Source organism: Nitrospira marina (genome assembly GCF_059568365.1).
Map to the genome: position 1 here is coordinate 3575630 of NZ_JCANTH010000001.1, position 230686 is coordinate 3806315.

General features: G+C 50.2%; 201 protein-coding genes, 4 tRNA genes, 1 other RNA gene and 1 pseudogene. 77 read left to right on the forward strand and 130 right to left on the reverse strand.

Annotated elements, in window-relative coordinates; all coding sequences use genetic code 11:
* Positions 1 to 116 precede the first annotated feature (116 nt).
* The 3 genes from LX98_RS15250 to LX98_RS15260 all read left to right on the forward strand — a co-directional run bounded on the left by LX98_RS15250 (position 117) and on the right by LX98_RS15260 (position 3390).
* Positions 117 to 437 carry a hypothetical protein gene (locus tag LX98_RS15250; RefSeq protein ID WP_496429719.1) on the forward strand — a complete coding sequence of 107 codons (321 nt, stop codon included), beginning with the start codon at positions 117 to 119 and terminating at the stop codon, positions 435 to 437.
* 684 nt (positions 438 to 1121) lie between these two features.
* Complete coding sequence (locus LX98_RS15255) at positions 1122 to 2240, forward strand: endonuclease/exonuclease/phosphatase family protein (protein WP_496430616.1); 1119 nt, start codon at positions 1122 to 1124, stop codon at positions 2238 to 2240.
* Between the two features lie 397 nt (positions 2241 to 2637).
* A complete protein-coding gene (locus LX98_RS15260; RefSeq protein WP_496429720.1) occupies positions 2638 to 3390 on the forward strand; it encodes a hypothetical protein in 753 nt (250 codons plus the stop codon).
* 183 nt (positions 3391 to 3573) lie between these two features.
* On the opposite strand, the gene LX98_RS15265 is transcribed toward LX98_RS15260, so the two are convergent.
* The 17 genes from LX98_RS15265 to LX98_RS15345 all read right to left on the reverse strand — a co-directional run bounded on the left by LX98_RS15265 (position 3574) and on the right by LX98_RS15345 (position 26497).
* A complete protein-coding gene (locus LX98_RS15265; protein ID WP_496429721.1) occupies positions 3574 to 4311 on the reverse strand; it encodes a hypothetical protein in 738 nt (245 codons plus the stop codon).
* Positions 4312 to 4905: 594 nt separating this feature from the next.
* Positions 4906 to 7398: a carbohydrate-binding protein gene (locus tag LX98_RS15270; protein ID WP_496429722.1), complete on the reverse strand. Its 2493-nt coding sequence runs from the start codon at positions 7396 to 7398 to the stop codon at positions 4906 to 4908.
* 311 nt (positions 7399 to 7709) lie between these two features.
* Positions 7710 to 10829, reverse strand: coding sequence for a discoidin domain-containing protein (locus LX98_RS15275; RefSeq protein WP_496429723.1), 3120 nt, complete (start codon positions 10827 to 10829; stop codon positions 7710 to 7712).
* Entirely contained in the window at positions 10829 to 11953 is a 1125-nt protein-coding gene (locus LX98_RS15280) for a sn-glycerol-3-phosphate ABC transporter ATP-binding protein UgpC (RefSeq protein ID WP_496430617.1), read from the reverse strand. The genes LX98_RS15275 and LX98_RS15280 overlap by 1 nt, the downstream gene beginning before the upstream one ends.
* A 1-nt stretch (position 11954) precedes the next feature.
* Positions 11955 to 13334 carry a GH1 family beta-glucosidase gene (locus LX98_RS15285; protein WP_496429724.1) on the reverse strand — a complete coding sequence of 460 codons (1380 nt, stop codon included), beginning with the start codon at positions 13332 to 13334 and terminating at the stop codon, positions 11955 to 11957.
* A 141-nt stretch (positions 13335 to 13475) separates the two neighbouring features.
* On the reverse strand, positions 13476 to 16616 hold the full coding sequence (locus LX98_RS15290; RefSeq protein ID WP_496429725.1) for a discoidin domain-containing protein: 3141 nt from the start codon (positions 16614 to 16616) through the stop codon (positions 13476 to 13478).
* Positions 16613 to 17449, reverse strand: coding sequence for an ABC transporter permease subunit (locus LX98_RS15295; protein ID WP_496429726.1), 837 nt, complete (start codon positions 17447 to 17449; stop codon positions 16613 to 16615). The genes LX98_RS15290 and LX98_RS15295 overlap by 4 nt, the downstream gene beginning before the upstream one ends.
* Positions 17450 to 18173: 724 nt before the next feature.
* On the reverse strand, positions 18174 to 19055 hold the full coding sequence (locus LX98_RS15300) for an ABC transporter permease subunit (protein ID WP_496429727.1): 882 nt from the start codon (positions 19053 to 19055) through the stop codon (positions 18174 to 18176).
* A complete protein-coding gene (locus LX98_RS15305; protein WP_496429728.1) occupies positions 19052 to 19255 on the reverse strand; it encodes a hypothetical protein in 204 nt (67 codons plus the stop codon). Before LX98_RS15305 ends, LX98_RS15300 begins: the two co-directional genes overlap by 4 nt.
* 212 nt (positions 19256 to 19467) lie before the next feature.
* Positions 19468 to 19677, reverse strand: coding sequence for a hypothetical protein (locus LX98_RS15310; protein ID WP_496429729.1), 210 nt, complete (start codon positions 19675 to 19677; stop codon positions 19468 to 19470).
* A complete protein-coding gene (locus LX98_RS15315) occupies positions 19661 to 19936 on the reverse strand; it encodes a BrnT family toxin (RefSeq protein ID WP_496429730.1) in 276 nt (91 codons plus the stop codon). Before LX98_RS15315 ends, LX98_RS15310 begins: the two co-directional genes overlap by 17 nt.
* Before the next feature lie 83 nt (positions 19937 to 20019).
* Positions 20020 to 20244: a DUF5615 family PIN-like protein gene (locus LX98_RS15320; protein WP_496429731.1), complete on the reverse strand. Its 225-nt coding sequence runs from the start codon at positions 20242 to 20244 to the stop codon at positions 20020 to 20022.
* The gene (locus LX98_RS15325; RefSeq protein ID WP_496429732.1) at positions 20241 to 20471 is read right to left on the reverse strand and encodes a DUF433 domain-containing protein; all 231 of its coding nucleotides are present in this window, start codon (positions 20469 to 20471) and stop codon (positions 20241 to 20243) included. The genes LX98_RS15320 and LX98_RS15325 overlap by 4 nt, the downstream gene beginning before the upstream one ends.
* Before the next feature lie 500 nt (positions 20472 to 20971).
* Positions 20972 to 22282: an extracellular solute-binding protein gene (locus LX98_RS15330; protein WP_496429733.1), complete on the reverse strand. Its 1311-nt coding sequence runs from the start codon at positions 22280 to 22282 to the stop codon at positions 20972 to 20974.
* 1177 nt (positions 22283 to 23459) lie between these two features.
* Positions 23460 to 23819 (reverse strand): putative periplasmic lipoprotein, encoded by a 360-nt coding sequence (locus tag LX98_RS15335; protein WP_496429734.1) that lies wholly within the window; start codon positions 23817 to 23819, stop codon positions 23460 to 23462.
* Between the two features lie 596 nt (positions 23820 to 24415).
* Positions 24416 to 24598 carry a hypothetical protein gene (locus tag LX98_RS15340; protein ID WP_496430618.1) on the reverse strand — a complete coding sequence of 61 codons (183 nt, stop codon included), beginning with the start codon at positions 24596 to 24598 and terminating at the stop codon, positions 24416 to 24418.
* 156 nt (positions 24599 to 24754) lie between these two features.
* Complete coding sequence (locus LX98_RS15345; RefSeq protein ID WP_496429735.1) at positions 24755 to 26497, reverse strand: FG-GAP-like repeat-containing protein; 1743 nt, start codon at positions 26495 to 26497, stop codon at positions 24755 to 24757.
* A 670-nt stretch (positions 26498 to 27167) separates the two neighbouring features.
* On the opposite strand from LX98_RS15345, the gene LX98_RS15350 reads away from it, so the two are divergent.
* Positions 27168 to 27719 carry an OsmC family protein gene (locus LX98_RS15350; protein WP_496429736.1) on the forward strand — a complete coding sequence of 184 codons (552 nt, stop codon included), beginning with the start codon at positions 27168 to 27170 and terminating at the stop codon, positions 27717 to 27719.
* 170 nt (positions 27720 to 27889) lie between these two features.
* On the opposite strand, the gene LX98_RS15355 is transcribed toward LX98_RS15350, so the two are convergent.
* From LX98_RS15355 to LX98_RS15385, 7 genes are all read right to left on the reverse strand, one after another.
* A complete protein-coding gene (locus LX98_RS15355; protein WP_496429737.1) occupies positions 27890 to 29374 on the reverse strand; it encodes a DUF4403 family protein in 1485 nt (494 codons plus the stop codon).
* A gap of 991 nt (positions 29375 to 30365) precedes the next feature.
* Positions 30366 to 31478, reverse strand: coding sequence for a radical SAM protein (locus LX98_RS15360; RefSeq protein ID WP_496429738.1), 1113 nt, complete (start codon positions 31476 to 31478; stop codon positions 30366 to 30368).
* Between the two features lie 7 nt (positions 31479 to 31485).
* Positions 31486 to 31794 carry a hypothetical protein gene (locus tag LX98_RS15365; RefSeq protein ID WP_496429739.1) on the reverse strand — a complete coding sequence of 103 codons (309 nt, stop codon included), beginning with the start codon at positions 31792 to 31794 and terminating at the stop codon, positions 31486 to 31488.
* 435 nt (positions 31795 to 32229) lie between these two features.
* A complete protein-coding gene (locus tag LX98_RS15370; protein ID WP_496429740.1) occupies positions 32230 to 32613 on the reverse strand; it encodes a hypothetical protein in 384 nt (127 codons plus the stop codon).
* A 41-nt stretch (positions 32614 to 32654) separates the two neighbouring features.
* Complete coding sequence (locus LX98_RS15375; protein ID WP_496429741.1) at positions 32655 to 33029, reverse strand: hypothetical protein; 375 nt, start codon at positions 33027 to 33029, stop codon at positions 32655 to 32657.
* 971 nt (positions 33030 to 34000) lie between these two features.
* Positions 34001 to 34654, reverse strand: coding sequence for a hypothetical protein (locus LX98_RS15380; RefSeq protein ID WP_496429742.1), 654 nt, complete (start codon positions 34652 to 34654; stop codon positions 34001 to 34003).
* 179 nt (positions 34655 to 34833) lie between these two features.
* Positions 34834 to 35577, reverse strand: a complete 744-nt coding sequence (locus LX98_RS15385) for an alpha/beta fold hydrolase (protein ID WP_496430619.1) — start codon at positions 35575 to 35577, stop codon at positions 34834 to 34836.
* Between LX98_RS15385 and LX98_RS15390 the strand changes: the two genes are divergently transcribed.
* Positions 35571 to 35738, forward strand: coding sequence for a hypothetical protein (locus LX98_RS15390; protein ID WP_496429743.1), 168 nt, complete (start codon positions 35571 to 35573; stop codon positions 35736 to 35738). The two genes, LX98_RS15385 and LX98_RS15390, sit on opposite strands and share 7 nt — an antisense overlap.
* 37 nt (positions 35739 to 35775) lie before the next feature.
* Here the strand turns inward: LX98_RS15390 and LX98_RS15395 are convergent, their stop codons facing one another.
* On the reverse strand, positions 35776 to 36681 hold the full coding sequence (locus tag LX98_RS15395; RefSeq protein ID WP_496429744.1) for a serine aminopeptidase domain-containing protein: 906 nt from the start codon (positions 36679 to 36681) through the stop codon (positions 35776 to 35778).
* An 806-nt stretch (positions 36682 to 37487) separates the two neighbouring features.
* The gene (locus LX98_RS15400; protein ID WP_496429745.1) at positions 37488 to 38204 is read right to left on the reverse strand and encodes a hypothetical protein; all 717 of its coding nucleotides are present in this window, start codon (positions 38202 to 38204) and stop codon (positions 37488 to 37490) included.
* 534 nt (positions 38205 to 38738) lie between these two features.
* Here LX98_RS15400 and LX98_RS15405 point away from each other — a divergent pair.
* Complete coding sequence (locus LX98_RS15405) at positions 38739 to 39944, forward strand: glycosyltransferase (protein WP_496429746.1); 1206 nt, start codon at positions 38739 to 38741, stop codon at positions 39942 to 39944.
* Here the strand turns inward: LX98_RS15405 and LX98_RS15410 are convergent.
* Positions 39941 to 41035: a Gfo/Idh/MocA family oxidoreductase gene (locus LX98_RS15410; protein WP_496429747.1), complete on the reverse strand. Its 1095-nt coding sequence runs from the start codon at positions 41033 to 41035 to the stop codon at positions 39941 to 39943. The genes LX98_RS15405 and LX98_RS15410 overlap by 4 nt on opposite strands.
* Before the next feature lie 146 nt (positions 41036 to 41181).
* On the opposite strand from LX98_RS15410, the gene LX98_RS15415 reads away from it, so the two are divergent.
* On the forward strand, positions 41182 to 42708 hold the full coding sequence (locus LX98_RS15415; RefSeq protein ID WP_496429748.1) for an alkaline phosphatase family protein: 1527 nt from the start codon (positions 41182 to 41184) through the stop codon (positions 42706 to 42708).
* 210 nt (positions 42709 to 42918) lie between these two features.
* On the opposite strand, the gene LX98_RS15420 is transcribed toward LX98_RS15415, so the two are convergent.
* Positions 42919 to 45234 carry a 6-phosphofructokinase gene (locus LX98_RS15420; protein ID WP_496429749.1) on the reverse strand — a complete coding sequence of 772 codons (2316 nt, stop codon included), beginning with the start codon at positions 45232 to 45234 and terminating at the stop codon, positions 42919 to 42921.
* Positions 45235 to 45716: 482 nt separating this feature from the next.
* Between LX98_RS15420 and pyk the strand changes: the two genes are divergently transcribed.
* Positions 45717 to 47141 carry a pyruvate kinase gene (pyk, locus tag LX98_RS15425; protein ID WP_496429750.1) on the forward strand — a complete coding sequence of 475 codons (1425 nt, stop codon included), beginning with the start codon at positions 45717 to 45719 and terminating at the stop codon, positions 47139 to 47141.
* Between the two features lie 423 nt (positions 47142 to 47564).
* Here the strand turns inward: pyk and coaBC are convergent, their stop codons facing one another.
* The 8 genes from coaBC to LX98_RS15465 form a co-directional block, all read right to left on the reverse strand.
* Positions 47565 to 48803: a bifunctional phosphopantothenoylcysteine decarboxylase/phosphopantothenate--cysteine ligase CoaBC gene (coaBC, locus tag LX98_RS15430; protein WP_496429751.1), complete on the reverse strand. Its 1239-nt coding sequence runs from the start codon at positions 48801 to 48803 to the stop codon at positions 47565 to 47567.
* A gap of 30 nt (positions 48804 to 48833) precedes the next feature.
* Complete coding sequence (gene rpoZ / locus LX98_RS15435; protein ID WP_312646499.1) at positions 48834 to 49202, reverse strand: DNA-directed RNA polymerase subunit omega; 369 nt, start codon at positions 49200 to 49202, stop codon at positions 48834 to 48836.
* A gap of 77 nt (positions 49203 to 49279) precedes the next feature.
* Positions 49280 to 49885 (reverse strand): guanylate kinase, encoded by a 606-nt coding sequence (gene gmk / locus LX98_RS15440; protein WP_496429752.1) that lies wholly within the window; start codon positions 49883 to 49885, stop codon positions 49280 to 49282.
* A gap of 29 nt (positions 49886 to 49914) precedes the next feature.
* Entirely contained in the window at positions 49915 to 50793 is an 879-nt protein-coding gene (locus tag LX98_RS15445; protein WP_496429753.1) for a YicC/YloC family endoribonuclease, read from the reverse strand.
* A complete protein-coding gene (gene nth, locus LX98_RS15450) occupies positions 50790 to 51473 on the reverse strand; it encodes an endonuclease III (protein ID WP_496429754.1) in 684 nt (227 codons plus the stop codon). Before nth ends, LX98_RS15445 begins: the two co-directional genes overlap by 4 nt.
* 17 nt (positions 51474 to 51490) lie before the next feature.
* Positions 51491 to 53140, reverse strand: coding sequence for a GTPase HflX (hflX, locus tag LX98_RS15455; protein ID WP_496429755.1), 1650 nt, complete (start codon positions 53138 to 53140; stop codon positions 51491 to 51493).
* An 84-nt stretch (positions 53141 to 53224) separates the two neighbouring features.
* A complete protein-coding gene (tsaD, locus tag LX98_RS15460; protein ID WP_496429756.1) occupies positions 53225 to 54265 on the reverse strand; it encodes a tRNA (adenosine(37)-N6)-threonylcarbamoyltransferase complex transferase subunit TsaD in 1041 nt (346 codons plus the stop codon).
* Positions 54266 to 54372: 107 nt separating this feature from the next.
* The gene (locus LX98_RS15465) at positions 54373 to 56802 is read right to left on the reverse strand and encodes an AAA family ATPase (RefSeq protein WP_496429757.1); all 2430 of its coding nucleotides are present in this window, start codon (positions 56800 to 56802) and stop codon (positions 54373 to 54375) included.
* Positions 56803 to 57129: 327 nt separating this feature from the next.
* Between LX98_RS15465 and LX98_RS15470 the strand changes: the two genes are divergently transcribed.
* Positions 57130 to 57984: an NAD(+)/NADH kinase gene (locus tag LX98_RS15470; protein ID WP_496429758.1), complete on the forward strand. Its 855-nt coding sequence runs from the start codon at positions 57130 to 57132 to the stop codon at positions 57982 to 57984.
* A 223-nt stretch (positions 57985 to 58207) separates the two neighbouring features.
* On the opposite strand, the gene LX98_RS15475 is transcribed toward LX98_RS15470, so the two are convergent.
* Positions 58208 to 58570 (reverse strand): hypothetical protein, encoded by a 363-nt coding sequence (locus tag LX98_RS15475; RefSeq protein ID WP_312646489.1) that lies wholly within the window; start codon positions 58568 to 58570, stop codon positions 58208 to 58210.
* A 136-nt stretch (positions 58571 to 58706) separates the two neighbouring features.
* On the opposite strand from LX98_RS15475, the gene arsC reads away from it, so the two are divergent.
* Complete coding sequence (gene arsC / locus LX98_RS15480; RefSeq protein WP_496429759.1) at positions 58707 to 59057, forward strand: arsenate reductase (glutaredoxin); 351 nt, start codon at positions 58707 to 58709, stop codon at positions 59055 to 59057.
* 36 nt (positions 59058 to 59093) lie between these two features.
* On the opposite strand, the gene LX98_RS15485 is transcribed toward arsC, so the two are convergent.
* The gene (locus LX98_RS15485; RefSeq protein WP_496429760.1) at positions 59094 to 59714 is read right to left on the reverse strand and encodes a DnaJ domain-containing protein; all 621 of its coding nucleotides are present in this window, start codon (positions 59712 to 59714) and stop codon (positions 59094 to 59096) included.
* Positions 59715 to 59970: 256 nt separating this feature from the next.
* Here LX98_RS15485 and LX98_RS15490 point away from each other — a divergent pair, with 256 nt between their 5' ends.
* The 3 genes from LX98_RS15490 (at position 59971) to LX98_RS15500 (ending at position 65126) form a co-directional block, all read left to right on the forward strand.
* Entirely contained in the window at positions 59971 to 60477 is a 507-nt protein-coding gene (locus tag LX98_RS15490; RefSeq protein ID WP_496429761.1) for a c-type cytochrome, read from the forward strand.
* 90 nt (positions 60478 to 60567) lie between these two features.
* Positions 60568 to 64278, forward strand: a complete 3711-nt coding sequence (locus tag LX98_RS15495) for an aldo/keto reductase (protein ID WP_496429762.1) — start codon at positions 60568 to 60570, stop codon at positions 64276 to 64278.
* An 86-nt stretch (positions 64279 to 64364) separates the two neighbouring features.
* Positions 64365 to 65126 carry a ZIP family metal transporter gene (locus LX98_RS15500; RefSeq protein ID WP_496429763.1) on the forward strand — a complete coding sequence of 254 codons (762 nt, stop codon included), beginning with the start codon at positions 64365 to 64367 and terminating at the stop codon, positions 65124 to 65126.
* Between the two features lie 227 nt (positions 65127 to 65353).
* On the opposite strand, the gene LX98_RS15505 is transcribed toward LX98_RS15500, so the two are convergent.
* The 16 genes and pseudogenes from LX98_RS15505 to LX98_RS15580 form a co-directional block, all read right to left on the reverse strand.
* Positions 65354 to 66082 (reverse strand): pentapeptide repeat-containing protein, encoded by a 729-nt coding sequence (locus LX98_RS15505; protein ID WP_496429764.1) that lies wholly within the window; start codon positions 66080 to 66082, stop codon positions 65354 to 65356.
* 261 nt (positions 66083 to 66343) lie between these two features.
* Positions 66344 to 68887 carry a DNA internalization-related competence protein ComEC/Rec2 gene (locus tag LX98_RS15510; RefSeq protein ID WP_496429765.1) on the reverse strand — a complete coding sequence of 848 codons (2544 nt, stop codon included), beginning with the start codon at positions 68885 to 68887 and terminating at the stop codon, positions 66344 to 66346.
* A gap of 75 nt (positions 68888 to 68962) precedes the next feature.
* On the reverse strand, positions 68963 to 70312 hold the full coding sequence (gene glmM, locus LX98_RS15515) for a phosphoglucosamine mutase (RefSeq protein ID WP_496429766.1): 1350 nt from the start codon (positions 70310 to 70312) through the stop codon (positions 68963 to 68965).
* Between the two features lie 189 nt (positions 70313 to 70501).
* A complete protein-coding gene (folP, locus tag LX98_RS15520) occupies positions 70502 to 71377 on the reverse strand; it encodes a dihydropteroate synthase (protein WP_496429767.1) in 876 nt (291 codons plus the stop codon).
* A 356-nt stretch (positions 71378 to 71733) separates the two neighbouring features.
* Positions 71734 to 73551: an ATP-dependent zinc metalloprotease FtsH gene (gene ftsH, locus LX98_RS15525; protein WP_496429768.1), complete on the reverse strand. Its 1818-nt coding sequence runs from the start codon at positions 73549 to 73551 to the stop codon at positions 71734 to 71736.
* Positions 73552 to 73655: 104 nt separating this feature from the next.
* Complete coding sequence (hpt, locus tag LX98_RS15530; RefSeq protein WP_496429769.1) at positions 73656 to 74207, reverse strand: hypoxanthine phosphoribosyltransferase; 552 nt, start codon at positions 74205 to 74207, stop codon at positions 73656 to 73658.
* A gap of 13 nt (positions 74208 to 74220) precedes the next feature.
* Entirely contained in the window at positions 74221 to 75648 is a 1428-nt protein-coding gene (gene tilS / locus LX98_RS15535) for a tRNA lysidine(34) synthetase TilS (protein ID WP_496429770.1), read from the reverse strand.
* Positions 75649 to 76620, reverse strand: coding sequence for a bifunctional riboflavin kinase/FAD synthetase (locus tag LX98_RS15540; RefSeq protein ID WP_496429771.1), 972 nt, complete (start codon positions 76618 to 76620; stop codon positions 75649 to 75651).
* Positions 76617 to 77600 (reverse strand): porphobilinogen synthase, encoded by a 984-nt coding sequence (gene hemB / locus LX98_RS15545; protein WP_496429772.1) that lies wholly within the window; start codon positions 77598 to 77600, stop codon positions 76617 to 76619. Before hemB ends, LX98_RS15540 begins: the two co-directional genes overlap by 4 nt.
* Positions 77601 to 77608: 8 nt before the next feature.
* Complete coding sequence (locus tag LX98_RS15550; RefSeq protein ID WP_496429773.1) at positions 77609 to 78001, reverse strand: CBS domain-containing protein; 393 nt, start codon at positions 77999 to 78001, stop codon at positions 77609 to 77611.
* Between the two features lie 68 nt (positions 78002 to 78069).
* A complete protein-coding gene (gene cobA, locus LX98_RS15555) occupies positions 78070 to 79641 on the reverse strand; it encodes a uroporphyrinogen-III C-methyltransferase (RefSeq protein ID WP_496429774.1) in 1572 nt (523 codons plus the stop codon).
* Positions 79638 to 80588, reverse strand: coding sequence for a hydroxymethylbilane synthase (gene hemC, locus LX98_RS15560; RefSeq protein WP_496429775.1), 951 nt, complete (start codon positions 80586 to 80588; stop codon positions 79638 to 79640). Before hemC ends, cobA begins: the two co-directional genes overlap by 4 nt.
* Positions 80585 to 81943 carry a glutamyl-tRNA reductase gene (gene hemA, locus LX98_RS15565; protein WP_496429776.1) on the reverse strand — a complete coding sequence of 453 codons (1359 nt, stop codon included), beginning with the start codon at positions 81941 to 81943 and terminating at the stop codon, positions 80585 to 80587. Before hemA ends, hemC begins: the two co-directional genes overlap by 4 nt.
* Entirely contained in the window at positions 81940 to 82749 is an 810-nt protein-coding gene (locus LX98_RS15570) for a cytochrome c biogenesis protein CcsA (RefSeq protein ID WP_496429777.1), read from the reverse strand. Before LX98_RS15570 ends, hemA begins: the two co-directional genes overlap by 4 nt.
* A 135-nt stretch (positions 82750 to 82884) precedes the next feature.
* The gene (locus tag LX98_RS15575; RefSeq protein WP_496429778.1) at positions 82885 to 83130 is read right to left on the reverse strand and encodes an SDR family oxidoreductase; all 246 of its coding nucleotides are present in this window, start codon (positions 83128 to 83130) and stop codon (positions 82885 to 82887) included.
* Positions 83039 to 83689 (reverse strand): annotated as a pseudogene (locus LX98_RS15580) (SDR family NAD(P)-dependent oxidoreductase). The gene LX98_RS15575 and the pseudogene LX98_RS15580 overlap by 92 nt, the downstream one beginning before the upstream one ends.
* A 125-nt stretch (positions 83690 to 83814) precedes the next feature.
* Between LX98_RS15580 and rsmI the strand changes: the two are divergent.
* Positions 83815 to 84564 (forward strand): 16S rRNA (cytidine(1402)-2'-O)-methyltransferase, encoded by a 750-nt coding sequence (gene rsmI / locus LX98_RS15585; protein WP_496429779.1) that lies wholly within the window; start codon positions 83815 to 83817, stop codon positions 84562 to 84564.
* On the opposite strand, the gene LX98_RS15590 is transcribed toward rsmI, so the two are convergent.
* The 6 genes from LX98_RS15590 to LX98_RS15615 form a co-directional block, all read right to left on the reverse strand.
* Positions 84542 to 84766 carry a sulfurtransferase TusA family protein gene (locus LX98_RS15590; RefSeq protein ID WP_496429780.1) on the reverse strand — a complete coding sequence of 75 codons (225 nt, stop codon included), beginning with the start codon at positions 84764 to 84766 and terminating at the stop codon, positions 84542 to 84544. The two genes, rsmI and LX98_RS15590, sit on opposite strands and share 23 nt — an antisense overlap.
* A 153-nt stretch (positions 84767 to 84919) precedes the next feature.
* Complete coding sequence (locus LX98_RS15595; RefSeq protein WP_496429781.1) at positions 84920 to 85675, reverse strand: hypothetical protein; 756 nt, start codon at positions 85673 to 85675, stop codon at positions 84920 to 84922.
* 223 nt (positions 85676 to 85898) lie between these two features.
* A tRNA-Leu gene (locus tag LX98_RS15600) sits at positions 85899 to 85985 on the reverse strand.
* Positions 85986 to 86126: 141 nt separating this feature from the next.
* The gene (gene recG / locus LX98_RS15605; RefSeq protein ID WP_496429782.1) at positions 86127 to 88343 is read right to left on the reverse strand and encodes an ATP-dependent DNA helicase RecG; all 2217 of its coding nucleotides are present in this window, start codon (positions 88341 to 88343) and stop codon (positions 86127 to 86129) included.
* Positions 88344 to 88516: 173 nt separating this feature from the next.
* The gene (locus tag LX98_RS15610; RefSeq protein WP_496429783.1) at positions 88517 to 88993 is read right to left on the reverse strand and encodes a hypothetical protein; all 477 of its coding nucleotides are present in this window, start codon (positions 88991 to 88993) and stop codon (positions 88517 to 88519) included.
* 107 nt (positions 88994 to 89100) lie between these two features.
* Positions 89101 to 89430: a hypothetical protein gene (locus tag LX98_RS15615; protein WP_496429784.1), complete on the reverse strand. Its 330-nt coding sequence runs from the start codon at positions 89428 to 89430 to the stop codon at positions 89101 to 89103.
* Positions 89431 to 89960: 530 nt separating this feature from the next.
* Between LX98_RS15615 and rpmB the strand changes: the two genes are divergently transcribed.
* The 6 genes from rpmB (at position 89961) to LX98_RS15645 (ending at position 96768) form a co-directional block, all read left to right on the forward strand.
* Positions 89961 to 90152 (forward strand): 50S ribosomal protein L28, encoded by a 192-nt coding sequence (gene rpmB / locus LX98_RS15620; RefSeq protein WP_342347262.1) that lies wholly within the window; start codon positions 89961 to 89963, stop codon positions 90150 to 90152.
* Between the two features lie 211 nt (positions 90153 to 90363).
* Entirely contained in the window at positions 90364 to 91992 is a 1629-nt protein-coding gene (lnt, locus tag LX98_RS15625) for an apolipoprotein N-acyltransferase (protein ID WP_496429785.1), read from the forward strand.
* 20 nt (positions 91993 to 92012) lie between these two features.
* Positions 92013 to 93135 (forward strand): peptide chain release factor 2 gene (prfB, locus tag LX98_RS15630; RefSeq protein WP_496429786.1). Its coding sequence is split into 2 segments (ribosomal slippage): positions 92013 to 92081 and positions 92083 to 93135, totalling 1122 coding nucleotides; the frame shifts between segments, so codons are not numbered across the junction.
* Positions 93136 to 93255: 120 nt separating this feature from the next.
* A complete protein-coding gene (gene lysS / locus LX98_RS15635) occupies positions 93256 to 94743 on the forward strand; it encodes a lysine--tRNA ligase (RefSeq protein WP_496429787.1) in 1488 nt (495 codons plus the stop codon).
* Positions 94740 to 96026, forward strand: coding sequence for an FtsX-like permease family protein (locus LX98_RS15640; RefSeq protein ID WP_496429788.1), 1287 nt, complete (start codon positions 94740 to 94742; stop codon positions 96024 to 96026). The genes lysS and LX98_RS15640 overlap by 4 nt, the downstream gene beginning before the upstream one ends.
* Positions 96019 to 96768, forward strand: a complete 750-nt coding sequence (locus LX98_RS15645) for an ATP-binding cassette domain-containing protein (RefSeq protein ID WP_496429789.1) — start codon at positions 96019 to 96021, stop codon at positions 96766 to 96768. The genes LX98_RS15640 and LX98_RS15645 overlap by 8 nt, the downstream gene beginning before the upstream one ends.
* 214 nt (positions 96769 to 96982) lie before the next feature.
* Here LX98_RS15645 and LX98_RS15650 read toward each other — a convergent pair whose 3' ends face one another.
* From LX98_RS15650 to LX98_RS15675, 6 genes are all read right to left on the reverse strand, one after another.
* On the reverse strand, positions 96983 to 97744 hold the full coding sequence (locus LX98_RS15650) for a helix-hairpin-helix domain-containing protein (RefSeq protein ID WP_496429790.1): 762 nt from the start codon (positions 97742 to 97744) through the stop codon (positions 96983 to 96985).
* Positions 97745 to 97907: 163 nt separating this feature from the next.
* Positions 97908 to 98708 carry a nitrilase-related carbon-nitrogen hydrolase gene (locus tag LX98_RS15655; RefSeq protein ID WP_496429791.1) on the reverse strand — a complete coding sequence of 267 codons (801 nt, stop codon included), beginning with the start codon at positions 98706 to 98708 and terminating at the stop codon, positions 97908 to 97910.
* 71 nt (positions 98709 to 98779) lie between these two features.
* Positions 98780 to 99136, reverse strand: coding sequence for a small metal-binding protein SmbP (gene smbP, locus LX98_RS15660; protein ID WP_496429792.1), 357 nt, complete (start codon positions 99134 to 99136; stop codon positions 98780 to 98782).
* Between the two features lie 75 nt (positions 99137 to 99211).
* Complete coding sequence (locus tag LX98_RS15665) at positions 99212 to 100081, reverse strand: rhodanese-like domain-containing protein (protein ID WP_496429793.1); 870 nt, start codon at positions 100079 to 100081, stop codon at positions 99212 to 99214.
* Between the two features lie 11 nt (positions 100082 to 100092).
* The gene (locus LX98_RS15670) at positions 100093 to 101418 is read right to left on the reverse strand and encodes a hypothetical protein (RefSeq protein WP_496429794.1); all 1326 of its coding nucleotides are present in this window, start codon (positions 101416 to 101418) and stop codon (positions 100093 to 100095) included.
* Position 101419: 1 nt separating this feature from the next.
* Positions 101420 to 102364 carry a histone deacetylase family protein gene (locus LX98_RS15675; RefSeq protein WP_496429795.1) on the reverse strand — a complete coding sequence of 315 codons (945 nt, stop codon included), beginning with the start codon at positions 102362 to 102364 and terminating at the stop codon, positions 101420 to 101422.
* Between the two features lie 213 nt (positions 102365 to 102577).
* On the opposite strand from LX98_RS15675, the gene LX98_RS15680 reads away from it, so the two are divergent.
* The gene (locus LX98_RS15680) at positions 102578 to 102898 is read left to right on the forward strand and encodes a tetratricopeptide repeat protein (protein ID WP_496429796.1); all 321 of its coding nucleotides are present in this window, start codon (positions 102578 to 102580) and stop codon (positions 102896 to 102898) included.
* A gap of 39 nt (positions 102899 to 102937) precedes the next feature.
* On the opposite strand, the gene LX98_RS15685 is transcribed toward LX98_RS15680, so the two are convergent.
* From LX98_RS15685 to xerD, 5 genes are all read right to left on the reverse strand, one after another.
* Entirely contained in the window at positions 102938 to 103699 is a 762-nt protein-coding gene (locus LX98_RS15685) for a hypothetical protein (protein ID WP_496429797.1), read from the reverse strand.
* Positions 103700 to 103922: 223 nt separating this feature from the next.
* Positions 103923 to 104627, reverse strand: coding sequence for a hypothetical protein (locus LX98_RS15690; protein ID WP_496429798.1), 705 nt, complete (start codon positions 104625 to 104627; stop codon positions 103923 to 103925).
* A gap of 10 nt (positions 104628 to 104637) precedes the next feature.
* Complete coding sequence (locus tag LX98_RS15695) at positions 104638 to 105285, reverse strand: NAD(P)H-dependent oxidoreductase (protein ID WP_496429799.1); 648 nt, start codon at positions 105283 to 105285, stop codon at positions 104638 to 104640.
* 74 nt (positions 105286 to 105359) lie between these two features.
* Positions 105360 to 105545, reverse strand: coding sequence for a hypothetical protein (locus LX98_RS15700; RefSeq protein WP_312646431.1), 186 nt, complete (start codon positions 105543 to 105545; stop codon positions 105360 to 105362).
* 119 nt (positions 105546 to 105664) lie between these two features.
* Positions 105665 to 106594 (reverse strand): site-specific tyrosine recombinase XerD, encoded by a 930-nt coding sequence (gene xerD / locus LX98_RS15705; protein ID WP_496429800.1) that lies wholly within the window; start codon positions 106592 to 106594, stop codon positions 105665 to 105667.
* A 253-nt stretch (positions 106595 to 106847) separates the two neighbouring features.
* On the opposite strand from xerD, the gene LX98_RS15710 reads away from it, so the two are divergent.
* The 7 genes from LX98_RS15710 (at position 106848) to secG (ending at position 114292) form a co-directional block, all read left to right on the forward strand.
* The gene (locus LX98_RS15710) at positions 106848 to 108791 is read left to right on the forward strand and encodes an ABC transporter substrate-binding protein (protein ID WP_496429801.1); all 1944 of its coding nucleotides are present in this window, start codon (positions 106848 to 106850) and stop codon (positions 108789 to 108791) included.
* Between the two features lie 44 nt (positions 108792 to 108835).
* Positions 108836 to 109519: a site-2 protease family protein gene (locus LX98_RS15715; protein ID WP_496429802.1), complete on the forward strand. Its 684-nt coding sequence runs from the start codon at positions 108836 to 108838 to the stop codon at positions 109517 to 109519.
* Between the two features lie 20 nt (positions 109520 to 109539).
* Positions 109540 to 110523 carry a tryptophan--tRNA ligase gene (gene trpS, locus LX98_RS15720; protein WP_496429803.1) on the forward strand — a complete coding sequence of 328 codons (984 nt, stop codon included), beginning with the start codon at positions 109540 to 109542 and terminating at the stop codon, positions 110521 to 110523.
* Positions 110524 to 110813: 290 nt separating this feature from the next.
* Positions 110814 to 111818, forward strand: coding sequence for a type I glyceraldehyde-3-phosphate dehydrogenase (gene gap, locus LX98_RS15725; protein ID WP_496429804.1), 1005 nt, complete (start codon positions 110814 to 110816; stop codon positions 111816 to 111818).
* A gap of 69 nt (positions 111819 to 111887) precedes the next feature.
* Positions 111888 to 113087, forward strand: coding sequence for a phosphoglycerate kinase (locus LX98_RS15730; protein ID WP_496429805.1), 1200 nt, complete (start codon positions 111888 to 111890; stop codon positions 113085 to 113087).
* Between the two features lie 44 nt (positions 113088 to 113131).
* Positions 113132 to 113890 carry a triose-phosphate isomerase gene (gene tpiA, locus LX98_RS15735; RefSeq protein WP_496429806.1) on the forward strand — a complete coding sequence of 253 codons (759 nt, stop codon included), beginning with the start codon at positions 113132 to 113134 and terminating at the stop codon, positions 113888 to 113890.
* Between the two features lie 30 nt (positions 113891 to 113920).
* Positions 113921 to 114292: a preprotein translocase subunit SecG gene (gene secG, locus LX98_RS15740; protein WP_496429807.1), complete on the forward strand. Its 372-nt coding sequence runs from the start codon at positions 113921 to 113923 to the stop codon at positions 114290 to 114292.
* An 87-nt stretch (positions 114293 to 114379) separates the two neighbouring features.
* Here the strand turns inward: secG and LX98_RS15745 are convergent, their stop codons facing one another.
* Complete coding sequence (locus tag LX98_RS15745; protein WP_496429808.1) at positions 114380 to 115294, reverse strand: branched-chain amino acid transaminase; 915 nt, start codon at positions 115292 to 115294, stop codon at positions 114380 to 114382.
* A 155-nt stretch (positions 115295 to 115449) separates the two neighbouring features.
* Here LX98_RS15745 and rplU point away from each other — a divergent pair, with 155 nt between their 5' ends.
* The 7 genes from rplU to bioB all read left to right on the forward strand — a co-directional run bounded on the left by rplU (position 115450) and on the right by bioB (position 120700).
* The gene (gene rplU, locus LX98_RS15750; RefSeq protein WP_496429809.1) at positions 115450 to 115767 is read left to right on the forward strand and encodes a 50S ribosomal protein L21; all 318 of its coding nucleotides are present in this window, start codon (positions 115450 to 115452) and stop codon (positions 115765 to 115767) included.
* A 35-nt stretch (positions 115768 to 115802) separates the two neighbouring features.
* Positions 115803 to 116057 carry a 50S ribosomal protein L27 gene (rpmA, locus tag LX98_RS15755; protein ID WP_312646418.1) on the forward strand — a complete coding sequence of 85 codons (255 nt, stop codon included), beginning with the start codon at positions 115803 to 115805 and terminating at the stop codon, positions 116055 to 116057.
* A 79-nt stretch (positions 116058 to 116136) separates the two neighbouring features.
* Positions 116137 to 117156 carry a GTPase ObgE gene (gene obgE / locus LX98_RS15760; RefSeq protein ID WP_496429810.1) on the forward strand — a complete coding sequence of 340 codons (1020 nt, stop codon included), beginning with the start codon at positions 116137 to 116139 and terminating at the stop codon, positions 117154 to 117156.
* A complete protein-coding gene (gene proB, locus LX98_RS15765) occupies positions 117138 to 118274 on the forward strand; it encodes a glutamate 5-kinase (RefSeq protein ID WP_496429811.1) in 1137 nt (378 codons plus the stop codon). The genes obgE and proB overlap by 19 nt, the downstream gene beginning before the upstream one ends.
* Before the next feature lie 243 nt (positions 118275 to 118517).
* Complete coding sequence (nadD, locus tag LX98_RS15770) at positions 118518 to 119189, forward strand: nicotinate-nucleotide adenylyltransferase (RefSeq protein WP_496429812.1); 672 nt, start codon at positions 118518 to 118520, stop codon at positions 119187 to 119189.
* Positions 119177 to 119614, forward strand: coding sequence for a ribosome silencing factor (rsfS, locus tag LX98_RS15775; RefSeq protein WP_496429813.1), 438 nt, complete (start codon positions 119177 to 119179; stop codon positions 119612 to 119614). Before nadD ends, rsfS begins: the two co-directional genes overlap by 13 nt.
* Before the next feature lie 69 nt (positions 119615 to 119683).
* Positions 119684 to 120700 (forward strand): biotin synthase BioB, encoded by a 1017-nt coding sequence (gene bioB / locus LX98_RS15780; RefSeq protein WP_496429814.1) that lies wholly within the window; start codon positions 119684 to 119686, stop codon positions 120698 to 120700.
* Between the two features lie 141 nt (positions 120701 to 120841).
* Here bioB and LX98_RS15785 read toward each other — a convergent pair whose 3' ends face one another.
* The 6 genes from LX98_RS15785 to LX98_RS15810 all read right to left on the reverse strand — a co-directional run bounded on the left by LX98_RS15785 (position 120842) and on the right by LX98_RS15810 (position 127994).
* Entirely contained in the window at positions 120842 to 121162 is a 321-nt protein-coding gene (locus tag LX98_RS15785; protein WP_496429815.1) for a hypothetical protein, read from the reverse strand.
* Positions 121163 to 121266: 104 nt separating this feature from the next.
* The gene (locus LX98_RS15790; protein WP_496429816.1) at positions 121267 to 121740 is read right to left on the reverse strand and encodes a hypothetical protein; all 474 of its coding nucleotides are present in this window, start codon (positions 121738 to 121740) and stop codon (positions 121267 to 121269) included.
* 193 nt (positions 121741 to 121933) lie between these two features.
* A complete protein-coding gene (locus LX98_RS15795) occupies positions 121934 to 124897 on the reverse strand; it encodes a caspase family protein (RefSeq protein ID WP_496429817.1) in 2964 nt (987 codons plus the stop codon).
* Between the two features lie 65 nt (positions 124898 to 124962).
* Complete coding sequence (locus LX98_RS15800; RefSeq protein ID WP_496429818.1) at positions 124963 to 126324, reverse strand: clostripain-related cysteine peptidase; 1362 nt, start codon at positions 126322 to 126324, stop codon at positions 124963 to 124965.
* Between the two features lie 79 nt (positions 126325 to 126403).
* Complete coding sequence (locus LX98_RS15805) at positions 126404 to 126697, reverse strand: hypothetical protein (RefSeq protein WP_496429819.1); 294 nt, start codon at positions 126695 to 126697, stop codon at positions 126404 to 126406.
* A 115-nt stretch (positions 126698 to 126812) separates the two neighbouring features.
* Positions 126813 to 127994 carry a hypothetical protein gene (locus LX98_RS15810; protein WP_496429820.1) on the reverse strand — a complete coding sequence of 394 codons (1182 nt, stop codon included), beginning with the start codon at positions 127992 to 127994 and terminating at the stop codon, positions 126813 to 126815.
* Positions 127995 to 128524: 530 nt separating this feature from the next.
* Between LX98_RS15810 and LX98_RS15815 the strand changes: the two genes are divergently transcribed.
* Entirely contained in the window at positions 128525 to 128740 is a 216-nt protein-coding gene (locus LX98_RS15815) for a hypothetical protein (protein ID WP_496429821.1), read from the forward strand.
* Between the two features lie 299 nt (positions 128741 to 129039).
* Here the strand turns inward: LX98_RS15815 and LX98_RS15820 are convergent, their stop codons facing one another.
* Positions 129040 to 131616: an FtsX-like permease family protein gene (locus LX98_RS15820; protein ID WP_496429822.1), complete on the reverse strand. Its 2577-nt coding sequence runs from the start codon at positions 131614 to 131616 to the stop codon at positions 129040 to 129042.
* A 72-nt stretch (positions 131617 to 131688) separates the two neighbouring features.
* Between LX98_RS15820 and LX98_RS15825 the strand changes: the two genes are divergently transcribed.
* The gene (locus LX98_RS15825; protein ID WP_496429823.1) at positions 131689 to 131982 is read left to right on the forward strand and encodes a LuxR C-terminal-related transcriptional regulator; all 294 of its coding nucleotides are present in this window, start codon (positions 131689 to 131691) and stop codon (positions 131980 to 131982) included.
* A 105-nt stretch (positions 131983 to 132087) separates the two neighbouring features.
* Here the strand turns inward: LX98_RS15825 and LX98_RS15830 are convergent, their stop codons facing one another.
* Together LX98_RS15830 and LX98_RS15835 are read right to left on the reverse strand one after the other, a co-directional pair.
* Positions 132088 to 133017, reverse strand: a complete 930-nt coding sequence (locus LX98_RS15830) for a dihydroorotate oxidase (protein WP_496429824.1) — start codon at positions 133015 to 133017, stop codon at positions 132088 to 132090.
* Between the two features lie 6 nt (positions 133018 to 133023).
* Positions 133024 to 133686, reverse strand: a complete 663-nt coding sequence (locus LX98_RS15835) for an ATP-binding cassette domain-containing protein (protein ID WP_496429825.1) — start codon at positions 133684 to 133686, stop codon at positions 133024 to 133026.
* Between the two features lie 154 nt (positions 133687 to 133840).
* On the opposite strand from LX98_RS15835, the gene LX98_RS15840 reads away from it, so the two are divergent.
* The 4 genes from LX98_RS15840 (at position 133841) to LX98_RS15855 (ending at position 136405) form a co-directional block, all read left to right on the forward strand.
* A complete protein-coding gene (locus LX98_RS15840) occupies positions 133841 to 134584 on the forward strand; it encodes a double zinc ribbon domain-containing protein (RefSeq protein ID WP_496429826.1) in 744 nt (247 codons plus the stop codon).
* 253 nt (positions 134585 to 134837) lie between these two features.
* A complete protein-coding gene (locus LX98_RS15845; protein WP_496429827.1) occupies positions 134838 to 135185 on the forward strand; it encodes an FmdB family zinc ribbon protein in 348 nt (115 codons plus the stop codon).
* A gap of 95 nt (positions 135186 to 135280) precedes the next feature.
* Positions 135281 to 135721: a division/cell wall cluster transcriptional repressor MraZ gene (locus LX98_RS15850; protein ID WP_312744323.1), complete on the forward strand. Its 441-nt coding sequence runs from the start codon at positions 135281 to 135283 to the stop codon at positions 135719 to 135721.
* Positions 135722 to 135778: 57 nt separating this feature from the next.
* Positions 135779 to 136405 (forward strand): RusA family crossover junction endodeoxyribonuclease, encoded by a 627-nt coding sequence (locus LX98_RS15855; protein WP_496429828.1) that lies wholly within the window; start codon positions 135779 to 135781, stop codon positions 136403 to 136405.
* A gap of 215 nt (positions 136406 to 136620) precedes the next feature.
* On the opposite strand, the gene LX98_RS15860 is transcribed toward LX98_RS15855, so the two are convergent.
* The 3 genes from LX98_RS15860 to LX98_RS15870 form a co-directional block, all read right to left on the reverse strand.
* Positions 136621 to 137034 carry a PilZ domain-containing protein gene (locus LX98_RS15860; protein WP_496429829.1) on the reverse strand — a complete coding sequence of 138 codons (414 nt, stop codon included), beginning with the start codon at positions 137032 to 137034 and terminating at the stop codon, positions 136621 to 136623.
* A complete protein-coding gene (locus LX98_RS15865; RefSeq protein ID WP_496429830.1) occupies positions 137034 to 137399 on the reverse strand; it encodes an STAS domain-containing protein in 366 nt (121 codons plus the stop codon). Before LX98_RS15865 ends, LX98_RS15860 begins: the two co-directional genes overlap by 1 nt.
* Positions 137400 to 137521: 122 nt before the next feature.
* Positions 137522 to 138079, reverse strand: coding sequence for a hypothetical protein (locus LX98_RS15870; RefSeq protein ID WP_496429831.1), 558 nt, complete (start codon positions 138077 to 138079; stop codon positions 137522 to 137524).
* 322 nt (positions 138080 to 138401) lie between these two features.
* Here LX98_RS15870 and LX98_RS15875 point away from each other — a divergent pair, with 322 nt between their 5' ends.
* Positions 138402 to 139487 (forward strand): HEAT repeat domain-containing protein, encoded by a 1086-nt coding sequence (locus tag LX98_RS15875; RefSeq protein WP_496429832.1) that lies wholly within the window; start codon positions 138402 to 138404, stop codon positions 139485 to 139487.
* A 344-nt stretch (positions 139488 to 139831) separates the two neighbouring features.
* On the opposite strand, the gene LX98_RS15880 is transcribed toward LX98_RS15875, so the two are convergent.
* A tRNA-Arg gene (locus LX98_RS15880) sits at positions 139832 to 139907 on the reverse strand.
* Between the two features lie 875 nt (positions 139908 to 140782).
* Here LX98_RS15880 and LX98_RS15885 point away from each other — a divergent pair.
* The 5 genes from LX98_RS15885 (at position 140783) to LX98_RS15905 (ending at position 145914) form a co-directional block, all read left to right on the forward strand.
* A complete protein-coding gene (locus LX98_RS15885; protein WP_496429833.1) occupies positions 140783 to 141136 on the forward strand; it encodes an anti-sigma factor antagonist in 354 nt (117 codons plus the stop codon).
* Between the two features lie 390 nt (positions 141137 to 141526).
* Entirely contained in the window at positions 141527 to 142030 is a 504-nt protein-coding gene (locus tag LX98_RS15890) for a response regulator (RefSeq protein ID WP_496429834.1), read from the forward strand.
* 267 nt (positions 142031 to 142297) lie between these two features.
* Complete coding sequence (locus tag LX98_RS15895; RefSeq protein WP_496429835.1) at positions 142298 to 143722, forward strand: FG-GAP-like repeat-containing protein; 1425 nt, start codon at positions 142298 to 142300, stop codon at positions 143720 to 143722.
* Between the two features lie 869 nt (positions 143723 to 144591).
* Complete coding sequence (locus LX98_RS15900; protein ID WP_496429836.1) at positions 144592 to 145338, forward strand: hypothetical protein; 747 nt, start codon at positions 144592 to 144594, stop codon at positions 145336 to 145338.
* 63 nt (positions 145339 to 145401) lie between these two features.
* Positions 145402 to 145914 (forward strand): 2'-5' RNA ligase family protein, encoded by a 513-nt coding sequence (locus LX98_RS15905; RefSeq protein ID WP_496429837.1) that lies wholly within the window; start codon positions 145402 to 145404, stop codon positions 145912 to 145914.
* Positions 145915 to 146213: 299 nt separating this feature from the next.
* Here the strand turns inward: LX98_RS15905 and LX98_RS15910 are convergent, their stop codons facing one another.
* The 3 genes from LX98_RS15910 to mtaB form a co-directional block, all read right to left on the reverse strand.
* Complete coding sequence (locus LX98_RS15910) at positions 146214 to 147173, reverse strand: HDOD domain-containing protein (protein ID WP_496429838.1); 960 nt, start codon at positions 147171 to 147173, stop codon at positions 146214 to 146216.
* Positions 147174 to 147569: 396 nt separating this feature from the next.
* Entirely contained in the window at positions 147570 to 148943 is a 1374-nt protein-coding gene (gene miaB / locus LX98_RS15915; RefSeq protein WP_496429839.1) for a tRNA (N6-isopentenyl adenosine(37)-C2)-methylthiotransferase MiaB, read from the reverse strand.
* Between the two features lie 13 nt (positions 148944 to 148956).
* A complete protein-coding gene (gene mtaB / locus LX98_RS15920; RefSeq protein WP_496429840.1) occupies positions 148957 to 150342 on the reverse strand; it encodes a tRNA (N(6)-L-threonylcarbamoyladenosine(37)-C(2))-methylthiotransferase MtaB in 1386 nt (461 codons plus the stop codon).
* 295 nt (positions 150343 to 150637) lie between these two features.
* On the opposite strand from mtaB, the gene LX98_RS15925 reads away from it, so the two are divergent.
* On the forward strand, positions 150638 to 152017 hold the full coding sequence (locus LX98_RS15925) for a TrkH family potassium uptake protein (protein WP_496429841.1): 1380 nt from the start codon (positions 150638 to 150640) through the stop codon (positions 152015 to 152017).
* Positions 152018 to 152023: 6 nt separating this feature from the next.
* Here the strand turns inward: LX98_RS15925 and LX98_RS15930 are convergent, their stop codons facing one another.
* Positions 152024 to 152314 carry a hypothetical protein gene (locus LX98_RS15930; protein ID WP_496429842.1) on the reverse strand — a complete coding sequence of 97 codons (291 nt, stop codon included), beginning with the start codon at positions 152312 to 152314 and terminating at the stop codon, positions 152024 to 152026.
* 764 nt (positions 152315 to 153078) lie between these two features.
* Between LX98_RS15930 and LX98_RS15935 the strand changes: the two genes are divergently transcribed.
* Positions 153079 to 156612, forward strand: a complete 3534-nt coding sequence (locus tag LX98_RS15935; protein ID WP_496429843.1) for a vitamin B12-dependent ribonucleotide reductase — start codon at positions 153079 to 153081, stop codon at positions 156610 to 156612.
* Between the two features lie 496 nt (positions 156613 to 157108).
* On the opposite strand, the gene LX98_RS15940 is transcribed toward LX98_RS15935, so the two are convergent.
* Entirely contained in the window at positions 157109 to 158014 is a 906-nt protein-coding gene (locus LX98_RS15940) for a DnaJ domain-containing protein (RefSeq protein ID WP_496429844.1), read from the reverse strand.
* A gap of 609 nt (positions 158015 to 158623) precedes the next feature.
* Here LX98_RS15940 and LX98_RS15945 point away from each other — a divergent pair.
* Positions 158624 to 158971 (forward strand): cupin domain-containing protein, encoded by a 348-nt coding sequence (locus LX98_RS15945; protein ID WP_312646379.1) that lies wholly within the window; start codon positions 158624 to 158626, stop codon positions 158969 to 158971.
* Positions 158972 to 159011: 40 nt separating this feature from the next.
* On the opposite strand, the gene LX98_RS15950 is transcribed toward LX98_RS15945, so the two are convergent.
* The 20 genes from LX98_RS15950 to rho form a co-directional block, all read right to left on the reverse strand.
* On the reverse strand, positions 159012 to 159878 hold the full coding sequence (locus LX98_RS15950; RefSeq protein ID WP_312646378.1) for a formylglycine-generating enzyme family protein: 867 nt from the start codon (positions 159876 to 159878) through the stop codon (positions 159012 to 159014).
* Positions 159879 to 160285: 407 nt separating this feature from the next.
* Positions 160286 to 160363 (reverse strand) — tRNA-Glu (locus LX98_RS15955).
* A gap of 229 nt (positions 160364 to 160592) precedes the next feature.
* An RNA gene (rnpB, locus tag LX98_RS15960) (RNase P RNA component class A) lies at positions 160593 to 161017 on the reverse strand.
* Positions 161018 to 161084: 67 nt separating this feature from the next.
* Entirely contained in the window at positions 161085 to 161813 is a 729-nt protein-coding gene (locus tag LX98_RS15965) for a C4-type zinc ribbon domain-containing protein (RefSeq protein WP_496429845.1), read from the reverse strand.
* 61 nt (positions 161814 to 161874) lie between these two features.
* Positions 161875 to 161951 (reverse strand) — tRNA-Ile (locus LX98_RS15970).
* 91 nt (positions 161952 to 162042) lie between these two features.
* Positions 162043 to 163869, reverse strand: a complete 1827-nt coding sequence (gene dnaG / locus LX98_RS15975; protein ID WP_496429846.1) for a DNA primase — start codon at positions 163867 to 163869, stop codon at positions 162043 to 162045.
* 99 nt (positions 163870 to 163968) lie between these two features.
* Complete coding sequence (locus LX98_RS15980) at positions 163969 to 164313, reverse strand: HIT domain-containing protein (protein WP_496429847.1); 345 nt, start codon at positions 164311 to 164313, stop codon at positions 163969 to 163971.
* Positions 164306 to 165001 carry a bifunctional phosphoribosyl-AMP cyclohydrolase/phosphoribosyl-ATP diphosphatase HisIE gene (gene hisIE / locus LX98_RS15985; RefSeq protein WP_496429848.1) on the reverse strand — a complete coding sequence of 232 codons (696 nt, stop codon included), beginning with the start codon at positions 164999 to 165001 and terminating at the stop codon, positions 164306 to 164308. Before hisIE ends, LX98_RS15980 begins: the two co-directional genes overlap by 8 nt.
* Positions 165002 to 165007: 6 nt before the next feature.
* Complete coding sequence (gene hisF, locus LX98_RS15990) at positions 165008 to 165805, reverse strand: imidazole glycerol phosphate synthase subunit HisF (RefSeq protein WP_496429849.1); 798 nt, start codon at positions 165803 to 165805, stop codon at positions 165008 to 165010.
* On the reverse strand, positions 165799 to 166545 hold the full coding sequence (hisA, locus tag LX98_RS15995) for a 1-(5-phosphoribosyl)-5-[(5-phosphoribosylamino)methylideneamino]imidazole-4-carboxamide isomerase (RefSeq protein ID WP_496429850.1): 747 nt from the start codon (positions 166543 to 166545) through the stop codon (positions 165799 to 165801). The genes hisF and hisA overlap by 7 nt, the downstream gene beginning before the upstream one ends.
* Positions 166546 to 166548: 3 nt before the next feature.
* Positions 166549 to 167349, reverse strand: a complete 801-nt coding sequence (locus LX98_RS16000; RefSeq protein ID WP_496429851.1) for a hypothetical protein — start codon at positions 167347 to 167349, stop codon at positions 166549 to 166551.
* A gap of 5 nt (positions 167350 to 167354) precedes the next feature.
* A complete protein-coding gene (hisH, locus tag LX98_RS16005) occupies positions 167355 to 167978 on the reverse strand; it encodes an imidazole glycerol phosphate synthase subunit HisH (RefSeq protein WP_496429852.1) in 624 nt (207 codons plus the stop codon).
* A 44-nt stretch (positions 167979 to 168022) separates the two neighbouring features.
* On the reverse strand, positions 168023 to 168625 hold the full coding sequence (gene hisB, locus LX98_RS16010; protein WP_496429853.1) for an imidazoleglycerol-phosphate dehydratase HisB: 603 nt from the start codon (positions 168623 to 168625) through the stop codon (positions 168023 to 168025).
* Positions 168622 to 169905, reverse strand: coding sequence for a histidinol dehydrogenase (gene hisD / locus LX98_RS16015; RefSeq protein WP_496429854.1), 1284 nt, complete (start codon positions 169903 to 169905; stop codon positions 168622 to 168624). Before hisD ends, hisB begins: the two co-directional genes overlap by 4 nt.
* Positions 169902 to 170564, reverse strand: coding sequence for an ATP phosphoribosyltransferase (gene hisG, locus LX98_RS16020; protein WP_496429855.1), 663 nt, complete (start codon positions 170562 to 170564; stop codon positions 169902 to 169904). Before hisG ends, hisD begins: the two co-directional genes overlap by 4 nt.
* Complete coding sequence (gene murA, locus LX98_RS16025) at positions 170561 to 171820, reverse strand: UDP-N-acetylglucosamine 1-carboxyvinyltransferase (RefSeq protein ID WP_496429856.1); 1260 nt, start codon at positions 171818 to 171820, stop codon at positions 170561 to 170563. Before murA ends, hisG begins: the two co-directional genes overlap by 4 nt.
* Before the next feature lie 16 nt (positions 171821 to 171836).
* Positions 171837 to 172715, reverse strand: coding sequence for a peptide chain release factor N(5)-glutamine methyltransferase (gene prmC / locus LX98_RS16030; protein ID WP_496429857.1), 879 nt, complete (start codon positions 172713 to 172715; stop codon positions 171837 to 171839).
* Between the two features lie 67 nt (positions 172716 to 172782).
* Positions 172783 to 173853 carry a peptide chain release factor 1 gene (prfA, locus tag LX98_RS16035; RefSeq protein WP_496429858.1) on the reverse strand — a complete coding sequence of 357 codons (1071 nt, stop codon included), beginning with the start codon at positions 173851 to 173853 and terminating at the stop codon, positions 172783 to 172785.
* A 275-nt stretch (positions 173854 to 174128) separates the two neighbouring features.
* On the reverse strand, positions 174129 to 174350 hold the full coding sequence (rpmE, locus tag LX98_RS16040; protein WP_496429859.1) for a 50S ribosomal protein L31: 222 nt from the start codon (positions 174348 to 174350) through the stop codon (positions 174129 to 174131).
* Between the two features lie 75 nt (positions 174351 to 174425).
* A complete protein-coding gene (rho, locus tag LX98_RS16045) occupies positions 174426 to 175676 on the reverse strand; it encodes a transcription termination factor Rho (RefSeq protein ID WP_312646358.1) in 1251 nt (416 codons plus the stop codon).
* A gap of 508 nt (positions 175677 to 176184) precedes the next feature.
* Between rho and LX98_RS16050 the strand changes: the two genes are divergently transcribed.
* Complete coding sequence (locus tag LX98_RS16050) at positions 176185 to 176601, forward strand: DUF2203 family protein (RefSeq protein ID WP_496429860.1); 417 nt, start codon at positions 176185 to 176187, stop codon at positions 176599 to 176601.
* A 163-nt stretch (positions 176602 to 176764) separates the two neighbouring features.
* Positions 176765 to 177052 carry a YciI family protein gene (locus LX98_RS16055; protein ID WP_496429861.1) on the forward strand — a complete coding sequence of 96 codons (288 nt, stop codon included), beginning with the start codon at positions 176765 to 176767 and terminating at the stop codon, positions 177050 to 177052.
* Positions 177053 to 177106: 54 nt separating this feature from the next.
* Here LX98_RS16055 and LX98_RS16060 read toward each other — a convergent pair whose 3' ends face one another.
* The gene (locus LX98_RS16060) at positions 177107 to 177598 is read right to left on the reverse strand and encodes an EVE domain-containing protein (RefSeq protein ID WP_496430620.1); all 492 of its coding nucleotides are present in this window, start codon (positions 177596 to 177598) and stop codon (positions 177107 to 177109) included.
* A 145-nt stretch (positions 177599 to 177743) separates the two neighbouring features.
* Here LX98_RS16060 and LX98_RS16065 point away from each other — a divergent pair, with 145 nt between their 5' ends.
* The 3 genes from LX98_RS16065 to LX98_RS16075 all read left to right on the forward strand — a co-directional run bounded on the left by LX98_RS16065 (position 177744) and on the right by LX98_RS16075 (position 180741).
* Complete coding sequence (locus LX98_RS16065; RefSeq protein WP_312744245.1) at positions 177744 to 178184, forward strand: PGPGW domain-containing protein; 441 nt, start codon at positions 177744 to 177746, stop codon at positions 178182 to 178184.
* A gap of 73 nt (positions 178185 to 178257) precedes the next feature.
* Positions 178258 to 180207 (forward strand): carbon starvation CstA family protein, encoded by a 1950-nt coding sequence (locus LX98_RS16070; protein ID WP_496429862.1) that lies wholly within the window; start codon positions 178258 to 178260, stop codon positions 180205 to 180207.
* A gap of 36 nt (positions 180208 to 180243) precedes the next feature.
* Complete coding sequence (locus LX98_RS16075; protein ID WP_312646352.1) at positions 180244 to 180741, forward strand: YajQ family cyclic di-GMP-binding protein; 498 nt, start codon at positions 180244 to 180246, stop codon at positions 180739 to 180741.
* A gap of 13 nt (positions 180742 to 180754) precedes the next feature.
* On the opposite strand, the gene LX98_RS16080 is transcribed toward LX98_RS16075, so the two are convergent.
* Together LX98_RS16080 and LX98_RS16085 are read right to left on the reverse strand one after the other, a co-directional pair.
* Positions 180755 to 181447 (reverse strand): hypothetical protein, encoded by a 693-nt coding sequence (locus LX98_RS16080; protein WP_496429863.1) that lies wholly within the window; start codon positions 181445 to 181447, stop codon positions 180755 to 180757.
* Between the two features lie 4 nt (positions 181448 to 181451).
* A complete protein-coding gene (locus tag LX98_RS16085) occupies positions 181452 to 182222 on the reverse strand; it encodes a hypothetical protein (protein ID WP_496429864.1) in 771 nt (256 codons plus the stop codon).
* A gap of 357 nt (positions 182223 to 182579) precedes the next feature.
* On the opposite strand from LX98_RS16085, the gene LX98_RS16090 reads away from it, so the two are divergent.
* Positions 182580 to 183677, forward strand: a complete 1098-nt coding sequence (locus LX98_RS16090; protein ID WP_496429865.1) for a hypothetical protein — start codon at positions 182580 to 182582, stop codon at positions 183675 to 183677.
* A gap of 174 nt (positions 183678 to 183851) precedes the next feature.
* On the opposite strand, the gene LX98_RS16095 is transcribed toward LX98_RS16090, so the two are convergent.
* From LX98_RS16095 to LX98_RS16120, 6 genes are all read right to left on the reverse strand, one after another.
* Positions 183852 to 184670, reverse strand: coding sequence for a DUF3047 domain-containing protein (locus LX98_RS16095; protein ID WP_496429866.1), 819 nt, complete (start codon positions 184668 to 184670; stop codon positions 183852 to 183854).
* Between the two features lie 567 nt (positions 184671 to 185237).
* Complete coding sequence (locus LX98_RS16100; protein ID WP_496429867.1) at positions 185238 to 186713, reverse strand: alginate export family protein; 1476 nt, start codon at positions 186711 to 186713, stop codon at positions 185238 to 185240.
* Positions 186714 to 187088: 375 nt separating this feature from the next.
* Positions 187089 to 188585, reverse strand: coding sequence for an alginate export family protein (locus LX98_RS16105; protein WP_496429868.1), 1497 nt, complete (start codon positions 188583 to 188585; stop codon positions 187089 to 187091).
* A gap of 496 nt (positions 188586 to 189081) precedes the next feature.
* Complete coding sequence (locus LX98_RS16110) at positions 189082 to 189369, reverse strand: Sec-independent protein translocase subunit TatA/TatB (RefSeq protein ID WP_376753403.1); 288 nt, start codon at positions 189367 to 189369, stop codon at positions 189082 to 189084.
* A 118-nt stretch (positions 189370 to 189487) separates the two neighbouring features.
* Positions 189488 to 189793 carry a twin-arginine translocase TatA/TatE family subunit gene (gene tatA / locus LX98_RS16115; RefSeq protein WP_496429869.1) on the reverse strand — a complete coding sequence of 102 codons (306 nt, stop codon included), beginning with the start codon at positions 189791 to 189793 and terminating at the stop codon, positions 189488 to 189490.
* Positions 189794 to 190045: 252 nt separating this feature from the next.
* A complete protein-coding gene (locus LX98_RS16120) occupies positions 190046 to 191482 on the reverse strand; it encodes an SAM-dependent methyltransferase (protein WP_496429870.1) in 1437 nt (478 codons plus the stop codon).
* Between the two features lie 240 nt (positions 191483 to 191722).
* Between LX98_RS16120 and LX98_RS16125 the strand changes: the two genes are divergently transcribed.
* Together LX98_RS16125 and LX98_RS16130 are read left to right on the forward strand one after the other, a co-directional pair.
* The gene (locus LX98_RS16125; RefSeq protein WP_496429871.1) at positions 191723 to 192394 is read left to right on the forward strand and encodes a hypothetical protein; all 672 of its coding nucleotides are present in this window, start codon (positions 191723 to 191725) and stop codon (positions 192392 to 192394) included.
* Positions 192395 to 192594: 200 nt separating this feature from the next.
* Positions 192595 to 192858 carry a DUF4321 domain-containing protein gene (locus LX98_RS16130; RefSeq protein WP_312646340.1) on the forward strand — a complete coding sequence of 88 codons (264 nt, stop codon included), beginning with the start codon at positions 192595 to 192597 and terminating at the stop codon, positions 192856 to 192858.
* A 198-nt stretch (positions 192859 to 193056) separates the two neighbouring features.
* Here LX98_RS16130 and uvrB read toward each other — a convergent pair whose 3' ends face one another.
* Positions 193057 to 195066, reverse strand: coding sequence for an excinuclease ABC subunit UvrB (gene uvrB, locus LX98_RS16135; protein ID WP_496429872.1), 2010 nt, complete (start codon positions 195064 to 195066; stop codon positions 193057 to 193059).
* Positions 195067 to 195198: 132 nt separating this feature from the next.
* Between uvrB and LX98_RS16140 the strand changes: the two genes are divergently transcribed.
* Positions 195199 to 195639, forward strand: coding sequence for a hemerythrin domain-containing protein (locus LX98_RS16140; protein ID WP_496429873.1), 441 nt, complete (start codon positions 195199 to 195201; stop codon positions 195637 to 195639).
* Between the two features lie 52 nt (positions 195640 to 195691).
* Here LX98_RS16140 and LX98_RS16145 read toward each other — a convergent pair whose 3' ends face one another.
* The gene (locus tag LX98_RS16145) at positions 195692 to 197374 is read right to left on the reverse strand and encodes a formate--tetrahydrofolate ligase (protein ID WP_496429874.1); all 1683 of its coding nucleotides are present in this window, start codon (positions 197372 to 197374) and stop codon (positions 195692 to 195694) included.
* Positions 197375 to 197706: 332 nt separating this feature from the next.
* On the opposite strand from LX98_RS16145, the gene LX98_RS16150 reads away from it, so the two are divergent.
* On the forward strand, positions 197707 to 199020 hold the full coding sequence (locus LX98_RS16150; protein ID WP_496429875.1) for an endonuclease/exonuclease/phosphatase family protein: 1314 nt from the start codon (positions 197707 to 197709) through the stop codon (positions 199018 to 199020).
* An 85-nt stretch (positions 199021 to 199105) separates the two neighbouring features.
* On the opposite strand, the gene LX98_RS16155 is transcribed toward LX98_RS16150, so the two are convergent.
* The gene (locus tag LX98_RS16155) at positions 199106 to 200029 is read right to left on the reverse strand and encodes a cation diffusion facilitator family transporter (RefSeq protein ID WP_496429876.1); all 924 of its coding nucleotides are present in this window, start codon (positions 200027 to 200029) and stop codon (positions 199106 to 199108) included.
* Between the two features lie 88 nt (positions 200030 to 200117).
* Positions 200118 to 200669 carry a metal-dependent hydrolase gene (locus tag LX98_RS16160; protein ID WP_496429877.1) on the reverse strand — a complete coding sequence of 184 codons (552 nt, stop codon included), beginning with the start codon at positions 200667 to 200669 and terminating at the stop codon, positions 200118 to 200120.
* A 424-nt stretch (positions 200670 to 201093) separates the two neighbouring features.
* Between LX98_RS16160 and LX98_RS16165 the strand changes: the two genes are divergently transcribed.
* From LX98_RS16165 to LX98_RS16175, 3 genes are all read left to right on the forward strand, one after another.
* Complete coding sequence (locus LX98_RS16165) at positions 201094 to 203031, forward strand: CocE/NonD family hydrolase (protein WP_496429878.1); 1938 nt, start codon at positions 201094 to 201096, stop codon at positions 203029 to 203031.
* A 483-nt stretch (positions 203032 to 203514) separates the two neighbouring features.
* Positions 203515 to 203760, forward strand: a complete 246-nt coding sequence (locus tag LX98_RS16170) for a helix-turn-helix domain-containing transcriptional regulator (protein ID WP_496429879.1) — start codon at positions 203515 to 203517, stop codon at positions 203758 to 203760.
* Between the two features lie 393 nt (positions 203761 to 204153).
* Positions 204154 to 205047, forward strand: a complete 894-nt coding sequence (locus LX98_RS16175; protein ID WP_496429880.1) for a lytic transglycosylase domain-containing protein — start codon at positions 204154 to 204156, stop codon at positions 205045 to 205047.
* Between the two features lie 528 nt (positions 205048 to 205575).
* On the opposite strand, the gene LX98_RS16180 is transcribed toward LX98_RS16175, so the two are convergent.
* Positions 205576 to 206196, reverse strand: coding sequence for a hypothetical protein (locus LX98_RS16180; protein WP_496429881.1), 621 nt, complete (start codon positions 206194 to 206196; stop codon positions 205576 to 205578).
* A 91-nt stretch (positions 206197 to 206287) separates the two neighbouring features.
* A complete protein-coding gene (locus tag LX98_RS16185) occupies positions 206288 to 206974 on the reverse strand; it encodes a class I SAM-dependent methyltransferase (protein ID WP_496429882.1) in 687 nt (228 codons plus the stop codon).
* Between the two features lie 285 nt (positions 206975 to 207259).
* Here LX98_RS16185 and LX98_RS16190 point away from each other — a divergent pair, with 285 nt between their 5' ends.
* Positions 207260 to 208822: a carboxypeptidase M32 gene (locus tag LX98_RS16190; RefSeq protein ID WP_496429883.1), complete on the forward strand. Its 1563-nt coding sequence runs from the start codon at positions 207260 to 207262 to the stop codon at positions 208820 to 208822.
* Positions 208823 to 208987: 165 nt separating this feature from the next.
* The gene (locus tag LX98_RS16195) at positions 208988 to 209314 is read left to right on the forward strand and encodes a helix-hairpin-helix domain-containing protein (protein WP_496429884.1); all 327 of its coding nucleotides are present in this window, start codon (positions 208988 to 208990) and stop codon (positions 209312 to 209314) included.
* A 126-nt stretch (positions 209315 to 209440) separates the two neighbouring features.
* On the opposite strand, the gene LX98_RS16200 is transcribed toward LX98_RS16195, so the two are convergent.
* Complete coding sequence (locus tag LX98_RS16200) at positions 209441 to 210001, reverse strand: Panacea domain-containing protein (protein ID WP_496429885.1); 561 nt, start codon at positions 209999 to 210001, stop codon at positions 209441 to 209443.
* Positions 210002 to 210107: 106 nt separating this feature from the next.
* On the opposite strand from LX98_RS16200, the gene LX98_RS16205 reads away from it, so the two are divergent.
* Complete coding sequence (locus tag LX98_RS16205) at positions 210108 to 210542, forward strand: transcriptional repressor (protein ID WP_496429886.1); 435 nt, start codon at positions 210108 to 210110, stop codon at positions 210540 to 210542.
* Positions 210543 to 210877: 335 nt separating this feature from the next.
* A complete protein-coding gene (locus LX98_RS16210) occupies positions 210878 to 211537 on the forward strand; it encodes a Spy/CpxP family protein refolding chaperone (protein WP_496429887.1) in 660 nt (219 codons plus the stop codon).
* A 74-nt stretch (positions 211538 to 211611) separates the two neighbouring features.
* Here LX98_RS16210 and LX98_RS16215 read toward each other — a convergent pair whose 3' ends face one another.
* Both LX98_RS16215 and LX98_RS16220 read right to left on the reverse strand, forming a co-directional pair.
* Complete coding sequence (locus LX98_RS16215; RefSeq protein ID WP_496429888.1) at positions 211612 to 212616, reverse strand: FAD:protein FMN transferase; 1005 nt, start codon at positions 212614 to 212616, stop codon at positions 211612 to 211614.
* A gap of 66 nt (positions 212617 to 212682) precedes the next feature.
* Entirely contained in the window at positions 212683 to 213288 is a 606-nt protein-coding gene (locus LX98_RS16220; protein WP_496429889.1) for a hypothetical protein, read from the reverse strand.
* Between the two features lie 486 nt (positions 213289 to 213774).
* On the opposite strand from LX98_RS16220, the gene LX98_RS16225 reads away from it, so the two are divergent.
* The 10 genes from LX98_RS16225 (at position 213775) to LX98_RS16270 (ending at position 225101) form a co-directional block, all read left to right on the forward strand.
* On the forward strand, positions 213775 to 215202 hold the full coding sequence (locus tag LX98_RS16225) for a putative porin (protein WP_496429890.1): 1428 nt from the start codon (positions 213775 to 213777) through the stop codon (positions 215200 to 215202).
* A gap of 258 nt (positions 215203 to 215460) precedes the next feature.
* Complete coding sequence (locus LX98_RS16230) at positions 215461 to 215907, forward strand: DUF3576 domain-containing protein (protein ID WP_496429891.1); 447 nt, start codon at positions 215461 to 215463, stop codon at positions 215905 to 215907.
* A complete protein-coding gene (locus LX98_RS16235) occupies positions 215889 to 216578 on the forward strand; it encodes an FMN-binding protein (RefSeq protein WP_496429892.1) in 690 nt (229 codons plus the stop codon). The genes LX98_RS16230 and LX98_RS16235 overlap by 19 nt, the downstream gene beginning before the upstream one ends.
* Before the next feature lie 17 nt (positions 216579 to 216595).
* Positions 216596 to 217108 (forward strand): Aq_1264-related membrane protein, encoded by a 513-nt coding sequence (locus LX98_RS16240; protein WP_312646314.1) that lies wholly within the window; start codon positions 216596 to 216598, stop codon positions 217106 to 217108.
* 88 nt (positions 217109 to 217196) lie between these two features.
* Positions 217197 to 217559: a hypothetical protein gene (locus LX98_RS16245; RefSeq protein ID WP_496429893.1), complete on the forward strand. Its 363-nt coding sequence runs from the start codon at positions 217197 to 217199 to the stop codon at positions 217557 to 217559.
* 474 nt (positions 217560 to 218033) lie between these two features.
* The gene (locus tag LX98_RS16250; RefSeq protein ID WP_496429894.1) at positions 218034 to 219869 is read left to right on the forward strand and encodes a hypothetical protein; all 1836 of its coding nucleotides are present in this window, start codon (positions 218034 to 218036) and stop codon (positions 219867 to 219869) included.
* 1518 nt (positions 219870 to 221387) lie between these two features.
* Positions 221388 to 221984, forward strand: coding sequence for a redoxin domain-containing protein (locus LX98_RS16255; protein WP_496429895.1), 597 nt, complete (start codon positions 221388 to 221390; stop codon positions 221982 to 221984).
* A 255-nt stretch (positions 221985 to 222239) separates the two neighbouring features.
* Entirely contained in the window at positions 222240 to 222374 is a 135-nt protein-coding gene (locus LX98_RS16260) for a hypothetical protein (protein ID WP_496429896.1), read from the forward strand.
* 980 nt (positions 222375 to 223354) lie between these two features.
* The gene (locus tag LX98_RS16265; protein ID WP_496429897.1) at positions 223355 to 223885 is read left to right on the forward strand and encodes a hypothetical protein; all 531 of its coding nucleotides are present in this window, start codon (positions 223355 to 223357) and stop codon (positions 223883 to 223885) included.
* A 55-nt stretch (positions 223886 to 223940) separates the two neighbouring features.
* The gene (locus LX98_RS16270) at positions 223941 to 225101 is read left to right on the forward strand and encodes a PIN domain-containing protein (protein ID WP_496429898.1); all 1161 of its coding nucleotides are present in this window, start codon (positions 223941 to 223943) and stop codon (positions 225099 to 225101) included.
* Positions 225102 to 226081: 980 nt separating this feature from the next.
* Here LX98_RS16270 and glnD read toward each other — a convergent pair.
* On the reverse strand, positions 226082 to 228787 hold the full coding sequence (glnD, locus tag LX98_RS16275) for a [protein-PII] uridylyltransferase (RefSeq protein ID WP_496429899.1): 2706 nt from the start codon (positions 228785 to 228787) through the stop codon (positions 226082 to 226084).
* Between the two features lie 43 nt (positions 228788 to 228830).
* Positions 228831 to 230621 (reverse strand): NAD+ synthase, encoded by a 1791-nt coding sequence (locus LX98_RS16280; protein ID WP_496429900.1) that lies wholly within the window; start codon positions 230619 to 230621, stop codon positions 228831 to 228833.
* Between the last annotated feature and the right edge of the window lie 65 nt (positions 230622 to 230686).

Genomic DNA, 230686 nt, shown 5'->3' on the forward strand with positions numbered 1-230686 from the left:
TTCATGACCTATTTGGTGAATTGCCTTTTTTTGTGAATCTTGCCACGCTACCCCCCCTGATCCAAATGATCGGCCGCTTGGGAACATCTTTTTCCCATTTACAGGAGGGCTCCCTAATGCGAGCAATAATATTCTTTGGATGTTTCCTGGGTATGGCAGGGAGTACCTGGGCCCAATTTGGCGAAGATCCCTGGCGACCGGCTTCACAGCTTCACCCGACTCCCCCCAGGTCCTTCTATGATCAAACCCCAGTCCCTTCTTCCCCAGCGTCGTCGCAAAACTTTGATGCGTGGTACCAACAACAGCGTGTACAACAACGGCAACAACACGATCGTTACCAGCAGGAGGCTCTACAACATGACTTAAATCAAATGAACCGTCTGCGGACATATGATCGACTGCGTTGGGGACCTCTGCAACCATATTCCCCATACTAAGTTGTGGCGGATGGACTCTTTCGCAAACCTATTTCTCCCCTCTACCCTTAAAAACTGATTGGGGCTAACATGTTCTTGCTGCAGTGCTTAAGGTGAAAGTCGTGCGTGAGTCCCACTCGTAGCGCTGCAGGGGCCTCATGCGCCCGTAAGTTGACATCCTCGTACTTCACGCCACGTCACAGCCGTTCGACCAACACATTTTCAACCCATCGCTCTTTGCCGTCCAGGTAGTACAGCCAACACCTCACATTGGCGGATAACCAAGGGCTCTGCCCTGGCTTTGATCATAGCTGTTCGCTCAGTCATCGACCGGATCCGAGCGCGATGGCTAAAAGATCCTTCTTGTGCAGCAAACTGTTCAGCTAATTCAGCCAATGTGCAGTCCTAGCGGATACTGGCCAAGACCGCTTCACCTTGAAAGCGGGAAAGTGATGCCGTCGCGTGCATGTTGCCATCTTCTGCTCATTCCATTGAAAACCATAGCTCAGAAGATTATGTGAGGAACACTTGATTTTTAATCTGAGGTAAGTAAAGTAGAGGCGGTTTAATTGGGGGAATTGGGTACTCTCGCTCCTCTGATGGAGTAGTCATTATGAATACAAATTTGGGAAAAAAAAGGAGTTGTGGAATATGGCCATACCAACATACTTGATGAAAGGGGTCTTCTTCCTGAGCATTTTATTGATGGATTTCGGTTATGAAATTTCAAGGGCAGACGGTTTTATATCACGAGAAGAATGTTCTCCGGACCAATCGAAATCATCGATACCTGTGCCCTGTACTGTTCGATTTCTGTCTTACAATGTTCATGGAATTTCTCCGATCCTGAATTCCATTTATGTCGGAATACCTGTGAGGAATGATGATACCCGAAGTGGTTTGATGGCCTGGTTGCTCATGGATTATGATTTCATTTTATTACAAGAGGATTTTGAATTTCACCGGCAAATTGTCCATGAATTCACCTATGAGCTCATAGAACAGGGGAACGGGCCACGGATAGCTCTGGCTCCATTATGGCTGGTCACCCTTCCCATTAAAATCGCCAATGTTGGTTTTCAGTTATTTGATAGTCCTGGCATTCCTTTCCGTGTCCCCTATGGGTCAGGGCTAACCATCGCTTCACCCTACTATAAAGCTATGAAAGAGGGAGTCACACAGGTACCGCTTCCATATTGTGAAGGATGGTTGGATAGGAAAAATGATTGCTGGTCGACCAAAGGGCTTCTTCGAGTGCCGGTTCGTCTTCCGAATGGCGCAGAATTTGACGTGTATAATACGCACCTGGATGCCGGGAGAGATGAAGAAGACCGAGCCGTTCGAAAAAAGCAAATTAAATTCCTTGCAAAATGTATCAAGAAATTATCGAAAGATCGGGCCTTCATTTTGGGAGGGGATTTCAATTCGCAATATGACCATGGGGGAAATGAGGCCTCAGGAAAAGACTATGAAATTTTAAAAGACTATCTCATTGATGAGTTGGCCCTCAATGACAGCAAGGCACGTCCAGAACCCAATGGCTACTGGAAAAATCGAGTGGACTACATTTTCTACCGAGGAGGTCAAGGAGCCAGGATTGAATTAATCGGCTCTGGAAGGGAAGATCAACGTTTCCGGCATCCTGTTAACCGAGGCAGACAAACTCCAAATGAAAAGTATGGAGATTTTCTTAGCGACCACCCTGCCATTCGGGCGGAATTCAAAATCTTACCGTCGCCACTCTCCGCTCATGCTTCACGGGATAAGGAAAGAGATTCGTGTGCAGAAGAACCTGTGAAGGAGAAGATGGAGATAGTTTGGTAGGATCAGCTGTAGTCGACTTTTTCAGTTCGTTCATCATACATAGTGGAATCGTGGGACACGATATCGCCATTTTCCCTAAGACACGTAGGGTGAACCTCCCTGCATCCTTTATCCGGCTACATTCATTCTCTAGCCAATAAGACAAATCCTGGCTATATTAAAAGAAATAGCCGTTAAGGCCTGTTTACAGCTCACTTGCTATTGGATTGCCTCGGCCCTGGCACAGGAAGCCGGTTCGTCAATCAATCCCAATCTGCCAGAAACCGGTTTTTATAGAACAGCCATCAAGTAAATTCGTGAGTGCAAAGCAGAGATTAGGAAAAGATTCCATGCCGATTCTTTATCTTGATGAATCTCCCGGTGTGGAAAACCTACCCCTTACTCGTGGAGGTTTTGTATGGGGTTGCTAAAACAACTACGGGGTATGTTCATTCGCAGAAAACCAATATCCACCAATCCCCTTTATGAGATTGTTCTGACTTATTTACAAAAAGACATTCATGAATCACCCCATGAGTGTATTCATAACCTTTCTAAAGCATCGAAGGAAAAGATCCTACAGGAAATTTACAATGTGACAGAAACCCTATGGCAGGCTCCCGATAGAGTATTGGCCAACCGTGAAGGATTGCTTGAGTCCATGTTACACCAGGTGGATTGTGAAATATTTATGATTGAGCCCGGCCATAAGCTATCCGGTTTCAATGGTATTTCTGGCAAATTGAAAGACTTCCTGCCTGAATTTGCGCAAAAACGCATAGACACTGGCGAATTAGACTGGAAACAAAAAACGAGCCCAACAAAAGATGAGGCCTATAAGTTGGTGTGGGGCAAATGGTTGAGGGCCAATCAATATTGCAAAATATTTAACGAAATACGGCTTTATTTAAAGGATTATCATTCGAATAAGGAGCGAGACTGGTTCTTTCCCCTTCAATGTGCCTCGGCAGCTTTTACAGAATATAATTTTCGCAAAGAATATGGCCTCACACAGATCATTGATGGTGCTCGAGCCCTACAATATGGTTCCTTTCTTGAAATCGTTTCTAAAGGCCACAAAGACCCCTTAGAAGAATGGGAAAGAACCTATAATGAATTATTCCCTCTCCATTCTTCGTCCTATGCTGAGTCTAGGAATGGGAAAAACTAGGCCATAATCTTTCCTCTGCTAAAAAACGAGTCACGAGCAAACAAATATCCCTCCATCCACCTTCATCTGCTCCCTCTTGCCGGTTCCTCCAAAATCTGCCTCAAATCCATCTGATGAATAACGAAATCTCCTACACAATTTTTCAGACGGTGATCCTTTGGTTTTAGTTTATTAATGGGTGGGTTAACCACCACGTCGTGAAGGAGGGATTAGTTGACGGCGAGGGGCAGGTCGCGAAGGAAAGCGTTGGGGATCGGAAGTCACAATAATGTCACCTATAGAAAACTTTCCATTGACCCCATCATCGTTCGTCATATCTCCAAAACCGATTCTGGGTATTCCCACCCAGTCATTTCGTTTCAAAGCAAGTTTTCCATCAACGTACACCTTGGCAAATCTTCCAACCTCAACGGTTAAAGTGTAGGTGTGAAAGGTATCAGTCGTGTCCATTTTAAACGTCCCTTTTTCGTCTCCCCATCCGATGGCATCCTCATCAAAAAAGATCATATGGCTTCGTGGTCCTTCTGCGAAGGTCCCGTCAGAGATGTCGACAGAACCGTAAAACATAATGCCCGCATCAAGAAAATTATGCGGTTGCTCCACTTTGTGCACTTGCAAAGTAAACTCAATGGAGAACCCTGTTTCGAAGTCAAAAGGAATATCTTTATAAAACCACATGTACGCTTTCCCTGGATGTTGATCGATCGCTCTTAATACTCCAATCGTGTTGAGGGTTACATGACTCCCGTTTGTCACCACGTCCAATGGAAGAACCGCGTTGGTGGAAACCTTCCAACGTTGCTTTTCCGGCAACTGGGAACCTTTCAAAACCGTCGTTTGTCCCGACTGCACTCCTCCACATCCGGTGAGGAGAAACATGGTGACGAGCGTCAATTGCATAGTGACTTTTTTAATCCGCATGGCAGACCCCTTTGCAAAAAGGCCCAGTAAGAAGGCAAAGCTATCGGAGACGGCCCTATGATTCTTCCTAGACTTTACATCACCCCAGCGATGAACAGGCCCTGATAGGACACACTTACAAAAATCTCCCTATCCACTCTTGGTTTATGAAAATGGATTCTACTATAGATGGTGCAAATTAAACATGAACAATTTCCGATGCAGATGTACAGTGAAATATCCGATCCTCCTCCCAATCCATCCCCTTTACCCGGCTTGATACCCGCCCATTGCCCATCAGCAGAATAATTCCCCTACGATTCTGCCTGAGATAACAGAATCAGGACCAGACAAGGGTATCGGACGAATTGTCGTTGGAAAAGGAATGATGAAACGGTATTTCAGAATGGACAGGATTAGCCGGGATACTCGGCGGAAGGCATGGCCAGACGATTGAAGAAGTAAAGGATGTTCCACCAACCAGCGAACCATGCAACCACTGGCTGGTTACCTGATCACACGGGATAGCTTCGCGTCATGTGCGAGTTCACCTTCGATGGCACACAGGGGTACCAGGGCAGAAATTACCCGGTAGTCGATGAACCTTCGGCTTTCCTACTGATTCGGATGTTCGGCTTGGCTGTGAATGACAAAATAGTCCAATTCCAAAGTTCCGGTATTCGATTGCACCTCCAATGTGATCGTATGGGAACCGGCGGGGAGCGCCTGAGACAATCGCATCTCTTGCGTCACCTTATAGTCACCCAGGTTGCCCCCATCTTCCATCTCGATCGTCGCCTGGCGTCGGCCATCCACAGAGATATTGACCTTATCATCAGGGCCTTTGCCCTTGGTATATCGCAAACGAAGGCTTGGATTTGTAATGTCATCGTTCAGGTTCAACACATAGTTCGCTTCCCCCGTCCCTCGTATCGTTTGTCCCCCGGACGCCGTCTTGCGGGGGGATTTCAACAGGGTACCCGAGCGATAGTCTTCAGCCTGCTGGGTCACAAGGTAGCCTAAAGGTCGCAGCACATCAATGTTGAAAATCGGACTCGAGGTATTGTGCCGTGAATAAGCCGGCCGGTCAAAACTCCAGGAATCCCCTGGGATCGTTGTCCATTCCTCATGCGTCGGATCGATCGGGTACGTCTGCACGTCACCGGAGGAGGATGCGGCCCGGATACGGGAGATATCGCTATTATCATTGGCCACCCACATGGAACGCATGGTGACAAACGGCGCGGTGAGGGTGTCATACGTTACATCCGTCACCCGAACCGTCGTCTTGCCCGGTTCGGCTTGGAGCTGCAATACCGCAGACGATCCGTTTTTATATCGCACGTTGATGGACATCGTGTGCGGATCGATATCCAGCCTCTCAATCGGAATGAACGGAAACAAGAGGTCCTCTGCCGCCGGCCCGATAATCATCGAGGATCCGAAACAGACCCGCTCCTCCCGTCCCACCGGGGGTTGCGTGATAATCCTTGCATATCCATTAGCATAGAGCACAAATATTTGCGGGGGGGCATGAGCATCATCCGTCCGTTTAAGAAACTGGATAAAATCGTGGTCCGGCTCCGACTGCCCACCCACAATATTGACGGCCATCCCCGATTCATAGGGCCACCCGGACACATCCATGACTCGAACCGCTACATCGCCGTCATTATAGATGTCCTTACCGTCGAGATCGGCGATGTCCACAAAACCCGAGGTCACCAAACTCGCATACTGCACGGCGGCACCGGATGCAATGACCCGAGGGGTATCCCACCGTGGCGCGGTCGCCTTTGTCTTTGCGAGAAATTTTAGACTCTGGTTGTCTGCGTCATAATAGGCAATATTCGGATAGCCTCGTGCCGTCACCCCCAGCGAGGCAAACCGGCCAACATCTCCCACCGCATCAAGAACGATCCCCGCCGGCCATGTTTCGGCGTCAGCTTCTTTGTGCAGGTATTTTAAATCCTTATTCGTGGCATCATAATATGCCACATGCAGAGCCCCATCAGGACCAAACGCCGTGGACGTATATTGCCCAACATCTCCCGACGCATCCAACACGACCGGGGTCGACCATCCCCGTGCATCCTGATAGATGTATTTTAAATGTCCGTTGCTCGCATCGTAATACGTGATATGCGGATAATGCCCTTCATAGGCCCCGTTCATTTTCTCTGTCCAACCCTCATAGTACACGCTCATTGAGGGGTAGGTACCAACATCCCCGACGGCATCCAAGACCACGGGCGCCGACCACCCATGCGCGTCATCGTTGGTGACATATTTCAAATCCTTTGTGTCCGCATCGTAATACACCACATGCAGGCTGCCCGTGGGACCTATCGCCATGACTGCATGCTGCCCGACATCGCCGTTTGAGTCCAGAATTGTTGGAGTCGCCCATCCGCCCACCATATCCGGATTGGGTTTGTAGGTATATTTTAAATTCCCATGATCCGCATCGTAATACACGACATGATGCCGCCTATCCCGACTAATACGCAGCGAGACGAATTTCCCGACATCGCCGGTGGAATCGACAATCTCCGGCTGACGCCACTGCCCCTTTTCATCCCGGACGATATACATGAGATTTTGTTTGAGCGCGTCATAATAGGCCATGGCCGGTGGTGCACCTAAGCCCACCCAATACCGGTCTGTCGGCGGGTACGCCAGCGACACATATTGTCCGACATCCGCATTGTCCACGTCCGGCGTTTCAATGGGATACCAATAAAAACCGGGCGACTGCCAGGTAAATTTCAAGGTCCGTTGCACCGCATCGTAGTAAGCGATCTGCGCCGTTGGCCGCATGTCCCAGGCCTGTTCGCAGTTGGTGAGATCCCCAATACAAAGATCCTTCTGCCCGCGTTGGAGGGGATAATAAGTGGGAAAGGACGCGGTGATTTGATAGTCGGACACAAAACCGCCATAGATCGGAATATTCACATTGTCCTCTTCCGCACACTGTGACGGAAAGCTCATATTCTTGGCGTGACGCACGGTGGTGGCTCCCGCAGCATGAATGGTTTGCAGGCCCACCACCACACACAGCATCCCGATAATCGCCAGATTTTTTGTCTTACACGTACGCCAAGCCATAACCATCAAGCGATCTCCTCACGTCTCATTATGAATGTGAATGGGCACGTTGACCGGGTGTTGACAGACGGGTGTGACCCACGCCCACACGCCCCGCTCTAACAATTTTCGTTTTCCATTGGTCTTCGGCGGCAGAATTCTTCCACAACTTATCATTCGACCAGGATCATGAACCCCGGTGGCTGGTGAACGACAAACTATAAAGGAGAGTCAGGAAAATACCTTCATGACAGGGGGCATAGACTACAGCCTTTTATCCCATCCCTTACGCCTCACGCCTTACCCTTGACTCTTTACACCAAAACCACAATTTACCATTTGGCCATCAACGTGAACGTATTGCCTGACAACCAGATACCGTGATCATCCACACGGGAGCTGTCATCGCCCTCAACGACAACCTGCTTAGGCTTACCCTTCTTGTGGATTGGCCAGCGAACATAAATGGTTCTGTCCGTGAATTTTGGCATATCCACATCCAGAGTCAGTCTCTGGTCGTTGTCATCCCATTTCGCCTGCATCGTCAGGTTTCCGAAATGCGTGGGAAAATTCGAAAGAGCAATACCATCGCCCACAAGCCATTCACGTGGGGTACCAAACAGCAGGTTCAACGTTTTACTTTTGTCTTCTTCCATCACGATGAGGCCCCGGACAGAATTTACATATCCTGCCCCGACCCACGTATGTGGCATATCACCAATATACACACCCTTGCGGCTGTCGGACAGAACAACTTCGGCAAACTCATTCCAATTGGCCGGACGCCTGCCCTTGAACAAAATTTCATGCAGGTCGAAAGCTTCCTTGCGATACCCCAGGGTCGCGAGAGCCAGAATATTCCGCACCTCGTAAGGCGTATACGAATAGGGCGTCGAACCGGCATCCCGTTCTTTCACCATCCGGTCATAGTTCCGGAACGTCCGGTCCAGAATATCTGCCGGCAGAACGTGCCAGGCTTCCGTGGGAAACATGGCTATAGCAATAGAGGTCGGATCAGGAGTGCCTTTGTCCGCATCCACAGGAATATAGTCCAGAGACTTCCAGGCGATAGTCTTTTCAATGGACTCCCTGACGCTTGTGGTGAAGTTTTTCGACTCAATCCTCGCCCAGTCGGCCAAAAAGTCCCGGCCCAGGATTTCCGCCATTTCAATCCCGTCCGCCCAACCGCGAATAGCCCAGAAATCATCCCAATAACTGTGCATCGGGGTAATGAACCCCTCATGACTGATAGACGGGGGCAAGATGCCCTTCAAGCGCTCTCCTGCCTCAAGATGGGCATAATGTTTCGGATCAAGCGTACGCTCCCGCAACGTAACAATGTACTTCATCGCCCGATGAACAGCATCAAAATGCTTTTCCAGGAAGTCTCTATCACCCGTAAAACGATAGTATTCCATGATCGCATAAATAAACTGACCCTGGCTGTCCCATTCGATGTTCCTCCCCCAGCCGTCATACACCTCACCGCTGGTGAAAAGAATAGGAGGCACGAGACCGTCAGGCTCCACGCGTTCGGCATACCAGTTCAGAAAATCCCTGACCTCATCGAAAAAACCAAGCCGCATGAGCGTGGCGGAAATGACCGCGCCATCCCGCATCCAGGTCCGGTTGTAGCTGCGCGCACCTGGCTGGATGACCACGCCATCGTTGTTCAACAGAATATAGGCTATTTGGGACTTCACGGTATTGACGACGGCCTTATTGGCAAGCTCGAATTTCACACGGTTAAGCTTGTCGGTCCAGAAGGTCACATACTCCTTCCGCAACTTCTCGAAGTCCTCGGCCTTTTTCAGATGGGTCAGGGTCTCATGCAAGGGTGCCGCAAACACAACCTCCTTGGATTCACCAGGCTTCAATTCGAATGCATAGGTCCAGGCTGCCGAGAGCAGACCGGTCCCGGTCTTGTCCTCAATAGATTTGGCATCGCCATTGCCGTCTGCACCGGCGCTCAGCATAACCTTGCCTCGCAGATGGTTGGCAATATCCCCGTGAGCATATTGCGAGCCAAGAAAACTGTCGGCAGGCGATAGGGCCAGGTAAGTATTTTTGTCGTTGATCATGACCAGTTTTCCGGTTTCATGCACGTACCGGATCGAATGGATAGGCGACAATCCGCCATGTTGCCACTTGGGATTAATCTGGGCGGGCCTGATCGTCACGATGAGATCGCCCTTCCGTACGGTATCGGAACGATTTTCAAGCCGATGGCGCACATAAGTCATGCTGGCATCGACAGGACCGCTGGTAATGGCCTCGGACCTGAAATGCAGTCCATTCCCCGTCTCCCATTTCACGATAGGAGCCGGCAGGTACCCGTCTTGCAATTCCTGGTGTATGTTCGCCGCGACGGCAGCCGAATACAGATTGTCACCCTCTTTGACATAGGGCATCAGCATGGGACCGTCGCGCCGATATTCCAGATTGCCATATTCATCAAAGAGACTTTCCTCGCTATCTATGGGAAGGCCAACCAGTGTCCAGTAAGTCTGATAGCCCCTGACATGTGGGGGATAATCACCGAAAGGAGCCCTCCGGGCATCAAACTGATACCGGATAAAAGGGGTGAACACTTCCTTGGGACCACGCAGTGAAATATCACTAATCCCGAAACCGCCACTGGCTTTAATAGGGTCGGTCAGCACAAGCCTGATGTAGCGTACCTCTGACGGATCTTGCGGAACAAAATCGGACTGCCCCTGTGATCCCGCCGAGACAGAGATAGAGGAGACTTCATTCCATGCCTTTCCATCCAACGAAATGGCCATATCGACCGAACCGGCATATTGATCCCCCCAATCGATACGCAATCCGGATATCACCCTGGACTTGCGCAAATCCAGAAGCAATTCTGCCCGGTCAACCGCCTCGCTTTTCCAGACGGTATCCTTGCGGCCATCCATCAGTGCCGGAGTATTCGCTCCACCGCCGGCGATCACGGAGATATCGACAATGTCGTCAGTCCCCTTAATATCAAATTCCCAAAGGGAATTCCCCCAGCTCGTCGCTCTCTCCCGTGTATCCAGCCGGACATATCTCGCGGTAACGGGCCGGATAAAAATATCATCCATCTGCCCGTCGCCCTCGTCGTTAATATACACGGTCGTCCACACCTTGGCATCGGTCGAAACCAGAAGGTTGTATTTGTTCGAATACCCGTTCTCCCAATGCAGGGTAAAGCCGGTGATCTCAACAACCTTTCCAAGGTCAATGAGCGCCCATTCCTCATCCTTTGCTTGACTGGACCAGCGAGTCTCCATGTTGCCATCCGCCAGGTAACCGGGCTTGAATTCATCACTCTGAATCGAGGACGCAGTCACCCGCCAGGTATCCTTTGCCGGGATATTGGATGTGGCCAGCGCGGCTGTCGCGGGCACCATCAACAGGATCAGAATAAACAGTAATGTCAACACACGTCTCTTGAAAAAGGTCATCAGTGATCTCCCTGACTTGTCGTGAGGTTTCCGGAAGGTTTGTGCCGAAGCTCCTTTCCGTCTTTCCCGAAAAGATGGCAGTGGTCTGCCGCAATACACACCGTCAGCCGGTCGCCCTTCGCGAAACCGAACTCGCCGGATGCGCGGAATATCAGCAGGTCCTCGGCATCCGGCGTTTCCAGATAGACATAGGAATGGCTGCCGAGTGGCTCCACCAGCTTGATCTGCGTCTCGACGAGGTTGTGATCACCCCCCGTCGCCAGATGCTCGGGACGAATGCCAAGCGTGACCGGAGTATCAGGGGGCAATGCTCCGGCAACGCCATTCACCTGGATCGTCGCTCCACTTTGAAGTCGGACCCTTGTGGTATCCTGGCGGCGATCAATCACGACCCCGGCCAGGAAATTCATGGCCGGCGATCCGATAAAGCCGGCAACAAAGCGATTGGCAGGATACTTGTACAGTTCATTGGGGGAACCCGTCTGTTCAATACATCCATCCCGGAGTACCACGATCCGATCGGCCAACGTCATGGCCTCGACTTGGTCATGCGTGACATAAATCATGGTGGTTTCAAGCGTCTCGTGCAGTCGTGCAATCTCATGACGCATCCTCACACGAAGAGAGGCATCCAGATTGGAAAGGGGTTCATCAAAGAGGAAGATTTGCGGACGCCTGACAATCGCCCGGCCAATAGCCGTGCGCTGGCGCTGTCCACCGGAAAGCTCTTTCGGTTTCCGCTCAAGCAACGCGGTCAGGCCGAGCGTCTCGGCAGCCGCGCGCACGGCCCGGTCGATTTCTGCGGCAGCCGCTCCGGCAATTTTCATCCCGAAGCTCATGTTGTCATAGACAGTCATATGCGGGTACAGCGCATAGGACTGAAACACCATCGCAATACCGCGCTCGGAAGGGGGAAACCCCGAGACATCGGTCTCACCGATTGTGATAGTTCCCGAATCGATCTCTTCGAGGCCCGCAATGGTACGCAACAGCGTTGACTTGCCGCAACCCGAGGGACCGACAATCACCGCAAACTCGCCATCGGCGACATCAAGGTCAATTCCCGACAACACGGTCGTCTCGCCAAAACGCTTGTGAATATTTCGCAGGGTCAGACTGGCCATTTTACGTATGCACGGAAAGAGGCAGAAAGGGTTCGTCCAGAACCGCACCATTGGATTCGATAATTTTCGAATAATACCGGGCTGTATCCTTCGGCGTGCGTTCAAGAGTCTCAAAATCGACATGCACAATGCCGAATCGCTTGGCATACCCATAGGACCATTCATAGTTGTCCATCAGAGACCAGGCCATATATCCTCGCACATCAACGCCTTTCTCAATCGCGGTCCGGACCGCGCACAAATGCTGGTTCAGGTAGTGCATCCGCACCGGATCAATGACCCGTCCATGAATCGCTTTCGGCGGATCAAAGAAGGCCGAGCCATTCTCGGTGATATACAGCGGCATCTCACCATAACGATTCTTGAGCCAGAGGAGCGTGTCGGAAAGCCCGTCCGGATAGACCTCCCACCCGGTTTCCGTGTAGGTCTTGTGGGGCTGGCGAACGGTCCTGGCCCTGACAGGCAAGCAGTCCGGGCCATCACCCGTCACGGCCCGCGTGTAATAGTTCAGCCCGACAAAATCGATCTTCTGACCAATAAGCTCGAAGTCCCTGGCAGGCCATTCAGGCCAGGCGTCACCGAATATCTCCGCCATTTCCTCCGGATAGGATCCCAGGAGCGCGGGATCAAGAAACTGCCGGTTCATATACGCATCCGCCCGATTGGTCGCCGCCAGATCTTTGGGATCCTCCGATACCGGATACTTCGGCTCGATATTCACCACCAGGCCGATTTCATGAGCCCCGACCGCACGATAGGCCTGAACGGCCGCACCATGAGCGCGCATCAGATGATGAGCGGCCACCGGCGCTTCATAGTGAGAAGAATGCCCAGGGGCCAGTAGGCCATGCAAATAGCCGCCATCCGTGACCACCCAGGGTTCATTTAGTGTGGTCCATTTTTTTACCCGCCCATCCAAACGCCGGTACATCGCTTCGCCATAATCGGCAAACCAATGCGCAATGTCCGGATTCAGCCATCCGCCAAGATCGTCCAATGCTGCGGGCAAATCCCAGTGATACAATGTCAGGAGCGGTTCGATCCCGGCCTCCAGAAGGCCGTCAACAAGTTTTTCGTAGAAATCCAGGCCCTTCTGATTCAGGCTTCCTTTGCCTTCAGGAAAAATACGCGCCCAGGCCACCGAAAACCGATAGGCCTGCAATCCCAGCTCCTTCATGAGAGCGATATCCTCGCGCCAGCGATGGTAATGATCGCAGGCGACGTCACCGGTATCGCCATTCAGAATATTTCCGGGCGTGTGAGCAAAACGCTGCCAGATGCTTGGACCTGCACCATCGGCCAGCGGTGCTCCCTCAATCTGGTAGGACGATGTGGCAGCACCCCAGAGAAACCCCTCGGGAAATGTCGCTTGTTTTTTCATCTACGTTTATCCTTTTTTCTTTCTCTGATTTCCATGGGTCAATTTCTTCTCGTGCTCCTCTTGCAACAGACATCAGCTTGGAATTCCTCTCCTTGGTAAGGAGAAGACTAAGGTGGGGGACCCATTCGCAGCAGCTGGTTGTTATTGGGATGTCCAGCCAACGTCCAGATGCCTTCCATTTAATGTTACCCTGGCGTCGCCCTTCAGTGAAGCTGGTAGAACAAAACCGCCGGGTGGCATAGTCGATCCTTCCAGATCTACGCGCACCTGCCCGCCTTCCTCACGTGCCGTATAGGATACTTCGCCATACGGGGTTCTCAGCCCCCGTACGCTGATCCCTTCACCCTGCAACCAATTTCGCGGAAGACCCGCGCCGATAACCAGTGAGGCGGTTTCTGTATCAGCATACACAAACAGATCAAGCACCGCCCGGATGAAATCCGATCCCACCCAGGTATGGGGCATATCACCAATGAAACGCGGATCCCGTTCAAGCCGGCCGATCACCTCGCTCCATTGGTTCCACGCGGCCGGGCGACGGTCCCGCATATAAAAATCAAGCAGGGCATGGGCACGTTCCAGCTCACCCAACCGCACAAGCGCACTCACCTGACGAAATTCATAGGGGGTGTAGACAGTCCACGTCTTGGTGCCATCGCGCCGCGCCACAAACTCGGACCAGGCTTTTTCAAACGTGGCTATCAGCAACTCTCGTGGCAGAGCTGACGCCGCCCCGGTCGGCGAAAGCGCGATCGTCGTGGATGTCGGGTCAAAATCTTTTCGGTCTGCGGCCCCCGGCACGTGCCCGAGTTCTTCGCCCAACAAACTGACAGACGCGCTGATATCTGCGGCAAATTCAGCGGCATCTGCCCTGATGTCAGCTGCGCGGTCAGGGTGACCCAGTTCCTCAGCAAGAAACGCCGCATCATTCAATCCTTTCAGACCCCAGAAATTATCCCAGAATGAATAGGCCGGACGGTCCAAATAACCTTCATGGCTCACCGATGCCGGTAACAGACCATAGAATGCCTTGCGATCATCTTGACGGTTATGCTCCGTGCGTTCCGACAGCCTCAAGGTATCCAGGGCCGCCGCAGCCTTGTCCACATGAGGCCACATCATCTCGGCAAAGGCACGATCCCCGGTGTACCGGTAAATATCCACGATCAGAAAAATCAGTTCTCCATGGCTGTCATTCTCCACAACCGGATCCGCACCACGCTTGTCCACACAGCAGGGAACTTTGCCACTGGAAAACTGGTACGGTGCATACCAGCGGGCATACTCAACCGCAGGGTCGGTCTGCCCGAGACGCAGGAAGCTTTCACTCATCATTGCGCCATCACGTATCCACGAACGGGCATAGGTGCGTGGACCCGGACGCAGTGCCGGCCCGTCGCGCGTGATCATCATATGCGCCAACGCGGTTTTTAAACTATTGAGCATCGGCATGGATTCAGGTGGGCCCGAAATGTCCACTTGATTGAGGATTTCCCGCCATTCCCCGGCTGCGGCCTTTTCTCCGGCATTAATGGCCTCGCGGTTCAGGTCGGGCGCAGACCCCCTATCGGAATCGAGGACCGTGACGACGGAAACTTCGCGAGCCTCACCCGGCTTCAGATCAACATGAAAATACATGACGCCGGAGCCGAAGCCTCCCGGCGCCACGAGGCTTTGCGAAACCATGCCTGCCCCGGCATCCTGTACATGCGGAAACCCGGCCCGTTCAAATTCCGCGAGCGAGACCTGGTCCGGCTTCAGCTCAGGATACACAGACCAGTCACCATTTACCTGAAACGCGGCACCATCCCAGCCGAGTTGATCAATGTTGCTGACACCACCCACAAGGTTCAGAATCTGCGTAGGCGGATCGACCTGCATGGGGCGGATGGCAAGAGCCAGGGTGAACGTTCGAGGGATCGTGCCGGTATTGACCACACGATATCTGGTCACCACATCACGGGCATGGCCGTCCGTTCCCCCTTCTCGTCCAGCAGGAACTGGCGGACGATGTGCACTGATTTCCAATGATAGGCCCTCATGGGTCCGGCGCACGCGCGGCAAGGGCAGATACTCATCCAGCAGGCTGTGATGGTGTTCGCCATCGGCCCAGCTCAGCACCGACTCATTCTCAAGAAGAAACGGCTCAATCGAGAACGCGCCGGGGCCCGGTTCCATGGCGCCATCTTCAGACAGTAATGCCGACCGGCCACCTTGTGGAGGGCCAACGATGGTCCAATAAATCTGCTCACCAAGGAAACTGCGCGGATACGATCCCTTTTGGGCTTCCCTGGCTAAGGACAAGAGAAACCGATTGTCATCCTGCCCGAATTCCGGTGGTTCAATCCGAGCTTCCAGCAAGCCAATCCGTGCTCCCGATGCCGGGGTCAGTGAAAGACGAACATAACGCCCGAACGCCTCTGCGGTTCGCAGATACCCGATCGTTCCTGACGAGGAAGGCCCGGTGCCCATTTCCCAGTGCGGCATGGTCCATTCTGTTCCGTCTTCGGAAAGGGCCATGTCCATCGCCTCCGGCATTTGACCCTCGGCCCATCGCAAGGTCAGTCCGCCAAGATCGCGTAAATAGCCCAGATCAAATATGAGTTCAGTGGGTGTGTCGGCAGTCCAGGTGGTTTCCGGATCACCGTCAACGACGGCAGGGGCAGGGACGTCGCCGGCCATTGCCACGACCGGCGGAATCATGGCGGGCGGCTCGGGAAGTGGCCGCATCTGGAGGGTATCGAACTCGACCGTCCCTTTGTCACCGGTTTCGCCAAGAATCACAAATTCAAATTTGGCGATGGTATTCAGATCATGGTCCTTGATCGGCCCCCAGGCAAAGTGGATATCGCTTCGCCGAATACGAACGGTTGTCCAGTCCGGAGGAAATTCGTAATCATGAAACTGCCTCCACCAGACATTCGCTCCGCTGTCATCAACCAGCCGAATCTCAAAAGTAGATTGTGGCGCATGACCCCTGAGCGTGAATGCGATCTCGAAATTGTTCGACAGATCAAGCTGAATTGCGCGATGTACATTGGCAGTCCCGGCGGTTTTAAGTTCATAAGCCAGTTGAAGCGCATTGCCCTTCACGCCTTCTGCCATCCTGATCGAGGCCTCGCTGTATTCCGTCGCGATGGTCTTCCATTCCCCGACATTCTCAAAACCATCAAGCAACCGAAAATCATTGGCGGCGGGATTCTCCCCGAATGCACACACCGGCAATAACAACCAGGCCATGCCGACAAAGAGGAAGCCGGTTGCACGCCATACACCTCTCATCCTTTGACACTTCCCGCAAGATTTCCGCTCATATAAAATCGCTGAAGCATCAGAAACAGAATCAGGACCGGTGTCACGGTGATCACCGCCCCCGCCATCATCAGTTCGACATCCTGCACATGCTCACGTGACAAAGAGGCCAGCGCAATCGGCAGGGTATATTTATCACTGTCGGTCAGGACGATCAGCGGCCATAAAAAATCATTCCATGCGGCCATAAAGGTAAACAGCCCCAGTGTAATCAGAATGGGTGTCAGTAACGGCACTACGACCGACCGGAAAATGCGTAGTTCGCTGGCCCCTTCAATCCGGGCCGACTCGATCAGTTCCGTCGGAATGGACAAGGCATACTGCCGTACCAGGAATATACCAAATATGCTGGCCACAAAGGGGATCAGCACTCCGATCCAGCTATTCACCAACCCCATTCCTTTCAACATCAAAAACAGCGGAATCATGGACACCTGGGCCGGAATCACCAGGGCACTCAACAGCCCGCGGAACAGCAGGTGCCGCCCCTTGAACTCCAGCTTGGCAAACGCATATCCGGCAGCCACATTAAACGTGAGTGACAACAGGGTAGCCGCCGTCGCGACAAACAGGGAATTCAAGAAGTTCCTTCCCATGCTGGAATATTCAAAAAGCTTAATATAATTAGCCAGCGTCGGATGCTCCGGCAACAGCGGCGGTGGAAAATTGCTGGCCTCTCCCGGAGCCATAAAGGACACACTCAGCATCCACAGCAACGGGATCAAAGCAAACGCAGCCAAAAACGACAAGCCGAAATTCACCCCGGACCCTCTCCACAGATGTCTCATGGACTTACCAGTCATTCAGAATTTATAGCTCCCCGCTTAAATTCATAACTGAAAATTTTTTCTCCCATATAGTTCGACGCCTGCCGTCCGGTCCTTGGGTCGGACCCTCTCATAAACCGGCGGACTTTGTTTGAGCGTAGCGAGTTAGGCCGCCTTCCTCGTCTTGCGTCCGACCCATCTTAATGTGACCGGACGGGGCGTCCATGGTTTTGGCCACTTTTGCCGAATCAAAAGTGGCTCGGCTGCCGGGCCGAGACCCGGCACCTCAGAACTTCACGTCAACACGAGAGTAGCAGCCACCCGTGCCATACGTTCTCATCACAACACGATTTTCCTATAGTGATTCCAATGAATATACAAAGCCATCGTTATCTGTATGCCTTCCTCGCCGCTGCGGGACGCCTGCCGGCTGGCCCAAGGGAGGGACGCTCTCATCCCCAGGCGGACCTTGTCTGAGCCCCGCGAGTTGGTCCGCCCTCCCCAAGTTTGCGTCCCTCCCCTCTGATGAGGCCAGACGGGGCGCGTCAATGGTTTTGGCCACTTTTGCCGAATCAAAAGTGGCTCGACCGCCGGGGCGAAACCCGGCAATTATCATGAACTCTAAAAATTCCAGGTTGTGCATACGTGAAATTTTGATGCCTTACGCTCCGAACCAATAGGTCGTTAATGGAAATGCCTAGAGTAAACCCAAATTGGATTCCCGCTACTCATCATTAAACCTGTAGGACCAGAACCAAACTTACACTCCACTTCCATACCGCCGCATCACCACAAGTTGCCCAATTGCCGCCACAATCATAAATACAAAAAGAATAAAGGCCACGGCGGATGCCGACCCCAGGCTCCACCATTTAAAACCTTCTTCATACATCAGATAAATAATGCTGAGCGTACTCTGGACGGGTCCGCCCTGTGTCATCACATAGGGTTCGGCAAACAATTGGAAGTATCCGGCCATGGTCAGCACCCCGACGAGAAACAGTGAAGGAACGAGGGAAGGTAATGTGACATAAAAAAAACGCTGGAGGGCATTGGCCCCGTCAATCCGTGCAGCCTCATACAAATCGCCGGGTATCGCCTGGAGGCCCGCCAGAAGAATGATCATATTGTAGCCAAAGTTTTTCCAGACCGCGAAAAGGATGATGGACGGCATGGAAAAATGGGGATCACCCAACCAGTCCACAACGGGGAGGCCCAACCAGTCAAGGGAATAATTGATCAAGCCATAACGGGTATGCAGGAGATATCGCCAGATCACCGCCACGGCCACAATCGTCGTCACAACCGGCGCAAACAGGGCGGTCCTGAAAAATCCCTTGAACCGCACCATCTGCCCATTCAGCAACAGTGCCCCTGCCAATGAGACGAACACCGAGAGGGGCGCACCAACCAGCACGAAATACAGCGTGTTACCCAGGGCCTGCCAGAACAGCGGCCGTTGCAACAGCTCAATATAGTTTTGGAAACCCACAAATCGCAGGTTGGAAAGATCGGCCAGTGCATAGATATCAAAGTCCGTCAGACTGAGAGCCAAGGCCGCCAGCACCGGCAGAAAGAAAAAAACGGCAATGATCGCCAGCGCCGGCCCTGCAAACAGCCAGCCTGCCACAGACGATTTCACAACGGGGCTCCCTCTTCACGCGCCAGCATCCAGCGACTTTTCTCCAGAATGCGATCGATCCGGCTATCCAGTTCACGCGCCGCCTCGGCGGCCGTCCATTGCTCATGCACCGCACGCTCCGTCACCATGTGTGGTTCCGGCACGATGCGTTCCCCCTTTCTAAAGCCTTGTTGGGTCATGGGAATCCCGCAAACCTTCATCACGTATCCCAATGTCCCCAAGATGGCGATGTATCTGATCAAGTGACTGTATGATTTAAGGTTTCAGGAAACAGCGATGCACTTTGGAGTGGAGAGTTATAGCGTCGTGAGCTGGGCATAGGCACAGGTCCAGGGGGGCCGGGCAGGGACCGATGTAGGTATTTGATAAATATGGTTGACTTTATGGGGGGTCGCACGTACCGCCCGTCGATTTACTGGGGCTGATGTTTGCCGTCCATGAGATTTGCAAGACTACGAAGCGCCTGGTTCACCGATTCGGAATTGGGAAATCGTTCGGCTACATCAGGGGCTAAAACGACCACGTTCGATCCTTGATGGTAGGCTTTTGCATATTTCCCCCTCACACCCAGTGAGAAATCATATTCCTTTCTCATTTCATCGTTTTCAGATTCCGTGCTCATAACATTCCCTTTCTCGTTTTGTAGCAAGTCGGGCGCTTATTATTCTTACCGTCTCCAATCGGTCTGTATGCACAACCACTATAGTTTTTAAATTTGTCGACACTCCTATCGTTATCCATCGGGCTTCTTCTTGTGAGTGATCTGGATCGGGGCTTGTGATGGATAATGGGTCTCCAAAAATTGTTGTGGCTTCCTCGAAAGAAATTCCGTGTTTAGAAAAATTGAACTGCGCTTTAGAGGAGTTCCACTCAAATCTCATATTGGCCGGTTAAAACCATATCACACGAAAAACCGATTGGCCAGATGAACAACACGGTAGAGCCCAGAATTGCCAAGTTGACACTAAAGAATGACTGATGGTTTTTTTTCGTGACGCAGGGCAAGCAATGTATCAAAGTCGGTGTCAGCGGAAATAATGATTGGATCTTCTCTGGTAGCTCGGTCGAAGATGACACGGTCCTCTGATCCTTGAAGTCCGTATTCACGGACATAAACGGCATCGTAACCCGCCATCTTCAACCCTTCGGCAAGGAGCGGAGATAGCGCGTTATCAACAAGAAACCTCACGTTTGAGCAGTGAGCGGCAATTTTCGCTCGCGGACCGCCTCAGCCGCATATTTCAAGGCTTCGCGGACATCCTCCGAGCACAGATCAGGATAGGCCTTCAAGATCTCTTCTATGCTCATGCCGTCTGCCATCATCGCCACAATAGTGGCCACAGGAATCCGGAGGCCCCGAATGCATGGCACGCCATCCATCTGGTGGGGATTAATGGTGATTCGTGTAAATTTCATAGGTTATTTTTTCTTTCCGTCATTGTAAACCAACAGTCGGTTGGGGACAATCTTGGGCGGGGGTTATTGGGTGAAAGATTCCAGGGTCGTGGTAGACCAACCTGCAACCTAATAATGTGGCGCATACGGATTTTCCCTGGGTAATCAGCCAATCTACTGAACTTCTTTGGAATTGAATCGGCTTTGAATTCCTCTCCTTTGTAAGGAGAGGCAAGGTGAGGTAGAGTCCTGGTACCCTCGGCAAGACACGATGGGATCAGCCATTCAGTGCTGTGAAGAGGCTACCTCCCCTCCGTCTTTGTTCCTCTTCGGAACAAAGCCTTACAAAGGAGGGGGACTCAAAGACGATCAACCTTTCCTTTTACCCAGGTGAATGTCTGAAGGTCCAATAATGTATTCGGCTTGATCAATCACGCGTTGACTGGCTCCCTAGGCGAAAAGTTGCGCCATGGTCTTGTCCACCGGAGTCGGAAAGGCTCCTCGTAGGATATGGTCAATTTTTACGACTTTGCTCCCCCATCCCGCGCCAGCATCCACCGACGTTTCTCCAGAATGCGATCGATCCGGCTATCCAGTTCACGCGCCACTTCTTCAGCCGTCCATTTCTCATGTACCGCCCGCTCCGTCACCATGCGTAATTCCTGCACGATGCGTTCCCATTCAGGGATTTTCGGTGCCGGTAGCGCGCGCTCAAGCTGCTCCCTGAAAGCCACGAGGTACGGATCTGATTCAAGCCGCTCTCCGCGCCAGCTTGACCGACGCGGCGGTAGATTGCCACTGATCTCATAAAACTGTTGCTGAATTTCTGGACGGGACAGGAATTCAACCAGCCGGAAAGCCGCATCTTTATGCTCTGAATCTTTAAACACCACCAGACTGGAACCGCCCGCTGTCGAGGCACCCGGCCCCGAAGGCCCCGGCAGGATGGCCGTCATCCAGTCATCCTGCAGATTGGCAGGCAACCGGCGGCGAAATTCGCCGATATTCCACGGCCCGGTGAGATAGAAGGTAAAGTGGCCGCGTGCAAATTCATCCCACACATTGGCAATGTCGGTTTCACTGGAAGGCGGTGCCAGTCCTTTACGGAAAAAGTCGAGATAAAAATCAAGGGCGGCCACCAGCTCAGGACTGGAAAAATTGCCATACCGGTCACCGTCCCGCAGCAACGGCACACCTTGCTGAAGAGCAAGGGACACCTGCATCTCATATTCATTCAGTGGCACGTAAAAAGCAAAATTGTCTTTTCCAACATATTGCTTCACCGCCGTTGCCGCCTGCATCCATTCAGTCCAGTCCCGTGGAGGGCGAACAATCCCGGAAGCCTTAAGAATATCCTGCCGGTAAAAGAGCAACCGCGTATCCACATACCAGGGCACCCCGTACAAGGTATCGCCAATAACGTTCGTCGCCCAGATCCCCGCGAAATAATCCTCTTCCTTAATCACGGAAGAAGCCTCTGACATCTCGTCCAACCCGGCAACGGCATCAAGCGCCGCAAACTCCGCGATCCAGGTATTGCCCATTTGAGCAACATCAGGCAGGACGTCTCCGGCAAACGCCGTCAGCAGTTTTTCATGGGCCGAGGTCCAGGGAATCTGCTGGACAATGACGCGAACCCCCGGATTCTCGCGCTTAAACTCTTTGAGCACCTCAGGAACAATCTCCCCTTCACGACCCATCGCCCAGAACTTGAGTTCCTGAATATCTTCTTCACCGTCCCCGTTTGTGCAGGCAGCCAACATGGCAGCCAACACAATGAAGGCAACTACAAACATCCCCGCTGTTTTTTTACACGATATTTTTTGGCTCATACAAAATATAGGCGTCCTCGCTCTTTCATGTGTATCGCTGAAAGATTTGTCTCCCCTGCTCCGACGCCTGCCGTCTGTCCCAAAGGAAGGACGCTCTCAACACAACACGTTCGTACGATAGTGATTCCAATTCATTTCCAAAGGCATCTTTATCCGTGTGTCCTCCTCGCCGCTGCGGTGACGCCTTCCGGCTGGCCAAGGGAGGGACGCTCTCATCCCCTGGCGGACCTTGTTTGAGCCCGGCGAGTTGGGCCGCCCTCCGCAAGTTTGCGTCCGTCCCCTCTTATGAGGTCAGACGGGGCGTCAATGGTTTTGGCCAATTTTGCCTCCACAACAAAGGTCGCGCTCTCCGAGACGCATCAGGCAAAACCTCGCTGCCGGGGCGAAACCCGGCAACACAGAACATCTCGTTGACACGAGAGTTGGAGTCACCAATGCAATGCGTTCTCATCACAACACGTTCGTACGATAGGGATTCCGATTCCTTTCCAAAGGCATCTTTATCCGTGTGTCCTCCTCGCCGCTGCGGTGACGCCTGCCGGCTGGCCCAAGGAGGGACGCTCTCATCCCCTGGCGGACCTTGTTTGAGCCCGGCGAGTTGGGCCGCCCTCCACAAATTTGCGTCCCACCCCTCTTTTGAAGCCAGACGGGGCGTCAATGGTTTTGGCCACTTTTGCCGAAACAAAAGTGGCTCGTCTGCCGGGGCGAAACCCGGCAACACAAAACATCACGTTGATACGAGAGTTGGAGCCACCAGGGCAATGCGTTCTCATCAGCGCGCGTTCTAATTAGTAAACCCAAGATTGACTCCCGATAAACATCCTCAAGCTGTAAGACCGGACCCATACATTCTGAATGATCCTATTTTTCCCGCCCTATTGTCATGCTGTACAGTCTGTTTTTCGAAAGGATAAAAGAATAGGTCGAGCATCACCCGCTACTCCGGAGATTTCCCGGATATACGGTAGCCTCACACGCGGCACGGTTCTGTCAAGGTTCTGGGGGGTTGACGGACTGGTGTGTTGGAGACCCAACCGAGAAGCTACATTTGTTGCATGGGACAATTCCCGTTTTTCGCGGTCTCAGGCATTTCAGCGCCTACCGGATGAGATACCGACTCTGTGAATACGCCCCATTTCCTTTGCAAGCTGCTAGGTTAATAATTCCCCTATTACCGTTAATGCGGATGTACTATGGCAATCCACCCGCAATCAGCTCCTTGGGCCTTGATACCAAATGATTCGCCTGGCTGAAGGGTACGGCGCATGGCACGCGGTCGGTCTTGGGGCCCGGTGGGGGGGATAACAAAGCCGGTTCCATCGATAAAGAGATTGACGTTGGCAGTATTAATGACTTGAACGCTAACATCGATCGGGTTATTAGACCCGTTATCGTATACCCGTGGGATATCCCCTTGATTCTGTGTACACGGATTGCCGAAATCACTGGAAAGAAAAATAAAGCCGTAGCCTTCCTCATTAAGGGTTGCGCATCCGGCAAGGAGAATGAACGCGGCCAGTGGTAAAAGATATTTCATTTGTCTTCCCAAGCGCCTTGCACGAAACGACTCAGATTGCACGCTATTCTTTTCCTTCATGATTGGGAGATCGAGCATCGGTAGTGCTGATTATTCTGCAATCAATTGACCGATCCGTAAAGGTGTCGCGCAGATCAAATGGTTTACAAGATACAATAACAATCGACCCTTCATTCTTCAACCAAATCATCCTACGGGTTATTAGTTGGCGATGGACAATCGAACCCGTGGCAGGCTGGCAGGGAGAAGCAACCCCACTGGCTGGTGACCGACAAATTCCAGTGTGCTGGTTCAGCTTATTTTACTCCCAATTCTTTATCGGCCAGCTCAGTTGAGCATACCATTTTAAGCCCACGTCTCGAATATGGCGGAAGGGGCTTTCCATGGTGAGGGAAAAACTTATCCTGGATCAGTCGAACCCGTTTCGCAAAGCCATTCGATCTGAGGGGATTGGGGGAAGAATCAGACTAGAGAAACCTAGGGTCGGACTTATTCTGTGTTTGTGCCAAGGTCCAATTCAATAATGGACACCGTAGCTATCAGGGATATTCAGAGGAAAATTTATCTCCTTAAATCAGGTTGTGACATCTTAGTTACTAAATTTTTTTAATTTCCCTTTTTGACAATAGGGTCATATTTACTATCCTTTTCCAAAACATGCACTCCGAGTAATCATCAAAGGTTCTATCAAGATTCTGAAAGCCCTTTGGATCATTACAAAATGAATATTGGTTACCCCAACCTTTTACTATATTATTTGCTGCAGTCAATGTATCGATTAAAGTTAATTTTTATTTACCAAATGCTTCGGTTGATGCATAGCTTGCTTACTTTTCGTAAGAATATCCTTCCTTTCAGATGCAATTAGATGAGGGAAGTCAGGTTCATTGTGGCACTTGCCGGACTGATGCTCACACACGGCAAATGCGTGAGTTTTAATTCTGAGGTTGAATCTTCCATCCTGACCCCACCCCGCCAGCAAATCCCACGGACTCGATTGCTGTCCCATTCATTAGCCAAACGGCAACCGTCCCATTGTCATGCTGCCAGACTACATCGTCTTTCTCGCCAGCATTTCCATCAGACACCTGAACAATGTGCCACGCTAACGGCACTCCGCCCAGAGAGCCAACTGAACCAATGGTGCCGCCATTCATGAACCAGACGGCCACCGCTCCATTGACGGTATTGCGCCAAACGATGTCTGTTGTCCCATACCCATCCAAATCCCCGAAACCGGCCATTTCCCAACCCGTGGGGGCACCCCCAGGAAATCCCATTGAGACGATGGTGGTGCCATCCATTAGCCAAACGGCAACTTGTCCCGTGCTCGAATTATGCCAGATCACATCTCCCTTCCCATTGGCATCCACATCTCCGACACCCTTCAACTGCCACCTTGCCCAGTCTCCCGCAACTGGTTTTAATACGCGCGAATTGGAAATGGCATGACCATTCATTAACCAGATGCCTACCTGACCGGTATTCGTATTCACCCAAATCAGATCCGCTTTCGTATCACCATTGAGATCTCCGACAGCCTTCAATTTCCATTCAGGTGATACCGAACCAGGAAAACCTACAGACACAGGCGATACCGTTTCCATAAACCAAACAGCCACAGTTTGGGAATTCTGATTTTGCCATACCACATCCGCTTGGCCATCCCCATTCACATCTCCAATGCCCATAATTTTCCATGGCGCTGGGACCTTCCCTGGGTATCCAAAACCATTAACCGCGCTGCCATTCATCTCCCAGATGACCACGGTCCCAGTCACTATGTTCTGCCAAAGAAGGTCCGCTTTGCTATCTCTATCAAAATCATGAGGATTGTTGAAGGGAAGGCCAAGGGGGTAGGGAATAGCCGCCCTGCTGCGGTTTAAAGAAGCGGTGGCGGTGAAACGACAGCCATTTCCCCCAATGGGTCCCTCAAACCGGGTGAACGTGAGATGATTCCCGGACAGGGTGCCCGTCAAATTAACCGCTCCGCTTCCACCCGCAGCATTATCGCTGACTCGTTTGAGTTCAAAAGACCCTCTGCCTGCAAATACGCCATCCGGATTCACGGAATTCCGAAGCAACAGGTTAACCACAAAGGCCCCCTCCACCAGATCTAATTGGAAAGCCCCCTCACTCGTAAAAGCTGCTCCCTCCTGGGTTTGCATAACTAAGATAATTGGAATGGTAGCAGATTTCGATTTATTGTTCGCAGGATTGGCACAGTTAGACAGAGTTCGGGTGAGCAAACCGGTCCAGATCCCTCGCGAATCGGGGACTTGGACTAAAGAAACATCATTATAGGTGATGGTGACTTGGGCATTCGTGCTGAGGGCACCATCGTCTGCCGTGAGCCGTAAGACATATGTGCCCGAGAGACTGAAGCTGGCTGTGGTATCCACGGCCGCAGCATTGCCAAACGTCACAGTTCCCGGCCCGCTCACTTTGATCCACGTGGTAGTCACTGTTCCACCTGGCAGCCCGTCATCGGTCACGGTCCCATCTAAAGGGGCCGTATTATGAAATAAGCCAATGGTTTGATTGGGCCCGGCATCCACCATAGGAGCCTGATTGGAAGGATCAAGGTGAGCGATCTGGGCTTCCGTTATCTCTACTGAACTAAGCACACTGCTAACGATGGTGAGACCACACAAAATGTGTACAACGGTTCTGTTCATTATTGTTGCCTTTCCCTTTCTCTGGAAAAACAATTTTCACCGTCTTCTGACCAAGGAATCGTATCGTTACTGTACTTTATTCCACTTAATTGGCAACTCCTACAAAAGGAGGGTGGAGACCCACTGTCTTTGGGGGGAAACGAATGTGGGTAGGATGGTGAGTGACTCCGACCCTCCACAAACGTCATTGGTTTAATTTTTACGAGCGGTATTTCACTGCCGGCAATTGAGAAGTTTGAACAACATTACGGGAGAGGAATGGTGTTGGAAGAAGGTCGCGAAAAGCCAATTGAGAAGAGGACTTGTCTGGTAAAAGCTGGTTTTGATTGGGTTATGGCTTCTCTTTAGTCTGCTAATTGTTCAAGAGCGAGAGCCAAACCCAAATGAAGCTTCCAACAGGAAGTTGAAACAGTGATGTCCCAAAGACTTTCGGCTTGGCTGTAATCCACCTGCCCAACCCTGCGAACTTTTGCTCCTATACCGATCCCTCCTTGTCCGGAAACGGGTGGGGAGGTATTTACTGGGCCATACCCTTTTTAAATAGGAAAGAGTAAAATCCCCCAAACACTATTGAGAAAAGAGATCACGGCATGTGGGCGGTCTATCTCAAGGTTGTCACATATATCATTTTATTCATCATAGGTTGACGTATTCATGGAGGTGAATGGCCATGGCTGACGCGCAAATCCTTAATGGTGTCAATGTCGCAGCGGTGAACGAGCTGGTAAAAAACGTGGAGAGTGATGCCAAACTGGGTGAATGCAGGTTTCACATCAAAAACACCTGGAGTACGTGTGGACAAAATCAATCGAAGGTCTCAAGCTTTTATGCGGCAAAGCAGGAAATTCCCCACGACGATCCATTCACCCTGAATGCTGATGAACCCGCCATTTTGGCCGGGCATGATACCGGTGCGAATCCCGTTGAGCACCTGTTACATGCGTTGGCGGGATGCCTGACGACCACCTTGGTGTATCATGCTGCCGTCCGGGGCATTAAAATTGAGGAATTGGAATCGGAACTCGAGGGTGACCTGGATATCAGGGGATTCCTAGGCCTCTCGAATAAGGTCAGGAGCGGGTTCGAGAATATTCGCGTCAACTTTAAGGTCAAAACCGATGCGGAGAACATTGAGAAGCTCAAGGCGTTGAGTAAACTCTCACCGGTGTTTGATATGACCTCTCATGGCACCAATGTTCAGGTGAATATCGAGAGAAAGTAAACCGTCGAAAGAGAAACATATGGAAGGAATTGACAGGAAACGAATTCGGCTGATCCAGGATGGCAAGAACTGATCTCCTTCCCGATTGATTAGCAGACTCAAAAATCCGGAGGTGCGCCAGCCGAATAGAATTACGCATTCGGCTGGCGCAAAAGCTAGGCGAGGCCCTCTTACCTCTGGGTAGAGGGCTGAGAGAAAATGGAAATCTTATCCGGCGTCTGTCCCTGAGTGCTGCGGGCTTCCAGTGCCACTGGCGCGGTCAAATTGGCGCTTCCTTCTAACAGAATATCAGCCACAAGCGCCCCAGGGATAGAATAGGCGCGTTGCGGTTGCTGCTGCGCTATCGTTATTTCCCTGGTCACGTCGCCGCTTGCATGTGTGCCTGTGATCGCGGATTTCATCTTTGCAATTCGGTCGGACAGATCAACCCGTGTTGCTGTTTGTAATTTATCTCGTAATTGTTGGTCGATGATCTTCCAATACCCCACCTTGATATCTTCCAACATAGTTTTCGATTCGCTGGCCATCTGAAGGTCAGACATCGTCATCACAGACCCCTCGCCTTCCAGCTGCGGCGTTCCCCAATAATAGATCGTGCCATTAAGATCTCCTGTGGTGTTGATGGTGAACAGTGCCTTCCCCCCGGAGTCTGACGCCGTGGCTTTGTTGATGACCATGTCGACGTTGGGGTCTTTTACGGGTTGGTGCACCAGCCTCTCCTGCAGCTCTCGATTTACCTCGGAATATGGCACGCTCACGGAGGCTAAGACTTTATACGGCTTCCCCTCAAGGAGGGCGGCGCCGGAGGTGATTTTCATGACTTCGGCGGTTGGCTTGGCGCACGAATTTTCAAAAGTCGCCGTCGGGGTTTCGTTGACGACGATAGGAATAGTCGTCCGCTGCACGGTACCCTTCAGGGTTCCGATGGCCATTTCTGTGGGTTTCCCATAGATGCAGGCCTGGGTGTTGAACTTCACCACATTTACGGCCACCGGCGCTTGTAACTTCGTCCAGACCTGTTCCAAAGGAACCAGGTACCCGCTTTCTTCCACGGCCCGTGTCATGTTCTCGACGAGCATGGGGGTATTCAGGAGCTCCGCCAGTTGATCCTTGACTGGAATATTGAACATGTTGCACTTACTCTCGCTCTCAGGTTTGAGATCGATGTCTATTTGAGGGCTTTTGAGGCGCAGGACGAGCGCATTACCTTCTTGTTCCAACTCAAGTTTCCCGGTGGTATGGAGGATGGGAAAGACGGGATCTAAACGACAGCCGCGGGAGGCGGTGTTGGCCTCAATATCCCCTCTGTAGGTGGAATGGATAGTCACCAAGCCATCCTGAATGGTGACTTGGGGCTCTGCTTCTCTGACGAAATCCCACCTGTAATCATTCTGTAACGGATGAAAGGCTTCGCTGAAGTGTTCCGGCATGGACGCCTGCAATGTCTGCTCCAGGGGGGTCAGATCAAGGACAAGCGTAACGGGAAGCGCTGAGTCAGGAAGTTGAATCTCGGGCACCTCAATCGCGTCGGGGGTCGGTGGGGTAAATTGCTGTGGCGGAACCGGTTTGGCCGTGTATGGCGGTATCGTATGGCTACACGCGACCGCGACCAACAGAAAGGGTAGTAATGCAATGCATCTTTTCCAGGTCCTCATGGTGTACTCCTTGGGTATCACAACCCGTTAACATAGTAATAAGTAAATTTCTGACAAAAACTTGGATGTCCACTGGCCTACCAGCAAATGGTCTTGGGTATCGGGCATTCTCTCCTTTGTGTTGTACTGTGTTTCACTGAAATTTGAACTGACCTGCCTATCCGACATCTGCCTATTTCTTCAATCTTTAAATATCAAGTTCAATAAAGAAAGGCGATGGATAAAAGACATGCAGGTGGGGAAGGAAATATTCAACTCAATGGAGAATATGGAGGAGGCCGCTCATACCGGGTTTGGGATGCAACGAACAGTTGAGTATCCACTAAGGCACGATTGAAATACCAAGGGTGAGAGGGCGCTGATGGGAAAACGACGGATTTATTTTTTTATTGAAAAGGGACAAACACCTCCCTTCTGTGAGAGAGAAAAAGTGGCAGGAATTTTTCATTGAACAGCTGACCCTGCCCCTATCACCTCAACTCAGACGGGCTTTTTCTCTGCTGTACCGTCGCCTGCCTACATTTGGGCGCACCTGATAGAATCTGGAAATTAAACGCATGATGCTGTGTCGATCTGGAGTATCTGCCTCGAAGTATTCTTAGAAATGCCCAACAAGATTAGGAAAGTCAGGCCAATTATTGGATGAGAGAACCTGGAGGAATAATGGATCATACAAAATACAGGGTTCTACGCCCCACAGCGCTCAGCATTCTGAACCGATGAATCCTGATGAGTTCCTTAAACGTTTGAGGATGGCAAGAAAACGATGTGGGAAACACCCTCCACAGAATTGTCATGCTGAGCAGCGCGAAGCATCTGGCTGAGTCATGGCCTGGTTGGGTTAGGCTCAGATCCTTCGTTTCTCAGGATGAAAAGCAGAGGCACACAGCCAGATCCTTCGGAATGGATTCGTCAGATATTGACGGTGTTCTGAGGCAGGATTACGCAATGGCCCAAGGGCGGCGGAATGTCGTCGAGCCAGGTTCGCCCTTTAACGAGAGGCATGACCGACAGGATCTTCTGAGGCCATCGTCCGCAGACGGTCACAGGTCCCGGTATCACCTGCCTGGCTCATGATGTCGCGAATCTGCCGTGGCGAAAAACGTGAGGCCGCGGCTTGGATATGTTGATACCAGTTCAAGACGGGTTCATCTTCATTGGTCACCGCCTGTTCGTACACAAACCGGCATAGGGCGAGGAACGCGGCGTAATCGCGAGATAGCCACGACGACGCCAATTCCGGCAATCGCGCATTTTTGGTATTTCCCCACGACCAGGCGCGCGGGAATCCGTACTGGAGAGGTGAGACCGCTCCACTGCTTTCAATGACCAACGGGGCGATGATGTCGGCCACGGTCTGCTCGCCACACACCTCCGCTTCCCGCACAAAGACGCGAGTCGGATGCTCGAGCAATGCGGGGATCGTGGCGAGATCGATCTGAACATCGATGACATCTTTGTATTGTTCCCGGATCCGAACGGCTTCGACCACGGCTGCCGCATTTTCCTCTGCATCGGGCAAGGAACCGTCAAGCGTATACACGGCGCGGCCGACGGGTTCGAGCGGATGGAGTTGCAACAATTTGGCGCCTTGTTCAACCGCAAATTCTGCGACCCACTCCAACTCGTGAACGTTGTGAAACGTGAGGGTAAAGATAAACCCGAATCGAATGCCGGATGCCCGCAAGCCCTCAAGTTTGGCGCACATGTCATCGAATGCGCGGGGAGAATTTCGCATGATGTTATGCGATTCGGCCACGCCATCAAGGCTGATTGCGATGAGATCGCAATCAGCCTGTAAGATGTCCAGATGGCGTTGATCGAGCAACATGCCGTTCGTGGTGACCGTGGTGGCCAATCCCGCCTCATGCGATACGCGAAGCAGTTCCCCTAGCGCCGAATACAACAGAGGTTCCCCGCCCGACACCGACATGACCACGTACCCGAGCGTGGCTGCATCAACCACAACTGTCCGCAGCGTATCGATATCCACTTGCTCGGAGACGTCCGGCCCGGAATCCGAATAACAATGCAGACACTGCAGGTTACAGCGTCTGCCGGGGTGGACTTGCAATGCGGGATATTTACCAGCCGGTCCCTGCATGAATCATCTATCCTCGTCCGAGTGTGAAATTCACCTGGACGACCTCAGGCCGTGGTGGTTGGCCATGAATGAGGATGTTCAGATCGCGCAACTCTTTCAACTTTGTCAACGTGGCGACATGAGACCTGAAGTTACCGATGTTCGCCTGGACGGTGCCGAAAATCACATCGGGCCCCGGTTGGCCAACTTCATGCCAATCAATGATTTTCACACCCCTTAATTTTTTCTTAATCGTTCCCGCTGCCTGACTTAATTTTGCAGAACCACGTCCTGCCAACTTTACCTTTGAAGACACGCGCTTCCTTGGAACAGCCATCAGATACCTCCTTGTGTTGGTTGGTTCATGCCCAAAACATTGAAATGAACAATAGCAGTTTTGAAACCTTACAACTTTTTAATTTAAACGGCAAGAATATCAGTGAATCAAAATATCGATCACACACATTCACATACGCGGTGCACAGCTGCATGTATATTCTTTGGGACGTGATGAATGGAAAAATGTTGCCGGCATTTCGATCACAAAAAACATTCGTATCTCATGAAGGACAAGAACAATCTACAAGCCCTCGCCCTCGGCTTACGGCAAAGTCAGGCCCGCATCAGTCGGGCATGCCGCCGGAATCTCCAGGGTGGAACACACGCAGCGCATCTACATCAAAGACGCTCAGCACAATTCCGCTAGAGAAAATGCCGATCAGCGTGATTGTTTTCTAGAGTTAAGAAGAAAGGAGTAGAGATCAGTGGGAATTTACGGGGATAAGAGGCAGGAGTTCTCAGCGTATTCAAAGGACTTCTCAAATTCATGTCTTGCCTGTCGATAGCCTTCTTCGGCTTCAATCAATTCCTTCGTTCGTGCCGGGGCCTTCCAGGAGGCCTGGTTGCAAGCAACAGCTCGTCCCACGCTAAAGATTCCACCTCGTGCACACACCGCTAAGTCTGCATAGGCTAAGCGCTCCCGGCTCCTGGCTGATTGTAATGTCCGTTGATAGGCACTGAGATTCTTTCGAGCCTTGATCACTTTTTCCATTGCGAGGCCACAGGAAGGAGAATACGGTTCGCTGCCGGCAGGACACGTCCAAGCGAGGAAAAGCAGAAGAGGGAGACCGATACCATACAAGGATTTGACCATCACAGATTGACTCCGGATAGAACGTTCACGACCCTCGCGTGGGGTTAGGGCTCACGCAGACAGATCTGCCTGGCCTGTTGAAATAATTCTTCAAACGTTTTTCTCTCCTGCCGGTATTGGTCTATGGCCGCCAACGCGATCGTGTCGGGTTTCGGGCTGTGCCATTGCGACTGAGAACAAAAGACGGATGTATCCCCACCACCCCGGCTCCCGGCAACACAAGCCTCCGCTTCACCATATGCGCCGGATTGGTGGGCTCTTAACATTTCCATGGTCCGACGAAATGGAAGGAGCGTTTTCCGGGCTGTTTCAACCCTTTCTAATACAATCTCACAGGATGGCGAATAGGGTTCGGCGAACGTTGGCGTAGCAAACACGATCGCAAGGCTGAGGATGGCAAGAGAAGAAAAAGGTTTCATCTTCAGTTCTGGTTAAGGACAACTGGAAGAAGCCTTATATTATCACTCCTTTGGCATTGAAGGACAATACCTGAGCAGAGCTGAATGAGCGGTATATGCAGACGTCCCAACACTATTCATCTCACGGCCCTCGTCTCATCTTGAGGTTTTTGGATTTTTACTTTCAAAAATCTTCGACAAACCCGACCTCCCCCTTTCTCTCACCGGATATCATGTAATTGTAAACGGTAAAAGGCCCTTGCAGGGCAATACCCGTTGTCCTTATTAGTTAAACATAGAACAAGGAGGAGGTCATGGAACTCTTCGGGATACTTTCTATTATTTTGGGGATTATTGGCATGATCGTGATGCTGAAGGGGAAGCGTCCTCAGGACCCTTCTTCCACCGATCCGGTCAAGATGTCGTAGGTTAAGTTGATGCCTTGCGAAGGTTGTAGGTTTTGAAGCTCTCCCTCGTCGGCATCACCAACATGGTTGTGATCAAACACCTGGATATTTAAGACCTACCAGCGTAGAAGAGAACCAGGAGAAAGGAGTGATCAATGAGCACATTTATACTGGGATTGACTGTAAGCCTTGGCATCACGGCCGGTTATGTGTACCTCACGGCAATCGTGATGGGGGGCAGTGGCTGGATGTGAACATCTCGCCAGGTCCTTCCGCTGAACATGGCCAGCCCATTCCCCGAAACCACCGGGTGACCGCACGCATTTTACATGCCTTCATCCAGAAACAATAAGAATCAGTTAACACCCCCGATCGTGTTAGGGACGGTTCACGTCAATTCAGGTGGAGCAAAAGGCACAAAATTATCCGGGTATCGAGGAATGTGTGAGGCCGCATCAGCTTAAGGGCAAGTCACGATATGCCTCGGCACCTTCCTCACCCCCTGATTTCCAAGACCCGCGATCGTCCTGAATCATTCCATAGCTATCGCTTGGAATTATGTACTCAAGCCGGGGCTGAAAGCATCTAAGCTTTCACGACCAGCGCCGGATAGCGAGCCTGCACGGTGTACCAGTTCCATTGCCCGCCCGCCGTCTGCGTGATGGCTCCCCAGACCTGTGCCGATGGCGGCACGTTCCTGAGCACCAGCGACACCGTCGTCTGGCCGCTGAGCGTCCGCGACCCGCTGTTCGCCACCGTGCCGCCTCCGGCGTACCCGGATAGGTCGAACGTCGATGACTGTCCAATGACCTCAATCGAGAACACCATGACGTAAGTCGAGACGGCTGTAATCCCGTAGGCTTTCGGCTCAAAGTGCACGGACACGGCGGGATCCCGATTGGGCGACTCCCGACGATCGAATCCGGCATACGGCGTGGTCGCATCCACCTGAACGATGGTCGGCCTGATGAGAGTCAAATTGGTGCGTCCACGCCCGATGGTCTTGGCCGGGCTCAATGTCTCTATTGGAAAAACAAAAAAGCCGACATTGCGCCAGCCGGTGACCGGTTGGAACAACTCCTTGAGATCCTTCAATGGCAGGTCTGATGGAAATTTGGCGGGATTCACCTTGCGTTTGTTGAATGGTTCAGGCTCGGTCGGTTTCGCAGGTCTCTTGGATGGTTTTTTCGTGGCCATGATGACTCTCTTTGTGGTGGGTGAAGTCCGTTCGCCTCCCATGTCCTGACCGGGAGATTGCGCTACTCTACTCTTTCCATCTTAAAAATCAACTACCCTGGCAACGAGAGCAATCGAGTGTGAGTTGCCCACGAACAGTTTAAGAAGCAGGGGTGACGAATCTTGTATGGCTTACTATTGGTGCAGAGGCTCTGAACTTGTCCATACGGGAGGGCGGTCAGTCAACGGGAGGGTCTGAGTAGGTTAAGGATTTCTTGTAGCATCGCGTCCGGGTTTTCCATGCAATCATGCCCCGCGCGAGGAATGTCTTTGATAGACACGAAGGTATTCCCTGCCTCTTGTGCAAACCGTTGTAATGCTTCGGCTTCCCACGCCTCGATGAGAGGATCATTTTCTCCCCGAATCAGCAGCATGGGCAATGTGACTCGGCTTATCTGTTTGTATGCCATGGCAGAATGCGCCTCCGGTCCCATCATGTGCCACCACGTTTTATAGGTAAAAATTTCATCGTGCAATGGGCTCCGGCTTGGACCTCGGGCTTGGTAGATCACCACCATTTCGTCATGATCACTGTGAGAGGGATTCTCGCCTAGAATAGACTTGGCCCGGGCATACAATTCCTCATAGCTAGGAGTACTTTCCCATTTGGCCAATCGCTTTTTCTGTGTATCGGGGATGGCATAATGCGTCCCCTCAAGAATGAGCCCTTTGACATTGGGAACGTGGCGATTCCCGGCCCAGTGCAGGACCATACTGGCACCAAGGCTATAGCCTAAGATGAAAATATGATGAAACCCTTCTTGAGTCAGGAAGTCCACTGCTGCGTCTATATCATGGATCGTCTCATCGAAAATCCCTCTTCCGTTTATCTGCCCGGCGAATGCCAGCCTGGTGTTAATGGAAAACGACGAAATATCCCGCTCCCGGAGCGCCTGAGGAAGAAGGCGAGGAGTTCCTCGTGCCAGAAAGTTCCCAACAGACCATGCACTTCAATGACAATTGGGTTCTTGAGGGTGTTCGTATCAAGATTATCTTCTTTGATGACCAGATGCCCACTCATCAAAAAGCCATCGTGTGTTCGAAGCCGGAACAGTCTTTGGTGAGGGTGGATCATCGGAATCTTTAGTGACTGGATTTTTGAACAGTCCCGTAAAAGGCAACCATTATTCAAATCGTTCCTGAATCCATTTCACTACCTCTTGTCCGAGTTCCTCATGCTTTCCAGAAAGATCATGCCCGGCTTCAAGCTGGAGCATGGTCACATCCGGGTTGCCTGCTGTTTTAGCCACATTTCGCAGTGCGTCACACTCCTGTGGGTCGATCATCTCATCATATCTCCCGTGAACTAACAGGACCGGCACCTTGATACCCCCTATGTGTTGGTAGGCTTTGGGACCATCGGCTTCAGGTCCTGCTAAGGCCCACCAGGTTCTCAACGTATAGATTTCTGAATGCTCCGGTCGGAGTGTTGGACCATGCGCCCGTTTGACGACAATGGTTTCATCATCGGGTCGATCGTGCCCTGAATTTGGATCATACAGTGGTTTGGCCTTTTCATAGACTTCCTGGTAGGAAGGCTGACTGCCGAATCGTGTCCATCGTTTCCGGATCGTGTCGGGTAAAGAATACGCTGTGGCAATGGCAATAATTCCTTGAATGGCAGGAGATGGGAATTGTTGCTGTTGCAGCGCGCCATAGCGAATCGCCATGGCTCCTCCCAACCCATGTCCTGCAAGAATAATTTTCCGAAAGCCCATCTGTCGAAGATAGGTACACGCAGCATGGATTTGAGGCATCGCATCGTCGAAAATACCAAATCCAAAAAATAGGCCCAGGTTGGCCATGATGGTATTGATGGTAATGGAGGAATACCCATACTTCGCCAGGATGTACGGAAGATCATGCTCGGTTTCATCCAGGAGATTCCCTAAGAGTCCATGGAGCCTCAGTAGGACAGGCTTGTTCCGGACATGTTCATCGTGTGTGACAAGATGATAATACAGCCCATCAATTATGTGGTTGTGGAAAGGAATGGAAATGATGGTTCCAGACCAACTATCGACCTTCATGTTGCACCCCTCAATACTGCGATGTCCGTCTGTATTGTTTTTCACGTTACCAAAACCTGAATGCCCTGACCATGACTTTCATCAAAAAAACGAATGGGACTTTTCTGGAAGTCACGGGAACGGATTTTTTGAGGATTGGAGGGTGGGCTTTAACTGACGTTGTGGCATCATTTCCAAACACCACCGGTTTCGCTGACTCGTTTTCCAGCTTCATACCTTCTCTCTGATACCGGCATACCTACGCTCACCATTCGGTATTGTCGCCTTAGCTCGTGCTTGCAAGACCGGGCGGCATGAAATCCAAGCCAATCAGCTACGAACACTATCGCTTTCCTTCAGAAATTCCAGCCACGCCGTGTGGCTCTACCATCGCCTCTGTCTCAACTTGTAGGAAAAACCTGTTTGAGGATGTATTCGCAGAGGCCGGAGTTGAAAGGACCGGGAGGCCGGATGAGAAGGTTGACGATACGGGCTCGATGAAACAGCGTAGGGCACAGGCTGACAAGTGACCCCACTCACACCCGCGTCTGCAATACCCAGAGAAATGAATTGAAACTCATAGCGCTCAGGGTCGGCCGCATATCGCTTGCTCGCCATGCTCAAGTCTCCTGGCCCGTCGCGTGGGGACGGCGGGTCTCTTGTCGGGACTTCATTACTCGGGCGCTGATGGTCGCTTTAAAATCCCTGTTTACTGCGGAGAAATAAGAATGATAAAAGGCCCTGAGCCCACGGTCATTCGCCTAGATCGTCTCCGGAGGAATGGTGGCGGTGTGGATCCGCAGAGCGATCCGGCTCTGACGCTCGCATCAATTCGACGATGGAAAGTAGGACGCATACTCGCTGTACCGGACAAAGCCAGTCTTCTCGGTCGCCAGAATTGCCTTGGCCACAGCGGTGGGGATCGGTGTCCAGTAGGCGGGCATCTTCGCCGCAATTTCTGGTTTCAGGGTGTAGAGCAAGGCGAAGTTGGTCAGCCAGAGAGCAGGTGCCATTGACATTCCAACCGTCGTGCTCACGCCGTCTTTGGTGTTGGGCACAAGTTGCCACGGATCCGAGATCTGTTGCGCGTGATTACCATACAAGGCTTCCGCCGTATAGGCCGAACTGTAAAGCTGGGCCAAGGAATCCTTCGCGTCATTGGCGAGGAACCAGGTATTGATATAGCCACACAGGGGCTTCTCAGGGCAGGCAGCGGCCGGCGTTAACAAGACATTCGCTATTCGCGTCGGTGCGATTTGATTGGCCAAACTCATCAGCAGACCATCTTTGTTCACGAAGAGGCCGTAGCTGGCGAGCACCGTTTGCGTTGGGACGCCGTTGACATCAGAAGTCAGCGGGCGCCCATTCGTGTTGGTGAAGATTTGGACGCTCCTGTCCGCCAAAGCTGCGCCCTCCTTGCTGCCCTGGTTTCCCCTGCCCGTGATGAAGTCGCGAAACTGCTCGTCGGTGAGAACATGCTCCCTCTTCAGACCCAACCACCGCGCAATCTCATCGGCGCGCGGTAGCCCGATCGGTACGTTCATCTGACTTGGGTCTGTGGCTTGCGTGGGGGCCAAGTACTCATAGGGTTCCGGTCCAGAAAACGGTATCGAAAACCCGGTGTCCGTCAAGTTCGGAGGCGCAGTCGAGGCACACCCCACAAGGCCCAAGCAGATCAGCAGTCCGACAGCAATCCCGAATCGTCCCATAAACGGTCCTCCATCTCTCCGGCCAGGAATAGGAATGATAAAAGGCTGTGTTAACTGAACCGGAAAGTACCAAAGACCTCGTTAAGGGATCAACCCCGTGTGGTCACACACTCTCCTGTGTTTGAAACAGCCAAATTTTTATACAAGTAACAAGGGAATACCGACAATGTTATCGGAGTTGCCCCGCTCGACCAAGAGCTCACGTTGCACTTTATAAGTTGAATGCAAGCTCCGATTGACAGATCATGGGCTCTTTGGATTCGGCAGCGGTGTTTTGAAGGTTTGTGCGCAGTAGTGGTGGTAGCTGATACGTCTGCTAGCTTATCATAGAATTTGATTATCCACGGAGAACAGGTTATCACTCTGGATATGAAGATTCTGTTGATTAGCGATTACAGCGTACCGAGAGGCGGCAACGAAATCGTCACGCTGGCACTGCGCGACGGTTTGCAAGCACGTGGCCACGACGTTCGCCTATTTTCTAGCCGCGCGCATACCAATGGGCGCAACGATCTGGCCAACTACCACTGTTTTGGGACAGCCTCACCCTTGCGCGCGGCGCTTTGGTGCGGCAACCCGTCGGCCTTCTTCAGTCTGCGTCGCGCATTGGCAGAATTTACACCCGACGTCGTGCACGTGCGATTATTTCTTTCTCAATTGTCGCCATTAATTCTGCCGTTGTTGCGGGACATTCCTGCCATCTATCACGACGGGTGGTACCGAACAGTTTGTCCGATTGGATCAAGAGTCTTGCCCGATGGGAGGGGATGCAATGAACCAGCCGGCTCCGTCTGCTATCAAAACGGTTGTGTGCCCCTCGTTGCCTGGCCGCTCCTGATGACACAACTTCGCCTGTGGCGCTACTGGCGAGACGTATTTGATGTGGTCGTCGCGAACAGCCGATCAGTTGCAAGATGGCTGGAAGTATCCGGCAACACCCCCGTTGAGGTGATCCACAATGGCGTAGTGTCACGTATACGGCGGCGGCCGCTAGAGGATCCGCCGACCATCGCGTTCTCGGGTCGCTTGGCGCACGAGAAGGGAGTCGATGTCCTGCTCGATGCTTTCAAGCTCGTCATTCAGTCTCTGCCACAAACGCAGCTTCTCATTGCTGGGGAGGGACCGGAGAGTCGCCGATTGCGGGAGATCGCAAAACAGCTTGGCGGGAAAATCGACTTTCTCGGACACCAGCCACGCGAGATAATCGAACGCCGTTTTGATGCCGCCTGGGTACAAGTCGTACCCTCGCGCGGCGCGGAGGCATTCGGAAACGCAGCGGCTGAAGCGATGATGCGAGGCACAGCGGTCGTCGTAAGCGGAAGCGGCGGCTTCACTGAGTATGTGAAGCATGAACACACAGGACTTCTCGTACCTCCCGAGGACCCTGCAACCCTCGGCATGGCGCTACTAAAAATTGTCAGCAATCGGGATTACGCCGAATCTCTCGGACTCGCCGCCCGTTGCTTCGCGCTCAAGGCGTTCGACCAGAGCCTATTTCTCGATCGTTTCGTGGCCATCTATGAACAGCTGACCAGGAACCGACCCGCAAAATCGAAAACCCGTACCCGCCATTAATATTCGGTGACGTTCCCGTTCTCCAGGACTGGTGCGATCGCATCGGCACAATCGGCAAGGCAAACCGGTCGGCGTGCACTGGCCGACTGAGTCACCGCAAGGGCCACCCGCGTTGCCTCCCGACCATCAACAAAACTCGCACCTGCCGGTTTTCCCCTTTCAATAGCGTTTAGAAAGCCAATCCACTGATCACGGTACGCGTGAGCATAATACCCTCCTAAAGAAATCGCTCGTGCCGCACGCAGCAATCGACCAGGCACCGACTGCGCCTTCGGCCATATTTTTTTTAACCCCTTGTGCCCCGTCGGATCAAAGACCAGTCCGTCTAGTGCATATCCGGAGATCCGCAACCGGCCGGCGGACCCATAGATGTCAATCTCCAGATTATCAACCGTGCCCTGGCAAAAACCCGCGGTCGCCAATATGCCGTTCTGCAGACGCGCGGTCACCACTGCGGTGACATCATCATGTTCGGCGGAACGGCTCATGACGTGTACAACATCAACCTCACTCCCCGTGAGGAAGCGCCAGAGGTCATAGTAGTGAACGCCCGATTCGATGAGAACGCCACCGCCTGCATGTCTGCGGGTACGCCACACTGGCAGCTTCGCACGCCAGCGAATACCACTGGTAAACACCGTGCGGAGCAACTCGACCGTGCCAAGCCGGCCATCGGCAATCCACTCCTGCGCCTCACGAACCAGTCGATGCCAACGAAGGTGGAACCCGACCGAGGTCGTCACGGGAGAGGATTCAGCCGCTTGTACCAAACGGGCACATTGCTCCAGCGAAAGGGCCATCGGCTTCTCCATGAACACGTGCTTGTTGGCTGCCATGGCTGCCAGCCCGATGACTTCGTGCAGTTCCGGTGGAACGCAGATGGCAACCGCATCGACCGCTGGATCGTGTAATAGATCCCGGTAGTCGTGGTATCGGGCGGGAATGGCATAGCGGTCGGCAACTGCAGTAAGAGCTTCGCGCGTTGTGCCGGCGATAGCCGTCACCCGGGCACCCGGCAGACGTCTCAGCGCGGGAAGGTGAAGCCGTGACGCAACTCCCGAGTACCCGATCACACCTACACCGATAGACATAATGCCTTTCTATCGAAATCGTCCGTTATCCCTAATCCTTTGACTAACGACGCTCGCGTTAGTATTTTTGGGATTGCTGCTGCTATCATCAATGCTTTCTTCAATACGATTAGTCTATCCCTCCTGGGATCTATGGGGCATTACGCATGAACCGGCAACCTGAACACGGACCACTCGTAGTCCTCGCATTGGACGCCGGCGACGCCGGGTTGATCGAGCAATGGGCTGATGAGGGGCACCTGCCAACTATTAAGGGATTGCTTGACGGTGGGGTGCAAAGCCGACTCACTGGCCCCGAGCTTATCAGCGAAAACGGGATCTGGGTCTCCCTGTTTTCCGGCCTGTCGCGGGCCCAACACGGATATTACTACTGGCGTCCGCTCAAGCCGGGCACCTATGAGCTGGAACTCTCCAACCAGCGGGTCGACAGCGCAGTGCCCTTCTGGGGACACTTGCGCCCTACAGGAATGCGAGTTGCCGTCGTCGATGTGCCGGAAACGCATTGTACAGCAGGAGTGGCCGGCGTACAGGTAGCCAACTGGGCACCACACAACGCACGCTTCGCGGGGTATTCGGTCCCGGCGTCGCTGTTCGCTGATTTGAAGAGCCGATTCGGATCGCCCCTCGGTGTGGAAGAACAAGTCGGAAGCACGTTGGATGAGGATGTACACATCTACAAGGGCCTGTTGAAGCAGATCGAACAGAAAGCGGCTATCTGTCATCATCTGCTGTCCCGTGATCGATTTGATCTGGTTGTCCTCGGGTTTCACGAATCCCACATTGCTGGTCATCAATTCTGGAAGTATTCCGATCGATCCAGCGTGCCTGTGAACAGTGGAGGTCGCCTGACGCATGCGACGCGCGATGTCTATCAAGCGATCGACAAGGTATTTGGTGACCTGCTTGAACAATTACCCAAGAATAGCACGGCCGTCGTCGTGTCGAATATGGGGTTACAGGAGGACTACCCCAACCTCGAACTGACGCAGGCATTCTGCCGCCAACTCGGCTACCACCGGATGCAACAGCATTCGAACTCATGGCCCGGAATTCCTCGACTAGCCCGGCGCATGATACCGCAATCCTGGCAACGAGCCATCAGCGACATCCTGCCGGACGCCTTTCATGGCCGAATGCTGTCCCGGGAATGGCTCGGGGGTACTGACTGGTCAGCAACTACTGTGTTCCCGATCCCGGCCTATTTTCTCGGATTCCTGCGCGTCAATCTTCGCGGTCGGGAACCGCAGGGCGTCGTTGAGCCAGGCCCGGAGTATCGACAATTGTTGGAACGAATCGAAACGGACCTGAAGCGTCTGATCGATCCGGAAACCGGCAGGCCTGCAATCAGGTATATTGCCCGCACAGTCGATCACTACAATACCGGACCGCATGAATCTCTGCCGGATATCTTCTTCGACTGGGCACCCACACCCTACCCGAAACGGCGCATCGAACATCCACGCACAATCCTCGAACAGAAAGACATGTTCTTTAATCGGGACACCCGACACAACCTCTGTGGATTTTTCGCAGCCGCTGGACCAGGCATTACCACCCAGGGACAAATTCTCAAGTTGTCCGTGCTTGATGTCGCACCGACCTGTCTGCGCCTGATGGGCCAGATGGTTCCCGAGTCCATGCAGGGCACCGTTGCTTCGGACATACTCGCCTAGGTGCCTACCGCCTTCCGGCTTGGAATAAAAGAGTCACGACCCTCGCCATACATCCGATCCCTTCATCAATGGCAGCAGGAGCGCTCCCATGATCGGCGGTCGTCAGCACCGGTACATCAGACGAGCTGCAGGCCATTGGTGACATCAACTTCCATCGAAAAGTGGTTTCAAATCCCACGGATGAACTCTTAGACAGAACAACCTCTTTCGCTAAACCAATTCGGTTCCGTGCATGCGCGCGAAGAGTTCCCAATCAAAAGGCTTGGGTGCCACGGCATGCAGAGGAATGGGCTGAATGGTTCCTGGATCGCGGTAGGCTAACATGCAGCCGATGACTTGTTCCGGTTGTTCGATCAACCGCCGGATGGCCTCGTAGGCGAAGAGTTGGGCCATGGTTTTGTCGACGGGAGTCGGGAAGGCGCCTCGCAGGGTATGGCCAAGAATGGTGGCCTTGGTCGCCACCGAAAGAGGGTAGTGCCCGGATCGGGTTTGCAAATGCGTCCATTGGGAAATCCTATTCCCGAAATAATCCACCAGGCCATGGACTCCCCCTTCAGGATGATACTGGTGCGGGGTGCGTTCGGCCACGATAATAATATGGCTTTTGTTCCGGACGCCCAACGTCTGTTTCAGCGTGCCCAGAACCACCTCCTCAATATAGGCATTCGGATCAGGATGTTCATTGACCAACAGGCCTTCAGCTCGTGCCTGGTAGGCACACATAAGCGCCAGGTGCCCGGATCCTGCCCCCATGACCTCCACAAAAAACACACTGCCCATGGCCGCGCTGGTTGCTTTCAGCGACTCGATGGATTGGTTGGCCAGGGCGACAGCCGATTGGACCCCGAGTGAAGTGGTCCCGGCGATATTGTCGTCGATCGAACCGGGAATCCCCACGACCTGGATGCCGAACCGTTCATAGATGGCGCGAGCCCCACGCATACTTCCATCACCTCCCATCACGATGAGCGCCCCATCCTTCATGAATGGCTTGAGATGATGAATGGCGGCTAGTTGGACCTCCTCATCTTTAAAATCTTCAAACCGGCTACTGCCAATCGGGCTGCTGGCATGATTGCTCATGCCACGTGTGTCCTGTTCCGTCACCAACTCAATCCAATTATTTGCCAAACCCAGAAATCCGTGTTGGACGAAATAGACTTCCAGGCCTAATCGATTCCCTGTCACACGGAGTTCCTTCAACGCTGCACCGGCTCCGGCAAAATCCCCACCGGAGACCAGAGCGACAATCCGCCGAATTTGCCGTGGCTTCAGTGTCACCTTCTCCCGGCGGCTCTGTTCCACGCTCATCCAGGCCTCGCGGACGGCTCGTTCACGTTCAGAAAGACCGACCGCCGTGGAGTAGCCCGATAATTGCCCATGCTCATAGGTGAGGAGGACGACGTTGTCCTGTCCTTCCTTATAGGCTCCAAATTCGGAAAAGGCCTCATTGAACGGCCGGGGGTCGAGAAAAATTAAGAGCGCTCGTAGAGTTGAGCTGTGCGTATATAAACACAGCACTTTTCCCTGGTGACTCTGGCCTAATTGATGGAACCCATCGACCAACTCCACATACAGTTCAAAGAAGGAGTGGCCTCCCGGATAACTGTACAGCGGATGCTTAATCAGACGTTGGGCCGTCTTCGTGTCGACCCCAAAGGCTTTGGCGGCTTCTTCAATCTCAATTGTTTTCTCAATACCGGTGGCCCATCCAAAGTCTTGTGATTCCAATGCCCATTCCGTGATGGGCTCGGTGGTCCCGGCATTCTCGGGAGACAGGATGGAGACGACCCGTTCAAAAAGCTGTCGGGTATTGGGGCTTTGACTCACCATATGAACAAATGATTTCGCATCCAGGTAGTTGTCGAGCTGAAGGAAATCCAGTTGTTTTCCGACCAGGCCCAAGGTCCGGACCAGGGCGGTTCCGATGGCGTCAGCCTTGGGAATTCCCCGCTCGGCATCAAGGACATTCTTCAACCGTCGCCCCACACGGAACTTCTTACTATCCATCCGGGAGACGCCGTGCCGCATCGTGAAAAACAGCGTGCGGGCACTTAAATCCCTCGGCATCAACCAATAGCGGTCATCGCCGATATCGAGGACAATCCGACCCTCAGCCAGATTGGGCGTCATATGCTCGCGCGGGACGATCGCCACCGGTCGACGTCGGATGGGTTTATTCGTAGCCCCGATTGGTGCCCGGAATAACGGAGAAAGCTCGCCCTGAGCGAGCAGTTGATTCCATGCCGCGAAAAACACCAACTCATCTCCACCGCAGGCCTGCTGAATCAGCGCCTGCCTTGCCCCTCTGTAGGCCGCAGCATTGGCAAACCCTTTTTGGGCATCCCGGACAAACAGTCGTAGGGCGGCCATGGCCTCCAACACGCGTTGCGGACGATCTTCCAAGGAAGCTAACGGGGGATGAGGCTCTGCTCCCTCTACCGGCGGTCGCCTGGCAATGACCTCGCCATAGGTTAGCAGCCCATTAATTGTGACAAATTCCAGAGTCTCGGCTTCCGCTTTCATCTATTCACCTCTTCCAATCCTTCAGCGATTCTTGATCTCATATAAATCTTGTCCCATCATCATAATATTATCCCACCTGATCGACAACACAAGTCCTCGCCATAGACGTCTAATCTGTCTCCTGCCGATACGATCATTCTATGCATATAGGTTCTCACGGTGGTGGAAAAGGTCCCCTTTTTTCACTCAACAGGTATGGAGAACCCCCACACCGACCGACCCTGGTCAGTGATCGACCCTGCTAGAGTTTGACGCTAAAGTGGGCTACACTTCATGAGAACCCACAGGGAGGTGGGATATTTTCTGCGCCAAACAGCATTCCATCAACACGAGTACCTCCAATCCTATGAATCTCAAACAGGAGTTGGGCCTCCCCATCTCCTTGGATGCCTGCGTCTGATGCCGCTCTCACAGTAGGCACGAGTGCCATAGGGTTCTGACGAATTGGAGGATGATGGAATCAAATTCACAATTGACGAGTATTGAAAGCTGATAGGGAACCATTCATGCAAAAGACCAAAATCATCTGCACGATCGGACCGGTGACCGAATCGTATGAAATGTTGCGCAAAATGTACGACGCCGGCATGAACATCGTGCGGTTGAATATGTCCCATGGCACCCACGAATCCCATGCCAAAGTGATCAAACACATTAAGACGCTCAATACCAAGGTCCCCTTTCCTATTCCGATTCTCTTAGATACCCAGGGCCCTGAAATCCGGACAGGAGATTTATCAATAGATCTCAATCTCCAGGAAGGCACGATCGTCTCGATTTCTGCACGGGGGCCGATGGATGTGGAAGAAAGCTCCATTCACATCAACTATGCCGATTTAATGGAATCCGTGAATGTCGGAGATAAGATTACCGTGGATAATGGGTTGATCAATTTTGAAGTCCTTGAAAAACAGGATCGCCTCATGCAGTGCCGGGTCCTTGATGGGGGGGTCTTGAAAAGCAAACGCCATGTCAATTTACCTGGGATCCGCGTCAATCTCCCGGCGATTACGCAAAAGGACGAAAAGGATATTGCCTTTGGTTTAGCCGCCGATGTGGATTTCATTGCTCTGTCCTTTGTTCGGGAAGCGAAGGATATCCAACAATTGAAACAGTTGATGGGGCCCAAAGTGGGGAGGGTGAAAATTATTGCCAAAATTGAAGATCAGGAAGGGGTTCGCAATCTGGAGGATATTATCCGGGAATCGGATGGCATTATGGTGGCTCGCGGAGATTTGGGGGCAGAAATCAACCTGGAGGATCTGCCGAATGTGCAGCGCAGAATTGTGCGACTCTGCGCGGAATCCGGCAAGCGCGTGATCGTGGCAACCCATCTCCTGGAATCGATGATCCATAATCCCATCCCCACGCGTGCCGAGGTCACGGACGTAGCGAATGCCATTTATGAGGAAGTCGACGGAGTGATGTTATCCGGAGAAACCACGGTCGGAAAATATCCATTGAAATGCATCGAGTATCTGCGAAAAATCTCCATCAAAACCGAAGCCATTCCAGGGTTGCAGTTTGCGAAACAGTTAAAGCTGACGACAGAAAAACAACAATTAGCTACCGCTGCAGTCCAACTCGCGGAAGGACTACACGCCAAAGGGATTGTCGTGATCACCCGACGAGGTATCATGGCGGATTTGGTCTCGAATTGTCGTCCCTTTTCCACGAACATTTATGCTTTCACGAACGGGAGTCAATCCCGTCGAACGATGACGCTCAATAGAGGCGTCTACCCCTTTCGGATCGACTTTAGTTCAGACCCGGAGAAAACGTTACAAACCGCATTTCGGATTTTAAAAACCCGTGAACATTTTCAAATAGGAGACAAGGTCGTGATTATCTCAGACGTGTTGGCTCAAGAGCGGGTCGATGGGATTCAAATCCGAGCCATTCCCTAAGGCAGGCCATTTAGTCACCCCAACCACCTGTCAGGAATTTCGATTCAGATGGTCCCCTCACTGACACGTTCCTTTTGGGAAGGCTTCAAAGAAAAGCCGATACTTTTATCTGAACCGGGCCGGGGGAGAGGAGCTAGATTCTTCGGATAGCCAGAAGAATCATGGAAATAAGCCAGGCGAAAAAGACGATATTGATGAAAAATCCTTCCATACTATTCTTATCGGCTTATCAGCTCCTAAAGTTAAGTTTTTTCTTGTTCTCTGAGATTCTTGCTTCATTTTGCACTCCTTCTCGCCATTTTAGCTCAAAAAGCCATTAGGACATTTGACCATACACCACACAAGAGGTGTTCTTTGGCGTTGGAGACGTTGTTCCATCTCGATGGAGAAGGGTGAGAAGACACCCTATCAGGTGAGCACAAACTATGACGTCGGTGAAGACAGGGTCTTCTGCCTGGAAGGCTGAACCGGAAGGGATACGATACGATCTAGGAGCGTATCCGCCAGCTGTCGTTTCGGCATTCGCGGGATATGGTGCGGGGCGGCACCCGGCGTGAGCACATACACCTCATTGGTATCATTTCCAAAAGCAGACTGCTCTCCGCCGACGTGATTCACAATCAGCATATCCAGATGTTTGCCGGCAAGCTTGGCCTGTCCATGCTCAATAAGATGATCCGTTTCAGCCGCAAAGCCAATCAGGCGTTGATGTGTACGCTGGGCGGAAAGTGCCATTAAAATATCCGGGGTCCGTTCCAAATCCAATCCTTCGCCCTGCCATTGGTTCTTTTTTACCTTCTGTGCATGCGCCTGTTTGGGGCGAAAATCTCCCACGGCAGCGGTCATCAAGAGCGTGGTTGCCCATTCAAATCGCGCAGTGAGCGCTTGTAACATGTCTTCTGCGGTAACTACCGGAATCACGGTCACGTTCTTCGGAGCCCCTAACTGGGTGGGACCCGTCACTAAGACGACCTCGGCCCCACGTGCGGCGGCTGCCTCGGCCAAGGCAAACCCCATTTTTCCCGATGACCCGTTACTGATAAATCGCACGGGATCAATGGGTTCCTGAGTAGGTCCTGCCGATATCAAGACACGCTCCGCTTGCCAATCCGTTCGGCGACGCAACAGGTCAACCGCGGTCGACATGATGCTTTCCTCCGCAGCTAAACGCCCCTGTCCCCATTCTCCCGAGGCCAAGGCCCCGACTTCCGGCTCGACCAGGACGACCCCTCGATGACGGAGGGTCTGAGCATGGGCTTGGACCGCCGGATGAGCCCACATTTCTCCATCCATCGCCGGACAAATCATCACCGGACATTGAACGGTGAGCGAAAGGGTTCCGAGCAAATTGTCGGCTAATCCCAGCGCCAATTTGGCTAACGTGTTCGCAGTACAGGGAGCCACGACCAACAAATCGGCTTGTTCCGTTAAGGATAGGTGCTTCATGTCCTGATGGCCCGCAAAGACATCACTTGCCACCGGATTCTGTGACAGCACTTCAAATGTCAGGGGAGCAATAAACCGGATGGCTGAATCCGTCATGACCACATGTACGCTGGCACCGGCTTGTGTCAACAGACGTAGGAGTCCGACCGCCTTATAGGCCGCAATACTTCCCGTCACTCCCAGAATAATCCGCTTGCCTGCTAACCCGGTGCTCATCTTCTGCAGTCTTTCGCCAAATGCTTTCAACTATGCTTCTTCAGGTTCGACCACCGTGCCAAGATGTTGAGCCGTGTCATCAATATACACACTCAATTCTTTTTTGATCTCTTGCGCGTTTTCATCCGGCTGTGCGTAAAGCGCCGGATCAATGGGACGTTCATTCGCGCGTTTGGCATTTTTAATGGCCTCTTTGGCTTCCTGGCCAATTAAATACGGAACCTGCCCGTTGAGCACTTCTTCCAGGGCTCTTGAGGTGTCTTTCGAAAATTTACTGGCTCCATACGGCTCTCCACCCCGAACCAATTGTTTGGCCCGCTGGGCGGCAATCAGCACAATCCGATACCGCGAATCAAATTCTTTTTGGTGATGTTGGGGTAGTAACGATAATGCTTCCATTGAATATCCTCTTTCCTTTCTGTGAAAAACACACGTTCCTGTTGATTCTACACAAATCAATCCCCTCAATGCAGCAATTACCGAAACACATGCGCGGCATCGATATGGATGGTTCGAACACGTTCAGCCATAATGACGGATTGGAGTTCCTCGATGGCCTGTTCCAAGGTTTCATTACGAATCGTATATTGGTATTCCGAATAGCTCCGCATCTCATCCTGGGATTTTTGAAACCGACGCTCCTGCTCGTCCGTTGTATCCGTCGCTCGTTCGACCAGACGGGTCCGAAGCACCTCTAATGAAGGAGGCAGAATAAACACGGTCACGGCTTTTTGAAGCGTTTTCATGACCTGCCGCGCACCCTGGACATCGATATCCAACAAGATATCCGTGTTCGATCCGGACTCCTGCTCCAACTCCTTCCATGGCGTTCCGTATAATCGTCCATAGACTTCAGCATATTCAGCAAATGCGTGCTCGGAAATTTTTGTGTGAAACTCTGTTTCCGAAATAAACTTGTACTCCTTGCCATCCGTCTCGCCTGACCGTGGCTTTCGCGTGGTGTACGAAACCGAAAGGCGAATGTCGGGAATTGTCTTCAAAATGTGCCGGCAGAGCGTTGACTTCCCCACTCCAGAAGGACCTGATACGACAAATAACAATTTTTTTCCCGTGACTCCCACCGTTCCTCCGACGTTATGACATCGATTGATTATTCAATATTTTGGACCTGTTCACGGATTTTTTCTAAATCACTCTTTAACTCCACAACCTGCCCGGAGATCTCGGAGTCGTTCGCCTTTGATCCAATGGTATTGACTTCCCTGCCCATTTCTTGGAGAAGAAAATCAAGCCGCTTGCCCACAGGGCCTTTGGATTTGAGTGTGGAACGAAATTGTGTCACATGACTTTCCAACCGTGTTAATTCTTCCGTCACGTCTGAGCGTTCTGCCAACATGGCTATTTCTTGAGCAATTCGATCGTCGTGTACCCGCTCCCCCTCTAATAACTTGGCGACACGAGCTTTCAAACGATCCGCGGACACCTGCAGTGCAGAAGGAATGCGTTGCTGAACCACATGAAGCCGGTCCTCGACTATCTGAACACGCTGCAAGAGATCTTTTTGTAAGGCAGAACCTTCTTTCTTTCGCATTTTTTCTAAATCGGTCAAGGCACGCTGGACTAACCCCTCAACGACCTTCGGAACATCCTTAATTACCAGGGGCTCCTCCCTGGTGGAAAATAGATCCCGAAACCCTGCCACCACATTCACATCCACCGTTCCACTCAGCTTGAATTCCCGTTGCATTTCCCGCAACCCTTGAATATACCGCTTCGCCATGGCGTGATCTAATTGGACAATCTTCGTGCCTCCAGATCCTCCACCATTCATGGTCACGGTCAATTCAATGCGACCACGCTCGCAGGTACGCTTGACTTGCTCTTTCAGTTCCAACTCCATATGAGACAGAGACTTAGGCAGACGCACCATCAACTCGCAAAATCGATGATTCACCGATCGCACTTCAACCCCCACCATGGTTCCCTGACAAAGCGATTCTCGTTTTCCAAAACCGGTCATACTTTTCATGTTGGCTTTCGTTTTCCTTCCCATCCACAGTCTGAATCAAGCACACAATGATCACACTTGGGCGTTCGGGCCAAACACACATATCGCCCATGAAGCAGGAGGCGCTGAGCCCCGTTCGTCCATTGCGATGTGGGTAAGAGGCGTTGAAGATCCTCTTCAATTTTGGTCGGGTCTTGGCTTCTCGTCAATCCGAGGCGATTGGCTACCCGCTTCACATGAGTATCGACCACAATGGCAGGCTCTCCCACAGAGCTCCCCAAAATGACATTGGCTGTTTTTCGTCCAACGCCGGGCAGGGTAGTTAAGTCCTTCATCGTTCCAGGCACCATTCCGTGAAAACACTGCACCAGAGCTTGGCCGCACCCAATGAGATGACGCGCTTTAGTTTTGTAAAATCCCGTTGTCCGAATAAGCGCTTCTAATTCGGCTGGATCCGCACTGGCATAATCCTGTGCCGTGCGATAGCGGGCAAACAGGTTCGGAGTCACCTGGTTGACTCTCTGGTCTGTGCATTGGGCCGAAAGAATTGTGGCGACTAACAACTCAAGCCGGTTGGAGGAATCTAATTCTACTCTCACGTCAGGAACGGATTGATCCAAGGCGGCAAGGATCCGACGTACCCGCTTTTTCGCTTCTACCGGCGATTCCATCGGAGATCGTGCTGTTTTGAGACGACTCATCGGTGACGCAAGACCCCTCATGGAAAGGTCTCGGCTGGAGCCGGAAGAGTATAGAGAGGCATCTCCTGACACTTCCCCGTCCTGCCATCTTTTGCCTGAAGGCCACGAAGCAAGGACGTGAGTTCTTGTTGAATCATAAGAAGTGACGCATCTTGTAACGCCGATCCCCCCATTCCTCCATATCGCTGACAGAGGAGTTGCAGGTCTTCTTCCACCATTAGATCGGCTTTATTAAAAAAACGCAGGCATGGAATGTTTTCAATCCCTAATTCCTTTAATATATTGTCTACCGCAATGATGTGCTGCCCGGGATCGGGGACATGAGCATCTATCACGTGGAGCAACACATCGGCCTTCTGCAATTCCAGCAAGGTGGTCTGAAATGCCGCCATGAGGTCTTTTGGCAAATCCCGGATGAATCCAACGGTATCTGTCAAAATGACGTCGCCTAATCCAGGTAAATACCAGCGGCGATTGACCGTATCAAGTGTCTCAAACACACGATCTTTTACAGAGACTTGGCTCTTTGTCAACGCATTTAACAGAGTCGACTTCCCCACATTGGTATAGCCAATAATGGATATAATCGGAAGTCCTCGCTTCATGCGCATTTTTCGTTGTTCCTGACGACCATGTGCCATAGACTCCAAGTCCCGCTCCAAACGTTGAATGCGCTCGCGGGCTCGACGTCGATCCGTTTCCAACTTGGTTTCTCCAGGCCCTCGTGTGCCAATTCCTCCCGCTAACCGGGAAAGAGCCGTACTGGATTGGGCAAGTCGTGGTAGCAGATACCGCAGCTGAGCCAATTCAACTTGAATTTTTCCAATGGTGGAATGGGCCCGCTGTGCAAAAATATCGAGAATCACTTGTGAGCGGTCCAAGACCCGCAGATCCGTGATTTCCGAAATACCCCGTACCTGAGCCGGGGTTAAATCTTGGTCAAAAATCAAGGTATCGGCACCGGATTGGAGCGCTCGAATCGCCAACTCTTTCATCTTTCCCGAACCGACGACAAACTTCGGATGGATCGCTCCCAACCGTTGAGTGATACACCCTAAAACTTCCACGTCCTGGGCACGCACCAATTCTTGTAATTCCTGGAGACGCCCTTCTTCAGAAGCGGCATTCCCCGTGCTGACACTAACCAGGAGCGCCCTGCCCTCCCGAACACCTTCTCGTAAACCTGGATTCGAGCGAACAATTTCTTGCTCCAATGATTGAATAAATTGCTGGCAATCCAACTGAAACGAGTGAAAGGCACAAGGCGGCAACTCCACCGTGGTTCGGCCCTTGATGGGGTTCGAAAGAATGTGCGCCACATAAGCATCCCGAAGGCTCCCATCTTTTCCCACACCAAGCGCCATAATTAAATCCAATCGAAGAAGAGCCAGATCGGTCAAATCATCCTGGGTCAGGGGTTGATTATTGAGGTGGGTGTGGACTAAACGAACCCCTCGCAATAACCGAAGGCCCGACCGGGTCCGCGAAAGATGGGGAATAACTAATTCGTGATGGTCACCGATTAAAACCGATTCAATTTGGCCTTGTCGATTGACCAAAAGCCCAATTTGCCGTCTCGTCTCATAGGTGAGTTCGGCACATTCCCGAGCCACCTCCGGGGTCACAACTTTTTCTGGAGGGATCCGTCGACGATAGAGACGCTCCATTCGGCTAATGTGATTAGCCTTTAACCCATGAAGATTACCGAGAACAACAGGAATGATTCTTCTCCTTTTGCGATATCATCTGATTCATTGAGAAGGAAGTCCAGCCATCGAAGACTCATCGTATTTACATTGCAACGTTGAAAGCGCATCCACATCCCATGTTGCTCTCTCCTTGCGTTTAAGTTTTTCCAACCCCGCAGCTGCAATCATGGCACCATTGTCTGTGCAGAGCGCACGTGGAGGGAGGGTCACATGCAGCCCAAATGTGCGAGCGCGCTCCTCAAGCCTCAGGCGAAGACGAGAGTTTGCAGCCACTCCTCCCACGACAGAGATCCCTTTCACTTCATATTGACGGGCAGCGCGACAAAGTTTGTCTACCAGCACATCCACAATAGCCTCCTGGTAACTGGCCGCGATATCAGCGACGGGCAATGGGGAATTCCCCTTTTGTTGTTCATCCCGCACGAAATATCGAAGTGCGGTTTTCAGCCCACTGAAACTGAAATTAAAATTTTGGCTTTGAAGAGTTGGGCGGGGGAATGATACATATTGTGCATTTCCCTGTTGGCCAAGCCGGTCAATTGCCGGACCACCCGGATAAGGAAGCCCAAGCATTTTGGCCCCTTTATCAAACGCTTCTCCTGCTGCATCATCCATCGTCCATCCAATGAACTGATATTCTCCACGATGAGGAACCAATGCCAAATGCGTGTGCCCACCGGATGCAATCAAGACCATGGCCGGGGTTGGGAAATTTGGATTCGATAACCATGCGGACGCCAAATGCCCCTCCAAATGATTCACTGCCACCAAGGGAATTTTGGTGGCAAACGCCAGAGCTTTGGCAAAATTTACTCCAACGAGTAAGGCCCCTACCAATCCTGGACGATTGGTGACCGCTATTCCCGTTAATTGGGAAAGAGAAACATTGGCCAGACCCAAAGCTTCCCTTGTCAAAAGTTCCAGACATTCCATATGACGCCGGGAAGCCAATTCCGGGACGACTCCCCCGTAACGGGCATGCACCTCAACCTGAGAATCCAAAATATTGGAAAGGATATGACCTTCGCCATCCAACACAGCCACGGCCGTTTCATCACAGGAAGTTTCAATTCCTAAAATCACTTAAGAGTCCTTTTCAGCAACAAAATTCATTTGTCAAAAAACAACAAAACCCCCAGGACTCGCGGTCCTGAGGGTTTCATCTAGGATTTGACCATCCCTATATCCAATCAGACACTCGCTAACACCTCTTCTTCAATGAAATTTGGAGTCTGATCGGTCAGGACAACCTTAATCTTTTTGGCATCCTTAAACCGCCCCTTAATCAGTTCTTCAGAGAGAGGATCTCCCAGTCGGCGTTGAATAGTCCGGCGAAGGGGACGGGCACCGTATTGTTGTTCAAACCCTTCGTCAATCAACCACTGTTTCACCTCGTCAGTGACATCTAAAAATACTCCTCTTTCCACAAGACGAGAATTAAGTTCTCCAATAAGAATATCAACGATACTCACCAAATGTTCTTTCGTCAGTTGGTGGAAGACAACTAATTCATCGATACGATTTAAAAATTCAGGACTGAAATGCCGCTTTAACTCGGCAAGGACTTCACCTCGCATACGTGAAGTATGCTCAGCCTCTACATCACGCTGGAACCCAAGGGATACACCCTTTTGAATGAATCGAGTCCCCAAATTTGAGGTCATCACCAAAATGGTATTTTTAAAGTCCACTTTCCGACCTAAACTATCCGTCAATACTCCGTCATCAAGTACCTGCAACAACACATTAAAAATATCTGGATGGGCCTTTTCAATTTCATCAAATAAGACAACTGAATAGGGACGACGTCTTACTTTCTCCGTCAATTGTCCACCTTCCTCATACCCCACGTAACCCGGAGGGGCTCCAAACAGCCGTGAACTGGTAAATTTTTCCTGGTACTCTGACATGTCTACTCGGATTAACGCATCATCAGTATTGAACAAGAATTCTGCTAATGCGCGAGCCAACTCCGTCTTACCTACCCCGGTCGGTCCAAGGAAAATAAACGAACCAATGGGTTTTTTGGCATCTTTCAAACCAGCCCGCGACCGACGAATGGACCGACAGACGGCGGATATGGCCTCTTCCTGTCCTATAATACGTTTGTGAAGGTAATCCTCCATGTGTAACAATTTTTCAGTTTCTTCTTCTTCAAGTTTAAAGAGAGGGATCCCAGTCATTTTAGAAATGACATACGCCACATCCTCGCCTGAGATAACCGGTTTATTTTTCTCTTGCTTTTTCTTCCAATCACGCTTGGAATCATCTAATAATTTACGGAATCGCTCTTCCTCTTCGCGAAATTTCACGGCTTCCTCAAAATTTTGAAGCCCGATTGCCACTTCTTTTTCACGAGCGACTCTTTTGAGTTCCTGTTCCAGCGACTTCAACTCAGGGGGGAGAGCATATGTTAGCAGCTTTGCTCGCGAACCGGTTTCATCGATAAGGTCAATAGCCTTATCAGGTAAAAACCTGTCAGTGATATACCGTTCACTCAGTTTCACGGCCTCTTCAACCGCCTCATCCGTAATTTCAACTCCATGATGCTCTTCATATCGATCACGAAGCCCCTGAATGATTTGCACAGTCTCCTCTACTGAAGGAGGCTGAACATAAATAGGCTGAAACCGCCGCTTGAGAGCCCCGTCCTTTTCAATATGTTTTCGATATTCATCCAGAGTCGTTGCACCAATGCATTGAATTTCCCCACGGGACAAGGCCGGCTTTAACATATTCGCAGCATCAATGGACCCTTCAGCAGCACCCGCACCGACTAACGTGTGAAGTTCATCAATAAAGAGAATAATATTCCCAGCTTGGGAAATTTCTTTCATCACTACCTTGAGACGTTCCTCAAATTGTCCACGATATTTTGTTCCTGCTACCAAGGAACCAAGGTCCAAGGCAATGACCCTACGATTCAATAAATTGTCTGGAACATCCAGGCCAATGATACGCTGAGCCAGCCCTTCCACAATGGCTGTTTTTCCCACACCGGATTCACCAATTAATGCCGGGTTATTTTTTGTTCGACGGCTGAGGATTTGAAGAACCCTTTGAATTTCATCTGAACGTCCAATTACAGGGTCTAGCGTTCCCTCCTGAGCCAATTGCGTTAAATCCCTACCAAATTCATCTAGCGCAGGTGTGCTACTCTTTTTATCTCGCTCCCGGGTTCCTGATTTTCGAAGAAATGTGACAGTCAATTGCCGAGCCGTTAAAAGATTGGCCCCTAAACTACGAAGAACTTTCCCCCCAATTCCTTCTTCCTCACGAAGCAGGCCTAGAAGGAGATGTTCGCTCCCGATATGGTTGTGCCCCAGCAGTCTGGCCTCCTCAACACCATACTCAATCACCTTCTTCACTCTGGGACTAAATGGGATTTCACCGAACGTAACCGTTGTCCCGCCCCCGGGCAGGTTCCGTTCTATTTCCAGGCGGATTTGTTCCGGCGAGAGACCCATTTTTTTGATGATCATCAAGGCTATGCCGTCTGACTCTCGGAGAATCGCGAGAACCAAATGCTCAGTACCCAGATAATCGTTTTGGTGCCGTTCCGCTTCTTCTCTGGCAAGGATGATGATTTTTCTACCACGATCCGTGAATCGTTCGAACATTGGACCTCCTCTAGCCGATTATTCGCGAAACTTTTCGCTCACACATTCGTCTATTATCGTCTATTATCCACAAAGAAATTCGAGAAAAATTCACAATTTCAGTCTATCCGTGATCCCTCAAAACTGTCAAGTCAGAAGCTAGAAATGAGAGACCTCAGCAATAGAAATGATAGTTTAGTCTACCAATCAAAATAGACTAAGAAAAGCCTCTTGTCACACATAGATAAAATTGCCGACGCCATCCTCGAAAATCTCCTCGCTTGCTATCAGATCAGCGAAGACACTACCATCCTGACGCCTGGCAACACCATTCCCTAATTTAAGCTCATGTCTACCTTTCAGACCATCGGGATCATCACCAAACCTAACGCCCCTAACATTCTGAAGGAGGTTTCCCATCTCCGTGATTGGTTGGTGGCACATCACAAAACCGTCATTCTTGATTCTACTCAAGGATTTCCTACTTCGGATAGTCCCACACGTATTCAGATTGCCCAGGAAGCCGACCTCCTTATTGTATTGGGTGGCGATGGCACGATGTTAAGCGGAGCACGGCTTGTTGAACAACGAGGAATTCCCATCCTGGGAGTCAATATGGGAGGTCTGGGTTTCCTCACTGAAATCAATTTCGACGATCTCCCCACAGCCTTAGAAAAAGTATTCGTAGGGGAATGGCGCCTGGATAAACGCCTGATGCTAAAAGTCGAGCTACAACGCGGTGACCAAATTCTCTGCACCTACTCAGCCTTAAACGACGTGGTAATCAGTAAAGGCCATTTAGCGAGAATGATCGCCACTAAAATATGGGTGAATCACGCATTTATGACAAACTTGCGTGGTGATGGACTGATCGTCGCTACCCCGACGGGATCGACCGCTTACTCCCTTTCGGCAAAGGGTCCGATTTTAGATCCACGGCTGGAAGTATTGCTGATCAATCCAATTTGCCCGCACACCTTTTCCCACCGCCCCTTCCTCGCCCCTGGTGATGTGCCGATTACCATTGAACTGACAAGTCAGGAACCAGCCATGGCGACCATAGATGGCCAAGTGGGAGTGGAAATGTTAACTGGTGATCTTGTGCAAGTGCGAGCCTCAGACCACCGCACGCATCTTATTCGTTTTCCAGAGCGAAGCTACTTTGAGGTATTACGTACAAAATTAAAGTGGGGGGATGGGTGACTCCGGCCTTCAAGACTCTCTACAACCAACACGACCAATTTTATTGACTATCCCATTGGCTAGATAGCCTGGCAAATCTGAAATTTCAATTAATTTATTCATCAAGACAGTCTGCCCGTACTTAATCAAAGAAAAATAAACGATTGAATTAAAAAAAAAGGAAAGAAAACGGAAAATGCCCAGTCAAGCAGTCTGCAGGGAAGGCTCTACTTTCAATAGAGACTTATGGTGCACACTCAGGACATTCTTTCCGCTCGACAGGGGCATAAAATTCAGATGCGGTGAGAGGAAAAACTTGATCGCACGTTTCGCAATACCGAATTTCAAAAAAAGGCACGCCCTCCTCGTTGATCTCGCACGGCAACAATAAATCAATGGGGTCGAATCCTAGGGATTTTTCATCGGGAAACTTGACCACTGCAAGCCGAACGTTAAAAAATTCAAATACCCCTTCCTTGCCCTTATACCGATCTTCATGACCCATCACATACACGGGCTGACCTTTACGTTTAATCCGAAGATCCTTTAAGGTTCGCTCGGTCTCAGATGCACAAAAAAAGTCTTGAGCTGGGTTTGGCTCGCTCATTCTGGCAAAATCTCTCTATCAAATGTATTCATCAGACTGATCCTTCCGCTAATTGCTGGACCAGCTTGTAGCATGGCCCCAAAAAGGAGGTCAAGGCTGATGGAATTGACAGACCAATCACAAAGGAGACGTATGTATGGCTGACATCCTCATTTATCACAAACCAACCTGCTCCACCTGCCGACAGGTCATCAAATTAGTGGAGGAAAGCGGGCAACCCTTTACGACCATAAACTATTACGAAAAAAATTTTTCTAAATCCACGCTTAAAGGGCTACTCAAAAAAGCGGGGATTAAATCGTCAGAAATTATCCGTAAAAAGGAAGAGATATACAAAAAGCTGAACTTACAAGACTCAGAATTCACCGATGATGAACTATTAGACATCCTCATCAAACACCCGGATCTCATCCAGCGTCCTCTGGTCCAAAAAGGGGATCAAGTAATCCTCGCCCGCCCTCCGGAAACCGTCACCAAAATTCTTTAACCAAATCTTCCCGTGAGAATTGAGGCGAACCACTAGTCAAAATGGCCGCTGGATAGAATCTGAGGCCGTACTGCCGAAATAGTCGGTTTTGAGAAACTGGTAGGCTTCGATAATACGCCGCAGTTCCGGCTCGGAACTGCGGTCGCCTTGCCGAATATCAGGATGTATCTTCTTCGCCCGCTCTCGAAAGGCTCGAGTCACCACTGGCAAAGGACTTCCGAATTCAACACCCAGCACTTCATAGGCTTGGACAGACGAACGAATTTCCCCACGAACAGAAGTGGGCTCTCCCTCACCTCCGCCGCCGCCAGCAGCCTTGAAAAAATTAAAGAGATTGATCTTGTGCCTTCGACGCCGAGGACGCTGCCTGATCTCACTTTCAAACTCTTCAAACCGGTCTTCAATAAATTCTAAGCGCGATTCCAAGCGCTGGGCCGTAGTCAATTCGGTAATATCCTCCAACTCCCCCTCCACCAGCCCCAACATATGATCAACCTCAATCAACCCTTGCTCAACATGCAAATAGGCCTCTGTCCGCTCTTGAAACATCGTTTCAATAGCAAAATCCAAGCTTTGCTCAGATTGATCACGAAGCTTAGCAATCCGCCGACTCATGCCAGCCACAAATTTCCGACGATTGTGTTCATTTAACGCCATAAAGCCAACGCTCAAGAAAAATTTGGGGCTAATTGTACCATAACTGGCCACCATGGAAGGATGTTTGTTATGACTTACAAGTGAAGCTCCCAATTGAAAATAGGTAATAAATAGCTGAGATTGCCCCCCAGCTTGATGATTGGTATCCTGATGACCTTTGTGAACCCTTGAAAAGCTTAAGATATAAGGAACATGAGTTATCTCCCAAGTATTTAACTTTTTTTAGTTTCCCCAAATCTTATTGAAGGAGGGTTTCATGAATCACTGCCTGCTTATTTTGGGAAGTAGCTTTATTCTCTCCATCATCCTTACGCCAACAGCCTGGTCAGTCAACCCTGCCGGCTATGGCAGCGCAGGTGGTGAATTCAACATCAAAATCTCCAGGGTCCCCTCGAATGAGATAGCCAAAGCCAAATCGACGAAACCTCCCATTGAGCCCACGTCGGAAATCCTTGCCGAAGGAAAAGAAATCTTTCTGGGACGTGGAGGCTGTATTAGTTGTCATGGGGCCGAAGGAAAAGGAGATGGGCCGGCCGCAAAAAACCTTCCCATTCAACCGAGAAATTTTACCAACCCGAAGTTTAACACCTATCGAACACCGGGTGAAATGATGTGGGTCCTCAAAAACGGAAGCATGGGACAGACAGGCCGGGTCCCCGGAACGGGAATGCTTCCAGTTGTCCAGCCCAAGGGTTTCATTTCGGAGGAAGATGGATGGAAGGTGTTGCTGTATGAACGAAGCCTCGGAGAACAACAACCATAATACTTCTTTTTCCTAACGAAATAATTACTTCGGAATACAACCCTCTATTATTATTTATTATCCTATCATCACGTTGAGTGAAAAGCCCTTATGTCTGAATCCACAACAGAACGCCAACCCAATCGTCTGAGTCACGAAACGAGCCCTTACCTCCTTCAACATGCCTACAACCCGGTCGATTGGTTCCCGTGGGGAGAGGAGGCGCTGAATCTGGCAAAAAAAGAAAATAAGCCTATCTTGCTCTCCATAGGCTATTCAGCCTGCCATTGGTGCCACGTAATGGAGCGGGAATCCTTTGAGAATCAGGCCATTGCAGACCTGATGAACCGGTACTTTGTGAATATTAAAGTGGACAGGGAAGAACGTCCGGATTTGGATGAAATCTATATGCAGGCCACGACTGCCATGAACCAGGGGCACGGCGGATGGCCCATGACCGTATTTCTCACCCCTGATCAGGAACCCATTTTTGCGGGAACCTATTTCCCTCCCACCGACCGCTATGGTCGTCCGGGATTCGGATCAATCCTGACAAACATTGGGGAGGGGTGGAAGAAAGATCAATCCAACATCACCCAACAAGCCAGTCGATTCACCGCACGCCTGCGAAACGCCCTGCACCCCGCGTCTCCCCTTGCTGTTGGTGCAGCCGAGATTGAAGATGCCGTCAAGCAATATGCCCGTGATTTCGACGCACGTTACGGGGGATTTGGACGTGCACCAAAATTTCCACCTTCCACCGGCCTTTCCTTTCTCCTGCGCCAATATCACTGGAGCCGAGAGAAAAAAATACTGGCCATGGTCACCAAAACCCTGGATGGGATGGCCGAAGGCGGACTGTATGATCATATCGGTGGAGGATTTGCTCGCTATTCCACCGATGACGAATGGTTAGCCCCGCACTTTGAAAAAATGCTGTATGACAACGCACTCCTTGCACGGACATACGTTGAAGCGTTTCAAGTCACAGGTGAGAATCGATACCGCCAGGTCGCCACAGAGACCTTAGATTACATTTTGCGAGAAATGACTGCACCGGAAGGTGGTTTTTATTCAGCCACTGATGCGGACAGCGAAGGTGTAGAAGGCAAGTTTTTCGTGTGGACGCCGGAACAGATACGTGAAATTCTGACAAACGAACAAGACGCCACTCGCTTCTGCGCGTATTACGACATCACGGATGAAGGCAATTGGGAACACACCAACATCCCACGCACAAAAAAATCACCAGAAACCGTAGCGAAGGAATTAGGCTGTTCCCCTGAAGACTTACGTGAGACCATCATGCGTACAAAATCAATCGTGTATCAGGCTCGCCTGAATCGTGTACCACCGGGACTGGATGACAAAATCATCACCGCCTGGAATGGCATGATGATCGGGACGATGGCCGAAGCCGGTCGGGTATTCAGCCACCAACCCTATCTGGATGGTGCCATGCGGGCTGCCGATTTCCTGCTGACCACGCTTTCACGGCCGGAAAGCCGGCTCTGGCGCACCTATCGGGCAGGGCATGCCCATCTTAATGCCTGCTTGGAAGATTATGCCTATGCGGCCGAGGCGATGATCGATGTCTATGAAGCCACGGGGTATGAACGGTATCTCCATGAAGGGGTCTCATTAGCAGAACGCCTCATTGAAGACTTTGAAGATCGAGACCATGGAGGATTCTTTACCACAGCCGCCGATCATGAGGCCTTAATTATCCGGGGGCGGGAAGGCGCCGATGGTGCAACCCCCAGTGGAAATGCGGTGGCCGCATCGGCGTTAGCCCGCTTATCATTTCACTGTGATCGCGAAGAATTCCGAAAAGCCGCGACCAATGCTATTCGTGCCTATGGACAACAAATCGGTCAGGTGCCACGAGGGTTTCCCAAAAGTCTCATGGTCGTCGATCTTTTATTACGAGGCCCGGTGGAATTGGCTCTCGTGGGATCTCCCACAGACAAGGGATATAGACAACTCCGCACGGCGGTTAATGCGTGTTTCGTACCGTATCGCATTTTGGCCTATCGGGAAGAGCTGGAGACTGAAACCCCTCATCCCCTGTTAACTGGGAAAACCCTGGTCAATGGGCAAGCCGCGCTCTATGTCTGTAAGAACTTTGCCTGTCAGGCTCCAATTACCGATCCTCAAAAGGCAATTGACGTATTGACCTTTTCTCAGGGAACCATCACCTCACCGGACCCACCCGTGCAAGCACTGACCAGCCAGGGACTTTCCGGACATGCCACTCCTCAAGGGACGGGCCAGTACGTGGCCAGAATCCTGGCCAGCCCCCAGGATTTGCGCCCTTCCTCTCATGGATATACCTCTTTGGGTTCAACCGAATTGACCACTTCTCGGATAGGCTTTGGTGGTTACCGGATCAATCTTGGAGTAGAAGACCACCGAAGGGCCCTTGAAAAGTCTTTACAAGGCGGGTGCAACCTTATCGATACGTCCACCAATTATGCCGACGGTGGGAGCGAACGCCTGGTGGGTGTTGTGCTCAAGGATCTCATCGCAAAAGAGGTTGTCTCTCGCGATGAAGTCATCGTGGTTTCCAAAGTCGGCTATGTGCAGGGAAATAATCTTACGCGCGCTGAGACCAGGGAACAAGCCGGCAAACCATTTCCCGAGATGGTCAAATACGGCGAAGGCATCTGGCATTGCCTCCATCCTTCGTTTCTCGAAGAACAACTCATTCTGTCCCTTGATCGCCTGGGACTGGAAACTCTGGATATCTGCCTCCTGCACAATCCAGAATATTTTCTCTCCGATGCCAAGAACAGGAATTTGTCGATTGATCCCATCAGACTTGAAGATCTCCGGCAGGAGTTTTATCGCCGCCTGCAACAGGCATTTTCTTATCTGGAGACACAAATCGCCGCCGGCAGGTTGCAATACTATGGTGTCTCCTCCAACACCTGCACGGCCAAACCCGGTAATCCCGAAGCCACCTCACTCTCTCGCATGCTCAAGGCCGCTGAGGCTGCCGCGAAGCACGCCGGCATTCCGCACCATCATTTTCGAATACTGCAACTCCCGATGAATGTGTTTGAATCGGGAGCCCTGCTCACGCCCAATACTGGCCCCGAACAGGCGCAAACGGTCTTGGCATTCGCCCAGGAAGCCAACATTGCTGTCTTGGTGAACCGGCCTCTGAATGCCATTCCTGGAAAAGGCGGAGGCATGATCCGCCTCGCAGACCCTCAGGTGGAAATTTCCAATACAAACTTTGATGCCCAACAACCAAAAGTCGCCGCGCTGGAGCACGACTACAAGCAGGTGTTAGCACCCCAAGTCCCCAACCCCGAAAAAGGGGCTGCTCCGCTGGACTATTTCAACTGGGCCGAAGAACTAAAGCGGATTCGTCCGTCCATCCAAAATCTCGAGCACTGGGACCAAATTGAATCACAAACGATTGCCCCACATGCCAATCAGGTCTTCCAACTGCTCACCCGACATTTCGCCGGCAAACAGGAAGAGGAACAAATATGGGAATCGTGGCGCGATCGCTATGTCCCTGAACTCGTCTCCCTCCTTAAGGTCATGCGCATGGAGGCCGCCCAAAAAAGTGCAAAGAAACTCTCTGAAATTCGTAAGCTCATTGACCCCCTCATACCAGAATCCAACCGGGAAGAACCCTTTGCCCGTAAAGCTCTCTGGGCGGTTGCCAGTATCCCAGGTGTAACCTGTGTGCTCAACGGCATGCGACATCCTGTTTATGTGGATGACTCCCTGACCATTCTGAAATGGGAAGCGCTCCCTCAACCCCGAGCACTATTTGAGACTATTCATACACGCGAGGTTCCCTGATACCCAATTCCATATTATTTATAATTTGAAAATGAAACCAAGTTTCATTATTGCCAACAAACTCTAATATTTGATAAGTTTATTTTATGGAAACAATTGGATCATTAATCGGGCTTGGCGCGATTGCGGGGGTTTTCCCGATTTATCTCGGCATTGTCTTGGCCTTAATAGTTGCAAAGGCCTTGAGCAGGACTTGGGAAGGCTATTTAACTGGAATCGCCACCGGTGTACTGGTCTATCTCTTTTTTGACCTCATGCACGAGGCCGTGGAATTCACGGGCGCGACAGACGTCCTTTCGTGGGTCGCCTTTCTCGGAAGCCTGTTGATTGGGTTTGTGGGACTGGTCCTCATTGAGCAACGCCAACAGGGTCGTAACCGGACAGAGCCATCCAAGCTTTTTCTCCCCTATATGATTGCCCTAGGAATGGGCCTTCATAATTTGGGCGAGGGCCTGGCAATCGGCGCCGCCTACATGCAGGGCGAATGGATCTTAAGCGGGGTCCTCATTATGGGTTTCGCTCTACACAATGGGACAGAAGGATTTGCCATCATCGGCTCGGCTGGAAAATCAAGGCCGAGTTTCAAAGATATCATTTTGATGGGATTGCTGGCAGGTCTGCCAACTTGTCTGGGAACTTTAATCAGCGGATTCGCGGTTTCTCACTATTTTACCATCATGTTTTTTGCATTAGCCGCGGGCTCGCTGTTATACGTAATCTTTTCTCTCACGACGATTTTCTATACCGCCACCCGACGGGTCCAATCGGCCTATGGGGTCTTCACCGGTATCAGTCTCATGTTCCTCACGGCCATGTTTCTGCAGATCGTCAGCGGCATCCGTACGTAAGAGGGCAACGGGCTGAAGTCTAGCACTCTAGAAATTCAGGGCGACCAAAAGTTCGCTGCACGTCCTTCTAACACCCTCTTTCTTTTTGCACAAAAAACCGCGAGTCTCTTCTTCTCAGGATAAGATCAAAAAATCCCGTTTTCCACTATTGGCATGAGCTGTCTGGTCTCCATGCGAAATTCTCCATCACAAGTGAAGATTTCTTAACACCTCACAAAGTTTCTCAACTACTCCTCTCCACATATTTGAGGATACTCCCTTGAAAGCTGTGCATAGATTGGTGGGTCAAGTCGAGCCTGCCGCAACGATTTGGCTTTTGACAATTGGAGGAGAGTCGTGTTGTAAAGATCCTGAAGATTAGCCTCCTGCAAATTCACCTGAATCAGTGAAGCCTGCTCAACATTCGCACCTCCTAGATTCGCTTGCTTGAGATTGGCCTGCGCCAAATCAGCACGACCAAGATTGGCGCTAGCAAGATCCGCCTGGCCCAGGTTTGCCTCTCGCAGCTTACATCCCTCCAAATTGGCCTCAATGAGTTTTGCGCCTTGCAAATTGGCCAAGAGAAGATTCGCTTCAGTCAGATTCGCCTCGGTGAGATCTGCCCCTGTTAAATCCGTTTTGGCAAGATGTGCCCGCTCAAGATTCGCCCGTATGAGTATGGCCCGGAGAAGATCAGCGTCACTCACATTCGCATTTTCCAAGTTCGCGCCGGTCAAATTCGTTTCCAACAAACTGGACTCCGTCAAATTAGCCCCGGACAATATGGCACCTGAAAGATCCGCGTGATTGAAATTGACATCTTGCAAGTTAGCACCGGCCAAATCGACGCAGGACAATTCCAGTCTGGAGAAATTTCCACCACTCAAATCTATGCGAATGGAAGGATTGGCTTTTCTCCATGCATTCCAGATATTTACCCCCGCCTTGATAAGCTTCAGTTGCTCTTGATTCGCCATGAGACTCCTTTAATGACATATCCGATTTTGATAAACATTTTATCTTTGGCTGACACATCTGTCCTCGACAATGGCTTAAAACGTTGAAACAAAATTTAACACTCCACCTTTCTTCATATGCGGGAGTAGACCAACCCACACACCAGTTATCAAATACGGCAATTTTATCGTAAAATGCCCATGATGGTTCGCAATCTGGCGAATAGGCCAATCATGAGGAAGAACCCGAAATCCAAATGACAGGTTGTTGGAAACACATTTTTATCGATTCCATAGTCGAGTCCAATTGCCCCATTCCTCTCCCCACATACGCAGGCCGGCTTGAACCTGATGCAGGCTTTCCTCCCTCGCTGTTTGCACCGTCATGTCTTCCGATCCGATACTTGCCATGAACCAGACTGCTCCATCGCGATCAGTCCGGTATACAGGAAGGCCTCGCTGTCCATACGCATCCAACACCTCAGGAGCTGGATGTCCGTACCGGTTATGGGCGCCCACCGAAACAACCATCGCCTCAGCTTGAAGGCGATTCACCCATTCATGATGCAAAGAACTTTTTGCTCCATGATGCGGTACTTTCACGATGCGGGCAGAATGACCATTAGAAACCCGCAGCAATTCATTCAGAGATTGCTGTTCCGCATCGGCCGTGAACAAAAATGAATGCGGCCCGCACTCGAGCCTGGTGACAAGCGATCGATTATTGAGACTCTTGCTACTAGACACTTTCCAGGAACCATATTCCTCCGTCCCTGGGCTGGGGGAGGGACCAAGCACAGTCAGAGAGCAAGGTCCTGGGCTGACAATGACAGATCCTGCTTTGCCTGTCTGTTCCTGAAGTCCAGCAGATTTCACCGCCGAATGGAGGCGAGAGAAAAAGCGTTCCGGGCGAGAGATGCCATTATCCCAATATTGTCCCACTTCGAACGTATCCAACACCCACGGCAGGCCACCCACATGATCCCATTGCGGATGCGTTGCAACCACATGATCCAGCCTTCGTATACCCTGATTCCAGAGATACGGTCCGATGACGGCACGTCCCATATCCAAACGTCGATAGGATGGTCCACCATCGATTAAGACGGTTTGACCGTCGGGTAATTCAATGAGGGTGGCATCACCTTGTCCCACATCCAGGAACGTGACTCGTACGGTTCCTGGATCCCACCCTGTGCGCGGGGACCATCCCCACCACAGGAGAATCGCAAGCAGGATTGTGCCACACCCCCATCGAATCAGCTGCCGATGCCACATAACCACAACCACGGCCAACAGTCCCCAAAAGACGACCATCGAACTCAAGCTCGGCGATGCGACATACCAGGCTGCTCCGGGAACATGTGAGAACATCATCACGACCTGAGCCAGCCAGTCAAAGACCCATTGATTCAGACTGGACAAAGGGAGAGTTCCTCCTCCCTCCACTAAGACAATCATCCCTGACAACAAACCTAAAGGAATCATGATCGCGCCGACCAAGGGCACAATCACCATATTTGCCAATAACCCCAGCCAGGGTATTTGATGAAAGTCATGGGCGACCAAAGGCAAAGTGGTCAAGCTGACTGCGAGGGTCATCAGCCAGGCTAATACGGTCTTTTGCCAGAGTCCCAAGAGCCATGTCGGTTGTGCTGGTGGGAAGGCTGCATCTAATCCGAATAGATTGGATTCCTTTTCTCTCCGTGCCTGAACCACAAGGGCAATTGCAGCAACTGAGAGATATGATAACTGGAAAGAAATATCCTGAATGGCCTCAGGATGCGGCAATACCATAAGGAGGGCGGCTAGGGCTAACGCCGTCACCAGATTGCGTTCCCTTCCCAACCATATGCCAGCACAACACACCACGATCATGATCCATGAGCGGACCGTCGCCATTTCCGCTCCCGCCAGCAAGGTATAAAAGGAGACGGCCGGCAATGTGATAAGAACCGCAAACCGTGTGGCGGTGAGTCGTAACGAAAGTTGTTCCAGCCAAACCGTCGGTAACTGGCGCAGACTCCATCGCGCCCCGGCAAAAATCAACAAGGCCAATAACCCTAAATGAGATCCGGAGATCGAGAGAATATGGACGGTTCCGCTGGCCATAAAAGCGTCCCGAATATCCGACTCAATATAACTTTGCTCTCCCAATACCATCCCTAGGAACAATCCCAAGGCAGGATTTGTGAGACTGGAGACCGCCGCATGATGAATCGATTGGCGCCAGCGATCGACCACACCCAATATCAACCCACGGGTGGTCCGCTCTTGGGTGCCCTGAATCCTGATGGCTTCCGGGCCTTGCACGGTCGCGACAGCATGAATTCCTTGCCGTTTTAAATATCGTCCATAATGAAACCCGCCAGGGTTCATGGTTCCATAGGGTTCGCGTACTCGGGCCATAAAGGCGACCTGATCACCGTAAATTAATGTAGAAGCACCTGGTTCCCGCCAAGAGAGACGGATTCGCCCATGAGCCATCTGCTCCTCTCCCTGTTTCACCATATGGGTCGCCTCCACCAACAAAATCAGCCCATCCGGAGTCTGCCTGACCGGTGCAACAATAGTTCCTTCAAGGAAGATGGGCTGTTCATCCGCTTCGATAACTAGATTCAAATCCCATTGCGTGGTCGAGGCCCAATAAGCATGGCCAATTCCTCCCACCACAAGGGCAAACATGATGAACCCGGTCTTTCGAGTTAGACGTCGCTGTTGTTCAAACCAGGTGAGAATGCACCCAAAAATAAAAAGAGCCCCCAAAAGTGATAGGGGGAAGAAGGTGAGAAACGGGCCAAACCACAGCCCAGTGAGGTAGGACACTACTCCATGGAGTATCACATAGGACAATGCATATGGTTAATGAAACTCTTTAGCAAGATCGACGACAGCGGCCTCTTACTGAATGCAGGACTTCACCACTGTGATTAAATCTTCTGCAATCTCCTGAATGACCTGGTTATCTTGACCTTCAACCATCACTCGCAGCAACGGTTCCGTACCGGAATAGCGTACAAGAATCCGTCCAGTTCCATTCAGCATCCGCTCTTTGTCTTGAATAGCCTGCTGTAACTGGGGAAGGCTCTGCAGGTCTGGCTTGCGGGGAACGGTGACTCCCACCAACACTTGAGGCGTCGAATGCATACACATGGCAATTTCCGACAACGGTTTTTGGGCCCGTTTCATCAGCTTCAGCATTTGCAAGCCGGTGATCATTCCATCTCCGCTCGTATGATAATCCAAAAAGATCATATGGCCGGATTGCTCTCCACCCAGATTAAAATCTTCGGCCACCATTCGCTCCAAGATATATCGATCCCCAACAGCCGTTCGCACCAAATTGATACCAGCCTCTCTCATACAGACCTCAAACCCAAAATTACTCATCACGGTTCCGACCACCGTATCGTGTCGTAATCGGCCTAGCCGTTTAAGGTCAAGAGCAAAAGCCGCCAAGGCATGATCTCCATCGACCACCTGTCCCTTCTCACAGACAAACAAAGCCCGATCCGCGTCTCCGTCCAGGGCAATACCGAGGTCGGCCTTCCGGTCTCGAACCATCTGCTGTAATCGTTCCGGGTGCACCGCACCACACCCGTCATTAATATTGAGACCGTCAGGTTCATTGCCCATCACCCAGACCTTCGCGCCTAGTTCATGAATGACCTTTGGGAAAACGTGATACGCTGCTCCATGGGCACAATCCAAGACAATTCGCATATTCTGAAAATCCATTTCACGGGGAAGCGAACGCTTGACGAACTCAATATATCGTCCTTCAGCATCATCAATGCGATAGGCTTTCCCGATGGCGTCAGCGGTCGGTCGAATATGCTCTATTTCATTGGAAAGAATAAGATTCTCAATACGGTGTTCCAGTTCATCCGGCAATTTCATCCCGTCATTCGAAAAAAACTTTATCCCATTATCCTGATAGGGATTGTGAGAAGCAGAAATCATCACCCCGGCATCGGCTCTCAAGCTACGGGTCATGAACGCAATTGCCGGGGTCGGTAAGGGTCCGACTAATAAAACATCCACACCCATAGAGCACAGTCCGGCAGTTAGGGCCGACTCCAGCATATACCCGGACACACGAGTATCTTTGCCAATGATGATTTTATGTCGTCCATCACGTTTACGAAAAACATGGGCTGCCGCCCGTCCTAATTTCATGGCCATTTCGCTAGTCATCGGATCCAGGTTCGCGACCCCACGCACCCCATCCGTACCGAATAGTTTCCCCATGTGGTTCCCTTTTTTAGTAATAAACTCAGACCTTAAAAAAATTGAGTAGCGGGAAACATATGTTGTCGCACCACTCAAAAGTGCATCAAAGGCCTGGAACGAACATTTAAAAAATCCAGTCCAAGCAATTGTCGTAAGCCGGACCAAGCAGTGAAAACGCCACGGGGGGAGATCTTACCACCGACCCTATTACTTGTCGCACAAATTTTGTAAAGCTTGAGCCACTTTAATAGCATCGTGCATGGCTCCCACCTCATGAACTCGTACAATATGTGCTCCCTGCCAGACAGCAGCGGCCACCGCAACAGCATTCCCGAATTCCCGTTTTCCAACCGGCTTTCCCGTTAATGTGCCTATAAAGGCTTTCCGTGACACCCCAATTAAAATAGGGTGTCCCAAAGAAAGGAATTCCCCAATGTTACTAAGAATTTCTAAGTTATGATCAAGGGTTTTCCCAAACCCGATTCCCGGATCAATTATAATATGATCTGCCGGAATCCCCATCGATCGAGCCATGGAGACCCGTTCAGATAAAAAGTCTTTAATTTCAACCACGACATCTTTATATTGTGGGGCATGCTGCATATTTATACTATGCCCTTGCCGGTGCATGAGGACCAACCCTGCTCCGGTTTCTTGAATCAATTGAGCCATTCGAGGATCATCTTGAAGAGCGCTCACATCATTGATGATATCGGCACCTAAATCCAATGCGGTTCGAGCCACAGCAGCTTTGCGTGTATCAATAGAAATGGGGATATTGGTGAGTTTTCTCAACACGGTCAGAATGGGAGCAATGCGATTTATTTCCTCATTCTTGTCCACATATAACGCTCCAGGTCTCGTCGATTCTCCCCCGATATCAATTAAGTCCGCTCCCTCGGCAATCATCTGTTGTGCTCGTTCAATGGCGGCCTCAGGGTTGAGGGAATGTCCATCATCAGAAAAAGAATCAGGGGTCATGTTCAAGATACCCATGATTAAGACCTTTGACCCAATGGGCATCGTCTTTTCCCTGCATCGGATTGCAGTAAACGTGGGACCTGAGACAGCTGCGGGTTTCATGCGTCTATGTCGTTAACCAACTCATCGACACGAAGGGTTGTAAATATCAAAGAGGACTTTCTGCTCTATAAATTTCAACGAATTGAATGACTAGAAAAGCTGCGAATAGACAAAGAAAAGAATAGTCGGGGGTAACGTTTGGTAGATAACTTCTTAAGGGGGAAGCCCTCACAATAGTGATGGGCCCAATTAACATGCTCTAAACCCACGGTGGATAAAGAAACATGATCTCAATGGAAACTAGGGGGTTCAAACATTTGAGTTTTTCATAAGGGGGTGTATGGAAAACAAACCAGGTCAGCTTGGAACGAAAATTCCCTGGTTATTCTAATTGATGAAAAAATGCGGAAATCTCATTACACTGCTGCAGCCTGCTCAAGCGAAGATGACTGTTGAACAATTTTTTCAATTTCTATGCCGTCTAACACCTCTTTTTCCAACAACGCTTCAGCGATGGCCCGTAATGTATGGATGTGTTCGGTTAGCATCCTGGTCGTTCGTTCATAAGATTCCACTACAAGCCGTTTGACTTCCTTGTCAATTTCTAAAGCCACTTGATCACTAAAATCTCTACGAGAACCGAAATCACGTCCCAGGAAAACTTCTTCGTCTTTTTTTCCAAATGTCAAGGGACCTAATTTTTCACTCATACCCCATTCGCAAACCATTTTTCTCGCCAAATCAGTGGCCCGCTCAATATCATTCCCAGCCCCAGTCGTCACGCTTTTAAATATTAATTCTTCTGCCACGCGCCCCCCAAACAGAATGGAGAGTGTATTGTACAAAAAGTCCTTCGAGTAACTATGTCGGTCATCGATGGGCAGTTGCATCGTCATGCCCAAAGCCCGGCCCCGAGGGATAATGGTGACCTTATGAACAGGATCCGTTCCTGGTAGGAGTTTCGCCATCAAAGCGTGGCCGGCCTCATGAAACGCCGTTGTGCGCTTCTCTTCCTCAGTCAAAACCATGCTCTTACGTTCGACACCCATTAAGACCTTATCTTTGGCGTTTTCAAAGTCTATTTGGTCAACAGTTTTCTTATCCAGGCGAGCAGCCCACAAGGCGGCTTCGTTAACCAGATTTTCCAAATCAGCCCCGGAAAAACCTGGAGTCCCTCTGGCAATTTGTTCCAAATCCACATCTGACGAGACAGGGACTTTTTTAGTATGAACCTTGAGAATTTCCCCTCTCCCACGAACATCAGGACGATTCACGACAACTTGCCGATCAAACCGGCCTGGTCGTAACAAGGCAGGATCCAGCACATCAGGTCTATTGGTCGCCGCAATCAGGATCACCCCTTCCGTGGTATCAAACCCATCCATTTCAACTAATAATTGATTTAGTGTTTGCTCCCGTTCATCATGCCCTCCCCCAAGACCGGCGCCACGCAATCGGCCTACCGCATCAATTTCATCAATAAAAATGATACAGGGCGCATGCTTTTTCCCCTGCTCAAAGAGATCTCGAACCCGGGAAGCCCCGACTCCGACAAACATTTCTACAAAATCCGATCCACTAATGCTGAAAAACGGCACACCAGCCTCGCCAGCAATCGCTTTGGCTAACAAGGTTTTTCCCGTACCTGGAGGCCCAACAATCAAAACTCCCTTAGGAATACGCCCACCTAATTTTTGAAATTTTGCAGGGTCCTTCAGAAAATCAATGATTTCCACCACTTCCTCTTTTGCCTCATCCACCCCCGCGACATCCGCAAACGTGATTTTTTTCTTCTCCTCGGTTAGGAGGCGTGCACGGCTTTTCCCAAATGACAGAGCCCGGTTGCCGCCCATCTGCATTTGACGCATCAGGAAAAACCACAATCCCAAAAAGAGTACAAATGGTCCCCAGGAGAGCAGAAAGGTGATGTACCAGGGATTATCTTCAGGTGGTTTGGCTTCAATTTGTACGTTTTTTTCCTGCAAAACCTTAACCAGGTCTGGATACTCAACCGAATAGGTTTGGATCCGGGTACCATCCTTCAAAATCGCACTGATATTATTGTTCTTGATGATAACTCGTTCAACATCCCCTTTTTCCAAGTGAGCCATGAAATCACTAAAGATGACGGGATCTTCAGGGTGCTGATTGGGCACCGTAAAGAGATTGAACAACAAAATCATGAACAGACACACAAACACCCAAAACAGTAAGTTTTTCACCCGAGAATTCATACCGAGGGTAACCCCCTTAGCAATTCAAATGTCATAAAAGAGCCGTACCGCCATTAGCTTAACCAATTGATTCTATCACGCACTTTTTAGAACTGACAACCGCATCAAGACTGCAAGTCTTCTCGAACCAACTTTGGGTCGAGTTTAGCCAAGTAAGGAAGATTTCGATATTTTTGCTTAAAATCCAGCCCATATCCCACAACATAGGTCGAAGGCACTTCAAACCCCACATACCGCAAATCAACCTCCACCTTGCGATTGGCAGGCTTACTAATCAACGCGCAGACAGCCACAGAGGCCGGTTTCTTCTTCATCAACGTTTTGACTAAAAACTGAGCAGTTATTCCAGAGTCCACGATATCTTCTACCAGCAACACATGGCGATTATTGATTTTTTCTGTCAACTCTGACCACACTTTCACCTTTTTGGCCGAACTACCGATGGTTTTGTGACTTTTGGCAATCAGAAAATCAATCTGAATAGGCAATCGGATGACTCGAACAAGATCAGCAAAAAACACATAAGCCCCTTTGAGCACCCCGACAACCAAAAGGTCCTTGTCCTGATAATCCTGAGAAATTTGCTTTCCCAGATCCTTAATGCGCGACCTCATGGCTTCTTGCGTAACCAGTGGTTTTCCAAAGATTTGATCCATAGAGACTTCCATATTACATGATCATCCTGGCCATAACGACCGAGGTCGTAGATGATGAAACCTGAAAACGTTCATCTGCTCGTAATCCAGCAACCCAGACAATTCCCTCAGGCGCAACCAATAAAGGCACCTTCTTCCGCTGGGAACGGGGTAATTTAAGATCCGAAAAAAAATCCTGGATTTTTTTTTGTCGGCCACCAAGTCCCTTGGGACAAAAAACATCTCCAGGCATCCAACTTCGTAACATTAATTCAGGAGTAAATCTCGCCGGATCAAGATAAATCTCTGAGTGGTTCGCATGGCTATTCATTACCGGAGATAATTTTCTTGAAACCGAAAAACGGTGCCCCGTGGGGAACCAAACCACCTCACCAGGGATGGATAAAGGCATCACGCTCACACTGGAATAATCCTTTCCAGGTTGAGGCATTTCCTCACAGGAGCAAATCACCAGACGATCATATTCCTGCCCAACCCGCACGCCGTTATAGTCGATCGTCCAACCCGACTGCCCATGCTCTAATCGATCTAATACCCGCTCCACAAAGTCGAACCTTGGACTCTGCTGGTGTCCGGCAATGATCTGAAGACTCTGGCGGACCACCCTCCGACGAATAGGTAACGGTACGTTTAAAAGCGCCATACGGTCAAATTGCCGTTCTCCCATGGCGTCTGACACACACGTACGCTGGAACGCTTCATCCGCTAATGTCTCCAGGTATGCATGATCATCGCGTAGTATATGTGCCTGCCGGGTCAACACATTCACAATCCCGGGCGAGTACTGTTTTAACTGAGGAATCAGGTGCTGACGAATGCGATTCCGGAGGTACACGGGTTGAACGTTGGTGGAATCCAATCTGGCTTCCTCCTCCCTCTCCTTCAGATACGCCACAATCTCACTTCGATGGATATCAAGCAGGGGACGAACGACGTACATTCCTCGCTTGGGAGGGATGCCGCCTAATCCACCGGTTCCACACCCACGTAGCATCCACATAAGAACCGTCTCGGCTTGATCGTCTGCCGTATGACCAAGCACTAACTTTGTCGCCTTTCGGTCAAGGACCATCTGCTCTAATGCCCGGTACCGCGCTCTTCTGGCATATTCCTGGAGTGATTCCTTGTTCAATTTTGCGTCATCTTTATTCAGATGGAGCCGGCGAACCATAACCGGCACTCCAAATCTCTCACCTAAGTCCTGCACGAACTTCGCATCCCCTTCACTTTCAGCTCCGCGAAATCCATGGTCCACATGTCCAATACAGATGTCCCAATGCCACCGGGTGCACAGCTCTACCAAACATCTAAAAAGGGCCACAGAATCAGGACCGCCGGAAACCGCCGCCACGATCCGATCTCCCGACGCCAATAACCCCTTAGCCCGAATGGCCTGGTCAACTTTTCGTTCCATTCCAACAACGGGACTTAAACGATTCATCTATACACTTTCCCCCTGAACGACCGCAGGAATTCGGGGTCCTCCTGAATAGTTCCGCAGGATCTCCCTGGCTCGCCGGCCATCCTGGTCCATTTGACTCACGAGATCCTGGGAATTGGCAAACACCATATCCCCTCGCACTCTTTCAATAAAATGCACAGAAATATCTTCCCCATATAGCTGAAGAGTCTTATCAAACATATGCACTTCCAATAAACGTTCCTCTTCAGAAAACGTCGGCCGCGTGCCGATATAGGCAATGGAATCCAGACATTCCCCTTTCAACACTGTCAGAGTGGCATACACACCATCCGCAGGAAGAACACGATGCCCGGGGAGTCGAAGATTGGCCGTCGGCCATCCAAACTGTTTCCCCCGCTTCTCACCGGGAATCACAATCCCCTCTAACATATAGGGGCGCCCCAAACATTGTGCACCTTCCCTCACGTCTCCACCTGTCAGGCATTGGCGAATGCGGGTCGAACTCACCACCTTCTGTCCCACAATTACGGGCGCTATCGGTTCAACCGAAAAATCTGCTCGTGCCCCCAATTCAATCAAATCCTTCACTCCTCCACTTCGTCCCTTACCAAATACAAAATTTTCTCCAACAAACAGCTTTCGGATCCCAAGTCCGTCATGCAGAACCTGACGAACAAACTCATCCGGTCTCAGACTGGCTAACTCCATGGTGAAAGGGAGAATCACCAGCTCCCCGACTCCTAGACGTTCAAAAAACGCTATCTTTTCATGGTCATCAGATAAAAATTTATGGACAGAGCCGGGACGCAACACCTCGACAGGATGCGGAGCAAAAGACAATACCATAGGATATCCATTGACCTGCCGGGCGCAATCCACAACAGCCTGTACGAGAGCACGGTGTCCCAAATGCTGTCCATCAAAATTGCCAATGGTGAGAACAGGACAGGAAGCGGGACGAACCGTCGGTAATCCTCGAGAAATTTTCATACACCGTCACGGGTGAGGAGATATGCAGCCTCTTTGGCAAAATACGTGAGGATCAGATCCGCCCCTGCGCGTTTAATCGCGAGTAAACTTTCCATCATCACCGAAGCTTCATTGACCCAGCCTAACTGCGCACCAGCCTTGATCATGCTGTATTCCCCACTTACTTGATACGCCGCCACGGGAACGGCCACAAGTTCGCGCACTCGTCGCAGAATATCCAAATAAAACAAGGCTGGCTTTACCATCACGATATCAGCCCCCTCCTGAATGTCCAGTTCCACCTCACGCAAGGCTTCCCTCGCATTGGCTGCATCCATTTGGTAGGACCGTCGGTCCCCAAATGATGGGCTCGAAAAGGCCGCATCACGAAACGGGGCATACAACGCCGAAGCATACTTGGCAGAATAGGCCATGATGGGCATTTCAGAAAATCCCTGTTGGTCCAATGCCTGTCGAATCGCGGCAACCCGGCCATCCATCATATCGGAAGGAGCAACCATATCCACTCCCGCTTCCGCATGACTTAGCGCCATTGCCTGAAGGCACTCTAGTGTTTCATCATTGAGAATCCGGCCGTCTCGAACAATTCCGCAATGACCATGCGAAGTATATTCATCAATACACACATCGGTGATCACCATTAAATCGGGCAAATGGTCTTTAAGCACCCGAACTGCACGCTGAACAATCCCATCCTTCTCATAGGCGGAAGATCCACGCTCGTCTTTGTGTTCAGGAATTCCAAATAAGATGACGGCCGGAACCCCTAATTCCCAGGCATCTTTGGCTTCCTTAACGACCCGATCCACAGACCACCGCCATTGACCAGGCATCGAGGCGATCGGCTCTTGCTTATTCTCCCCAACGGTCACAAACAAGGGATAGATGAAATCAGCCGGATTCAGCTGCGTCTCCCTGACCATTCGGCGAAGTGATTCATGTTGCCGCAAACGACGTAAACGATGAACGGGAAACCCCATACTCGTCCTTACTTTCGAGGAAGATTTGTTAAAAAGACAACCAGATCCCGAACAGAGATCATCCCCACCATAGCTCCGGCCTGCGTAACTCCCAGGTGCCGAATATGTTCTCTAGCCATTAAATCATTTGCATCCAACAGGGTTCGATCCGCCTCGATACTGACAATCGGAGCGGACATAATTTTTTCGACCGTCGTCCGCATCGGGTCCGCACCCGCAGCGACCACACGTCGAACCAAATCCGTATCAGTTAAAATACCGATAATTTCCTCTCCACTGGTCACAATTACACTCCCGATTCCATTATCCCGCATCATTTCCGCAGCGGTCTTGACTAAAATATCCCGGTCAACTTTGACAATTTTGTCTACCGGGACCATACAAGATTTTACAGGAACCATGACGCTACTCCTCCCATCAATCGGTTAACAAAACGTGGTGCGCAGAACTTCCTCCACCATGAAATATTTTATGAAGACGATACCAATCGCGTATCCTTTGGATTTTGCTGGGCGTGAATGATTATGGCATCGACCAACGCCGGAACTGTATTTTCCAACGCCATGACATCCACCGACAGCCCTTCTTCCTGAACCGTTTGAGCGGTGATCGGACCAATGACGGCCACGATCAAATGCCGTGTTAATTCCTGCAATTCCTGACGATTCTCAAACAACTGGCAAAAATTTTTCACTGTTGAAGAACTGGTAAAGGTCACATACTGAATTTCGCTGTTGCGAAGTCGATCACGAAGAGGGCCCATGTCGACGATAGGAGGAAGAGCTTGATAGGCATGAACCACATGAACGGTGGCACCCATGGCCTTCAACTGGTCAGGAAGAATCTCGCGTGCCACTTTGGCTCGAGGAATCAGAATCCGTTGACTGGCGACCCCTAACCCGCCGAGGGCCTGCAAAATCCCCTCTGCCTGAAAATCTTGAGGAACCAGATCCGAAGCTATCCCCCAACGAGCAGCCTCTTCCCGGGTGCGAGGACCGATACAACACACATGGATTCCTGCCAAACTCCTCACATCTTTGCGATGAAACCAGAGACGTTCCATGAAAGATTGCACGCCATTCACACTCGTGAAAATCACCCAGTCGTATGTCGATATCGCAGCAATCGCCTCATCCACAGGTGCCCAGCTATCAGGAGGATGAATCTCCAACGTAGGACATTCCACCGGTTCCGCACCCTGCGCCGCCAGCAAATTTGAAAGAGCCGGCGCCTGGGCACGAGGTCTAGTCACTAAAACCCCATGTCCAAACAGAGGCCGTGATTCATGCCAGTTCAGTCGTTCACGTAACCGAACGACTTCCCCCACGACAATCACTGATGGCGGACTCATGTCTGCCTGAGTGGCTAATTCCACAATGTCTGATAACGTTCCCACCACTGTTCGTTGACGAGCATAGGTCCCCCATCGGATCACCGCAACGGGAGTCGTTGCAGGCTTGCCTTCCTGAATGAGCCGGTCCACAATCTGCGGAAGATTTTTCATGCCCATCAAGAAGACTAGAGTCCCTTCAGCCGAAGCGAAACGCGGCCATTCCATGGCACTCGATGGTTTGGTCGGATCTTCATGGCCGGTCACAAATGCCACCGTCGAGGCGAGAGTCCGGTGTGTCACGGGAATGCCGGCATAAGCCGGCACAGCCACCGCAGCCGTCACTCCGGGTACGACTTCAAAGGAGATCCCAGCGTCAGCGATCACCTCGGCTTCTTCACCTCCACGGCCAAACACAAAAGGGTCCCCCCCCTTGAGTCGCACGACACATTTGCCTTCTTGAGCTTTGGTAACCAACAAGGCGTGAATCTCTGCCTGATCCCGATAGGCACCACGCCCTTTTCTGCCGACATAAATACACTCGGCATGAGAAGGAGCAAATTTCAATAACTCTGGATTAGCCAAGTGGTCGTAGAGCACCACGTCAGCCTGTTCAAGACACTCTTTCCCTCGTAAGGTCAGCAACTTGGCATCGCCGGGCCCGGCTCCAACTAAAAACACTCGACCAGAGATGGCAACTGACTTGGTCATGCCATCCCATAAATTTCCTGGAGAATGGGCTGCGCCCCACTGTCCAACAATTGTTCAGCCACCTGCGTGCCAATTGATTCGGCTTCCCCCGCTGGTCCCGATTCCACTTGACGGATATATCGTTTCCCATCAAGGCTCGTGACTAGCCCGTCCAGAGTCAGGATGTCCCCGTGGAGAGTCGCATACCCCGCAATGGGAACCTGGCATCCGCCTTCCAATCCTGCCAGCAACGCCCGTTCGGCAGTGACCGCAACCCGAGTTGGCCGATGTTCAAACTGAGCGACCAGATCTCGAATCCACGCATCATCTTTCCTTCCTTCCAAGCCCAACGAACCTTGCCCAATTGCCGGCAGACTCACATCCACGGACAAATACTCCGTCACTTCCTGTTCCCATCCTAAGCGCTTGAGCCCGGAGGCGGCGAGAATAATGGCATCATACTGACCCTCGCGAACCTTTCTAAGTCGTGTATCAACATTCCCACGCAACATGGCAATCTCAAGATCGGGACGAGCATGTAACAATTGCGCCTGTCGTCGCAAACTACTGGTTCCGACTCGTGCACCGATCGGTAATGTCGCCAAGGTATAACCTTCACGGGCAATCAACGCATCCCTGGGATCCTCCCGCTCGGGAACACAAATAATCCCAAGTCCTTCAGGCAATTCTGACGGTACATCTTTCATGCTATGCACAGCCAGATCAATATCTCGTCTGAGCAACGCTTCTTCGATTTCTTTGACAAACAGGCCTTTTCCTCCAATTTTGGCCAAAGGCACATCTTGAATCTTATCTCCGCTGGTTTGAATGCGCTTCAGAATGACAGATATATCCGGAGCAAGGGCTTTGAGCTGACCTTGCACCCATTCGGCCTGCCATATAGCCAATTGGCTACCTCGTGTTCCCACAATGAGCGTAGACCGTGTTCGACTCTTCCCCTGATTCATACGCCATCCTTCTGCGGCATGGGCTCCTCGCTGACGCCATCACCTGTCTCATCTTCCAGGAGTGGAAACTCTCCGGAGTGTATCTCCCGTTCGCGAAGTTCAAAAAACCGGCGGGCGGCTTCAATAAACGCAAATCCATTTTGAGATTGCGCTTCCGATTTTAAGGTCACGACCGGGCCATGGAGTAATTTATTCACAATCGCCGAGGCCAGCCCTTCGATAGCAGCTCGCTCCTTCGACGACAATTCTCCCAGACGACCGAAGACTTTCTCCAACTCACCTTGTTTGATCTCTTCCGCTTTTTTTCTCAAAGCCACAATTGTGGGCGTTGCTTCCAGGCCACGAACCCAGGCGACCATACTTCCAACTTCTTCCCTGACCATGTGCTCGGCGGTTTCGGCTTCTTTCAATCGTTCTTCCTGGTTGTGCCCCACATGGGCTTTGAGATCATCAATGTCAAACACATAAGCGTTATCAACATCCTTGACCGCCGGATCAATATTTCGAGGCACCGTGATATCAATCAAAAACATGGGACGGTTCATTCGATGATACACCGCCATTTCGATATCATCCTTGGTAATAACATAGTGGGGAGCACCTGTGGCGCAAATCACAATATCCACTTTGGGTAGCGTGCTTCGAAGCTGTTCATAGGGGACCGCCTGTCCATGAAATCGCTCGGCCAATGTGAAAGCACGATGATGATTCCGATTGGTAATGAGGACCTCCCTTACACCCTGATTCACCAGGTGTTGTGCCGCCAACTTTCCCATCTCCCCGGCACCGACTAACAACACGACTCGTTGCTTCAGATTCGAAAAAACTTTTTTGGCTAATTCCACAGCGGCATAGCTGACAGAAACCGCATATTCCCCAATCCGCGTGTTCGTCCGGACACTTTTTCCTACAGAAATCGCTTTTTTGACGACCTTATTAAGAATGACCCCTGACGAACGATGGGTCAGAGCCAGCTCATAGGCTTCCTTGACCTGCCCCAGGACCTGGGGCTCTCCCACGACCATGGAATCTAAACTAGCCGATACACGAAATAAATGCGCGATGGCTTCATCATCACTATATCGATACAGGTGAGGGAGTAAATCCTCCGAAGATAAGGAGAAATGTGTTGAGACCAAAAAATCTTCCAATTGACGAAAACCCCATTCTCCCTTTTCCACGACGGCATACACTTCAACACGGTTGCAGGTCCCCAGATACATGGCCTCTTTAATTCCGGAATACGCCATGAGCCGACCCAACGCTTCTCCCATCCGGCTATCCTGGATGGCCAGTAATTCACGAAGTTCAACGGAAGCCGTCCGATGATTGAGGCCTAAAACGATAATATTCATAACGGTGACATCGGTTGAGGACTTTTGATAAGGATGCCGACAAAAGTCAAAATTACTCCGGCGAATCCCACAATGGTTAGATAAGCAGCTTTTTTCGCCCTCCATCCGGCCGTTACCCTTCCCATCAGGACCGCAAAATAAAAGAACCAGGTAATTAACGCCCAAATTTGCTCAGAGTTCCAACTCAAGTACGACCCAATCGTTAATTGGGCTGAAACGGCCCCCGTCAGAATTCCTAAGGTCAATAAGGGAAACCCAAAAAGGATAGATCGTTGATTGAGAGAATCTAAAAAATCCAGCGGGGGGAGCTTGAAAGCTAACACATTAAATTGTTTGGACTTCAAGAGACGCTCCTGCATCACATACATCAGCCCGGCCACAAAAGCCACAGCAAATCCAATGGTACCCAGGATACTCAATGTCACATGCACCCAGACCGTCTGAAAGACCGGGGCAAGGGTGCCGGCTGACTGAGGGGCCAGGGTTGCCGAAACGAGAGACAGAAAGGCCAGTGGAAGGATAAAGGCGCCCAACACTTCTAAGCCCCGTTTCAGGCCAACAACCAAAAAGACCAGCACTAACCCCCAGGCAAAAAATGACATCGCGTCCTTAAATGTCATAATAGGGACATGCCCCGTCGATACCATAGCCAAGATGAGTGCCGAGGTATGAGAAACAAACCCCAAACCTGTGGCCACAAGAGAAATTTTTGAGATGGCATCAGAACGGTGCCAGAGATACAAAAGAAAAAGGAGCGTGCCTCCAAAATAAAGGCCCATGGTGAGATATGGCAGTAATTCAGACATTGAACCACCTAGTAAAGAAACATGCACAGTGAGACATGTCGAGTATAGATCTGCATCTAGAGAAGGTCAAGAAAATCAATGAGTTACCAGCATTCCTTGGTAAACCAGAAATGGAAAATCAGATCGCGCATCCGCTTATTCAACGCCGGTAGTTCCACCACAAACATTGAAGGCTTGACCAGTTATTGCACTAGCCGCATGTGAGCAAAGATACAGAACGACACTGGCCACTTCCTCAGCTTTTGCCATTCTTTTTATCGGAATCGTACTAATCGCGTTTTCACGAAATTCATCCGGGGAAACCCCAAGGCTGGCGGCAGTTTCTTCGATACCCTGCTTGGCCATGGCGGTATCCACCCACGTAGGGCAAATGGCATTCACCGTTATGCCCTGGGATTATGCCCTGGGAGGCGACTTCCAGTGCCAGAGCTTTGGTGAACCCTAAAATGCTATGCTTGTCTGTACAATAGGCCAAATACCCTGCCACGCCAAATCGTCCCAAGACGAAGGAAATATTCACGACTCGTCCATAGTAGTGGGTGAGCATATGTGGAATAGCAAGTTTCGAAACCAAGTAACTGCCTGTTAGATTCACCTAAAGAATATTCTGCCATTTGGAATCATCCGGATCATGGATCGGCTTTTGACCTGATGCTCCTGCGTTGTTAACGAGAATGTCCAGCCTCCCAAACTTCTGGATCACCCTCTCCATGGTACGCTCAACATCGACCCGTTGGGTCACATCGCATGGTACCGAAAGCACCTCTCCGCCAGCCTGAATAAGATCGCCTGCTGTGCGCTCAAATTCTTCCACACGTCTTCCACAAATAGCGACTCCCACCTGTTGCCCCACTAACCCCCGGGCAATGGCACGTCCAATGCCCACTCCACCTCCCGTAACCAGAGCCACCTGACCTTTCAAACTATGGATGTCACCCATCCTTCATATCCTTATCAATTGGCAACTGAGTGACGAGGTGTGTACGACTGGATCCTCCTGGACAATGGCAGGCTCACGCAGTACCATCTCCAACCTTGCCCTACATCATTTTCCCTCAATAAACCATGACCGGAACGCTCTATATTGTCAGCACACCTATCGGAAATCTGGAAGATATGACCTTCCGGGCTATCCGCATTCTACAGGAGGTAGCCATTATTGCAGCCGAGGACACACGTCGCACACAAAAACTCTGCACCTATTATCACATCGGCACACCACTCACCAGTTATCACGATTTCAACAAAGAGGAGAAAACCGACATTCTCCTCCATCGACTCCAGGAAGGAAGTTCCGTTGCCTTGGTTTGCGATGCGGGGACCCCTCTTATTTCTGATCCGGGGTTTTATCTGGTTCGCCAGGCGATCAAGTCAAATATTCCACTTATCCCTATTCCAGGACCATCCTCCGTTCTGACGGCATTATGCGTGTCAGGTTTGGCAACGGATCGATTTATTTTTGAAGGATTTGTGCCCAGAAAACCAGGGGCAAGGGAAAAATTTTTCCAAAATCTTAAAGAGGAAAAAGGTACCATAATTGTCTTTGAAACCCAGCATCGAATTCTCAAAACTTTACAAGTCATCATTACCGTCATGGGAAACAGACACATCGTACTGACGCGGGAACTGACAAAACTCAACGAAGAAATTCTACGGGGAGAAATTGAAGACGTGGTTCAACAGTTACAAGGTAAATCGATTAAAGGAGAAATAACTCTTTTAATTCAAGGCTTACCTCAAAGGAGTAAAAGGCAATTGGAACCATTACTTGAAAGCTCCAGCTCGACCTCCATCACCCACTTACCTTCTGTATAACCACACGGTAGTAATGGTCAACTTTTTCCTGGTTAAGGATCTGGTGACCCTCATTGGTAATGCTTTGCGGGACATTTCGAATTGGTTCGCCTTCATCCAACAACACCCTCAACTGATCACCGCTTTCTAAAGATTCCAGCTTTAGCTTCGTCTTCACAAAGTTATAGGGACAAATTACACCTCGAAGATCCAATTCCTCCATGGTCTCTCAATCTTCTCCCGCCGACGGCTTATTAACAGAAAAAATTTACTTCCTTTAGTCCTAATTGATTTCATGGGCCAAATAACAAAAGAGCGTGCCGGATTTTGACCGGCACGCTCTTTTACACTACAAAAATGGCTGGTTATCAGAAACCTATTGAACGGTTCCCTTGTTAAAGTTCTTGCGATCATCGCCATAGTCCGTGGCAATGGTCTTATCTGTCTTTTCATTGACGGTGGACGGCTGAGGGGCACATTGCCAACAAGGAGCAGCACCAGTCACTAAACCAATTTCACTGGTAATACCTGACTTTACCTCCCCTGGCTGTACTGAACCCTCTGGCATTCCAGTGTAGGATCCACTCTTGACTGTGAGACCCCTTGAAGCGTATGGATCTGGTTTTTGACCAAATCCGCCACCAAAGCCTGGATTATCGGCTCCTCCCAACAATTGACTTCCCTTTAACACATACACATCACGAACCAATTTCCGCCCAGTTCCAAATTTTTGGTCCTCGGAAGTTTCATTGGCCGCTTGGATCGTGACGTAATCACCCTTACCAATAGCTTTAAGATTCGCCATGTTGGTTTTGTTGTCAAAATACAGCTCTTTTAAGTTCAAGGCACCACGAAGGGTTTGCCGTTCATCATGGGAACTTCCTCCCATATCGAGCCACAGCCTTCCCCCTGCGTAATCAATACCGACAACTTCACCCTGAATCGTTTCATCTGCTGAGAGGTACCGCAACATGTCGTCTTGGTCCATCACTCGTGACCTGTCGCCTACACCTTGAGAGTCTCCGACACCAGTCCCATACCCTACATGCTGAGGTGGACGCTCTTGCGCCACCGCCACGCTCACCGAGCCTGCAAAAATCATTGCTAATCCAAAATACCCTACCTTCCGCATGTGGCTCCTCCTTGGAAGTGTGAGTGAATAATCAAAAAAACGAACTAATTCAGATATACGATTTTATTTCATGATCAAGGGCACCAACTATAGTCAAGGCGGTAGCCCCTGTCAAGTCAATTCTTGCCTTTAAATCCTTGAAGAACATACCCGAAATTTCACTTAAAGGCTTACACTGTTTTTTCCATTTTTCTCAATTTTAATTGAATCCCAAAGACAGTAATGGTGCCCGGAGGGAGGGTCGAACTCCCACTCTCGTGAAAGAACCGGATTTTGAGTCCGGCGCGTCTGCCAGTTCCGCCATCCGGGCAAGGCCATCTTCACCTGCGATATCTACCATGAACCTCTATGCAGGTCAAACAGGATATGCTGACCCGCTTCTCCTATATTTAAATTATTTAAATCATAGCGCGGCATTCTAATTTATTCCCCATTATTACCAGTCCCATATTTATCCGATGGAACCCAGCGCGAACTTTTCACCCCATTTTCGAACCAATGTTTCCCTGAGATTGCGATGATCAGGCAGCGTCAACCGTGGATCACTTTCCAATATTTCTCCTGCCATTTGTTTCGCTTTTACTAACAACACGGTATCTCGAGCCAAATCCGCCACACGAAAATCCATTTCCCCCCATTGCTTGACCCCTAAGACATGCCCAGGCCCACGAATCTTCAAATCTTCTTCCGCCAGTGCAAAGCCGTCTTCACATTGTGCAAACACCCCGAGGCGTCGCCTCGCGGTAGAAGGGGAAAACGCTTCCCCCTGGGAACGCCTCCCGATCTCATCGAGCGACATTCGACTGGGATCAAGCTTCAAGGGTATCTGCTGGGAATAGTGAGGAATTTTCCCCAGGCCATGAATCAACATACAATACCCTTGAGAAAGACCTCGCCCTACCCGGCCCCGCAATTGATGCAATTGCGCCAATCCAAACCGTTCCGCATGTTCAATGAGCATGACCGTGGCATTGTGAACATCCAACCCGACCTCGACAACAGTAGTGGCCACCAACACATCAATCTCTTTCTTTTTAAACCGGGCCATGACCGCTTGCTTTTCGCGGGACGGCAATCGGCCATGCAGCAAACCGATACGAAATGGAGCACATTCTTCGCGTAATTGTTCGGCAGCCTCAATGGCTGCCTGCAAATCAATTTTTTCTGATGGTTCAACGAGCGGATATACCACATAGGCCTGCCGCCCCGCTTCTAATTCTTTTCGCATCAAACGATGCGCGTCTTTCCGTTGACCGGTCGGGAACAACATCGTCTTTACAGGTTTTTTTCCTGGAGGAAACTGATCAATCACGGACACATCCAAATCCCCATACAGCGTCATCGCTAAGGTCCTGGGGATAGGCGTGGCGGTCATCACCAATACATCGGGATGCCATGGCGCTTTCCCACGAAGCTGCGCGCGCTGCAGCACACCGAATTTGTGTTGCTCATCCACAATCACCAACCCGAGCTTGGCAAAGTGCACATCCGGCTGTAACAACGCGTGTGTACCCACCACCACCTGCACCTGACCGGACTGCATTCCCGCAAGTATTTTCCCGCGCTCGCGTCCTGACTGCCCGCCCTTCAACAAAAGGCACCGGACACCCAGAGCCTCAAATAGGGGGAGCAACGACAGATAATGCTGTTCGCTCAACACTTCCGTGGGGGCCATCAGGGCAGCTTGATATCCGGACCCACAGGCCATCACGATGGCATGAAGAGCCACCACGGTCTTCCCACACCCGACATCTCCTTGCAGCAAGCGGTTCATACTGGTTGGCCGTCCCATATCATGGCTAATTTCCTTGATCACCCGCGCTTGCGCCGAAGTGAGCGAAAAGGGCAACACGGTTTTCAGCCGTTCAACCAACGGGTTGCGAACAACAAATGGGATGCCTTCAATGTCCTGAGTCTGCCCTTGGCGCCGCATGGCGAGTGCTAATTGCAGGAGAAACAATTCTTCAAACGCCAGGCGTTGGTGCTCTGGCGTCGCGTAGGCATTCAAGGCCTCCACCGAACGCTCCTGATTGGGGAAGTGTAAGACGGGTAATGCCTCAAAAAGGGTTGGCACTCCGAGTTGTGTTCGCATTGTTAAGGGCAACATCTCTTGTAACTGATCGGCATGATGGTCAAAAATTGATCGAATAATTCGTCGAATCTGCTTGGAGCTCAACCCATTCGTCTCATGATAGACCGGAACAATCCGGCCCCCACACATGTCCGGCAATTCGTCCTCATCCAACAATTCATACTCCGGCCCGCGCATGGTCATCGGTGAACTTCCAGAAGAATTGGACAGGACTGGACCGGTCAATAACAGAGATACACCAGGCACAAAGGTTTTCTCCAAATAGGGTTGGTTAAAAAACACGCATTCGATAAGACCCGTCTCATCCCTCACCGTCACCGTGACCACGACCAGACGTCTTCGATAGGTGGTTTTCACCCACACTTTCTGCACTCTGCCTTTAATGGTGGCCTTCATGCCTGGGAGGAGGTTCCCGATGGGCAACACTTCCAATCGGTTTTCGTATCGCCAGGGTAAAAACCAGAAAGCATCCTCTAATGTTTGCACGTCTAGTTTTTCCAGCAGGCGGGCCCTCCGGGGTCCCACCCCTTTGGCAAACTGAATGGGAATCTCAGAGAGCGAGGAATGACTTGGCATAATGGTTAAACCAAAAAGCTTATGAAGTCAGAACCCTTCGCCTGACCAAGAAGGACTGAATACATCTAATCCCACTGGGCGCAGATGGCTGAGAGGAAATAAGGGAGAGGGAAATGACGCTTTCATAACACCAATCCGAAGGCTCCGCAGAACCATGTCCTTTTAGAGAAAATCTACTTCGCGCCTCGCAGAGGCTCCAGGAGCTTGGAACGATACCCCTTCGCCGGATGGCTCGGAGCGGTTTCTTTCGGGGTAAATTTATCAATAATGTCATCGAACCGTTGGGCACATCCCTTCACATCATTTGGATCCACTCGGCAAGAGACACAGGCCGCATAACTCAATGCATAAATGCGATTAACATCTCCCGCGTCCGGATAATTTCTTTTGAGAGCGCTTTGTACGTCGGCATCCAACTTTCCTCCAGCCAGGCTAGACATGAGTCCTGATATTTCCGCACCAAATTTCTTGACCTTATGTTGATCCTCTGTTGACAAGTCTTCCGGAAGCGGACAGGTATTGGGTTGAATGACGATCGTATCGACTCTGGGCTGCTGCTGACATCCGAAGAGCATGGTCAGAATGCTCACCATCGCAAGACCCATCATAAACGGATAACGCCGATCCCTTGCAGGAAATTTCAGATTCATCGTGAATCCTCCTTTGTCAAAAACAAACAAGTTAGTGTCACACGTTTAAGAAACTGGCGGATATAATAGGCGTGTTAATTCGGACATTCCAGCTTTGATTCTCCGGATTAAGTGATCGTGACAGTATGTGATACATCTAGCCTGGTTAGGTGTTGGGCCACAAAGACCTGCGGAAAATCTGTGTCTGGATTCCTGAATACAATGGCCGGAGTGGAGAGAAGAATATCTGTGGCTCCGGTTTCTGTCAGGTCTTGGCATTGTAGGATGATAGCCGCCAAATGCCGTCGTGTGAACAACTTACGGATGACGTCATGTTGCGTAACATAACAAGGCGGAATCGCCATCTGCGTCACCGCAATGTTCCAACACCGGCACTTCTGTAACCGCCCCACCACTTGCCCATCTTGCTGTGAATCCTCCGAGGTGAAAGCAGCCATTCGTGTCTCGCGAGGAATTTTCAAGGGATTGCATCTCCCAGAAGGCCACAACGGGTACTCTCCCTGATACTGGTCCTTCTGATGTGATATATGCCCCATCAGGTTCTGATGTCACTGGGATTCTGACGCCTGGAGTAGAGCGGCCCATAATCAAAATGGTTGAACCAAGAACAAGCACAAAGAATGTGTTTAGCATGGGCTTCCTCCCAATAGTGACGCAAGTCCTTCGACTGTCACTTGCACTACTCCACAATGTTGCCTCAACGCATTCTTAGGGAAAAGTTTACTGCAAAGTCTAATGCTTATCTACCGCGCACCATTAAACCACTCCGTGATCGTTATCCTTCTTTCGTAAGAGCGGCTTCCAAGGAACCTCTACGCTCACGTCGAAGAATCACCTTTTCATCGTGGAGGCTTCCCTGAGCACAGAAAATTTTCATTATCGAGCACTTGTGTGTACAATAGCTCCTGTGGTAACAAACAGACTCTAATCGACAATTCTGTCCTTTTTTTATATCAGGGAGAAGACCATGGCCTTTTCATGTGACGTGTGCGGAAAAAACCGCTTAGTGGGAAACAATGTCAGTCACGCGAACAATCGGACAAAACGTGTATTTCGACCCAATCTCCGCACGGTTCGCGCTCTCGTGAAGGGTGCTGCCCAACGCATTAAAGTCTGCACCCGTTGCCTGCGGTCCGGATTGGTCCAAAAAGCCGTCTAGTCGGTTCTCAGGCCGTTCATGCGAGGTGAACGGTATTTCCCATTTGATGTTCTTGTAGCCCTGAATTGTATTCACCAATTCGACTGTCATCATTACTTCATTCCTTTCCAGCCGATATCCCTACTGATTCTTAGGTGGCACTCTGAAATACGCCCATATCTGACAAATCAGCAGGGCTCGCCCCTGGAAACGACCGCTGGTCCCTATTAACGTGGGGCAGACCATTCCACCTTCATTTTTTCCGTCCCGCAGGACAATAGCCCCTTTTTTCGCTCTCGCCTTAATCGGGATTTTTCATCCTCTGAGCTTCCCGCCCTTTGATCTTGGATGGCTGGCCTGGTTGGTGTTGGTTCCGCTCCAAATGATTATTCATGACCTCCCTCCAAGGCGGGCCTTGTATTATGGATGGCTGGCCGGAACCATCGCCTTTGCAGGGACCGTGACATGGGTCATCACAGCCATGCATCAATTTGGTCAAGTGCCGTTCATGGTGAGTGCGTTGTTGATGCTCCTTTTGGCTGCCTATCTTGGCCTATACATGGGCATTTATGGCTGGGGATATGCCAAGTTCCAACACACCTGCCCCAAACTCGTGTGGCTGGGAGCTCCCGCCTTGTGGGTCGCCTTGGAATTTGTGCGAACCCATGCGTTGAGCGGGTTTCCCTGGGCGCTCTTGGGCTATTCTCAATACCAATGGCTCCCGGTTATTCAATTTGCCGACGTGACAGGAGTCTATGGGGTTTCATTTTTAATTGTCATGGGAAATGTTGCTCTGACTTCTCTTCTGTTATGGATCTACGGCAAAAGACGAGGCTTGGCCCTTCCAGGACCATGGGTGTCGGTGACAGGCTTTGGGTGCGCACTGAGTCTCGTCCTCGCCTATGGAACCTGGAGGGTGCAGGAACAGGCCAACCTTGACGCCTCGGCACGCACTTTGTCCATTGGATTGGTCCAAGCCAACATTGATCAAGCCGTCAAATGGAACGAGGCCTACCGGGATGAGACACTTCGACGCTACGCCTCACTCAGCCTCAAAGCGGGGAAAAATACCGACCTGCTCATTTGGCCGGAGGCAGCCACACCCTTTCTCTTCGAGCAGGAACCCGCCTACCAGCAACAGGTCCTTGATATTGCGAAAAACACTCACAACTCGTTGCTATTTGGCAGCCCCACACTTCGATTTCAACAGGACGGCCGTCCTTATTTATACAATAGTGCCTTTCTAGTGACGGCTGAAGGACGAGCCTCAGACCGGTATGACAAACGTCATCTCGTGCCATTTGGGGAATACATCCCCTTGCGATCAATTCTCTTTTTTCTGGATAAGCTCGTGGTAGGGATCGGGGACTTCAAATCGGGTCAGGGAGTCATGACCATGCAAGTCCCAACGCTGCCACCCGGCAGTGGTCCGAGATTCGGGGTGGCTATTTGTTTCGAAGTGATTTTCCCCGATCTGGTTCGCCGGATGGCCCAGGAGGGCGCTAATTTTCTCGTCACGATTACCAATGATGCCTGGTTCGGGGATTCTGCTGCGCCGTATCAACATTTCGGCATGGTCGTTTTTCGTGCCGTGGAAAATCATTTAGGGTTTGCCCGGGCCGCCAACACCGGAATTTCCGGCTTCATTGCCCCGGACGGACACATTCTTTCCCAGACATCAATTTTCTCAGAACAGGCGGTGACGGGATTACTCCCCCTCCGTTCCTCACCACCCACCTTTTACACTCAATTTGGGGATGTCTTTAGTTGGGGTTGTGTTATAATAGCATGTATTTTGTTCACCTGGTGTCGGTTTACCACACCGCTTTCCATCCCCAAGCCACGGTCTTCGCCGATATAGCCACGAGAGGAGTGCTGCCCATGCTCGAAGATATTCGCATTCGAATGGACAAAATCAACGACTACATTCTGGAATTCCGGAGGTATCTTTGACGTTCCTCGGCTAACAACTGAACTGGAAGAACTCGAGCGGGAGACCTCCCAACCGGATTTTTGGAACAATCCCCGTCAGGCTGCCAAAGCCGGACGACGTCAAGCCGAGATCGAACGCCAACTCGCACGCCTTCACCAACTCGACCAGCAACGGGATGACCTTCTCGCCATTCTTGATCTGATTGGCCAACAAGGGGATCCGGAATTAGAAGCCGAGTGGAGCAAGGGCATCAAAGACATTGAGGCCACGTTGGAAGCCTGGCGATTGGAACAATTGTTATCGGGCGAACATGACCAGAATAATGCCATTCTCAGCATTAATCCTGGAGCAGGCGGAACCGAATCCCAGGACTGGGCACAGATGCTCATGCGCATGTATATTCGATGGGCTCAGGAACGGGGGTACAAAGTGGAAACCATCGATCTGCAACCCGGCGATGAAGCCGGCATCAAAAGCGTAACCTTGGCCATTGCGGGGCCATTGGCCTATGGATACCTGCATTCAGAGGCGGGCGTCCACCGGCTGGTTCGCATTTCCCCTTTTGACGCCAACAAGCGTCGGCATACCTCGTTTGCCGCAGTGGGGGTCTATCCGGAATTGGACGACGACATTGACATTGTGATTGATGATAAGGATCTGAAAGTCGATACCTTTCGCGCGGGTGGCGCGGGCGGGCAAAATGTGAACAAGGTGGAAACCGCTATTCGCATGACCCATCTTCCCACGGGAACTGTGGTGCAATGCCAAAATGAACGGTCGCAATTACAAAACCGGATCGGCGCCATGCGAGTGTTAAAAGCGAAGCTGTATGAGCTGGAACAGCAAAAGAAAGATGCTGAATTTCAAAATATTGTTGGAGAAAAGAAGGATATCGCCTGGGGTAGCCAAATTCGTTCCTATGTGTTTCAACCGTATCAAATGGTCAAAGATCACCGGACCAACTATGAGTCAGGCAATGTCGCCGCGGTCATGGATGGAGGGTTGGACGCTTTTATCGAAGCGTATTTAACCAGGAAGGCCTCGAAGGCTTCACATATGCCGGCCAATTAACACGCATCCACATCCGAGACCCGGCCTTCATGATTCATCACCGCCATATTCGTGTTCCATGTGCTGACCAGACAACCATTGAGACATTCACCTTCATGAATCAGTAGAGCCATGTGAGTTATGGAAGAATTAAACGAACAACAACAACAACGGCTGGAAAAACTCCAGGCGCTCCAGGATCAAGGCATCCGTCCCTTTGGCACACGCTTTCCTACCACACACACCCTTGAGGCGATTCTTCAATCGTATACGGCTTCAACCAAAGAAGAGCTTGAAGGCACACCGATATCGTGCACGGTGGCCGGACGCATTGTGGCCATGCGCCGTTTTGGAAAGGCCGCTTTCGCGGCCCTACAGGAGGAAGGCCATCGTCTCCAGGTCTATCTCAAGAAAGATCTGCTTGGGGATCAGTCCTACGAGCTTTCGCAGTCGTTTGATTTAGGGGATTGGATCGGAGTCGAAGGCAAGTTATTTCGCACCAAAACCGACGAACTCACGGTAGAAGTCCATCGCCTCACTTTTCTCACGAAGGGGTTACGTCCTCTTCCGGAAAAATGGCACGGGCTCACCGACATTGAAACCCGGTATCGGCAACGTTATGTGGATTTGATTGCCAATCCATCGGTACACCAGGTATTCCGTACGCGCAGTCGAATCATCAATATCATTCGTTCGTTTCTCACGGAACGAGATTACCTCGAAGTAGAAACGCCGATGATGCATTCCATCCCTGGAGGAGCCACGGCACGCCCGTTTGTGACCCATCACAACACCCTCGACGTCGATTTATACTTGCGCGTGGCACCGGAATTATACCTCAAGCGCCTCATTGTCGGGGGATTCCGGCGCGTCTTTGAAATCAATCGCAATTTCCGCAATGAAGGCATTTCCACCATTCACAATCCTGAATTTACCATGTTGGAATTTTATCAGGCCTATGCGGATTATCATGATCTGATGGACCTGACCGAACAGTTGTTTCACACCTTGAGTCTGGAAGTGTGCGAAGGCCCAACGGTGGCGTACCAGGGCCAAAGCATTTCTCTGGCGCCACCCTGGCGCCGAGTGCCCTATTTGGACTCGATCGTAGAGGTCAACAAGTTGGATCCTGAGATCCTGTCCGACCAGAAGAAAGCCATAGACGCGGCAAAACGGTTAGGTGTTGATTATGTGCCGCAAGCCAGCCATGTCGACATCCTCGTTAACCTTTTTGAAGCTACAGTCGAGCCGACTTTGATTCAACCAACATTCATTACCGATTTCCCCATTGAGATCTCTCCCTTGGCCAGGAAAAAAGAATCCAACCCGGCCCTGACCGACCGATTTGAACTCTTCATTGGTGGACGGGAATTAGCCAATGGATTTTCGGAGTTAAACGACCCATTAGACCAGCGACAACGCTTTGAGGCGCAAGTGGCGTTGCGGGATGCGGGAGACGACGAAGCCCATTATCTGGATGAGGACTTTATTCGAGCCCTTGAATATGGCATGCCTCCCACAGCAGGAGAAGGTATTGGGATTGATCGACTCGTCATGCTACTCACCAATCAGGCCTCGATTCGCGATGTCATTCTTTTTCCCCAACTTCGACCGGATCGGCCTTCGTGACCCTCCCATATGAGATTTTAGTCGGACTGCGGTATCTTCGGGCCAAGCGTCGGCAGCGAACGATTTCGCTGAACACGTTTATCTCCATCACCGGGATCACGCTTGGTGTCGCAGCACTCATTGGCACGCTTGGCATCATGACCGGCTTCAAGGAGGATCTCCAGTCGAAAATCCTTGGTACCACTGCGCATGTGATCGTCCAGGAACGAGGCAGCAATGACATGAAAGGCTATGCGGACCTGATCGATCAAATTGAAGCCGTTCCCGATGTGATAGCCGCTGCCCCGTTTATTTTCAAACAAGTGCTCGTCACTTCCAAAACGGCCGTGCAAGGGATCATCCTCCGGGGCATTCAGCCCTCACAGGAAACACGCGTGACCGATATAGAAGCCAACATGAAATTTGGGGATTTGGCTGACCTGACCCGCCCGTTTGCCCCACCCACATCAACATCTCCTGATTCCGTTCGGGACAACCCCACTCCTGCGCCCTCCAACCCGCCAGGAATTATTTTGGGGAAGGAATTGGCCTTTCGGCTTGGCGTGTTTATTGGCGATACCATCAACGTCGTCTCACCTGTCGGCCCCATGACCTCGTTGACCATGACACCGAAAATTCGGCCCTACACCGTCGTCGGCGTGTTCGAATCCGGCATGTTCGAATATGATTCTTCATTATCGTATATCAGCCTGGAAGAGGCCCAGAAATTTTTTAATCTCGGAGAGACAGTCACCGGGATTCAAGTCAAAGTCAACGACGTATTTTTGGCCCAGCAGATTGCCCAACGATTAGAGGCCACTCTCGGTCACATCTTTATCGCCCGTGATTGGATGCAGCTAAATCGAAATTTGTTTTCGGCATTGAAACTCGAAAAGACCATGATGTTCCTTCTGCTGGTCTTGATCACCCTGGTCGCCTCGTTCAATATCGTGGGGACCTTGACGATGATTGTCAACGAAAAGCAACGGGAAATTGCCATCCTCAAAGCCATGGGCGCCACCCCAGGAGCCATCATGCGGATTTTCATGTTAAACGGGTTGGTCATTGGAATCGTGGGAACGGGCATTGGCGTCCCACTCGGCTATACCTTTTTGTGGCTCATTCAGAACTATTGGACTTTCGACGCCTCCGTCTACTACATATCCCGCATTCCCGTGCACATCCTGCCATTGGATGTGCTGTTAGTAGCCACCTCGGCCATCCTGATCAGTTTTGCTGCCACGTTCTACCCTTCATGGCAAGCAGCGAAGTTAGACCCAGTCAGCGCTCTTCGTTATGAATAACCCAATCGACTCAGAGTTCACGCCCCAGGTGCCATTGGTCTCTATCGACAATCTTTGTCGTTCATTTCAGATGGGCAAGCAAACGGTGCATGTCCTCAACGGCATTTCCATGACTTTGGCTCGAAAGGAAATGGTGTCGATTGTCGGAGCCTCAGGCGCAGGCAAAAGTACCCTGCTCCACATCATGGGAACCTTGGATCGCCCGACAAGTGGAAAAATATTGTTTGAAGGAAAGAATATGTTCCGGGTCAGCGAAACCGCGTTAGCGGGATTTCGGAATCGATCCATCGGATTTGTCTTTCAATTCCATCACCTTCTTCCGGAATTCACCGCGTTGGAAAACACCTATCTTCCAGCGCTCATTCAAAAAATTCCCAAACAGCAGGCCATGGACGCCGCAAAATCTCTTCTATCTGAAGTGGGGCTTTCTCACCGTCTGCACCATAAACCAGGAGAATTATCAGGAGGGGAACAGCAGCGTGTCGCCGTGGCCAGAGCCTTAATCCGGCACCCTGACCTGGTGTTGGCGGATGAACCTACAGGCAATCTGGATACGCATACCGGTGATGAATTATTTGAACTTCTACGAAAACTCAATCATACGCATGGAACAGCCTTCGTGATTGTGACCCACAACGAAAAACTCTCACTGCAAACCGACCGGCTGATTCAACTGCAGGATGGACAAATTATCCAGGATCGCTGTCTGACGGATAGCTCAACCCCAGAGGACAGGTCGTAAGCCTACACCGAACAAAAATGGAGAACTCCATCTTTGTTGACGAAGTTCTCCTTGATGAAGAATGCTGGGAGTGTTCAAAAAGGCTGGTCCATTCCTGCCCTGAGTCATGCCGAAGGGAAGGCTGCAGCTGCTTGGACGAGCGGAGCGTACGGAGGAGTACCTGAGCACGGCCAGACGGCGAGAACGCCGCTGGCGGCATTGTCCATCACTTCCATTAGGGAGAAGCCGTAATACGGTCCTTGATCTCGTCAAATGTGGCTTTAGGAATAATGTTTTTCGCTACAAGTTCGCCACGGAGGCGATAAGGCCGGTTTGAAACCACTTCCTCAGCTACCTCCCGAGTTAACCCCAGCGTCAACACGAGATCACTCACTGGCGCCTTATTAATATTGACTAAATCCTCTCCGATTTTGGGCAGGGTTGGGGGCGTCACAATTTTAGGCACAGGTGGTTTGGACGAAACGATCGGGCTGGAATTCACTGACGGGGCACTTTCGGTCTTGGACATGTCAGGCTTCTCCAAGGACTTCATCGCTCCGGCAGAACTCTCTATGGAAGATTCACGGGTATCTTTTAATTCCTTCTGATAGCGCAACACTGTCTCTTTCAGGGCTTTGTTTTGCGCTTTCACTTTTTGATATTGATCCACGACCACACGCAATTTGGACGTGAGCTGCTCTTTCTCCTGATCCAATTCCCGCTCACGTGTTTCCAATAAAGTGTGCTCATTTTTTCGTCCTTCTTTAATCCGTTGCACCTCGGTGGTCATCGTCTCCAAATCTGTGGAAACTTTTTCGTTCAACCCCTTTAAATTGCGTATTTGTTCTTCAAGGGCTTCCTGGTGCATCCGGCTTTTTTCCAACTCGGCCTTAGCCGATTCCATGTCCGCCACCGATGCCTCATACTTCGACTTCGAAACCATACACCCGGGCAATCCCAATAGAAGCACGACCAAAATAACCAACCACCTGTTCATAATATCCTCCTCGTCCCTGCCAATAGAAAGATTCATCCTTGAAAACTCTTCCTGCTCCTGCCTGGCTCTTTGGGTTTACACCCTTAATTCAGGATTTATGGCATCCTCCCGGTTATGTCAAGCCTAGCGGCGCCCTGGCTTGTGGATTCCAACTACATGCCACTTACAAAACATACCATTGAGGACGGCGGTCTTTGAGCAAATCGTTATAGGGATTGATTCGTTTGTCGCGGGCTTCCGCCATATCCATCTCGGACAGACCAACCTCTTCGTCTTTGAGGGAAGCCCGACACAAAATCTGTCCATTGGGGGCCACAATCTCACTCATGCCAATAAATGGCAATGCGGATTTTTCCCCACGCTGTTCACGACCGACTCGATTGGCTGTTATGGCAAATACCCCGTTTTCCAAGCATCTCGTCACCATGGCATCAGGACAATAGGGCAACACTAAATTGCTGGGGTGGCATAGAATATCGGCGCCCTTAATGGCCAGACTTCTTGCGGCTTCCGGAAAAAACCAATCAAAACAGACGAGAAGTCCCACCTTAACCCTTCCAATATCCCAGACAAGAAATCCCGTATCTCCAGGATCAAACCAGAGGGTTTCCTCAAAAAATAAATGGGTTTTCCGATATCTCCCGATATACCCTTTCGGCCCGATCAGCACGGCTGAATTATATAACCGGTCATGGTCTCGTTCAGCCAACCCGACCACGACGTGCAGGTCACGTCCCTGAACAGCCTTCTCCAGAGCTTTAATAGCGGGACCGGAAGGAATGTCTTCAGCCAGTTCCCGGACTTCGTCTTTAGAAAGAAATTGATATCCCGAGAGAGCAAGTTCGGGAAAAACAACGAGATGCCCTTCAAAGTTATGAATGGCATTCAGGATGGTTTCTAGATTACGTTGAATTTCTCCAAACACCGGAGAAAATTGAAAATACCCTCCACTGATCTTGGACATCACCACCCCACAAAAAAAAGCGGGCAGAGGTGAACTCTACCCGCTTCTTTCATCAGATTAAGGCTTTATGATTACTTAACCTCTTTCAAATGCATCACTGCGCTTTTCGCATGCTTGGTCCCGACATCGGCATGACCGGCTTTGCCATGTTCCACCGCTTCCATGAGCTCGTGAACCCCTTCGTCTAAATGAGGATTTTTCACGTCCTTTTGGGCGCCTTGGGCGTGGTTTAAGGCCTCTTGCGCATGCTCAACCAACGCATCAGCATGTCCCTGTTCGCCATGTTTAACGGCTCCCTCGGCATGGGCAATCGCTTCACCCACATGTGGATTGGCTCCTGCAAGAGCGACAGACCCCCATGACCCCGCAATCAGTAAACCCAGAATGGCGAACAGACCAATTCCCCTAACAACCGCTTGCTTTTTCATCCCTGACCTCCTTGAAAAAGTAAATAAATATTAAGCTGAGAGTTTGGAATATCCTCTCATCCCTCACACACAAGATCAAGATGATCTCATTTGATCCTGATTGGTGACTCGATATAATAACTTCACATCTTTTTCCGCCGGTGCCGCGAAATCACGTGACCATTCCCACCATGACCCTGGATAAACTTTCACTCGTGGAAACCCGACGTATCGCAATAGACAAAAAACCCAAGCCGCCCGCACCCCACCCAGGCAATATGTCATGATTTCCTGATTGTCCCGTAACCCGTGGTCCTCAAATATTTTCTTGACCTGCTCCGGAGGTTTCACTGTGGCATCCGGTTGTAAAAACCGGTTCCACGGGATATTGATGGCAGAAGGAATATGGCCGGCCCGAGGCAACCCATCGATCTCCTTCCCCGCATATTCCTCAACGCTTCTGGCATCAAGAATAATGGTATCCGGATGGGGTCCTTTGACCAGCTTTTTCAATCCATCCTTATTCACAATGAGGTCCGGATTGGCCTTGACCATAAAATCGCCCGGCTTGGGTTGAATTGCTTCATGTTCAAAGGGACGCTGCTCTGCAGTCCACTTGACCCACCCACCGTCCAGAATCCGGACGCTGGAATGCCCCAGATACGTTAACATCCAAAACATGCGTCCCTCATCACCCCAATTATCGAAGGGGTTGCAATAAATAACCACGTCACTGGACTGGTTAATACCGAGCGCTCGAAGGCGCTGTTCAATTCTCCCAAAGTCAGGATCTAAGACCCCCTTTGCCACGGCCGAGGGATCGCTGTACTCATGCCAAGTGCTGTGAACGGCACCGGGAATGTGTGAGGAATAAGCGGCGCGGCCTCGTACATCAAGAATGACCAAGTCTTCGCGGCCCAGATTTTGGGCAAGTGATTCAGTATCAATGAAGAAATTTTCGGCCACAGTGCTTTCCTTTATGAATGAAGTGAAGACGTATCTGCCGGGGGATGAGGAGTAAGCCCATCGGACGGTGCCATACACCCTACCCTAAGATCGGGTTCCTGATCCTGTATCACCGTAGACAAGGTTGCATCCAAGGGGTACTCCCGTTCATAGATCGTAAAGACATATGGATCATCAGCCGTTAGACCATACTGATCTCTCAACATCTGATTTTGACTATCGGTCTGAATATGATACCGAATCCGCGCCTGAACGATCCACCCTTTTTCATGTTCCGGGATTTCATATTCAAAGGAATAATCCCGGCTGGCAAGGGGCAGCAATCGGTTATCGTATACTTCCACAATCACGGGCTGCCAGAGAATCCAACGGCCCATGGTATCAGATTGCTCATGCACCACCGTACCGTTCGAATCGCGCACCCTAAATTCAACGGTAAAAAACCGGTCAGGGTCCCCTGTCGGGATCTTGTGCCCCGCCCCCGCATTAATCAGGGTCAGCGTCAATTTGACGTCGTCACCCGGTTGGGGTGTCGGAGGGTCGGCCTGCACTTGGACAGCGACCGCTCGCTTGACCATGTCCGGATCATGACCTCCTCGCCAGAGATGCCGTCGACCGAATCGGATAGGGCTACCCTTGGCCACCGGCCGCTGGACTTCCGGCATATGACAACTCTGACAAATCAGTCCCTTTTCCTTCATGAAAAACTTGCCTTCATACTCAGGATACGTACCACAAGGCCCTGCATTGTAGAATTGCATGGGTCCCGAAACGACATTATGACAGCGATAACAGACTTGGGTCGTTCTGAAGGAAGGATCAAATTGGGTGGGATGCGGCGCCGCCGAATCGTCATATGGACCGAGAATTTTCCCATCCCGAACATGGCAGGCTGCGCACGTCACACCTTCTTGTTGATATTCCGCATCGTACCGGTAATTGGGAATTTGAATGGCTTTTTCGACACGCCCACGGGGAAGCTCTTGAATAAGAGTCGGTTGCTGATTTTCCAATGGCGTATGGCAATTCAAACAGACCCAAATATTGTCATCTTTTTTCCAATAGGCTTGAAAAAACGGATCGTGAAAGGCCTTGGCATGAATACTGGATTTCCACTCTTCGTAGATTTCGACATGACAACTTCCACATTCCTCCGCTTTCAAGCTCTGCAATCCCACTGGAATCTGTTGATAGGGAATGGGTTTCGCGTAATCTTCTCGTAAGCCGAATATGACTGTGGGACGAATCTCCGTGTAAAAAATGTAGATTCCTACCCCCAGCACCAACAGGAGCAACAACCACGCTTTTCCTCCCCATGATCGCTTTGATTTCATCACGTTAATTATCCAGCAGAGCCTGTAGATGACGGTCCACGGATCCCGCCAACCCCTTGAGGTGATATCCACCTTCTAAACATGACACAATTCGCCCACTGGCAAATGTTTTTGCAATCTTCGAGACAATCCTTGTCATATCGGCATACCCTTGCTCCGTTAAGGCCATACTCGCCAATGGATCATCCAGATGACCGTCAAATCCGGCCGAAATCAGAATACATTCAGGTTGAAAGTGCTCGGCAGCCGGGACCAAGACCTTCTGGAATACTTCGCAATACTTCTCATCCCCTTGTCCTCCCGGGAGCGGCACATTGATGGTGAGACCTTTCCCTTGACCTGCCCCGGTTTCCGTCGCCCGGCCCGTCCCGGGATAAAATGGAGCCTGGTGGGTACTAAAAAAAAGGACTGTGGGATCATCATAAAAGGCCTGTTGCGTGCCATTGCCATGGTGCACATCCCAATCCACAATCATAATCCTCTGTAGTCCATATTGTTGCTGAAGATAACGGGCGGCAATCGCGATGGTGTTAAAGAAACAAAACCCCATCGCTCGATCCGCCTCCGCGTGATGCCCAGGAGGCCGCACAGCGCAAAACGCCTGATCAATGTCGTGGTTCATGATCGCATCCACCGCCGCCAAACCCCCGCCGACCGCCAGATAGGCGGCCTCCAGCGTTCCCGGACACATCGACGTATCAGGATCCAGGGAGACATACCCAGTTGAGGGGGAGCGTCGCTCAAGACTCTCCACATAAGATGATCCGTGGACGAGTTCAATCCATCTCCGCTCGGCCCGTCGTGGGGCAACCTGAAGCAGCCGGGACCACGTTCCCGAACTCTCTAATTGCGCGCGTATCGCACGAAGCCGTTCAGGTGACTCCGGATGGCTTCTGCTCATTTCATGGAGCTCATAAGCCGGATGAGATACGTATCCAACACGTCCCATGCTCAAGAACTCCCAACCTTGAAAAGGAAATCATGCTGATGAGGGAAAACCTGATCACCGTTACCGGGAATAAACCTTGCGCCTACTGACAAGCAGGAGGGAAAAGCGAAAAAGATCCTAGCATAGGGGAATGGCTTAGACAACGAATACACCCGCATGATAGGCTCGTTTTCATCCACGTTCCGTCACCTTTATTTTGATCGGACTTCAGCCATGGCCAATCCTAAGATCGAACAATTCAAGAAAGTGCTCCAAATGGATCCGAAGGACGAAACCATGTGGTTCGGCCTGGGGAAAGCCTACATGAATGACGAAAATTGGAAAGAGGCGATTCCCGCCCTGGAGGAATGCATTCAGGTGAAACCTGAATACTCAGCTGCCTATTTTGCATTGGCTCAATCGCTTCACCAAACAGGCGAATTTGAAAAATGCCGGACAATATGCACCCAAGGCATCACCGTGGCAACCAAGAATGGTGATCTCCTCGTCATTAAGAACCTGGAAGCCCTCAAAGCGTCTTTGCCTTCATCCTAACCGCTCGTACTTTTTCCAATCCTTTCCCGCAGGTTCGCCTCACATCCTTTCCTTGATACTCGTGAGTTCCCGGGAGCTAAGGCGATATCGAGCAACCGGGTTCACTGCCAACAATCGAATTCGAGGGTCGCGTGCATCCCCTGGTGGTCGAGTGACCCACGTGACCTGGCGAATACGAATGGGATTACGTAATTCCTGCGCCGGTGCCTTCCATAAGGTCAGCAGGATCGCACTGAACTGAGGGACGTCGACGACCACTCCGACCAACATCGCAGCCAATCGTTGAAGATCCAAGGGAGGAATGTCCTGAGGGCGCCCTTTCCTCCATGGTAAATCGGGGACACTGACTGCCAGCAACACGGGTGCACAGTACCGTTCTAATTGCCTGGCTTTTTCGGCCATGCGTGACAACAATCGCCTGACCAAAGCCTGTTCAAAAAACTCATCCGAAGATTCCAGAATCTGGTGAGGTTGCAGGCGCACCGCCGGTGATTTGCGAGTAGGTCCCTGGGTCGATTGGATCACCGTGACTTCCACAAAAAATCGATGCGTACCTTCATAACACTCCAAATCCGCCGTTCGACCGCCAGAAGCCTCTAAAAATGCCACGGAAAAGCCCGCTTGCGCGAGAAAATACGCCGTCTCGATCTCGGCATGGGCGGACGCCGCCTGCCTGACCGGAAACCGATTAATGTGCTCCCACAATATCGCCAGTCGAGTCTGACTGTCTCCGTCATCACAGGCTTTGGCAAGAGTTTGCCATTGGTGAAGAATCAAATCCGACTTGGGTTGTACTTTCACACTCCTCCCTCTTGACCACGAAAATCGAAACAAAAAATGCGTTTATTGGCAATCGCGGCCCACGCGTTCCCCCCGACCTCAACCAGTATATCAATTCGAAGCGACAACAGGCTTTCCCTTCGGCAGGAAAATCGGGCAATAGCTTCTCCCTCACAGGCATTCACTACATATGAACTAAGGGGAAAAAGGACGCGAGAGGCTTACGCCGAGGGCCTGCTTAGCATTATGCGCTAGGGGCTTCTGAGGGATGCTTCAATTCTTCGAGTGTGAAGTGTTTCGGGAGCATGACCGGGAACACCACACCAATGGGATCGCCACGCAGAATGGTCGTGGTCTTGTCCGGAGAAGGGTCCAATTGCAGCAGAAAATTCGTCACAAAGGCATCGTGGTCAGGCAGAAAGTCATAGGGATTCGGGGTCAGTTTATATTCTTGCGTTTTGATCCCTTCCCAGATGGAGAAGGTCCGGTTGGAGAAATGATAAAAATGATTGGGGAGATCCTTCATCATCATGCCGACTTGTTTGGGGTAATAAAAACGAATGCCACAATAGAGCTTGGGAAATCCACTATTCAAAATCGTATCGACATACATCCCCGAAAATGACTTGTACCCCAAGAGCCGCTCTTCAGGAAGGATGGGCGGAGACTGCCATTCAAACCCAGTGCCTTTCCTACGAAACCGGCAATCCGCGGGTGAACGGATGAGCCAGCCATATTGCCCTACGGCCCGAACCGGCCCACAATCATCAGGAAGGACCTTGTATCCGGAGGCCGCTAACTCCCGTTGCTCAGGCAACGGCATGTTGGTCATCAAGGGGCGGTGAGGATGGAAATCTAGCTTGAGGCGTTCCGGAGCAAAGGCGGTGGCATACTCCCGCTCCCAATAAATGACCCATTTATCGTCTAAGTTTCCCGGTATCGAACTCATGGAATGCCCTTCAGGATTGCCCTGGGATCGTCTGCCCTCGCTTGATCATCCACGCCACTTCAGCCACACGCTTTCCCAACGCCCATGCATCGGCACGCTCCGCATCATTAATTCCAGGGCTATCGCCTTCCGTCGTCGCTGAAGCGCCAAACGCTCCTCCGTCACTCACGACAATCATCTTGTTTCCAAGCATGGCTGCAAGGATGGTCAACATCGTCACCTCTTTTCCGCTGGATATTTGCCCACCCGTCGCAAAGGCTGCTCCTACCTTATTACGCATTTTCCATTCAGGATACACGCCAAATTCAAACTGCCACCGGTCAAAAAAAGCCTTGACTTCACCGGACATATTCGACCAATAGACGGGCGAACCCACGATGACGGCATCGCTGCCAAACAACTCATCGGCGGTCACCTGCCCCACGGTCTTCAGGAGGACGGTGATCCCTGGTATCGATTCAGCACCCTTTTTCACACTCTTGGCCATCTCGGCCGTATGACCCGACAGAGAATGATAGGTGACTAAGACCTGAAGGCCATCGCTGGAATGAGGAGATGCTTGGGGAGACAAAGGTTGAGCGGAAACTTGCACATACCCACAACACCAAACAAGGACAGCCAGAGCTACCCATAAGGGATTTCCTCGAAAAATCTTCATAGGAGAATCAAACTGGAAGAGGGAGATCAAGTGTCCCGACCTGAAAGACCAATTCTTTTGAGCGTCAAACCCCGCTATCGGCGTTCAATTTCTTCGTCCATCTGCTCTTCAACCGATACGTGAGTCAAGGCCCCTCGATAATCGCACTTATGACATCGTACCCGGAATTCCTCCAACCACTTCTCTTGCACAAAATGTTGATGACATTTTGGGCACGCAAACACCCCCTTCACATAATGCACCTGCTTTCTATACTTCATAACCAACCCCTCCAAAATTTATTAAATAAAAGCTCGGTGCTAGCCTGCCATAGGCCTTTTTCCAATTGCAAATTGAAATCGAACCACTCCCGCAGGGTGGCACCCGGGCAAATATCTGCTCAAGACTCAGAATCATGGTGGTCTCCAAAGACCCTCGTCCGTTGTTTACGGGGAAAATATTGGTCATGAACCTTTTTGAGTCGGGCTTGCTCCACATGGGTATAAATTTGTGTCGTGGCAATGCTGGCATGGCCGAGCATCATTTGGACCGAACGAAGATCGGCCCCATGATCCAATAAATGCGTGGCAAAGGAATGGCGAAGCATATGAGGTGAAATAGGCTTGGTAATGCCTGCACGAGCCGTACGATCCTTGAGAATTTTCCAAAAACATTGCCGGCTCATGGCCCGACCCAGCCGGGTAAGAAATAACGCGGAAGACGTTCGCTTTTTGACAAAGGCCGGACGGGAAGACTGGAGATACTCCGAGACCAACTGGCGTGCCTTGTCTCCGATCGGAACAATTCGCTGTTTGTCCCGCTTGCCAGTCGCTTGCAGAAACCCCACATCCAGATTGAGATGCGCCATTTCCAAATTGATGAGTTCCGATACCCGAAGACCAGTGGCATAGAGCAGTTCCACCATGGCGGCATCTCTTAGATCTTCCCTGGTATCCATCAGGGACAAGTTAAGCAATCTGGTCACTTCGGCTTCGGACAACAACTTTGGCAATTGACTCCATTGCTTCGGCGTCCCTTTCAATATACCCTCAAATGTCGGATCATCCTTTCCCCTCTCAAACGATTTATAGAAACCCCTGATAGAAGCCAGGCACCTGGCAATTGAAGAGGAGGACAGCCCTTCGGCTTTCAAACTATTTAAAAATTGAAACCACAGTGGCCTGGAAAGATATGCGGGATCGGCAATGTCATGTGTTCGAAAAAAGATCTCGAGTTTCCTGAGGTCCCGGCGATAGCTCTCAATGGTATTCGCCGCATAGCCCTGCTCGACTTGCAACATGGTGAGATAACGATCAATACATTCCTGCATCGGCTCTTTACGCCACCCTCATCTTCACGATGGAAGAACCACAAACCTTTTCATGCCCCCACCGGGCATAATCCTATCCAGAGATTTTCTTGCATTCTTCTATTTTGGTAAGCGAACTTCCTGGTATACTAAACTAGAAAAACATTGTCGTCACCGTAATATGCTTGTGAATTATCCACCCAAGCATTCGGGTATTGGCCCGTTTCCATACGAACAATCCCTTCCATTTCCAAGGCGTTTAGGTAAATTCCCTTTGACGACTGTCAGACTTAAATATCTGTTGCTGCGAACCCTTTTGTGTCTCATCCTGGCAAGCTCAGGACTGCTGGTGAACCCTGGATGGTGGCCCTTCTCGGCCGGAGACATCAACCTGGCATTTGCTCAACAGTCTTCAACTTCCCCTCTTCTGGATCAGGCAAGATCGGAGCTGGAAGCCGATAATCCTGCAGCGGCCATTACGACTCTCGAGAAGCTGATTGATGCATTCCCTCCCCCAGAGATCCTGGAGGAAGCCTATCTTTTGCAAGCAACCGCTCTGAAACATGATCACCAGCCGACGGATGCCCTTACGGTTTTGAAGCAACTCCTGGAAGAATTTCCCTTTTCGCACTCCACGAACCCGGCTCGGGTCTTAATGGCCGAACTCTATATCGAGTTACAGAACTATGAGCCTGCCCTGGATCAATTGTATCAGGCATTGGATTATGCCACGGATCTGGACCTGCGCCGGTCCATATTCCAATTAATTCGTCAAACCGAGTTAAACAATCACAACCCGCTGGGCGCGGTCAAAGCCCTGTTAAATGAAATGAGTCTGGCCGACCAGACCGAACGGCTCGAGTTAGAAAGCCTCACTCAAACTCTGATTTTACAGCAGTTGGACGAATCCGCGCTCCAGGAACTGGTTGAGAGTTATTCCTCCCGGTATCCGGGTGACATCGCAACCATCCGGCTGATTGAACTGCATACGGCCCATGGGGATGAGGTCCTCGCCGAACGGGATATCCGGGGATTTCTCAAACGCTTTCCCACCCATCCCTATGCTCAAACGGCGATGGCCCTCCTGCAATCATTTATCAGCAAGATCAAATTTCATTCGCATATTTTGGCAGCCGCCCTGCCTTTTTCCGGTCCCATGAAAACCTATGGCACGGATTCGTTGAACGGCATTCGACTCGCTCTCGAAATCGCCAAAGAACAATGGGGACTGACTTCGATCGGGCTGGTTGTAAAAGATACCACAACCCTCACCGCCCCGTTGCGCGTCGAGATACAACAAATGCTTGATGAATTTCGCCCTCTTGCGGTCATAGGGCCCTTATTGTCACGTGAGATACAGGGACTCGGTCGACTCCCTGATGACTATGTCACGCCGTTTATCACCCCTTCATCCACGCTCTTAAACGTTCGGCAGTTTGGATCATTTTGGTTTAGTACGGCCATGACCTCATCCGTCCAGGCTAAACGCCTGGTGGAATATGCCATTCTAAAACTGGGATACCACCGTTTTGGCATTATTTATCCCCAAACAGCGTATGGACGAGAAATGGCTGATATGTTCGCGAAGGAAGTGTTGCACTCCGGCGGGGAAATTATCGCCTCAGAAGGCTATGCTGATGACCAGACCGATATTGGTGAACAATTACGCCACTTGAAGGAGAAAGATCTCGCCAAATACGGCACCACCAAAAACGAAAAAACCCGAACCGGAGAAGATCGCTTGGTCTACACACCCGGATTTGACGCGGTATTTGTCCCGGGACAGCCCGTGCACTTGGCCCTCATTGCGGCACAACTGGCATTTTATGACATGAATGTGCCGATTTTAGGCGGCAATAGCTGGCATAACTCTGAGTTATTTCGGTGGGCCAAAAACGATCTTGACGGCCATATTTTTGTCGATGGATTTTTCCCCAATAGCCCTGATCCTAATATTCAGATGTTTGTTCAGCGGTATCGCAGTCAGTTTCAAAAGGAACCATCCCTCTTTGCCTTCCAGGCCTATGATGCGGCAACCATGGTGATGGAAACCATCCGCCAGGGTGCACAATCCGGACAAGGGGTCTGGGACCAACTTGTGCGACGCTCTGACCTGCCGGCTTTGAGTGGATTTGCCTCTTTTAGTTCCGCCGGCATACTGAACCGAAGGCTCTACCTCCTCCAAGTCAAAAATAAGACCTTCACCCAACTCAACTAAGCCAAATGGATTCCCTTTCCTCTTTTCTTTATAACCTCTCTTTCATGCTGGTTCCACTCATGGCCGCGGTGGTGTTACACGAATGCGCCCATGGATGGGTCGCAAATTTCTTTGGAGACCAGACGGCCAAAAACCTGGGACGACTCACCATCAATCCCCTCCCCCACATCGACCTGTATGGAAGCATCATTGTGCCACTGATGCTGTCTCTTATACCTGGAGGGTTTGTGTTTGGTTGGGCCAAACCCGTTCCCGTTAATCCTGCACACCTCCATAACCCCAGACGAGATATGGCGTTTGTGGCCGCAGCCGGACCACTCATGAATTTGTTTTTGGCCATTGTCAGCAGCCTGTTGCTCGCCCTGTTTCTTTATCTCGACCCCACCCTCCAAGCTAACTGGCCTCCCCAGCCTGGCGTTGAACCACGCCGCGATCTTCTCGGCATGATCCTGGTTCCCCTCACGGCCATGGCCTTATCTTCCATGATCATTAATATCGTGTTATTTTCATTCAATCTTTTACCGGTTCCTCCTTTGGATGGGAGCCGGGTCCTTCGTAGCCTCCTCCCGGTCAGTTCCGCGGAAGTCTTAAACCGGTTGGAACCCTATGGGATGTTTTTTATTTTGGGGCTCCTGATGCTGAATTCGTATATCCCCATAATCAGCAGCTTTATCGGAATGGTGTTTCAGGTATTTCAACACCTCTTTTTACCTGCTTTCATAACTTAACGAGAACCGGAATACTGACTATGACCACACGAGTACTTAGCGGCATGCAACCGAGCGGGCTCATGCATTTAGGCAATCTTCTTGGGGCGCTGGAAAATTGGAAATCCCTACAAGCCCAGTACGAATGTTATTTTTTTGTGGCCGACTGGCATGCCATGTCGACAAATTATGCCGACACCGGCCGGATTAAAGAATTCACACAGGAATTGCTGATTGATTGGCTGGCTGCCGGCATTGATCCGGATCGGGCTACGGTGTTTGTCCAATCCAGCATTCCCGAACACGCCATTCTCCATTTGCTGTTCTCTATGATAGTGCCTATTCCCTGGTTGGAACGAAATCCTACGTATAAGGAAAAGCAGGAGGAGATCAAAGAAAAGGATCTTTCCACCTATGGATTTTTGGGCTATCCGGTGCTCCAGGCGGCAGACATTCTGTTATACAAACCCGATCTCGTCCCGGTCGGCAAGGATCAGCTTCCCCACTTGGAACTCACGCGGGAAATAGGCCGCCGGTTCAACAATCTCTATTCGCCGGTGTTTCCTGAACCCAAGGCACATCTCACACAATTCCCCAAGGTCATGGGCACCGACGGACGCAAAATGAGCAAAAGTTACGGCAATACGATCAATCTTTCCGATACCGAGCCGGTCGTTCGACAAAAGCTCAAAACCATGGTGACGGATCCGGCACGCGTCCGCCGGACCGACAAGGGCAATCCTGATGTCTGCCCGGTATTCGACTTTCACAAAATTTATTCATCTGCCGACGTCGTCAAACAAATTGACCAGGATTGCCGCACCGCTGCTATTGGATGCATCGATTGCAAACGCCAAGTTGCCGACGCCATGGTGGAACGCTATCGACCTATGTGGGACACACGGGCCACAATACTTCAACATCCAGAACAGACGCAGGAAATGGTAGAAGAAGGACGCAAACGCGCCTCTCATGTAGCACAGGAGACGATGCAGGAAGTGAAAACCGCGATGAAAATTCTCTAGCAACCTCAAACCGCACAATCCTCGAACCCCTTCTGAAGAAGAATTTTTCTAGTACCAAAGCGGTCTATTAAAAGGACAATCCCACGTTTCTCAGTCAAAAGAACGCACACATAAACCATGTTCACGGGAATCGCGTGACTTTACAAAGGCTCATTGCTCTCACAACCCAGGCAAACGAGGAACTTTCTTGAGCTAGACTCGCGATATTTTCTTGACTTCATGCTATTGAAATTACGATCATAGACCCATAAAAGATTCCCTTATTTTCATTTAGTTAGGTATATCAAACTATGAGTATCCGCGTAGCCATTAATGGGTTTGGTCGCATCGGAAGAAATTTTTTCCGGACCTGTTTCAATGATCCTACCATCGAGATTGTGGCCATCAATGACCTGACTGACTCAAAAACCCTGGCCCATCTTTTGACCTATGACTCAATTCATGGAAAATTTCAAGCCGAGATTCAACACGGACCAGACTTTCTGAGAGTCAATGGGAAACAGATTCAGATCCTGGCCATCAAAGACCCTCAGGCCCTGCCATGGAAAGAACACCAGATCGATTTCGTCATCGAATCCACTGGTCGTTTTACCGACAGGAAAAGTGCGGGACAACACATCTCAGCCGGAGCCAAACGTGTTATTATTTCAGCACCGGCCAAAGACCCGGATATCACGATCGTGTTAGGCGTGAATGACTCCGACTACAATCCTCAACAACACAACATCATATCCAACGCCTCCTGTACGACCAATTGTCTCGCTCCCGTGTCGAAAGTCCTTTTACAGGAATTCGGCATCAAGTACGGGTTTATGACCACTATTCATTCGTATACCAACGATCAACAATTGCTTGATTTGCCTCATAAGGATTTACGACGGGCACGCGCGGCCACCTTATCCATGATTCCTACATCAACCGGGGCGGCCAAAGCGTTATACCTGGTCATCCCGGAATTGAAAGGGAAAATAGATGGCATGGCCATTCGAGTGCCGACCCCCAATGTATCGCTCATTGACCTTACAGTTGAAGTCGAACGCGATTGTGATGCGGCAACGGTGAACGCGGCCTTTCAACAAGCTGCCCAGAGTTCGTTAAAGGGTTATATGCAGGTCTCTGAAGCTCCTATTGTTTCAAGTGATCTCAATGGGTGTTCATACTCAGCCACCGTGGACGCACCTCTCACTTCCGTCATCAATAAACGGCTGGTTAAGGTGTTCGCCTGGTATGACAATGAATGGGGATATTCGTGCCGTTTACACGATCTGATCAATGTTCTTGCTCAACACCGTTAAATATCGCATCACGACAGAGTTATCCGGCTTTCCCCCACGAACCACCGGCATCGGAAGGGAAAGGAATGCATGAAGCATTTAAAAAAACAAACCATTGATCAGGTTGACCTCCGCAACAAACGCGTACTTATTCGCGTGGATTTCAACGTTCCCCTCGATGACTCCTGCCAAATTACGGACGATTCCAGGATTCGGGCCGCCCTTCCCACCATCAACCGTGCTGTAGATGAAAACGCTGTCGTCATTCTCTGTTCCCACCTGGGACGCCCGGATGGAACCATCAACCAGGCACTCAGCCTGGCTCCCGTGGCCAAACGACTCCAGCGGCTATTAAATAAACCGGTTGAATTTGTTGGCGATTGCATTGGGCCGGCCGTTGAAGCTGTCGTCAACAAAGCCAAACCCGGCGACGTGGTGGTATTAGAAAACCTGCGCTTTCATCCGGAAGAAGAAAAAAATGACGACCAGTTCTCGTCACAATTGGCCTCATTGGCAGATGTGTACATCAATGACGCATTTGGAACCGCCCATCGGTCTCATGCCTCCACTGTCGGCATCACCAAATATGTGAAGGTATCTGCGGCAGGATTTCTGATGAAACGGGAAGTCGAAGCCCTGGAAGGCACAGTGGAAAACCCTGTTCGTCCGTTTGTGGCCATTTTGGGAGGGGCCAAAGTTTCGGGAAAAATCGGGGTCATTGAAAATCTTGGCAAGGTGGTCGATAAAGTCATCATCGGTGGCGGCATGGCGTTTACCTTTATTAAGGCCATGGGATTGGAAATCGGCCAATCTCTCGTCGAAAAAGACATGCTGGATTTTGCCAAACGCATTCACGAACAGGCGATGGCTCAAAAAATCAAATTCTATCTTCCCGTCGATTGTGTTGTCGCCGCCAGTCTCGACCCTGAAGCGGAAACCAAAATTGTCCCGGTGCAGGAAATCCCCGCGGGCTGGTATGGCATGGACATCGGGCCCGCGTCGGTCCGCCTGTTTAGCGAAGCCGTCCAAAACGCCAAAACCATTTTGTGGAATGGCCCCATGGGAGTTTTTGAGCGTGATGCATTTTCACGCGGGACCTATGCAATGGCCCATGCTGTGGCCAATGCCTATGCGAAAACAATTGTGGGAGGAGGAGATACGGCTCTCGCCGTGTATCGAGCTGGAGAATCGGAAAGTATGTCCTTCATTTCAACCGGTGGTGGTGCGGCACTTCAACTTCTGGAAGGCAAGCATATGCCGGGGCTTGCAGCCTTACCCGATCGTCTTTGATTCCAACACCCCCATTCTTTACTTCCAAAATTTAAGAGGTCCTCATGCGTCGTCGATTCATTGTCGGCAATTGGAAAATGCACAAGACGATTTCTCAGGCCGAGTCCCTGGTGACCGATATTCTCCAGGTATATCAACCGCAAGCTTCGGTAGAATTAGCCATCGCTCCCCCCTTCGTGTCGTTGCCAGCAGTTGCACGCTTGCTGGCTTCGACGTCCATCAAATTGGCTGCTCAAAATACCTGTGCGAGTGACGAGGGCGCCTTTACCGGAGAAATCTCGCCACCCATGCTACGGGACGTCGGCTGCCACTATGTCATTATTGGACATTCCGAACGACGGCATATTTTTGGAGAAACCGACCAGGATATTAATAAAAAAGTCCATGCCGCCTTCCACCATGACCTCCTACCGATTTTATGTGTCGGGGAACGTCTGGAAGAACGTCAATCCAATAAAACGCAGGCCGTCATTCAACAGCAATTACAAACCTGTCTTGAAGGTCTCGAATCAAAAGATTTTGCGAGGATCACCATCGCCTATGAACCGGTCTGGGCCATTGGGACCGGCCAGGCGGCTACCGTCGACCAGGCAGCCGAGGTCCATGGCCACATCCGGTCTTTTCTTGCCATGCAATGGGGCATCAAACCTGATCAGACCACAATCATTTACGGTGGGAGCGTGACTCAGGACAATGCCAAAAGTCTCTTTCAATCTTCACAAATTAATGGGGCTCTCGTGGGAAAAGCTTGTTTGAATTCCGAATCCTTTGTTAAGATAGCCCAATCAGCTTCTTCCAATTAACCAGAAACACTCCAACGAACACGTAAACTTATGTATACCCTGACCGTCATTCTTCATATCATTGTCTGTTTTCTCATGATTGCCGCCATCTTGCTCCAGGCAGGAAAAGGCGCTGAGATCGGTGCCTCATTTGGAGGGTCTTCTCAAACGGTGTTTGGAAGCCGGGGCCCCGGTACGTTTCTAAGCAAGATCACAGTGGGAGCGGCTATTGTGTTTATGCTGACATCGCTCAGCCTGGCACTACTTTCTAAACAGGCCAATACCTCGTCCACCGTAATAGATCTTCACCCAACCTCTCACCATGAAACGTCCTCTCCAGCGACCACTGAGACAACTCCGCCAACTGAAACCGGCACAGCTGAACCCCAGTCAGAGACGACTCCCGCCCCGACTGCTCCATAAATTATTCTTTACTGAATCGGCAACTATATTTGACAAATGGTGGAATGGCCCAGGATCCTGGGGCCACCTGAGTTAGAAGGGCCACTCCTAAATTGGAGTCAACCAATTGGCATACGCAGGTTCTTCGCTACGCACAATTCTAAAGAAATCATCCTGCAGGGATTTTGTGAGAGGTCCTGGCCTCCCTTCGCCGATTTTTCGATCATCCAATTCGCGAACCGGTGTCACTTCGGCAGCGGTTCCGGTAAGAAATATTTCGTCTGCCACATACATCGCATCCCGGGTAAACCGCTCCTCAATCACCGGGATGTTTTTGGCTCTCGCCATTTCAAGGATCGAATTCCGGGTAATCCCGTCCAGGATCGAGGTCAAGGGAGTCGTTTTTAAGACCCCCTTTTTCACAATAAACACGTTTTCTCCTGTTCCCTCAGAGACATATCCATCAGGATCAAGGAGAATACATTCGGCATATCCTGACTTCTTCGCCTCCCATTTGGCTAAAATCGAATTGACGTAATATCCCGAGATTTTTGCCCGGGTCATGGATACATTCACATGGTGCCGGGTAAAGGATGAAATTTTTGCCCTGATGCCTTGCACCAAGGCATCCTCCCCTAAATACGATCCCCATGGCCAAGCCGCAATAGCCAGACGAATCGGGTTGTCGCCAGGGTACACCCCCATTGCGCCGTAGCCCACATAGGCGATCGGGCGGATGTAACAGGAGGCCAATTGATTGACCCGAACTGTCTCAACAATGGCGTCCGACACCTCTTTTTTGGTAAAAGGCATGGGGATCATCGTAATATGGGCAGACTCAAAGAGCCGGTCCACATGCTCTTGTAATCGAAAAATGTTTGATCCGGCTTTGCCCTCATAACAACGGATCCCCTCAAAGGCCGCCAGACCATAATGGAGAGAATGGGTAAGAACATGAACCGAGGCCTCATCCCAGTCGACGAGAGCTCCATCCATCCAGATTTTTTTTGAACCAGTCACCATAGGAATATTTCTCCGATTGACAGTAGCTGAGATAGACAAGGCATGTGAGCGAAAACTTTTTTGCTAAGCATCAAGAACGCGTGATGATATACTAAAATCTTGACATAAATGTAAACATACTGGCAAAATGCGTGTTTGTTAAGGAGCTAAAAAACATGTATGCAATTATCGAAACAGGTGGAAAACAATACCGGGCGGAACCGAACGGTATCCTACAAGTCGAGTCACTTGAAGGCGATGTCGGATCCATCATTCAATTCGACTCAGTGCGATTTGTCCAAACGGACCAAGCGCCTCTTGTCGGCTCTCCCATGATTACAGATGCAGTAGTCAAAGGAGAAATTATCCGGCATGCGCGAACCCGGTCCATTACCATTTTCAAAAAGAAACGACGAAAAAACTATCGACGGACCAAGGGCCATCGTCAGGGATTCACGCAAGTTCGAATCACTGAAATTGTGGCATCGGCTTAATCCTTGATCTTTTAGAATTCTTGGAGGTTTGACTCATGGCGCATAAAAAAGGTGGCGGATCATCCCGCAACGGTCGCGATAGCAACCCACAATATTTAGGCGTCAAAGCCTATGCCGGCGAAAAGGTGAGCGGCGGAAGCATCATCGTTCGTCAACGCGGAACAAAATTCTTTCCTGGGACAAATGTCGGACTTGGAAGCGATTACACCCTCTTTGCAAAAGTAGACGGGATCGTTAAGTTTGAAGGAGGAATCGCCCGCCGGAAGGTGAGCGTCTATCCCCCTGTCTAGATCTCCTTCCCTTTTCCTGCTTTTTTAATTCAACGCCTTCATTTTCCCCTGGTAGGTCCGGTAGGATTTAAGCATCAGTATGTTTATCGATCAAGCACGAATTTTCATCAAAGCGGGTGACGGTGGAACCGGACACTGCAGCTTTCGACGAGAAAAATTTGCCGAATTTGGTGGTCCCAACGGTGGCGACGGCGGTGATGGAGGAGACGTGGTCTTTGTGGCCTCCAATAGAGTCTCAACCTTGCTCGACCTGCGATATCAAAAACATTATGAGGCCACTTCCGGCGTCAGAGGCCTCAAGACCAACTGCCACGGAGCCAATGGCTCAGATATCGTGATTCCCCTTCCTGTCGGAACTCTCGTGAAAACCGAAGACGGTGAAATCATCGCCGACCTTATTGCGGAAGGACAGACCGCCATTGTGGCCAAAGGAGGTAAAGGGGGAAAGGGCAACGCACGTTTTGCCACGTCAACGAATCGAGCGCCACGTCAATTCGAGCCCGGGACTCCCGGCGAAGAGCGATGGGTGAATCTGGAATTGAAACTGTTAGCCGATGTCGGCTTGGTGGGCTTTCCTAACGCCGGCAAATCCACCTTAATTTCAGCGATTTCTTCGGCACACCCGGAAATTGCGAGTTATCCCTTCACCACCCTGCGGCCTCATTTGGGAGTGGTGGAATGGATGGAACATTCGTCGTTTGTCGTAGCCGACATTCCAGGATTGATCGAAGGCGCTCATGAGGGGAAAGGGTTAGGAATTAAATTCCTGCGACATATCCAGCGAACCGCTTTTTTGTTATATCTGGTCGATATCACTGAATGGATTGCAGAAGATCCCGTCGAAATCGTTGAAACCTTGCAAAGGGAACTCAAGGCCTTTGACCCTGAACTCCTTGAACGGCCATTTGCCATCGTGGCCACAAAAATGGATTCTCAGGGAAACGGCCAGCACTTGGAAGCCCTTCGGGAGTATTGCAGCGCACACCACTTTCCGTTCTTTCCCATTTCGGCCGTGACCAGGGAAGGCCTTCCATCACTCGTGACCTATTTAGGGAAAGCCGTTCTGGAAGCAAAGACCTCATGCGCGAGCAAGTGCTAGCGGCATGCAAGAGGATCGTCGTCAAAGTGGGAAGCAGCCTGGTGGCTTCCTCGCAAGGCGGTCTTCGTCTCGACCGCATCAACCGTTTAGCCCAGGAATTGGGCACCCTGCAGGCTCAGGATCGACAAATTGTCGTGGTTTCCTCCGGAGCCATCGTTGCGGGTATCTCACACCTCGCCATTTTTTCCTATCCCACTGAATTACCCCTTCAGCAAGCCGCCGCTGCCGTCGGACAAAGCCGGCTCATGCGAGCCTATGAGATGGCGTTTGAAGAAACGAAAAATAAGATTGCCCAAGTCCTCTTAACTCACCAGGATTTATCCGACCGTCGACGATTCCTGAATGCCCGCCATACCCTCAATACCCTTATTCAACTGAGGGTCATTCCGATAATTAATGAAAATGACACCGTAGCTATCGAGGAAATCAGATTTGGTGACAATGATACCCTCGCAGGGGAAGTGGCCCACTTGGTTGACGCAGATCTGCTGGTGATTTTATCAGATGTCGATGGGCTCTATAGCCAGGATCCTCACCTCAATCCTTCGGCAGAATTAATTCCTCTGGTTGCCAATGTCACCAAGGACATTGAAGACCTCGCCGGAACTTCCCGAACACAAGCCAGCCGTGGAGGCATGGTCACCAAGATCAGAGCCGCCAAACAGGCAGGACGCTTTGGAGTTCCGACCCTTTTATTAAATGGAGAAACTCCCCATGCGTTGGAAGATGTCCTGAACGGAAAGCCCGGGGGAACGTTTTTTGTGTCAGACCAATCACCCCTGACCAGTCGAAAACAGTGGATTGCCTATACGCTTCGACCAAAAGGGGAGGTCCGGTTAGACGAAGGAGCGGTGGCCGCCCTCACCCTTCGAGGAAAAAGCTTATTACCCTCAGGCATTCTGGACATCACAGGCATCTTTCTGACAGGAGACCCCATTACATGCGCCACCCGGGAGGGAATGCCGTTCGCGCAGGGACTCACGAATTATTCTGCCGAAACCCTCCACCGCATCAAGGGGAAAAAAACGTCAGACATCAGACAACTCCTGGGCTCGTTGGAGTATGAGGAAGTCATTCACCGGGACAATCTGGTTCTGACAAAGCACCAGGTTTCATAAGCGACGTGACTCCAGGCCAAAGGCACAGGTATGGTTCGCCTTTATCTCCTAAAATTGAACATAGAGCTGTCGAACATTTCAAAAATATTGCCGTTTCCTCAGCAAATGAGTGACCGAGCCTCATCAGAGAAATGTGTGGGGTATTTAAAAAGACCCGTCCAGACCTCCTGAAGCCCTCGAAGGAAAGGCCGCAGCCGCTGGGGGCCTTTTCCAACACTCTCCACATGAGAAAAATCTAGACTGATGTTTATCGGCCTCTTAGGCGGCTCATTCAATCCCATTCATAATGGGCATTTGCATATTGCCCAGTATGTCTACAGCACAATCCAGCTCGATCGCATAATTTTCATTCCGACGGGGGATCCTCCACACAAACCAACGGACTCCCTAGCACCGGCCCATCACCGGTTAACAATGGTGCAGCAAGCAGTTGCCCCGCTTCCCTACTGCACGGTATCCGATTACGAAATCCAATCTGAGGCAGTGTCGTACAGTGTCGACACCGTCACTCATTTCAAAAATGAATGCTCCGATGGAATGGAGTTGGGGTTTATAGTGGGGCTTGATGCTTTTCTGGATTTCTGCAGTTGGCGGCAGGTGGATCATTTGCTCACCCTGTGTCATTTTATTGTCTGCTCGAGACCCGGGGTTGCCTTCACGCAACTTCAAGCCCTGCCGTTCCTACCTGCGACAAAGCCTCAAGCATTTCAAAGCCTTGACCAACAGGACACGAACCGTCTGGACATACTTCTTCCCTCCGGCAAGACCATTTTTCTCCTGTCCGTACCACCGTGCGAGATATCGGCCTCGAAAATTCGTGAGCAACTGGCCAGTGGTTCTCGCGTCAGCCAGTGGTTGCCGCCCACGGTGGAGTCCTATATAATTCGCCATCGATTGTACCAATGGCCCGTCTAACCCACCCGAAACCATCTCCTACCCTTGAACAGGCGGTCTTCATCGCTCAAGCGGCTCAAGAAAAGCAAGCAGGAGAGGTGTTGGTGCTTGATGTGGGAGCGATGACGTCAATAGCAGACTATTTCGTCTTTGCCTCAGGGGATTCCGAACGCCAGGTGCGAGGGCTTGCCTCCTTCATTGAAAAGGTTATGTCCACACGCTATGCAATAAACCCGAATATTGAGGGACAAGAAACGGCCAATTGGATATTACTCGACTATGGAGACATCATCGTCCATATATTTAAATCAGACGTCCGGAAGTATTATGCCTTAGAAAGTATGTGGGCCGACGCTCCACAAATTTCTATTCCTGAAAGCCGTAAACCTTTTCCGCAGGTCGCACAGGCGCCGAAAGCACCCGGAAAAGTCGCCAGGCTTTCGTGAGCAATTAGAAGAAGTCTTTTTATCCGTAGGTTGGAAATCGAATTTTTTAGAAAAATAATGGAGAACCCCATGACCGCATTTCAAGATTTGGCAGATCGCGTGCTGGAGGGAATCGTCCCAAGCCGGGAGGAAGGTTTGGCCATTTTGGACACCCCTCAGGACAAACTGCTCGATCTGATCAATGCGGCCTATCGGATTCGGTCACGATATTTTGGCAACACCATCCGCCTGCAAATGTTGCTCAATGCCAAAAGCGGAGCCTGTCAGGAAGATTGCCACTATTGCTCCCAATCAATCATTTCCACCGCCCCCATCGAGCGGTATGCACTTGTCTCTCCGGAAAAAATGCTGGAAGGCGCTCGACGGGCCGCACAGGCCAAAGCCCAGCGGTATTGCATTGTGATCAGTGGGCGCTCCCCGTTGCAATCGGAAATCACCCACATCACCAGCGCCGTCAAACAGATTAAAGAGGAACTGCCGATTCAAATCTGTTGTTCACTAGGGCTCTTGAATGGCGAACAGGCCAGCCAGTTAAAGGCGGCTGGGGTCGATCGCATCAACCATAATCTTAACACCAGTGAAGCGTATCACCCTGCTATTTGCACGACACACACCTACCAGGATCGTCTCGACACCCTGAAAAATGCCCGCGCAGCCGGATTGGAACTCTGCAGCGGCGGTATCGTCGGCATGGGCGAGGGGGACGAAGATCTGGTAGATCTGGCCCTGGCGTTACAGGACATCCAACCCGATTCCATTCCGTTAAACATGTTGTACCCGGTCGAAGGCACACCATTTGACGAAATGAAAAACCTCACACCGGTCCGTTGCTTAAAAATCCTCTGTCTCTTCCGGTTCTTCCACCCCAAAACGGAAATCCGTGCGGCCGGAGGACGCGAAAAAAACCTCCGCTCGCTCCAACCCTTAGCGCTCTACGTGGCCGACTCCCTGTTCGTGGATGGCTATTTAACCACACCGGGCCTTGCCCATCAGGAAGTCTGGAAAATGATCGAAGACCTGGGCTTTACCGTGGAAGTGAAGTACGAGGGGATTGAAGCCGAAAAGGCCGAAATCTGTTCGCACTGATTACTCTTCTTAGAATGGCTTATAACTATAAAATCTTCTTTAAAAGTTAAATAAACTATACCCTGATGGTTTTGAATAACAAAAGGGCGACCCAATTATTACACCGGAAAGCCCTTTAAATACTCTTACTGAACAAAACCTTTATTGAACCGTGCCCTTATTAAAATTATTGCGATTATCACCATAATCTGTGGCAATGGTCTTATCAATACGCTCGTTGACGGTGTCAGGCTGAGGAGCACATTGCCAACAAGGCGCGGCACCGCTCATCACACCAACCTCGCTTGTAATTCCCGACTGTACTGTTCCCGGCTGAAATGAACCCTCAGGCACTCCAGTATATCCGGCTGATTTAATATTGTGTCCCCTTGCTTCATAGGGATTTGGTTTTTGTCCAAATCCGCCGCCAAAGCCAGGATTATCAGCTCCACCTAATAATTGACTCCCAGTTAGTACATACACATCCCGAACCAATTTACGACCAGTTCCAAAGGGTTGATTATCTGTGGTTTCATTCCCAGCTTGAATAGTTACATAATCTCCCTTCTTGATGGCCTTTAAATCTTCTAAATTTGTTTTTTATCGACATATAGGGTCATTAGATTTAATGCACCTCTGTGAGTTTGGCGCTCATCATGGGAGCTCCCTCCCATGTCAATAAACATTCTACCGCTGGCTAAATCAACTCCAACAACTTCTCCCATAATGGTCTCATCTGCGGACAGGTATCGCAACATATCATCTTGGTCCATCACCCGCGATCTGTCGCCAACACCTTGTGATTCTCCGACTCCCGTGCCAAACCTAACATGCTGAGGTGGACGCTCTTGACCGGAAGGATGTTCGTATATCTTTTTTGGTGATCCTCCAGGAACACTATGCTGGAGTGCACGCTCTTGCACAAATAAGATAGGGTCGAAGAAATTTCCTTTAGCTGGATACCAACTTTGATTCGGAAAAAGGTGTGATTTTGCATAGATAAGTGAAGGAAAGGATACTACAACTAACAAGATTAATAAAAGAATGGGAGATTTATTCATATACTTACCCCCAAAAATTCGTACTTGTTTTTAAAATTCAAATTTCGCTTATATGAAGCACTTGGACCAGAAAAGAAACGCTAAAAAATACCCAATCGGATTTCATAGATTCCCTCCTTGGTAAAGATCTCACCCTCGACCCAAATATTGAATTTAATTCCCAATAGCTTGAAACTATTAGATTTACGTTAATCTAGTTTTGAGTTAAATCCAAATTCTTTTGCCTTTTACTTATGGGGAAATCTGGGATTAGCCCCGTTTTTGCGACAGCGGGAACCTGACGCATGTTAGTATCTTTTTCAACCCACTTACGAACATGATATTCCAACAAAGCTATCGTAATTTCGTCATCATTTTGATGGGCTGCAGCACCCTTTAAACCCTCAAGAAGTCGACCTGTGAATCTTCCATTTTGGGGAATTTCTTGTGAATATTGTTTTCCAGAGGTTGCCGAAAACACGATTCCTCCATTTTGCTTGTTACTTATCTGAATGACAAAAGCAGAATAGGCTTTAACCCAATCTTGATTTCCGAATAACAGTCCATCACGACATGTATCTAATATCAAAATAACTTTTCCAGGAATACTCATTGTTGTTTCAAGAAGGGTCGTAAAGCTGATAATTGTATTTTCATGTTTTCCCTCGTCTGGACTATAGTCATAAGCGAGAAAATGATATGTCTTATTGTCAAATGAAACTCCATGCCCAGCAATAAAAATTATAGCGAGATCTTCAAGTTTGGTATTGTTTTTTATCCATCCAAGATTCGTCCGGATATCTTCTGCTATTGCCTCATCATTTCGGAGAATCCTATGGTTAACCTTTTTATATATTAATCCCTCTTGCTTGATGAAAAATTCAGCTAGGTCATTCGCATCCTTATGCGCCCAATTTAATTTAGGTATTAGATCCTTTTGTTTATATTCACTTACTCCTATTGCCAATATGTTAAGGGACCTTTGAAGTGCGGCAGGTTTCCCCTCCCACTGAATGGAGATGGTGTCCTCATCACTAGGATTTTCTTTCTCATTCAAAGCTATTACCGAAATTTTACTATCTTGTGGGGGTATCCCTACCATTAGAGACCAATTTTCTACAATTTCTTTTCCCTCTTTACTTGTATTTAATCTAAAAGTTGAACGGACTGCAGCTGGACGCCCATCAACATAGGCTTTAACTGCCTTAATTGGGGACTTTGATCTAACTGTTACTCGCACTGAAATTTCTGAAATCTTTACTTTTCTATTAGTTTTAGGAAAATCAATTTTGACATTTGGAGGAATATTATTTAGGTCTTCTTCGGATAAAGTAACCACATTATTTTCACTTGCCTCTCTTTGCTCCCTATTTTTGAGATTAGCTTCCAACGCCAATTCAATTGATTCAGGTTTATAATAATCATTTTGGAATAATCCAATGGGATAAAAAATAGCTTCCTGATTCCACCCTTGATTAACATGCCAACCTAAGATGTCCTCACCGCCTGGAGAAATATTGAAATGTCCAGAATCTGATTTCCAAAGTGCCCATCGTTTTCTATCAGGATGTGGGAAAAAAGCCAGCAATTCATGACCATCCTTCATGGAATACCAATGGATTGTGCCGTCTCCAAGAGCTGCAACCACAATTTGACCATTTCCTGTAATATTTATCCCCCATACAGTTGATTCAGTAGCCGTTCGCCATTTGTGCCGTCCTGAATCTCTCCGATTGAATGAATATATATCTCGTTCTGCCCCAATTACAAAATCCTCATGATTGGGAGCAATTGCTAAGCAACGGGAAGTTTCTTGCGGTTCTAATTGCAGGGGAATTTCATTTATTAAAGGTTTCCTGTCGTTCTCCCAATTAGTTATCGACAAGCCTTCAACAGACAAAAGGGGTGGCTGAAGTGTTTCTTTTAAATCGGACTTTGGAATAAAATTTCCACTTGAAATAGAGAATACTTTTGGCTCTTGACCCAAGACTTCATAGGAAAACTGTATGATTTTACCTGTATAAGAAGTCAAAAAATTATTCCTAATAGAACGGAAGTCTGCATGTCCTTTATGGTTTTCTTCTATTCCCTGGTTAGCATAATTAAGTTTTCCATTGGCATCCAGGAATCCAATGAATGGATCAAGAGTCCCAAAAACTACTCCACCACTAGGTAGCGGACGAATGTCAACTATAGTATTTCCTGAAACATTTACGTCCTTTGCAATGCCCTTTCCAGCATCGGCCCAATATCTCATCCCCCATCTATCTTTCGCTAATTTGAACTGACCTCCTCCATAAAGAAATCTTCCATCCGCTGACCAACTTATTCCAGAGAAATTTCCCTCCGTAACATCATCGGTGTATGGAGCATACAAAAAGGTCAAATCGTTACCTGATAGTACATTAACTTTTGTGGAATCTGTAAAACCAACTGCAACCATCTCACCATCTGGAGAAAATGCAACTTTAAAAGGCTCGTCCCCTCCTGGAGCTTTTTGTTTTTTTAAAAGCTTGAAATTGTTATCATAAAGGCGAAGCCAGCCATCCATAGAACTGGTAATAAGGCGATTTTTTTTGTCGAAGCTAGCCCAATAACTTCTTTTTTCATAATTGGTGTCCTCAGCAACAATGGCCCAATCATTAGTTCTATATATTCTCATACCAAATCCTGTATCCATTAATACAACAAGGTACTTTCCATCAAGGGAATAGGAAAGAAAATATATAGGAGTTTGATGACCACCTATTCGGCGAATCATTTTCCGACTAAAAATGTCAAAGAGATAAATGAAATAAGAGGCTCCATCCCCTTGTGTCCATCCAGCCGTGGCAAGGATTTTGCCGTCAGGAATTATGGCAACTGAATTTAAGGTCCCCTCTTTGCCCGAGAGTTCAAAATTAATGGGAGGGCGTAATTCAAAAATGAATTTGTGTGTTTTTATATCCCAGACACGAACAGTTTTGTCCCGTGAACTTGATACAAGTATATTACCCTCCCTATTCAAATCGATTTGAGTTATCCCTGATGAATGCATCCAAGAATTATGCCGAAGAAGTGGCAAGTCAGATTTGCCCGCAAAAGATTTGTCAAGACAACCTGGGAAAACTAGAATAGCTAAAGCCCAAATTAAAGTTAGGGATCTCAATTGCAATTTTTCAAAAATGTATTTGGTCATTGCCTCACTCTTTGTTTAGAGAGTTTAAAATTCTTGACTTTTTTTCCAAAATCTTTCCTTTTGAGTTATGGGACTTTCTCTAAATATTTATGCAGAAAATCCACCCAAGAATTTTCCCTAACAAAATTGACAGGATATCTTTGGTTGCTCTTTTCGTATCCCTTTTCAGCCCAGGGATCTCTTAAGTAGATTCCCAACCCTTGGGGAAAATATATGGCAAGCCCGTTTGAACCCCAAGATTTTTTTCGGCCTGTCCCCGCATAATTTCCAATAACAGTGGATTTGATAAGGTTTCTGGTGCGGGAAGCAGCATCGATTATCTCGGTTTCTGGAAGTTTAGTAATAATTTCATCAACAAATTGCCCTAGATCTATATGATGATATTGAAAGCCTGGGGCATAAGTTCTTATTGAATCTCTAGCTTCCCGGATTGGTTGGAGGTGTTTGTCCAGATTTTTTTCCAAAATTTTGCTAAGCGCATCAATTGATGAAGCTAAGGATTCAACCCCAGACAATTCAATGGCCGATAACGTAGTGGTGGGATCAATTGTTTCATAGGTAGCCTGATACGATGCCACTATAGTATTTGCCATTGTGGCACCATCTTTAGGGATACTACCGACAATTCGTTCCAATAAATCTTGATAATTCCATCCAGTTCCAGGTTCCAATTCTTCGCTTCCGACTAAATAATGTGCTACATCCCGGAATGCATAAGCTGTCTCCACCATCGCCATGAGACAAGCGTCAAATCCAAGAACATCGATTTTATTGCTACCCAGCACAGATTTTAGCCCTTCGAATGTTTCCTGGTTATACAGTAAGTCCCTGTCTGTCTCATCGTTTGAAGCTGACCGATAGGGCGCTCCTATATTTTTCTCAACCCCGTCAATGAGATTAATATTTTCAGTGGAATCCAAGGAATTTTCTGATTGGTCAGAATTCTGAATTTTTTTTATTAATTCCTCACGCAAATCTCTCCAGCCCTGCCCATGGTTCCAAATTATTAACATTGAATGATAGGCTGGAAAACTATGCAGGCCCCAAGCAACAAACTCCGAAAGCGCTTGTGGATCACCCATATTAATTTCACCCAAATCATCAATTGCGTAGGAAGGCAGGGGTTCATACTTAGATTCAGGTGGTAGACTTTTCTGAATATGAAATCGCAATGTCTGATTCCAATCCGGAGTGGTAAATCCATATTTACCAATACGATCAAATTGAACCAAAATGTTAATTTCTTCAGAGCTTCCAACCTTTGCCATTTCATCAAAATCTAAAATGGCGTCCCTCTCTAAGTCATTATCTCCATTCATATAAATCAAAATAGTCCAATCCGCCTTATCCTCGAATCCTTCGGGAAAAACTTTATCTTGGTTAAAAATCCCTAGAGTTAGTATTAATACCCCCACCATTATCTTCATAAATCACCTTGTCAAAAATAATAATGATTTCATGTGGGTTATCAATTTTTTTAACACCGGTTCATTTTTTAAGATCGCCTCAACGATCGGAAGTGTTTCCTCTGGGAAATTCCATATAAAAATCACGCGTGGACTTTCCTTTTTCCTCTGATCCTCCTGGAAGAATATCTTTCGATTCAATTCCTCCAAATTTGTCTTTTCCAGAGTCAAAGGGACTTTCCTTTTTTGATTCAGAGCCCGAAGGAATTTCCTCTTTTTTTCTAGGAACACATTCCCTATTTTCCCCATTTGAATGACCCATATATTCACTTCCACCAGGAATTTCATCGCAAAATTTCCCATGAGAAATATAAACAAAAGAAAATGACGCCACCACCAAGATAATTGGGAGCCAACATTTCCTCATTTTATTGTTCCTTTCTCAAAATTTTATATGCCTTTAATCGGAATCATATTCGGGAAAACTGAAAATACTCTACTTGCAAAAATTACTTTGCAAGCTCCTTTTGAATTTCCAGAATTTGTTGTGGCTGAAATGGTACAGCCAACCCAGCATGGCTGGCCCTTAGGTTGGCTGTTAGCATTTTCGTTAGGGCATCATTCCCTTTTTGAATAATAACCTGACGTTTGGAGCTAGGCTCCTTAATGACTTCATTGTAATCTAGAAGCGCAATCTGAGCTTGTGAAACTGAAGTCTGGGCGTTTACGAGTGCTTCCGTTTCGGCCTGCTGTTTTGTTTTTTCCGCTTCCAACTCTTGTTGTTTAAGTTTCACTCTTTCATTTTCAATGAGTGTTTGCTTCAGAACCGTTTCCACCTGATCTTTTGAACCATCAAGGACGTCCGCAATAAAAAGCAAGAATTCATTGGCATCATCTGTTTCAGAAGCTGTAACGGCAATGATTCTGGGGGATAAATTTTCCGTCATTTGTATGGGAATCCATGGAGTCTCGTTCGACAAATCAGGGAAACGCAGCACCGAACCAGTCTTAAGTTTTAAAAACTGAAGTTGCCCTAAAGTCCCCTTTTCCTGCATTCCAGATTGCCCCGCCGCACTGAAAGCAAAGGAAAGAACAATATCACGGATTCCACTTTTTCTGTCAGTGGATTCAAGCATTGCGTCGTAAATAAGAACTGTCGGACTAATTGCAATTGCTGACTTATCTCGAGACAAACGAAGGTGACCCTCGAAAAAGAAATATGGAGGGTCGGCAATATATGCCCCAATTCTGCTCAATTTTTCGTATGCCTCAATTTCTTTTCCTTCCTCCAGGGGGAGTAAATACCCTTTTGTTTTGGTGAAGGATTCAAACTGTTCCTTTTTAAGAAAAAAATTTCCATGGACAATTTGAATGCATTTTGGAGTATCATCAAAACTTAACTCTGCATTCGTTGAACTACTAATACTGGTTACGCTCTTTTCTCCGGCTTTCCGAATAGCTGTTGCAAATCGTGATAAACTTTTTTCAATAAGCGAAGGTAATACAGCTGCAGCAATTGCCCCTAAAAAGGCAACTTTTTTAATTGGTTTCGGAAATAAACACTCTCTACCAGCAAAAACCTGTGTGGCAAAATATTTATCAATTTCTTTTGGAGAACCTTCCACTGCATAACTACAAGCTATTTGAAAACTCATAGTTAATAACAAAATAATTGGGATAACTTTTCTCATTTGGCTTCCTTTCCTGAAAGGCAGAAAGACTTAAAAAGATTCTTTTACGCTTTCATGAAGACGAATTCTTGCAAACGTAGCTTAAAAGTCAATACCTTTAGACAAAACCAGAAAATCCGCAATAATTACTAATTTGGACGTGTTTATCTTTGTTGATGAATTCTCTTCCAAAATTCAGACCAGTAATCCTTCTCCGGGGCCTAAAAATAGCATTAAAATCATATCTTTCCTGAGACAAAATAAGCTCTCTGAACTGCTGGGGCAGGTTAAAACCAGAAAAGCCTTACAATCACTAATCTCGGAGAAGCCATGGCAGTTCTTTTCCTAACGCAGGTGTGAAGGCATAGGACAAGGTTGCGGCAGCAGAATAACTCAAGGGTTCATGCTGGCTGATCCCGTTCGGGTATTAACATCAAGGAAATCATTGAAAAGGAACGTGCGTGAGCTTCGTCCTTGTCAATCAGTGACCAACCATTGGCTTTTGGTGTATAAACCACAAGAACTGACTCGCTGGCAAAGTGCTTGATGCAATGAAAGATGCCAACGCGTTTGTACCCGTAACATGGGGAGTCGAGGTGGAAAATGTTATTGCCAGGGCGGAAGCAAAAGCCTTGGTTACAGAAGCGCGGAGCGTGGGAGCTCTTAAGATGCAAGACGTGAATATTAGGATGGACCCGGCCACATCCACAAACGCGCTGTCTGATATCCTGCAACTAGTACGGCGACACACGCTCCGCTTAGGATGAGTCTTACCTCAAACTTGCCTTACGATTAAGTATTCCACTGGCCACACTCGACATCGATGTGCAGGTGGCGGCAAAGAGAGGGGGCGGGAAAAATTTGAGTGAAACTCAATACGGAACCCATGGTGTCCACTATCCTCAAAATGGCGGTTGGACAAAACAAGGAGGCTGGAGTCTTTTTAAAAGAGAGTAAAAAAACTATGCCAAAAACAAATCTTTTTATAACATCCGCTCACCACCCATCAGAAAGACGAAGCCGCCTTGAGAAGAAGGTTAAACGGTTAACCCTACGACTACGCTTTTCATTCGTACCGTAAATCCTCGGCGATCAGTTGCCGGCTGGCCCACCTGGCTGGCCCCCACGCCCCCAGCATTGCGGCCAACAGCGCCACCAGGACAGCCATTCCCAACGTTTCCCATGGCAGGGTGAACTGAATGGTCCATCCGAATGATTGCTTATTAATGACGTTGATCAACAACACCGACAACGCCAATCCCACCAGAATGCCTAAGCCGGCACCCAATCCGGCCACATAACAGGATTCCCAGAAGATCAGGCCTTGGATCTGTGGGCGACTCACCCCCAACGCGCGTAGCGTGGCCAGTTCCCGCCGGCGTTCGGTGATGGCGGTCATGAGAGTATTGATAATCCCCAGCACAGCCACGCTCAGGGCAATCAACTCCAACACATAGGTGACGCGAAACGTCCGGTCAAAAATTTCAAGAATCTCGGTTTTTAATTCCCCGTTACTGATTGTGACGATGGGGACGTCATTTTTTAACACCTGTTCGATCTCACGTCGCACGACCGGGAGCGACTGACCGGCCTTGAGATACACCGCAAAGACGGTTGAGTCAAACTCCCCCCAATACCGACGAAAGAGTTGGTCGTCCATGACCACTTTTCCCCCATCGGTGGCATAATCATAAAATATGCCCTTGACCGGAAATGCCTGTTGTCCTGAAGGCGTCTTCACTTCTATGTGGTTTCCTACCGCCAGCCCCAGCCGCCCTGCTAACACCTCAGACACAATCACGCCTTCACCTTCGATCGTTTCTTGTAAAATGGGGGTGGAATCACCTGTCACAAACAGATATTGGCTTCGCGCGGCATGAAGGGCCATGTCGCGTGCGACTAAGGACACCGACTCCCCTGCAACCTCACCCATGGTTTCCATGTAGGGATCAACCGCCTCGACCCCTGGGACCATCATCACTGTCCTGACCAGAGCCAATGGCAGACCAAGGTTGCCTTTCTCGCGCTCCTGTTCCCCTAGCCAGGACACCGGCGCCACGATGATATCCGCCAGCATCGTTTGCTCAATCCAGATGTCTACCGTATTCCGGAAACTCTGGATCATGATGCCCACCCCAACCATAATGGCAAGACCGACGACAATCGCGGCCATGGTCACACTGGTCCGACCGGGATTGCGGCTGATTTGTTCCGCCGCGAGGGACGGAAGGAGGCCCCATCGCCCGCGTTGCCATGTTCGCCTCCACTCATGAATCAACCCGCAGAGCACAGGTCCCAGGGCGGTTCCTCCCACCAGAAGACAAAACGCCGCGGCATACCCGCCGACCGGAATACCGTCCACAGGAGCCATGGTACTCAAGGCGGCACCCCCACCAAAGGCGATCATCGCGATCCACCCTGACTTCCTGTATGAAACAGATTCTTCATCTTCGGATTGGCCTACCGATAAGCCTTGAACCGGGGCAATCGTGCTGGCATCCCAGGAAGGGCGGAGTGCTCCCAGAAGGGAAACCCCGACCCCAATCCCTATCGCTTCCACCAACAGCCAGGGATGCATCTGTGACACCGCCAAAGACGTGACCCCGTATAATTCGCCGACACTTTGCCCGATGAGCGTCGTTAACCCGCCGGCCAGGAAGACCCCGAACCAGCAGCCCAGGACTCCACCCACAAGGCCGAGCAGACCCGACTCCAAAAGAAACAATCCCGTGATGGCTCGCCGTTCCATGCCGAGTGCCCGGAGAATGCCAATCTCCCGACGATGGTGTGCCACCGAAAATGCCATCGTGTTATAGACCAGAAACACTCCCACTAACAGCGCAATTCCACTGAGCATGGTGAGATTAAACTGGAAGGCTTTCAACATCGACTCCACTTGCTCCGTCCGTCGCGAGGATTGATTGATTCGATTATCCGACGGCACGACCTTTTGTAAGGCTTGGATGAGCGTGGCCCCCGCAACACCGGGTTCAGGAACTACGGCAATGGAATGCAGACGCCCCAACCAACCGAACAACCATTGGGCGGCGGCAATATCCATGATCGCCTGTCGTTCGGTGCCTTGGAGAAGAGCATCGGAGGACCTCAACAGACCCCCCACGATCAGATCATGGGAAAGACCCTGACTCGTCACAGTCAGGGTCTGCCCTTCGCGCAACCCTAATTCCCCGGCAAACTCTTCCCCCAAAAAGACCGTCTGCGGCGAAAACACCTGTTTCCACTGATTGTCCGTGATCGCATTTGTCGAATCCCCTGATGGCCTAAGCTCCTCATAGTCCAGAAGATCGACTCCCCAAATCACGAGGGTGTGACCCGTGGAGGGGCCTTCTTTGATCATGGACTCAATTTTCAGAACGGGCTGAGCTGATTGGACCCCGGGAAAACGTTGAATCTCCTCGATAATCGACTCATCCATCCCCTCCGAACCCCGTGATAGGGTGATGGACGCCTCTCCAACAACGGACACCACCGAATCCTCAAAGGATTGATACACTGCGCCATTGGCCAGGCGAATGGCCAACCAGGCCGAAACCCCGATCGCCACTCCGACCACTGTGAGAAAGGCTCGGAAGGGCCGATGGCGCACATGGTCAAGGACCAATAGAAGAAGAATTCGTATCATAGAAGCGGTTGTCGGAAGTAATGGACGTATGTTAAAACAACTAGAAAATTATGCGTGGGGCACGGACTCAATATGCCAAAAGGGAAAGTGACTGAATCGGAATCAACAGAAGAACTCTTGGAATCAAATTCCGAGGGACAATCTCTCACCGCTCGCCAAAAGGAAATCTTGAGCCTGGTGGCTCAAGGCTTTACCAATCGTGAAATTGGTGAAAAGCTCGACATTAGCGTGCGAACGGTTGAAGTCCACCGCTTCAATTTGATGCGCCGCTTACGTGTCAGAAACGTGGCCCAATTACTCCGGCAAGCCATTGCGCTTCGTATCATCCCCCAAGCCCCGACAACGCCTCCGACCACAAAGACCTGAGAGACGTGAATCTCGACCTGGCCTGCTATTAAGGGTTGAAAAACGCACCCGAACGCATATCATATATTGACTCTACCCTGTGAAGGCGTTCGATCGCATTTCGCTTCAATCCATCTCCCGTAACTTCCCTCGACACGCCATCAATGACGGATAACCTTTTCGCTTCAGGCAATCGGCAATCTCCCCTTCGAGCCTTGCAAACACCTCACAACCCTCCTCAACCAGCACGGTGCCTATCTGAACCGCCGAGGCGCCACACAACACATGCTCGAACACATCCACGCCATGTTCCACCCCACCTGTGCCAATAATAGGAATCTGATCGCCCCAGATCTTCCAAAACGCGCGAACATTGGCCAGGGCCACAGGCTTGATTATCCTACCACCCAATCCGCCAAAGCCGCCTTTGGGCTTAATCACCACCATTTCCCGGTCCGGATCGACCACCAGGGTATTCCCCACTGAATTGATGACCGTAACAAAGGCCACTCCACTTCGCTGAAGCACCTCGGCAATTTTCTGATGATGGATCGGATCAAAGTAGGGTGGAAGTTTCACTCCGAACGGCACCGTCAGCAACGCACGAATTTCTGTTAATAACCGTTCCGTTTCCTCAAAGTCATAGCCGATCTGTGGCTTCCCGGGAATATTGGGACACGACAAATTCACTTCCACCAAATCCGGTCGAGCGATCTCCAAGGCCTTGGCGCCTTCTAGAAAATCATCGGGATGAAGGCCGGCCAGACTGGCGATGACGGGTTTCCCAAACCGCTTCAGCTCTGGAATGAGTTTCGCGTAGACGGGAAATCCTAAATTGGGAAGGCCCATCGAATTGATCGAGCCGCCGTCGAAGGCCACATACCTCGGTTGAGGATTCCCCTCACGGGCTAGCGGCGTCATCGATTTGGTCACAATCGCACCGGCATGGGACATGCCCAGGGCCTCCAGCTCTTCCGGCGTCACGCACAAGGCTCCTGACGCGTTCATCACTCCAAATGGAAACGACACACCGGCAATTACTGTTGAAAAATCCATTTCGTATTACTCCAATTGTCCGTCTCGAATCGCGACGATCCGATCCGCTGTCTGAGCGGCGCGTAATGAATGGGTGGCCAAGAGCACTGTCTGGCCGAATTCCTTCGCACATTGACGCAGCAACGACACAATTTTCTCTCCGGTTTCACCATCCAAATTGCCGGTGGGTTCATCAGCCACAATCAGTCGAGGGCGATGCCCAAAGGCCCGGGCAAGCGCTACCCGCTGCTGTTCTCCTCCGGATAATTCATGCGACCGGTGACCCAGCCGATGACTCATCCCTACCCGCTCCAGCATGTCAGCGGTCCGGGTTCGGATCGTTTCTGATTCCTCCCCTCGTAAACGCAAGGGAAGTGCAACATTTTCTTCGATCGTCAATCCCGGGATCAGATGGAAAGCCTGAAACACGATCCCCACCTCCTCCCGACGCCATCGGGTCCATTCCTGATCATCAAACCCCAAACAGGAACGCCCATCCAGCAGGATATCTCCGGACGTCACCCAGTCCAGCCCAGCCACCAAATGCAAAAGCGTGCTTTTTCCACTCCCGCTGGGTCCCATGAGGGCACAAAATTCTCCCTGCTGAATATCCACACAGACATCCCGCAGCGCCACGACCGAAGTGGATCCGCGCTGATATTCCTTATAGACATGTTGAAACTGAATCACGTGAACCTATCCGAAGTTTCTGCCCTCAGTAACGCTCGTGAATCATGGCATATTCGCCATCTCTCCTATATCATAACGAAGGTAAATGGACCAAGGCGCCCCACGATAATTAGGCATACTCCACGGTTGACCTCAGCTCGGAAAGTTCGCCTCCATGGCTCCCCCATTGACCGCGACACGTCTACTCCGAAGTCTCCTGCATATCATTTTTCCCACCGCCTGTGCCGGCTGTCAGCATCCCTTGCAGGACGATCCCGTTCCATTTTTTTGCCGCCGGTGTTGGGATAGGCTCAAACCCATTCCAGGCCCGGTTTGTCCGCGATGTGGACGCCCCTTTGCCTCCCCCATTGCCCTATTACATAGTCCCACTCATCAGTGCGGAGCCTGCCGCGCACGACCAATGGCTCTTACACAAATCTGGAGCCTCTTTCCCTACCAACCCCCACTGAAAGAAGCCATTACCCTGTTCAAATACCGGGGAAAATTGTCGTTGACTCAACCACTCGCCCAAGCCATGGTTGAAGCCTTGCCCGCTTTACCAACCTTAGATGCCATCATTCCCGTCCCACTTCATCCGCAACGCTTACGGGAACGTGAATACAATCAATCCCTGCTGCTCGCAAACCGACTGAGTCACCACCTTGGGATTCCTCTTTTCCTGGCGTGTTTACTCCGGATTCGTCCCACAGTCCCCCAAACCTCGTTATCAAGGAAAGAGCGACTCACAAATCTGCGTCGGGCTTTTTCCGTACCCAAACCGGCCCGTATCCAGGGAAAGCGGATCTTATTGGTGGACGATGTCTTAACCACTGGCACAACCCTGCATGAATGCGCAAAGACGCTTCGACGGGCCGGCTCAGGCCCGGTGTATGGGCTGACACTCGCCAGAATGGTGTAAGGAGTTTGTTGCAAATCCCTATTTGAGATCGAGGCAAATCGTCTGCCAACATGGGTCTACGGCTGGCTATTTTCTCTAAATACCCCCCACCTCAATTCCTTTTCCCCTTGCCTGTTTTTTCACGATTGGCTTTTTCACCAGCCCTTTTATGAGGGTCTTAGAAAAAGAAGTCCGATACCTCCGCCCACTCTTCCCAAAGAAACAATTTTGCGATATATACAGCCCGTACATTGCGATCAGGAGGAACGACTCAATGCCCATTTACGAATACCGTTGTCAGGATTGCCGGAAGCGCAACTCCTTTTTAATCCTCACCTCGAAAGCCCCAGTCCCATCCTGCAAGCATTGCCAAAGTACCAACCTTGAACGCATCATGTCCCGCTTTGCTGCACCCAAATCGGAAGAAGCCAGAATGGAAGCCTTGGCCGATCCCAGTAACTTCGGGGACCTGGACGAAAACGATCCACAGAGCATGGCCCGCTTCATGAAAAAAATGGGAAAGGAGATGGGGGAAGACCTGGGAGATGACATGGACGAGGCCATGGATGGGATGGACACTGACGATATGGATATGGGGATGCCTGCCACCGAAGGCGATTAGCTCGACTACTCAAGCAAAACTACTTGACTTTTCTTAAACTTTCGGTAAGCTACACTCACAGAGAGGACTTTCAGGAGATCCAAGGAACATTCTGCATGTTTGCCGGACAATATTATTGTAAAATCGACGAAAAAGGACGATTTGTCGTCCCGAGTCCTATCCGTGAAGAAATCGAAATTCACGGGAATAGTCTGATGTTTCTCAAGGGACAGGATATGCCCGTTTCAGCCTATACCAATCCGGAATGGGCCAAGATTCTGGAAAACGCCAAACAATCTCTTGATGAAGACCAACGACGTCTTTTCATGTATCACATGGTCTCGGAAGCCTCCGCATCAGAAATGGATAAGGCAGGTCGCATTCTCATCCCGGGCCGGTTTCGCAAACTCGTCCCGGTGGATGAGGATCAAGAAGTGGTATTAGTGGGCATGTTTCATCGCCTTGAAGTGTGGAATCCATCGGAGTGGCGACGCTTTGTCCATGTTAACGAAGACACCTTTGAACACAGCATGAGCAAAATTCAGAGCCTCCTCTAACAGACCCGTTGCTTCTCGTTCCACCACCGATACCCTACCCCTTTCATAGATGCCCCATTGAGAACTATTCGTATTCCCTCCCTTCCCAAGCTTTTGCAGTCCAAAGGGAAAGGTGGCCTGGTCCTCCTCCACAGTCATAAACGAAAAGCCAAAACTGCAGATGCTGGGATGGATTGGTCGAATTTGGGCGGCGATACTCTGTCGACTCGCGAACTTTTTGTTGTCTTACCGCTTCCACCCAGCATTAATCATCAATACGCCACCGTCAACGGCCGGAGGGTCCTGGCCTCCCCAGGCCGGCATTATAAGACCGCCGTGGCTCGACACTTACTCACCATCTTGCGGCAATCATCTCATCGGACGGAATTTTTAGAGCAATTGGAGACCCACACCCTTAGTCTCTCCCTCCGCTTCCACTTCAAAACAGCCCTGCGACGGGATCTGGATGGCGGGCTCAAAATCGCGCAAGATGCCATTTGCCAAGCCATCGATTTAAATGACAACCGCATCACCGAAATTCATTTACACAAAGACCTGGATTCGGTCCGTCCCCGCCTTGAATGCTTATTAGCCATTCAGGAACCCATCGCCCGGACAATCCGATCCCCCAAAAATCTCTCGATGGTCACCAAAGCAAATCCCCGAACTGTTCCTCGGTCCTCAACAGACCATAATCCTCGTTGAAACCTAGATCGGCCCGTCCTCTCTATTCCATGTGTCGTTGGTCCTTCCAATCCTCATTCGCCAGACTTCGATTTTCTAATTAGCTGAAGACGGAACCCGTCATGGGTGGTGCCTTGGACAAGGACGCTTCAGGATGATGCCGTTCTGTTCTGTAGTCAGATGAAACTCTGTCCACGGTCGGGGACATGGATCAAATGATGGAATAGAAGAAGAAATTAGAGAGAGGTGACTGCGCGCGAGAGAGAATGCAGAACGATGGTCAATGGGTGCTTGGCCGCTCTCGTGGGATGGTTGGTCAGGGCCGGGAACAAAAATCCCATTTTTTGGCCCTTGCAGTGCCGGACAAGTCCAGGCAACCAAATGCTGTCGCCAAGGTAATTTAGTTTGACAGACACCTGGGTACCCCTTAGCACAGGAGGAATTTGATTGTCGGGAAATTCAACGAGCATGCCCTGAGGACTGAGATTGAGTACACGGCCCCGACACACTGTGTCTTGCCCATAACGAATGGCAACCGGAAGCACGAGGTAGGGCTTGATGGACATCCGGCGAAACGACCGTCGATCTCCTTGAGGAATCGGTATTGGTCGCCGGAGATCTTGTCTCAGTGCCGTCGATGTGCCCATCATCACGACTCCGTTGGATGTGCTTTGCTAGATTCAAAGATCTTCAAGGCTTCATCTTCGCTGGAAAAGATGGGGATCCATTCCCCAATTTCAGTGATTTCCAGGACATCCCGAACAAACCCTATCGGAGAAATAATGGCCAGCTTGCCACCAATTCGCTGAAAGCGCCGTTGGGCGAGAACCAACCATCCGAGGGCAGCGCTGTCAATAAATGATACGGCCACCATATTTAACATCACAAACCGATACCCTTGCAGAATGGCATGATCAATCCGCCATTTAAAATCCTGTCTGGCATGTTGATCAAATCGACCCATAAAAGTCTCCACCAAGGTATCGTGGCTGAGACTACGTTCGGAAATAACCATAGAAGATTCTTTCGGGGTGATATTGGGTGGTGTCTTCCTATATCGGTTTTCCTCGCTCCAGTCTTAACCCGGCATGCCGGCAAAGGATTTACTATTATCTTCACTAAGCTTGAAGGGACCTTTTAGGGTTGGGGAAGGAGTTCCACCATGACATCATCGATAAACTGAACCGGTGCCGGCTTGCCGGCACCGCTCTGAAAGGGACGGGTCACCCGAAGCTGGATGGTATGACGACCTGCTGCCACAGGGACTTTTCCAATGAATTGGTGCTGAACCATGCCACCATCCTCCATCGGACCGACATCGAGATCGGCTATGACTTGATCATCAATGACCCATTCAAACAATCCGCCGTTCAAATTCCTTTTATAATCGGGGGAATGGTAAATGGCTCCCACACGGGCTGAGAGCTGAATGAGGCCGGCATTGGTCATTGTAGTGAGACCAATCCCTCCACCTTGTTGCACGTCATGGGCAGGAGCGAAATGAAGCTGGCCGACTTGGACCTGAAGACAATAAGAGGGAGAAACTGGGTTCCCAAGATCACATAGGGCAACGGTAGGAAATCCCTTGCCCCCTAAGGTTCCATTGGAGGTAGAAAACACCGTCCAGTCAGAAATGGTCCCAGATTCAAAATCCGTGGCCAAGAGGACCTCGGCCGAAACAGGGCAAATACCCATCGACACTATGCCCATAAGGAAAGAGAAACCCCATCGCTGAACAGCATGTAGGCACAATTTGATATTTGAAACCATAGCGATATCCCTCCATAACTTGCACCTTTTTGCCTCTCAGAGTTTTTTTCAGACTTGAATGCCTGATAAGATATGTAGTAATGGGTGGCTAGTTCAAGGCTTCTACGTTTGAGTCTCTACTCAGACCGCAGATTCTCCCTAAAAGACCCCCCTTTTTTCCTTCTTACCGGCGGTTTCAAGAACAGAGTAGATTCGTGCACGACACAATTCATTTTTTCATTCACCCGAACATTAAGGTCCGTCCAATATGAGCACCCTTTTCACACCTCTGTTCGTCTTTTGGAAAATAGTCGGCGGAATTTCCTTCCTGCTGGGTCTTTCCTCACCGTCTTGGGCTCAACAAACACCACTGGAGGCTCATACGGTTCATCCCCTAATAACAGCCCAAGTCTTGGTGGTCGAAACCATCGCGCTTACGGAGCGAGGACTCCAGGATTCCACGGCTATCACAAAGACCGTTACCGCCCGATTGACCGACACAGGATTTACCATCGCCTCTACTCCAGAAGAACCTCACGATGCCGTCATACGGGTGAAATGCGAAGAACGACAGACATTCACCGGCCCGAGTCAACATCGGAATACTGGTCCGGCCCTTACTTCGCGATTATGGAAAGGCCCTGCCTGTCATATATCTTATCGCTATGGTGAACAATTTCCTCCTTGGAGCTGGGATGTTCACACTGCATTTGAAGATACAAGTGAGGCTGCGGAAATCGCAGGAGCCTCGAATACGGGAGCCTTCGCAATGACTGCTCTAAACACCCAACTTGAACAGGATGATTTCCCATTGTATCTAGCGGCTGAATGGGAACAAGTCGACAGATTGCTGATGCTCTTTCAGAAATCCTCCGACAATATTGACCGACAAACGACAATCCTCAAACTTTTGGGAACTTTGCCTTCCGATCAAGCCTTCGAAGCCCTTAAGCAGGCGCTCACCAACCCTGCCTTGACGCCGACGGCACTATTGGCCCTTGGGCAACAAGGAGAAAAGGCTATCCCGGCCTTGGCTTCATTTCTGGAATCCTCCACTAACCCAGACCATAGATTTGCCGCTATTCAAGCCTTGGGCGTCATTGCCACACAGAGCAATGCTCCCGCCTTATTCACTCAGTTTATGAAAGCTTTGGATACAGAAGAGCCCAAGATACAAACGGAAGCCGTCAAAGGCCTTGGAAACCTTGCGGATCGACGCGCGATTCAACCTTTGGAAAAACTTAACCTGAAAACCTGGACAAATCCTTCTACCAGTCCTGACATGATGGCTCTCCGTAAAATGCTGAGTTGGAGCCTCTGGCAACTGAGTCCAAGCGCACACACCGCAGAATGAATCACACGTGGATATTTCAGCGTGGTAGAAACCATGTCTGTGAATTTCACCCGAGACTCTTCTGATTTTTTAAACATGAATCAAAAAAATTCTGGAAGTCGCCTTTTCTCTACCTCTACTCCACATCGCATCCGTAAAAAGTCCTCGCCAAATTTACCAACCTGCCTCGTAGGCTGGTGACGGATTGGGATTAAGAAAGACTCTTCGACAGCCAATACGGACAAGAGCAAGCAAATGGCTTAGGTGAAAAATGCCTGGAGGCCCCTCAATCTTGGTCACAGCAAATCAACACGTCGGGATTTGGAAAAAATATGGGAGGAGTTCTAAAAATGAATAACCGAAGATGGTGCGCCCGGCAGGAGTCGAACCGGCAACCTCTTGATCCGTAGTCAAGTGCTCTATCCATTGAGCTACGGGCGCTTTTACTGCATTTTCAATAAGTTAGGTGAGTTCGTCAAGCAGGGTCAACTGACTAGCGTGAAGTTAATGCTAATCCGGAAAAACCGTCCCCCTTATTAGTATTGGTGATGTCCACTCTACCATTTACTAACTTTTCATGTCTTAATTTTATGTGCGGTAATTTTAAAAACTAAAATAGGTGGTCAATCTCTCTCTCCTGAAACAACCAGCCTTATACCCGTTCTTTCCTAAACGCGTCAATTCGTTGGGTAGGAACAGGTACACCCATCCTTGGAACTTTTAATTCTCGAACATCTGGTTGGTATTGAGGTGGTCGTGCATACCAAAGCTTTGGATAGGCCACTTCTTGTCTGAGGGGCCAAAATTTATTTAAAGAAACATATCCGATCATCCTGTTTGAGGGTTCATATTTTTCTTGTGGAGTCGATGTTGATTTCCCGCCTGAGATTATTCCTCGCTCGTTCCCCGGTTCATGCTATCACCGCAACCGGAATCTTTACGAAATACCAGGTTTTCATATGCATCATTCAACAGAAGATTCTCCGTTGTGACTGGTTTTTCCATTCACAACGCTGATGCTCCTGCCCGCCACACGGGCAAGTACCCATTAAGTTGGCACATGGGCCAGGCATCCTGCCTTGAACCAGACTATAACAATTCTATTGAATGAGACGAATTCGCCTTTTTTCATTGGCGGAGCTCCCCGATGGATTATACGTATTCTCATTTAACCTGTCTGGGGAATTGATACCCATCTCCCGGGAGGGTCAACTATTAAAAAAACATCACCAAGATTTCTTCATGATGGGCCCAGACAGTATCAGACAATTAATTTCAGTACTAAGGGAATCAAAAAAAGAGGGGAGGAAGTACCCATGCTTGCAGTTAGAGAGCATTGTCAGCAGAACATAAAAATTCTGGACCTCTCAGGAAGTTTTGACGCCAGTTCCAAGGTGGGACTTGAAGTCGCCATCCTCGGAGCAAAGGAAATGGGCTGTCAACACATTATCTTAAATTTTTCTGAGATTACCTGGATTGATTCAATGGGATTAGGACAATTATTCCTTTGGTATCACAAGATGAGACCCAATCACGTGCACCTCAGTATCGTCAGCCCGCAACCGACGGTCAAAGATCTCTTAGAGTCGACCCATCTCTCAGAAATTGTTCCTATCTATCAATCTGAAAAAGAAGCTGTGGAGGCTCAACCCCAGACTCCTTATGTATGAACAATCCCATTTTCAGCCTTAGAAAGGGCGGAACACCTCCACTTGAATTACCCTCACCAATTTCTTGGAATACCTATTCCCGCAACTCTTGATTTTGCTGATCAAGAAACCGGACTACAGCCTAAAAATTCCGTGGAGGTGAGCAATCCATTTCCACATTGCTCCCATCAATTTTCCAGACAATTACTTTCCCTAAATATGTTCCCCATGCGCCAGGAAAAATGCTGAAGAACCTGCAATCCCGAACACCTGAGACCAGATGCATAGGAGCAATCCGAAAGAATGACCTTTTCTCAAGCACCGGTTGTCTCCTTCTCCTTATAGGACAAGTGAAATGGAGAATCCAGGAATGAACACAGCAGATTCAACACATGATTCCGTGAATATGGCTTGCATGCCGGGAAAACCCGGCCGGGTATTTTGGTGGTTGAAGATGATCCTTCAGTGACAGGGTTATTCAAAACTTTCCTTGAAGATTGGGGATATCTCGTCTGTGGGGCGAAAAATGAACGGGAAGGCCGGGATGTGAGCATGAATCATACGGTCGACGGAATTTTGCTGGATATGCATATGCCCGGGATGAACGGGCGAATGCTCGATGAACTACGATGGTTAGGTTATCAAATGCCGGTGTTGGCAATGTCCGGTGAATTAGAAGTCGCAGCCCTTCGTCAGCATATGAACGAAGACGGTCAGGGCTACTTTCTTAAACCTGTTTTAATCTGCAATCCCTCAAACAATCCTGTCATCAGATTTTCGAAAATAATGCAATGTCTGGCCCTCTCCTTCAACCCTTTCATAATGGATAAAACCCAGGTGGGAATGATTTTGTTGTTTCCCTTTATGATCGTGACAAAAAAATCGAGCACTCCTCTCTTAATGGGGACAGCATAGACCGGATCCAACTAGGAAGATGTTAACGCTGAATTTCGTAGCAGCCAGGGGGCAGCAATTGGACAAAGTGGCATCATGGTTTGGACATCTTTTCTACAAAGGCTACCTGCAACAGATCATTTTTTCATGCTCCCCATTCCACAAGCGTGCATTTCTCTATGCGATTAACGCCCATGGGAATTGTGTCCTGCAAAAGGTTTATTTTTTGCTTATGTCAGACTCTACGGTGGAAAGCGACTGTTAGGGATTCAACAAGAGGCATTTCACATGAAGCGCAAAAATTTGACATATTTACTGGTGATCGTGGGTTTAGCGAATGGGTTACTTTTTTTGCCTTTGACCATGGAGAGCCTGCAAGCGGGGACAGTGCCCGATATTCGAGGCACCTGGAAAGATGGCCCGAGTAGTGGTTCAGTAACGGGATGTCAGGATCCGGATGATAATGGACCTTTCAGTGATCCTGGGGGAGATAACTATGGTATTACCAACCAAACTGGTTCCAACTGGAACGTAACACAGATGGATACCGTGGTTGATAACGGAATTACCGTTGTACAAACAGTGACCTGTTCAGGAACCGTATCAGCGAATGGGACAGTGAATGCGTCATGTCCTTACGTGGTTACCCTCAACGGCGGGTTTTGGTATAGCGGCACATCCACTTTAACGGCTTCCCTTGTAGGAAATACCTTGACCTACACGCTTGCCGGTCAGGATCTCGTGGGAGATACCTGTCAATGGATTCAGACGGGAACAGATACCAGGAGAGGGATTGTCCCTCCTCCTGTTGTTTTACCCATACATACGCCTTATGACCTCAATGGAGATGGGAAGGGCGACCTAATCTGGCGCAACACAAACACCGGGAGCACGGCCATCTGGTTGATGAACGGGATAGTCCGGGCCTCGGTCGGGTTCCCGGGCGGGGTGCCGCTCAACTGGCAGATCGCAGGGATCGGCGATGTGACAGGGGATGGCAAGGCCGATGTCATCTGGCGCAATAGTACCAACGGCACGGTGGCGATCTGGGTGATGAACGGCACAACCGTGACGTCCACAGGTTTTCCCGGCAGTGCGCCGACTGCCTGGGTTATTCAGGCCGTCGGGGATGTCAACGGCGATGGGAAAGCCGATCTAATATGGCGCAACAGCAGTAACGGCAACACAGCCATCTGGTTGATGAATGGGACCGCCATGGCCTCGGTTGCCTTCCCGGGCGGGGTACCGCTCAACTGGCAGATTGCGGGGATCGGCGATGTGACGGGGGATGGCAAGGCCGATGTCATCTGGCGTAACGGTAGCAATGGGGCCGTGGCCGTGTGGGTGATGAATGGAACCACTGTGACCGGCACGGGCTTTCCCGGCAGCACCTCCACAGATTGGAAATTTGAGGGTGTTGGGGATTTCAATGGTGATGGGAAGGCCGACTTTATTTGGAAGAATGAAACAAGCGACATCGTGGCCATCTGGCTGATGAATGGGACCTCTATTGCGTCGTCTAAAATTCTGGGCGGCATCGCCTCGGCGTGGAAGATTGAGCAGGTGGGGGATATGAATGGAGATGGGAAAGCGGACGTGGTCTTGAAAAATGCGACTACAGGGGAGGTGAAAGTCTGGCTGATGAATGGGGTAACCCTGATTGGAATCGGCTCCCCTGACATAGTCTCCCTCGACTGGGACATTCAACCCTAAAACGGTGACAACGCACCTCCTGAATCACTGAAGGAAAGGGAATAAGTCTCAAGCACAGATAAGACCAAGTCAATTTTCGGTGATCTGTAAAGAGCCTGTCCCACATCGGGACAGGCTCTTTTTTGTGCATCCCATTGCTCATTGGGAATGCCCACCCCACCCCACACCAAACCCTGACTCGAATGTAGGTCATCTGTGTAATGGTCAGCATCAACATACGCCTGTATTTTGATTATCCTCAACTGAGGAGATAAGAGATGAACAAACGATTTTACTACCAAAGCGAGGGGGAAAAGCTCTCGGTAAGTATTCGGTGGTGGCTCATTCTCTTTGCCGCGATTCTTGTGTGGATTGGGAAATAATCCTACCTCCATCTTCACGTGATGATTCTCATTCCTATAGGCAACTCTTTCCCAATCCCAATAACGAAAGTAAAAAATCGGACTTTCCCAACGAATTCTTTCCTCTATGAATCATAAGTCTCCCTGTCTTCATGACTCTCCTTTCAGATTCAACATGGCATCCTCCCCCTGCCTTTATAAACCAGGGTAGAAATGAGACCTCCGTTTGATCAAATCCCCTAATAACCCAATATTTTTTTGAAGGGGTTGGTCACTCTTCTGGTGGGTCAAGCAAAATCACGGCACCAAGACAATATGTCAATTAGCTACAAATCTTTGTACACATTTCCTTTACCCTCCAATTTTTGTATGGTGTTAGGAAACCTTGTTTGATCGGAGTTGAATCCAGCCTTATGCGCCACGCCCAAAGAGAGGACCCTGTTGAAATAAATAGGACAAAGGACATTTTTTCGAGGGAGAAGTCACCATTTCTGCCGATTAAATCAACGAAATAGCCAGGGCTGAAGTATGTCGGAACGAAGAGACCATCAGAATATTGTCATGCCTGAAGGCATTTCTTTCCTGCCCCCAATTCAGGTCGGGTATGAAATCTACTATGAAAACCTTGAGATTCAGGGAATTCAAGATCGGCAAGCCAATGTCTGGCAATTTATCCAAGGGTCCGAACACCTGTTGGACTGGGAACAAGAACCGAGCAATCCCCAAGATCCTCATGCCATCAAGATATTTGGGGTATCGGAGCAAATCTTTTCTACGAAACGGGATATGCTGGGCTATGTTCCAGGTGATGTAGCCAAACAGATTGTGACTGGCGGGCTCTGGCCATTTTTACAACTCAGGCTGGATTCCCTCTCTGTCGCAAATCAAGGATTCGTTGTCATCCGTTTTCAAATCCTTGGGCCCATCAGGAAAAAAAACGGTGACGAGCAACCACCTGGCGGACCGGGCATCAAGGGGGAACGAAGGCCCACCCAGGCCACGAGACCAACACTCTTGTTTGGTAGAGAAGCAGAACTTCCAAAAGCTCGTCGAAGCAAGGTCAAGCATGTCACATTCTTCATTGTAAGGATTATCCTGATCACACTTGGCACCGCGTTAGCTTTTGTAGGCGGGACAATGGGCACAGCAGCCTGGCAAGCCAAGGGGAACCTCTTTATATTGATGCTCGTGCCATTGGCATTGATCAGTATTGGAGGCCTGCTCATCTGGACTGGGATTAAACCCTCAAAAACCAAAGAAAAGACCTCCACCTAGATACTCCTTTGGGCCATAAGCACGGGTCATTCAGGCACTTCTCGACAAATCTGAAAGGTGGGCATGGCAAGCACCTATCACCTCTGGCTGACACCTACTGGTCAGCCCTACGACATTCTCATGAAAACCATTACCGACTTGAGCAAAGCGTATCACGCTCCAGTCTTCGACCCCCATGTGACGCTCCTGGGTTCTCTTCCAGGAACAGAGGAACTTATATCCCTGCAATGCGTAAAACTCGGAGAATTACTTGCACCGTTTGATATTTTTCTGGCCGAACCTGCCTATGGTGATCAGTACTTTCAATGCGTGTTCTTCAAGACTCAGGAAACACCTGGCCTCATAAATGCGCATGAACTAGCAAAAAGATTGTTCGGCAAGGCACCCAACCCCTTTATGCCCCATCTCAGTCTCTTGTATGGTCATTATTCACTTGAACTAAAACACGAAATCACGTCCACCTTATCTCAAGCCTTGCCCCTCAACTTCACAGTCGACACGATCCATCTTATCCATTCCAAGAGCGAACATCCCGTGGACTGGGCTTCAATCCTGTCAGTCCCTTTGAGTGGATAAATTCTTTCTCACTTTCTACATTCGCGAGTGGATGTCGCCTGGTGCCTTAAGAACTCCTAGGAGTCTGTCGGACTTTGGGAATCGATAGCAAAAATGTGGCTGAGCGAGGGCAGATTTTGACGATTTGCCGGCCCATAGTGGGACTATAGGCCAAGGACGCGGCGAAATATGGACCGCTTAGTCAGTTGTCCCCCATTTCTCTAACATAAGGAGCCACGTGCAAATCCATTCGGCTAATGGAAGCGAAATCGGTTACATACTGGGAGACACTCAGGAAAAACCAGGGAGGAACCACTGACTTAAAGAGCTGGGATGGGTTCTGAACTTTCTGGTTGAGAGATGCCCGTGACAATTTGCATAAGATGATCCAACACTTTTTGAATGTCTTCGGGTTTACCCAAGCTGATCTGAAAAAAACTGGACATATCAGGGATTCCGTCAGCAATTTGTTTGGCGACTTCCACAAGTCCGTCGGGTTCAATGTCCAAAAGCTCCTTTGATGATTGGATGGCCGATTGAATAGCCACCTCGGGCTGTTGGTGGCACCACATATCAGCCAACCGTCCTGATAGGGCCACGCATAGAATAGTTAACCGGGAAACGTCATCGCTCCCGGACGCCAAGGAGGGGTCATGACTCCCTTTCACGGATTCTCGCAATAATTCCGGCAATTCCCATGTCTCGGCCAACCATGCCCCGATCTCACAATGATCCGTTTTCCATCGATCTTGTTCTAACGCCTCAAGTGCCTGATGATCCTGCGCAGCTTTTTTATAAATCAACCCATATTCCATGCCTAACGCCTCACTCATCACCAACACGCCCAAGTCCTGCAATAATCCGGCAAGGAAAATCTCTTCTTCGTTCGTCACCCGGACGCGCTTGGCCAATATTTTCGCAGCCAAACTCGCCAAAATACATCGATGCCAAAAATGGGTATGATCAAACGCTCCGCCACCTTTTTTTCGTAAGTCCCGGTATAACGAAAAACAAAACGCTAACGTGGCAATAGAATTCATGCCCAATAACGTCACCGCATGGGTGACCGTCGTCACTTTATGGCGACTGCCCCCGTAAAAACTGGAATTGGCCACATTCAACAGCTTGGCCACAAAGGAAGGGTCTTTACTAATGACGTCACCAATTCGTTGGGCGGTAGTCCTCTCATCCCGACAGAGTTGGAGGACTTGCAGAGGCAAGGCGGGAATCGCCGGGAGGGTCTTGCAATTTTTTATACGCTGCAGAATCTGGGCATCCATTATTCGTTAAACCTCAGGCCTTTTATCACCATTCACCACAACAGCATTCCTTCGAAAACCAATCATCCAGATTTTTCCACGTATAGGCTTGTCTTCATAGATCGATGGGATAGGGAATTCTTTTCCGAATGAATACCGGGAAGTTGAAGAACAATCCGTTCCGGCATACGATCGGAAAACCACAAGTATTCAAAGATTTTATCGGACAATGAGTACCTGACTTGAGGTAGAAACCAGCTTCCGGTTTGACGGATTTCTCCAACGCAAACCCAGCCTCAACCGGGAAAAAGAGACTATTTAGGAGAAGGCGAGCACAGGGAATGACAGGAAAATCGAATATTTATGAACGGAGGGTGGGGTAAAGAATGTTTTGCCTTCGGGAACACAGGAAATCCATCAGGATTGGACATGCCCATAGAGGGTCGAAGGCGAGGCATCCATCACAAGAACGGACACAAGATCTCCTGGTTGACGGACTTCGTCATCCTTGGGCCAGACAACCGTCACATTGTGGTCGCTATGTCCCATCCATTGAAGGTCGGATTTTTTGGAATGCCCTTCCAGCATAACCTCCACTGTGGTGCCGATGAGTTCCTTGTTTTTTGAAAGGGAAATTTCTTTTTGCAATTCCACGATCTGGTTTGTCCTGTATCCCTTCACCTGCTCAGGAACATCGTCCGCAAATCTTCTGGCCGCAATTGTGTGCTTTCGTTCAGAATATTTGAATACGAACGCTGCCTGATAGCCCACCTCTTGCAGGAGACCATAGGTCTCCTGGAACTCCTCATCGGTTTCTCCACAAAATCCACAAATGATATCGGTGGTCAAAACAAGAGGGCCTTTCTTTCGAATGGCCTCAACCAGGTTACGATACTCTCGTTGAGTGTAACCCCGCCCCATACGTTCCAGAATTCGATCATTAGCCGATTGCAGCGGCAAATGAATCGTCTTACAGATGGCGGGATGCTCCGCAACGGCTTCAAGGAGGGCAGGAGGAAAATCTTTTGGATGGGGAGACATAAACCGCACACGCTGAACCCCTGGTACATCCCCAACGGCGATTAACAATCGGGCGAAATCCCATTCCCCGGACCGGTAGGAATTGACATTTTGTCCCAATAATGTGATTTGCCGAACCCCCTGACTGACCAATTGATGGGCCTCCTGAATAATTCCCTCAGGGTCTCGAGAGCGTTCTCGTCCTCGCGTGTAGGGCACCACGCAAAATGAACAAAAATTATCACAGCCCCGCATGACGGCGATCCATCCATTAATTCCATCCGGCCGGTCCGGGACGATATGGGCATACGTTTCATATTCGGACAGATCAACGGCCAATCCTCGTTTACGATGCTCCAGCGCATCGATAAGAAGATCAGGCAGTCGCCGGTACCCATCCGGCCCGACCAGCACATCAATGAACGATCGGGTATCCATCAGCTCTTGTTTCAGATTCTGGGCCATACAGCCTAATACCCCAATGACCAAGCCACGTTCTTGTTTTCTATTGGTATAGCGGGCTAAATGGCCATACACGCGATTATGCGCATTCTCACGAATGGCACAGGTGTTAAACAGGATCACATCGGCTTCATCATCATGCGGCGTAAATTGAAATCCTCGGGTTTTTAACAGCGACCGAACGATTTCCGAATCATATTCATTCATCTGACACCCGAAGGTCTCCATATACACCTGATAGCCACTTTGACCAGGGGAACGGGTTCGTGCCTTCAGGCTGGTAGGGAGGAGTAAAGGAGGTCCGCTCACAAACATCACCTTTCTAGGAAACGCACACAAGTGAAGACGCAGAAAAAAGATCCTGTGCCGGTGGAGGACTTTCAGAGGATGGCTCCAGCAATCCCAACGTGGTGTCCGACATTATGCCGGTCACGACAACCGGTTGAATAGTATTCCGGAGCAGATGTGGAGAACGAACGGTGACACGAAGAAAATTATCCGTGAGCCCTGGCCAATACCCGTCGGCTTCCGCTGCTTCAAATAACACCGAGACCCGTCGCCCTACAAACCGCTGTTGGAACGCCATTCGTTTGTGACCGGACATTTCCCGCAAAGATCGACTCCGCTCTTTCGTCGTAACGGGAGACACGGGATGCGGTAATTTGGTGGAAGCCGTACCGGGCCGAGGCGAGTAACTGAACACATGCAAATACGCAAAAGGAAGATCTCTGACCACCGCTTCCGTATTCGCAAATTCTCGTGGGCCCTCCCCAGGAAACCCCACCAGCACATCCGTGCCAAAACACAAGTCTGGAATGCGTTTCAGTGCTGATTCCATAGCCTCCTGGTATTCTCGTACGGAATACCGGCGATTCATGGCCTGCAATATACGATTGTCACCACTCTGTAAGGGAACATGTAAATGCCGGCACAGCTTGGTGGAACTACTCATATAGTCCAGAAGACTCTCAGGTACCGTGGTGGGTTCAATAGAGGAAATACGGATCCGCTCCAGGCCTTTAATCGCTTCAAAACGTTGAATGAGCGCCAGGAGATCGGCAGCTCCATCACGGTACTGCCCGATGTTTACCCCCGTCAGCACTAACTCCCGATGCCCCCTTTCCACCAAGAGCTCGGCCTCACAAACCGCATCCTCCAGAAACCGACTCCGCTCCCGGCCTCTGGCAAAGGGAATCAGACAAAACGAACACATAAACTGACACCCGTCCTGAATTTTTAGATTTGCGCGAGTCGTCGTATAGGCTCCAACGCCTTCTATCGAAAAATTTTCAGGATCAATCCGTCCATGATGCACCAGTGGCACAGGTTGTTTTTTAAGCTGGGGAAAAGGCGGAATGATCTCAGGCAGCTTCATTTTGAATTGATTGCCGACAATGAGGTCTATATCGGCCATGCGACGAAGCACTTCCAACCCGGTCTGGGCATAACACCCGGTGACGGCGACAAAGGCATGGGGGGAATGACGGAGGACCTGGCGGACGATTCGTCGACAATCCACCTCAGCCCCTTCCGTGACGGTGCAGGTATTGATCACGAAAAGATCCGTTTCCTGACCAAATTCTACCGGGATAAATCCGCTCTGCTGAAACCCGTCTTTAAGTAGAGCCGTTTCAGCCTGGTTGAGTCGACACCCTAACGTATACAACGTGACACGTGGTTGGGGTTGTTGGAAATCATAAGAATTCATAGGCAAAGCATTATAAAGAAGGCCTTTCCGCACAACAAGGCAGGGAAAACCAGGTTTCCATTGCCGATCGAACATGCTAAGATTTTTTATATCCTAAATGCAGCCGGGCACATTTGGGGATTGCCCTACAGTTATCTATCGTCTTTCAATCTTGTCTCCCGCCCACTTCTATTTTTTATAACAAAAGGCCTGTGCTTGGATATGGACCAAAGCTTGGCAGTCCCGTTGGTTCGAACACCATGACCCTATCTGCCTATCCTGATCCACGTTCAATCAAGCCCTCCCCTCTCAAGCAATGACTGACGGTTTCGGAAGACTCCTGATAGCTCGTTTTGTCGGCTTTCGGTTATTACCGGGCCAGATTGTAGCATTAGCCGCCCTCGGACTCATTTTTTTCGGTGCCTGCCTGCTCATGCTGCCATTCGCCACTCATCCCGGAGTGAACATTTCATTCCTTGACGCGCTCTTTACGGCAACCTCTGCAGTCTGCGTGACAGGTCTCATCGTCGTGGATACTCCTCAGGATTTCACCTTGTTTGGGCAAGGCGTGGTTCTCGGATTGATTCAGATTGGAGGATTAGGATATGCCCTGATGGCCACGATGATCTTACTCATTTTAGGGCGTCGCCTTGGGTTGCGAGACCGCATGATGCTCAGCGAATCCATGAATACGATGGATTTACAAGGATTAGTCCGGTTCGTGAAGCTGGTCGCCACGATTACTTTTGGATTAGAGGGCCTTGGCGCGGTGTTGCTCACGCTTCGCTTTGCCGTCGATTTGCCTTGGGGGACCGCCGCCTACTACGGGATATTCCATTCCATTTCGGCATTTAACAATGCCGGGTTTGCCCTTTTTTCTGATAGCTTTAAGTCCTTTCAAACAGACTGGTCCATCAATGGAATCATCACCATTTTGGTGATCTTCGGAAGCATCGGGTTTTTTGTCTTTGAAGATCTTCTGGGCAATTTTCGCGGGCAACGCTTTCGTCTACAGACCCATACCAAATTGGTGTTGGTCACCACCGCCCTGCTTATCGTGGGGGGAACATTAGGTATTACCATATTGGAGTGGAACAATCCCTCCACATTTCAATCCGCCTCCATCGGGAAAAAGCTGACAATTTCCTATTTTCACTCCGTTTCCCGTACCGCAGGATTCACATCCATCGATATTGTCGACATGCGCGATGCCACCCTCTATTTCCTGTTATTATTGATGGCCATCGGAGGATCGCCCGGGAGTATGGCAGGAGGCCTCAAAACGACCACTGCTGCTATCGTATTTCTAACCATCTTAAACATGCTTCGTCGAGATAGAGACGTAGAGGTCTTTAACCGGCGAATACCCCAGGACCTCATTACCCGAGCCCTTTGCTTCACCGTCCTGGCCATTGTCATGATTACCGGCATGACCCTCCTGTTGGATTCTACCGAATCACAACCGTTTTTATTTCTCATGTTTGAAATCACCTCAGCCATGGGCATTGTGGGTATGTCATTAGGAAACGGCGAAACACTGAGCTTATCGGCTCTCTTTACCGACTTTGGAAAAGTGATGATTATGCTGTCCATGCTATTGGGCCGGTTCGGGCCCTTAATGATCGGGTTATTTGCCGTGAAAACGGCAGTAAGCAAACCCTATCGTTATGCCAAGGCCCGAGTGATCATCGGGTAAATCGACTCAAACAATCCGTCGCTGAAGCCTGAAAATAAAAAATGCCAGCGTCGGAAGCGGAAATAAGACATAGGGCAAGACCCACAACCACACATTCTTTCCTCTTACCCTGGCTTGATCATACATCCAGACGAAGATCCAAATCATTAACAACACATAATTGGCCGTAATCCATTGAGTCATTCGGACATGTAACTGGCTTTCCCCCTCCTCACCGATCAGGAGAAAAAATATAGCCTCCAACAAGACCAACGCCAGCACTAATCCAAGGACCAAGGGCTTACTCCACACATACATGATTTGGCTCCTTCTTCAAAAAATAGTTTTCCTGGTCTCCTTTGGACCTTATCCGGTCCACCTGCGACATGTCCTAACGTGGCATAAGATGCCGTCGCAAATCAAAAAATTTTCCAAGGAACGTCCTATCGGTTCTCTCCTGACGTCTTTCACACTGACACACTGAATACATTTTTTCTCTATAAATTTTCAGATTATGAATTGTGTTAGGAATTGTCCTGATCATTTCAAATGGCACCCTGACATTTTTCAAAAAATTTTTTTCTTTTTTGGTCGTATACGTGTGCATAACTTGTTGGGTGAAAATTTCAGCCTGTTGATAACCAGGCAAATTCATTCAGAACTCCGCACGAAATATTAGGTTTTTTGAACTCACATGTTCTGCACAGAAATCCCCATTTAAGAGCCGCCATTCACAACATTTAGTATTGACATTTTTTTTGATCCGCTATAGATTGTGGGTCATTGGTTCATACCAATTATTTCTTCCGGTTTTATTTTTTCCTATTTTTCTGATGTGTGCAGGCATTTGGCATACGCCCATTCTTTCCTGCTAGAGGCCAGTCATTCGTCGATACGCTGCATTAATGGCTTCTGGTGGCACTGCTTGTTGTATGAACTCCAGGATCCCTGAGAGAATACCAGGCAGGAGAGAGGCACAATTCCAAGGTGCTCTCCTGGAAGGCAGGGACGCCAGATGAGGCGGAAAAAAATGACCGAAGAATTACCCCTCAGGTTTGCAGTCTCTTCCAAAGGAGTCCTACATGAAAATTGACCGTCGATTCACAAAAACCGGTGAAAGCCCGTATCAAACCATTCCCTTCTCACACCGATCATCAGAAATCCGTAATCCGGATGGCTCGGCCGTGTTCCATCAAGCCAACATTCTGGCCCCGGAACATTGGTCTCAATTAGCGGTCGATATTTTAGCCCAAAAATATTTTCGCAAAGCCGGAGTTCCTCAATTTGACGACCAAGGACAACCACTCCTCAATGACAAAGGCGGCCCCATTCTTGGAGGGGAACGGGATGCCCGGCAGGTGTTCCATCGACTAGCCGGTTGTTGGACGGAATGGGGCAAGACCCATCACTACTTTGATACCCCTGAAGATGCGGAAACCTTTAAAGACGAACTCAGCTACATGTTGGCCTGGCAAATGGCCGCTCCAAACTCTCCCCAATGGTTCAATACCGGTCTGCACTTTGCCTATGGCCTGTCCGGACCCTCACAAGGACATTTCTACGTAGACCCGAATACCCATCGGGTCAAACAAGCCCGCAATGCGTATGAACGCCCTCAAGTCCATGCCTGCTTTATCCAATCGATCTCTGATGATTTAGTGAATGAAGGCGGGATTATGGATCTGTGGGTTCGGGAAGCCCGCCTTTTCAAATACGGGTCGGGAACCGGCACCAATTTCTCCAAGTTACGGGCCGATGGAGAATCGTTATCGGGAGGCGGTCGCTCGTCAGGACTCATGTCCTTTCTCAAAATCGGCGATCGGGCTGCTGGTGCCATTAAATCGGGAGGCACAACCCGCCGCGCCGCGAAAATGGTGTGCCTGGATTTAGATCATCCCGACATTGAAGAATTTATTGATTGGAAAGTCATAGAAGAACAAAAAGTGGCGGCCATGGTCACCGGATCGAAAGTCTGCGCACGTCATCTGAATGCCATTTTAAAGGCCTGTCACGTCCCAGGTCAGGACGGGACGACTCAGGTCGATACCAATCCCCGAGATAACCATTCCTTACGTGAGGCGATCCAGGCCGCACGGGAAGCCGCTGTGCCTGAACCCTATATTCACCGGATGTTCAGCTACGCTCAGGAAGGATTTACCCATTTTGTGTTTCATGAATATGACACCAATTGGGATAGCAAAGCCTATCAGACGGTCTCCGGACAAAATTCGAATAATAGCATCCGCATTCCCAATGAGTTTTTTGAGACCCTTCAGGCAGGAGGGGAATGGAAGTTGACCAGACGCACCGACGGTGCGGTTTGCAAAACCATACCCGCAAAAGAATTATGGGATCGAATCGCCTGGGCGGCCTGGATCTGCGCGGATCCCGGCGTGCAATACGACACCACCATTAATGAATGGCACACCTGCCCCCAGGATGGTCGGATTAATGCCTCGAATCCTTGCAGCGAATACATGTTTTTAGATGATACCGCATGCAACCTGGCTTCTCTCAATTTAGGACGATTTCTCACATCGGAAGGACAATTTGATATTGACGGCTTTCGACATGCCGTCCGGTTGTGGACCATTGTCCTGGAAATCAGCGTGCTGATGGCTGGATTTCCAGGTCGCGCCATTGCTGAAAAAAGCTTTGCCTATAGAACCCTCGGCCTTGGCTATGCCAACCTGGGCTCCATTCTGATGAAAATTGGAATTCCCTATGATTCGCCACAGGCCTTAGCCTGGACTGGCGCCATTACGTCCCTCATGACCGGGGAGGCCTATGCCACCTCCGCAGAAATGGCCAAAGAATTGGGACACTTCAATGCCTATCCACGTAACGCCGAAGCCATGCTTCGAGTTATGCGAAACCATCGCCGAGCAGCCTACAATGCTTCGGCGGATGAATATGAAGAGCTCACAATTCCCCCAATGGGCATTCAACCGGACCAATGTCCCCAAACCCTCTTACAAGCCGCACAAACATCCTGGGACCGGGCATTGGCACTGGGGGAACAGTACGGGTATCGAAACGCACAAGCCACGGTCATCGCACCGACCGGCACGATCGGTTTAGTCATGGATTGCGATACGACCGGGATCGAGCCGGATTTCGCCCTGGTCAAATTCAAAAAACTGGCCGGCGGTGGCTACTTTAAAATTATCAATCAAAGTCTTCCTCCCGCATTACGGCATCTAGGATACAGCTCAAGCCAGATTCAAGACATCATCACCTATGCAACGGGAACCCGAACGCTCAAACAGGCCCCCTTTATCAACCATGACACGTTGCTGGCCAAGGGATTCGACCGCGAGGTGCTGGAACGCATGGAGGCCACGCTGGACGGAGCCTTTGATATTCACTTTGCGTTTAACAAATGGACCCTCACTGAGGAGTTTTGTCGAGAAAAATTAGATCTGACCGAATCTCAACTTCAGAGTCCTCAATTAAATATTCTCAAAATCCTAGGCTTTACTCAGGAAGAAATTCTTGCGGCAACGGATTTTTGCTGTGGCACCATGACCGTCGAAGGCGCACCCCATCTCAAACCTGAACATTTGTCAGTATTTGATTGTGCCAACCGGTGCGGACGTATAGGACAACGATTTATTTCTCCACCGGCCCACATCCGGATGATGGCAGCCGCGCAGCCTTTCATCAGCGGAGCCATTAGCAAAACCATCAATATGCCGGCAGAGGCATCCGTGGACTCCGTGAAGGAGGCCTATATGTTGTCCTGGACTTCCATGGTCAAGGCCGTGGCCCTGTATCGGGATGGATCGAAACTGAGTCAACCGCTCAATACTGTGAGTGAATGGGGAGATTTATCCGCCCAAAATGAGCACATCGCCTCCGTGGCAAAACAAGCGGCTTCCCGAGTGCTGGTCCGTTACCTGGCAAAACGCCGTCCCTTACCGACCCGTCGAGGCGGGTATACCCAAAAGGCGATTGTCGGTGGTCACAAAATCTATCTCCGAACCGGCGAATATGAAGATGGAACTCTGGGCGAAATTTTCCTGGATATGCATAAAGAGGGGGCCGCATTTCGAAGTCTGATGAACTGTTTCGCCATTGCGATTTCCCTGGGATTCCAACATGGCGTACCGCTTGAGGAATATGTGGACGCATTTGTGTTCACTCGATTTGAGCCAAACGGACCGGTCAAGCTTAACGACCATATCAAAATGTCCACATCGATCATCGACTACATTTTCCGCGAACTGGCGATCACCTACCTGGACCGGCACGATTTGGAACAAGTCGCCCCTGAAGATCTTCGCGTGGATGCCCTCAAGAAGGAAACGGATATGCCGGACGATGGCGAAGAGGGCTTGGTGGACCCACGCTCACTTAGCTCAACCTCAATCAGTCCCGAGGTATTTCCCTCCCGGAAGCCCGTAGGAAACGGGGCAGGAAAGAACGGAGAGCATGGGAAAGTCGCCAGAAAAGTGGAAATGAAACGCGAGACTCTCACCATCACGGAAGTACAGGAAGCCCGGCAAAAAGGCTATGAAGGCGACCCCTGTCCGGAATGCAAGCAATTTAAGATGGTAAGGAACGGAACCTGCTTGAAGTGTGATAACTGCGGATCAACCAACGGATGCTCATAAGATTGGCCTGTTAGGGTTATCTCATTGTCTCAGATCGTTAGACACCGTCTGGATCCCACACGTGACGCGTGGTTTCAGATGCCCTATGTCCATATTGGATTTTTTGGAGAGAACTATAAAGGAAATGAATAAAATCCCAATGCCCTTGTGGTGAGACGTTTTATGCAGAACTTTACAAATCAGCTTCGTTTTCGGGTCTGGGGTTTAAGAATTTTCAAAAAATCCGATTATAAAGTACGGTTTGCCCTAAATGCGGGAAAAGCTTTTATTAGATGATAACCCCTTATCTCTTGAAAGATAGAGCACAGCAGTTTACAACTATTTACTATTGCGTTATGCCTGATTAAAGAATCAGGCATAACGCAATTATTAAATCTAGCTAAGACTCGTGGGATTACCAAAACGGTGAGAGATTACTCGTTTTGATCTGCAGAATACCTTGAAAATGCCTTCGCCTAATCTACGCACATTTCTAAAGAAACGGGGCAATTAAGGGTCATGACCGCAAGGGAAGTGGCAACTCCTTCGGTGCTGGTTTCTCTTCAGGCTTTCTGACCAGATCAGGTCTGGCCTTCAAAATCCAGGCAATGGCCTGCTCGTTATAGCTTCGAAGCTGGCCGTAAACAATCCATCGCATGCTGTGAACCGTATCAATATACTCATTAAAGTGATCCTGCGTGATTTCATTGGGGGCCAATTTCAGTAATGTTGGCAGCAGGCAGCTTTCACAACCGGAAGCTTGCTCCTGAAATGACGGGTACACAAAATGTTTCGCCAAATCCAGCCGGTGACACAAGATACGGGCGAGTTGGTTGTAATTTCGTTCTTTGTTTTCCTTCCCGGCAATTCCGAGAATCTCTTCTCCATAGAGGTAGATTTTTTCCCATGTCATGGCGTACGGCGCTTTTTCTAAGAGCCTGTCGAGTAAATGGGTATTGACCCCCAACAGTTGCTCATCAAATGCCGACGTCACCACATGTTTGGCCATTTCCGGACGTTCGCATAAAATATCGGCCATCCAGACAAAGCACTTTTCCTGGGTACTTCTATCAAGATAATCGATAATGGATTCGATCAGCTTTATCTCTTCTCTGGTAATGAGCGATCGATCCCGGAGAATAATGTCTTTGGCTCTTCTGACTCGACTCCTGACCAGTTCAATTTTTGACCCGCCGTTCAGCATATACCCGTTATCGTAATCAGCCCGTTTTTCTTCGTGACTGAGCACGGCATAGGCTTCGTTGATCCTGAACATCCTTTCCTTGGCGGCCTGTCGTTCCGCTTGTGGGACGACATCCTCATGATTTTCTTTGACAAATTTCCGCCATGCACTCTGCACCTCCTTCAGGAGTGCATCTTCAGGAATTCCCAGAATTTGGTAATAGTTCAATCCGTCAATCATGGTGTTGTACTAAGGGTTAATTCTCGATGCGAACCATAGTCGCGTAAAAATATACGCGAAGGACAGGGCTTCACACCAGAGAATCTGTTGTCAGAATTAGGAAATCAGCCACCTTTTTTTCGATTACTGCAGATGTCACGCTGGTGCGAACCAATAAACCTGGACACCACCTACCTTCTACCTCAACCATACGTGGTATTGGGCTTGCCTCATTCCATTTTTCAAGTCTTCAAAAAAATATTTATCCCCAGAATTCACATAATGAATTCCCTTTTCACAAAGGGCATTGTGACTTCACAGTGAAATTATCCACCACCGTTCACATCTTTTCCACAAATTGTGACATTGACAGAGGTATCTCCCCTCTATATAAGAGGACGCATTCACAGAAAACTTAACTCCCTTGCATTCTCTTCCCTCTACCCCCATGAATGCACTGCTGGTGCTTTTCCCTGGTTTTTTTTCCGTAAGAGTGACTGGCGTATTTCCCTGCCCGTCTTGTCCCTCTCCGCACTTCTTCCTGAGGGGGCGTCAATGCCCAAATGTCGGCGGCCACCAGCTTATTCATCGATTTTTTTTATAAGTCTTTTATTCTTTAAGAGGCCTATCATGGAAAGCCGTCCCACCATTGACCGTGCAATCGTTGCAAAAAATTGGCATGCTCGCGGATTTTCCTGTGGGGTGTGGATTGATCATGCCGGACGCGAATGGAGAGCCGCCACCCAGGATATGGAAGAAATATTTATGGCAATGTCAGGAGAATTGGAATTAGAAATCGCAGGAGAGCGGATTCAACCATCTGTAGGAAAAGAAGTTCTTATTCCCAGCGGTGCACCTTATACCATTCGTAATATTGGGGGTACAACGGCTCGTTGGCTCTATGGGCAAAAACGGTCGCCTTCTGCTCCCCTCCAACCGGTCGAATTAAATCGGGATCTCATCCATACCCCACTGTAGAGTTTGACCGAATGTGGCTACTTTTACGAGTAGCCGCACATCACTTCGCATCCTTGGCACAACGAAATCCTGTTGTCAGATCTTGAAAATCAACTTCCCCTTTTGAGCGAGCGGTCACCCGCAAGTTTACCGGCTGATCTTCCCACGATCCCCCGCGTAATACTTTATAATCGCCTTCCGCCGGCCCTTGAGGATTCTTTTTAGGGCTTTCTTCATAATAAAAACGTTCATACCAATCATTGACCCATTCGGCCGCATTCCCGGCCATATGGTACAAGCCATAGGCGCTTTTTCCGCCCTGTTTTAACCCGTGACGAATACTCATGCCCCTGGTCCCACTGGTAACCGGAGAAAGCGTCAATTTATAACTGACCCAACCAGTCGTCCCCTGATTGTAGTTGGCGATATCCACAAATGGCTGCATGTGACCCCATGGATACCTCCGCCCATCTGTACCCCGAGCGGCTTTCTCCCATTCGGCCTCCGTCGGCAAGCGTTTTTCCACCCACTGACAGTACCGATTGGCATCGTTCCAGGAAATGCCCACGGCCGGTCGAATCCCTAATTCTCCGGTGGCAACACCATCATCCCACAGCGGTGGGGGTTCAATGCTGTAATCGGTATCTAATAATTTCTGATATTCCGCCATGGTCACTTCGTACCGATCGATAGAATAGGCATCCAGCCACACGGTATGTTCCGGTCGTTCGTTCCGAGGACCGTCATTATCTCCCATGAGAAACTCCCCTTCAGGAATCAGCACCATGGAACCCGGCGGTCCATCATCTTGCACCGGAGCATCCAGCCAAGAATTTCCTCCTTTGGATTCTTGAGCCAAGGTGGGCTGGCTCAGACTATTGAAAATGAAGAATACCGCCATTATGCCCAATAACCATGTGTGCGTCATAACACCTCGCCAGAAATTTGAATAATTAAATTTTGGTCCGCAACACGCGTCACATTCCGTCTTCAAATACCCACCGGAATCAGAACTGATCATTACACACTGAAGTACTTTCAGCGATACCCTGGCTAGCCCAATACCATACGGCCGAATTGAATTCCGACTCTTGGATGATGCTCGTTTACGACATGAGGTGGCAACCCAAAAAATCCCTTTCTGTATCAGTAGAGTAAGAGTTCGACAGGCCCCAAAAAAGTACGACTGTTATGCTTACCATATCGAACTTAACTGAACGAGTGAAGAGGCCTCGTCGATTTCCTTCAAGACTCGCGACATATTCTGTAATCAAGCACTGGCAATGATTTATTAAACAAAAAAGCCGTTGAAGAAACCTTCAACGGCTTAAGCTATGGCGTCCCCAACGGGATTCGAACCCGTGTTGCCGGCTTGAAAGGCCGGCGTCCTAGGCCAGGCTAGACGATGGGGACGCAGTAATTCAGGATGTATATTAGGCCTTTGTATGATAAACACGGAAGCGATGGACCCGGCATTCTATCAATGGGGAAAACACGAGTCAAACCAGGAAGTTATTCTCACCCCTCAGAATGCTACTGAAACTTTGCCTCCCATTTGTGGGGTCTCCCGGAGAAGGCCTCGACACCACGTGAGGAGAAAACCACCATAATTGGGGGGCATACACGTAATAAGTAAAGATGGTGAAGGAGTGGGCCTGTAAGCCGGATTCTGTACTAGATGAAACGAGTTTCATCCAGTGGTGGCCATTTCTCTGGAACCTAGGTTACCCTAGGCTTCAAGCAACCTACCCGAGAACCTCGACCGGGCCGGTCTCTCTCCCAGTTCGTGAAGAAATCGCTTCCTTCGACAAACCGGGAATCGTCCCCCTATTTGGTTTTGCTCCAGGTGACGCTTACCCTGCCACCTGTGTCACCACAGGCGCGGTGGGCTCTTACCCCACCATTTCACCCTTACCTGGCAAAAACCGAGGAATTTGCCATTGGCGGTATATTTTCTGTGGCGCTGGTGTCGGATTGCTCCGCCTGGGCGTTACCCAGCACCCTGCCCTTTGGAGTCCGGACTTTCCTCTCACGAAAAGTTCCGTGAGCGGCCACCCGGCCCACTCGCACCATCAGAAACTATCGTAGGTTGAGAAAATATTGAAAGCAAGCGGCGCGTTACATGGGGAAAAAGCTATTCGGTCGTTTCCTCTTCAAGATGCCGAGCCAAATAGAGAATGCGGTGGCAGTAGGAACAATCCAATAGTTCGTCACCGCGTTTCACCTCCGCAACCAGTTGAGGAGGAAGCTGAAGCTGACATCCTCCACAGGCCCCGTCACGAAGCTGGGCGACGGCATATCCTTTTCGCAAGGTCTTTAATCGGTTGTATCGAACCAGGAGTGGCTTATCCACCAGTAGGGAAAGAGATGTTTGCTGACGGTCCAAATCGGCTAATTCATTCGCTAAATTGGCAAAATGAGCCTCCAGGCTCGCCTTTTCGCTATCAAAAACTTTCTGGGCTTCTGTGGATTGCTCCTCCAGCTCCTTAAGGGCCTGCTCATTCTGTTCCACCCGCTCCATGAATTCCAGCACATTCTCCTCAATAGAGTCTTTTTTCTTCCGAGCTAACTCTATTTCAAACAGATGCGCCTGGTATTCTTTGTTCGTTTTTAATTCGGAAAGCCGATTTCTGATTTTCTGGAGTTGTTCTTCTTGAGTAGCGAGTTCCCGTTCAGAGCTTCGTCGTTGTTTGACAAGAGATTCACCGGTATTTTTAAGGATTTGCAGCTTGGCAAGTATATCTTGGAGGGGAGTTTCAGCGGATTTGATAAGCTCTGGAGCTTTCCGCAACTGGTCTTGAATCTGAAAAATTCGAAGATCAAATTTTTGAAGATTAATCAGGTATTGCAACTGCAAATTCACAAAGTCCTCAATATCCTAGAACATGTTTGCTCACCGGTTACTCAAGTCCGGCCCTGTCTCGTGGTGGGCCCACCAGGACTTGAACCTGGGACCAACTGATTATGAGTCAGCCGCTCTAACCAACTGAGCTATGGGCCCGAGATCATAACGGCGCACACATCCTTTTACCATAAATGGCGCTCAGGAAAAACTCCCCCCTGCGAATTTTATTCCCTCGTCGGGGGTAAACTCAGGTGGAAGCCGTTAATAAGGCCTTTTTCTGACGAAGCACATTGGACTCGGCGACCAACGCATCGACCAAGTCCTGGCGTCCCTCCCGTTGTGCAATTTTGAGCTGACTAATCACCTCGTCCATGAGGCGCTGGATCTGGTTTTTCTTTAAAACACGGAGACATCCGGCGACATGAATAGACACTTCGTCACAATTGTATTCCCCCACGCTCAACCGAGAAATGACCGGTTCATATGCCGGATCCTGACTGAATTCCGCATGCAATGCATCGAGGTTCAAGCGGCCTTCGTCATCCGTATGCTGAAAGGCCTTGCCAAGAATATGGCGATACAGTGGGACAGTAAACGCACCCTCATCGAGTTGCCGGATCTGATCCGGTTCCAGACGACCTTGGAGTAATAATACAATAAGATCCCGTTCCTCAGGCTTGCCTTGTGGAATGGCCAGATTCGTGGCAGCTTGCTCCTTCCCCTTAGCCGACGGGGCGACACTCATCGTCCGGGAAATGGTCGGGAGACGTTTCCGGAGTAATTCCGGTCGAATACCCAACCGTTCTGAGACCACTTTCAGATATTCTTCTTTTTCTATGGGATTTTTAGTCTTATGAAGAATCGCAAGAATATCATCCGCCCGCTTGACTCGATCTTGAATAGAATCATTTTTAGCTTTATTCAACACAGACATGATGGCAAAATCCAGTAACGTCGCGGCTTTCCCCTCCAACTCACGAAACGCCGGCACCCCGTTTTTCCGAATAAATGTGTCAGGATCTTCACCAGCCGGGAGCAGCAGCACTCGGACTTCAATGCCAGAATTCATAAACAAATCAAGCGTCCGTAAGGCCGCGCCGATCCCTGCAGCATCTCCATCAAAGACGAGCATCACCGAAGGGGCTAATCGGCGTAGAATCTGGACATGATCGGAGGTTATCGCCGTTCCCAATGGTGCCACGGCGTTTTCAATGCCGTTTTGGTGGAGAGCAATGACATCAAAATACCCTTCCACCAAATAAAACCTCCCGGAAGCGGTGGCTGATTGCCTGGCCTTGTCCATTCCATAGAGGGATCTCCCCTTAAAAAATAAGTCGGTTTCGGGTGAATTGAGATATTTGGGAGAGGCTCCATCTTTCAGGATCCGACCCCCAAATCCCACCACCTGCCCACGTGGATCAGTTATGGGAAACATCACCCGATCACGAAAGCGATCATATGTTGATATTCTGCCGCCATCCTCAGACTCTTTCCGCACGACCAATCCGGCCTGTATGAGTTCTTCCGGCTTGACAGATTGCTGTTCCAGCCATTTGGAAAGGCCGTTCCATCCTTCCGGAACGAATCCCAAATGAAATGTGTTCCAGGATTCTCTGGTAATCCCCCGCTGATCCAAATAATCCCGGGCGACTTGACCTTCAGGAATTTCCTGAAGATTGCGGTGATACCAGGATGCGGCCAATTGATACAGATGAAAATACCGTTCACGAGATAAGCCTGATGTAGTCTTCCCCGCTGCTTCCCGTCGCTCAGGCAGGGGCACCCCTGTCCGTTGGCTTAACTCACGCAGAGCTTCCATGAAATCCATGCCTTCTTGTTTCATCAAAAAGGTAAAGGCATCTCCTCCGACACTGCAGCCAAAACAATAAAACATTTGTCGAACGGGGTTGACCGAAAATGAGGGAGTTTTTTCTGAATGGAAGGGGCACAGTCCTTTAAAGTTTTGTCCCGCTTTGGAAAGACTCACGTATGTGGAAATGAGATCGATAATATCAATGCGATCTCGAATTTGTTGAAGAATCTCTGGAGGAACCCCTTGTTTTTCGCCTGTCATCTCACTTCTCACCATGAACTGCGTTAGGGACACATCACGAATGTCGTTCCCTTCGGATACCAAATACTCTCGGGACGCTTTGTCCCCGGCAAATCAGCTTTACCCTGGAGGCCACGCAAATGTTCGCCCGCCCATGACATGAAAGTGCAAATGAAAGACACTCTGCCCGGCTTCCGGTCCGGTATTCGCAACGACCCGATATCCGCCACCGGCAATTTCCCGCTGCCTGGCCATCTTGGCACACACGACCATCAAGTGGCCTAACAAGGCGGCATCCGTCTCTTTCGTGTCATCCAAAGACACCACGTGCCGCTTGGGAATCACCAACATATGCACCGGCGCTTGGGGATTGATATCGTTAAACACGAACGTGTGTTCATCCTCATACACGGTGTCGGCGGGAATAGCCCCATTGACGATTCGACAAAAAAGACAATCACTCATGTGGAGAGCCTCCCTCTGGCTGTCGAATTCCTGATTTGCCAAATCGCTTGCCAAGCTCTTGATAGACGTCTTCAGGAGGAATGGAAAAATGCCCGAGCATGATGAGGGTATGAAACCACAAATCAGCCATTTCATAAATAATTTCTTCCCGATCGCCATTTTTTCCAGCAAGAAGGACTTCGCCGGCTTCTTCCGCCACCTTTTTCAAAATACGATCGAGGCCGCCCTCCATTAATTTCGACACATAGGAATCAGGACTCGGGTGGGCCTTCCGATCGCCGACCATTTCATACAGCCGCCGGGTAATCCCTCCCCAGGCCGTACCGGAAAAAAGAGCGGCTGGCTCTTCAGAAGTCGAAGAAGGTAGGGGAGAAAAAAAACATGTACGGGTTCCGGTATGACAGGTCGGTCCAATGGGCTGGGCTTTCACCAAAATCGTATCCCGGTCACAATCCACAAACATTTCCTTTAACAGCAATTCATGGCCGGACGTCTCGCCTTTTTTCCATAACCGTTTTCGCGATCGACTCCAGAAATGAACCCGTTGGGAATCGCAAGTCATCTCCCACGCTTGTTGGTTCATGAACCCCACCATCAAGACGGTCCCATCCAACCAATCCTGCACAACACAGGGGAGCAACCCTTGTTCATCAAACTGCAATGTGCTTATCGAAGAAACTTCGTTCATTGGTCGTTAGGAAATTGAAACCGGGACGGTACCCGGGCGCACAGGGATACCCTGTTGAGCCAAATACGATTTGGCTTCCCCGATGGAAAATGTTTGATAATGGAAAATAGATGCCGCCAGTACCGCATCTGCTTTCCCCACCTGGAACGCCTCATACAGGTGCTGAAGCGTACCAGCCCCCCCGGAGGCAATGACGGGAATAGAGACGGACTCGGAAATAGCCGCCGTTAAGGCCAAATCATATCCGTCCTGCTTTCCGTCCTGATCCATACTGGTCAAAAGAATCTCTCCGGCGCCATAGTCCTTCATCCGTTTCGCCCACTCAACGGCATCCAGGCCGGTCGAGTTCCGCCCTCCATGGGTAAACACTTCCCACCCGGGTTCACCCTCTTCACATGTGGTCGCCCGTTTCGCATCAATAGCCACGACGATACATTGCGAGCCGAAACGATTGGCGGCGGCTTTGACGAAATCCGGATGTTCCACAGCAGCCGTATTAATGCTGACTTTGTCCGCTCCGGCTTCTAATAACCGGCGAATATCCTCAATAGTCCGGATCCCTCCCCCAACCGTAAGCGGCATAAACACCTGCTCCGCGGTCCGAATCACCACATCTAAAATCGTATCCCGTTTTTCATGTGAAGCGGTAATATCCAGAAAACACAGCTCGTCCGCACCTTCTCGATCATACACCTGCGCAATGTGAACCGGATCTCCCGCATCGCGCAAATTCACGAACGAGACGCCTTTCACCACTCGCCCGTCTTTCACATCCAGGCAGGGTATGATTCTCTTCGTCAGCATGATGTTTGAGACGCTTCTGCCAAAGCCACCATTTCAAGAGCCGCTTTCAAGTCCAAGGTGCCTTCATATAAGGCCTTTCCGATAATGATTCCGGAAATCTTGCTTCCCAGGGCCTGAATGGTCTGCACATCTTTCAGGACCGTGACTCCACCAGAGGCAATAACGGGAAACGGCGAAATGTCCACAGCTTCTCGCAAAGCTGAAATATTTGGTCCTGCCAACATGCCGTCCCGGGATATGTCCGTAAAGACCATGCCTCCCAAGGGCAAGTCTTTTACTGATTCAAAGACCTGTCGTGGGGTCAGACTGGACACGGTCTTCCACCCATGCACCGCGACTAAACCCTGTTTGACATCAATCCCGATTAAAATTTTATCAGGAAATTCTGTCGCGGCTGCCGCCAAAAAATCAGCATCCTGTAAGGCCGCTGTTCCAATCACCACCCGGTCCACTCCACAGGACAAGTAGGCGCGAATGGTTGACGTGTTTCGTATGCCCCCACCGACCTGCACCGGAATGCCTAACCGTTTGGTAATGGCTTCAATGTGTGATAGATGCTGAGGTGTTCCGGTCACCGCCCCGTCTAAATCCACCACATGAAGGTAGCGGGCCCCAAGACTCTGCCAATGATCCGCCATCGCTGCGGGGTCATCAGAATACCTGGTGACCTGATCCATCTCGCCCTGTCGCAAGCGGACACATTTCCCGTCCTTCAGATCAATTGCAGGAATCAGTAGCATCGTTTAGGGATCCTCCTTCAAGGATGGAGCAGGAAGAGGAGGCCCCTGTTCGCCCAAGCCGACGGGAAAGGCCTTCATCACTTTGTTCACACCCAATTCAGCAAGTTTATCGGCAGTTACAAATCCTCCACCCTTTTCAAAAAATCCTACTACATCCTGGTTAAGTGGTTTTTGTTCCTCAAAAAATTCCCCGGTCCACAAGACCATTCCATCAGACGGTCTCAGGAGGTACACTTCAAACCCTACTGCGGCCGGCTTGGCTCCAAGCTTGCTTCCTTCACGCTCACGGTATGTCCGGACGAATCCCGTCACAACTCCGTCCACCTTTAATCGGGTTCCGACCTCTTGGGCCAGGACAGGGAAAGAGGATTCCCCTTCCGGGCTTTCCTTGCCTATCACGGCAGAAGACTCCTCTGGACCGATCACCCGTAAGGAAGGCCGGCCGGCCAACACAGAAGCCACCTGTATCGTAATTCGATGTGCCGCCGTTTCAGGCACCACATAACGAACTTTTCTGAATTCTGTCCCATCCGCCTGATCAGTCCCCGGCAACCGGAATTGCGTACGAATTTCTTCCGGATCCCTTATGCCTCCACGTGAGCTACTCCCCAATTGAGGGGTTTTGATGGTCTGAAAAGGAAGGATGGCGAGACTGGATATACGAGAGGGATCAAATTGTGGGGCGGCCTGAATTTGAACTTTAGGGGGAACACAGCCTACACCGAAACACCACCACCCGATAAGGCTCATGACCAGAAACCGGGCGGGAAACGGTCTCGACCGCCCATTGATCGCAGGACACATTCCCCTCATTGCCAATCACCAAAATTCTTCAAAACCTGCAACCCGACGGCCTGACTTTTCTCGGGGTGCCATTGAGTAGCAAACACATTGTCTTTCCAGACACTACTCGCAAAAGAAATTCCATAGTCGGTTTGGGTACTGACGAGAGCACAATCCGACGGTTCCACATAGTAGGAATGCACGAAATACACATAAGAGTCGGAGGCAATGCCACGTAACGGCGGAGCAACCGTGTTGACCTGAATCGTATTCCAACCCATATGAGGAATTTTAAACAACGTCTCTCCCTCATTGGACGGACGGGGAATCGGTTTCACCTTCCCGGCCAGGATTCCTAACCCTTGATGATATCCAAATTCTTCGCTTTCCGAAAATAGCAATTGATACCCTAAACAAATGCCGAGAAAAGGTTTTCCCGAAGCTATGGAACGGTATATGACATCCATCAACTCAAAGCGAGCCAGATTGTCCATGCAATCCCCAAACGCACCTACACCCGGTAATACGACATGACTGGCCTGGTCAATCACGGGAAGGTCTCGAGTCACGACTGCTTCATGGCCCACATATTCAAACCCTTTCTGCACGCTCCGAAGATTTCCCATCCCATAATCAATAATAGCAATCATGTCCTGGCTGATTTCCTCTCTCTCCGCCCACTGATTCTCAACATTTAGAGCATCCCTTTGGTGGAGAGCACTCCCTTAATTCGTTCTTCCCGTCTAACCGCTTGATCCAAGGCTTTCGCAAACGCCTTAAAAATCGCTTCCATGATGTGATGAGGATTTCTCCCATACAGCACATTCACATGAAGGTTTAACCCTCCCTGACTCACGAATGCCTGAAAAAAATCTTCAAACAGTCCCAAATCAAACGACTTAATATACCGCGTGGGTAACACCACATTGTATACAAGGTACGGCCGGCCACTCAGATCGACGGTCACCTGGGCCAGGGTTTCATCCAACGGAACCGTCGCCCACCCGAATCGGGTGAGGCCCTCTTTGGTCCCCAGAGCCTGCGTTAAGACCTGCCCCATGACAATACCCACGTCTTCGATCGTGTGATGGTCATCAATCTCAATATCCCCTTTCGCTTCCACCGTCAGATCAAAAAATCCATGTTTACCGAATAAATTCAACATGTGATCCAAAAACGGGATCGAGGTCTTAATCTGATTGTTGCCGCACCCGTCGAGGCCCCATTCCACTCGAATGGCCGTTTCCGCGGTTTTCCGTTCTTGAGAAGCCGTTCTGGGAACAAGATGTTGGTTCATGTCCATCGACTCTCCATTGATCGCCCATGTGCATCCAGGCCTTCCAGCAGAGACAGCCGCATCACTGGAGCATGGGCTTTGCGCAACGCGTCCTTCGAATAGGTCACCACATTGCTGGTTTTCATGTACTCATCCACACCCAAACACGAAAAAAATCTGGCACTTCCACCAGTTGGTAACACATGATTGGGCCCTGCCACATAATCCACCACCGCGGGGGGGGTATAGCGTCCAACAAAAATGGCACCCGCATGACGTATACGTGACACATAGTCTCCCGCCCGATCCATATTTAATGATAAATGTTCAGGGGCAATCCGATTGGCTAATTCAAAGGCCTCATCCACGGTTCGCACAACAAATGCCAGGGCATGATTCTGAATTGATCGGGACGCAATTGCCTGACGTCCCAACTGTGCGAGTTGACGGGTCACTTCCGTCACAACCCGCCTGGCAAGAGTCAAAGAAGTCGTCACCAGATAGACACAGGCTTCCTCATCATGCTCGGCTTCACAAAGAAGATCAGCCGCCACATGCCGTGGGTTACTTGGGGAGTCGGCAATGACCAGCAACTCACTCGGACCCGCAATCATATCAATGTCGACCTGGCCATAGACCAGGCGTTTGGCCGTGGCCACATACAAATTTCCGGGTCCGACAATTTTATCCACGGGCCGAATTGTCGAGGTGCCAAAAGCCAAGGCCCCAATGGCTTGGGCTCCACCGACCCGATAGATCTCATCCACTCCAGCAACATCCGCCGCCACCAACAACGCGGGGTGGATGATGCCGTTCGGAGTCGGCGTACACATGACGATTCGCTTCACCCCAGCCACTTTCGCGGGGATGGCATTCATGAGCACCGACGATGGATATAGGGCTTTTCCGCCTGGAACATACACACCGACGCAATCTAACGGCGTAATCCGTTGGCCTAATTGAATCCCCTGTTGACGATAGACCCAGGATTTCCTCCGTTGTCGACGATGAAAAGTCCGAATACGATTCGCCGCATATTTCAGCGCTTTAATATCTGAGGACGGTAGTTCGGCATATGCACGCTCGATGTCTTTGGACGTCACACGAAGACTGTCAGGACTGATTCGGACATGATCGAATTTCCAGGTCAATCGCTGGAGTGCTTGATCCCCCTCCTGCCGAACAGCATCCAATATTGTCCTGACGGCTTTCTCAACCTTGTCGTTTTGTTGAGCAGCCCGCTGACAGACACGATTCACCGCTTGCGAAAACTCTTGGTCCTTGTAGGAAACAATTTTCATGCATGAACCTTTTTGGAGCGGGAACGAGAAAGGATTTTCTTCACCCGGGCAATCAGTTCTGTAATCACGGCATGTTTCATTTTTAAGCTTGCCCGATTCACAATCAATCGGGCAGATGACCAGGCGATCACTTCATCCTCGACCAGATTATTGGCTTTCAGAGTGTTTCCCGTCTCCACCAGATCGACAATCCGATCGGCCAATCCGACCAATGGAGCCAACTCAATCGACCCGTAGAGCTTAATCAATTCCACAGGCAACCCCTGCTGGTTAAAATACCGTTCGGTGATCGTGGGGTATTTGGTTGCCACCCGAAGCTTGGAAGACATCCGTTGCACAAGCTGTGGCCCGTTCGGCCTGGCGACCACCAGACGACAGACTCCTAAGTTCAAGTCAACCGGTTCATAGACATCCGGGCTTTGTTCCAACAAGACATCTTTCCCAACCACCCCTAAATCGGCTGCGCCATATTCAACATAGGCCGGCACATCACTTGGGCGTACAATTAAGACCCGGTGCCCATGCTCCGGAAATTCCAATATTAATCGACGGTCGTCCGCTCGGACATGATATCCCGTATAGCCTGCCTGGCGGAACAATTCAAGAGTCGGATCAAGAAGTTTACCCTTGGAAAGGGCAATGGTAATCCCTTCGCTCATGCCACCTCGCGAACGCGAACAATCCTCGCACCCAGGGCCTGAAATTTTTCTTCCAGCCGTTCATAGCCGCGGTCTAAATGATAAACTCGGGACACAATCGTTTCGCCATCAGCCGCTAACCCGGCCAAGACCAAGCCTGCACTGGCGCGTAAATCCGAAGCCATGACGGGTGCACCGGTGAGCAACGGCACACCTTTGACGACGGCATGCGGGCCATCAATCTCAATCGACGCTCCCATCCGGTGAAGTTCCGGGACGTGCAAAAATCGTCCTTCAAAAATGGTTTCGGAAATCACGCTCACGCCTTCTGCCACCGACATTAACGCCATCATTTGGGCCTGGAGATCCGTCGGGAAGCCGGGATAGGGGAGCGTCTTAATTTCCACCGCTTTGAGCGAACCCGACCGGCGGATTCGCACACCGTCATGACTCTCGGTTAACTCAGCACCCATTTCCTGAACTTTTTTCAGGACGCTGCCTAAATGATCTGATACGCACCCCTTTACCATCACATCCCCACCGGTAATAGCTCCGGCCATTAAATAGGTGCCGGCTTCAACTCGATCAGGGATCACCCAATGCCCTGCCCCATGAAGTTCCTTCACCCCTTCAATTGTAATGGTGTCCGTTCCCATCCCATGAATTTTGGCACCCCGCTTGGTTAAGAATGCACAGAGGTCCGTGATTTCCGGTTCCCGCGCGACATTATGCAAACTCGTGGTCCCTTGTGCCAGGCAAGCCGCCATAATCAGGTTTTCCGTGCCCGTGACCGTCGGGAAATCCAAGTCAATCCTTGCCCCTTTAAGACGACCGGCTTTCGCATGGATATATCCATGCTCCACTTGAATTTCAGCCCCCATCATCTCCAATCCTTTGAGGTGAAGATTGACCGGTCTGGTGCCGATCGCACATCCGCCCGGCAGAGATACTTTGGCTTCTCCCAGCCGAGCGAGTAGAGGTCCTAAGGCTAAAATAGACGCTCGCATCGTTTTGACTAAATCATACGGGGCTTCAATCGAATGCACCTGAGCTGCATCCAGTCTGACCCTGGCGCCTTCCTCTTGAACTGTCACTCCCAACAGGGCCAGTAATTTCCCCATCGTCATCACATCACGAACATGTGGTACATGGTCAATGACGCATTCCCCGCCCCCTAACAACGTCGCTGCCAAAATAGGCAAGGCGGCATTCTTGGCTCCGCCGATTTCCACGGACCCCTTTAATGGCAATCCACCTGTAATTCGAATTTGATCCACTTACAAAATTCCGTGTCTACACAAGACGCCGTTGCACGCATACCACTCGTGGAATGCCTTGGGAATCCGGAAGGACCTTTACCATCTTAAAGGCATTCGTCAGGGAAGGGTCCCGGCACAGAAGGTCAGCCTGACCAACTCCCACTTCCATCAGGACATATCCCTTTGAGGAAACAAGTCCCGGCGATTCATCCAATAACCGCCGGTACACATCGAGTCCATCCGGCCCACCATCCAACGCCAGCCGAGGTTCAAAGTCTTTGACATCTGGAGAAAGGTGTTCCCATTCCGAATGGGAGATATACGGCAGGTTAGCAATAATGGCGGTCACTTTACCTGCTAAATTTCTGGATAACAAGTGGGAAAGCAGGTCACCAGCCACCCACAGAATTCGTTGCGCAACTCCATGGCGCATGGCATTGACCCGCGCAAGATGTAGCGCGGAGACTGACTTATCTGAGGCGATAATCACCGCGGCAGGAAGGTTGACCGCCAGACTGATCGCCAGACATCCAGATCCCGTTCCAACATCCAGAATCACCGGCCGCACCTCAGACCCTAGCAGTCCAATCGCCTCTTCCACCAGCAATTCGGTCTCAGGTCTTGGAATGAGCACACCAGGTTGGACGAGAAAATCCAAACCAAAAAAATCCTGATTCCCTAATACATATTGAAGTGGTTCATGTAAGGCACGGCGCTGAAACAAGGCCACAGCCCGCTGGCAGACTTCCGCATCAACGGGAGTATCTGGATTCGCATGCAGTTGCAATCGCGTAATACCAAGGGCATCCTCAAGAATCCACAGCGCTTCATGCCGGGCGTTGACAATCCCCGCTTGAATCAGCGTCTCAACCGCACCATGATATAACTGTGAATAGGAAGTGAAGGGGGGCATCTGAGCCTCACAAAGCACATGCGCGTTGCACCGTTGAAAGAGACGGACTGGCGCTACACGAAAGACATCATTGGGCTTTGAGGCCCGCGATTAACCCGTCAAGATCGCCTTCCATCACTCGATCCAATTTGTGCAACGTCAGCCCGATTCGATGGTCGGTCACGCGATTTTGTGGAAAATTATACGTGCGGATTTTTTCACTCCGCTCCCCTGTCCCGACTTGGGAACGGCGTTGTTGCGCAATAGAGGCTTCCTGTTTTTCACGCTCGGCATCACCGATTCGTGTACGAAGGGTTCGCATGGCCTTCGTTCGATTTTTTAGTTGGGATCGCTCGTCCTGACATGTCACGACCACTCCTGTCGGAATATGCGTAATCCGGATCGCAGAATAGGTCGTATTCACACTCTGTCCACCAGCTCCTGATGAACAATAGGTGTCAATCCGTAAATCTTTCGGATCAATATGCACCTCCACCTCTTCAACCTCAGGCATCACCGCAACCGTAGCCGTGGATGTATGAATTCGTCCATTAGCCTCTGTCGTCGGAACCCGCTGCACCCGGTGCACTCCACTTTCATACTTAAAATTTCCAAAGGCTCCCTTGCCTTCAACCAGCAAAACCGCCTCTTTGACCCCACCAAGACCGGTCTCCTGAAATTCCATTAATTCGACCCGTAACCCCTTAGCCTCGGCAAACTTCGTGTACATTCGAAGGAGATCGCCGGCAAAGAGTGCGGCCTCACTTCCACCCGTCCCAGCGCGAATTTCAATGAACGAATTTTTATTATCGCCTTCATCAGCCGGGCAGAGCAATTCAACGACTTGGGATTCCATGGCCTCACGTTGACTTTCCAGGCTTTCCAATTCTTCACCGGCCAACCGGCGCATGTCGGGATCTAATTGCAGATCTTCTGTCATCAGGCGAGTCTGGGCAATCTCTTCGACTACCCTCCGGTACCCGCCAAACAACTGCGCAATGGGCTCTATCTCTGATCGCTCTTTATTGAGCGCAACCAGAAGGGTCGGTTGAGACAAGACGGCAGGATCTGACAACTGATCGTTGAGCGTGTCATATTTATTCGCAATGGCCTCCCATTTGCTGAATAAACCGCCCTCTTTGAGCTCTGTCTTAGTCATTGGTGGCATAGATCTAGTTTAACAGGAAATTAAATAACACGACATGTACCCTTCCTGGACAACCATGCCCGCTATCCTTTTCAAAAATTTTCATAGAAAGAGGGGATTGAACGGAGGGGAACCGCGTCAACAAGAGGAGCCGCTGCTGGGAAACCTGGTCTTCTTGACCGCAAATCGAGAAAAACAACAGCCAGGACTGCTTCGGCACCATGCACAGACATCATCCCCTGGGGATTGTTTAGGCAGGACAATGGAGAAGAAAGCGAAAACGGTCTTTACGCTTTGACTTTGGGCTTCGCCGTTTTGGCGTATTTTTTATTGAAACGTTCCACCCGTCCTTCGGCATCCACAATTTTCTGAGTACCCGTGAAAAACGGATGGCAACTGGAACAGATATCGACCTTTAAGTCTCCCACAGTCGTCCGGGTTTGATAGGTCATACCGCACGCACAACTCACATTTGCAAATTCATAAGCCGGGTGAATGCCCTTTTTCATACTACCTCCTTCAACGCCATCTCTCGATTCAACAGCTAAATATGAAAAGCCCTCATGCCAAACCTCTATTGTGAATTATCGATTCATAGATTGCAAGAACTCATTATTACTCTTGGTTCCGCCGATTTTATCCATGAGAAATTCCATCGCCTCCATGGTCCCGAGAGGGCTTAACACCTTTCGGAGAATCCACATTTTGTTCAGACGGTCGCGATCGACCAGCAACTCTTCTTTCCTCGTGCCGGATTGACTGATATCGATGGCCGGGAAAAGCCGCTTATCCGCTAACCGACGATCCAAGTGCACTTCCATATTGCCCGTGCCCTTAAACTCTTCAAAAATAACATCGTCCATTCGACTTCCGGTATCAACCAATGCGGTGGCCAGAATCGTCAAACTTCCACCAAATTCAATATTTCTGGCAGCACCAAAAAACCGCTTCGGTCGTTGCAGGGCATTGGAATCCAAACCTCCGGATAACACCTTCCCACTGGGAGGGGAAATTGTATTATAGGCACGCGCCAATCGAGTTACACTGTCCAACAAAATCACCACATCCCGTTTATGTTCGACCAACCGCTTGGCTTTTTCCATGACAATCTCTGCCACTTGGGCATGCCGCTGAGGAGGCTCATCAAAGGTGGAGCTAATGACTTCGGCGGCTTTGACTTGGCGCTGCCAATCGGTGACTTCTTCTGGTCGTTCATCAATAAGAAGGACAATTAAGACAATTTCCGGATGATTCGCGATAATGGCCCGCGCCACCGCCTGCAAGAGCATGGTCTTTCCCGTTCTGGGAGCCGCCACGATCAATCCCCGTTGCCCTTTGCCAATGGGCGTCGTGAGCTCCATCACTCTCGTGCAATACTCTTCAGGATCAAATTCCAGGTTGATCCGCTCTTCAGGATACAGCGGAGTGAGATTATCAAACAGAATTTTATCCCGCTGCACCTCAGGCTCATCATAATTAATTTTTTCGACTTTCAAGAGCGCGAAATACCGCTCTCCGTCCTTCGGTGGACGAATCTGCCCGGAGACAATATCACCGGTTCGCAAATTAAATCGTCGAATTTGAGACGGAGAAATGTAAATATCATCGGGTCCTGGTAGGTAGTTGGAATCCGGGGCCCGGAGAAATCCAAATCCATCTGATAGAGTCTCCAGGACCCCCTCTCCGAAAATGACTCCGTTCTTGTCGCTCTGCCCTTGAAGAATAGAGAAAATCAGCTCTTGCTTGCGCAAATTCGGCGCGCCATCAATTTTGAGATCACGCGCGATTTCATTTAATTCTCCAATGGACTTTTGCTTCAATTCGGCAAGATACATTAGGTTACTCCATTCATTGGCCGGAAGGGTTTTCTCGTGGGCTTAGCCTGTTACGAGGGGTGGAAAGGGTACGAACATTTTCATCTGGGTTATGCGCTGCGAATTTTGGCGATTCCCGAAAAGGGAACCGCACCAGACTTTAATAAAGTTAAAAGATTTAGACCGGTATTGTGTGTTTTAGGAAGAATGTTTAGAGAAACTGAAGAACCACACTTGTCAAAACCACCGTGTTGTCCTATCTACGATTTGAAATAATACGTGAAGTCCGAGAAGTTAATTGGCGGAAATGGATTTTGCTATCAAATGGGCAGGTCTTAAGTAATTATTTATCTCACTAATGAACAACTTGTCAATAGGCTCCTTTCGGAAGTTGCGACATGAAACTCAAATTTTTGCCCAAACCAATCATCGAAAAGTTAATCCACTCTCTTGTGGTTGGCACCCTTAATCTTATTATGTTAAACCATCATAATGGTAATTGAAAGTCAACAAGGAAGGGTCCTCTCCCATGTCTGATTCAGGTTTTCCCTTTTCCAGTGAACGGATTTTCACCCTCTCCGAAGCCAACGGACTAATCCCCGAGCTGGAACAATTTTGGGACAATATTAAGGCAGGACGCCAAATACTTATGGACACGAGGGAAGAAGTCAAAAAAGCCAGCGCCCAGGCATCCTCTGGAGGAGGAACGGTCATGGGCGTCCAATATATCAAAGGGTTACAAGACATCAATGGCAGCCTGCATGCCATTCAGGAACTCGGCGTGGTGATCAAAGATGTCGAAATTGGATTATGTGATTTCCCATTTTTGCTTGATGACCGTCTGGTATTTTTATGTTGGAAATCCGGAGAAAAACAGGTTCGCTGGTGGCACGATATTGACAGCGGGTATGCGAACAGACAACCTTTAGAAGACCTGAATCCCTAGACCTGCCGCACATTCGCCTATTCGTTTCCATCACATTCTCCGGCCAACCGAAGCTTCCGACGCAACATGTCCATACGACTGCCTTCTGATATGATGGAGCAGTCATGCCCGTTGTCGAAGAAAGGCCATTGATTCGACTTCGGAAAAGGAACGAGGAAAAAGAATGAAATTCGTAATTTTCGGTAAAGATGGTCCCGACGGCGCACAAAAACGCCCCCTCTATCGAGAAGCCCACCTCAAACGGCTTGAGGCGTGGGCGCAACAAGGCAAAGTTATTTTGGCTGGGCCTCTGACCGATAAAATAGGGAGTTTAATCGTGGTTGAAGCGGAATCACTCGAAGAAGTCGAAGCATTTGCCAAGAATGATCCCTATGCCCTTCATGGGGTTTTTCAGGAAGTCACCATTCACCCGTTTTTACAGGTGTTTCCCAAGGTAAATCTTTCACTTTAACCAGGAAGAAAGTGGAAAAAGAATGTGCCCAACGCTTGGGACAATTTTGGTGGTTTACTTTGGAGTGGACGAATGTTTTGTATTATTTTGAGCAAAATCCAACACCCGTTGCCATTCATCCGGACGCACCGGTTGAATCGAGAGCCTGGAACCCTTACGAAGCAGTTCCATTTTTTCTAATCCCTTAATGGCCCGCAACTGATCCAAATGCAAAGCCTGAGGAAACTTTTTGACGAACTGGACATCGACAAGGAACCAACGGGGCGAATCCGGAGCACTACGCGGATCGAAATATCGGCTCCTTGAATCGAAAGCAAAAGAGTCGGGATAAGCAGCCTTAACCACTTTAACGATTCCAACTATAGCTAGAGGGTCCGTATTGCTATGGTAAAAAAATCCCAAATCCCCAACATTCATGGATTTAAGGAAATTCCTAGCCTGGTAATTACGTACGCCTTCCCAACATGTAGTCTTACGGGGAGAGTGAACCAGATCATCAATGGAAAATGTTGTCGGCTCTGATTTAAACAACCAATACTGTACCATCATGCCTCACTCAATTTTTGGCCACTGGCTTTAAAAACACAAACACCTTAACCAATTATAAAGTGTATATTTTTCAGAGTACAATTGGACCCTTTTCCCACGCCTGCACGCGTGAATAGGTCATATTAAAGCATCATGACCAACCATGATTGATCAATTAATTCAATTTGCCGAGTCTTGGGTTCCCAGGGAAATCTGGGTCGGCATGATCACTCTTTCCCTGATTGCGTTTGTCGGAACCCTTATTGCGATCCCTGCTATGTTAATTCGTCTGCCACCTGATTACTTCGACAATCATGGCCACCGCAAGTGGTTTGCCAATCATCATCCAATTATTCGCGCCATTGGGTTGATGTTGAAAAACGGCCTGGGACTCATTTTTCTGGTAGCCGGAATTGCCATGCTGGTTTTACCAGGACAAGGTATCCTTACAATGGTTCTGGGTATCTTGTTTCTGGATTTTCCGGGAAAACACCGTGTCGAACAAAAACTCATTCGGCAACCCCAGATTCTTAACGCCATCAACGCCATGCGGGAAAAAGCAGGCAAACTGCCGTTTGTATTTCATGAAAACACCCCGACCTAATTACACGTCCACCTGAACCTCCCCCAGTCAACACCCGTTTACACCCTTTTCTCCCATTGATAGGATGGCCCGCATGTCTGTATGGAACAAGCTCGGATGGCTAGGACTCGCCGGACTCTGTGCCGTGGCCTTCGGCCATGTCGTAGGCCTAGTCAATCCTCACGAAAAAGTGAACGGACTCTGGCTCGTGGTCGCCGCCGCATGTTTCTACGTGTTGGCCTACCGGTTCTATGGCCGATTTTTGGCACAGCGAGTCATGAATCTGGACGATCGACGTCGCACTCCCGCCCACCGGCTGGAGGACGGCACCAATTTCTATCCCGCCAACAAATACATTCTCTTCGGCCACCATTTTGCGGCTATCGCCGGAGCCGGCCCATTACTCGGTCCCGTCTTGGCAGCACAATTTGGCTTCCTCCCTGGGTTTTTATGGATTGTCATTGGCGCGGTTCTGGCAGGCGCCGTGCAGGATTTTATTATCCTTGTGGCCTCCATGAGGCGAAATGGCCGTTCACTTCCGGAGATCGCCCATGCTGAATTAGGTCCCATCACCGGGATGGCCACGGCGATTGCCGTGCTCTTTATCGTGGTCGTCGCGCTAGCCGGATTAGGCCTGGCGGTCGTAAATGCGCTTTATCACAATGCCTGGGGCACTTTTACCATCGTCATGACCATTCCCATCGCCCTGCTCATGGGACTCTACCTTCAAAAATTTCGCCAGGGACAAGTCGGGGAAATGACGCTGATCGGGTTAGGACTCTTGATAGTGGCCATTCTTGTCGGCCGAACCGTGGCACAATCAGAATGGGCTGAATGGTTTTTATGGGATCGCACCACGCTCACATGGAGCCTTGCGGCATATGGATTTCTTGCCTCAGTCCTTCCCGTTTGGATGTTATTAGTGCCACGGGATTATCTCTCAACATTTATGAAATTGGGTGTAATTGCCCTTCTGGCCGTCGGGGTCATAGTGCTCGCGCCCACTATTGAGATGCCTCGCACCACCATATTTACGGCGGGCAATGGACCGATCATTCCAGGAACGCTGTTTCCGTTTCTCTTTATCACCATTGCCTGTGGGGCTATTTCCGGCTTTCATTCCCTGGTCTCATCAGGAACGACGCCCAAGCTGATTAGTCGGGAATCTCAGGCCATCGTCGGCTACGGTGCCATGCTTTTGGAAAGCTTCGTGGGAGTAGTGGCGCTCATCGCCGCCTGCCTTCTCGTTCCCGGCGATTATTTTGCCATCAACACCAGCCTGTCCGCAGACACCCTGCAAACTATGGGATTTCCAACCGCCCACATTACGGAACTCTCCACGCTTGTTGAGGTCGATGTATCGGGCCGTCCGGGAGGTGCGGTATCCCTGGCCGTTGGCATGGCCTCGATTTTTTCAAGCTTGCCGGGGATGTCCGGGCTCATGGCGTACTGGTATCAATTCGCGCTCTTGTTCGAAGCCCTGTTCATTTTGACCACCATTGATGCTGGGACACGGGTCGCCCGGTATCTGGTTCAGGAATTAGGGGGACGATTCTACACCCCGCTCAAACAGATCAATTGGTGGCCCGGGGTATTGGGCGCCAGTCTGTTCGTCGTTGGAGCGTGGGGATATCTCATTGGCACCGGATCTATTGCGACCATCTGGCCCATGTTTGGGGCAGCCAATCAATTACTTGGCATGCTCGCGCTCTGTATTGCCACGACCGTGCTCATCAAGATGAACAAAACCTCTTATCTGTGGGTGACGGTGATCCCGATGGTGTTTGTTGGCGTGATCACGCTGGCCGGATGCTATGAACTCCTGGTGATCTTTATCAGTCGGGCGCTCTCAACAGACGGATCGCAAAGCCTGACCATGGCCATCAATGCCTCCCTCGTGGGCCTGGTGGCCATACTCGCACTCATTGTCCTCACAGATAGCGCCAGAAAATGGTACGGGTATCTTATACATAAACACCCACTGAACAGCACCGAAGTGATCGAAGGCGAAGGCATTCAACTTCCCGCAGGACGGTGCTGCTAATCAGGGGGCCAGTCACAACAACTTGAAAGGAGGCTTATGGCGGACAATTATTCCTTCGACGTCATTTCTCGCATCGACATGCAGGAAATGAAAAATGTGGTGGATCAAACAGAAAAAGAAGTCGGACAACGCTTTGATTTCAAAGGATCCAAAACCGAATTGACGTTAAAAGAGAAGGACAAACAATTAGTGGTGATTTCGGATGATGACTACAAACTCAACGCGGTACTGGATATCCTCAAGTCCAAATGCGTCAAACGAAATGTGTCCTTGAAAGGGCTGACGTATGGAAAAGTCGAAGAAGCTTTAGGCGGAACCGTACGCCAAACCATTACCATTCAGAGCGGGCTTCCCGAAGACAAGGCTAAAGCCATCACGAAATCGATCAAAGAGGCCAAATTTAAGGCCCAGGGACAAATTCAAGGGGAACAAGTCAGGGTGCAAAGCAAAAGCAAAGACGAGTTGCAAGCCGTCATGAAACATCTCAAAGAACAGGACTTCGGACTCGATCTGCAATTTGAAAACTATCGGTAATAGACAATCGTGGTCACACCGCAGGCTCACATTCGGCCCCTACGTGTTCCAGTGCCCGGTCGAGAGCCTGTTGCCCGGCTTGGGCTCTTAATATGTCCCGCGCCTCTTTGGCAGTCGGCTGGTTTTTCCCAATCGGAACATCCAGTTGCTCCAAACTTTCAGATCCCCACCCCTGTGTCCAGTAGACCATTTGAAAATCCGATAGGCGAAGAATACCCAGCTCAACTAATGCTGAATTTTCAATGACCATCCCGCCCATTTGATTCATCATCGTCGCTTCTCCAATTTTTACGGGACCGGTCTTCTCACGACTTGAGAACACCACGACAATTTCATAAGGAACGTGTAAGTGTTGGCCTTGGACTTTCAATTCTTGGGAAAAGTTTACCGGCTGAGACAAACGTGGAACAGTCATAACGTTCTGAAAGGAACAACGCTGTCTGAGAAAATCTTCGGTGCGTCGAGAAAGGGTCTCAAGATACTCGGCAATGATCACCGGAGCGGCATTCTGCGCCGTGGCATCTGCATGCACGACCAGACCAATGGTAGGCACCCGGGGCAACTCGCCGTTCCTGTGAGATAATTCCTGTGATGGAAATGCCTCCTTTCCGACAAGATCCATCAGACGAGGTGTGGGACCTGCCCCACACCCCGCCAGCATAGAAACCAACACCCACGTAAACAATGATAGTGTTGAAAGGGTCATCGGATTAGGCTGCCTGATTCTTTCTCCATAATATTTCAAAATGCATCACCGCCTGGGCAATGGCATCCTTCCCGGAAACCCATCGAAGCGTCTCATACTCCTCACCCTCTGAATTGGGATAAATGGGAGGTTGGGTCTGAGCCCGCCGGACGACCGGATAGATATTAGATTCAAGCGGGACAACCAGCCGTTCCAGGGTCGCCCACGCTTGACCATCCGTGGAGGCTACCGGTTGCCCTGTCCGGGCATCCAGCAACGCGAGTTCCAGGCGCGCATAATTTTCCGCACGGTACCCTGGCATTCCCCCACCCCGCATACCTGTCGGCTGCTGCAACCCGCCCATTGGAAAACGATCAAAGACCTCATACTCGGTGCTGGATAATACCGCCAACACCAGATAGGGCACGTTTTGCTCCTTGCCCAATTGGATGAATGGGTCCACGGAGCCCTTGGGTTTCACATCATCCGGATACACCACGGAATGAATTTGAATCGGTAATTGTTTTTGAAGTTCCGTTTTCAGATGTTCCCCAAGATTTTCCAACGTCCCTCGGCGAAGTTCAGGAGCTGATTTTTCAAATCCCGAATCGTTCAGAACAACCAAGGCGGCGGTCACTCCTTCCGCTGGAAGCGCAATTGTTGCACCGTCCCCGCCTGACAGATGGGAGGGTTGGGGCAGGTAAGCCGGCAACCGTTTAGGAGTGTTATCCAACGAACAGCCAAGGAAAGAAAAAGCAGAGAGGAACCCGACAATCAACCAGATGTGACGCCACATAATGAAGCCTCCATTGGTTAAGGGAAAAAATGGCCGTCTTAATGTCAAATTCTCTTCCCTTTAATCGAGCCTCGTCAAGAAGAAGGAAGGAACCGTGAAGTTGTTATTGGCAAAAAGGCGACAAGCCGAGGGCCGAGATCCATTGTCCCTCTCAAATTCATTCCGGCATATGATTCCCAGGACCTTCCTCTCTGTCTCCCCATGGTTTTCACTGGCTTTTACTCGAAGACGATTTTTTGTTTATCTTGCGGACGGGATACCCGCCTAAGATTCGGACCTGCCCAAGCAAGAAGAAAGACTCTGGAAAAACGCGGGATCCAGTTGCCATCTTTCAGGATCTTGGGGTAGGGTAAGGCGGTGTCCCCACTGCTTAAAAGAATTTTTCATTACGTCTTACTTGTGGTTGTCCTGTCCTTTCTTCCCGCCTGCGACAAAGTCTCCATTCCCCGCCTGACTCACGAAGATAATCACGAACCAAGAATTCCTGTCACGATCACTTACGCCTTTGCGCCCAATCTTCTGACCTATACTCAGACTGTGGGCGGGTGTGGGTTGCCTTATACTATTCCAGTCGGCGAAATCATATCCAAAACTTTTCTCCAGGTCGGCCAAGACCGCTTCAGTGGCGTGAGAGCCGAACCCCCCGTCGGAGAGGCGCAAGGCGTTTCTCCCGATGGCTATCGAATCGTTCTGAGTCTCCAGCAATTTGGATTTGATCCAGTAACCCGTTCGGGACAAGAAGATCGGTACGATGTCTTTGTAGATCTGAAACTCCACGCCGTCTATGAAGATGCGAACGGCACCTCCCTTGCCCAGAGCCCCCTGAACTACCACCAGAAAGTTAGGCTATGGGTTCCGGAACTCACAAGCCAATCCGTCTCCTGCCACACCGGTCAAATTGACGGAACAGTAGAAGACGCCGCTGAAACTCTGGCTAAACAGATGATAGGGGTTCTCCCCCAATTGGTCCAACTCAATACCGGTCAGCAACCTGTCGCCCCGCAACCAGGTTCCCCTGCCCCGGCTCTTCAAGGTCCGGCTGTAGGCGTACAGCCCACGGCCCCACCCGTTGCAAGCCCATCGGTTCAATTTAGAACCAAATTAATTGATGCCAACCGCAATTTGGTGTTAGAGGGCGGAGAGGCCATCATCCTTTTAATTGAAACGACCAATGCCAGCGAAACATCCATTCCATCGGCTTATGTGGAGTTACGGGGGACCCCGACCTTGGTTGAGGCTTTTAAACGGGTAGCCCCTCTTCCCGTCCCTCTAGGATCATTCAAGCCGGGTGAAAAGCGCACCGCAGAAATACGGGGACGATTGGGTCAAGTGACCGAACACATCCAAGGTGAGTTGATCATCGGAATCATCCTCTCTGAAGGCCTTCCGCCTGGAACCCATACCATCCGCGCTGAAATTCAACCAGGACCTACTAGAAAACCATCCTCCAGGTAGCCAGCACGCCAGCACTCGTTCCCCAAAAATTTTGAATCCCAGCCTCGGTAACCTATTTGAGGGATACAACCGATTTATACATGGGTGGTGGGGTAAAACACATTTTTAAACCCGTAAAAACATCCAGTGGACAGGAAGACCGGGGTGAAATGTCATATGAATGATCAAGGGACATTAGTTGGTCCCTTGTGAGTGCTTCAATCCCAAATACATCAGAAGAGCCCCAAGCAGTTTATTCTTCGAAGTCCCCTGAGACGGCTCATCTCCCTGATCCTGTATCTCCCTGGCTACCTTGAACTCGGAATGAAAGGCGATTGGGCCGAATAGACTGGCAGCTTTCGACCCTGGCTGATCCGATTCCACCACTAAGGACATGCCCTCTAAAATTGAGGGTTCCTCTCCATAGATACTGCGATAATCGGCCAGCACATTCCGCTCTTCTGTTAACCACCTTCCTAGCTGAGAAGGCCCGCTGCGCACGACCACATAATGAACTGACGGATCCTTGGGCCTCACAAAGATTGTCCCGACCGGACGAACATTGTCCCAAATATATCCAAGAATGGTTTTCCTGCTTGGCGCCTCCCTGGATGAAAATACCAAGTGTAAGGCGGCCCCGAGATTGTCTCGTGAAGATTGGCTACTCGCTGCGGCGGTAGGCAGCGTGAGTACGCTCCATTCCCAGGAAACGACAGGATTGGCTTCAAGATTTATCGTTAATGAACGGAACAGACTAATACATCCCTGCTCGGTTTCAAGACGCAAGACTTTTTCATGATCTTCCTGCACCACCTGAACCTGTCCGATCCCTTCCCACACTTTCATAGACCAACTATGAGGCAAAGTTTCCAAACGGGACAATGATGTCGGTTCATATAAAGAGGGAATGGGCGTCGTGGCACCAAAAGTCGGCGGTACCATCCCAAAAATAGCACAGCCCAAAACACCCACTCCTCCAAGAAGGAAGGTCAAAGAATTTTTTTTAATTGGCATTGTGTGATAGGCCTTTCCGATAAAATTGTGGAAAGAAGGGGTTCTTTCACATTCCTGATGAATACAAGCCTAATGCCAGTGAGAAAGAACACAATATATCTCAAAACTTTCAAAGACTTATAAAATCAGATGGCGGGGTGTCACCGGGATAACGAGATCTTGTGACACAGAATACTGTCCCACGAATCTGGCAAAGAAACAGAATTTGAGATGAAACAGAAGGCTCAAACACGGGAAGGTAAGACCGACCGGGTTTTGACTGTGAGAGAACGCGTTCCCCCAAAAGGTGATCAAACCCCTGGAGGGTAATTGCGGCCAAAACAACACCTATCGGCCCCAATGATTCTCAATGGTTGGATAGTTAAGAATAAAGGCCGGAACTGGATCTGAGTGATAATAATTTTTGGTTTTCTTTCCGAGAGAAAAGACTTCGGCTGCCTGATAGAAACCAGACCCTGTCAGCCACCAAGCGAGGGCAAAGAAAAAAAACGCCCCGGCTGGGAATACCAACCGGGGCGCTCAGGATAACGGGGAGGGTTATGTCCCCTTTGTTAAAAAATAGTAATCTTAGAAGTTGATCCAGAGTTGGGTGTAGCCCCAGTTCTGATCAGCCGTGCCAAACCCGTTCTTCTTCAAATAATCCCCGGTGAAGAAGTGGCCGTAACCCACTTGCCATCCCACCTTATTATTTTGGAAGAACAAGGTGTACACCACATCAATTTCACCACCAAGAGATTTTTCGTCGTTGCCTGCAGGAGTGCTAAAGAAGGTGGCCTGAGAAGCCGTGTACCAGTTGTCCCTCTTGTTCGCCAACCGCATGATATGCCCGGCAATTTCGAAATGGCTTTCCGGCGTCGGACGCAGTTGCAAGTTTCCACCATAAGTCAACATATTTTGCCAGGACATCAAGTCCATGTACCCGAAATGAATGTGGTTCGTCGGGAACAATTGGCTGAAGGTATGGCCACCATCCTTGTTGCTGCTGCCGGTGGCGTAGTTGATTTCCGCACCGATCCGGGGTTGCATGGGAACCGGTAAGGTAATACCACCGTCCAGATGCCCGGCCAACGCATTGATGCGAGTCTCACTCGCTCCGCCGACAGGTCCGATTTCGCCAAATTGCCAATAGCCTTCTCCCGTAAGATCAAACATTCCCTGCTTGAACGCAACACGGCCACCGACGGTGCTTCGTTCCTGATTAGATTGCTGTCCACCGGTACCGAAGGCCGGTGAACCGGCTCCCGTGGTTGAACCACCGTCTTCATAGATATAGGCGGGTTCGATTGCGACAGACCCGAACTTCATCGGCAGACGTAAGAACAGAATGTCGCCATCACCCTGACTGGCCTTCCCGGTTGAACATCCGCCTGCATTTTGCACGCAATTGCCTTCTGCCACTCGCAACCAGCCCAATTCCACCGGCACGGTAGCATGGTTGTATCGCATCGTCACACCATCGAAGGCAAACCCGACATTGTTCCAGTCAAAGTGACCGAAGATCCGGTGGTTGCCCCACACCATGAGTTGTCGACCAGCTTTCAATGTCAAATTTGGCATTAAGAAATTTCTGACCAACATGAACCCTTGGCGAAGAAACAGATCCGCATCGGTGCTATTGGGATTCCCGGCCCCGCTCACATTCGATGGGTTCGGCATCGCACCAAAATTATTGGACACCTGAGGTTGGAGGAAAAACACCACATCGGGGGAAAGGTCGTAGTTAAACCCTAACCGGATCAACTGTTGGGTAAAGAAGGAATTTTTTCCACCACCATTGATGGTTTCAAAATTCCCATTCGTCCGGAACTCCGGCCGGACACGCATGTCGCCGGAAATCGTGAGCTTGCTGGGATCAAACACCCCTTTGGGTGGATCAAACTGGCCATAGGGCACCAAATCGGGAATGGCCCGTGGCACCGCCGGCACGTTGGTGTTTTTGTCGGTCGCCGGAGTGGTCTTGGCGGCCAACCCTGGTGCTGCAGACATGGCGACAATCAAAGCCGCTACTGTCAACCTGGTAAAGGTTCGGCTAAAAGTCCTCATCGCACGCCTCCTATTCGGAAAAACGCTCATGGACTCGATGTCCAAGGTCTTACCCCAACTTTATGAATTAAGCTAATCAACTCACTCATCCCCTTCTTAGTTGATTATGAGATTCTGGCCATATTATGCATCGGTCTGCTTTTTCCATTATACGTCTGCACCAACTAGGTTCTTCGAAATTCTTTTTTATTGATTTCCATATAGGTTGTGTTGTGAAATGGTTTTCATCCAGTGTGAGTTTCGTCAACCTGACAAAGAAGGAAATCCAAGCCAAGCTGAAGAAATAGTAGGAGCAATTAAAAACCCGGCTTGGATGCCAAGCCGGGTTTTTCAGGATAACGGGGAAGGTTACATTCCTTGTTAAAGATTTGACTCTTAGAAGTTGATCCAGAGTTGGGTGTAGCCCCAGTTCTGATCAGCCGTGCCAAACCCGTTCTTCTTCAAATAATCCCCGGTGAAGAAGTGGCCGTAACCCACTTGCCATCCCACCTTATTATTTTGGAAGAACAAGGTGTACACCACATCAATTTCACCACCAAGAGATTTTTCGTCGTTGCCTGCAGGAGTGCTAAAGAAGGTGGCCTGAGAAGCCGTGTACCAGTTGTCCCTCTTGTTCGCCAACCGCATGATATGCCCGGCAATTTCGAAATGGCTTTCCGGCGTCGGACGCAGTTGCAAGTTTCCACCATAAGTCAACATATTTTGCCAGGACATCAAGTCCATGTACCCGAAATGAATGTGGTTCGTCGGGAACAATTGGCTGAAGGTATGGCCACCATCCTTGTTGCTGCTGCCGGTGGCGTAGTTGATTTCCGCACCGATCCGGGGTTGCATGGGAACCGGTAAGGTAATACCACCGTCCAGATGCCCGGCCAACGCATTGATGCGAGTCTCACTCGCTCCGCCGACAGGTCCGATTTCGCCAAATTGCCAATAGCCTTCTCCCGTAAGATCAAACATTCCCTGCTTGAACGCAACACGGCCACCGACGGTGCTTCGTTCCTGATTAGATTGCTGTCCACCGGTACCGAAGGCCGGTGAACCGGCTCCCGTGGTTGAACCACCGTCTTCATAGATATAGGCGGGTTCGATTGCGACAGACCCGAACTTCATCGGCAGACGTAAGAACAGAATGTCGCCATCACCCTGACTGGCCTTCCCGGTTGAACATCCGCCTGCATTTTGCACGCAATTGCCTTCTGCCACTCGCAACCAGCCCAATTCCACCGGCACGGTAGCATGGTTGTATCGCATCGTCACACCATCGAAGGCAAACCCGACATTGTTCCAGTCAAAGTGACCGAAGATCCGGTGGTTGCCCCACACCATGAGTTGTCGACCAGCTTTCAATGTCAAATTTGGCATTAAGAAATTTCTGACCAACATGAACCCTTGGCGAAGAAACAGGTCGGCCGAGGTAGCATTAGGGTTGCCTGCCCCACCAACATTTTGTGGGTTCGGCATTGCACCAAAGTTATTGGACACCTGAGGTTGGAGGAAAAACACCACATCGGGGGAAAGGTCGTAGTTAAACCCTAACCGGATCAACTGTTGGGTAAAGAAGGAATTGTCACCCTGTCCACTTGAGAACGGGGTCCCATTTGTATTCTTACCAAATGATCCATTCGTCCGGAACTCCGGCCGGACACGCATGTCGCCGGAAATCGTGAGCTTGCTGGGATCAAACACCCCTTTGGGTGGATCAAACTGGCCATAGGGCACCAAATCGGGAATGGCCCGTGGCACCGCCGGCACGTTGGTGTTTTTGTCGGTCGCCGGAGTGGTCTTGGCGGCCAACCCTGGTGCTGCAGACATGGCGACAATCAAAGCCGCTGCTGTCAACCTGGTAAAGGATCGATAAAAAGTCCTCATTGCACTCCTCCTGTTGGTGAATAGCCCTGTGGATTCAAGATCCAACGCCCTGTACCCCATTTACTACCATCCAGAGCTGGTGAATTCTCTCATCCGCTTCCGTCTTGACTGCGTAACTTTTGCCATCTCAAGCACTACCATGTTTTCAAAAAACCAATTTGGTTGCCCTGTTCTACAACTCTTCCGATCTTTTTACGTTTGCCATTTAGATGCCAAGTCACATTATTTGTCGTAAATCATTAAAAAGTAATGTCTTTTACCTGACTTTCTCGATGATTTTGGTTCGTTGTCCTATCGCTTGAATGCTACGATAGTTGCAAAAACCACACGACAGAAGATAACCGTAGACCCGCCTGCAGTGCGCACAAGGAACAGTCTGATGACCGTCCGGAAGGATTTCGTGATGACAGATATATTTTAAAAAAGCGAAATAAGGCTTGGGTGTCAACGAAACGATCCAGCAGTCAACGTCCTCACGGAGTCGCACCTCCCCTGGCTACCCCATTTTGGATCCACCGGACTCGGTGGCTTGTTCTGTCGCCCCTTTGATCTCTGCTTCGGCTTCTTTGATTGACGATTCCAAATCTTGTTCGACCGATTTGAATTCCTGCGTAATCATATTGATCTCCGGCTCAACCGATTGCCGAAGATCTTCCGTTGTTTCCTTAAACCCTTTAACCGCTCTCCCGACCTGCTTGCCGATTTCCGGTAATTCCTTAGGACCAAAGAGCAGGAACGCGATGACGAGGATGATCAAAATTTCCATCGCTCCTAAGCCGAACATCTTCGCACTCCTCTATAGTCTGCCCGCTGAACATATACCTTGAGCGTTGATCAGGCTTAGGTCCATGCTGCCTGTCCCTTCGGTGGGCGGTCTTCACCGTGTCAATCTCACCCGCGAATTATCCCTGTTTGGATTGCGTCGATTCCGTTGGCTGCGGCACCCCTTGCGCCGGTGGCGGAGGGGGAACCTCTGCTGTCTGGTGTTGGCTCGGCAATTGTTCCGGTTGGGGCGGCGGGACCTGCACGCCTTCGCCTTGCTCATTCGGCGTCACATCCAGTGCATCCGCTTCGGCAACAGACTTTTTAAAGCCCTTGATTGCTTTGCCTAAACCCTCACCAAGCTGCGGGATTTTCCCTGCACCGAAAATGATGAGCACAATAATGAGGATGAGCATAAGCTCCATCCATCCAAACGATCCAAACACAGCTACCTCTTCTTATTGTGAATGAGTGTCTTCGTTTTTAGAAAAATCCGCCGCAGTATACACAACCCTTTTCAAAAAATCTACCTGATTGCAACTTTCTTGCATTCGGTAAGGACTTTTTTCAGGTTGAGGTGTTGCCTTCACAGGATCCACTCCCCCTTCGAAAGACTTCCAACTCTCACAATCATTCTGACCGCGTTCTTCACCAATCATTGGCACACGACAAAACGCATCCCACAACCATCAGGGTGACTATGAATCCTTCAAGGCAAAAAACATGTGGATGTAATCCACCGGCTGTAGGGGAAGTTCCAACATGCCTTTGATGCCTTCTGAATCGTATCCCAATTTTTGCAAATCGGGCATGGCCTTCCAAATTTCCGATTCCGTGAGAAAGGCGATGGTATCCGGCACACCATTCAGAGGTAACGATTGCACAAGTTTTTCTAGTTCGGCGCGTTCGTGAGCGGGAGTACTTTCGGAAAGTGGAAATTTGATATGACGTTGGTATGGACTCCGGTACGTGCGGTTCAATGCCTCAAGGGTTCGAAGAATCAACGCGTCCAATTGCCAGGCCTGGCCTTCCGGCGGCGAAGGATGTGAGGCCAGCAGATCCATGACAGTGATCACATTGGTTGACAAGCTCCGTCCCACAAAATCCCGTTGCGATTCAATCACGCCCGTGTGAATATTCAAATGCCTGGCCACGTCTTGCATCAACTGAAAGTTCACCATAAAGCTGAATTGGCCACCCTGGACCGTATAACAGGGCTTTTCCGGGTCATTCAGCACATGCGGATCAACCGTCCCTGCATCAAAACCGCTAAATCCGATTGCGTTCCGGGACAACAATCGTTTGGCTTCCTTAAGGCTCTGACACGCGCCCACGTTGTAGGGTACGAGGACTTCTTCGTCGATCTGTTTCAGAAACTCGACGACCGTGCGGCGAAATGGAAAGTCCTTGGTCTCGATGAGGCGATATTCCCGCTCCCAGACAAGATCTTCGAGAAACGAGGGTAATGCCGTGAGAGATTCAATATCCTGCTGACTAAAAGCTTCAATAAACTTTGGCCAATCCGGGAAATCCGCCAACCGCTTTTCGTTCAGATTGGGACGAAGCTGTTCCTCATGAATCTCACCGCCTTTTCGAAGAATGAGCTTGGTTGGCAACTCGCTCCAGAGTTCATTGCAGATAATCCGATCAATACTCCCATCCGGAATGTGCGACAGGTCCTCGATAGGCATAAGGTCAAACGTGACCCGATCACGATGCTTAGCCAGATCCGTGTTGGCTTTGGCCTGCTCCAACAAGACCGGCTCACGCTCTAAACAACGATAGGTGATTCTTGGAAATATCCGTTTTTCTTGATCCAACTCCTGAAGACGATCCAGGAAACAAGCTGCGAGATTCCCATTCCCGGCGCCCCATTCCATCACGGTCAATGGTATGGTCGCTTGATCGGCATCTTGAGTTTTCGCTCGTTGTTCACACCGACGCCAATAGTCCTCGGCCAAGGCAAAGCCTAACCGGAAATCGGCAGCGGCCACCGTTTGGTAATATTCTCGAACACGACCTCCCCTCAATCCGTAAAATAAACGATTAATGTGGGCTTGCCACATATCTACCGGTTGAAAATCTCCTACGAGTTGCGGCAATGCATCGGGATCCATACTTGATGAAGCACCCATAGTTCTAACCTATATTCCTTAGAAAAAATGAATGAAAATGCCAGTGGCAACAAAGTAGATGAAAATGCGTAGAACCGGCCGGAATCTTAACAAACACCTCATGGTGCTGCAAGGCAAGATCGAAAGTCCTTGACTCAATGACGCCATCGAAGGTAGAGAACGTGAATTCTTCAAAAGAGCGGAAAAAGTTTTTTGGAAATCACGATTGTCGAGTCACGCACACGCTACATAAAGACCTGTATGAAACATCCATCGCTCGTCATGCCACGCAACCTCCTGCTGGACATCTTCATATCAATCATGCTCTTTACGATGCCCGGCACCGCTTTGGGCAGTGATCCACCCGTTCAGACCGACTCCCCTTCCCTAATTCAACCGAAAGATACGCAACACGGGTTTTCCCAATATGATACTCCGCCCGATCATTTTTCTGATGTCCCATCCCTTTATGACAATTACTCCCAATCTCCTCTTATTCCCTCATTGGATAAAAAACCCGGGGGAGTCTTTCTGAGTTTAGATTTCGCAGAAAGTTTCGAGGTCAAACCGACCACCAGGGGCGGTCATACACATATACCCGTCAGACCAACTGAGACATTCCTGCCGGACATCCCATCAGTGTATCTGGTGTTTACCGTCCATGAACATTTGTCATCCTATCAAATCATTGGGCGTCTGTTCTCTGAATCAGAAACCGGAATGCATGCTCCTCAATGGCTCGACGAAGACATCGTCGACCTGGCCACGGAAGACGAGAGCGGATTTCTGAAATTTTTTCCGCCGGACGGGACCTGGCAACCAGGCCCATACCGCGTCGAAATCTTCGTGGGGTATATCGCCAATGAAGTCAATAAGTCGGGCACCATGCGATTTACCATTGCTCCCCACCCTGTCGCTCCCGCTTTACCATAAACGCCCTTTTTTGTGGCCACAGACCTTTGGCGTTGGGCTATTTCTTGACTCAATTCAATGTTTCTTGTAAGGTATTCAGCAGTTTACCCTAAGCATATTTTTGGCCATTCCAGCCATCATTTCGTGCAAACTTCTGATACATTCCAGAGATCGCATACACACAGTTCCCTGATATCCAACCATGCGCCGGGAGGCAACGGGTGTTAAAAAAGAGTGGAAGCTACTTACTCTTATTTATTTTTATTGGCGGACTGTTAGGCAGTATTTTAGGGGAAATTCTTCAAGTCGTGGCTCCTCAGGGCACGGTGCAAAACATTTTCGTTCAGGCGTTAAACTTAGGCTTAGACCCACCCGTCACCGTGAATTTAGTCTTGATAAAATTCACACTCGGGTTCCTCCTGAAAATGAACCTTCTCACCGTTTTGGGCATGTTCCTCGGCGCGTACGTGTATAAACACATATAGACGAACTCAAATGCCCGACCGTACCGCTCGAAACACGCGCTTGCCAGCGTGGTCATTCCCGACAGTCTGTATTGTAAATCCCATGGTGGATTCGTTGCGGATAGATCGCCGCTTACTACCATAGGGAAAAACGGAAAAGAAGCGGGTCACTATCCCTGATTTCATTAAGAGAACATGAACGAAGACGGTGGTTTTGAGTTAAATTCCGACCTGAATCTGCTTTTGGCGGAGAACACGAAGGGTATCCCGCAACTGGGCGGCTCGTTCAAATTCCAAGGCCTTGGCAGCCGCCTTCATGTCTTTTTCCAATGCGGCGATATTCTGTTCTAAATCTTTTTCGCCCCCGTACGCCGCAACCGCTTCTGCCGCCAGCGAGACATCCACATAATCGGCTTCCGCCAATTGGTACTCCAAATCGTGGATGCGTTTTTTGATCGTTTCCGGCGTGATCCCATGCTCGGCGTTGTATGCCAATTGAATGGTTCGTCTGCGGCCGGTTTCGTCCAACGCCCTCCGCATCGAATCCGTGACCACATCGCCATACAAAATCACGGTGCCTTCGCGATGACGTGCCGCGCGCCCGGCTGTCTGTACTAAAGCACGATATCCCCGGAGAAAACCTTCCTTATCCGCATCGAGCACCGCCACTAAACTGACCTCAGGCAAATCCAATCCTTCACGCAGTAAATTAATGCCGACCAGGACATCAAACACACCCTTACGCAGATCCCTGATAATGTCCGCCCGCTCAAGCGTTTTAATATCCGAATGCAGATAGCGCACCTTTAACCCCTGGTCGTGATAATACTCGGTAAGATCTTCCGCCATGCGCTTGGTCAACGTCGTCACCAGCACCCGCTGCTCCTTGGCCACTCGCAGCCGGATTTCCCCGAGCAACTGTTCGACCTGGCCCTTCGCCGGCTTCACGTCCATCACGGGATCAATCAGGCCTGTGGGTCGAATGATTTGCTCAACCAGCGCCTTGCCCGCATGTTTCAGTTCATACGGTCCCGGAGTGGCGGAGACATACACCACCTGATTCATGCACCTTTCAAATTCGGGAAATTTAAGGGGCCGGTTATCCATCGCCGAGGGCAAGCGAAACCCGTACTCAACCAAGGTGTTTTTGCGTGAACGGTCTCCCTCGTACATCCCGCCGAATTGCGGAACGGTGGCATGCGATTCGTCCACAATCAGCAAAAAGTCTTTGGGGAAATAGTCCAACAGGGTCGGCGGCGGCTCGCCGGGTGCCCGTCCGCTCAGGTGACGGGAATAGTTCTCAATCCCATGGCAATACCCCATCGTTCGAATCATCTCCAGATCAAATCTCGTCCGTTGTTCAATCCGTTGCGCTTCAAGCAATTGATTTGTCCGGCGAAAGTAGGCAATGCGTTCTTCCAGCTCTGTTTCAATGCCGGTTATGGCCTGCTCATAGCGATCGGGCGCGATCACATAGTGGCTCTTAGGATAAATTGCAATTTTGGGGAGCTTCCGCAACGACTGGCCCGTCAACGGATCGATTTCATACAGGGCTTCCACTTCGTCGCCGAACAATTCCACCCGGACCGTATTCGAATCGGACGAAGCGGGATATATCTCAATGACATCCCCCCGCGCCCGAAACATCCCACGTTGTAACTCGAGATCATTTCGCGAATATTGAATATCCACCAGCTTGGCCAGAATGCGCTCCCGGCGCATCTCCATGCCCGGCTCCAGATACAACAACATGTCGTGATAGACCTCAGGCGATCCCAAGCCATAAATACACGACACGGATGCCACAATAATAATGTCATTGCGTTGCAGGAGCGCCGTCGTGGCCGCATGGCGCATCTGGTCGATGGTGTCGTTGATGGCGGAGTCTTTGGCGATATAGGTATCCGTAGTCGGAATATAGGCTTCCGGCTGATAGTAGTCGTAATAGCTCACAAAATATTCGACCGCATTGTCGGGAAAAAATGATTTAAACTCCTGATACAACTGAGCCGCCAACGTCTTATTGTGGACCACAACCAGTGTAGGTTTTTGCACGTTGACGATCACATTGGCCATGGTGAAGGTCTTTCCCGAACCCGTGACCCCCAACAACACTTGATGCTGAAGCCCTTGTTCTAAGCCATCAGTCAACGCAGCAATCGCATTCCCTTGATCACCTTTGGGTGTGTAATCGGACTTAAGAGAAAAAGTATTGATCGCTTGCATCATGGCAATGTATCACAAGTCAATTGTGGGAGGCAGGTCGCTGGAGCCCGTGGATTCTCTTGACGCTCGTGGGCTGATCAGGCCAGGATCATCCGAGAACACCCGCGTGACCCAGCCCACATAAGAAGAGGTCGTATGGCCACAACCACCATTGCGGAGTTTATGGGACATGATCATGACCGCCTGGATGAAATATTCACCCGGTTTCAGGCATTCAAGAAGCAGGATTCTCAAAAAGCCCGATTACTGTTTCAAGAATTATTAACCGGACTGCACCGACATATCAGGTGGGAAGAGGAAATTCTTTTTCCGGTCTTTGAGACTCAAGCGGAAATGGTCAGAGACCATGGACCGACCGGCGTTATGCGAAATGAGCATCGGCAAATCAAGGACTTTCTGGAACAGATTCAGGCAAAAATCACAGAAGGAGACCTTGCCACTGAGGAAGCGGAAGAAGGTTTGCTCCAGGTTTTAACTGCACACAATGTGAAGGAAGAAAAAATCCTCTATCCGTGGATTGACAATTGCGTCAGCGACGAAGAGCGCGCCTCCCTCCTCGCCCAGATGGGAAACTGATTCTCGCCGACCGGCACATCCCCTGCGGCCCGTCACGTCCACGTGCTCCTTTCTAAAACAACCCCACAATATTCCCTTTTGCGTCGATGCCGATCGATTGAGCCGCCGGGACACGCGGAAGTCCTGGCATCGTCATCATATCCCCGGTAATAACCACCACAAATCCTGCGCCCATCGCGAGGCGAACCTCGCGCACGGGAAGGGTAAATCCGGTCGGGGCTCCTTTTTTGGCAGGGTCAGTGGAAAAGCTGTACTGCGTTTTCGCCATACAAACGGGGAAATGCCCAAACCCGTTGTTTTCGAGTTCAGCAAAACGGGCATGGACCGCCGGCGGAATCTCTACATCCTCCGCCCGGTAAATCTCCCTGGCGATAATTTGCACTTTTTCTGCCAGTGGCATCGTATCAGGATACAGGACGCGAAAATCGGCGGGCTCCTTTTCGATGACATCACGAACGGTTTCGGCCAAACCTACGGCACCCGCGCCGCCTTCAGCCCAATGATTCGCCAGAGCCATTTTAACCCCATGATCGGCGCACGCCTGTTCCACCAGTTCCAGCTCCCGCTTGGTATCACTCGTGAATTGGTTAATGGCCACGACCGCCGGGACCCCGAATTTTTTCACATTTTCCAAATGACGTAATAAATTCGGCAACCCTTGACGCAGTGCGTCCAGATCTTCTTGCTCAAGTTCTTTTTCCTTGGCTCCACCATGAAGTTTTAACGCCTTAATCGTCGCGACCACCACGGCACATGCCGGCATGAGACCCGATCGGCGGCATTTAATGTTAAAAAACTTCTCGGCCCCGAGATCGGCGCCAAACCCTCCTTCGGTTACAACGTAATCCGCGAGAGTCAGCGCGGCCTTAGTGGCCACGACGGAACTACACCCATGGGCGATGTTCCCGAACGGCCCGCCATGAACCAGCGCCGGATTATGTTCCAGGGTCTGCACAAGATTGGGATTGAGGGCCTCCTTGAGTAACACGGTCATGGCTCCCTCCGCCTGGATATCTTTCGCAAAGACCATTTCCTTGTTGACTGTTCTCCCCACTTTGATATGACCTAGACGTTGTTGAAGATCCTGGAGGTCGGTCGCCAGACACAGAATGGCCATGACCTCCGAGGCTGCGGTGATGTCAAACCGGGCTTCTCTGGTAAACCCGTTGGATTTTCCCCCAAGTCCCGTAACCACGGATCGCAGGGACCGATCATTCACATCCAGCACCCGGCCCCACGTAACCCGACGGGGATCAATGTGGGGTTTATGCCCCCAATACAAATGATTGTCTACCAGGGCCGCCAACATATTGTGCGCAGACGTGATCGCGTGAAAGTCCCCCGTGAAATGCATATTGATGTCGGTCATAGGCACGACCTGGGCATACCCTCCCCCACATCCACCCCCCTTCATTCCGAAACAGGGCCCCAGGCTTGGCTCTCGAACGGCCGCAACAGCCCGTTTCCCGATCTTATTCAAGCCATCCACCAGACCGATAAGCGTCGTGGTCTTGCCTTCTCCAGCCGTCGTCGGACTCATGGCGGTCACCAAAATAAGCTTGCTCTCCGGCTTGTTAGGAAATGGCGGGAGGGACGCTAAGGGAATTTTGGCCTTATACCGCCCATACAGTTCGATTTGACTCGCATCCAATTGAAGTTTTTCCCAGGCCACTTCGGCGATAGGTTGCAAGGGGATTCGGTTGGCGATGTCGAGGTTAATGGAAGAATGGCTCATCAGGCTGACTCCTCAAAAACGTGCATGGGGTTAAGGTTTGAATGTTATGTTCATTATCGCATACTCGAAGCGGACGGCGGGCCCTTCCTCCCGCCGTGGCGCCTGCCGACCCGAGGCACTAACCTCGTTTGGGCATTCAAGTATGCCATCCCGGTGTGATGCAGGGGGGATGCCCGGACAATCCCGAAAAAGCAGCAGATCTCTGCCCGATGAGCATGATGGGCTTTGACCTGGAGGCAACAAGAAGGAAGGTCGTCTCAAGGTCTATGCCCGCATCACAGTCACTCGGGTCGCACTTGGTATTCTATCCCAGGTTTTGTTAAGTAAAGGACATGCGTAAACTTTTCTCTACATTCGGCTTTGTATTCTGGTTCACCATGTGTGGCTGGACCAGCACCTTCGCCCAGGATTTTCAGGTTGGGCAATCGGTGATTCTTGAGGCCACGAAACCCATTGGAGTCCCTCTCCATCGCAACCCGGCCCCCAGCTATCTGAAACATGTCCCGACAGGCATTTCAGCCACCATTGAACAGACCGCACAGAATGGCCAATGGCTTTTCCTTCGCCTGCCCAATGATGACAAGGCCTGGGTCCATAAAAAATATCTTAAAGCCGGTGCACCGTCGCCAAAACCAACTGCCAAACCCGACCTTCCCCTCACCGCCGAGGGAGGAGAGCACGAAGTATGGGCCAGCCGGGATCAGTGCGAAACCGCCGTCAAGCAAGGCAGCCGTATGGCTGCGGAATCTTCCGCCAAGATCCGGCTGGCCACATGGAATATCCGATGGTTTCCCATCGGTCAGCCCACAGACCAAAGGGAGAATCATGCCGATCCGACCGATCTCGACTGGCTGATCTGTGCCATCCGTTGGATGCAAATTGAGATTCTCGCGGTTCAGGAAAGTCTCGCGACTTCGGAAGCCACCAAAGCCTGGGACAGGATCATCGCTTCCCTGAATCAACAGACGGGGGACACATGGCGGTGGTATCGCCAACCGTGCGGCCGGCCCGAGGACCATCATGTCGGCCTGTTGTGGAACGACACCCGCGTGTCCTTGTCGCAATTTGAAAGCTTGTGGCAGTTTAACGCGAGGGCAAAATCGGCTAATCACGCCTGCACCTTCGGATTACGCCCAGGGCAATATGCGTGGGTACAAGCCAGGGAACCCCATGGCGTTGATTTTCATCTGATCGGACTGCATTTAAAATCCGGTCCCACGGTGTTTGCCGTGGAGGATCGGCATTACGCGTTAAACCGGATTGATGAAGCGATCGATCCCCTCCTCGCTCGCGATCGGGATGTGATCATTCTCGGGGACTTCAATACGATGGGCGCGGGCGATTGGCATTCACGAGACTCCGAGCTGAAAAATTTGCGCAGGAAAGTCGCCAAGGAAAAACCCGGCTTTACTGACCTGACCTTACATCCGCAATGTTCTCACTATTTTCGCGGACGGGGTGGCTGGCTGGATCATGTGCTCGTGCCTCAGGAAATGCAAGAAGTCACGGTCACCACCGTTCAGGTCACCGGCTATTGCGCCGTGGCAGGATGTGAACGCATACGAGGGAACTACCCACTTGCCTACCGTCATCTCTCCGATCATTGCCCGGTCGTGTTGGAAATCAAGAACACCGATAAAGATTAAGCGGATAAAGTTTAGGGGCAAGCCGCCATCCACGGAGCACATGCCCCGTCCGTGCACGACCTCCCGCACGTAAGACCATGATGGATTATTCCGGAATCTTGGCGACCCGCCTGGCTTCAGCTTCCACAAACACACGTTTCACGAGGGGATGCTTCACTTTAATATCTTTATCCAATGTGGCCACGCCGCGTTCCACCTCTTCGGACGTGACCCCGTCTCGAAAGTCCACACTCAGATTCACCAAAATAAAATTCGGCCCCATGTGCATGGTTAACACTTCATTCACATGCTCCACGCCGGGAAGCTGTCTGGCCATGTCGCGAATGCTCTGGACCACTTCCTTATTGGCGCTTTCGCCAATCAACAATCCCTTGGTTTCATACGCAAGCCACATGGCGATCCCCGCCAAAATCAATCCGATAATACAGGTGGCAATGCCGTCAATATAGACAATACCGGTCACCTGTCCCAACCAGATGCCGATAAAGGCCACCGCCAAGCCCAGCACCGCCGCCGAATCTTCGAAGAGGACCATAAAAATGGTCGGATCTTTGCCTCGTTGAACCGCTTCCAAATAGGACCACTTTCCCTTTGCACGGGAAAATTCCCGGAAAGCCAGGTACCAGGCGGCACCCTCAAAGACAAGGGAGAGACTCAAGACGATATAGTTGACCATGGGGTTGGTAATCGGTTGGGGATAGAGAATGTGCAACACGCCCTCATAGAGAGATATTCCCGCGCCCAAGGCAAAGACCAGAATGGCCACCGCAAAACTCCAAAAATAGATTTCCTTCCCATACCCGAATGGATAGCGCTCATCAGCCGGACGTTTGGCTCGATGGAGTCCATAGAGCAGAAGCCCTTGATTGCCGGTGTCTACCAGTGAATGGATACCTTCGGCCAACATCACCGAACTGCCGGTCATCGCCGAAGCGGCGAATTTGGTGATGGCAATTAAGCCATTGCCGATCAACGCTGCGTAAATAACTTTCTTAGAAGATGACGCCATCAGACCTGAATTTATACGAAAAGCATTTCCAGCGAGAGAACGCGCAATGTTACCTGATATCCAGGATAAAAGTCCGGTCTGTGTTGTCTCACTGGACTCCCTTCCTTCCCGTTTTCCTGATGACGCGTACGCACAACAACCAGATCCCAACAGGTATCCCAATCCACACCAGTTCACTGAGGAGCACCCGAAATCCTTCATGGGAGACAAAGGCCGAGATTCCAATTGGCGAAACGGCTACCGGTCTCAAGGGAAAGAAATACCTGGTCGAGTCGAATGGTGCAAAAAAGGCAATGCCGAGCCCCCCATTGGTCAGCGCATCCAGAAACCCATGAGACAGGGTGACGAGAAAGAAATACACGGCAAACAGCCAATACCGTCGGGTTCCATATCGGATCGTGGGGGCAGCCAACCTGGGTACCACCCATCCCAGCAGCATGGCAAACACAATGGAATGTGTCAGCCCACGATGTCCCAACATATGCTCATACGGAATCCCAATCACCAATCCCAGCACATCCGCATCCGGCAAGAGGCAACAGGCCATGGTGAACCACCAAAACCTTGAGGTGTGGAATTGGGAGGAAAGACTTTTGCCCAGGGCATACGCCACGGCCACATGTGCAAACGCTGAAGCCATCACCTTCTCCTTCTATTCAGCCTCTTGCTATTATGGGAGTGTTGAAAAATGCCGCCAGCGATTTTTTCAACGGCCCCCTCCCATAGTCCGACGCTTGTCGTCTGGCTCAAAGGAGGAACGCTCTCATCAGCTGGCGGACCTTGTTTGAGCGGAGCGAGTTGGTCCGCCCTCCTAAAACTAGCGTTCCTCCGCTTCTTAGGAGGCTAGACGAAGCGTCCATGGTTTTGCCTACTTTTGCCAAAACAAAAGTAGGTCGCCTGCCGGGGCGAAACCCGGCCACACAGAACATCACATTGACACCAGAATTGGAAAAACTAATACGAAGCCTTCTCCTCACGACGCGTTTTCACTGGTAAACTGCAAGTTGGATCCCCGATACAAGCCGTCAAGCTGTAAGACCAGAACCCATACTCGTTCACTCCATATGTTCAGACAAACTAATCTCCGTTTCCAATCTGCCAGCTATTTCTCCCGATTTTTCCGCTTATGGGCCATCATCCTGCTTTGGCTGGCACTCCCTTTCTTCGCAGGTTGTGCGCCAAATACCGTTGAGCATTCTGACCCGGCGGCAGCCAGTCCTTCGTCAGCTAGCAGCGTTGTAGAGCCAGACGGGAAATTTCACCGTACTTCGCAGTATCTCACGATGCGGGACGGGGTCAAGATTGCGGTGGATGTCTATCTTCCCGCCGACCTTAAGCCAGGCCACACCATTCCCACCCTCTTACACCAAACCCGGTATTGGCGGGCAATCGAATATCGCTGGCTGGTCTCCGTCTTCAAAGAGGACGGTCCACGGGGGCTTATCGGGTCCTATGCCAAACGATTCCTTCAACAGGGCTATGCGTGGGTCGATGTAGATGTGCGGGGCTCCGGTGCGTCATTTGGAACACGCCCTATTGCCTATTCCCTTGAGGAAATCAAAGACGGCGCAGAAATTGTGGACTGGATCATCGCCCAACCCTGGTCGAATGGAAACGTCGGGGCCATGGGCATTTCCTATAGCGGAGGGACCGCTGAAATGTTACTCGTCAATCAGCATCCGGCCGTTAAAGCGATTGCCCCGATGTATTCAGGCTTCGATCTCTACTCCGAAATTATCTTTCCAGGTGGCATCCATCTCAACTGGTTTACCGAAACCTGGAGTGCGATTACTTATCGTCTTGACCGCAACCGATTACCCCACGGTGGCGTCATCGCGAATTTCTTTGTTCGTGGAGTACGGCCGGTGGATGGCGATACGAGCCTTGACCTCTTGTCCCGCGCTCTGCAGGACCACGAGACCAATTGGAGTCCATACCGGGAAGCCTCGGAAATTGTCTTTCGGGATGACCCTCCCCCATCGAGACAGGCCGCCAACATCGACGCGCTCAGCACGCAAACCTATGCCGACGACATTGCCAAATCAGGCGCAGCCATCTACAGCTACAGCGGATGGTTCGACGGGGGATACCAACTGGCCGCCATCAAACGGTACCTCCACCACCAACAGCCGTCACATCGGCTCATAATCGGGCCATGGGACCACGGAGGGAAACGCCGGATCAGCCCCTACGCGCTTGGACCCGCGCAGTTTGACCATGCGGCAGAACTGCTCAAATTTTTCGATGTCCATTTGAAGGGCGTGGCCACGGAAAGTGCGAATGATCCACCGATCCGCTACTACACCATGGGCGAGGAACGATGGAAAACATCGACTCGCTGGCCGCCTGACTCCTCTCCACTTTCGATGTATTTCCACAAAGAAGGTGGGCTCTCGATGAATGCTCCACCAGCAACAAACAATCCAGATCGATACCAGGTGGATCTCACCACGGGAACCGGCAAGGATTCCCGGTGGAACACCCTGGTGGGTATTTCTCTGAAAGATCCCTACCCCGACCGGAAAGAACAAGACCAAGATTTGTTGGTCTATACATCTGAGCCGCTTTCAGAGGCGGTCGAAGTCACAGGGCATCCCATAGCAACCGTCTACCTCTCTGCCACCACTCAAGACACGAATCTTTTCGTCTACCTGGAAGATGTCACACCCGAAGGAGACGTGCATTACGTCACCGAAGGCGAATTGCGCGCCATCCATCGGCAATGGCAACCGAGCGAGACCATCTTCACCTCCACAGGTCCACTCCCCGTCCACACGTTTCGCCGCGCTGATGCCGCCCCGCTCAACCCAGGTGAAGTGGCGCCACTGCTAGTCGAGTTGCTACCCACCTCCTATCAATTTAAAAAGGGCCATCGCATCCGAATCGCCCTGGCCGGAGCCGACAAGGATCATTTCCAAAACCTGGATGGCCCGGCCCCCATATGGGAAGTCTGGCACACACCCGATCGCCCATCTCATATTCAACTGCCCGTGGTTCGTTGAGGCTGCGTTCACCTTATCGAGTTGTCATCTTGAGTGAAACGAAAGATCTGAGCCCAGCCAAACTCGTACCCGCGTTTTAAATAGTCGAGAATCCCTCTTAGAGGTTGAACGTAAAACGTGTTGGTAGCTGCACGCAATCCACGTGTGATCCCACTCTCATGTCCTCGTAATGTTCGGTGTGGCGGAATTTCGACGCCTGCCGGCTGGCCCACAGGAGGGACGCTCTTCTCAGTTTGCGGGCCTTGTTTGAGCGCAGCGAGTTGGTCCGCTCTCCTCAGGGCTGGCGTCCCTCCGCTCTGATGAGGCCAGACGGGGCGTCCATGGTTTTGGGCCCTTTTGCCTCCACAACAATAGTCGCGCTCTTCGAGACGCATCAAGCAAAACCTCGCCTGCCGGGGCGAAACCCGGCAATTTGGGAACGAGTACAGACTGAGGCTATGAAAAAGAGCAAACCCTATCAGCCAGACCTAACTGAAAGCTTGCATGGTGCCGGTGAGGCCGAAGAATTTGATTGCGGCACTGGAGGAGAGCGATCCCGAATGGTTCCTCCTGGCGTTAAGGAATGTGGCCGAAGCTCAGGGCGGTGTGGCACAACTTGCCGAAAAGGCCAAGCTCAACCGCGAAAGCTTGTACAAGATACTCTCCCAACGAGGCAAACCTGAACTCAAAAGCCTCGACGCACTCCTCCACGCGTTAAGATTCCGCCTCGCCGTCACGGAAAAATACTAGTCCTAAGTCATATTGAAGGAGCCTTCGTAGGTTCTATCAACTCAAGAAAGGGCATCGCATAAGGAACGCTTTGGCCGGAACCGACAAAGATCATTTACAAATATTGAATGGCCTAACGATTTTTTTAAGTCTTACACCCGCCCAAAGCAAACCTATTTTTATTAACGCAACCGACCTCGGCCTTACCGGTTAAGTTATGCTGCCATATCCGGAGCAGATTTTATCCACGGACCCGCAAAGTACAGGTCACCAGCCGATCACGTTCTTTATCGGTGCGCTGTTTGCAAGAAGGATAGCCGCCTACTCCCTTGCCCACTAACGAGCATTTGCGGTCCGCGACCAGAGCTACCTACCAGCCCTTCCCTCCTTCTTTTTTTCCGGTATAGTGAATTTATGGCGTTGAGATCCACTCGACCGACTGCCAAACAACCTCAACGATCCAAGAGACACAACCGTCGAACGACGCTCAGTACGCTCTGGGGTTTTGTGGGCCAGGGTTGGCGTGTGCTCCGTGCGATCATGAGGGCGGTGCTGGCCTCACATCGGATCGTTCGGGTCGTCCTGATACCGACCCTCCTTTTTCTCCTATGGCTCGGCCTAAACTGGGCGTTTCATACGTTCCATAAACCGACCGAGATCTTCTTTCCCTTAGACCAATCACTCAACAAGAGCCCGGTCCAGACCTGGAAAGAATACGAATCCCTCTTTCGGGAGCATGGGACTGCGGTCATCACACCCGAGTTTCTTGCTGCGCTGGCCCAGGTCGAAGGCGGAGGCAATCCTGTGGCACGGACCTACTGGCGATGGCAATTGACGTGGAATCCCTTGGAGCTGTTCAAACCAGCCTCGAGCGCGGTTGGGATGTACCAAATTACCGACGGGACCTTCGGCGAGGCGAAGCGCTATTGCATTCACGACCATGTGGTGGTCGAAGCCGGCCCGTGGCACGATTGGGAATCGTGCTGGTTCAACAGCCTCTACACCCGCATCCTCCCGAGCCATGCCATCGAGTTGACGGCAGCGCTGCTCGATCACCAAGTCCATCAGACGTTAGGACCGAAGCGGATCGGCAAGGTCATGCTCCAGCGGAAGCAGGATCTGGCTGCCGTCATTCACCTTTGTGGAGCGGGAGCGGGCCGCGCTTATGCCGCACGCGGACTCAAGTTGACCCGTCATCAACGGTGCGGCGACCACGACGTCAGCGACTATCTGGCACGCATCAATGAGTTAAAGTTCGAGTTTGCCAAACCGGCGGCAGGAGACAAAACAATCCGACAGGGGCGTTAGAAACCGTTATAGGAGAAAGATCTACACTTCATTATTCAGACATTGGCGGGAGCTATTGGATGGACACCCATTCCTCAAGCTAAAGTCCACAAAGAAGGATCGGTGCTCAGGTCGAAAATCCCACTGTTCTGCTAGATCCTTCGTTCCACTCAGGATGACAACTTTTTCAGACCTTGGTCCTTTGGTAACACACACTTGGCGGGGCTTTCGTTCCTGACCGATGCCTGCCGGCTGGCCCAAGGGAGGGACGCTCTCCTCAGCGGGCGGGCCTTGTTTGAGCCCTGCGAGTTGGACCGCCCTCTAAAGATTGGCGTCCGTTCTCTCCTAAGGCCGGACGGGGCGTCAATGGTTTTGGGTCCTTTTGCCTCCACAACAATAGTCGCGCTCTTCGAGACGCATCAAGCAAAACCTCGCCTACCGGGGCGAAACCCGGCATTTCGCGAACATTCAAGAAACTCCTGGATGAAAATTGTGTATACGACCATGAATGTCCCCCATTCATTTCGTACAATTAATCAGATACGTCGGTTAAAGAGTCCGGGTGTCGATCCATGTGACCTTTCCGGATCGGCGTTTCACTTCTGCATACATGTGCCCCGTACCGCCCTTTCCATCACCCCCGCCTCCATCCCACAAACAGATGAAGTGCACCTTCTCCACCCCATACCCCAATGCGGTGTGAAGCAGCCATAGATTACACCGTTCATATGGATCGACACCTTCGGGTAGTGAGCCAAGGTGCTCGGGGGCCGAGCGGATTGCGATTGTGAGCTTGGCTTTGGCGGCCATATACCGATCGCGCCAGGCTTCGCCCCTACAGATGACAGACTTTTGAATAAACTCCGGCTCGTGGAACGGTTGCATCCACTGCAGGATCACTTTGCGTTGCTGACAGGCCTCTGTGAACAGGAGGTCGCCCCCACAGGCGCCTTGCGTGAGCGCAAGATCATCAGGGCCTGCGCCCAGTTGGTCTAAGACCTCGGCGATTTTCTGTGCCGCCACGACTTCTTTATCCCTTGGAAAACGCGGAGGCTGTCTTCCCGGGGCATCGATCATATGCCCGCTAAAGAGCAAAACCTGCCGGGGCTGCCACTGATCTTCAGGCTCCACAATCCGGTGTCTTGCGGGGTCAAGGTTTGCTGTACCCATGTTTGTCTGATTTACCTTATCTTATGTGATTGCCTCTGGATCGGATTCACTGAGAGGCCTGCAAGTGCGAGAAGCAGTTCTGGGAAATGTGTCATTGTTGGACTTGCTGTTGCGCCTGGCGGTTTCCTCTTAAAAAGGATTGTGGCTTAATCAGGAATATCCCATCGCGAATGGTCAACAGAACCGCTGAGACCCGCGGCTCGGCATGCACCACTCGATTAAGTTCTTGAATGGCCCCCGTATTGGTATCCGGAGGAGGATGAGTCAGCACATCCCCATTCCACAAAACATTATCAATAAGAATGACGCCTTGATCCGATATCAACTCCAATGCCTGACGGAAATAATTCACATAGTTGGCCTTGTCGGCATCGATGAAGATCAGGTCAAACGTTCCAGTCACTGTCGCCATCGTTTCCAAGGCGGGGCCGAGGCGAAGATCAATCTTCGTCCCATGAGGGCTCTGAGCCCAATACCGTTTGGCCATAGCCGTGGACTCAGGGTCGATATCGCACGTGATGACCATCCCATCATCCGGAAGACATTCCGCCATACAGAGGGCGCTGTAGCCCGTAAAGGTGCCGATTTCCAACACCCGCCTGGCTCCCACACTCAACGCCATGACCTTTAAAAATGCGCCTTCCAATGGACCGACCACCATCTGGGGGCAATCCATGTTTTGATACGTTTCCTCTCGAAGTCGCCGACACACCTCCGATTCGGGCAAAGAGTGCGCTTCGGCATAGGCTTCAATGTCCGGCAGCACCAAGGATTTCATGTTGTACCCCCTTAGCAGTCAATTCATCGCCTCACGATTGATTTTCAATAACCCACATTGTCCTTCCCTTCATCCTCCTGTCGCAAGCCATCCCATCCATTCTCTTATTTTTTCCGCTCTCTTGCTTGGTCCGTCTTTCTGTGTCCGGGCCAATGGTCACAGGCTTCCACGCCCGGCCGGATCTTTTCACTCATCGGCGAATGCTTCTTGCCAATTTCTCAAGAGCTGCCTTACAGTGGTCCGGTTATCCGCTGAAATTATTACCACTCTTTGAGGAACCCACTCATGTCCGCTGACGTTGCTCTTGATCCCCTGAAACAGACCTTGCGACAGATCCATCACCTGCATGATGCCGCAGCCGTGCTCTCCTGGGATCAGGAGACCTATATGCCTCCAGGAGGAGGAGCGATTCGCGCGGAGCAACTGGCCACTCTTCAAACGCTGGCCCATGACCAATTTGTTTCACCTGAGATGGAATCCCTGCTTGGAACGTTTGTAGATCTCTCCACCGGCACGCTTCATTCTCAGCATGCGTCCGCCTTGGACGAACCCTCTCAAGCTCTCCTTCGCGAGACCTGGCGGGACTTTTCCCGTGCGAAAAAATTGCCGTCGGCCTTCGTCAACCAGCTTGAGCGGGAATGCTCTTTGGCGCAACAAGTATGGGCGGAGGCCAGGAAGACGAATGACTTCCAACGGTTTCTGCCGAATCTGCAACGGGTCGTGAAACTCAAGCAACAAGAGGCGGACTATTTGGGTTACGCGGAATCTCCCTATAATGCGTTACTCGACACCTACGAACCCGGATCGACCGTGGCCCAATTACGTCCGCTCTTTGCCACCTTGCGGACGGAGTTGATTCGTCTGCTGGACCACGTTCGACAGTCCCCTGTCCAACCCAATACCCAACTCCTGACGCAGTCGTATGGCCAAACCCCACAGATGGACTTTGGTCGGCTTGTGCTCAAGCACATGGGCTATGATTTTCAACGTGGACGCCTGGATTTGTCGGAGCATCCGTTTACGACGGCGTTTCATCCAACCGATGTGCGGGTGACTACCCGCGTCTTCGAAACGGATCTCCCCTCCTGTCTGTTTAGTTGTATTCACGAAGGAGGGCATGGCCTGTATGAACAAGGGTTACCCGCAACACAATATGGCACTCCATTAGGTGAAGCCATTTCTTTGGGTATTCATGAAAGCCAATCCCGTTTATGGGAAAATTGCGTGGGACGGTCCCGCGCGTTCTGGCAATATTTTTACCCGAAACTCCAGGAGGTTTTTCCGACGCAGTTGGGACAAGTCAGTGCGGAAGATTTCTACCTGGCGATCAACCGGGTGGCCCCGTCGTTTGTCCGGGTCGAAGCCGATGAACTAACGTACAACCTGCACATCATGGTGCGATTTGAAATTGAGCTGGATATCATTGAAGGCCGCTTGCACGTTGATGATCTGCCGGAAATCTGGAACGCCAAAATTCAGGACTATCTGGGGATTGTGCCTTCCTCCGATGCAGAGGGTGTGCTGCAGGACGTGCACTGGTCCTTTGGGGCCTTTGGCTATTTCCCCACATACACGCTTGGGAATTTGTATGCGGCCATGCTATTTCGGCAGGCACACAATGATCTTCCAGACCTCGACCAGGCCATCAGCCAAGGTAACTTGCTTCCATTGAAAGGCTGGCTGAATGATAAGGTGCATCGTTGGGGCCGACAGTATACGGCAGCCGATTTAATCACCCGTGTGACTGGGCAGGCCCTGACTCCTGAACCCTTTATACAAGACCTCAGACAGAAATTCGGCGCCTTGTATCAATTTCCGACAACCGTTCCTCCGTCTTCCCCTCAGTAAATTTTCACATTTATTGGGCTTTTGACGCTTCCTAGATACCACCTTCGACAGATTGCCGTTCAATCGTACGGCTCCCTAGCCTCACTCATTCATTCGTGGCCTTCTCCCCGTGAAAGGGAAGAACAGCAACGACGCGTTTCAACAATTTTCAAAGGAGCGTGTGCCGTGAGGCTTCATTTACAACAAGTTTCGGTCTTCATGTTTGCTCTGGTCCTTTCCGTCGGCCTGGTGTTCCCCATGTCCTGGTCAGAAGCTACCGTGAACAAGATTGACATTAACACTGCCAGTCTTGAACAACTCGAAGCCGTCAAAGGCGTGGGGCAGGATATCGCCCACAACATCCTCGCCTACAAAAAAGATCATGGCGCCTTTAAATCATTCGATGATCTGGGGAAAGTGAAGGGCGTGGGGAAGGTCAGACTGGAAGCGCTGCGGGATACCTTTACCGTCGGCTCAACAGCTTCTCCTGAAGAAGCCTCGCCTACCAAGTAGTTCCAGAATTTTCAATTTACAAGACCGAGGCCGGACCCATGTTCGGCCTCGGGACCTCTTATGCTCTCCTTACCTTCAATAAATTGCACAGCCGGAATACACCGTCATCCAAATGTCGACGAAGCCTTAATACCCCATCGCCGTATTTAAGGATTTTACCTGTGCAGAGGAAAGCGTGATGGCTTCGGTCGCTTCAATCCGGGAGGGCACCAGCATAATGGTGTGGAAGGAAATATCCCGGATGGCAAGTTTTTGCTCCGGGTTATCAGCAGGACCTAATTCCACTGCCTCAACGGCACTCATGATGGCGCTGGTATCCATAGGCCCATATTTCTCAACCACCATGTGAATAATTTCCATGACCTGTTGATTGGCTTCGGGTTCCTTCATGATTTTATCAATCAAGCCCACAACCCCCTCAGCCTGTTCCGTGACATCAAAATTCTCTATTCGTTCCTTTCTACGCAAAAAGAGCAAATCATTATCCACATCCTTGCTAAAGGCCCCATAGGGAAATCGGACAAATTCAAAATGCAACCCTTTCAAACCTTTCCCCAACATTTGCAATTCACAGAGGAATAATAATTGTTGAAGTTTCACGTCACTCATCAGACCCATAGATTCGGTCAAATGCAACGTATAAATCAGCAAAGCGCGGTCACCGGTTACTTCTGAGGGTTTTCTCATAGGTACTCCCTAAATTTCTCCACCAACACGAGAAAAAATAATTCTTGATTACCCAGGATGATTGGGGTTTAATATATTCCTTCTTCATCTTACGAAAGATTTCACCATGTCTAAACCGGTCAAAGAACTCGAAACACTCAAGAATCATCTCCAAAAAAACAGCCTCAAACTGACTCGTCAACGCGAGTTAATTCTGACGACCTTCCTCAAAATGGAGCATGTCACTGCCGAGCAGTTATATCATATCCTCGCCAAAAAAGACCCGCATATCGGCCTGGCCACCATCTATCGCACGCTCAAATTGTTCTGTGAAACCGACCTGGCACAGGAACGCCATTTCGGCTCACAAACGCAATTCGATAATGTGTCTCATAAGGGTCATCATGATCACATCATTTGCACCTCCTGCGGGAAAATAGTCGAATTTCAAAATTGCCAAATCGAAAATTTACAAGAAGAGGTGGCGAGAAAAAACGGCTTTATCATTCAAACCCATAAGCTGGAATTGTACGGTCTCTGCAATACCTGCCAAAAGGCCTGATGAGGCTGGCTTTCTCTTTTCCTTCGTCCACAGCTTTTTCCTTTTGATAACGAATACTTTTCACATGGACATTGGTTCGACCCCTTATCGAACCAAAAAAATACCTCACCCACGGGCTCATCTTCCTTCCTTGTCACCCGAAGCAAGGCCTCAAATCAATGGGGGGTTGTGTAACCTCTTGAATTTTTGAGATAAGATAGAGACTTACGTGCTACATTTTCGGCATTCCCGTGTATAATATGAATGAGTCAGGGAACTCACAGATCATCATGACTTGTCCCCTCATTTTTTCTATCACCATAGCGTTTTTCTCTTCGCGAAAGGAGGCTGTTCACATGACCATTACCGGCAACACCACACACAAACGAATGATTCCACTCTGGTCCGGTGTCTTGTCTTTAATTCTAGGATTCCCTGCTATGGGATTGGCTACGGGATATGGAGGAGATGCGCACCACCCATCCGGGCACAGCACGTCCCCCCACGGAGCAGGAGCCTATGGCCATGGCCAGGTTCATCATGGCACGAGCATGTCTGGTGGCTATGGAACAGGAGGAAGCGCCCACAAATCAGGACATGGGCCCCATCAAAGTGCCTCTGAATTTATCGAGCACATATTGAAATTCAAAGAAGGCATGGCCCTTACCGAGGATCAGGTCACCAAACTTCAGACAATTAAAACCGATTTTGAAAAAAACAAAATTAAAATGAAAGCTGACATGCAACTGACCAGCTTGGATTTGCACGAATTGTTGCGGAATGACCAAGGGGACTTGGGCGCTGTTGAATCGAAGCTAAAGAGTCTCTATGAGATTCGTGCAGGCCTTTACCTGGCATCAGTAAAAGCCGGGCGAGACGCCAAGGGCGTATTAACGGACGAGCAACGCTCTCGCATGAAAGCGGTCCATGATCGCATCAATGCCCATCAAGATGGCGGAATGACGAAAGGTCATCCAGGCGGATATTCCCACCATTCCAAGGACAAACAAGGCTAAGCAGCCCACGTCTATGCTCAAAACAAAAAGGAGGCTTCATGCCTCCTTTTTTTGATTAAATGTTGAAGACCTTGTTACGGCTCGAGGCTTAAGCGATTCTTTAGACCCGATGAGACAAACACGGTGCCTTCCTGATTGACAATCACTCCTTCAACATCCGGCAACGACTCAATGAGGGCCATTCCCTGGTCAGGACCCATGACAAAAATGCCGGTGTCCAACCCATCGGCCATGACGCCATCCTTGGCTATAACCGTGACACTTTGACAACCCTGAGCCGGATAAAGGGTCTTGGGATCAAGGATATGGTGAAAGCGAACCCCGTCTTTCATAAAATACCGTTGATAATCTCCCGCAGTAGAGACCGCTTCATCTTCCAACTCAATCCGCCCTAAAACCTGACCCTGATCCTTTCGGGGATGCTGGATACCAAACACAAAGCGTTGGGTATCCGGCATACGTCCGAAGGTCTTAATATCCCCTGACAAAGCCACCACGCCTGCAGTCGCTCCTGCCATACGCATCACGTGGGCAGCGAGGTCGGCCGCATACCCTTTCCCGATCCCTCCAACATCAATAGACATTCCAGGACGCCGCAACCACACACTTCGCGTTATTTTATCCAATTGCATGTTTGATAACTCCATTTGCGGACGAAGCGCTTCCAGAACTTCCTGGGACGGAACATGCCCTTCCCCGCTGACATCCCATGCATTCACCGCTGGACCAAGGGCAATATTGAACCCCCCCTGCGTGAGTTTCGCCACCTCCAGCGATCGGGTGAGGACTTCAAAAGTTTCCTGACTCACCTGTATTGATTCCCGTCCCGCCGCAGCATTCACCTGTGATAATTCACTGGTTGGAATCCACGTGCTCAGCAACTCTTCTAATCGCCGGATTTCATCAAGCCCCGCTTTGACGGCCCTCTGCGCAACCGTCTCATCTGCTCCAACCGCCGTGACAAACACCACGGTTCCCATCAGCATCTGGCTGCGCTTCACCAAATGAGGCGTGCCCTGGCAGCCCGCCAGGAAAAGAATCAAAAAGCAGAGTCCAAGGATTTTCTGCATTCGCCCCATGAGAAATCTCCTAATCTTTAACAATCACGTTGATGGCAGAACAGCCGGAATTCCGTTTGAAAGAATTTATGTGGAATTATGGCGATTGAAGTATCGGAATCTGGGGTAGGGCGTGACTTCGAACAATCGTGCCCGTAATAGGGGAGGTTGCGCCAGGGAGAACAAGACCACATTGGAGGAAAGTGAGGGATAACGAACCGTCATTTCCACGATGGCTTTTACCGATTCGGAGACAATGGTTACCTCTAACTCTCTTGTATAATTCGGAGGATCAACCTGGAATCGCCAACCGCCGAGATACACCACTCCCTGGTCCGGAACCTCAAAGGTTAACGGAACTTCCGCACTGGATCGAAATACGCCTTCCTGAATGAATATTCGGGTCACTTGATACCGGCCTGGCTCCAAGGACAGAAAAAAATAGGAGGAAGCCGCCTCAATTTCCACACGATACCGCCTTTGACCATCCCTGGAGCTGAATTCAAGTGAAGCTAATTCCGGTATATAAATTCTTCCGGACGGCTCTTCCTGCCACACGTAAATGTGTCCGAAAACCAGGGGCTCTGTGAGGTCTTCTTGGGAGGGATGAGACGGAAGCTGATACGCGCATCCCATACTCATTCCAACAAGCATCCCTACAAACGCTAAACAACAAGCACGAACGTTCAGCATGGCCATCCCGTCATCATACCGCCTGTCTTCTCCACAAACTGACACATATAAAAAGATTACGAAAAAAATAAGGCCTTCTTGACAGAAGCCAAACTCATGCGGTATTTAAGGGCCTTGTTAATAACAGTTATCAATTTCAAAATTAACAATAATTACACTCAACATCAAGATGACTCAAGGAACTGAAATAGCTTCTCCATGCACCACCACCTCAGAGGCACGCTGTCATTGCGGGCAACTGATGGCCATCTTAAAAAAAGATGGAGTGGAATTGAAATGCAAACGCTGCAAACGTCTTGTTTTCATTCCCTTTACCGTATTGAGCGACTAATGACGGGGCTGACCCTTCGATTGAGTGTACTCCTGAACATACGTTGTGCTCCGATTCCCGGTTTATCATGAGTTCCTTCCATTGAGGACCTTGAGTCCCCTACCCTTTTCCTGAGGACCTCCGCGTCCCAATCCTATATTAGGAGGTTTTCATTCATGAAGAAGTTCACAATCGGGGTCCTTATGGCCCTTGCTGTGTTTCCAACCTTTCCAGCCTTCTCTGCCTCCGGCGAAGAAGCACTGACACCCGCTCAACAGGAAGCGGTTCGACAAGCGGTTCAAGACTATCTGAAAGGGCAGGGGTCCCCAGAGGCAGGCATGCCACCGATGGAGCCATCAGGGACCGGGATTGCCCCGCCAACTTATGCGGCCCCACCCACTCAACGCCCAGGGGAACCCGTTAAGGAAACCTTAGGAGGATTATCACAACCACGTACGCCTGATAAGAAATACGGATCAACCATGCAAGGGTCCGGACAATTGATCTATGCCCGGCCCTTCGTTTCTTCCCCCAAAGCCATCGTCGGCGGCTACATGGATATCGAGTACTTCAATCGCAAAAATCAAGGGAACAGCTATTTCGATCAGCATCGATTGGTACCTTTCATATACGGGGATATCAGCGATCGGGTGAAATTCGCGGCAGAAATTGAATTCGAGCATGGAACCAACGACATCAAAGTGGAATTCGCGACCATCGACTATCTCGTACAAGAACCCATCAACTTGCGGGCGGGCATTATCCTCGCTCCCCTTGGAAAATTCAACCTCCTGCATGACGCCCCACTCCGTGATCTCACCGAACGCCCTCTCGTGTCTCAACGGATCATTCCATCAACGCTTCACCAACCTGGTGTGGGAGCTTACGGCACCTTTTACCCCACCGCTCTTTCGAAGCTGGATTACGAAATCTACGTGACCAATGGATTCACTAACGCCTTTGGAGGAAACGGAAATCCTAATAACACGTCGAATATCAACCAAACAAACGGAATACGCAGTGCGAGATCAGATAGTACGAGCTTTGACAATAATAACGGCAAATCCGTCATGGGACGTGTCGCGTTCAGCCCCATTTTGGGAGTGGAAATCGGTGGTTCGGGATTTTACGGGAATTATGGCACGAATAAGGATGATAAATTGGCCATTTGGGCCCTGGATTGGACTTTCCAACGAGGCCCATTTGAATTCATCGGAGAAAGTGCCTGGTCTTACATCAAGGACAATGATATCAATCAAGACGGAACCCGGAATGGCAATCCACGCAGAATGCAAGGGTATTACTTACAAGGGAATTACCATTTCCTTCCGGAATGGCTAACCAGAATGGCCCCCACCTTCTTCAAGCCGGAAGTCTCTACCTTCACCGCCATAGTTCGCTGGGAACAAATGAACCTGGGACAGGATTTAAGTGGGGAGGCCGGGAAACTGGGGGAATGGCAACGTTGGACCTTTGGCCTGAACTTCCGTCCCACAGAAGATACTGTCTTCAAAACCGACTTCCAATATACGCCCGTCGGTCGAAATGGAAATGAGCGAATTCATGATACGGCTTTTGTCGCATCCTGGGCCACATATTTCTAAAATTTCGCTTTGAACCGGAAAACAGAGAGAAACGGCTTTGTCGTTTCTCTCTGTTTTTTTAGCTTCAATCAGTTATGAAATATATAGACCACATCAGACCAAATTTTAAAGAACATACCGGTTGACCCCTTGAACATCGGATGATACAATTCGTTCTCATTTTTCATAATGAGAATCAAATTCAAATAAATCGAAAATCATTCTCGTTTTTTATTTATGGCTTTATCTCCTGCTTCCCTCCTTCGAGGAATCCTTATTTTGTCATTCACAGCCTATATGCTTGGCTGCAACTTCCTTTCCGGTCAAGACCTGATTGTCGATCGATACATGGCCTGTCCAATTGATTCCGTTTGGAATTCCTCATTGGAAACTCTCAAAGCCTATCCCGTGACTAAGAAAGACAAATCCAACGGCGTAATCGAAACCGGGTGGCGGGTGGAATATGTGGAAGGCGCCAAGTATGGCCTTTTCCAACGGGAAGGCATGGGGGACAAAGAACGATCGCAACTGACCCTGACCATGAAGCCCCTCGATTCCAATGCCGTGCGCCTCCAAATTGCGGAACGTCGGCAACATTGGGGATTCCGTGGCGGGGCCAGACTTTATGATTGGTATCCGGTCGAACCATCACAACAAGCCGTGAATCTCATTTTAAACAACTTAACCGAAAAACTTGAGGCTGAAGGATGTTTCATCGAATCTTAAACATCGCTATTTTCGGGAGTCTTTTACTGGCGTTTGCCCCTCAACCCTCCAATGCCGAGAATAACCAGATCTGGGATAATGAATTGAAGCGGTATTTGACTCCACAGGAAATGGTTCAGGAAGACGTCTACCTGACGCCGGAAGAGGCTGCCAAATTGACACTTCCTGACTCCGATTCCATCCGCTTAGAGGTCATCACCCTCAACGATAACCAGAAACGAATTATCGAAGAGCGAATCGGATGGCAATTTCCGGAATCGACCTTTGATTGCTATATTGGGGAAACGAACGGAAAGATCGATGGATGGGCTTTCGTCCAACATACCATCGGTAAGCATAAACCGATGACCTATATGGTTGGAGTTGACCCCGATGGAGAAATCACCAACGTTGAAGTATTGGTCTACCGAGAATCACGAGGGAGCGAAGTTGGAAAGAAACGCTTCAATTACCAATACCAAGGAAAAACGATTGACGACCCCATTCGGATTAACCGGGATGTCATCAACATTTCCGGCGCTACCATGTCCGTGCGATCCATGAGTGCCGGCGTTAAACGCGCCCTCGTCCTGGCCCATGAACTGTACCTGCAATCCCAGAGTCAAAGTCCCCCCATTAATACGGCCAGTCGAACGGACAAAAACTTTTTGGAGTCCCTGCTGGGGTTCTAACCTCCTGAAGCAATGGAATGCGAAATTTCAATGCCCGCTTCCGGCTCCGCGACACCGACCGTCATATCCGCTTAGTCTATACCTGGTTTCTCCTGCTGATGCTCGCAGGATTCATTTTCACCTTCTTTTGGGCTCATAGCATGACGGAGTTGAGCCTTAAAGGCCTTGCCGAACATTATCGAGGATCGGATGCAACTTTTGGTGAACCAATGCCGTTTGGTCAACTGGCCGAGACCACACATTTCCATCTGTTTACCATGCCGGTCACATTCATGATTTTGGTCCACGTCCTCTATCTCACGATGGTTAGCCCCACACTAAAAGTGGTTACGACATGGATGGCTTTTGTCGGGGTCACTCTGGATCTGGTTTCACCTTGGCTGATTGCCTATGTATCCCCAATCTTCACCATCGCTATGTTAACCGGAGACATCCTGATGGTTGTGGGATTTCTCATCATGTTCGTCATACCCATGTATGAAATGTGGTGGCAAAAATCCGCCTTCATGATGCCGGAGTCGGATGACTGACTTATGCCCTTTACCCCAACCCATGCCTAGACGCGGGTCACTTCAACCACCGGTTGGCCTAAAACAGCTACTGGATCTGTATGATGGGATGCGACAAGAGTTTTCTCACTCAATCGAGTCAGACGGCTATACTTTCATGAGAGAGGAACAGAATCTTCGTCCACATCCTACATCGGCCTGGCCAAGGGTTCCTTGTTATCATGGCTTTGGAAAATGGATAGGCATCAGCCTCTTTTCCATATTTCTTTCTGCCTGCGCACCAGATTTGTATTGGGCAAAACCAGACGCAGGCGAGGGTGAATTCGAACAGGATTTGCGCTCATGTCGGGAAATCCTGATCAATGAAGTACATTCCGAGACTTCATTGAACCCATTCAGCAAAGGAATAACTGATGATGCCTTGGCACAATGCATGAACAGCAAGGGCTGGTTTTTGGCTGAAAAACCATAAATTCTGACTTTTGCAATGACTCATTTCCCAGATGTCGCCCGTGCTGGCCTTAACTTGTTGCCCGGAGATCTTCCAATAGGCAGCAGATTTCCATGGATGTTCGTCGCACCGCATAAATGAAAATTCGCTGCCAAATGAGGGCATTGATGATGCCAGAGTTTGATGACTAATTACGTCTCACCATATTCCTAAGGCCCGAGACTTTTCGAGTCCAGAGCCCATGAGCTGACATTGTCTGCTCATGGGCTTTTTTTGTGTCCAAGGATGGTAATGCGCTGATTCTTAATATATCCCGAGGATGAGTAATTATTTATTCATCCTCATGTGGGCGAGGGGGTGGGTCTCCTCCTGTCCCCCTCGCCTCACTCCTCCTCAACACATGACGTGTGAGGATACATCCACAATTTATCCAAAGAGAGAGAGATCGTAGAGGATTTCTCCGAAGAGCGATTCATTTTAACGCGAGGTGCACCCATGAACGTCCATCGATTTATTATGTTCTCTTGCGCGCAGGTCTTTTGTATCGCATTACTCACATCAACTCTATCCTTTTTCGTCAATGTCCCTCTGGTGTTAGCTCAGGAAGCCGAAGAAGCTGATCCACCGGAAGTGACCAACGGAGAACGGTTATTTCTGGAAACTCGATTTGCCCAATTATTTAAAATTTTTCTGGATGACGGAGGCGATGTGAATGACCCCTTGCCCCAAGGCGATCCCGCTCTCGACAAAGTGGCGAATTGGCAACTCCCGCCAGATCAATTTGCCGATGGCCCGTTTGCCGGTCAATCTATGAACTGCCGGAGTTGCCATTTTGTAGATGAACTCCTCGATGTTCCAAACTACGGAATGAATACCTATTCGGATTTTGCACGACGGAGTCCTATTCCAGCCCGGGAAGATGGAAAACACACCGCGGTCCGAAACGTGCCACCGCTCGTCAATTCTGCTCTTCCTCGACAAATGTTTTTTCTACACGCCGATGCTGAATTTCCGACGATGGTGGATTTGGTCAAAGGGACCCTGACCGGACGGAACTATGGATGGCTTTCCGACGAGCAGGAAGCCGCCATCTCACATATTGCCAGAATTATTCGAGAAGACTCGGGAACCGGAGATCTGGCGCAGGAATTTGGCGGATTGTCCTATCGTGTCATGTTCACCGGAACCGATCCATCTATTCCTCAAGACTTTCTGATCCCTGAAGATTTTCGCGTAGAGGTTTCTCAAGCCACCGACCTACAAATTGTCCAGGCGGTTTCACAACTTATCGCCGCCTATACGGACCAACTTCTCTTCTCACAGGATGACGAGGGAGGATTCAATCTTTCTCCTTATGATGTTTTTCTGAAAATCAACAGTTTGCCTCGTCAACCCGATAAGTGGGAATCTCCCAATTCATATGCTCGTCGATTGCTTCAACAGATTAAATTTCTCGAGTCATACGATCCGCAAAATTATTCCCGATGGCCTTCAATATCTTCTCACGATGACCCGACCCTTCAGTTTGTTGAGAAAAATCCTCATACGGCAGATGGCAAGTTTCAGTTCCATGACCAAATCTTCACCTTTGGACCTGAGGAACTACAAGGGTTGAAAATATTTTTTGCTCAACAGGGTCGACACAAGCATCGTCATAAAGGCCATCACATTCGGCCCAGTGACCAAGCTCAGGGAGGAATTGGGAATTGCATTGCATGTCATACGCCACCACATTTCACCGACTTCCGTTTTCACAACACGGGAATTGCCCAAACGGAGTATGAACGCATCCACGGCCCCGAATCGTTTTCCATCCTGGAAATACCTGGATTGCATCGGCGAAATAATAATATCGAAGCCTATCTGCCTGCCACAGCAAAGCATCCTCATGCTCAAGAACCATTCCGCGCTATTCCCTCGCCAGACAACACCCAATGGACCGATCTGGGAATCTGGAACATTTTCTGGAATCCTGATTTCCCCGAATCCCAGCTACCCATTTGGTCAATCCTTTGCGAGGACGTCCTCAATGAACACTTTGGGGTATTTCGTGGCTTCCAGGCCTGTCGACCAGATCGACTCCTACCGAGAGCTATTGGGGCTTTCAAAACTCCCGGCCTCCGGGATTTGAGCCATTCGGCTCCCTATAGTCACGCCGGTATCGCCAATACGCTTGAAGATGTGATTCAGGGGTATATTACAAATTCGGGTTTAGCGCGAAAGGGCATGCTTCGCAGTGGTGATCCCCATCTGAAAAACATTGCCTTAATTCAAGAAGACATCCCGGCTTTAACAGCGTTCCTACGATCCTTAAACGAAGACTACGAATAAACGACGAACATATCGCCTCAAGCAAAGCCTTCCACACGGAACTCTCACAACTAGAAGAAACTGAACCTCCTTAAGCCCACGGTGTGTCATTCACCGTGGGCTTGTATTTTGCCTACTTCATCTTGCAGGAAACTTCTATCGCTTCCACCACTCCGGCAGTCAAGAACAAAAAATCATCTAAAGCCATACACCGGTAGGAACTTCCTTTGAAGAAGATTCGCCCTGGTTCTTTGCTTTTCCCAATCCAGCTCATTCCTATTTTTAGTATTTAAGTGACTTGGTTTTCACGAAATGGCCCGAATATCCTTCGCCTTGAGGCCGATTACAAGACGCTCAGGGAGGTTGTGTCCATTAGGAGAAAAAGGCTCGAAAGCATGGCCGACTGGTTGGTGCGGTGTTGGCAATATTAAAAATCAAGCGATCACCCATTCCCTGGAGAAGAAAAGCGCGAAAGATAGCCCTTCCTCATAAGAAAAGTGTTTATTGTTTCCGGCAGAATGCCTCCATATCAACATGGGAAAAAACCAAACCGAAATACCACCCTCACCGAACTCATGATCTGTTGCGGCCTAACGGATGCGATGTGTCTTCCTGAAGCCTCTATATGAACCGAAAGAGGTATGCCCCATTCAAACCCTAGGTTCGGCAGGAAAACCCTGGAAGCCATCGCGCGATGAAATCCCGCAAGGGACTCCCTTATGGTGCAGCGTTCGTTGGACCAAGCTGCGCATCGGGCGGGTACGAGGGAAAATGTTTCCGGTCATTGGTTATTTCTCCGGGTTGCTGATCGCCTTTTCTCTCGTGGACTTTCAAGGTGGATGCTCGAGGTGTTGCGGGTGCAATTACATGATTTTCATTTGGCCCTAGGTGGTTCACATCGTCGCCAGCTGTTTCGTACAGGAGGCGGGGACATCTTGAAATTTCATTCATTCCGTCCTGTCACATCGACAATCGCTCATACCTGAAACCGGGATCAATGGGCCATACCGATTTCCACAATTTCAAAATTCCTCCAGGACTATAACCCCCCTCGTCCACCCATCCGGGCAAAACACCTGGCCAAATCCTGCAGCAACAGGTGAAGAACCCGTATTGCCCGTTTATCACTGCAAAAAATCTTATGATTTCCGTGATTCGGCATCCTGATGCCCCTTGGTCTACTGACTGAAAGAGAATCGCTCCATTAGTTTATAGACTCAAGACATGGCTTTTCTGCCTTTTGAGCATAGACAAAATATTTATTTCAATTTAATATTGAAAATACAAATGATTTTCATTATCATTAAATGTGAGATCACAATTACAACAATCTTTTTCCATTGGGCGGAATCCAGCCGGGACAAACTGCCAATGAACGCAAACAATCATACATACGAACAAAATTCCAGGGCGAGCGAGCTACCCAGTACGCACCCAAAAAGATTGGGTCTCTTTTCCTCCTCCGGGGCGCCCAATTCTTCATTTAGTCGGAGGACACAAACAATGGAGGCTATCCCCATGAACATAGGACATTCCACCATGCCACACATGAGAGTTCCTGCACTGCTGAAGGGAAATATGATCGATTTGGATCTAGCGAGCTTAGAAGGACAATGGGGCATGTTGTGTTGCCTTCCCACACTTGAATTTTGCGATGCCGTGTTTCTCAATCAGTTTCGCAGAACCGTCCATAAACAAGGCGCCCTCTTATTGGGTATGCAACACCCCGCTCACTTGTCTCACGGATCGCACCTCCCCACAACCCAAATCCTTTCCATCCCTTTGTTAATTGACTCTACACAACGTTTAGGTCGAGCCCTGGGCTTATGGAGTGAACCTCCCTTTAATCAATGCCAGACCTTCATCTTCGACCCAGAGGGAGTAATCAGAGACCGACGGAGCCATTTGTTCAATTGGCATGGCATGACCCTCCTTTTGGGCATGTTGAAACAATGTCAGGACTTTTCGTTTCAGCCTGCTCAAAAACGAAACCATAATCCTGCCACCAACAATTTCATGTTTGCCAAAACAGGATCTGAACCCAACCCTTTGCTGATACTCACTGGCAAATCAACCTCATACCACTCAGGAGACACTTATGCCATCAAGTCAACAACTCAAGCTGAACGTCTGTGACTGTAGTCGTATTCATCTCACCTATGGGTCGATTACTCTTCATTTCGAGAAAGAAGAGTTCCTCGCCTATGCAATGCAATTGACCAGAATGGCGGCTCAGGTATCAAACACCGCTGGGTTTCGAAGAGCACCCAGCCTCGCTGACGCAAAAGCCACTACTTGTCATTGAGGAAAACATTCGGTGTCCATCAAGTACGTTCAAAGAGAACGTACTTGATGGCTCTTAATCTGGTAAAGAAATTCAAGGAAGATCTCATGAAACGAGATTCATTTATCATCGAAGGGGAAAAGCCGGTTTTCATCAGTTTGTCGGTATCCTTAGGAATCGTTTTTCTCAGCATCATTGGCCTGTGGGCATGGCCCGGAATCATACTGGTCCTAAGCCAATAAGACCAGTTGGATGAGTTGAAGAACGGGAAAGTTGGCTGCAGGTCTGTTTAATGAATTTGATCGGTTTTGGTTGGCAAAGCCAAATCATGGCCAACGTTCAAGCGGGAGGTTCGATTCATGCCATGCTTTGCGATCCCTTCCCAATCCCCTCATGCCCATTACCTAATGATCGTACGAAAGATGGTATTCCTGATTATTTTTTTCACCCAATAAAAAAACCTGGGGCCTTCCCCCGCCCTCCCAAGATCTTAAGCAAGATTTTTTATGAAATCATTTGCTCGGTCTTCGCAAGGGTCTCACTTTCCCAACTTCAATCCCACACAATCCTCAAGATGGAGCGAACAGCAATAAACCAGTCATTCCAGGTATCCGGTCATCATCCTATGAGGAGTTAAATATGGAGAGTGGGTGGTTGATTCGATATTTGCCAGGCCACTTAATAAAACCTCTACCTAAAAGGCCATCACTCCGTATCTCAGTTCAGGAAATGCAGGAAGAGTTCCCTCAAGGAAATCAGCTTTTTGACTCCCCAATCATGGAATTGGAGGTCTAACGTTGCATAAGGTCAACTCAACCTTTGCCCGCCTCTTAATTTGGGCAAGGAAAAAGATCAGTTCAAAGATGGAATACCCGCACAAAGTAATCAAACAAGGTTTCGCACGGAAGGATAGCGTAACCCGATTATGAAATTTAGGGAGGTAAAAAAAACGGGCGGAAATATCGTGACTGGCTGGAATGGAGAAAGACAACAGCTACCCCGTGTTAAACCTGCCTGGCCGAAGAGGTCTCAAAATTGACAATTCTTTTTCTTTTTAGGTATTATAAATGATAATGATTATGGGTATCAAAATCATAAAAATATACGAGGGTAATTTGGGCACTGCAACCCGAATGCTCACAGATACCCGGACATAACCTTGCCAATGTCTGATTTACTCGGACCCAGAAGGTTTTTTATTGACTACAAAGGAGGGAACAGCATGAAGATCGGAACACGCGCACCAATGTGGAAAACCCCATGCTTGCTAAATGGCAAATGGCAGTATCTTTCCCTGACAGCGTTTCAAGGAACCCAATTTGTGCTCTGCTGCCTACCTGCCTGTACTGAAAACGATGCATGGTTGCTGGAACAACAGGTCAACCGGTTCCATGCAGGAAAGATCGTGCTCGCGGTCTTAGTACCGGATAACGCCTTTCTTGGGAATTCCTGGTGTCGTCCGCCTCAGGACTTTGGTCTCCCCTATTTGACTGATCCTCTCAATCGTTTGGGACGTACCCTACAACTCTCAGCCTCCTTACCGCCCCATCGATGCGAAACATTATTTTTTGACCATCGCTGCTGCCTACAATTTCGCCTATTCCATGACCTGAACCTTCGAGGCATCACAACAGTGCTGGAGGTTGCAGAAAGTGAATTCTGTCGGAGATCCGCTCAAGCTGATCTTAAGTCGAGGCTTACCTCCGACCATCTTCTGCCACACTGTTCACCATTTGAGGCTCCAATAGGCTGACACTCCTCCCCCAACAATGGAATTCTGTACCAACCCTTGAAGGAGAAACTTTAAGATGATTGCGCCAGACTCTGCGTTATCCCCCGTTTCAAAATCCCAATCTCTTTCCATTCACCAATGGATGTATCTCCTCTTTTGTCTAAGCGTGGGGATGTATGGTGGTCTTGGTCATGCTCCGTCTCAGTGGACCGATGCCCTTCCAGACATTGTTCTCTGGGGAGCCACAGGCTTAGCAGTCGGCTGCCTGGCTCTATGGTTAGAACGACATTTGACCGCATGTCACCGTTCTACCTTGATTGGTGGTAGTTTTGGCCTCATCGTTGCCTTGGCGGGGATCGGTTTTGTATTGATCATGGGAATGGGAACAGGGCTGCTCGAGATGTCTCCTCTTACCCCGTGGATCGGGCTGCATGTCTTTCTTCTCTGTCCGTACATCGGACTGATGGTTGGTATCCACATCTCCAACATACTGTCACTGACCCCAAAAGCTGAACTACAAAAAGAGTCCTCTCCTCACGGTTCGCTCATCCCAGCGAACACCGTTCAAAAATTGCTGGATTCTAGCGCGATAATCGATGGCCGAATACTACCTCTCTGCACGACAGGTTTTTTGGAAGGTCCTTTCCTGGTTCCCAAAAGTATTCTGCATGAACTCCAAACATTAGCCGACTCCGCTCACCCCTCTAAACGAATTAAGGGGAAGCGTGGGTTGGATATCCTATCCCAACTGCAGGAACTGCCAAATCTGGACGTGGTGATAATAGAGGATTGGGAACCCGACATATCAGCGGTTGACCATCAACTCATCGCCATAGCCAAAAACCGTGAAGCCAAGATCGTAACCAACGATTGGAACCTGGCAAAAGTCGCATCAGTTCAAGGTGTGCTCTCCCTCAACGTGAACGAATTAACCTACCAATTACGCCCTTTGGTATTGCCTGGAGAAACCATACGTGTCTTTATTCATAAAGAGGGTCAGGGGCAGGAGCAGGGCATTGCCCATCTAGATGATGGCACGATGGTCGTCGTGGACCACGGTGCGACTCTGGTTGGTCAAGCGATTGAGGTGGTGGTGACCCGATTTATGCAAACGAACACGGGACGAATGATTTTCTCAACTCCTCAGTCCAAAAACTCTCCTATGTTTGTCAATCTTCAACCACCTCTCAAGGTGGCTTCGGGATACTCTCGCAGCCTCCTGGAAGATCATGGATGAGGACGGACAGATGGCATAATTATCCAACCTCTTTATCATACGACATCAATATTTATTAACCTTGAGGTCTACATTAACCAAACTGTCAGTCTATCCCGGAGAGAGCTCTTCCCCTCTCCAAGCTAGTGGGGGGCCCACCCGCACTCCTGGGTCCCCTACTTTCTTTGATGCTGGCTTTTGACACGAATTACTTTAAGAAAGGAATCAACAATGTCATTCCAACGTTGTCCTCAATGCCAGAACAGTACACTTGCACCAACCGGAGCCTTTTGGTGCTGTACGAATTGCGGATCGGCAATTACTTCCCAGGCCTTAGCCGCCCTGAGGGAAACAGTCAAAACCAGAGGCCATCGGCACGCCCAGCTCATCCATGAGATCCTCTAATGCTCTATTGGAGAAAATAGGTTATTCTTCAGAGAGGGTGAGCATCGCAACCACTGTGCCACGGCAGACCCCTGCCACCCATACGGAATGGGCCAATACCTAGACGTGACCAGTCTCATCCTTGCCCATGTCACCACGAAAGCGCTCGTGGCATAACTACCGATCAGGATCAAAGCCAAGGCTCCACCTTCTGATCTCTTGGATGAGGCGCCATTTTTTTCCACATTGGCCTATTTGTTATAATAGTTACTCTGCGGGAATTTCTCACACACTTCTTTTCACGTACAGAAATTCTTTCTGTATTCATCCTCCATTGTCCAATTGCACACTTCAAATGTTTTGGGCTAAATCTAGTTATCAACCAGGGGAATTTGAGGAGGATACCAGGCAGTGTCGCCAATCATTAATTCACAATCCTGACGATCAGGGAATTTCCGAAACACTCTCCCGTGCATTTAAACCATCTGAAGATTCCATGACAATGCTTAATGGCTTATGGCTGGTTTTTGACTAAAAAAAATCTAATCTATGCCAAATGTTCCTCTCCATAATTTACCACGCCGGCAAATGGTGCATCTACGAAAGAACGACCTAAACTATTCATCCAGAAAATGATCAACCGCGGCGTGAAGAGTATGTTGAATTTGCTCACAGTCTTCACCGGAAAGAATTTTTTCTCCCTGAAAATTGGTCACATAAAAAACATCGGCCACCTGATCCAACCTGGTCCCGATTCTGGCCATATGAATTGAAAGACCCAATTGAACCAGCGTTTTGGCGATTACAAAGAGCAACCCTTGCTTGTCGTCGGCAAAGAGGTCAATCACCGTAAAGGCATCTGAGACCCCATGTTCAATATGAACTTCCGTTGGATGCCGGCCTGTAGGAAACGGACGACCAAAGGCCATGCGCCGTCGTCGTTCAATCATTTGGTGAACTGATTGTCTTCCCTCCACGACCTCTTGAATTTCCTTTGCCACCTCCTCTAGGCGTCCGGCAGATGGCGGCCCTTCATAATCTGAATCATGTACCGAGAACACATCCCATACCGTGCCATCCTTCAGTGTCATAATTTGCGCTTCCAATACCTGCAAACCCATGGCGGCTAACACTCCGGCCACCTGCATAAAAATACCTGGTTTGGTCTGTTCACGAGTGATCAGCACATACTCCGTAACACCCGATGCCTGATTGAATCTGGCTTCCACATGAGTCGGCTTGACAGGTAGAGAACGAATGGCTAAGAGGTACGCCGCCATTTGGTCAACCGGTGTCGACTGAACGTACCGGCTGGGGAGTTGTTGAAGTTTGGCATTCACCCATTCCGACCAGTTGGGTTCCGGAGAATGTCCCTCGCTTCGATCGGCCTTTAAAATTTTGATAAGTTGGTCCCGAGCTTCGGACGAAATATTCTTATTCCCATCACCGGAATACACTGAACCCGCATCCCCGGCAAGCTCTGCGTAGGTCAGGGAATACAATTCCCCTAATAAGGACTCTTTCCATTTCGTCATCACCTCAGGTCCCACCGCTGATATATCTGCAATAGTCAGAATAAACAGCTTTTGAAGCATCCCGACAGTCTTTACCAAACGGGCAAAAGTGACAATGGTTTTAGGATCGTTGAGATCTCGACGAAAAGCCGTATGAGACATCTGCAAGTGATGGCGAACCAGAAACGCGAGAGTCTGCCGTTCCTTTTCAGATAACTCCAACCGATCGGCTGTTAAATGGGCGATCTCCTGACCGACTTCACTATGATCCCCAGGACGCCCTTTGCCTAAATCATGCAGCAAGAGCGCCAGATGCAAAATATCTTTATCAACGATGTTTCGGTAAACCTCTCCTATGATCCCTTGATGATTTTGAAGCCGTTCCGCTTCCCTCACTGCGAGCAGACTGTGCTCATCGACCGTGTATTTATGATATTGATTGAACTGCATGAGGCCACGTACTCGGGAGAAAGCGGGAACAAGTTTTTCCAGTAGACTAGCCTGATGCATGGCCTCAAGAATCTGAGCTATTCGACCAGGGTTTGCCAGAATATGTCGAAAAAGCCGACTCACCGGCTTGGTATGAAACAACTCATTGGGTAGGGTTCCCATGTGCTGAGACAATTCATTGAGAATGCGCGAATCGATGGGGACTGCTTGACGATGAGAGATTTCAAATAACCTCAGAAGCAACATGGGGCTCTCCATCACCTCAAGGAGTTTATCCGTTTGAATTGTCAGCCGATTCTCCAGGATACGGAAGTGCCCCTCAATTAATGGAGGAGGCCACCACTGGCGAACCCGATCCAACCAGGATTCCTCCCTGGCTTGGTCAAGAAACCGCCGACTACGGTCAAACAACCCGGTGGTATGACGGAAATACACTTGCATAAATTGCTCAACGGCCAACAAATGGGGATGATCCACAAATCCCCAAAGTGCAGAGAGCCGAACCTGATCGTCGAAGGTAAGGATATCTTGAGCCCGTCCCGCTTCAAAATGTAAAAAACACCGGACTCGCCAAAGAAATTCCTGTGCTTCTTGCAGAACCTGATAATCCTGAATAGCAATTATTCCCCGATTCGAGAGTTCTTGAATCGTCCCCGCTCCATATCGGGCCTGGCCAACCCATTGCAGCAAATGCAGATCCCGAAGCCCACCCTTACTTTTTTTAATATTCGGTTCCAGCATAAAGACAGTCTCACCAAATTTGGCATACTCTCTTTCACGCTCTTGAATTTTATCCAGGACAAACCGTTGCGCCCATTTCTTGATGATCCGGCGTTCGAATTTCCGTTGAAATTCCTGAAACACTGCAGCACTGCCGATAAGAAATCGTGACTCCATCAGTGAGGTACAGGCCGCCAGATCGGCTTCTGCAATCGTCAGACATTCTGCGAGGGACCGCACACTATGCCCTACTTGAAACCCAAGATCCCAAAGCCGGTGAAAGACGCCGGTAGACAGTGCCTCAGCGACTTCCCTTTGGTTGCCCTGAGTGAGAATCATCACATCAATGTCGGAATAGGGGGCTAACTCCCGCCGCCCATACCCCCCCATGGCCACTAAACAGCATTGCTGCCATCCAGCTCGCACACCTGCGTTGCCTTGCTGAATGACCTCCCGAAATCGCGCGATCAGTAAAGCATCCATGAAATCCGAAAAAGCCTGGGTGATCTCACTGCCGGTCGCCCCTTCAATTAGGCGTTGCCGAAGAACCTCGCGCTGGGACTGGAGAACATGAAGCCCCGGAGAGGAGTCCTTATGTTCCGTCAAACCGGTATGGGGCAAAGACATCCCTTCACTCATCGATGGCAGCTCCCGCCAGCACTCACCATGTCACACATTCAGGTTACGCTCCAGAAAAATATCGGTTCGTAATCGGCATGCGCCGATCCTTTCCTAACGCTCTCGAGGTTATTTTAATGCCCACTGGGGCTTGTCGACGCTTGTATTCGCTCCGATCCACCATCCCCATGACAGTTCGCACAACATGAGAATCATAGCCCATCTTTACAATTTTGCCCACTGACTCATTGTCCTCAACATAGGCTTGTAGAATGGCATCTAAGACCGGATAGGGAGGGAGGGTATCCTGATCCGTCTGATCGGGCTTCAACTCAGCGGAAGGAGCACGCACCTGAATTCTTTCAGGGATAATCACCCGGTCAAAATCAGAGCCCCTATACTCACTTCGCCAGCGAGAAAGCTCATACACCTTCGTTTTGGGAATGTCTTTGATCACGGCAAACCCACCAGCCATATCGCCATACAGCGTGGCATATCCCACACTCATTTCGCTTTTATTTCCCGTGGTCAGTACTAAATATCCGAACTTATTGGAAAGAGCCATCAGCAGTGTTCCGCGGATGCGAGCTTGCAAATTTTCTTCCGTCGTATCAGCCTGAGAACCCTGAAAGGACTTACCCAACACCTCAAGCAAAACCCTGAACACTCTCGTTATCGAAAGATGCCGTATCTCGATTCCCAATTTTTTTCCTAGCTGACGAGCATCCTCACGGCTTTCTCTAGAAGTATAGGGGGATGGCATCATTACACCCATCACATTGGACGCACCTAAGGCATCGCGGGCAATCAATGCCGTCAAAGCCGAATCAATTCCTCCGCTGATACCCACAAGAACCCTTGAGAAGGCATTCTTCCTCACATAATCTTGCACTCCTAGCACGAGTGCCCGGTATATCTCCTCTAATTCACCCAGCACCGGTGTGAGCCTTCTGACACCTGAAGCGCCGGACTTCGGCCACCTCGGCGTCCACCCCATACGGAACATCGGAACCCGAACATCTTCCCCATCAACTTCGGATGCTTTTCCAGTCCTTTTCGATTTCCCCTTTGGTGTTGAAGGAATCTGAAGGTCGGTAAGCAGGAGATCTTCTTCAAAGGCTTTTGCCCGCGCAAGGACCACACCGGTGGAATCCATGACGAGACTATTCCCATCAAAGACCAATTCATCCTGTCCTCCGACCATATTGGTATAACTGACCATGACATTGTTAGTTTTCGCCCGAATGGCTAACATGCGTTCACGATTGTGGGTTTTTCCGACGTGATAAGGAGAGGCATTAATGTTGAGAACCAGATGAGCGCCCCCATATACCGCCTGCCGACTAGCCGGACCATCAGCAAACCATATGTCTTCACAAATATTTATTCCAATTCGTAACGGGCCCAGACAGTAGACCGGACTGGTTCGTCCCGGTTGAAAATATCGCTCTTCGTCAAACACCCCATAATTGGGGAGCTTGCATTTGGCATACGATCTTTTCACCTGACCATTGACCAGGACCCACGCCGCATTCAAGGGCTTCCTTCGATTTTGTACGTGATCCCGGAGAGGATGTTCAGCAAGACGGTCAGATTCAGTCACACTTCCCACTACCGCCATAATCCCCGTCGTGACTTTGGTAATACGGTCCCGCATCCGACTAATATCGAATAGAAACTTCGGCATGAGGAGCAGATCTTCTGGAGGATACCCACACACGGCCAACTCCGGAAAGACAACCACATCAGCTTTGGCTTTCTTCGCCTCGCGGATCCATCCGCAAATGGTGCGGGTATTCCCCTCAAGATCCCCAACCACCGCATTCATCTGCACCATCGCTAATCGAATCATCATGATAAAAAAAACGTCCTCTGTCCCATCGGAACCGAGGACGCCATTGTCCTTTACGCTAACATATA

What these genes read in the sequence shown, in the direction of transcription:
- LX98_RS15870 (WP_496429831.1), bottom strand. Translation starts at nt 138,079, where the DNA reads ATGGGTATTTGCCCTGTTTCGGCCGAGGTCCTCTTGGCCACGGATTTT.
- LX98_RS16055 (WP_496429861.1), top strand. Translation starts at nt 176,765, where the DNA reads ATGAAATTCGTAATTTTCGGTAAAGATGGTCCCGACGGCGCACAAAAA.
- hflX (WP_496429755.1), bottom strand. Translation starts at nt 53,140, where the DNA reads ATGGAGCGTCTCTATCGTCGACGGATCCCTCCAGAAAAAGTTGTGACC.
- LX98_RS16150 (WP_496429875.1), top strand. Translation starts at nt 197,707, where the DNA reads ATGCGTAAACTTTTCTCTACATTCGGCTTTGTATTCTGGTTCACCATG.
- glmM (WP_496429766.1), bottom strand. Translation starts at nt 70,312, where the DNA reads ATGGGGAAACTATTCGGTACGGATGGGGTGCGTGGGGTCGCGAACCTG.
- bioB (WP_496429814.1), top strand. Translation starts at nt 119,684, where the DNA reads ATGACCGCATTTCAAGATTTGGCAGATCGCGTGCTGGAGGGAATCGTC.
- trpS (WP_496429803.1), top strand. Translation starts at nt 109,540, where the DNA reads ATGACCACACGAGTACTTAGCGGCATGCAACCGAGCGGGCTCATGCAT.
- LX98_RS16100 (WP_496429867.1), bottom strand. Translation starts at nt 186,713, where the DNA reads ATGAGGACTTTTAGCCGAACCTTTACCAGGTTGACAGTAGCGGCTTTG.
- rpmA (WP_312646418.1), top strand. Translation starts at nt 115,803, where the DNA reads ATGGCGCATAAAAAAGGTGGCGGATCATCCCGCAACGGTCGCGATAGC.
- LX98_RS15380 (WP_496429742.1), bottom strand. Translation starts at nt 34,654, where the DNA reads ATGGGAGGCGAACGGACTTCACCCACCACAAAGAGAGTCATCATGGCC.
- LX98_RS15675 (WP_496429795.1), bottom strand. Translation starts at nt 102,364, where the DNA reads ATGGGACGTGTTGGATACGTATCTCATCCGGCTTATGAGCTCCATGAA.
- LX98_RS15280 (WP_496430617.1), bottom strand. Translation starts at nt 11,953, where the DNA reads ATGGCCAGTCTGACCCTGCGAAATATTCACAAGCGTTTTGGCGAGACG.
- LX98_RS15820 (WP_496429822.1), bottom strand. Translation starts at nt 131,616, where the DNA reads ATGATACGAATTCTTCTTCTATTGGTCCTTGACCATGTGCGCCATCGG.
- LX98_RS16120 (WP_496429870.1), bottom strand. Translation starts at nt 191,482, where the DNA reads ATGGGTGCTTCATCAAGTATGGATCCCGATGCATTGCCGCAACTCGTA.
- LX98_RS15590 (WP_496429780.1), bottom strand. Translation starts at nt 84,766, where the DNA reads ATGGAGGAATTGGATCTTCGAGGTGTAATTTGTCCCTATAACTTTGTG.
- hisA (WP_496429850.1), bottom strand. Translation starts at nt 166,545, where the DNA reads ATGCTACTGATTCCTGCAATTGATCTGAAGGACGGGAAATGTGTCCGC.
- LX98_RS15840 (WP_496429826.1), top strand. Translation starts at nt 133,841, where the DNA reads ATGGCTCCCCCATTGACCGCGACACGTCTACTCCGAAGTCTCCTGCAT.
- xerD (WP_496429800.1), bottom strand. Translation starts at nt 106,594, where the DNA reads ATGCAGGAATGTATTGATCGTTATCTCACCATGTTGCAAGTCGAGCAG.
- arsC (WP_496429759.1), top strand. Translation starts at nt 58,707, where the DNA reads ATGGCTGACATCCTCATTTATCACAAACCAACCTGCTCCACCTGCCGA.
- hemC (WP_496429775.1), bottom strand. Translation starts at nt 80,588, where the DNA reads ATGAATCAGGGGAAGAGTCGAACACGGTCTACGCTCATTGTGGGAACA.
- LX98_RS15500 (WP_496429763.1), top strand. Translation starts at nt 64,365, where the DNA reads ATGGAAACAATTGGATCATTAATCGGGCTTGGCGCGATTGCGGGGGTT.
- LX98_RS15910 (WP_496429838.1), bottom strand. Translation starts at nt 147,173, where the DNA reads ATGGATGCCCAGATTCTGCAGCGTATAAAAAATTGCAAGACCCTCCCG.
- LX98_RS16235 (WP_496429892.1), top strand. Translation starts at nt 215,889, where the DNA reads ATGTTTCATCGAATCTTAAACATCGCTATTTTCGGGAGTCTTTTACTG.
- LX98_RS15935 (WP_496429843.1), top strand. Translation starts at nt 153,079, where the DNA reads ATGAAAATTGACCGTCGATTCACAAAAACCGGTGAAAGCCCGTATCAA.
- LX98_RS15655 (WP_496429791.1), bottom strand. Translation starts at nt 98,708, where the DNA reads ATGTCCAAGATCAGTGGAGGGTATTTTCAATTTTCTCCGGTGTTTGGA.
- LX98_RS16205 (WP_496429886.1), top strand. Translation starts at nt 210,108, where the DNA reads ATGTCTAAACCGGTCAAAGAACTCGAAACACTCAAGAATCATCTCCAA.
- LX98_RS15285 (WP_496429724.1), bottom strand. Translation starts at nt 13,334, where the DNA reads ATGAAAAAACAAGCGACATTTCCCGAGGGGTTTCTCTGGGGTGCTGCC.
- LX98_RS15690 (WP_496429798.1), bottom strand. Translation starts at nt 104,627, where the DNA reads ATGAGTTCGATACCGGGAAACTTAGACGATAAATGGGTCATTTATTGG.
- lysS (WP_496429787.1), top strand. Translation starts at nt 93,256, where the DNA reads ATGGAAGAATTAAACGAACAACAACAACAACGGCTGGAAAAACTCCAG.
- mtaB (WP_496429840.1), bottom strand. Translation starts at nt 150,342, where the DNA reads ATGAATTCTTATGATTTCCAACAACCCCAACCACGTGTCACGTTGTAT.
- LX98_RS15330 (WP_496429733.1), bottom strand. Translation starts at nt 22,282, where the DNA reads ATGAGCCAAAAAATATCGTGTAAAAAAACAGCGGGGATGTTTGTAGTT.
- rpoZ (WP_312646499.1), bottom strand. Translation starts at nt 49,202, where the DNA reads ATGGAAGCATTATCGTTACTACCCCAACATCACCAAAAAGAATTTGAT.
- LX98_RS15745 (WP_496429808.1), bottom strand. Translation starts at nt 115,294, where the DNA reads ATGGTGACTGGTTCAAAAAAAATCTGGATGGATGGAGCTCTCGTCGAC.
- LX98_RS16180 (WP_496429881.1), bottom strand. Translation starts at nt 206,196, where the DNA reads ATGGGTACAGCAAACCTTGACCCCGCAAGACACCGGATTGTGGAGCCT.
- LX98_RS15940 (WP_496429844.1), bottom strand. Translation starts at nt 158,014, where the DNA reads ATGATTGACGGATTGAACTATTACCAAATTCTGGGAATTCCTGAAGAT.
- LX98_RS15345 (WP_496429735.1), bottom strand. Translation starts at nt 26,497, where the DNA reads ATGAACAGAACCGTTGTACACATTTTGTGTGGTCTCACCATCGTTAGC.
- rpmB (WP_342347262.1), top strand. Translation starts at nt 89,961, where the DNA reads ATGGCCTTTTCATGTGACGTGTGCGGAAAAAACCGCTTAGTGGGAAAC.
- LX98_RS15790 (WP_496429816.1), bottom strand. Translation starts at nt 121,740, where the DNA reads ATGAATAAATCTCCCATTCTTTTATTAATCTTGTTAGTTGTAGTATCC.
- LX98_RS16255 (WP_496429895.1), top strand. Translation starts at nt 221,388, where the DNA reads ATGCCACACATGAGAGTTCCTGCACTGCTGAAGGGAAATATGATCGAT.
- hisH (WP_496429852.1), bottom strand. Translation starts at nt 167,978, where the DNA reads ATGATTGCTATTATTGATTATGGGATGGGAAATCTTCGGAGCGTGCAG.
- LX98_RS15490 (WP_496429761.1), top strand. Translation starts at nt 59,971, where the DNA reads ATGAATCACTGCCTGCTTATTTTGGGAAGTAGCTTTATTCTCTCCATC.
- obgE (WP_496429810.1), top strand. Translation starts at nt 116,137, where the DNA reads ATGTTTATCGATCAAGCACGAATTTTCATCAAAGCGGGTGACGGTGGA.
- rho (WP_312646358.1), bottom strand. Translation starts at nt 175,676, where the DNA reads ATGTATCTTGCCGAATTGAAGCAAAAGTCCATTGGAGAATTAAATGAA.
- LX98_RS15485 (WP_496429760.1), bottom strand. Translation starts at nt 59,714, where the DNA reads ATGGCGTTAAATGAACACAATCGTCGGAAATTTGTGGCTGGCATGAGT.
- cobA (WP_496429774.1), bottom strand. Translation starts at nt 79,641, where the DNA reads ATGACCAAGTCAGTTGCCATCTCTGGTCGAGTGTTTTTAGTTGGAGCC.
- proB (WP_496429811.1), top strand. Translation starts at nt 117,138, where the DNA reads ATGCGCGAGCAAGTGCTAGCGGCATGCAAGAGGATCGTCGTCAAAGTG.
- LX98_RS16105 (WP_496429868.1), bottom strand. Translation starts at nt 188,585, where the DNA reads ATGAGGACTTTTTATCGATCCTTTACCAGGTTGACAGCAGCGGCTTTG.
- LX98_RS16240 (WP_312646314.1), top strand. Translation starts at nt 216,596, where the DNA reads ATGCGAAATTTCAATGCCCGCTTCCGGCTCCGCGACACCGACCGTCAT.
- tilS (WP_496429770.1), bottom strand. Translation starts at nt 75,648, where the DNA reads ATGAATCGTTTAAGTCCCGTTGTTGGAATGGAACGAAAAGTTGACCAG.
- LX98_RS16165 (WP_496429878.1), top strand. Translation starts at nt 201,094, where the DNA reads ATGTTCAGACAAACTAATCTCCGTTTCCAATCTGCCAGCTATTTCTCC.
- coaBC (WP_496429751.1), bottom strand. Translation starts at nt 48,803, where the DNA reads ATGAGCACCGGGTTAGCAGGCAAGCGGATTATTCTGGGAGTGACGGGA.
- LX98_RS15830 (WP_496429824.1), bottom strand. Translation starts at nt 133,017, where the DNA reads ATGGATTTTTCAACAGTAATTGCCGGTGTGTCGTTTCCATTTGGAGTG.
- nth (WP_496429754.1), bottom strand. Translation starts at nt 51,473, where the DNA reads ATGAGTCGTCTCAAAACAGCACGATCTCCGATGGAATCGCCGGTAGAA.
- secG (WP_496429807.1), top strand. Translation starts at nt 113,921, where the DNA reads ATGTATACCCTGACCGTCATTCTTCATATCATTGTCTGTTTTCTCATG.
- gap (WP_496429804.1), top strand. Translation starts at nt 110,814, where the DNA reads ATGAGTATCCGCGTAGCCATTAATGGGTTTGGTCGCATCGGAAGAAAT.
- LX98_RS15470 (WP_496429758.1), top strand. Translation starts at nt 57,130, where the DNA reads ATGTCTACCTTTCAGACCATCGGGATCATCACCAAACCTAACGCCCCT.
- smbP (WP_496429792.1), bottom strand. Translation starts at nt 99,136, where the DNA reads ATGAAAAAGCAAGCGGTTGTTAGGGGAATTGGTCTGTTCGCCATTCTG.
- LX98_RS16270 (WP_496429898.1), top strand. Translation starts at nt 223,941, where the DNA reads ATGATTGCGCCAGACTCTGCGTTATCCCCCGTTTCAAAATCCCAATCT.
- hisB (WP_496429853.1), bottom strand. Translation starts at nt 168,625, where the DNA reads ATGAACCAACATCTTGTTCCCAGAACGGCTTCTCAAGAACGGAAAACC.
- LX98_RS16185 (WP_496429882.1), bottom strand. Translation starts at nt 206,974, where the DNA reads ATGAAATCCTTGGTGCTGCCGGACATTGAAGCCTATGCCGAAGCGCAC.
- LX98_RS15405 (WP_496429746.1), top strand. Translation starts at nt 38,739, where the DNA reads ATGAAGATTCTGTTGATTAGCGATTACAGCGTACCGAGAGGCGGCAAC.
- LX98_RS15270 (WP_496429722.1), bottom strand. Translation starts at nt 7,398, where the DNA reads ATGGCTTGGCGTACGTGTAAGACAAAAAATCTGGCGATTATCGGGATG.
- LX98_RS15295 (WP_496429726.1), bottom strand. Translation starts at nt 17,449, where the DNA reads ATGACTGGTAAGTCCATGAGACATCTGTGGAGAGGGTCCGGGGTGAAT.
- LX98_RS15950 (WP_312646378.1), bottom strand. Translation starts at nt 159,878, where the DNA reads ATGACGCACACATGGTTATTGGGCATAATGGCGGTATTCTTCATTTTC.
- prfA (WP_496429858.1), bottom strand. Translation starts at nt 173,853, where the DNA reads ATGACTAAGACAGAGCTCAAAGAGGGCGGTTTATTCAGCAAATGGGAG.
- rplU (WP_496429809.1), top strand. Translation starts at nt 115,450, where the DNA reads ATGTATGCAATTATCGAAACAGGTGGAAAACAATACCGGGCGGAACCG.
- LX98_RS15695 (WP_496429799.1), bottom strand. Translation starts at nt 105,285, where the DNA reads ATGAAGATTTTTCGAGGAAATCCCTTATGGGTAGCTCTGGCTGTCCTT.
- LX98_RS15475 (WP_312646489.1), bottom strand. Translation starts at nt 58,570, where the DNA reads ATGAGCGAGCCAAACCCAGCTCAAGACTTTTTTTGTGCATCTGAGACC.
- LX98_RS16110 (WP_376753403.1), bottom strand. Translation starts at nt 189,369, where the DNA reads ATGTTCGGCTTAGGAGCGATGGAAATTTTGATCATCCTCGTCATCGCG.
- LX98_RS16170 (WP_496429879.1), top strand. Translation starts at nt 203,515, where the DNA reads ATGGTGCCGGTGAGGCCGAAGAATTTGATTGCGGCACTGGAGGAGAGC.
- LX98_RS15395 (WP_496429744.1), bottom strand. Translation starts at nt 36,681, where the DNA reads ATGAAGGTCGATAGTTGGTCTGGAACCATCATTTCCATTCCTTTCCAC.
- LX98_RS16175 (WP_496429880.1), top strand. Translation starts at nt 204,154, where the DNA reads ATGGCGTTGAGATCCACTCGACCGACTGCCAAACAACCTCAACGATCC.
- LX98_RS15290 (WP_496429725.1), bottom strand. Translation starts at nt 16,616, where the DNA reads ATGAGAGGTGTATGGCGTGCAACCGGCTTCCTCTTTGTCGGCATGGCC.
- LX98_RS15650 (WP_496429790.1), bottom strand. Translation starts at nt 97,744, where the DNA reads ATGAACAGGTGGTTGGTTATTTTGGTCGTGCTTCTATTGGGATTGCCC.
- LX98_RS15930 (WP_496429842.1), bottom strand. Translation starts at nt 152,314, where the DNA reads ATGTATGTGTGGAGTAAGCCCTTGGTCCTTGGATTAGTGCTGGCGTTG.
- hemA (WP_496429776.1), bottom strand. Translation starts at nt 81,943, where the DNA reads ATGAATATTATCGTTTTAGGCCTCAATCATCGGACGGCTTCCGTTGAA.
- rpmE (WP_496429859.1), bottom strand. Translation starts at nt 174,350, where the DNA reads ATGAAAAAGGGCATTCACCCGGCTTATGAATTTGCAAATGTGAGTTGT.
- hisD (WP_496429854.1), bottom strand. Translation starts at nt 169,905, where the DNA reads ATGAAAATTGTTTCCTACAAGGACCAAGAGTTTTCGCAAGCGGTGAAT.
- LX98_RS15325 (WP_496429732.1), bottom strand. Translation starts at nt 20,471, where the DNA reads ATGAAATTTACACGAATCACCATTAATCCCCACCAGATGGATGGCGTG.
- LX98_RS15465 (WP_496429757.1), bottom strand. Translation starts at nt 56,802, where the DNA reads ATGTTCGAACGATTCACGGATCGTGGTAGAAAAATCATCATCCTTGCC.
- LX98_RS16000 (WP_496429851.1), bottom strand. Translation starts at nt 167,349, where the DNA reads ATGTGTCCTGCGATCAATGGGCGGTCGAGACCGTTTCCCGCCCGGTTT.
- tpiA (WP_496429806.1), top strand. Translation starts at nt 113,132, where the DNA reads ATGCGTCGTCGATTCATTGTCGGCAATTGGAAAATGCACAAGACGATT.
- LX98_RS16155 (WP_496429876.1), bottom strand. Translation starts at nt 200,029, where the DNA reads ATGGCGTCATCTTCTAAGAAAGTTATTTACGCAGCGTTGATCGGCAAT.
- LX98_RS15265 (WP_496429721.1), bottom strand. Translation starts at nt 4,311, where the DNA reads ATGCGGATTAAAAAAGTCACTATGCAATTGACGCTCGTCACCATGTTT.
- LX98_RS15315 (WP_496429730.1), bottom strand. Translation starts at nt 19,936, where the DNA reads ATGAGATTTGAGTGGAACTCCTCTAAAGCGCAGTTCAATTTTTCTAAA.
- LX98_RS15365 (WP_496429739.1), bottom strand. Translation starts at nt 31,794, where the DNA reads ATGGCTGTTCCAAGGAAGCGCGTGTCTTCAAAGGTAAAGTTGGCAGGA.
- LX98_RS16220 (WP_496429889.1), bottom strand. Translation starts at nt 213,288, where the DNA reads ATGCTGAACGTTCGTGCTTGTTGTTTAGCGTTTGTAGGGATGCTTGTT.
- LX98_RS16060 (WP_496430620.1), bottom strand. Translation starts at nt 177,598, where the DNA reads ATGGTACAGTATTGGTTGTTTAAATCAGAGCCGACAACATTTTCCATT.
- LX98_RS15980 (WP_496429847.1), bottom strand. Translation starts at nt 164,313, where the DNA reads ATGAGTGATTGTCTTTTTTGTCGAATCGTCAATGGGGCTATTCCCGCC.
- LX98_RS15875 (WP_496429832.1), top strand. Translation starts at nt 138,402, where the DNA reads ATGAGCACCCTTTTCACACCTCTGTTCGTCTTTTGGAAAATAGTCGGC.
- hisG (WP_496429855.1), bottom strand. Translation starts at nt 170,564, where the DNA reads ATGAGCGAAGGGATTACCATTGCCCTTTCCAAGGGTAAACTTCTTGAT.
- rsfS (WP_496429813.1), top strand. Translation starts at nt 119,177, where the DNA reads ATGGCCCGTCTAACCCACCCGAAACCATCTCCTACCCTTGAACAGGCG.
- LX98_RS15360 (WP_496429738.1), bottom strand. Translation starts at nt 31,478, where the DNA reads ATGCAGGGACCGGCTGGTAAATATCCCGCATTGCAAGTCCACCCCGGC.
- LX98_RS15730 (WP_496429805.1), top strand. Translation starts at nt 111,888, where the DNA reads ATGAAGCATTTAAAAAAACAAACCATTGATCAGGTTGACCTCCGCAAC.
- LX98_RS15645 (WP_496429789.1), top strand. Translation starts at nt 96,019, where the DNA reads ATGAATAACCCAATCGACTCAGAGTTCACGCCCCAGGTGCCATTGGTC.
- LX98_RS15420 (WP_496429749.1), bottom strand. Translation starts at nt 45,234, where the DNA reads ATGAAAGCGGAAGCCGAGACTCTGGAATTTGTCACAATTAATGGGCTG.
- LX98_RS15885 (WP_496429833.1), top strand. Translation starts at nt 140,783, where the DNA reads ATGCTTGCAGTTAGAGAGCATTGTCAGCAGAACATAAAAATTCTGGAC.
- LX98_RS15850 (WP_312744323.1), top strand. Translation starts at nt 135,281, where the DNA reads ATGTTTGCCGGACAATATTATTGTAAAATCGACGAAAAAGGACGATTT.
- LX98_RS15865 (WP_496429830.1), bottom strand. Translation starts at nt 137,399, where the DNA reads ATGGTTATTTCCGAACGTAGTCTCAGCCACGATACCTTGGTGGAGACT.
- LX98_RS15570 (WP_496429777.1), bottom strand. Translation starts at nt 82,749, where the DNA reads ATGTCTGAATTACTGCCATATCTCACCATGGGCCTTTATTTTGGAGGC.
- hisF (WP_496429849.1), bottom strand. Translation starts at nt 165,805, where the DNA reads ATGCTGACGAAGAGAATCATACCCTGCCTGGATGTGAAAGACGGGCGA.
- LX98_RS15795 (WP_496429817.1), bottom strand. Translation starts at nt 124,897, where the DNA reads ATGACCAAATACATTTTTGAAAAATTGCAATTGAGATCCCTAACTTTA.
- LX98_RS15680 (WP_496429796.1), top strand. Translation starts at nt 102,578, where the DNA reads ATGGCCAATCCTAAGATCGAACAATTCAAGAAAGTGCTCCAAATGGAT.
- LX98_RS16190 (WP_496429883.1), top strand. Translation starts at nt 207,260, where the DNA reads ATGTCCGCTGACGTTGCTCTTGATCCCCTGAAACAGACCTTGCGACAG.
- LX98_RS15400 (WP_496429745.1), bottom strand. Translation starts at nt 38,204, where the DNA reads ATGAACGTACCGATCGGGCTACCGCGCGCCGATGAGATTGCGCGGTGG.
- LX98_RS16065 (WP_312744245.1), top strand. Translation starts at nt 177,744, where the DNA reads ATGATTGATCAATTAATTCAATTTGCCGAGTCTTGGGTTCCCAGGGAA.
- LX98_RS15505 (WP_496429764.1), bottom strand. Translation starts at nt 66,082, where the DNA reads ATGGCGAATCAAGAGCAACTGAAGCTTATCAAGGCGGGGGTAAATATC.
- LX98_RS16080 (WP_496429863.1), bottom strand. Translation starts at nt 181,447, where the DNA reads ATGACCCTTTCAACACTATCATTGTTTACGTGGGTGTTGGTTTCTATG.
- LX98_RS15540 (WP_496429771.1), bottom strand. Translation starts at nt 76,620, where the DNA reads ATGAAAATTTCTCGAGGATTACCGACGGTTCGTCCCGCTTCCTGTCCT.
- LX98_RS15900 (WP_496429836.1), top strand. Translation starts at nt 144,592, where the DNA reads ATGTCGGAACGAAGAGACCATCAGAATATTGTCATGCCTGAAGGCATT.
- LX98_RS16070 (WP_496429862.1), top strand. Translation starts at nt 178,258, where the DNA reads ATGTCTGTATGGAACAAGCTCGGATGGCTAGGACTCGCCGGACTCTGT.
- LX98_RS16095 (WP_496429866.1), bottom strand. Translation starts at nt 184,670, where the DNA reads ATGCCAATTAAAAAAAATTCTTTGACCTTCCTTCTTGGAGGAGTGGGT.
- LX98_RS15610 (WP_496429783.1), bottom strand. Translation starts at nt 88,993, where the DNA reads ATGAATCTGAAATTTCCTGCAAGGGATCGGCGTTATCCGTTTATGATG.
- LX98_RS15810 (WP_496429820.1), bottom strand. Translation starts at nt 127,994, where the DNA reads ATGAGAAAAGTTATCCCAATTATTTTGTTATTAACTATGAGTTTTCAA.
- prmC (WP_496429857.1), bottom strand. Translation starts at nt 172,715, where the DNA reads ATGCCCCCCTTCACTTCCTATTCACAGTTATATCATGGTGCGGTTGAG.
- LX98_RS16200 (WP_496429885.1), bottom strand. Translation starts at nt 210,001, where the DNA reads ATGAGAAAACCCTCAGAAGTAACCGGTGACCGCGCTTTGCTGATTTAT.
- LX98_RS15945 (WP_312646379.1), top strand. Translation starts at nt 158,624, where the DNA reads ATGGAAAGCCGTCCCACCATTGACCGTGCAATCGTTGCAAAAAATTGG.
- LX98_RS15825 (WP_496429823.1), top strand. Translation starts at nt 131,689, where the DNA reads ATGCCAAAAGGGAAAGTGACTGAATCGGAATCAACAGAAGAACTCTTG.
- LX98_RS16160 (WP_496429877.1), bottom strand. Translation starts at nt 200,669, where the DNA reads ATGGCTTCAGCGTTTGCACATGTGGCCGTGGCGTATGCCCTGGGCAAA.
- LX98_RS16125 (WP_496429871.1), top strand. Translation starts at nt 191,723, where the DNA reads ATGAAACATCCATCGCTCGTCATGCCACGCAACCTCCTGCTGGACATC.
- LX98_RS16280 (WP_496429900.1), bottom strand. Translation starts at nt 230,621, where the DNA reads ATGATGATTCGATTAGCGATGGTGCAGATGAATGCGGTGGTTGGGGAT.
- LX98_RS15255 (WP_496430616.1), top strand. Translation starts at nt 1,122, where the DNA reads ATGGATTTCGGTTATGAAATTTCAAGGGCAGACGGTTTTATATCACGA.
- folP (WP_496429767.1), bottom strand. Translation starts at nt 71,377, where the DNA reads ATGAAACCCGCAGCTGTCTCAGGTCCCACGTTTACTGCAATCCGATGC.
- nadD (WP_496429812.1), top strand. Translation starts at nt 118,518, where the DNA reads ATGTTTATCGGCCTCTTAGGCGGCTCATTCAATCCCATTCATAATGGG.
- LX98_RS15495 (WP_496429762.1), top strand. Translation starts at nt 60,568, where the DNA reads ATGTCTGAATCCACAACAGAACGCCAACCCAATCGTCTGAGTCACGAA.
- LX98_RS15595 (WP_496429781.1), bottom strand. Translation starts at nt 85,675, where the DNA reads ATGCGGAAGGTAGGGTATTTTGGATTAGCAATGATTTTTGCAGGCTCG.
- LX98_RS16085 (WP_496429864.1), bottom strand. Translation starts at nt 182,222, where the DNA reads ATGTGGCGTCACATCTGGTTGATTGTCGGGTTCCTCTCTGCTTTTTCT.
- dnaG (WP_496429846.1), bottom strand. Translation starts at nt 163,869, where the DNA reads ATGACAGGCGAAAAACAAGGGGTTCCTCCAGAGATTCTTCAACAAATT.
- ftsH (WP_496429768.1), bottom strand. Translation starts at nt 73,551, where the DNA reads ATGAATTCTCGGGTGAAAAACTTACTGTTTTGGGTGTTTGTGTGTCTG.
- LX98_RS16245 (WP_496429893.1), top strand. Translation starts at nt 217,197, where the DNA reads ATGCGACAAGAGTTTTCTCACTCAATCGAGTCAGACGGCTATACTTTC.
- LX98_RS16260 (WP_496429896.1), top strand. Translation starts at nt 222,240, where the DNA reads ATGAAACGAGATTCATTTATCATCGAAGGGGAAAAGCCGGTTTTCATC.
- LX98_RS16225 (WP_496429890.1), top strand. Translation starts at nt 213,775, where the DNA reads ATGAAGAAGTTCACAATCGGGGTCCTTATGGCCCTTGCTGTGTTTCCA.
- hisIE (WP_496429848.1), bottom strand. Translation starts at nt 165,001, where the DNA reads ATGAACGAAGTTTCTTCGATAAGCACATTGCAGTTTGATGAACAAGGG.
- hpt (WP_496429769.1), bottom strand. Translation starts at nt 74,207, where the DNA reads ATGGATCAAATCTTTGGAAAACCACTGGTTACGCAAGAAGCCATGAGG.
- LX98_RS15260 (WP_496429720.1), top strand. Translation starts at nt 2,638, where the DNA reads ATGGGGTTGCTAAAACAACTACGGGGTATGTTCATTCGCAGAAAACCA.
- LX98_RS15860 (WP_496429829.1), bottom strand. Translation starts at nt 137,034, where the DNA reads ATGATGGGCACATCGACGGCACTGAGACAAGATCTCCGGCGACCAATA.
- hemB (WP_496429772.1), bottom strand. Translation starts at nt 77,600, where the DNA reads ATGGGGTTTCCCGTTCATCGTTTACGTCGTTTGCGGCAACATGAATCA.
- LX98_RS15355 (WP_496429737.1), bottom strand. Translation starts at nt 29,374, where the DNA reads ATGAGGACCTGGAAAAGATGCATTGCATTACTACCCTTTCTGTTGGTC.
- glnD (WP_496429899.1), bottom strand. Translation starts at nt 228,787, where the DNA reads ATGAGTGAAGGGATGTCTTTGCCCCATACCGGTTTGACGGAACATAAG.
- rsmI (WP_496429779.1), top strand. Translation starts at nt 83,815, where the DNA reads ATGACCGGAACGCTCTATATTGTCAGCACACCTATCGGAAATCTGGAA.
- LX98_RS15410 (WP_496429747.1), bottom strand. Translation starts at nt 41,035, where the DNA reads ATGTCTATCGGTGTAGGTGTGATCGGGTACTCGGGAGTTGCGTCACGG.
- LX98_RS16250 (WP_496429894.1), top strand. Translation starts at nt 218,034, where the DNA reads ATGAACGTCCATCGATTTATTATGTTCTCTTGCGCGCAGGTCTTTTGT.
- LX98_RS15250 (WP_496429719.1), top strand. Translation starts at nt 117, where the DNA reads ATGCGAGCAATAATATTCTTTGGATGTTTCCTGGGTATGGCAGGGAGT.
- LX98_RS16140 (WP_496429873.1), top strand. Translation starts at nt 195,199, where the DNA reads ATGGCCACAACCACCATTGCGGAGTTTATGGGACATGATCATGACCGC.
- LX98_RS15275 (WP_496429723.1), bottom strand. Translation starts at nt 10,829, where the DNA reads ATGACCTTTTTCAAGAGACGTGTGTTGACATTACTGTTTATTCTGATC.
- LX98_RS15800 (WP_496429818.1), bottom strand. Translation starts at nt 126,324, where the DNA reads ATGAAGATAATGGTGGGGGTATTAATACTAACTCTAGGGATTTTTAAC.
- LX98_RS15310 (WP_496429729.1), bottom strand. Translation starts at nt 19,677, where the DNA reads ATGAGCACGGAATCTGAAAACGATGAAATGAGAAAGGAATATGATTTC.
- LX98_RS15615 (WP_496429784.1), bottom strand. Translation starts at nt 89,430, where the DNA reads ATGGCTGCTTTCACCTCGGAGGATTCACAGCAAGATGGGCAAGTGGTG.
- uvrB (WP_496429872.1), bottom strand. Translation starts at nt 195,066, where the DNA reads ATGATGCAAGCGATCAATACTTTTTCTCTTAAGTCCGATTACACACCC.
- LX98_RS15445 (WP_496429753.1), bottom strand. Translation starts at nt 50,793, where the DNA reads ATGAAAAGTATGACCGGTTTTGGAAAACGAGAATCGCTTTGTCAGGGA.
- LX98_RS16265 (WP_496429897.1), top strand. Translation starts at nt 223,355, where the DNA reads ATGAAGATCGGAACACGCGCACCAATGTGGAAAACCCCATGCTTGCTA.
- LX98_RS16215 (WP_496429888.1), bottom strand. Translation starts at nt 212,616, where the DNA reads ATGGGGCGAATGCAGAAAATCCTTGGACTCTGCTTTTTGATTCTTTTC.
- LX98_RS15905 (WP_496429837.1), top strand. Translation starts at nt 145,402, where the DNA reads ATGGCAAGCACCTATCACCTCTGGCTGACACCTACTGGTCAGCCCTAC.
- LX98_RS15815 (WP_496429821.1), top strand. Translation starts at nt 128,525, where the DNA reads ATGAAAGATGCCAACGCGTTTGTACCCGTAACATGGGGAGTCGAGGTG.
- LX98_RS16145 (WP_496429874.1), bottom strand. Translation starts at nt 197,374, where the DNA reads ATGAGCCATTCTTCCATTAACCTCGACATCGCCAACCGAATCCCCTTG.
- LX98_RS15415 (WP_496429748.1), top strand. Translation starts at nt 41,182, where the DNA reads ATGAACCGGCAACCTGAACACGGACCACTCGTAGTCCTCGCATTGGAC.
- LX98_RS15550 (WP_496429773.1), bottom strand. Translation starts at nt 78,001, where the DNA reads ATGGTTCCTGTAAAATCTTGTATGGTCCCGGTAGACAAAATTGTCAAA.
- LX98_RS15845 (WP_496429827.1), top strand. Translation starts at nt 134,838, where the DNA reads ATGCCCATTTACGAATACCGTTGTCAGGATTGCCGGAAGCGCAACTCC.
- LX98_RS15375 (WP_496429741.1), bottom strand. Translation starts at nt 33,029, where the DNA reads ATGAAACCTTTTTCTTCTCTTGCCATCCTCAGCCTTGCGATCGTGTTT.
- LX98_RS15715 (WP_496429802.1), top strand. Translation starts at nt 108,836, where the DNA reads ATGCTGGTTCCACTCATGGCCGCGGTGGTGTTACACGAATGCGCCCAT.
- LX98_RS16050 (WP_496429860.1), top strand. Translation starts at nt 176,185, where the DNA reads ATGTCTGATTCAGGTTTTCCCTTTTCCAGTGAACGGATTTTCACCCTC.
- LX98_RS16075 (WP_312646352.1), top strand. Translation starts at nt 180,244, where the DNA reads ATGGCGGACAATTATTCCTTCGACGTCATTTCTCGCATCGACATGCAG.
- LX98_RS15335 (WP_496429734.1), bottom strand. Translation starts at nt 23,819, where the DNA reads ATGAAATATCTTTTACCACTGGCCGCGTTCATTCTCCTTGCCGGATGC.
- LX98_RS15350 (WP_496429736.1), top strand. Translation starts at nt 27,168, where the DNA reads ATGGCTGACGCGCAAATCCTTAATGGTGTCAATGTCGCAGCGGTGAAC.
- LX98_RS15305 (WP_496429728.1), bottom strand. Translation starts at nt 19,255, where the DNA reads ATGAAGGTTTGCGGGATTCCCATGACCCAACAAGGCTTTAGAAAGGGG.
- LX98_RS15895 (WP_496429835.1), top strand. Translation starts at nt 142,298, where the DNA reads ATGAAGCGCAAAAATTTGACATATTTACTGGTGATCGTGGGTTTAGCG.
- LX98_RS15700 (WP_312646431.1), bottom strand. Translation starts at nt 105,545, where the DNA reads ATGAAGTATAGAAAGCAGGTGCATTATGTGAAGGGGGTGTTTGCGTGC.
- LX98_RS15925 (WP_496429841.1), top strand. Translation starts at nt 150,638, where the DNA reads ATGACTGACGGTTTCGGAAGACTCCTGATAGCTCGTTTTGTCGGCTTT.
- recG (WP_496429782.1), bottom strand. Translation starts at nt 88,343, where the DNA reads ATGCCAAGTCATTCCTCGCTCTCTGAGATTCCCATTCAGTTTGCCAAA.
- LX98_RS16210 (WP_496429887.1), top strand. Translation starts at nt 210,878, where the DNA reads ATGACCATTACCGGCAACACCACACACAAACGAATGATTCCACTCTGG.